Raw genomic sequence first — 230,686 nt, 5'->3', positions numbered from 1 at the left:
TATAATCATAAGTTTATACCGAATGTGCCAGACTACGACTGGACTCATGGGTGTTTACCTACAGCATATGCAAATGTTTCTGTATATTGGGCAAATAATGGATTCCCACGTCTAAAAAATAATCAGGCAGATTATGCAACTTATATTATTGATACGCTACCGAAATTAATGAAAACAGATGCCCAAGGTAATACATTTGGTAATGATGGTATTGCAGGCACGAAAGAGTATTGGGAAAAAACAGGGAAATATTCTGTGACTATTAAAGAATATAAGAACAAGCCTGTGAACCCTGCTGTTTTTGAGGAATATAAGAAAGAAATAGATAAAAATAGACCGGCTATTATCACAACTCAAACACATCCAATTTATAAAAATCATGCTGTGACAGGTGTAGGATATGAGGAAATCTTTGATCCTGCTGAAAGAGTTTGGCACCGTTCAGCAATTGTACATGATGAATGGATGTCTACTCCTCAAGATCATTATCTTGTTTGGACTCCGGATATTGATAATTTTTATGCTGTTATTCCAGGTGCTGATATTTCATCTAGTAATAATGTTTACAAAGAAAAAACAAGCCAAGTTCATTATAATTGGGGATTAGGTGCACCAGAAGGACAAAAAAATGATGAGTTTTCGGCTAAATTTGATCAATCGCAACATTTAGAAGCAGGGGATTATTTTATGCAAACTCTTGCCGATGATTATGTTAAAGTAAATTTTGACGGTAAGAATATTATTGATGGATGGAATAATGATTCAATTGGACAAATTAAACGTGCACTACTACCAAAGTTAACAGCGGGAGAGCATAAAATAGATACAGATTTTCATGAATTGACAGGGAATGCGGGTATCTTCTCTGATGTAGTTCCATTTGATCATTGGTTGGCGTATTATTATCCAAATAAGAATTTACAAGGACTTCCTGTAGATGCAAGAGTAATTAAGCCATTTGGTCAACAGCAAAAACTTGCAGAAGATAATGGCGAAGGCGCTCCAACTTTGAAGGTACCAAAGGATAATTTTTCTGCGCGCTATACCACCGTAAAACGTTTACCTAAAGGTGAATATATTATTCGTGGAAAAGCTGATGATGGCTTACGAGTTTATATTGATGGCAAACTTGTTATAGATCGTTGGCATGGAAGTGGTGGTTTTGTAGAAGATGCTCGAAAGATAGTTATTGACGACAATACAGGCGCAACAATTCTTGGCAAGTCTACAGAAAAAGATGTTCACCTTATTGAAGTGCAATACTTAGAAGAAAGTGGCGGAAGTAAGGTGGAATTTGGTATCGAGCCATATGCTACTGCAGTGCCATTTCCACATTGGACAGCTGAGTATTATGCCAATAAAGATTTAAAGGGTGATGCAATTGTAAAAGGGGGGAAATGGTCAATAGATAGATTTATTAATATTGATTTTAACTGGGGAAGCACTTCTCCGTATCCAAGTATCCCTAATGATAATTTCTCTGCTAGATTTACAAAATTAGGTTTATTTGAGAATGGAAATTATGAATTTGAAGCTAAGGCAGATGATGGAGTAAGAATATATGTTGACGATAAGCGGGTAATTGATTCTTGGATTGCGAATGGAGGAGATATCCGTAAAGTAAAAATACCGATGACTGCTGGTGTACACAAAATTACAGTAGAATACCTAGAATTATCAGGAAACGCTAACTTAAAGATGGACTATAGAAAAGTAAATTAGATGATTTAAATTGAAAGTAAATGTACAAAAAGCTAGTTCTTCATTTTAGAACTAGTTTTTTTTATTGTTTTTGGGATTAAATTTAATTTAAGGTAAAAATATGCAATTTTGCATATTTCGATTAACTTATTGTTATAATATACCATTTGGATTAAGATGAATTGGAAAGATGCGCACCTTTCATAATTTTTAAATTAGAATGTATTTTCTTAGTATTATAAAAAACAAGATTTTTAAGGTGGGAATAAAATTGAAAAAGAAGGCAATTACTTTAGCACTTTCAGCTATGTTGGGAATTGGAGCACTAGTACCTATTGCAGCCTCTGCAGCAGAAAGTTTTGATACTGGTTTTGATAAAAATAAAATGGAGCATTACGCTATATATTATCATTCTTCTAGAGTACATGCCTCTGGAATCACAAAAAATGGCACTCCTTATAAGAGTATAGCTGTAGGGCCTGGTTATAAAGCTGCTTTACATTTAGCTTTTACTGGACCATATGCTGTAACTTACCAAAAATATGTTTTTTAATTAAATATATTGATATTGTGGGGATTTATAGAAATCATATAAATCCCCTTAAAATGTTTTTAAGGTGGGATTTATATGATTTCTATAAATAATATGAATAAGAGTTTTAACAATAAAATTCTTTTTGAAAATTTTAATTTGGAAGTAAAAGCAGGAGAGTTTATTGGGATATATGGAAAAAGTGGGAAGGGGAAGACAACACTTTTAAATATTATTGGCATGTTAGAAAATCCAGATTCTGGTGAAATCAAATTGTTAGGAAAGGAAACAAATTCTAATAAGAAAAAACGAGACTTATTAAGAAATGATATTGGATTCATATTTCAAAACTATGCATTAATAGATAACGAATCTGTAAATAGTAATCTAGAAATTGCTATTAAACATAGAAAGTTAAATAAAAAACAGAAAAAAGATGCGATATGCTCAGTATTAAAGGAAGTGGATCTTACAAACTATGGTGAAGAGAAAGTCCATACTTTAAGTGGAGGAGAACAGCAGCGTGTTGCTATCGCTAGACTACTACTTAAAAACCCAACTCTCATTTTAGCTGATGAACCAACTGGTTCATTAGATAGTGAAAATCGTGATATTATTACCTCTCTTTTTCAAAAGTTACACCAGCAAGGAAAAACAATTATTGTAGTAACGCATGATACAGCTTTGTCTCATCTGTTTTCAAGAATCATTCAATTATAAGAGAAAGGTTATATTATGAAAAAATTAATATTTATTCTTAGTTTTATTACTTTTACAATTGTGAGTTTTTTATCAATTAAACAATTTGAATACTTGCAGTTTCAAGCTTTTAATTATGATGTTAACTATTCAGAGGAAAATTTTGATTTAGAAATAAAAGAAGGGAATCCTCAAAAAAATAAAGTTGAAAACTTTAAAATTTTATCAGAAATTGCAATGCAGGCTAAAGTAAATCTGCAAAGGACGTCACACGAAATTACAAAAAATAAACAAGAAAAAATCGTGTATTATGTAGCATTATATGATTATGATCAATATTTTAAGCAGCTAAAATTAAAAACAGGGGAATTCCTGAATTCAAATAGTAATTCTGAAGCATTCCTTTCTACTATAAAAACTAATAATAAAAATCAAATTGGTCAGATTGAGATTTTTCATAATTTTAACCCAATAGAAATTCGGCCGATGATTGCAGCAGCATCAATTAAAGATATTAGAGGTACATATTCTTTAAACAATTCTAAAAATATCAAGTTATTTAAACAAATGGCCGAGAAAAATGGACTTTCAATAAAAATAACAAAAAATGAATCAATATCTGTTTTTACAGAGTATCCGTATCAAACCATGATCTATACAACAAGTTTTGTATTATGTTTATTATTATTACTAGCTATGTCTTATGATGTTATGAACAATTACAAAGCTATTGCTATTCAATATATGCACGGAGATAGTTTTTGGCAAATCGGGTTATATTTACTTAAAAGGTATGTAAATATCATTTTAGGTTCATTTCTTCTGGCTAGCATGAGTCTATTAATATTTCTTTATTACTACAATCAATATCAGCAAATAGTACCTTTTATAGGCTTTTGGATAGAAAACATTTCTCTTTTATTCTTAGTCATACTTTTAATTATAATCGTTACTTGGCTTGGTAGTAAAAATATACATATATCTCAAATGATTAAAAATAAAAAACCCATAAAACTATTCTTTTATTCTAATCTCGGGATTCGATTTATATTAGCTGTGTTCTTAATTCTTGCACTGCAACAAGGGATTAGCACTTTTATTGAACTCAAAAAAACAATTACACAACAAGAAAAATGGGAATTGATGAAAGATTATGCATCACTAGGTATGGAAGTAGGGGCTGGAGACAGATTTGATATCAAAAATGAAGATAGTTTGAATCGATTCAAGAATTTATATAAGGAATTAGAGGATCAGGGAGCCATATACATTGCTCCGTCTTATTATTATTTCAATCAAAAGAATAATGAGTTAAATCCTAACCCTTGGGGAATGGAAGGAAAACAAATCGTTATTAATAGAAATTATTTATCAATCAATCCTGTATACGGAATTGATGGTGAAAAGTTACAGTTACCAATACCTAATAAATCTGAAATAACGGTTTTAGTGCCTAAAAGATATGAAGCAAATCAAGAAGATATCAAAACAACAATAAAAAAAGATTATTCCATGATGCTAAATCATGAGAATCCTGACTCAGTACAAATAAAGATACTATATGTAAAAAATGAACAATCTTATTTTACATTTACTACTCAAATGGCTGTAGATACGAATTATCAAATTATTGATCCAATAGTGGTGGTTTTGACGCATGAGTTTGAGCCGATGTATACATCCAGTTCAATTGCCATGGGTTATGGCTATTATACCAAAAATGGAGATAATGAGTTTCCTTTTAAGAAAACAAAAAGAACAATTGAAAAGTATAATTTTGATAATATTTGGAGTCCTGTATCTATTGCATACTCACTTGTTGAGCAAAAGATATCAAATGATACAGAAAAACTTCAATTAACTATAATTAGTTGTACACTATTTTTAGTGCTTTCTGCTGTGTTACTTTTCTTTTCTGCTATATATTATTTAGAGATGTTTAAACAAATACTTGCATTACAATGGGTTTTTGGATACAGTTTTTTTGAAAAACATAACGTGGTTTATCTCGCTTTATTGGTATTTTGGCAATTTTCCTTTATGGTTTGTTTTTTCATTTCTAATGATAGATGGTTATTATTTAAAATTAGTTTAGGATTAGCAATTTGTGATATTTTATTAATTAGTATTTTATTGATTGCAAAAGAACGTAAAATTACTAAGTTAATGATACTAGGGAAGTAAGTTAAATATAGTAAAGGGTGGATATATTTGTTGCAGAAAAAACAAATAGTTTTATTAAGTTGTTTTGTATTTTTAAGTATTCTATTTTTCGGTGGATATCTTCTTCTGAAGGATGGAGGAAAGAATGTGTTTGAAGAACAAAGCTTATCTGGTACAAATGAGGTTAAGAGTGAAGTTAAGAGTGTAGTTGAAAGTCAAAATAAATATTACTTTGTGTATTTAAAACAAGATAATGGAGTTCCGGATACTACTTTCATCCCTGAAAAATTAAATCCTGGATTTGATAAAACGGCTAGCTTTAATACGCATATTGAATTCGATGATTATGGGAATATTATAGAAGACGAAAAAATGATTGTTATATATAATAATAAACTATCAGAGAACAATAGAAAAAAGATAAAAAATATAGCGGGTAAACAAAATTATGCTGAAGCTTTAAAGGAAATCCAACAAAAAATTGATGAAACAAAGACTACAGATTTTAATTCAGAAGAAGTAGTTTCTCAATAAGTGTATTTTAACTAAAAGGAGAAAAAGTACAAAATTATTTATACGAAATAACTAAATGGATTTCTTAGAAAGAAAAATAATATAACTATTAATTCTTATAATTAAAAAGAACTTGTATTGATTTCTGCAAGTTCTTTTTAATTTTAGAATAACGTCACATATTTTTACAAGATAAGAAAATACTAATGTTTGTTTTAGTACTTTAATTCCAAGCTATTAAAGCTGGATTATTAACTGCGATACTAGGAAGACATTACTATGTACTATGAATATTCGGCTCATATGATTTATTTAGGGTTTAATTTGTTCTCTTCATATTCTTTTAGTATCTTATAAAAAGTATTCTTCTTAAGTCCTAATATTTCCATAAATCTAACGCTAGTCATTTCTCTTTTTTTCCATTTTTCATAAGTTTCTTCTATTATAATTAGTTGCTTGTGACTTAATGCTGAAAGGTTAAATGGAGGGCGCCCTAAATGCTTACCTTGAGATTTAGCAACTGCAATCCCTTCTGCTTGTCGCTGATGGATTTTTTTCCGCTCTTGATCTGCAACATAAGAAAGTAAAGATAAAAATTGATCCTCCATTAATCTGCCCATATCCCCCACTTCACGAAACTGCCGGCTATCAAACAGGGTTTCATTTTCTAAAACTACGATGTCAGCTTGTAATTCTCTTGTTATATACTTCCATTCTGAAATTACCTCATCATAATTGCGGCCCATACGATCTAAGGCATCTATGATCTTATTTCTACGCTTCTTTTAATAAGTAGTAGATTTAGTGTTTTTTTAAATTTGTTATATAAGATTTTACAGCTTGCAATAAGAATTCTTCCTGTCTCATACCAGCTTCCGCTGCCATTTGAACTACTTTTTGCTTAAATTCATGATCTGCATGAAAAGTTAATGGCTCTACATTACTTTTAAAGTAAATACCTTCTACATGTGGAAGAATCGTGCCAGATTTCATATGAGAATGTAAGTACTTAATCTCTTCTTGAAACTGCAATGGATCTACTTGTAATACGAAAGGTTTAATTTCTAATTTGATAGTATCTGCTGAAATACTCAATCTCATATTTGTGATACCTAGCTCCTTATAAAATAAGTTTATTAGATTATAAGTAATGGAATTAAATAATTGAGGTTTTTTAAAGGAAAAAGATAAATACCCTCGTTTTGTAATTACCGCTTTTTTAATGAATGGTTCAAAGGTGTAATCATGTTGTTTATAAGTGGATAGAGGGAAAATATCCTCGTCTTCTGTAAGAATCTTACCGTCTGCTCCATTGATCTCTATTACCCTAGCTGTTTTTCCGTTATGTTGATGTGTTAATAATTGATATAAGTATATATCTTCATTTTGAATTTTCGTAATGAATGTTTTTCGCTCTTTTGTTTTGGTTTTTTCATAATCAAGCATAAAAATCTCTAGTTCTTCCTCATCGATAAGATATACTTGTTTTCCTCTTTTTTCTACCATTGTGGCGGGTAATTTTCCAGATTTGATGTATGTAAAGATAGTAGATGGTGCAACATTAAGAATTTCAGCTACTTCTTTTGTGCTAAGGCCTTTAACCTTATTTTCATTTTGTAAACGTTCAATATCCTCTAAATAGAAAATCTTACTACCGAATTGCTTCCAGTTATCTTTATATACACATTCTATTAATCCATCTTTTTCTTTTTTTAAAATTGTTTGTACCGTTACTCCTAATAAGTCAGCTGCCTCTTTGGTCGTTACAGTAGGTTTTGTAATGAACAATAAATCTTGTGTCATAAAAGGACACCTCCATAACTATCGTTTGTTAATATTTTAGGTATGTATATATCATATCAGAATCTGATTTATATTTAAAATAAGAAATAGAATTTATTAAATATAGTATTCATTGTTATCGTTTAGAAATATTTTTCATTCAATCTATATGTTAATGAATTATTATAGTTGTTTTTATTATAAAATCACTATGGATTTTAATTATTTAATTGTTAAAATATATCTATTTAATAATAAATTATAAAAAAATATAATTATAAGTAAATAGAGAAGAATGTAGCGTTCTTACAGAAAGAAAATGAATTATCATTTGTATAATTAATAGAAGTAAAATAAAATAATAATTATAGGTAATAAAGAGAATTATTATTATAATCTTCAATAGGAGAGGTAAATTTGAAATATGGATAATAAAAATGAAAAAGAAAATTTATCTATTATAAATAAACAAAGTGAATATATAGATACATATGTAGAGAATTTAAGATATGTCGTTCCATTTCTGTATAACGATAGTTATGTGGATAAATTGGAAGAGAAGATGGAGGTTGCAGAAAAAGAGGGAAAGAGTAAATATACGTATTTAAGTGACCTGGAAGTTATTTATCATTTCGTACATTTACAAAAAGATATGGATGAGAAGAAGAATAGAAAAGAGGATACGAAAAAGAGTTATGTGTCTGAAATCTTGTCATTTTGTCAGTGCATGGTGCAGCATGCAGAAGAATTTGAATTGAATGGGGAAGAGGTACAGAAAAATGACTCTTTATTGAAAACATTGCAACCTTGGCATATTCGTAAATACAATTCTTGGCTGAAACGGGTAGAGAACGGTAGGAATGGTGACACATATGCAGTCGCAACACTTGCAAAGAAAACAGTACTCATTCGTTCTTTTCTAAAACATCTTCATGTATTTTCTTATATTGAAAAGCCTCTCCATGAAGAACTGCAGCGGGCAAATGTAAATGAGCAGGATCGGCCAAATCGGGACTTATCCTATGATGAGGTTATGAAAATTTTAGGGTTTTATAAAGAAAGAGGACATTTAGTAAACTATACAATTTTACTTGCTCTGGCAAGTACTGGTGCAAGAATTCAAGAATTGTGCACCGCGAGAGTGAAAGATTTACATTATGACGGAAAGTACTGGTTAAAAGTCACTGGAAAAGGAGATAAAGTGCGTGAACTTTTCATTTCGGAACACTTATACCAGTGTATTTGTGAAATGAGGCGGAGAAGGGGATGTCAAACGGTATTGGGAAAAGGGGATGAGAGTCCGTTATTTATAAATCAAAGAGGAAATACTTATAACTCTAAAACACTATCGAATCAAGTAACAGATATGATAAAAAAGACAAACTTAGAGTTTCTACAGTATCGTGAAAATCCTGTAACGGCACATACATTCCGTCATGCATTCGCAATCATGGCAGTTGAACAAGGAAATGCAGATTTATATCATTTAATGCAAACATTGGGGCATGAAAACATTCAAACGACAAAGATTTATTTAGAAAAGCATATGAAACGACAAAATAATGTAGGTACCTCATTTGCAGATCTGTTAGTGTGAATTTGAATCACTCCAAACCTTATTTAATTATGTATTTTTTACATAATTAAATAAGGTTTTATTCGTGCGGAAATATAAATGGATAATTATTGGTAAGTAAATAAAATTATAATTTCACCTGTTAGTTGGTAGATAAGTATAGAGACAGCTAGTGAATTAGGAGACATTTGGGTTAGAGGTATTCTCACATGTAAATAGTTCTGTAGGTGGAAAAATTACGAGATATTTATTTTGAATTAGATAGGAATAATTATCAGATGAAATGACCTGAAACTGTCTTCCGTATAGCTATAATAAAGGTGTTTAATTTCTAATAAGAGTAGCACTACATGGCTATCAACTTAAGAATTTAGAATTAATCAAGAAAAATAAATTTTCGTGCAATTCAATTAATTTTATTGTTTTAGTGTAGTTTATTTTTGTTAGGTTACAAGTGATGTGGCAGTATTCCTATAAAAATACATAAAAAAATCATTATACATATACAAAAGAGGATTATGTCAATACTAAAGTTAAATATTTTAATATATAACACTTTTAAGAATTTTACATGTTTTTATATTTTAAAAATTAATATCGTATATTTTAGATTCTTAGTATACAATATATTACCTGAACTATATATAAGAATGGAGAGTTTTAATTGGAATTTTTAGCAAACAGTAAGGTTGGTACAAAACTAAACATATTAATACTTATATCTTGTATCGCCTGCATAGTATTATCCCTAATAGGCGGATGGGGTCTAGAAAGAGGAAAGAGTGCATCTTCTAATATGTATGAAGATGATTTAAAATCAATCGAGTGGATAGGAACCATAGAATCTAACTTTTACCATGTTAATATGAACTTTATGGAAATAATGCTATCCAAAGATGAGAAAAGAATGAACGATTTGATAAAAGAAATGGATGGGATGCGTAAGGAAAACGATCAGTTATTAAAGCAGTATGAAGCTAAAATTATCTCTAATAAAGAAAAAGAACTATATAACAAATTTCATGAAGCATTTAATGAATTAAGAACTCAAATAAAAAAAGCACAAGAATTAGGGAAATCTAATAATGAGGAAGCTTATGCCTATTATCTAAAAGAAATTGAACCTAATATGCAAAAAACAATTCAGTCAATTCGGGAACTAATTATATATAATAGTAATAATGCAGACCAGTTACAAAAAGTTAACAATAGCAGTGCTCAAAATACAATGATAATGTTTGTGGTTATTTCAATTTTAGCAATTGTCATAGTTATATTTATTGGATATATTATTAAACTTACTATACGAAAACCACTTATTTTATTACAAAATGATATTGAAAAAGTAGCTGCAGGTGATTTAACACTACGTACTTCTTATAAAGCAAATAATGAGTTAGGAATCATTGTACAGTCTTTTAATAGTATGTTAGATAACCTCCAACAATTAATTGCGAATGTTAAGACGACAACACAAGAGGTGATTTCTTCTACGGAGGGGGTTTTACAAGATACAAAGCGAGCATCTAATATTTCAAATGAGGTTGTTCAGACTATTACTGAAGTAAAAGAAAAAATAGCAGGACAGGTAACTAGTATTCAAGAGAGTTCATCGTCAATGGAGGAAATAACAATTGGTGTCCAAACAGTAGCTGAATCTTCAGCAGTAGTTGCTGAGGTAGCAGTAACAACCACGGAACAAATACATAAAGGTAGTGAAGTGATAAAACATTCTATTCTTCAAATGAATAGTGTTCATGATGTTGTCGAGGAAACATCAAAAGTAATAGATAGACTTGTTACACGTACACAACAGATTGATACAGCTTTGGATGCAATTACTAATATTGCGGAGCAAACTAATCTTCTTGCTCTAAATGCTGCAATTGAAGCGGCACGTGCTGGAGAGAATGGGAAAGGGTTTGCAGTGGTTGCAGCAGAAGTGAGGGATTTGGCCGAAAAGTCTAAAGAGTCCGCGAATGAAATTAATCATTTAATCAAATCTATTCAACAAGATACTCAAGATACAGTTTATGTCATGCAAAAAGGAGAACAAAAAGCAGCAGAAGGCAAAGAAGCGGCCCACAAAGCGGATCAAACATTCTCATCTATTATGAGAGATATTGATAAAATTACAAGTCAAATTCAAGAAGTCTCTGCAGCAACAGAAGAGATGTCTGCCGGCACAGAAGAAGTAAATGCGTCTCTTTCACTAGTATCTGATACTGCAACACAAGTAGAAAAAGAAACAATTCAAACAGTACAATCAATTCAATTACAAGCAGTTTCAATCAAAGAAATTTCAATTCAATCCAACAAGATGAAAGAGAAGGTAGAAGCATTAACAGAATTGATTTCAAGATTTATTACTACGGAACAAAAAAAGAATTAATAAATATGGATACGGTAATAATAATATATCCTTATTTTTATCAAATTGAAATTTTTTAGAATAGATAGGATGGAAGGGAAGTAAATGAATAACGAACTAAAGTATAATATTTACGAATTACAACAATTCATTCAAAAAACTTATTCTGATATTAAAACAGCATGTGATATTGCTATTTATCAAGAAAACATTTCTAAATATCTAATTTCATTAGGATTTTTAAATAAATCATATAACCTATATAGAAGCCAAAAGGTTTTATCGTGAAAATGAAGAACTTGCAAGTGTAGAATTTGATAATTTCTTTGATGCGTATGATAAATTAGAACATGAATTAAAACAAGTTATTTCAAGAGAAGATAAAAATCCTTCATTACTACATAGTAGACTTAATCAGTTTCAGCAGAAAGTTGAAAATATAAATGATTTAATAAAAGTATTGCAAAATGCTCGTTAATGAATGTTTTTTTCTTTGTTATATAGAAAGTAAACATTAAAAACATTTTAGAAATAATTCGTTTTAAAAACGGTTTGCAAATTGGCTATAAATACAATTACCGATACTTTTTATGAGAGAGCACTTACTTGAAGTGACCCCTAAAAGTTAGACACGGTTATTTCATTAGGCAGCTTGATAAAAGTGAGTCCGGTATTGTACCGGGCTCATTTTTAATTTTGCCTTAATCCGTTTCGTATTATAATAATCTATATATTTTTCTAATTCTATTTTAAAGTGCTCTACATTTTCAAATTCTTTTATGTAGAGGAACTCCGACTTCATAATCCCAAAGAAATTTTCTATTACTGCGTTGTCGTAACAGTTGCCTTTTCGAGACATACTCTGGACGATAGCTCTTGATTCAAGTGTCCGGACGTACTGTCCCATTTGATAATGCCATCCTTGATCCGAATGCATCAGTAGCTGGTGGGTTTCAGGTAAACGTTCCAATGCTTTCTCTAACATGTCTGAAACAAGCGAATACGTCGGTCTAGAACCAATTGTATAGGTAATAATTTCACCATTATACAAATCTAATACAGGTGATACATACAGTTTTTCTCCAAACAATTTAAACTCTGTGATGTCTGTTACCCACTTTTGATTCGGTGCATCTGTATGAAAATTACGCTCTAAAATATTAGGTGCGATTCTACCGACTTTTCCTTTATAGGATTTATATTTCTTCATACGCACGACACACTTTAACCCAAGCTCTTTCATAATGCGCTGAACCTTCTTGTGGTTCACTTTCTGGCCACGATTCGTTAATTCATCACGAATGCGACGGTAACCATAACGACCTTCATTTTCCTCATAAATCGCTTTAATCTCAGCTTTCAAATCGGCATCTACATCTGGACGATTCATTTTCTTTACTAAATCATAATACGTGCTTCGAGGAATAGTAGCTAGCTCCACAAGTGCCTTCACCGAATATTTATGCCTTAATTCATAGACTACTTGCGCTTTGTCTTGTTTTGTGATTTTTCCTTGTTTTGAACTAAGGCATTTAACTTTTTTAAGTACTCATTTTCCATCTCAAGCTGTTTAATGCGTGCTTCAAGTGCTTCGACTGACCCTTCAGCTAAAGGTTGTTTTAATTGTTTATTTGAATCTTTTTTCATGGATGGACGCCCCTTTTTCTTAGATTGAAGGGCATCAATTCCTTGTGTTTCAAGCTGTTTTTTCCAAACAGAAATCGTTGAAGGGGCAGGAATATTAAAAATAGCTGCCGTCTCAAATAAGGACATACCGTTTTCAATCATAAAGTTTAGTACGTCTAGTTTAAATTGTTGTGTGTAATTTGTACATCGTTTTAGAAAAGCTTCCAGACCATTCTGTTTATATTGGTTTACCCAATTCAAAATGATTGTGTCACTTATACCGAGCGATCTACCCATTTCTCGATAACTTTCATTCCCGTTCAAATAACGTAGAACGATTTGTATTTTTTCATCAGCTGTAAATTTAGCCATAGAAAAACTGCACCTCCAATTGTTAGACTGTGTCTAACAATTGGGGTGCAGTTCAACTGGGAGTGCTCTCTTTTTATTGGTTATGGTGGACAGTAAAAAATACTTAAACCAATAGTAATTATCATAAATTCATATTATTAAAGTTAAAGTGGTTATCAAATTGGAGGAAGGCTCCCTAAGGTGCCTTAAATTAGTAAAGCGCAGTATCCCCTTTTTTCATTTCACTCTTTGAATTTTAATATATTAATAATAAGATTAAAAATGTTATAATTAGTAAAGATTTCTAATAATTAGATTGAGAGGATACAATATTATGGGTTATAAGTTTCGTAGAATTATCCAAGTTTCTCCGGGTGTGAAAATTAGCTTTACATACACTGATTTGGGAGGAAGAACGGCTCCGCCTGAATCAAGAGTAACAACTTATGTACCTGGCACCGGAATCTCGTATACACCACGAATAGCAGATTCAAATAACTATTATAGACAACGAGGATTTCAAAGACAAAACACTTCCTATCCCACTATGAATGAACAAGATTACAATACGATAAAAGCATTTGAGCCGGTAAGAGAAACCCAAACGTACCTTGTTACTACTTTTCGTAAGAAGGATAATCAAATAAACTCCGTGGGTAGAAAACTAATGAAACCACTTTCCATAATTACAGGCGTTTTTGCAGGCCTATTCTTACTTATGATGCTTGTTATACCTGCTCTATTCCTAGCAGTTATGTCTTTCCTATGCTATAAAAATATAAAAACACCATTTGCAGTTGTCTGCCCAGAATGTGATGCTGAGAATCTATTCATTTTTGAAGAAGAGAAAATTGCTTGTCGTAAATGTGAGAGCACTCTTATTATACAAAAATAAAAGACGTTCATTTGATCGTCTTTTATTTTCAAAATCATAAAATTGGATTCATTTACAAATAGATTAGAGCGCCGCTTCTTGTAGAAGGGTCTTACTTATTAGTTTTTCAAGTAATAATTACTTTAATCCAATGTTATCAATTTTTAAAATATGTTACGATTTGAACTGGGAGGGAAATATATGAAAATGATACAGGAAGATATGTATAAAGAACTAATAGATAAGAAAAGAACGGTTACTATATTTTTAAAAAGTGGTGTTCCGATACGAGGACAAATACTTTCAATAGATACATACTCTGTTCTTGTAATGGCTCAAAATAAACAAAAATTAATTTACAAACAAGCTATTTCAACTATTACCAAGTAATTTTTGATAGTTAAAAAATTGTTAATTTCAAGGAAGTAAACCTTACAAAAAACGAAAATGATGTTGGCTCAATATATTTTATTATAAAAAAAGAAAAAGCATAACCCTTCTTTCTTGCAATATAAAGAAGGGTTACACTTTTTCTTTTAATCCAGATGTTCATATAATCCTGAATGATAAAATTTTGCTAAACGTACGAATTGGGATAAGAAAACGTAGCATATGAGTAAAATTTAGTTTTTTAAAGATTTTAGGGTTAATTTCATATAAGTATCCATTCGCTGCTCTAGTGAGTATTCTCCACCTAAAAGACACCAGTCTAATATAATCCCTCTAGCAACTGTAAAAAGATACGTTGTTATGTCTTCTACACTTATATCATTTGTTAATTCTTTTTCAAATCTTCCTTTATTAACAAGATCATTTAGAGTTTTGTAAATTAATGAAGGTTCATATGCGAATATTTTTTTGTTGAAATCGTTAAGGAGATTTATATGTAACTCTAATTTAGTAGTATATTTAGCTATGCATTGGAAGAAAGTCAAAATAGTTTTTTGTATTGTCGTATGTTGAGTTATACTTTTCAATTCTACATTTAGGTTTTCTTCAATTTGTTGAAATAACTTTTGATAAATATCTTCTTTGGAAGAAAAATGATGATAAAAAGTGCCAACAGATATATTTGCCTTTTTACAAATATCTTCAATAGTTATATTTTCAATTTCTTTTTTTTTCGTTAATTTTAAAAATACAAGAAATATATTGTTCTGTGTTTGTAGAGCTTGTTGTTTTCTTTTGGTTAAATTTTTGTTATGCAATCCTTATTCCCTCTTAACTATATATTAACTGATATCTTGAAAGTGAAAAAGTATTTCGAAAATTTTGGTTATTGTTGTATAATTTTCATTACATCGAATAATATTCTGTGAATGTAATTCGGTATAATGAAATTTTTTTTTTTGAGGGGAGATTGTTATATATGAAAACACCTTATCAATCAATCTTTATGATTCCTACAAATAAGCTGTTAGGAAAACAGGCTTTAGGAGAACCATATGAACCATTTGAATGGTATAAAGAGATGCGAGAAAAAGAACCCATTTATTTTAATTCTCAGGCTGACATGTGGAATGTTTTTTTGTACGAAGATGTAAAAAGAGTCTTAGAAGATAAAGAGTTTTTTTCTAACATTATGCCGGAGAAGAAAAAATCTCCTTTTCCACAAAGTATCCTTGGGATGGATCCGCCAAAACATACACAAATCCGGTCTATTGTAAATCGTTCGTTCACTCCTAAAGCATTAAAGGTATGGGAGTCGAGAATTCAGCAAATCACAAATGATATTCTTATTCAATTATCTAATCGTGATAATTTTGATATTGTCCAAGAGTTATTTTATCCTTTACCGGTTATAGTAATTGCTGAAATGTTAGGTGTTTCTGTTAATGATATGGACAGATTCAAAAAGTGGTCGGATATTATAGTAAGTTCACCCAACCATGATGATCCGGATTATTTGAAAGAATTTTTTCATATACGTTTACAAGCAGAAAATGAATTAGAGGAATTTTTTGAAGAAATCATACAACTCAATCGAAGAAAATCCAAAAAGGATTTAAATGACATTATTTCTTTATTAGTTCAAAGTGAAGCAGACAAAAACATTTCGGGCAAGGAAGTAGTATCATTTTGTAAATTACTATTGGTAGCAGGAAATGAAACGACAACTAACTTACTTGGGAACTCATTATATTGTTTGATAGAACATCCAGATGTTTATAAACAAATACAACAGGATATATCTCTTGTTCCAAAAGCAATTGAAGAAGTATTGCGGTATCGTTCACCAGCTCAAAGAATTGTGCGCAAAGTAAAAAAAGAGATTCAAATAAGAGGTCAAACTCTACAAGTAGATCAAATTATCTCAGGTTGGATTGGATCAGCTAATCGAGACTCTCTTCATTTTAAAGATGCCGATAGTTTTAACATACATCGTAGTCGAAATCCTCATCTTGCATTCGGTCATGGAATCCACTTTTGCTTAGGTGCTCCCCTAGCTAGATTAGAAGCTAAAATTGTATTGACGGAATTAATGAAAAAATATAAATCATTTTCGTTTATTGACCATAATCTTCCCGTTCCTATCTCAAGTGTTAGTTCTGTATATGGATTGAAATCTCTCCCTGTGAAAAGTGAAGTTATTCATATAAAGTAAATGGTTTAGTTCTGATACAGGTTGTATCAGAACTAACTTTATTTATCAATTAGAACTATTGACATCAGACTATCAAAAAAATATTGCAAAGATAGTGATAATTATAATTTCGTTTTTGATTTTCATAGAAAGAAGCCAGAAGAACAAGTAGAATTATAGGTAAATAAGTTGCAGAGTGAAATTATGAAAAGAATGCTGTTTACTCAAGGGGGATATTTTAGCTTAGGATTATTTTCTAGATTGTATTGTAAATTCTATTCCCGAGCATAGATTGAAAATTATACTTTTAAAAAGTAAATAAGTTTTGAATTTACAGATTTATAGAAAATTTATTATAAAATCATAAAATGGGGTGTTCTTTATGTGTACTAGTTTGACATTACAGACAAAAAGCGGTCAGCACCTTTTTGCAAGAACAATGGATTTTGCATTAGATTTCAATCAAGAAGTAATAATAGTTCCTCGACGTTATCAATGGAACAATATAACTGGTGAAACTATCAAGGCGAAACAAGCTGTTGTAGGAATGGGGATTAACCATCAAGGAAGGATCATTCTGGCAGATGGAGTAAATGAATCTGGTATGACATGTGCAACACTTTATTTTCCAGGGTTCGCCACTTATAGTAACAGCATAGATGACAATAAAACAAATCTGGCTCCATTTGATTTTGTGGCATGGAGTCTCACACAATTCAATTCTGTCGAAGAGTTAAAGAAATCTGTAGATAGTATTTCCTTTTTAGATGTACCACTATCTGTTTTAGGAGTTACCCCACCTCTACATTGGATTTTAGCGGATAAATGGGGAGAATGCATTGTATTAGAGCCGACAATTGAGGGGCTAAAAATGTATGATAATCCACTAGGGGTAATGACTAATAGTCCTGAATTTAACTGGCATTTACAAAATTTAAGACAATATATAGGTCTTAAATCGCAGCCATATGCGCCAATGAAATGGGGAGACTTACCATTAAGTGCTTTTGGACAAGGTACAGGTTCAATGGGACTCCCTGGGGATTTCACGCCACCATCAAGGTTTGTAAGGGCAGCGTATAGTAAACAAAATATTCAAGGGGTAGATAACGAAGAGGAAGGGATATCGGCCGTTTTTCATATCTTATCAAATTGTGAGCTTCCAAAAGGTGGAGTGATAACGGAAGAAGGTACAATAGATAATACCATTTATACAAGTGCAATGTGTATGGAGTCTGGTATATATTATTATCATACCTATGATTGTAGACAAATTATAGCCATACATCTATTTAATGAAAATTTAGATACAGATGAAATTAAAACTTATCCATTTCAGCGTAAACAAAAGATATATTATCAAAACTAATTAGATTTGGAATAACATCAAAAAGGCAAACTTAATTAAGTTTGCTTTTTATAATAGGCCATACCTTCAAAAAGTTAAAAGAAGTATAATTGATGTATACTAATTACATTCATATTCTATTATATACTTTTAATTTATTAGTATTTAATACAATTATATAAAATGGACAACCTGTAAAAGTAATTGTTGTAATCAGATGAGTAAAATTAATACGCAGAATAAAGTAGTGGTCATACCTGAAAATAATTTGATAAATAATGAAGAACATGTCGGTTTATATGCAAGCCCTAATATAATTAAAAATGAAGCATATTACAAAAGAAAAGGGAGTTAAAAAGGACTTAGAAGAAATCAAGGTGAAAAATGGAAAGGTTAGCTTATAGTATATAGAAATTTCTTAGCAAAACCGTTTGGAAACAGTCGATTTCTTTTTAAACACCTTTACAACTTAAAATAGACATTTAAGTTGTTGTGTATGTTTTAATATTGTCGTGGTGTTTAAAAGCTGATACAAACGAATCTGAAAGCCTGTTTTTTCGGGATAACTAGATAAAATAAAGAATTTAATATAAAAAGCGGTGTTTATTTATAAATATGGTGGGATTAAAATATTATTTCAGATGAATATCAAATAATAGAGGAATGATAGAAATATAAATTGTTTAATCAAATTATCTAATAAAAGAAAACATTAAATAACTAGCTATATGATAGATGGTAGATGGTATTACTATTTTAAGAAGACGGTTCTTTTGAAACCGTCTTCTTTTTGTTTCTCTATAAAAAGATACAGACTAATTAATGCCCATTTTTATGTTTTATAAATGTAATGGATCTATTTTAAACAGCCTTTTTAGTAGTAGCTATTTTAAAGGTATTACTTCTCATACTATAAAATTGTAGGCCTAATGAAATAATCATAGAGAGTATCGCGAAGTAGATTAGAGCCATAGTCCCCATTCCAAGAGAAATTACTACTCCACCTAATGTGGCACCTACAGAACTTCCTAGATAATTTATCGAACTATTGAGGGCCACAGCTGCACTTCCGTGCTTAGGTTGATAGGATAATAAAATATGTTGCTGTGGTGCTCCTGATGCCCATCCCATTGCTCCCCATATGAAAAATGGTAAGTATTTTATAATTGTTAGATTAATCATTATTGGAATACATACAACTGAGACAGTTAAAATAATTAAAATAAGAGCCATTAAAGTTTTTGGTTTTTTGAAGTAATCAATTAAATATCCAATTGTTATACTTCCAAATAATCCACCCAATCCCCAAGCCCATAAATAAATTGTTAAATCACTTGTGTTATCAAGATCGTGTAATAATGGAGAGAGATAGGTATATAAACCTAAACTTGAAATACTTGCAAAGAATGTTATTAAAACAGTGATAGTAACTCTTTTATCTAAAAACATTGCAAGTCTTTCTTTCATAGCAGGTGGTGCAGTGACTGGAACATGTGGTAGAAACTTAAGAATACTAATAGCAGCAATTAAACTAAGTAGTACCACAAACCACATTGCAGATTGCCAATCAAACTTGTCTGCGATATAAAGACCTATGGGAACACCTAATACAGTTCCCATACTCATGCCACCGATTGTTAAGCCAAGTGCGCGTCCTTTCTTTTCTACAGGTACTAACATAGTTGAGCCTGCAACAGCTAAAGGAGAAAACAATCCAGCACCAACACCAGCAATTGCCCTTGATATTAAGAATATCGAAAAGTTTGGAGATACTGCGGTTAATGCATTTGCAAGTCCAAATACAATTATTGAAGTCAATAGAACTTTTTTTATAGGTTTCCCTGCTAAGAGAGAAGCAAACAGTGGAGCGGATATTGCATAGCATAATGTAAATATACTTACCGCTTGCCCAACTTGGGATGCACTTTTTTGATAGGTATCACTAATTCCAGGAACCAGTCCAGCAATAATATAAGCATCGAATCCCAAGGCAAACATACCAATAGCTAAAAAAATAACTTTTTTCATAGTTCTGCCACCTTTACATTGTCAAGATTAAAATAAATTATCAATCTTATACACTCTAGTTGCTAGTTTTATACAGATAGAGAATGATTATTAAATCAATATATAACTCTATAATGATGTTATTTTCAATTATAATAATTGAGCTATATGTAATTATTGAATAATGCCATAGTAATTAAAAAATCTGCAGATTAAATTAAGATAAAATAACATTTGATAATCATTACTCGTCTAGCTTAAGTAGGTTAATATTAGTATACTTAATGAATGGGATTAAATAAAATGAATAATATTAATGCAAGGGATGAAAAAAACTCATGAGTATTATTAAGTATGAAATTTTTGAATCAGTTATTACAACGGGGAGTTTTACAAAGGCTGCCGAAAAATTAAACATGACGCAATCTGCAGTAAGCCATGCAATTTCTAGCTTAGAAAAAGAATTAGGAACGTCTTTATTCCTAAGAACTGGTCGGACGATTACTTTAACTCCTCAAGGCACTAAAGCTTATGAGTATATTGGTCAGATATTAAATATAAACCGTAAATTAATAGAGACTAATTTTAATGATCAATTATTACCTAAAACACTGAAGATTGGAGCCTTTACAAGTGTAAAAAAACATATATTACCTCCAATTATGAAAGAATTTAATAAATTGTATCCGTTTATTGAAATTATAATATTTGAGGGGACTTATGATGAAATTCAAGAATGGGTTATTAATAGAGTAATTGACCTGGGATTTACAATTAACGGGGAATTCGGCTGTGAATCCGTCCCATTTTGGGAAGACGAGTTAGTTATAGCAACACCAAATAACTTAAAGTTAATTCCTGAAGATTGCTCTTTAAAGGATTTCTTTGATCAAAATAATATTATTATGCCAGCAGCGCCATACAGAAATCAAGTTGAGAAATTTTTTAATCAGCACAGTATAGAGCCTAAGGTTCATTCGTATATAAGTGACTGCAATACAATTGTGAAAATGATTGATCTAGGAATAGGTATTTCTATAGGACCAAAGCTTTTCTTAAAATCATTTGATAATATAAAGATATATGAATTACCGGATAGACATTATAGAAATATATACATATCTTATAAACATTCTACAGAATTAACACAAGCAGAAGGACATTATGTTCAGGAATTTATAAAAATAGCAAGGAACTTATTTTAAGTTCCTTGCTATTTTTTATCCTAATCGTCCAAATCCACTATTTTCGTTGAGCAAGACTCTTTTCTCAGAACTGTTATATTTAACTCTATAAAAGCTCGGTTTCTTAGAATCAATTTCATTAAGTAATTCCTGTAAGCGAACTGCATCTTTTAGATTTGGAAAACCAAAAGAAGGTTCTTTTTCCAGCATAACAAAATCAGTAACATCTTTGACTACATTTATAATTCGCTCTATTTTTCTATCCCCATTATATTCATGTTCAAGGGAATTAAAGTATAATAGTTCTTCAGATTGTGTGCTAGTTTCTGTCCAAATTCTTACTGAATCTTCATACCAGTTTGGTGTGTCATAAGAGAGTTGTGCAAAAATTAATTGATTTTTAGCATCTTGAAAAACAAAATCTAATTCTCTTCTTCTAAATAAGTTTACAAAACTACTATATCCTGTCACTACAGCACCATTTATTTCACCCATAACAGAAACGCTATCTGAAATTTCATCTCCAGAGATTGAATAATCAGACTTTACTCCTTGAATATGTCTTAATTGTAATGGTGAATTACCATTGATCCATTGAACAAGATCTAAAGAGTGTATAATTTCACTGATAACTCCTGTTGTAGGTCGATAGTCATTAATTCTATTTTTTTCCCATAAGAAGTTGGCACGTACTAATTTTAAATTATTTTCATTCACATATGCTTTTAATAATCGAGCGGCTTGTGAATATCTTGCAACCATATTTAAACAAAAGCCCGATGTGTATTTTAATAGTTTTTCTGCATATTCTAACTTGAAATTTGGATCAACAAAAGGCTTTTCACATATTACAAATCCATTGAAATTTTGAATTGAAAATAATACTTCTCCATGATTTTCGTCGTTAACGGATATTACTAAAATATCTGGCCTAAATACTTCCAAGGCAGATTCGATAGTCGGATAATACACTAAATCAATATCTTTTTGAGATCTTGAAGTATAAGCAATATCAATATCATTTTTGTAGAGAGGTGAAATGTTCTGGAAAGCTTCTAAAAACATTTGCCCTGAAAAACCCATTCCAATAATTAAAACTTTCATTTTGGTACGCTCCTATTCTATTGTTTTAAATAATAACTGTTCTCCAGTTTGGAGATAGCCTCTTTTTCTATTGAACTCTTCAGCCATTTTACTAGATTGGACAACAATTTTTTGAACATTATTTTCTTTAAACCAATTATGAAAAGCATCCATCATTGCTTCTGCAATTCCTAGACCACGTCTATCTTTGCTTACTACAAGAGATTGTCCCCAGCCAACTCGTCCGTTAAGTGCACCTACCATAGGAGCGCGTGAATCAATTATTCCAATAACACATGAACATATTTTTGCATCTTCATCATATTGACCAACCTGAATCAGTACATTCTCATTTGAAATATTTTCTTTAATCCAAACGCGATAAGCATTTTGCCAGGCCAAATTATCTTCTTCACTTTTTGCTGCATAATGTGTATCACCACTAGATAATAAAATCTTTCTTAATTCTACTAATTCTTCAGTGTCTTGAATGGTAGCTTTACGAATCAATAATTTTTCTTGCATAATCGAAATTCCTCCTAAAGTTCATTGTGTGATGGATCTGTATTTTTAGGGGGTAAAATAACCAGACTAAAGACATCCTATTATCTTTTAATTAAAATATAATGATAAATTATTTTAATATTTATAAACTTAATTTGAGAATGTATAGTTGATCTTTAACTATTAATTTTAATAACCTAAAAATACCTTTTTTGTAAAATTAGTTTTCACGAGCCAAATATTATCACGACTTAAATGTTATATCAATATTAATTTTCTAACTCTTTAGAAATAAATTAAAAAAATAAAAAATCTATTTTCTTGTTAAATTAGTGGCTGTAAACACTCTATTTATAAGCTTTTCACTATTTCTAATCAAACTAAAGCTTAAAATTTAATGTAAATATATATATATAGGAAGAGTAAAAATATAATTTACCGAAAAAATTTTATTTTTTAAATTTTTGTTTGTTTTTTGTTTGTATTATGCCTATAATGAGAGAGCACCACAACTTTATTAACATTTTTTTACATTCCCCCCTTTAAATTGATAGTTAGAGAACTTATAATTGGAGTCACTATATGTATACAAAAATATTAAATGAAAAACTAGTAGAACTGAAAAAAAGTGGGCAATATCGTGAGTTTGTTACATTAAATCGAATTCGTGGGCAATATCCTTTAGCTAAATTAAATGGATCAGAAGATAGTCAGCCTGTAGTTGTTTGGTGCAGTAATGATTACTTAGGAATGTCACAACATCCAGTTGTTGTTGAAGCCATGCATAACGCAATCAATTTATATGGTGCGGGATCAGGTGGTTCTAGAAATATTGGTGGTACACATTACCAATATGAGGAATTGGAGTCATCATTAGCTGAATGGCATGGTAAAGAATCTGCACTTGTATTCCCGACAGGATATGGATCAAATGATGCAACACTTCAGTGTTTACTACGTTTATTTGAAGATTGTATTGTTTTTTCCGATGAACTTAATCATGCATCTATAATTAATGGGATACGTAGTACGAAGGTAGAGCGTACAATATTTAAGCATAATGATACAGAACATTTAGAGCAATTACTTGCATCACAACCATATAGCCGACCAAAAGTAATTGTTTTTGAGTCAGTTTATTCTATGGATGGTGACATTGCACCAATTGAAGAAATTGTTAAACTTGCTAAGAAGTATAACGCTTTAACATTCCTTGATGAAGTTCATGCAATTGGTATGTATGGACCTAGAGGAGCAGGGATAGCTGCTGATCTAGGTATTGCAGATTCAGTTGATATTATTCAAGGAACTATGGCTAAGGGAATTGGTGTTATCGGAGGCTATATTACGGGTTCGGGACCAATGATTGATGCAATCCGATCTTTTGCCTCAGGTTTTATATTTACGACTTCACTACCACCATCTATAGTAGCGGCATGTTATACAAGTGTTGAGCACTTAAAGGTTTCTAACGTAGAAAGAGATGGTTTACATAAAAAAACAGAAATGTTAAGAAAATCTTTTGAAAGAGCGGGAATTCCAATTATGAATTCAAGTGAGACACATATATTACCAGTTTTAATTGGTGATGCAACAAAGTGTAAAGCTGCTGCACGTCAGTTACTTGAGAAACATAATGTTTATTTACAACCAATTAATTCACCAACTGTACCAATTGGGACTGAGAGATTTAGGGTAAACATTACTCCAAATCACACTGAAGAACAAATAATACAATTAACAAATGCATTGACTGAGGTATTTATTGCATTCGATATACCTTTCTTGAAGGAAGAACAAGTAATAGTATAATATCTATATATAAAATTATTTTGATTATAAATCAAATGATATTTTAGGATATTAAAATTACATGTAGTTTACTACTTAAAATACCCCATATTTATATGGGGTATTTTAAGTGAGGGGGGAGTTAATTATGGAGAGTTGTCCTATGTTCGATCTTGTAAAAACTAATAATTTATCACCTGAAATTTTAGGAACTGAAATGGGTAAGTTAGTTAGAGAGTTATTTATTTTAAGACCAGAACAAGTGAATATTTCAGTCTATGAAAGCTTTAAACACGTTACAAATAAATATGAATTGCAAATAGCGTTTTTGAAAGGGATATTTAATCTTACAGAAAAAAGTATGTTAGAACAAGATCCTTTTAGGATTGGTAATAGCACTGGAATTAAATTTGTAGAAGAATTTGCAAAAACACCTTATTCTTATACTGCAAAAATTTCTTTGTTTAATGAAAAAGAAAGTATAGAAGTTGTTACATATAAAAATGATATAGGAAAATTACTTATTTCAGAAATTAATGGGTTTAATTTTAACATATCAGAAATTTACAACTATTTTAGTGAGGAATAAAAATAGTTGTAAATTTCTCGCTTTTATAACATCCTTATGCAGTGATTATGAAATTAATATTATAAAAATTCAAAGTTCTCCTCAAAAGATAAATAATATTATGGTCATTGAATTAGATAAGTTACCATCGCTTAAAGTAATTGAGAGGATTAATAATAATCCTTATGTATATAAGACTATAATTATAAATTGAACTTACTTACAAAATATATCTTAAATAACTAATAAGTTATCCTTCCTATGATTCTAATGAAGAAATTCAATTCCATAGTGATGGTACAGAAAGTGAAAAAGGAAAAATTATTTTTTATCTATGGAATTTTAGAGAGGGTAGAACAAGTACAGAAGCCAATCCTAGCTATGGATATGGAGAAAAAAGAACATATAATGTAGAACTAACAGTTAAAGATAGTAGAAGAAAAGAAAGTAAAGAACAAATAAAAGTTACTGTAAAAAAGACTCGCAAACAGGTGGATTGCTTGAAGAAGAGAAGATACTCAGGTTTAATAAGCTTGTAAAAGGAAATGTGATTAATCCTGATCAAACAGATGTTTATACGTTTGATGTTACAGTTCCAAAAGAAGTAGATATCTCCGTGGTAAATAAATTATTGGAATGACATGGATGTTTTATCATGAATAAGACATGCAAAATTACTTAGCTTGTGGTGAATATGAAGGAAATACTATAAAGGAAAATATCATTTGAATGTGTATAAATTTGATGGTAAAAATGGTGGATATTCATTATTAGTAAAATGAATTTATTTTTAACATGTATACTACAGTTTTTTGTAGGAGGGGCCTGTCACTATAGGCTCCTCTTACTTTGTTATTTATACATTAGAACCATCTTATTGAACTACTTACCACTTAACGTCCTAACGGACTGTTTGAAGTGGGAGATTCCTGCGAACACCGATGTATCCACCAGTTATCTTAGCAGGCTCTACCCGCAGTCCCTACGGTGAGAACATAAGTATCTTGTACGCTGACTCACCATACTACCTACTTTAGCTTGGTTTTCGCAATTTTGAGAAGCGTGGGGCGATAGAACGTTGAAGATTTTACGGTTGCAACGTTTTTCTGCAATCAACCTCATATCTTCAGTTTTCGAAGAGCAATCTGTACAAGTAAATGATAGCAAATATGTTGGCTTATGCCAACCGACATTCATCTCCCACCTAAAATTGGGGTTTCACACCTTCACATTTTTGAAGAAGGAGTCTTCTGTCGGAAAACGATAAAAAACAAATATCCGCTTTAATAAATCTAATATTCAACGTGGAGAATCCAAGTGCTTATAAAGAATACTTAGCTAACTGTTCACCCCAAGAAGATAATTTTGTTTCAATAAATCCTGCCTTTTTATATACAAATTTAGCTGAAAGATTTTCAGGAGCATATCCAATCATAATTAAAGGGATACTTGTATAGTTATCTTGTCTAATCTCATCAATAACCAGATATATAGCTTGTTTACCTATACCTTTCCCTTGAAATTTACCATCAATCATAAGTCTATAAATCCAATAATTATTATCATCAGGATCTATTCCAAACATAGTAAATCCTATCATTTTTTCATCAAGATAAATACCTTTTGCGTAGAAATGATCTAGAAATTGAACTTCTGCGATAGAATAGAGGTTGGATGCAATAAATGTTTGCTGTTCTTCTTTAACAGACAGTCTAATTGCTTCTTCCCAATTACTTTTGTCAATAGGCTTTAAATAAATTTTCTTCAATTTGATACTCTCCTTCTAATATTGAAGAGGAACCACGTAGTTTATGGGCTAGTAAAACGTTATCCTCTTGTTTTTTTGCCCAATCAAATAAAAATATTTTCTCATCGACATCGCCTCCTTAAAGTTAAAATCACGTCATTATATTCAATATAGTTATATTCTTTATCTATAAATTCTTTTCCTACTGAACAAATCCTATTTCTTTAGCTAATTAATTCAAGGTATATGCTAACAAATATCGGTAGAATTTCTTTACTTACAATTCTATTTCACTTTCAATAAAGTGTGACGTTTTTTCGTTTTGAGGAAGAATATAATTCTTAATTTGATAGCATTGCCATCAACCTATTATTATAGGGATCTCTTTTCTATTTACTTATATTTTCATTGTTACTGAACTTTAATCCATTAGAAGTTTGTTTATATCCCAGGTTGCCTCGTGTGAAAATAAGAATAAGCAAAGCAATAAACCCCAGCCCTATCACTACAAATGTATCTGTATTCTTTAAAACAGCGTTGGTGGAATGAGTTTGTACCAAGCTAAACGTATTTACACTTGCATGAACTAGCATGACAATAAATAAGTTACCGTGATTACAGTTATAAATCCAAGTGAGAATGATTGAGATCGGCAAACACAATAAAATAAAAATTGGCAAGTGAATATATAGGAGAGAAAGGTCAGAACCCGGTCCACCCCTTTGTGCAGCCGTTAAGAAATGTGGAAGATGCCAAAAAGTCCACAAAACACTAAGTAGTAATGTAGCTTTTAACGGTCCAAATTTTGATTGTAATCTAGGCAGAGCGAAACCACGCCATCCAATTTCCTCCGGTAAAGGTCCACCGAGAAAGAAAATTGCTACAAAAGAGATGAGATAGGTTATAAAAAATTCAAAATTAAGGTCACGGAAAGTAGGTATCTCTCCATTTAATATCACCATACCTAGAAACATTGCAGCGGGGATAACGATAAGGGTAAACAAGTACCACTTCAAACCGACTTTAGTAGATAGGATGCTTTTTCTAACTTTTTTCCATGACTCTTTGCCTTCAAGGGTTCGAAACATGATATACGCTGCTAACATAGGGCCTACAAATGCATTAGCAAAAAAGAAAATATCAAATGCCTTTGTTTTAGGAAAAGTACCCCATTGCGATAAGATAAATGGAATTAATACAACCCACGAGAATAAATATGCCATTACAAAAAATGAAGTTAACGGATAGGATTCCAAATACCCTCTCAGACCTGTTGATGAGTTTTTTGATTTTGTTAAATGCTTCAACACAATCACCTCTCTATTTATAAAATACCGTATATGTGCTAATTCTACATATTTTCATAAAGAACCTTTTTGAAATAGTAGAGTTGAGTTTTTTGTAAGAAAGGAGCGATACATTACCAAAGAAATGGAGAAATTTCTATAACAGTTTCCTTCATTTTCGTGTCTATCTTGAATGCATTTGGGGGAGCATCTCATGCCTATCAAATTAAGAACATAGACAAGATGAACTTCGTCTTTTAAAACTAAAATATTCTTAGTGCAAAGGTACACTCAAACAAATGTGATTATTAGTGCTTCACTAACATGATTCGTTGAACCCTCAATATAGAGGCATACTAGGTTATGATGTTTTTCCGTAACAAATATCGTTAAAAGTTTTTAGGTTTAGAGAGAGTTATAGAGGGTATACATACATTATAAAGAGTTGGTTAGAGATAAACTTTATAGTGAATTGGTCTATAAAACTTACATTCTTATTTTAAATAAAAAGGGGGGAGTATATATGAGTAAAAGGTTAATAAATAAGAGGATTCTATTTATTTTGTGAACGAGGAGCGTGTGAAAAATGAAAAATATGAAACGTAAGCTTGGAACCTTTGCACTTACAATGACTGGGATTGGTTCGATTTTAGGGTCTGGCTGGTTATTTGGTGCATGGAAGGCCGCCAAAATATCAGGAGGGGCCGCTATCTTTTCTTGGGTCTTAGGAATGATTGTAATATTATTTATTGCCTTACCATATAGCGAGTTAGGAGCCATGATTCCAGAGGCTGGCGGAATGGTAAAATATACACAATACTCACATGGAGATTTCGTAGGATTTATTGCTGCATGGGCTAATTGGATAGCCATCGTCTCAGTTATCCCGGTTGAAGCGATAGCGTCAATACAATATATGAGTTCATGGCCTTGGGAGTGGGCAAGTTTGGCCAAGGATTTAGTAGACAATGGGATGTTGACTTCCAAAGGTCTTGCAGCTGCTTCTTTACTTATTTTAATCTATTTCCTTTTAAATTATTGGACTGTTAGTCTATTTGCGAAAGTAAACTCGTTAATTACTATATTTAAAATTGTAATACCTGGTCTTACAATTGGTGCATTGCTATTTGTTGGATTTCATGGAGAAAACTTTACTAGTCATCAGGACTTTCATGTATCTAATTGGTCAAATGTATTAACTGCTATGGCCACATCTGGTGTTATTTTTGCATTCAATGGTTTTCAAAGCCCAATTAATATGGCTGGTGAAGCAAAGAACCCAGGGAAATCTATTCCTCGGGCAGTTGTAGGATCCATTTTAATTGCAACTGTAATATATGTATTATTACAAATTGCTTTTATCGGTGCTGTAAATCCCAATATGATAATTAACGGATGGTCGAATTTAAATTTCAATTCACCATTTGCTGATTTAGCGATAGCACTAAATATTAATTGGTTAGTTATTGTATTATATTTAGATGCTTTTGTATCTCCTTCTGGTACAGGTACTACTTATATGGCAACCACATCACGCATGCTATACGGAATGGAGAAGAATGGATATTTCCCTAAAGTTTTTGGGAAATTACATCCTATATATGGTGTGCCTAGATTTGCCATGATGTTTAATTTAATGATTTGTTTTGTTTTTTTATTTTTATTTAAAGGATGGGGTGTTTTAGCTGAAGTTATTTCAGTAGCTACATTAATTTCATATGTTACTGGACCTATAACAGTAATGACTCTGAGAAAAACTGCACCTAGTTTTCATCGTCCTTTCTATATAAGGGGATTAAACATTTTCGCACCTTTAGGGTTCATTTTTGCATCATTAACATTATATTGGGCAAGGTGGCCATTAACAGGAGAAGTAATGTTTATTATACTTATGGGCTTACCTATATATTTTTATTATCAATTAAAAACAAAATGGGTTGGATTTAAGAAGAATTTTTTAGCTGGATTATGGATTGTGGGGTATTTATTATTTATGATTTGTATATCGTACATTGGAAGTGAAAGATTTGGTGGGTTAAATATTATAACTTATGGATGGGATATGGTACTGATTTCAATTGTTACATTTCTATTTTATAGATGGGCTATAAATAGCGGATTTAAAACAAAAGATCTAAAAGTAGCAAAGAAGATTAATCAGAAAACTAGTTAAATAATATACATAAATTAGAAAAATGGATTTATTTTAGACTTTTTTGTGATTAACGTGTCTTATACTGTACTTGTATAACAAAAATATATTGAAAAACACTAAAAAAGAAGAGAAGAAGTTTTAGCTAAAAATAAGAAAAATAATAATCTGTTAAAACCAAGATTAAATGAGCAGCCACGCAGGACCTTATGGACAACATATGTATGGTGTGGAGTAGGATTAATTTTTGCAGGAATTTACTTTTTGGGGCAAAGTGCGGAATAATTGGCCTTTACAGCTAAAAGTTAAGGGCAAGAAATTGGTAATTTATGTTGGGAAAGAATATATTTCTTAAATGAATAGGAATAGGACAGAGTATTTTTCGGTTTGAGATTACGAATAATAAGAAGTTGAAAAAGCAAAAACAACTACATACTATGTAGCTGTTTTTGCTTACATAAATTTAGTTAGTAACCAGAGTCCTCTGAAGTAAGGTTATCTATCATTTTATAATCGTATTTTTGTAATGGTTTTTCAGCAGGCCCTTCAAGTACTTCTCCTGTATATGAGAATCGCGAACCGTGGCACGGACAATCCCAAGAACGTTCTCCATTGTTCCATTCAACTTCACATCCAATATGGGTACAAGTTGTATCTACAATATGAAGTTTACCTTCTGCATCTTTATAAGCTCCTTTTCTATGTCCATCAATATCAACGACAGCTCCTTCATCGGTAGATAAATCACGGATACATTTTTGTGGAATCTCTAACTTTCCTTTAATTAAGTGACCAACAACATTGGCATTTTCGACTAAGAAGTTCTTTAAACTTGGATTCATATGGAAACGGGAGGGAGTATATAATTCCCGATATTTGTTTTTTTCTTTTAATATGATATCTCGGAATAAAAGGGCAGCTGCAGTCCCATTTGTCATACCCCATTTTCTAAATCCAGTAGCAATTAATATGTTTTTTTGATCAGAGGTGATTTCACCGATATAAGGAATTTTGTCTAGTGTAATTAAATCTTGGGCTGACCAACGATATGAAATGTTTTCAAGTCCAAAAACTTGTTGACCGAATATTTCCAAGGCTTCATAATGCTTTAGTGTTTCTCCGCCCTGTCCCGTTTTATGACTTTCTCCAGAGATAAGAATGAATTCTTCTCCATTAATTGTTGTGGAACGGAGAGAACGTGTCGGTTCATCTACACTAATATACATACCACCTGGATAATTTGTTCTTGTCTTAGCAGCAATTATATAGGATCGATCTGCATGCATTCTCGTAGAGTAAAGTCCTGCGCCTTCATAAAAAGGGAAATGGGAACAAGAGAGAATATACTTTCCTGTAATTTGAGCTCCTTCACGGGTAAGAACCACAGGTTTTTCTCCTGTTTTTATATTTACTGCTGTGGTATTTTCAAAGATGTATCCACCTTTTTCTGTAATTATATTTGAAAGATGGGCTAAATATTTAAGGGGGTGGAATTGCGCTTGATTTCTCATAACAAGTGCATTATGTATTTTTAAGTTAATAGGAAGTTTTTTTACAAGTTCGCCTTCAATACGAAGCTCTTTATAAGCTACTGCTTCTTTTACTAACTTAAATGCATATTCTTCTGTTGTGGCATACAGGTAAGCATCTTGTTGAGTGAAATCGCAATCAATGTGATGTTTATTAATTGTGGTTTGAATGAATTTTAAAGCATCAATGTTTGCTTCGTAATACAATCTTGCGGTAGTTCTACCGGTATATCTGATAAGCTCGTCATAAATCATATCATGTTGAGCAGTAATTTTAGCTGTCGTGTGTCCAGTCGTTCCATTTAATAATTTGTCTGCCTCTATAACAGCGACTTTTAGACCTTCATTTACTAGAAGATAGGCAGAAGTAATGCCAGTAATTCCTCCTCCTACAATAATAACATCGACCTGCATGTCATTTTCTAAGGAAGGGTATTCTGGTAAATGAATACTGCTCGTCCAATAAGATTCGGCATTATGGGGTAATATTCCACTGTAATTCTCATTATTTGTCACTGTAAATCCTCCATCCAAAGTTTTATAGTTCTATTATTTCCACTTATTAGAGAGGTAAACTTTGAGATTAGAAAACAACAAAAGAACCTAGATGGTTCTTTAACGAAATAGCTTAGTGTCATTTAACGGTATTCGATAGATTTTGTCATACTTAAAATCATTAAAATTTCTTCAAAACAGTATTCTTTTTTAACTTTTAAATCTTATCTCAAACCTACAATTATGTTGGATTATAAAACATGTACCTTTAGTAGCGACATGTTTTTACATTAATTGATTGCGTTTGATATACTGCTTTGCCTTAATGCAACGGATAATGGGTTCAATTAAAGGGTATTATCAAAAGGAAAACTATAAAACAAAACAGTTTAAGAAATAGGTAAGGGGTGAACAAGTATTGGAAAACATGATAAATGAGGATAACTTTGGTTTACAAAGGCAACCTTCTCAAAAAACGGTTGGTCAATATTTATTCGATTGTTTAAAATTGGAGGGCATTACCGAAATTTTTGGTATTGCAGGGGACTATAATTTTACACTTCTTGATACTTTAGAGTGTTATAAAGGTATCCGCTTTATAGAAGGTCGGAACGAGCTAAACGCGGGCTATTCTGCAGATGGATATGCAAGAATTAAAGGGGTGTCCGCTCTTATTACAACTTTTGGAGTTGGAGAACTCAGCGCTTGTAATGCTATAGCTGGAGCTAATAGTGAGCATATACCAATCATTCATATAGTGGGTGCGCCTCCCGAAAATAATCAAAAAGAACATAAGCTGATGCATCACACTTTAATGGATGGGAATTTTGATGTTTTTCGCAACATGTATGAGCAAATTACTGCATACACAGCGGTAATTACACCCGAAAACGCTAAGGTTGAAATTCCAGCAGCAATTCAAATTGCTAAAGAAAAGAAAAAGCCTGTATACTTGGTTGTGGCCGATGATTTAGTGGCCAAGCCGATTAAAAAACATGTAGAGTCAATACAACCCCGCCCAACATCCAATTTGAAGACCCTTCATGCTGCGGTGAATCATGTCCATAAGCTACTAGATCGTGCACATCGACCAGTTATACTGGTGGATGTAAAAACCATGCGTTTTGGTCTTCAAGCGTCAGTTCAGCAACTGGCAGACACCATGAATGTCCCTGTTGCAACGATGATGTATGGAAAGGGAGGGTTTGACGAGACCCATCCAAATTATGTGGGAATGTACTTAGGATCTTTTGGAGATTCTGAAGTTCAAAATACGGTGGAAAATGCCGATTGTATCATCGCAATTGGTATGGTATTAGCAGATACAAATACCGCGAGTTTTACTGCAAAACTGAACCAGCTGATAACCGTCAATATCCAACCAGATATGGTTAAAATTGCTGAGGCAGAGTATCCGAATGTTCTTGCAGCTGACATGTTACTTGCAATACAGAATATGGGTTATAAAGGACAAGGCTTGGTAGAAAAAATGTCATTCCCTTACGACCAATTAAATGCTAACGCCGATGCCCCTCTATTAGCGGCCAACTATTATCCACGTTTTCAGCATATGCTGAAAGAGGAAGACATTGTAATTGTCGAGACTGGGACATTCTATAACGGGATGGCAGAGATGAGACTGCCGAGGGATGTAATATATATTGGGCAAAGTGGTTGGCAGTCCATCGGTTACGCAACCCCTTCGTCGTTCGGTGCTTGTATGGCTATGCCTGAACGACGAGTGTTGCTGTTTACAGGAGATGGAGCCTTGCAGCTTACAGCTCAAGAAATCAGTACCATGCTTTATTATGGGTGCAAGCCTATAATCTTTGTCTTAAACAATGATGGTTATACGATTGAAAAATATTTGAATGTAAAAACAAAAAATCAAAAGTACAACAAAATTCCTCAATGGTCTTATACTAAGTTAGCGGAAGTTTTTGGAGGCGATGCGTTTACCGCTACAGTCCGTACCTACGGAGAGCTTAATCAGGCAATAAACCAAGCTGAAATAGAAAATACTAAAAAGCTCTGCATTATTGAAATGATTGTAGAAGATTCAATGGACGCCCCTAGATATTTGAAAAAGATGCGCAATTATATGGAGAAGCAGGAAATGCAACGTAATCAGAAATAGTCTTGAATAGACCAGAAAGATAAGTTTAATTTTTTAAAAGGAATTCTAAAAAATTCACAGGAAAATTGTTAGTTGTATTTTAATGTATAAAGTTAATGAATTTGCGATATATCCGGGAAAAGCGTGTTTTGATGCAGGTAATCATAACACGCTTTTTTATATTCAATTCCATACCCTATTTGATACTAATAGCGCAGTCCAAATCATATTCTTATAATAGAAAGGGGTGTAAAGTTAATTGATAAACGTAAAAGTTCGTTTACAACCCATTGTAAGGAAGATAAACCTACCCACCGTTTTAAAAACAACTATACTTCCAGGTGAATCAATTGAAAGATTGTTTATTGCAACTCAAATAGGAGAAATCTTTTACATAGGCGACGGAGAAATAAGAACTTTTTTAGATATTCGTTCTCGAATCATAAAGTTAGGGAAGTCTGAACAAGGTGGAGCTGGTAGTGGATATGATGAAAGAGGATTGCTAGGGCTTGCGTTTCATCCACAATTTCATTATAACGGTTTATTTTATCTTCATTATTCATTAGCAGAAACACAAGGACCAGGCGCTCTTTCTGAACCCTTTAAGCCTAATCCATGTGAACCAAAAACATTAAACTTAAAATGGATACATAGAGAAACTCAATATGATCATATTGATACCGTAGAAGAATGGATTTTACAACCGAATGGTCAACCTCAAAAAAGACGCACATTACTTAATATAAGAAGGCCATTTCTTAATCATAATGGGTTTAATAGCCTAAGTTTTTCACCTGAAACTGGAGCACTTGTTTTAACAACTGGAGATGGTGGATCAGGCTATGATCCATTTAATTTAAGTCAGGATGATATGGAGATAGCCGGTAAAATAATTGAAATTGATGTAGCTAAGCACACACTTATTAATAATCCACCTGTAGTCACACGTTTTGATGAACTTCCCTCACCTATTCAAGAGACCCTTACGGTAATTGCTAAAGGCATTCGTAATATAACAGGTATTTCATTTCAAAGGTTTTATAATCAGTATATTAAATATGTGGGAAATGTTGGGCAGGATTTAGTGGAATCAATTTTTTCATTTGTTCATTATAGACCAATACCAGTCCCTCAACTTGTTCAAGCTTCTTTAATGATGAGATCTATTTCTGACCAAGAGGGATTGATTAACCTTGGTTGGCGTGGATGGGAAGGGAATTTTCCTACTTCTTTTATAAGACACTGTTCTTCAACTCCTACTTTAGATGAAAAAATAATAGCTTATTATGATGAAACAGTTAAAACGTCAGTGAAGCGGCTTCAACCATTTATTAGTTATTTTCATAAAGGCTCCAGGCCTGATAAGTTTGATGGAACTGCACTTACAGGTGTCCAACCATATATGGGGAATGGAATCCCAAATTTAACGGGAAGTATTGTGTTTATCGATCTTGCTCAGAAGAAAGGATCTAACTCCCCAGTTAGAGGGGGGTTAGCCTATACTCGCCCAAGTATAGATGGTAAATTAAATGATTTTAGTGTTATTGAAACCGATTACAATTTTGGATCTCAATCAGCTTATTATGTTAATTTGGGAACAAATCTGAATCAAACTAGATTATATTTAGGGGTTTATGAATCTACAAATGTAACTGATTTGAACCAAGGTACTATTTTTGAAATTGTACTATAAGGCAATGTCGCATAAAATACGCGAGAATGAATAGTATAGAAAGTGACTGTTTGGATATTTTTGGGTGGTGATTTTAATCGAATGGTTTGTTCGTTACTGGTATCAATCAATGAGAGAGATTGATGGGGACCATATTCACTTGAAAAAGAGCTCCTTTGCAGCCAACTTGGTCATGACAGCCTTGCTGAGTACAGTTGCCGCCATGCTTCAATCAGCAGGAGGCTTTATGCCAGGTATAGGTTACTTAATTAGTTTTCTAGCAACATTGCCAATTTTTTTAGTTACCTCCCTTTCTATTCGTCAAGGAATCCTTTCTTATATCCTTACAATTCTCCTTTTATTTATCATTCAGCCGAGTGAATTAATTATTTTTCCATTTACAACAGGTTTATTAGGTATTGCTATAGGTGTGGCTTTTTTTCAATTGAATAAGAGAATCTTGGTTGTCTCTTTTTCATCAATATGTCTACTGGCGGGAATCATAGTGATACTGTATGTATTCCGTTTCCCAGTACTAGGCCCTACTGTTAATACAATTATAGATGCAAAGGTTATTGCAATAATATTTATATTAAGTTTTTTTTACTCCTGGCTATTCGTTGAACTTTGTAGAATATTTTTGAATAGATTGTATCGTTTTTTATAAATGTTGACTAAATTCGATTGAACGAATAAGTGTTGTAATATTAGATGTTTTAAAGGAGGAGCAAGATGAAGCTAGCTTTTAGTACAAATGCATTTACAACATACACATTACCCGAAGCTATTTCAGAAATTGGAAAGTTGGGGTATAAAGGGGTTGAAATTTTAGCGGATGTTCCTCATGCTTTCCCACCTGTACATACTGCTGCTTGGGTAACTGATGTACGACAAAAAATAGAAAAATATGGCCTCGAGGTCTCAAATATAAACGGAAATACAGCAGCTGGATTTTTTCCATATTCTACAGGAGAACCTACATTTGAGCCTTCATTATGTAATGCAAGAGAAGAGGTGAGGAATCAGAGAATTAAATATACAAAACAATTAATAGATTTAGCTGCAATAGTAAATGCCAAAAACATCAGTATTACAAGTGGAAAGTGTCTTTCAGGGAACCCACCAGATCAAGCAATTAATCATCTTATAAATTCACTAATAGAGATTATGGACTATGCTGAACGACGTGAAATCAACGTAGGGATTGAGTATGAACCTGGTCTTTTAATAGAAAGTGGCAAAGAATTGAATGAATTAATTCAAATAGTGGGATCAAATAGGCTGGGCGCAAATCTTGATCTCGGGCATGCAGATGTAATAAGAGAGGATATTCCCACTTTATTATCAAGTTTAAAGTCTAGGATATGGAACATCCACCTAGAGGATATAGCAGATCACAAACACTATCATCTTATACCTGGTCATGGGAATATTGATTTTAATCAATTATTTCATTATGTAAAGCAAATTAAATATAAAGGATTTATTACTGTAGAATTATATACCTATTGCAATAATCCAGTATTGGCAGCAAAGGAATCTATAGAATTCCTAACACCTTATTTTAAGAATAGCCTTTTATGAGGGGAGAAAATTTATGAAATATTTTGATCCGCATATCCATTGTTATTCTCGTACAACCGATGATTATGAAAATATGAGTCTGGCCGGTGTACGCGCTGTTGTAGAACCCGCATTTTGGCTTGGAAGCCAACGCCGTTATCCTGAAACCTATTTTGATTACTTCCAACATTTGCTTACCTTTGAACCTGAGCGTGCTAAGCAATATGGAATCACCCATTATTGTTGTTTAGCTATGAATCCAAAAGAAGCAAATAACATTGATATTGCCTATCAAGTAATTGATGGATTGTCCGAGTATTTGCAACATGAGCGGTGTCTTGCAATTGGGGAGATCGGATTTGATAGGATTACTCCTGAGGAAGAAGATGTGATGCGGAGACAACTGAAATTAGCTAAGGACCTCGATATGTTAGTTATGGTGCATACTCCCCATCAAAATAAGCGGGAGGGAACAAGAAGAACAATAGAAATCCTAAGGGAAGAAGGGCTTGAACCTAATAGGGTATTAATAGATCATAATAATTCAGATACTATTGATCTTTCCGTTGAATATGGAGGCTGGAGCGGAATGACAATCTATCCGACGAAAGTTTCAACTGATGAAGCAATTGAAATAATCGAACATTACAGCATAAATAAGATTATGGTTAACACTGCAGCAGATTGGGGACCATCTAATCCTCTTAATGTTGTAAAAACTGCGCTTGAAATGCGAAAGAAAGGGCATGCGGAAAATATCATTCAAGAACTAGTTTGGAATAATCCAGTTCGTTTTTATGAGCAATCTGGAAAATTGAAACTAGATTCATAAGGAGTGGAAAGAATATGAGACTCGCATATAGCAGTAATGGATTTAAAAGATATGACCTATTGAAAACAATAGATTTATTATCCGAAATTGGATATGAAGGTATAGAAATCTTACTAGATATCCCGCATGCTTTTCCACCTGAGGTAACGAATGAAAAAATACTCATGATAAAAGACAAGTTGAAGCAAAGGAACATGACTATATCAAATTTGAATGCATTCATGCTGTATGGAATAAAAGATAATTGGCACCCGTCTTTTGTAGAGGTAGATGAAACAGAAAGAAGACAACGTATAGAACATACTCATAACTGTATTGACTTGGCTCAAAAACTTGGTGCAAAGACACTATCTACCGAACCAGGGGGACCCCTCATCAATGTAGGGAGGGAATGGGCAAATAAAGTTTTTATTTCTGCAATGGAAGAATTGGCTGATCATGCCGAAAAGTCTGGCGTAAAAATCCTTGTTGAACCTGAGCCTGATTTATTAATTGAAACATCAGAGCAATTTATAGAATTTAAGAAGGCTGTTCCTTCGCAGGCAATTGCATTAAATTTTGATATAGGACATTTCTTTTGTGTTGGAGAAGACCCAGCTGCATTGGTTTATAAATTGCTACCATATACACAACATTATCATCTGGAGGATATTGCAGCGAATCGCGTACATGAGCATCTGATTCCTGGTCATGGTGCTATTCCTATTCTAAAAGTTTTACAATCTATAAAGAAAACGGGTTATGACGGTTTTATTACCATTGAATTATACCCTTATGAAAATCATGCAATATCGGCTGCCAAAGAATCTTATGACTATGTGCAAAGTATCCTTAACAGCCTATGAGAAGAATTCGTACTTATTTTGAACTGGTAAGGTTTCCGAATACCTTTACAGCGATGGCAGATATATTGGCAGGCACCTGGATTGCAGGAATAGTTTTCAATCAAATTTATTTCAGTCAGATTATTCTTCTTATATTAGCGAGCGCATGCATATATGCATCAGGGATTATTTTAAATGATTTTTTTGATTTTGAAATAGATAAAAGAGAGCGTCCTGAGAGACCTTTACCATCTAGTCGTATATCAATTCGTTCTGCTTTATGTTTTAGTTTTGTGCTTCTTACTGTAAGTATCATATCTGTATGTTTTGTTTCAGGTATCAGCTTTTTAATTGCTTGTATTCTCATTATGTTGGTATTTATTTATAATCGTTATTCAAAGCATTATGACGTTTTAGGACCATTAACGATGGGGCTTTGTAGAGGAGTTAACTTGTTACTAGGATTGAGTATTGTACCAGATAAATTAGTAGAATTTTGGTGGTTAGCGGGATTAGGATTTATATATATATTCACTGTTACTGTAATGTCTAAAGGTGAGGTTGGATCCGGCCTCTATCCTATACGAGTAAGAATTATGACAGGAGCGGTCTTAACATGTGCTATCGCTATTCTGCTTTTACATTTCTATGGTGTATGGGGAACAACAGTTATTACGGTAATCGTTTTTTTATTATGGACTTTTTCAGGGATTTTACCAGCATTAGCAAATCCAATATCATCTAATATTAAAAAAGCAGTAGGAACATGTATAATTGGTCTTCCGTTATTGGATGGAGCAATTGCTGCTTCATTTGGAGGGTGGCCGGCTTTCTTTTCTGTATCTTCTTTCCTAATTATAAGTTATATCATGTCCCGTATTTTTCCCGTTACATAGATGAAAGGATGATACCTTTGGAGAAAAAGAACGTGGTTGTATTAGATATTATTAGTTTGACGGAAGAGCATCTAAATGACGCTGAATTAACCCCAAATATTCGGAAGTTGCTAGAGAATGGCCAGCACGCAAAAATTAAACCTGTATTTCCGGCTGTAACTGGTTCAATGCAAGCTACGTATATTACTGGAACCTCACCAGCTGAACATGGCATTATTTGTAATGGTCTTCCAAACTGGGATACTAAAGAAATAACAATGTGGAATCAAACGATGCTACCAATTCAAGGTAAAAAAATATGGGAAAAGTTGAAGGAAGAAGATTTGACAGCTGAAACAGCAGTGCTGTTTTGGCAGTTCAGCAAGTTGAGCACAGCAGACTATGTAGTTACACCTGCCCCAATTCATCTCGATAAAAAAACAATTATGTGGTGTGATTCAAAGCCGAGGGGTTTATATGAAAAATTGAGGAGGAAATATGGGGAATTTGATTTAAAGAGTTTTTGGGGTCCACTCTCTTCAGTTAAATCCAGTGAATGGATACTAGATGCAGCAATAGATGTTTTAGAAGAATATAAACCAAGGTTATCACTTGTATATTTACCCAATATAGATTATAACGCACAAAGGTTTGGCCCTGAAAGTGAAGCTGCGAAGAAATCTATTAAAGAAATCGACAGTTTAGTTGGAAACTTTATTGAGCAATTGGAAGAGCGTAACTTGAAGGAACAAACACGTCTAGTTATCTTATCAGAATACAATTTTAAGTCAGTTAATAGACCTATATTTATCAATCAAACGTTAAATAGAGAGGGATATGTGGCTATCAAGCATATTGAAAATATGGATTTTCTCGATTTAGAGATGTCAAAAGCTTTTGCTTTAGCAGACCATCAAGTGGCCCATGTGTATATTCAAGATTCACGTGATATTAGAGTAGTGAAAGCAATTCTCGAAAGTATACCAGGCATAGCCGAGGTATGGGGAGAAGAGGAGAAGCGGGCTCATAATATTAATCATGAACTTTCAGGGCAGTTAATTGCAATTGCGGAACCAGAAAGTTGGTTTGTGTATTATTGGTGGTTAAACGATGAAAAGGCACCAGAATTTGCATACAATGTAGATATTCATAGGAAGCCTGGTTATGATCCAGTTGAGCTGTTTGTAAATCCAAAAACATTCCAAATACCACTAGAACCGGAGCGAATCAAAGGATCACACGGTGTACCAGCAAAGGATAAAGGAGATTATGTATCACTTGTAGTAACAGGGAGAGATTTTGAACTTCCAGATATCTTAGAAGCGACTGAAGTCCATGACTTGTTGCTAAAACTTGTGGGAAATGAGAAGAGGTGAAAAAATGACATATCAGGTGGGTGTGTTATTTGTTGGAGTGCTAGGTGCAGTTGCAACAACAACGATTTCTGGGCTTTTTGCAGTCAATCAAAATCTTGCTCCACTAAGGGGAGTTATCTCTTCAGAGAAGGAATTTGAGACGCTACAGTTAACTCCGCTCAATCAGATTGCCTTTGGTGGATGGGATATACAAAAGGATTCATTGATAGAAGTAGTACAAAAATATGGTATCATTCAGGAATCTATTTTGAAGAAAATTGAAATGCAACTCAATGATGTTCCTATTTGGCAAGCACCACTGGCTAATGTAAATAATTTTGTTAAAGGGGTCTATAGTCTGACAGGAGAGCCTGAGAACTTAATGAGCGCAGTGAATCAAATTCAGGCAGACATTGAAGAATTTAGAAAAAAATATAATCTTGAGAGAATTGTTGTAATAAATACTGCTTCAACAGAAGAAAAGACAAAAAATCATTCGTTATATCAGTCATTAAAAGCATTTGAGAATGGGTTAAAGGAAAATTCACCAGATATTCGACCGGGCATGCTTTATGCTTATGCGGCAATGAAATCAAAATGTGCCTATGTAAATTTTACGCCAAGTGTGATGACTGAGATACCAGCACTACAGGAATTAGCAGAATTACAGGCTGTTCCGACGGCAGGAAAAGATGCAAGAACAGGTCAGACTTTATATAAACATGTTTTAGGAAAAATGTTCAAACAGCGTGGATTGAATATTGTCGGGTGGTATAGTACGAATATCTTAGGGAATCAAGATGGTGCAATTTTGGAACACCCAACGCATTCCTCAACAAAAATTGATTCAAAATCCATTGGGCTAGAAAAAATATTGGGGTACAGTAATTTTGATCATAAAGTAAGAATTGATTACTTTCCTGTTCGAGGAGATAGGAAAGAGGCATGGGATACCATTGATTTTGAAGGTTGGTTAGGCGAACGGATGACAATGAAAATTAATTGGTTAGGTATTGATTCGATCTTAGCCGCTCCTCTAGTAATTGATCTGTCCCGTTTTATGGATCATGCACTTAGAGAGGGGGAAGTAGGAATAATGAAACATCTTTCACTCTTTTTTAAATCACCAGTTGGAACAGAGGAGTATGCCCTTGATCAACAATATCAAACATTATTAGAATATGTGATGAATTTCGAAGATAATGTTTAGTATTTTCAGTGAGCTAAGAGCTGAAAAAATATGAATGTATTATTTGGGATAGATATCGGTTATATTATCTGAAATAGGGAATTAATTAGGAGGGCTTAGTTAGAAGGTGTTTTTAATGCCATTCATTTAATATAAAATGCCCCCCACAACTATCAGTGGGGGGCATATGAAATTCTATTGTTTTAATGTTTATACTAGAAAGTTCTTAATTCATGCCATAAATAGTAGCTTTTAAAAATTATTCAATTTTATTTTCAAATCTGTACAGTCTTCTCTTTCATTATACTCAATGTAAGCTATGTGACCATCGGGGCGAATTAAAATGACATCAATATTTTTTAATTGATAATCCTGTATTTCTCCTACAACCACCTTTGTGTGCGAATCAATGTTCATTTTATCTAGTTCTTCTTTATAAGAAGGATGTATTAATAAAATATATTTACCATCTTGCGTCAATTCAAAGAGTTTATAAGTTTTCTTATTTTGAGAAGAAATAGTAAGATTTGTACATCTTTTCCCTATCAATGGATGCTTTTCTTTCGTATGCATAGGGGAATATATAACCCCTAAGCCACTTACTCTTTCAGCTAAATCTTTATTCACCTCTGGGTATGTGAGTAAATGCGAGAATAACTCTCTTAATTCTATACCTGCATTTGAAAAGTTTATCATTAATTGTTCTTGTGCTTGTACTTCCTTGAAAAAATGTTTTCCCACAGTATGTCGTTCAATATGATAACTTTCTAATAGGCTTTCATATTTTTTTTGTTTTACAGCGAGTCCCAATTTCCATCCTAAATTAAAAGCGTCTTGTAAACCTACATTCAAACCTTGTCCTCCTGCAGGGAAATGAATATGCGCTGCATCACCTGCCAAGAAAACACGCTTATGTTGATAAGTATTTGCTAGTTTGGTTGCATTTCCAAAACGAGAAAGCCATATTGAGCTTTTAATTTGAATATGTTTACCTGTAATACTATAAATACTATCGATAAGCTCTTTTTCTGTGACAGCAACATGAACAGGTATTGTCTGATTCTTAGGATCTACAATTGCAAAACGAAATAAATTAGGTGCAAGAGGTACCATTATTATTAACCCATTTATATTAGATGTAGAAAAAAATGGGTTATCCGGTACATCTTCTAAAATGACATCACCTAATATAGCAGTAGTTGTTGTATCTGTTCCATTAAAAGGTATATGTGATAACTCACGAACTACGCTTCTTGCGCCATCAGCGCCTACTACATATGGAACTTCTATTTTATATATTGTTTCTACTTGTTCTATTTCTAGTTGTACGAATGTTTCATACTGTTTTATATCTTTTAATGTATGACCGCGTTTAATATCTACACCTAATTCTAACGCACGCTCTTCTAATATTTCTTCTGTAATAGATTGGGGAATAAAAAGCGTATATGGAAAATCAGTATTTAAATTTTTAAAGTTTAATCTTGTATCTAGGGCAGCAAAATGGCTTGTATCTGATTTCTTCCCTCTAGATAAAAATCGATTTTCAATACCTCTCATAGCCATTAATTCTAAGGAGCGAGGGTGAAGTGTGAGTGCTCTAGAATTTCTTATCCGATTTAATCTTCTCTCTACAACGACAACTTTTACACCTTGAATAGCTAATTCACATGCTGTCATAAGTCCAACCGGACCACCGCCAACTACCGCTACATCATAATAATTTTCCATGTCATGCCCTCCATTTTTTTATTTAATTAAGAGCTAATACAAGAATTTGCACAATGGATTTGTAAACGATATCTATTGTACAAATATAATTATACTCTATTTTAGTTTCCTTGGAAACTAAAATGAGATGACTTGAGATTTTCCCCATATCAAACATTCGATATGAAGGTTAATTGAATTCAATATGAGAAAGATAATAGGGTAATCTATTTTGAATTATTTAATGGAAGGGGTACGAGATTGAGATGAATAATTCATATAATGAAAAGACACATACATTGATTAAACAATTATTTAACAAGTTTTCACCAAAAGCTCCTGGCTTTGCATATATTGCTAGTTTTGATAGCGGGATAACTTATAAAGGTACGGTTGGCTTAGCTTCTATAGAGAAAAATTTACCTATAACCACAAAAAACATTTTTAATATTGCCTCAGTCTCTAAACAATTCACTGCATTTTCTATATTACTCTTAGAACAAGAGGGAAGATTGAGTTTAGATGATTCAATTGTAAGGTTCGTCCCTTTTATAGGAACATATGCTGAACCTGTAACATTGAAACATCTAATTCATCATACTGGTGGACTAGTTGATTATATGGAATTGGCTCAAGCAGAAAATATTAAATTTACTGATATATTAACTGTGGAAGAATCGTTAAAACACCTTAATGGTCATCAAATTGCAAGGTTCCCTGTTGGCACAAAATTTGAGTATAGCAATACAGGATATTTTTTATTGTCACTAGTGGTAGAGAAGGTAAGCGGGAAGTCTTTACGTCAGTTTGCAAAGGAACGTATTTTTGATCCTTTAAATATGAAAGACACAACAATTGTGGATTGCTACCCAACTACTATATCAATTGCTAGAGGGTATTCAAAGAATGAACAAGGAGCATATATGGTCTATGAAAGCCCTTGGGAACATACAGGGGATGGAGCAGTTCATACAAATGTTGAAGATCTTGTAAGATGGGGAGAAAATTTAACTACAGGCACCGTTGGTGGAAAAGAACTTGTTAAAAGAATGAGCGAAATAGGTCCGAAAATTTCCCCAACTGGGAAGACGATTATTGACAATGAAGATTATGCTTTTGGACTAAGGCTTGCTGAAGGTTTTAACTGTCGGTACTTGGAACATTCAGGAAGTTGGGCGGGTTATCGTTCACACTTCATGCGGTTTCCACAAGAATATTTGTCTGTTGTAGTTCTAAGTAACTATGATGGATTTGATTCTAAAAAATATGCTAATGAAATAGCAGAAATTGTTTTAGGAAAGTAAAAAAATAGAGGGTAGAAGTCAGTATTTAGATTTGCTTTATCCCACGTTGTTTTAGGTGTAATTAATTTTGAGAACGGAAGGCAAGCATAAATTTATGCCTGCCTTTTTAGGTATTAAAATGAATAACGTTATTAAATTTATAAATATACACTGAAAAATTAATCGGACAATATCCCCAGCAGGAATTCCAACAGGAACTACAAAAAGAACTCGAAACACAACAAGAACTCGAGACACAACAAGAGATAAGAGTAGATAGCGATAAGGATAGGGATATTGTAATACCTGAATTTATTACCGTTCACGATGGTCATCCAAATACACCTGCACGAAATTACAAGATGAGATTTAAAGATTATATAAAAAATGTGCCCGCTTCTGAGGTTTATCCGAATTGGAAAAAACAAGCTATAATGTTTTCTGTATATTAAAATTTTAATACTTTGTTATTCTTACACAGAGATACCATATAAAAATAAAAGCCCTCACAATGAAGTGAAGACCTTTGTTTATTCATCATCCACCAGTATGGCCGTGAGCATATTGTACGATTTTATCCTCGCTAAGAGCTTGTTGTGTATCAGTTACATTGTTAGCGTTAAACATAAACGTGAAAACGGCTGTTAATCCAATTAAGCTAAACATTAATTTTTTCATTTTAAAGCCTCCTTTTCAAAGTTTTGTTCTTCTGCTTGATGGCTAAGATAAAAATAATCGCTTGCTTTTGAACGGTTATTTTCTTGATGGAATAAAACCGCTAACTTTTTAGCGTATTCTTGTACATATTCATGTAGGTCTTCTTTATTAAAATAAGAAATTCCTGTTTTAATTGTTTTCTCTAATTCGTCAGCAGCGACCTTTTGATTTAATTTTTCTAAAATTAAAAAGTGATGTTCGTATTCCTCATTCTTCAGCTCTTTACAAATCTCTAAGCCTTTCACTATAAGATTAGACGTTTCTTTGGACTCACCGATTTTCATATGCTCCCTAGCTTTAATAAAGATTGCTTTATAATCTTTAGGGAGTTCTTGTATTACTTCAGAGAGGTATCGTATTGCTAGTTCAGATAAATTTTGACCTGAATACATTAAACCTATGTTATGGCGTACAAACGTGATATTCTTTTCTTCACCAGATTTTTTGAATGTATTAATAGCTGTAATGAAATGTTCTTCAGCTTCCTCAAATTGTTTTAAATGAGTACAAGCTAATCCGATTAAATTATCACATAACCCAATATTAGTTTCATATCCTGCATGCTTTTTAAAGATATCCTTTGCTTTGGTAGCTTCTTTGATTGCAGCAAGCGGTTTATAAATATGATAATGGAAAGTTGATAATTTAAAATGGAATTCAGCATGTTCCATTTCATCAGGAATTTGTTTTAAGAGTAATTCAGCTTGATTATAATGTTCTTTTGCACATGTAAAATCACCTGTTATATTTGAATGAATAGCTTTAAAGAAGTGGTAGTAGTATTGTAAAAGCTGATCTGCAGGTACACCCAATGAATCTACTTTATCAAAACTATCTTTTCCAATACTTAAACTATCAAGCATATATTGATGACGAAAGTCTAAAAGAGCATAGTATAAAAGTAGGTTTTGATCTTCATCAATGTTATGTATTTTTTGATCAATCTCAAGTTTTAAATTATGTGCCTTTCCTACATGTCTGGCACGTATCTCTATATACCAGTCATTTAACATTTTGGTAACTTGCTCGTTCCCCTTTACTGAAGCGATCATTATATATTCCCCCATCCTATAGAAGTATGATAATGTTATATATTACCATTGTAACAAAATTCCCTTTGTATTTAACTGTTTTATATCTATTTTTCTAAAAAATTCAGAAGAATAAGTAAATTGATGCATCTTACTTATATTTGAATCATAACTCCTGCTATAATAATTCACGCAAACGTGATGCAATTGAAGTAAGTCGGATTATATCACGTTTGCGGTAAAAGGAGACGAAAGAGACATGCTGCAGCAGCTAGAGATGGATGGATTTAATTTTGAAGATGTTGATTGGGGGAGACCTTAACCTATTGGATAACGAAATTATGAGTAGTACGGATGCAATAGAAGAGTGGGGAATTTAATCATCAACATTACGTAAAAGAATAAATGATTTTCCAAAAGGCTCATTCCGTAAAATTGGCACCACATATGCTGTGACTCGATTTGGAATGCGCTGTGTTTTCGGTTCAAATAAGAAATAAGTAAAAATAAAGTAGGGGAGGTAGCGTTCGATGAAGAATCACACAAGGAATTCTAAGGGGCAATTACTACAAACTAATGAGAAATGGTCGCACCTAAAGCAAAAACAGCGTGAAACCATATCAATTTGGCTAAGAGAAGCTTATATAGAGAAGCTTAAGGTTCATAACCGAAGATTAAAACCGAGAGAACATGAGGATGTTCTAGAAAGTGTAATGAGTAAAATCTATGATCGTGGAATTTGAATTCCGGATTACGAAGTCGAAAAGGATTACGAAGTCGAAAAGTATTACAAAGGAAAAATAAATAAATGGTATAACAAACATATTTTATCGGAAGAAAAAAGTGAAAAGGAGGAGAATATATGAAACATAGTATCGGAAATGTTAGTACTTCATATATAATCCGTCTAATTTTAAATGATTTAGACACATTTATCACAGGAGAAAAAAGGCAGTTTAATTTCTGCTCAGAATCTGGAGTATCCCCTGTGGAGAAGTTAATTGCGGATTGGTTGGAGTGGTTTAATGATTACCCGCAAGGTATATCGCCAGATGAATTAAAAGGAATTGAAAGGGAGATAGGTGAATTGATGGGAAGTATGTCAATATGGTCTTATCATTCAGAAGAAAGAGAAGAATTTATAAAGCAATTTAGCAATTATTTCGGGGAATATATGGGTTTCTTTAAAGTAGTTAGGGATGTATACCTGGAAGAATTGAAAGATGAGTTGTCATATTAGGATCGTATATTCCTAATGTTTTTATAAAAAAATTCTGATTAATGTTCTTTAGATAATGAAAAAGTTAAAGGAGAAAAGAAAATGAAATTAGAGATTGAAAAGTTTATTAGTGAAATCGAATTCCCGGAATCTTCTAATAGTTTTATCATTTTTGTCAAGAAGACTCCTTCCCTAAGGAGCGTGAACGGTCACAGCCCAGTAAGTAGGTGGGAGATGAATTGGCTTCGAACAAGTGATGGTAGGAAGCCATCTTAATTGTTCGACATACAGAAAGTGTTATTTCACTATTTGTCGAATATACGTTTGGTGTATGATAGTCATATACAGAAATGGAGGTGAATCAAATGATGATTAATAAAGCCTTTAAGTTTTGTATCTATCCAAATCAAGCACAAGCAATTCTAATAAACAAAACGATTGGTTGTTCTCTCTTTGTATTCAATCATTTCCCACGCATACAAAGAGACAGGAACAGGTTTGACCTATGGTACATGCTCTGCCAAACTTCCTGCCTCTCATAGAAGTATCCTAATCCTATTTATTACCATCATAGAAAACTAGCAACATTATTTGATTGATTTTAATTTATTTTAAAAAAAATCAATCAATAGTGAATTTCTTTATGAGGCCACACATCCATTAAGGAAAGTCTATATAATTCTATTAACTATATTTAATTTTAATTACAGAATATTAAAATATTATTTTATCAAATTTAAATAACTAACATTATTTGTAAAATGTGTTAAGTTTGTTTTGTGAACAGAAAAAATTATTAAGGGGGATTTTTATTATGTAGAAAATGTTAGTTATTCCAGCAATCAATTTAGCTTTAACAGGTATGGGAGGAAGCATATCATTTGCAAGTAGTATGAATGTAAGCGCTAAGAATTAGAAGTAGTATTTTTAATAAAAATAGGTAGAGAAAGGAATTTTAGTATGAAAGTATTTAAAAAGCTAGTCCCAACAGTATTATCCCTATTCATAATTTCTAGTTCTTATAGTGTTGCTCAGGCAGAAACTGATTCTTTCGAGGATAATAAAGGTAAAAATACCAATTTTAGTGTTTTAAATGAAGTTCAAAACAACCGATCTAGTAAATCTCTTCTAAGATCATCTTATGATTTAGACGATGTTATTTCCTACCCAAAAGATTACACTAATGTATCAAGATCTTTAGAGTTTGAGGATAATACGAAATGGCCCCTATTTGTTAGTAATAGTCCTGAAATGTTTAATCGTCAGGGTATTTTAGCTTATAGTACGGAAGTAAATCGGACTGGTAAGTTTCGTATTTATTGGGCACACCAAAACTATAATGATTCAGAAAATTACGTCGGTTTCTATATTAAGAATACGTCTGGGAAAAAGATAAATGTCAACTTCAAAAAACGTGCTCACGTAGAAAGTCGTGATGGTGCCAAATTAGGACAAGAAGTCCTCCAAAAATATTTAGAGTCTAGCCACAAGACTTATAAGTATGCGACATTATCAAAAAATCAATCAACGTATGTTGGGTTTCCGGTAGCAAAAAGATATTATGGCTCGGGTATGTATGATATTACGATTACTGACGAAAATGATGATTATGTAACAGGTGGAATTGAACTAAAGACCTATGCGACCTATGATGGCAAAGGAGATCCAAGTCGTGTGATTAAAGAGAATACAGTGCTGAAAGACGATGGACATCAAATAAGAGGGTTATTTCCTACTGCTATAAAGTCATTCAAATGGAGAGCATATGCAGGTGAGCAAATTAGCTTTAGCCCTAGTTATACACACGTTAAAAACAATAACTTAAATTCACCTTGGAAGATTCCTGACAATGATATCTCTAAAGGTATAGATGAAGCATCTAATAATAAAACGGTATATAACTACGGAAATTATGGTATGACTTATGAAATTGGAATAAAACCAAGAGAAGATGTCCAAATTGTATTTGCCCCTAATCTTTCTGAGGATCAACGTACAACGCGAAAAGAACATTATTTGGCTTTAGACGCTGACGATAGAGGTGTTTTAATAAATACAGTTAGAGAAGATGATGGCTGGGTTGTATTAAATGCTAAAAGTGATAAAAGTTATTATCTAACTACTTCTCTACCGGGATACCATTGGGCACCTTTACGTATAGCAGCTATTCCTAAATAAAATAAAAAAGGAATTTAGGCGATATTTAGTAATTTTGGTTCTGCTGCAAAGTTTTCTACATGAAGCTACACTCTAGAAAACAGGATTTAGGAGCATCAGACATGAGATATTTTAAAGGAAGAAATATAATATAAATAAAGGCGTTTACTTAACGTCCTTATTTCGTGTTAATTTTATATAAAGTAATAACGTTATTAGAAAGGAGATTTGGGGACTAAACGAAAAAATCTGAAGTTATTGGAGCTTGTAGCACTATGACACCACTTATTCTAAGTGTGATAAAGATAATTATAAAACCTGAAGATGAATCCTTTTAAAAAGGATTCATCTTCAGGTTTTTTTCATCTTTCTAGCTTGAGTAAAAGGGGGATCATGAGTTTTTTAGTGTTTCCATGGCTGAATATACTATAGATTGATTTACCCTATGTGCATTTAAACCTATTTCCATTCTATACAAATAACTTCTTTATATATTTATATACAAATCTTATTAACTGAAAGGTGCTTTGTAAATACAAATTTACGGAAATACTAATATCAAAACCTTTGAAATATAAACCCTTAATAGACATTTTTATAAGTATTTTAGTAATTGAATAATTTCATTTTTAAACTCTGGACTGGCTAATTTCAATAATTTAGGGACCTCTCTAAAATGTTTTACAAGGGCTCTATTGATTTTATTAGAGTAATTTTTTTGGTCACCTGTGAGCAGGTCTACAATGTCGTTTTTTAATGAAGTACTCACTTTTCCCCATAAAAATTCTGATTCTGCCTTGTGTTTATCAATAAATATTTTCACCTGATTAATAAAAGGATCATTTTTATGCTGAATAGCATCTTGTAACTGTGTAATTGTCATCACTTCTGCTTGAAGAGATTGGTTCATAGGAGCTGGATTAGCATTCTCGGCAGCACTTACACTTGTTGCGAAAACTCCAATACCATTACATCCAATCATACTGGCCAACGCGATTCCTGTACATTGTTTTACAAATGATTTTGGTTTTCTTGCTTTCATAATAAATCTGCCTCCTATTTTAATAATTCGCCTTACAGGTAAATGTTACCATATAAATTAATAGCTTGCGCATCTCGAATGTTACAATACAGTTAAATATGAGAATTTTATAATAAATTATTATAACTTCAATTGGAAACGTTGGTTTTTGTAAAAAGACACGAGAGTGGGTACTTTATAAATAGAAATAAAAATATAAATATACTAAGCATCAGTTCGAAAAACGACTAACCATTAACATTTAGGATGATGTTCTGTCTGAAAAAGTTATTAATAAAATAAAAGTAACACTTTCTTGTCTAAAAATTATCTATTTTCATGTCTTTGTACAACAATAACGTTATTGTAAAAAAGGGAGGAAATACCTCAAACTATCAATTTTACATTAAATTCGAGTTTAACGTAACCAACAATTGTAGGAATCTAAAATTTTCATTTATATTCATCAAGAGAGAGTATTTATATACCAATTATAGAAGGATTCAAATTATGTATTTTTTATATAATAAAATCAAATTTAAAGCGAATAATAAATAGCGTTTAAATCAACAGTATGTAAAAGTTCAACAATGTAAAATTGCTGAACTTTTATTCCTTATTCTTTCCTATTCTGCCTAAACTATCTTTAATAGTTGTTTCCCCAAGTTGTGTATATAGCAAAGCTGTATCTTGACTCGTATGTCCAAGTTGCTGCATGACTTGTAATGAGTCTTTCTCTTCCATATATAATTTATTTGCCAATGTATGTCTTAATTTATGAGGAGACATTCTTTTTCCATAAGCCTTAGTATATTTTTCTACTATATCTTGGATAGCCCTAACTGAAAGAGGCTGTGCAGTATGTTTATATTTTGATAAAAACACATTTTTTAATTCTTTTCCTGGTGCATATTTGCTATCTCTAATTTCCATATACTTTTTAAGATCATTTAACGCAATTGGAGTAATCCATACTGAATCTTCTTTATTTCCTTTTCGTATTACATCAATTAGCCTTTCTTTTATATTTATATCTTCCATACGGAGATCGGCCAATTCACTTACACGAATACCACTACCAAGAAAAAGGGAAAGAATAGCTACATCACGATCTTTGTCTCTTAGAAAATAGAACAATTGATGTTTTGTTAAAGATTTTTCATGTTCGTACTTAACGTAATTCAAAAATTCTTGATCGTCATCATTATGAAATATCTTAGATCTCATACGTTTTGCACGGGCATTTAATGTTTCTTTATCTTTATGTATTTCAATTTTGGCCATTACATTTCTATAAAAATAACATTCTCCTTCATCATTCTCTGATAGGGAAGTAAGGTACTTGAATAAAGACTTTAAGGCTGAAATTTTTCTGTTAACAGAGGAATTCTGCATGTTTTGTTGTAGTTTTAGAAACCTCATGAAGTTCTCAACATCTTTTTTCTTTAAATTCTCCAAATCAGAGAAGGATATGTCTTTAATAGGCTTAAATTCAATAATTTGTTCAGATAATAGCCAGTTAAAGAAGACCCTAAAATCATATACATAATTCAGTAGGGTGGAGGGAGAGGCATCATGCAATTCTTTGTACTCCACAAATTCTTCTATGTAAAAGGGCATTTCATTTAGATTCTCGTATAATTTTTTACGATGTACGGATTTTTGACGTTGCTTGCTGTAATCCATAAAAATCACCTCATATATACTATAACAGAAAAATAACACGAACACAAGTTCGCATTAAATTCAATTTTTACACAAACTTATTTACATAATTAAATTATGAAATACTAAAACACACTCAATAGTGAATGGAATAATGTGTTTACTCAAATAAAAATTATAGATAATCAAGTGAGAAATTTGTATTTAACTATAAAAATTAGTGCAAAAACTATATATAAATGTATGTTAAATAAAACAAATTTGATATCTAAATTCATACAAAAGATCAATACATGAATATAGTTTAAAATTCTTTATAAAAATATAAATCGGCTTATTTAATCATAATTATAGGGAGTTAATTAAATCAACGTGAGAAAAAATCTTATAAAGTAATATGTAATTTACTATAGAAATTATTAATGAGTAACTCAAAATTTAATAATTTCTATATAAAATATGAACTATATAGGCACACTCAAACATACGAAGATTTACGCAACTAAGCTCGAAATTCCTAGACGCTATTATTTGATTTTATATAAATACTTTATTGTTCGTAAAATTGGTATTTCGTGCGAAGTTGTTAATGATTATTTTTTCACGCTTTTATAAAGGCATCATATACCCTACCTTTCATCAGTATAAATATCTTTTAGTTTCTGGTACGTTCAGCTATACATATTAATATTATAAACGATTGCTTATAGAACATATCTAATATATAACATTTTAATGCGAAACAGTTTACTTTAACTCCTTAAGACTAAATAGATGGTGTATTTTACAAAATTTAATTGTTGTGATGTCGAAATAGAGCATTTCCTTTAATTCTTTTCATTATAGCCGGTTTAGCTAAGCATTCTGCTAAATATTATTTAAATGCAAATTTCAAAATGTAACTACTAAATTTCTCTTTCCGTCTCAATGATATAAGTATTTTTTTCGTTTTGAGATTTATTCACTTGTTTTTTATAAATCCCTATTAGATATGTTATGTAAACAGCTATATAAAGTGATTTATTGTAAATCCCTTTATATAGCTGTTTTTCAAGTCACATTCCCCCCTACTTTACCAATCGGTGTAACCACATTCTGTGTACTTTCTGCTTAATGTAAGTGCAAACCCGTACATCAGCATTCGCACTCATCATGATAATACGATGAAGATTTAATTCCTCAAATCCAAATGTAATCAGCAACCTTGCTACTCCCGTTGCAACTCCCTTTCCCCAATAATCTGGATTTATGTTATACCCTATTTCTCCCTCCCTATTAGTAAAATCTCGAATCATAATCGCACCTGCCCCTACCACTCTTTCGTACTCCAATTCAACCAATGCAAAAGAAAATCGACTTCTCAGGACCTTACTTGCATCTTGAAGAACTTGGTTTACAAATTCTTTTGTTTCCGTTTCCGAATTATGGCCCCATGCTTGGTATCGGTAGACAATGGACTGTGATGTGTATATATGTATATCCTTCCAATCATTTTCTTCGATTTCTCGTAGTTTGAATCTATTATGTATTATGTTATGAACCATCCAATTCCCTCCATTCACTTATGCCCTTTATCACACTAAATTTCATCATAGTATTCCATTAACTTAGCTTAATTACAACATGAAAAAATCTTAAATCCACTGATACTATTTATCTAGTAAAAGAGAATCAGTACATATAACCTTTGTACTTTTCTTCAAACATCTTACTCGAAATTGATCCTACATATTCGAATGTTCCATACCAGAAAATAAGTTCTTGTAGAGATTTGTCAAACACTGTACACTGAATATGTGCCGTCTTTGCCCTTCTCTTTTTAGAGGAGGTGACAATAGAACGTGGAGAATACTAGAACCACCCGTAAACGTTCAGAGAGAGAAAAGAAACGTAAGCGTCTTTTTTCTTTTGGCACAATCGTTACAGCATTCAGTTTCCTTAGAAATATACATTACTTTTTCACCAAAAGTGAAATAGGTAAGGGTATAACTGAATATGTAAGACATCTTCTTAAATAAAAAAGTGCCGCTATAAATAGCGACACTAAGACCAGTTTGTAGTTATGATTGGGTTCCAAGGTGAAGTACTGACCATACTTTCATTGCACACGACCAATGCAGTATCATTTTGAAGTGCAAAGACGTTGAAACCCAGATTACTACTCTATATAGTATTGCGACATGCAGTGCTTTTATTCCTGTCTGCGTACGAAAAAAGCCTTGGTGACCAAACCAAGATTTTTCAAGAAGCTTACGACCTATCAATAGAACGAGAATCAGAACCACCCGACTTCTTGTTCGTTATAATCTAGCTTACACCCTTATTGTACTATACGTTTTTTATATTTTCAACAGTCTGCATTCCTTTCACGCAATATTCATACTTCTAATACTGAAAGTTACCTTACACGACCTCTATCCATTGAAGATTCACGTCACACTTTACATACTTCATAGAAAAGATACAATAACATTACTATTTTTCAGTCTGTAGCTTGGTATACAATAAGAATATCCAAATACTAGGAGTGATCAGGATGACAAGTACTTTACTACTATTAGCTCTTACTTTGTGTGGAATAAGTGGACTATTCTCCCTAATTAGGAAGCTAACTACGCCAAAACAAGATGAGGCTAAACGTTTAATTATTATCGAATCATTGTCTATATTAGGAGTTGCATGGATAGGTATTGGACTATTCTTGTAACATACTTACACATTACTTTCGTTACGATTGAATAAAACTTATTATTCCGTCAATATTAGGGATAGGCATTAGCCAAAACTCATTTAAAGTCCTTAGTCTTTCTCCTTTCCCCTTTCCCCTTGGAGATTCCTTGATCTGGAGCAGTTAGCTTTACTAACAGCTCCTTTTTTTGTATCTGTAAAAGCATGATATCATAGTATTACACAGAAAACATAATTACATCACTATAGTCGCTCTAGCCTGTTCGAGTACACCACAATATAAAAAACGCTTCCTATTTTTAATAGGAAACGTTACTTTTTCAGTTGTTACCCTTTTGATGTAGCATAATCCTCCACACTCCATATGCCACGTTTTTCTTTTTGTGTTTAATTTTGCGTCTTCTCCAAATAATCTACATACTTCGTATTGGGCTGATAAATATAAGCAATATGCGCTAATCCCCTTTCCACAGCATTTGATTTAAGAGTTGTCCATCGACCCACACGTAGGCTACTAATCTTTTAAACTTATCACGTTCCCCTACATCCATTTCTAACTCTACTTCTTTTCCCACTGGCGCATACTTTGCGGTAAATGCCGCTCCTTCTAATCCGAATGGTTGGAGCCCTAGTCTTGGATGATGTACTTCAGTCGTATCTTAATACATAGAAATCTCACATCCTCTACCTTACCGTTTGCTAACTTCACTCGAAACGTATCACCATCGATATGATCCAGTATCGTAGCTTTGATGATTCTATTAGCATTTTGTTTCTTACTCTCCCCAGGTACTGGGTTTATTGCTTGCTCGACCAATTCTGGATACTGCAGTTTACCCGTAAACTCTTCTTTTTTACAGGTACGGACGCTGCTGCCTCATAACTATTCTCTTCTTTCTAATTTTGCTTTGTTTCTCTTTGTTTCGCTTCCTTTCTGCTGGTCTTTCTCCGCTACATTTCTTGTAACGTGAATTTCAGTGTCATCTTTGCTACTACACCCTGTTACCAATCCTAAAATCATGCACAATGTAGAAATGAACCATAAAAATCTCTTCATCGTATGCCTCCTTCTCTTCTTGTTTTCTTCCCTGACATCATAACGAGATTGGAATCATTGTTGGAAAAACGATGGATTTCTATGATGTAGCAAAGGTTTATGTATACATCCATTGCTGAACTATTCTACTCTTTCATACGGACTTTTTATGATATGTATGCAGGATTCACCCATACATATACCGAAACCCCAATAGGGAATCATTCCATTAATCACCATACCCATTTCATACCATTACATTTTGGAGGTTAAACAGGATGAAAAAAAAGAAGTTACAAAAATCAGCACTTTCTTTTACCCTACTCTTTTCTTTAGGTATTTCTTCTTTTCCGCTTACAACAACCATTCATGCGGATACACAAGGGGCACAAACTGCAGAAAAGAAACAAGTCTCTTTAACGGAGCGTACGTCATTATTTTTTGACTATCTCCAGCAAGATAAATATGCAGAAGCACTTCAGTTAACGTCTGCTGCTTTTCAATCCAAGTTTACGGCAAACATATTACAAAACTGGTGGACACAAAGTGGCGGGAGCAGGATTACAAGCATGGGAACACCTGTTATTAAAGAACGAAACTTAGTCCATCAAACGGTTGAAATTCCAGGAGCTATCGAAGGAACTACTATTCCACTACTCCTTAAATTCACGCCTGGCGGCAAAGTTGATGAAGTTGGCGTAAGGACGATGCCACAGAAATCTTATACCATCCCGCATCCTAGTTATGACCAACCTGATTCCTACCAAGAACGTGAAATCGTAATTGGAAATACTACATACCCGTTACCAGCCACATTAACGGTTCCAAAACATAAACCTGGCGAACAAGTACCTGTTGTGGTTCTTGTTCACGGTTCTGGTCCACAAGATCGTGACAGTACAATTATGGGAGCTAAAATCTTTAGAGACCTTGCAGCCGGTCTTTCATCAAGCGGTATCGCAGTGTTACGTTACGAGAAACGTTCCTTAGAACACGGTTTTAAAATGAGTGCAGAACCTGCTACATTAGACCAAGATACTACAGATGATGCCATATATGCAGCGAAATCAGCAGCGCAGCAGGAAGGTATTGACCCAGGTAACATTTTCATTCTCGGACATAGCCAAGGAGCTGGCGCCATGCCGCGTATACTAAGCAAAGCACCTTCATCTCTTGTAAGAGGAAGTATTTTAATGGCACCTCCTGCACGTCCTTTTACTGACATGCTCCTTGATCAGTATCAGTACCTCGGGGCACCTAAGGATTTTATTAATGAACTAAAAAAACAATTCGCTTATATTAAGGATCCTACTTTTGATCCAAATCACCCACCAGCTGGTTATAATTATCCTTCTCCACATTTCATGTATGATGTGACTCGTTGGCGTCCAGTTGAGGAAGTGAAATCACGAAAAGAGCCATTACTGATTCTGCAAGGCGCACGTGATTATCAAGTAACTGTAAAAGACGATTTTACGAGATGGCAAGAAGGGCTTTCAAGCCGCAGTAATGTTCAGTTCAAAGAATATCCGAAATTGAATCACATCTTCACGGAGGGCGACGAGGAATTCAGTCACCCTAGTGAATACGAAGTCCCTTCCAATGTTCCTGCGTATGTCATCCAGGACATCGTTACATGGGTCAATGAGACAAAGAAATAAGAAAACAACAAAAGCCATCATGCAATCATCATTTCGTGATGGCTTTTGTGATATTAAAACATGTCATATCAGAAATTAATCGCTTCTATGAATTGATATTTTCACAGCGCTTATATGCTTCATATCTTGCTATTCCTGGCCCGTCAGTGCAAGAATACAAAATTTATTTCGATATGTAAGAATGCATATTATTTCTCTTGGATGTTATGATATACTCTCTTTGTGAGCTGATACGATATTTCTTTAGATTGGAAAACTAAAACCTCATTAACCCAAGTTGGGGGCGCCATTTGGCGTCTTTTTTTAGTTTTGCTCCATAGGCATTTAGCTTAGATATTGAACTAACCCCAAAACAAAAAATAAGCTGCCCATTTGGAAAACTTATGTACATCATTTTCGAATGCGGGAGTTCCATCTTTCAAAACTAACCTATTAAATAGGGTTAGATGTATAAATTATATTAGTATCGGAATACTCTCGACTTGGGGTTACCGTAAATGCTTTCTCCTAATCATCCATATCGATAAATGACTTACTTCTGATCAATTTACCTTTGTAGTTCTTCGTTTAAAAGGAGCTAGTTTTACATACGATAAAGCACTAAAAAAACTGTGCACAAAAACCTGCATGGTAACAAGTTTTTGGCACAGTTCTATTATTTAATCCCTTTCATAAGTACCTGAATCTTTGGAGCCATGAAATATAAAATAACACTTAAAACAATGGATACTCCGCCAATTACACCGAAATAAATAATCTCTGTTTCAGGATTATATAATCGAACAAGCTGCGCATTGATAGCTTGTGCAGATGCACTGGTTAAGAACCATAGACTCATTGTTTGAGCAGAGAACGCTGCTGGAGCTAGTTTTGTAGTAATAGATAAACCTACAGGTGATAAACAAAGTTCCCCGATTACGACTAGAAGGAAACTAATGACTAACCAAATTGGGCTAACAAGAGATTCGGTACCATGGATATATGCAGGAATAATCATCACTAAGAATGATAAACCAGCAAATAATAAACCGATAGCAAATTTATTTGCTGTACTTGGTTGGCGTGAATTCAGCTTTACCCAAAGCCAAGCAAATACTGGTGCTAGTAAAACAATATAAATAGGGTTTAAAGATTGGAACCATGAAGATTGAACCTCCAATCCTGCAAAGTTTAACTGCGTACGTTGATCAGCATAACTAGCTAAGATGATTGCTCCCTGCTCTTGAATCGCCCAAAACATTGTAGCAGCGATAAATAGTGGTATGTAAGCAATTAAGCGAGATTTTTCAACTTTTGTCGTCTTTGGACTACGGTACATAAAGACAAAGTAGCCTGTTGGAATTAGAATACCTAAGATACTTACAAGTAAAGTAAATCGATCAATCGTTAAAATACCTGTTGGAATTGTTAACACACAAACTAGTGCAATTGCGATAATACCAATGCTAAACTGTATAAGGACCTTTTTTCTTTCCTTGTCTGTTAAAGGATTTGGTACTTGCGTTCCTGCTAATCCTAGATTTTTCTTTTTCGTAAGGACATACATAATTAATCCAAATAGCATACCAATTGCTGCCACACCAAAACCTAAGTGGAAGTTATACTTTTGACCGAGTGTTCCAATCACAAACGGAGATAATAGTGCTCCTAAATTAATACCCATATAGAAAATACTGAAACCTGAATCACGACGAGTATCTGTTTCACTATATAAATCACCAACAATACTAGATACATTCGGTTTTAATAACCCTGTTCCAAGTACTAAAAATACCATTGAGATAAATAATGTACTAACCGTTCCTGGTAGAGCTAAGATGAGATGACCAATCATTATTAAAACACCACCCCAAAATATTGTTCTACTTGAACCTAATAGGCGGTCAGCAATCCACCCACCAATAATGCCAGACATGTAAACTAACGAACCATAGATAGCCATAATGGATGCAGCTGTGGCGTGATCCATCCCTAAGCCACCTTTAGAAATGGAATAGTACATATAGTAAAGTAATATTGCTCTCATTCCATAGTAAGAAAATCGCTCCCAAAATTCTGTAAAGAATAGGGTAAATAGCCCTTTTGGATGTCCAAAGAAACCATTTTGTGGAACGGTGCGAATGATATCGCTTTTGTTAAGCTTCTCCATACAAATACACTCCTAATATACAAATATAATAATTCATTTTTAAGTATATACCAAAAAATAGAAAATTTAAATAAATTTTTATTTGTGTAATAATTAGATTTTTAAGAAAAAACTAATTTATGTGTTGTTTTCGATGATAATTTTATGTAAATTATATAATATATATATAATAATTCTGATAGTGATATTGTACAAATATAAATACAAATATAAATACAAATATAGGAGGATTTATATATTGGCAATGAAAGCAGTTACGATAGAAGAAATTTATCAAGAAATATTGGATGGCAAAAGGAAACGATTCCCTCCAAATACTTGGAAAGAAGATTTGGATAATAAACTCGCCCGCAGAGTAATCACATATTTATTACACAGTATCTTAAAATGGGATAAGGAAGACATCAGAAAAAAATGGAACACTCAATTACTTGTAAAGTATAAATTACGAGGATTACTCAAACATAGATACGAAAATAGCCCTTTTAAAGCAATAAATGATTTATACCCAAGTGAGTTTAAAGAATGGGAGTTTGGTATGACTCCTTTAAATTTTTGGACGAAAGAAAAGGCATTAACGATTTTGAGATGGATGATTGAAGAAAAAAAAGGTTTATCGAACGAAAAGCTCTTACGCGTATACGGCAAAAAATGGTTGGAGAAAAACAAACTTAGTGCCCCTCTGGCTATGTACTGGAATAGTAGTCCGTTTGCAATGATTAACGATTTGTACCCTAGTCGTTTTAAAGAATGGGAATTTCTCATGACGCCCAATAACTTCTGGACAAAAGAAAAAGCATTAGAAGCATTGAAATGGACCATTGAAGAAAAAGAAAAATTAACGCCAGAACAAATACTGGATGTTTACAGTATAAAGTGGCTAAAGACTCACAGATTAGCGTCTCCATGTCAATTAATGTGGGGAAATAGTCCATTTAAAATGATAAACGACTTATATCCAGGTCGCTTTAAAGAATGGGAATTTAAAGTTACACCAGTTGGCTTTTGGTCCAAATGTAAAGCACTAGAAGCATTAAGATGGACCATTGAAGAGAAAGAAAAACTGGATGAAAAACAGCTATTAAACGTATTTAATCAACGATGGCTCATAAAACAAAAATTACGGACACCCTTACAACGCTATTGGAAAGGAAGCCCCTACGGGATGCTTATTGCTTTATATCCAAATCGTTTTTCTAAAGGTATGTTAAAAGGGTATTGTAATAATTAAAGTGGAAATGTAAGTATGCAGAGACGCCCTTTGGTGTCTCTTTTTGAAATCCTATGTAAGTACATTCTTATGTGCCTATCGCTTTATTTATCGAAGAAAGTGAACCTGTTATATTATTTCCCAATCCATCTCGTCAAAGCCATACCAAGAAACCCAGCGCCCATCCCTATCATCCACCCAGTTTTGGCGCCCCCAAACATAGATCCCACTCCCGCGCCAAGAAACGTACAGCCCACGAATACTATCCCCCGATGCCCCAGTTCGGTCGTTCCATACTTCATCCCCACCCTTTCTTTACAACATATACTATATGCAAGCTAAAATTTCTAGCTTATGAACTGTTCATTTTCTTGACTATAACTATATGTTTCATATCCATTACTTACAGGTCCAAATGTCATTTTTACATCAATTCGTTACTTAACTTCATTGGTTACTTTTTTTCATCTTATAGAAGATTATTTCTCAACACATAACACATGGAATTATATTACCAGTAATGGTAATATAAAGGTACCTTCAATTGTTAACTGTTGTTCCCTTTTTGAAAGTCCTGTCAAAAGACAGGACTTTTTAAATTTACTTCCTACTAATTTGGCTTTTTCGTTAATATCCTTTTACCTTGTATTTATTTGTTTTGTTATCTTTCCTTAACAACAAATAAGACGTCGCCAAAATCAAGGCAGCGCCTACTATAATTCCTATACATTTAATCAAAATCATTTATCCTCACATTATTTATTTCTTTGCTTCCATACCCCATTCTCTTTACGAAAAGTATTCTTTCCATTCATGAAGTCAGCTGTATTACCAGGAATGCTATATTTCTTATTCTTTTTCTTAGACTTCTTCTTCAGCCTTTTCTCTTCTTGGATAGCTTGCAAATCCGCCTTCCATTGTTTCAACAAATCCTTTTCACGTCGCATCGAATTTGTACCCCTTGGTTTAAAATGTGAACCAGATAATTAGATTCTACCTATTCATATAGATATCCTCTAATCCAATGTACTAAGTTATGTTTTTCTTTTTAAATAGACCAACAATATATTAAAATATTCTATATATCCAAGGAGGTTTGTCATGCTCAACTTTCATAAAGAATTACCCCTATTAGGATTCTTTTTATTTTTATACAGTTTTATTGGTATCATCTTTTTATTACTATTCCTGAGCGTGTAGTAACAATGCAATGCGTATACATATATGTTTAATGTGTAAATTCTATAAAAGAAGTAAAAAGCACCTCTGCTGGATGATTAATATATACTATATATTAATTAGGAGAAAACATTTGGTATAATATAAGTGCTTTATTATATGTGTTTTCTTCAAACCGTCTTAGGAGGAAAGCAGTTTTTTATTTTTTCAATAGTACTTACTAACTATTTCTGTTAATATTTAGTTACCGATATGTGTATCAACCGGCCTGTGCTTCTGTACGAGCTTTTTTGATGCTTTCATGCTTCGTAATACCCAGGAACCTGTCTTAGTATTCGGGAATTCTACTAGATTCCCGAATACTAAGACAAACAAAAGCCTGTCCTATTAACTCTATAAAGACACCATTGCAAATATAATCCCTTATAGCTTCTATAGATTCTCAACTTTTTCATAATATTTATGAGAGTTTTTTTATATTCATATTTCTGTAACATCTTTATATAACGTTTCAATATATTACGTGTTAAACTTAAAACATTCCAAGAAGTCCTTTACTTTTAGAATCGACAATTCTTCAATACCCTTAGTCTTGCCCTGCATCCCCTGCAGGGCTTTTATCATTTAGCTAGAATTGATAAAGCCTTTTGTAGATTTCTTCAACCTTATCTGTACTGTTATTTATATCTCTAGCTCTTAAATTCTTTGTGAGCCACAAGATTTTCTTCCGTTCATATTCATCTCTCTGCTATTTATCCGTTATTTTCCATCCTTAATAATCCGTTTATTGATGCGTTCCATAACTTTATCCTTAGTTAGATTTTCAATAACATTGGAAATTGAAAAAGTGAAACTATCTGTTAAAGGCAATTCGAAAAATATTAAAGTTATGATAGATTCAATGAAATTAGATCCACCTCAATCCCTTTAAAACAAATATAGCCCAAAATTCCTATTTAATTTCTTTAAATTTAAACTATATAGAAATTTATTTAACTTTTAATAATTAAGTCTAGCTATGAGACTATACAAAAAATCGTCAGCGCTTTTAAAAAGCAACTGACGATTTTTTTATTCTCTTACATTTTTATTTAAATTGGCATCAACAATAATTCCATTGACATCTATAATAATTATGTATGTTATATATTTCTTAATCTCTTGTTTTAATTAAATAACAGATTCGCTATGCGAACCGAACAAACAATCTCTTATTTCTCCATGATTCTACAAATGCGCTTTAAATTTTATACAACTTGAAACTGATCCACCAATGTCATCTTTATTTGATGAGGCCTTTTCTATTTTTAAATCGTAGTGCTTTTAATATAGTTTCTTTCATGATTTCGTTTCGATTTCTCTTTTGTTTCCGTTGTTCTTGAAATGAAATTGGAAATTAATTATAGTATCCCAAATGGTATACACAAGCTATTTCACACAAATGATTGACCATATTCTTTAAATTGTATTTAATCATTAATTTTTGAATTACCAATAATATTTTTCTGGGTTATTACATTAAAGTTAATATTGCGATATATTTATATTCGGAATAATTATATCTTACATTTAAAGGGAGAATTTTAATGGATAACCTACTATTGAAAAAGGACTTAACAACGGATCAAATGGTTCTTGTTACTTCAGAGTTTGAGAAAAAGAAAAAATCAAAAGGACTTGCTTACCTAATTTGGTTTTTTCTAGGCGGACTTGGTGGTCACCGCTACTACGCACGTGACTTTGGTATGGCAATTGCCATGACACTGACTCTTGGAGGGCTTGGTTTCTGGGCTTTAATCGATGTTTTCTTTATTGGAAGCCGAATTGGTAAGAAAAATGAAATGTTAGAACGTGAAATTATTATGAAAGTTAAAAAGATGACTGCTTCAAAACGTTTATCTTCATAAAAAGCCTCCTTTGGGAGGTTTTTTATACAAACACTTCAATTTATGTTTTCACTAAATACTTTTTCCAATAACAAGTATCCTCCCCCCATAACATGTAGCCATCAATACATCATACACATTTCTAATTCTTGTTTCTCACTGCGTGTAATCATATACAACTTTACGTAACTCGTCCTTACTTCTCTTTTTATGTATTTTTATGTTTTAAGAAAATGACTCCACCAACTAGTAACAACAATGCTCCCACTGTAATAGACTTGAGACTATTATGGAATTGGTACTGCAGATATTTCGATGCAAAATTGCATTTTTAATTCAGATATATTGATGTATACTGAAAATGAACTACTCAACTTTTTTATTTTAAGTTAGTATATCAAACCCTAACTACCTAAAAAACTCAAGTAAACGTATCTTATGTCATTTTAAAAAATACAAAAGTACCTTATATAATATAAGGTACTTTTGTATTTTATGTTTTAGACTTCCTCGATTTGAACTGTAAAGTTGAAATATAATACAGATTACGAACCGTTTTATACGTATCTCAGTTAAACTTCAGAATCACATATTGTTTTAACTACTGCTATTCTTCTCTAATTACATCTATAACGTTATCCTTTTTAATTTTCCGAAGCGGAATTAGTACCGATACATAACTAATCAAAAGTGCAGTTATAAATGTGATAAAGCTAGATTGATAAGGTATAATCCATTCAAACGACACCGTATTTGACAGTGCTACATAAAGAATATACGACAGCATACAGCCGAAAAAGATCCCTTGTATGCTTCCAAAGAAACCGTACAGAAGTCCTTCATATATAACCATCTTTTTCAAATCCTTCTGCGACATACCAATCGATTTTAAAGCAGCCAATTCTTTTCTTCTCATAATGATGCTGACTGTAATCGTATTTAAAATATTTACACAACCAATTAGTGTAATAACAGCTATAAATCCGTACCCTAATATTTTTATATAAAGTATATTGTCTGTATGGAAATTACTTTGAACAATATTATTTTGTACATCTATAGATGCATCTCCACCCAGTTTCTTTTGTATATCTAAAATTGTAGCATCAGCCCGAGATTGATTCTCTAAATCAATTTCAAAACCTGTTAATTTTTGTGGAGATGGTGTAATATATTCGGCTATTTGTTCACTAGTAATAAAAGTTATGGTATCCATCACTCTGCTCATATTAAAAATGTCCAATTCTACAATAGCAGCTATTTTTAAAGTTTCTAGTTTTTCTTCATTGTAGGAGATTTCCTCTGTAGATTTTCTTTCCTGCTGACTTGTTATTTGGATTTCATCCCCTACCTGAAAAGTACTTAGAGAACCTATATATTTTTTACTTGTATTCATATCATTTGATGCAGCTTGTTTTACTAAAATAACCTCTTTTTCACGATTTAATTTTGAAATATCAATTCTTCCACTAGTTACATTTTCAGCTAGTTTCTTTAAACTATTCTCATCGTATGCTTTTATTTGTGTTTTCATAATTTCTACAGTTTGATCATTATATTTTACTTTTTGATACAGCGATTCATTTCCTTGTAATTCTTTAATTTGTTTATTTTTTGGTATTTTCGTATAAAAATCATTTGCCTGATATTGCTTGTACAGCTTCTCTACGTTATTAACTTTATAAATATTTCGACTCATATGATCTATGCTAGGCTTGTCTAAATTTGAATTAACCCTAACTGATATGTCCGATTTTAGAGCTTGAATTTCCGGTTGTTTACGCTGAATGACAGTATCTATGAGAAACGTAAACGTGATATACAGTACACTACTTATAATAATAGACAAGATTGTAACTGTATATCTATTCGGATTCCTTTTGATATTTTTTAATGCCATACTTAACGGAAAAGATAGTGGTTTCTTTAATTTTGTTCTCTTTTTTTTCTTTATTTTTTCTTTTTTTATAGCTAATCGGCTACTTACGGCCAATAACGGTGAAATTCTACCTGCAAAAAAAGCAGGAAAATAGCTTGAAATATAAACAGTTATCAATGTAATTAAAGAACATACACATATAATTAACCAATCTAATTTAATTGTATATCCCATAGAGTTTTTAAGTATGTTTATCAGTACTTGATTAAGTAAAAAGACTACTAATATGCTGCACAAAATCCCAAAAAAGATAGCAATAATAGAAAGAAATGTTGCTTCTCTTATCACAATTTTCCTGATTTGTTTTTTTGTAGCTCCTATACTCCTCAATAGGCCAAACTGTTTCATTCGCTCTACTATACTAATTTGAAATGCATTATAAATAATAACAATTGTAGAAATCACAACAATCCCAATACTAATAGCGGCTGCCGCCATTATCTCCACACTAGGCTTTAAGGCTTTCTTTAATTGGTCATTCACTCTTATATTTTCTTTATTCGTCAATAATTTAAATTGATTTTCAACTTCATCAAAGTTTGCGTACTTATGTAATTCAATCAATACGCTACCTTCTCCAACTTTAAACTTATTTTTATATGTCAATAATTGACCGGGTTTATTTTCCTGATTACTACTAGACTTATTTAACAAACCAACAAGTTTATATTTTTTTTCATGAATAGTAAACATACCGCCTAATTTAAGATTAGGCCCGAAGTAAGGCAGCATCCATTTTTCTAAAACAGCCTCGTTTTCATTTGAAGGTAGCTTACCTTCTACAGGAATACTAGACTTTAACAGCTTCAACGCTTGATGATCTGCATACATATAAGAGACAGCTATCTCATCAAATTGGATCACCTCTCCTGGAGTTATGATGCCATAAGAAGATATATTCGGATTACTTTTTATCATATTGAAAAGCTTTTGATTATAATTTTCAACTGAAATATTTGCAGAACCCATAGAACCTTTTTTAGCATTTTCAATTCCCGAAGTGTATCCACTATTTAAAAAAAGTCCAATCGTTGTTATTAGCGCCAACGCTAGAATAATACCTGTTAATGTTAGCAAAGTACGTTTTATATTACTTCTGAGATATTTTTGACTTAACTGTTTGTAACTATGAATCAATACTCCTCCCCTCCACATTTTTCTTGATTTTGCACTAATTGTTTATCTGAAATAATCATGCCATCTGTAATGGTTATAATTCGATCAGAGTTTGATGCGATAGCAGGATCATGAGTAATTAAAATCACCGTCTGATTATATTTTTTAGCCGTTACTTTTAATAAATTCAGAACTTCTTTTGTATTTTTTGTATCTAGATTTCCGGTTGGTTCATCCGCTAAGATAATATCGGGTTTATTTATAAGAGATCTACCAATAGATACCCTTTGTTGTTGACCACCCGATAATTCAGAAGGCAAATGATCTCGTCTTTCATTTAACCCTAGAGTTCTTATAATTTCATCCAGGTAATGAACATCTACCTGTTCTTCATCCAATAGAGCTGGCAAAGCAATATTTTCTTGTACATTCAAGACAGGAATTAAATTAAAAAACTGAAATATAAAGCCAACTTTTCTTCGGCGAAAAATAGAGAGTTCATTATCTTTATAATTGTAGATATTTTCATCACCTATAAACACATTTCCCGAACTCGGACGATCCAGCCCTCCTAAAATATGCAATAAGGTACTTTTACCAGAACCTGATGCTCCAACTATGGTTACGAATTCTCCTCTATGAATGGAAAGATTAATTCCTTTTAACGCCTGTACTTGTGTTTCTCCCTCTCCATATGTTTTTACTACATTTTCTAATCTAACAACCTCCATACAACTCATCCTTTTCACAGATTAATTTTGAATCTCTACAAAATAGATTTTATCCTTATCGTACTCACCATTCTCGTCTTTCACTGCATACACTTTCGAAACGTATTCGACCACCTTTTTTACCTTGTTTTTATTTTTATAATCAAAATTTTCTTTTGCAAACTGAATTAACGAAAGGCTTACTTCTTTTTCTTTTAATTGTTTATATGCTTCCTCATTAACAATTACTATCGGTGATGAAAAATAGCCAATCCAATTATTTTGTTCAATATGTTGAACAGGTATCATTTGTCCATTTAAATTTAAATTTCCATCCTTAACTTCCCCATCTTCCGCATTTTTTCTATAAAAGATGTTTTTTTCCCTCGCTAATTCTTTTATTTCTTTTACCGAGGCTGAAGTCATTGAACTATCTTCTTTAGATAAGGGTGTTCTTATAATTCCTTTTTTTAAGAATTTTTCAGCTGTAGATTTTGTAATAACCGCATATTGTTTCTTTGTAACAGATGGTTTATTAAGTTCCTTGTCTATCTCTTCTTCAGTCATATTTCCTCCTTTTTCTTTCCATTCTTTCTTAATTTCTTCTTTCTGTTCGGTAGTAAATTCTTGTTTTATTATTTCTGTGACCAATTTATAACTATAATCTGTTGTTCGTACGTTTTGATCTTTATACAGATTTTTGACAGCTGATATATTTTCTTTCGTTCCAGATACCATGATACCGTTTACTGGTTGTGAGGGACCATTTATATACCGATTTACAGCAAACCCTATACCTATAAAAATTGCTGTTACTACTAGAAAGCCTATTATTTTTTTCATTTTCTTCCTCCTCATATACTATGTTTAATCTGGGATTAGAACAGTAGGTTTTTTCTTTATATAAACAGTGGCTACAATGCTACAAGTCTTAATAAAGAATGATTACTTTCAGTATAGACGTCTTTAATTGTTAATTGAATAACTCTTGTCTTACTATATATACTTTAATCTTACAGTTTAGTAAGATTACTAAATCTAACTTTTTATATACTCGTAACTCTGATTAAGATATACTTTAAAATTAAACGGCTTTTATACACTTATTTAAGTACACACATACTTTTCAAATTCTCAAAAATCCGCTCCCATTCGGCTCTTATTCTCAATGATCTGTTTTTTAAAATTCATTTACATAATTAATGTGAATTCAAATTTCATTTAACATTTTTGTATAAGATAACTTAAACAAAACTTTACTGATTGTATAAAAACGTACAAATTCAACAAGACACTATTACAAGGTTTTTCAAAATTTAAGCAAGTACATGTATGAATTACATAAATATTCTGCTTTAAGTAATTGTTGTATCTCATTATGTACTGAAAAGCTTTAAGTCGATTTGGGTATTATGCTTATACTCAGAAAAGCCTCTAAAAATCCATTTCCATACTAAACTATTTTAAATTAGCCAATCAACGTGTAAAATAACTGTCATAATCTAAAATACTGCCATAATCAAAGACAAATGAGGAGAGATACTGTGGATAAAGTATTATTCGTTGAAGACGATAACGATCTAGGAATGGCTATTGAGTTTACTCTAAAAGGAGAAGGACTTGAGGTCATAAGAGTTTCTACTGTACAAGATGCAAAAGACCAATACGAAAATAATAAATTTGACTTAGCTATATTGGATGTTGGACTCCCAGATGGAAATGGGTATGATTTATGTACCTATCTTAAAAGAAAAGGTGATATACCTATTATTTTTCTCACAGCACTGGATGAGGAGGCAAATGTAGTAATGGGCCTTGATATTGGTGGAGATGATTATATAACAAAACCCTTCAGGGTAAAAGAGCTATTATCTAGAGTAAAAGTACAATTAAGAAAAAAAATTAAAACAGCTTCTAATACTATATTGAAGTCTGAAAATATACAGCTTGAAGTTGAAGCAGCCAGAGCCTTTAAGCATGAGAAAAGTATAAATTTAACACATTTAGAATACAAACTCTTATTAACGTTAATGCTAAATCCTCATAAAGTGTTACAAAGAAATGAGATATTGAAAAAAATAGCAGATGAAGGTGAAGTGTTTTTCGATGAAAATACTCTTTCTGTTTATGTAAAAAGATTGAGAAGTAAAATTGAGGATAATCCACAAAATCCTGACTGTATAATCACACAAAGAGGTGTCGGATATTTCTGGAATAAAGACGTCAGTAAGGAGTAATTTAATGATAAATAGAGAAATAAAAATTAATATACTTACATTAGCATTAATCTCTTTTTTATTTATTATATATCAAGTTATCACAGTTCATATTCTATATGACCATTTAAAAAATGATTATATTACTATTTGGAGTGAAATCACTGGAAAACTAATTGAACAAAACCCAGAAAATGAATACGAAATAATACAAGCACTTACAAATGATACAGCCAATAAAAATGATTATTCCAGTGATGGAGAAATGCTATTAAAACAATACGGTCTATCTGCTGAATTGGATTCAAGACTTTTTCCTTATTTAAATAAACATATATCCCAAAACAATATATACATGTTCCTTGGAGCAATAGGGTTCAGCTTAATCCTAATTTTTCTAAATTACTTACAATATAAATCTTTTTTCTTAAAAATTAGAAATGTAACAGCTGCAGCGAATAAAATTATTGAAGGTGATTACACCATTGATATCAAGGAAAATAGAGAAGGTGATCTAGCTAAACTTGCTAATTCTTTTCATAAACTGAAAAATGTTATTAGAAAAAGTATGCATAATTTAATGGAAGAAAAACAATTTTTAATTCAAACTTTACAAGATATTTCTCATCAACTAAAAACACCCCTCTCAACACTAACAGTGAACAATGATATCTTATTACAAGGTAAATTAAATGAACAACAATATCATTTTTTACACAATAATGATGTTCAAATTTCAAGAATCAACTTTTTAATACATAATTTATTAAAAGTTTCAAAAATAGATGCTAGAGCAATACTATTTGAAAAAGAAAACTCTGATATTATTGATACAATTTATGAGGTCATTGCTAGTTTGAACAGTAAATTAAATAAAAAAAATATGAACATACATTTAAAAACCAATGAAAAAATATCACTTTTCCATGACAGTATTTGGATGCAAGAAGCTTTATTAAATATTTTAAAGAATTCCATTGAACATTCAAATGATAATAGTTCTATTTATATTGAAGTCACAAACTCTCCTATTCATACTGAAATAATAATTCAAGATTTTGGTGAAGGTATTGCATCAGAAGATTTGCCATATATATTCGATAGATTTTACAAAACAAAAAATTCTAATAAAGAAGGCTCCATTGGAATTGGCTTAGCACTAGCGAAATCAATTATCGAAGCTCACCATGGATTTATTAAAGTAGAAAGTCAAAAACACTCATTCACAAAATTCACAATAACTTTTATGAAGTATTAATAGTTCATAAAAGTTATTGTGAAACCCTAACCCTTGAGTATAATTTTTAAAAATTAATCATCTGTAAAAAAAGAAATTCGATTAATTTTTCATAAATGACTGTAGAGAAATAACTTTTTCGTTTTAGGGGTAATTAAAAATCTTAGCTTGATGGGCATAGAGTCACAATATCAAAAAAGAAAACTGTGCGTTTGAACAGAATTTAGACATAAAATAGCCGATTCCTTGCACGCTAAGGGATCGGCTATTTATTTTACTGTTTTATATAGTGTACAATTTCTCGCTTACGAGGTCTGTGTAGCAATCAAACCAAATCTTACGTTAAGTATTAGTGGGCATCAAAAATAGTAATGACTAATCCAGATTAACATTGGTCTGATTCACAATTAAATATATCAATATATTAAATGACTAAATAATACAAACGGTATGAAGAGAATTTCTAGTCTTTTCATACCGTTTTACGTTTGTTCTTAAGTTTCATACGAAATTCGTGGAAGGATAGCAGCATCTATTTTATAAATAAGGCTCAAAAGTTACCATACCTGACAACGGAAATATTAATGTAACCCTAGTTCCCTTATTAACTTCAGAATCAATGGTAATTTTCATACCTAATTTTGAACACAGTTTATCGCATAGATACAAGCCCATTCCTGTACTTTTGCTAAATTTCCTTCCATTCTCTCCAGTAAATCCTTTCTCAAAAACTCTATTTATATCTTTAGTTGCTATCCCTACTCCATTATCCTCTATAGTTAGTATTACTGAGTTAGTTTTCTTAATTGAGCATATACGTATCATTTGTTCTTTGTTATTTGAGTACTTTATAGAATTTCCTATTATTTGATTAATAATAAATTCAACCCATTTCCCATCACTATATACGATTTCATCAATATCCTGTATATCTAATTTTATTCTCTTATGAATAAAATCCCTATAGTTTCTTTTAATTACATTCCTTACTACATTATCAAGGTTGATTGGCTTGATAATAAAGTCTTTATTAACGTTATTGCTTCGAGAATAATACAGAACCTGTTCTACAAACCCCTCTATTCGATCCATTTGAGAGTCAATTTTATTCGTTACTTCATTTTGATTATTTTCAATTATAAGCTTCGTAGAAGCTATTGGTGTCTTAATTTCATGCACCCATGTCTCTATATAGTCTCTGTAATCCAACTGCATATCTCTATAATACTTTACATTTTCATGCATATCTCTACTTACTTCTTTCAGTATAGCGTTAAGCTTTTCTCCATGTATAAAGTTTGCTTCCTTTACTACCTCTGGAAGCAAGTATTTTTTCTCCAAGTTTTCTAATATGCCATTAATCTCATTATAATAATTTTTACATCTTATAAATTCTATAGCCATATATGAAATCAATGGAAAAAACCAAATACAAAAGACAAAGAATATGATAATGAACGGAACATGCGCAATCAGCAATATACCTGCTAGTATGATATATACCAGTACATTAGATAGTATTACTACTATTTTATCTTTAATAAATTCACCTATATTCATGGCATTATATACCCTAAGCTTCTTCTTGTTGCAATCGGATTTTCTATACCTATCTCTTCAAGCTTTTTTCTTAATCTATTTATATTAACAGTTAAGGTGCTATCATCCACAAAATAATCAGATTTCCATAAAGTTTCTATGAGTGAATCTCTTTTTACAATATTCCCACGATTATTTATTAAGCATGAGAGTATTTTAACTTCATTTTTAGTTAATTCTACAGACTTGTCTTGATAAGTAACTGTTGCATTTGAAAGATTTAAAGTAAAATCCCTATACATTAAGATATGATTCATCTTGAAATCTCCAGATGTTCTTCTTAAAATGTTTGTTACTCTTGCTAATAGTATTTCTGTATTATAAGGCTTTGTTATAAAATCATCTGCTCCTAAATTCATGCTTATTAGTTCATCTACATCACTATCTCTACTTGTAACCATGAAGATTGGAACATCTGAAGTTTTACGTATTTCTCTGCATATATAATAGCCATCAAAAACAGGAAGATTTATGTCTAGTAATATAAGGTCTGCATTCTCATTTTCTATATATTTGATAATATGATTAAAATCTGTGGGAGCCTTTACTTCATATCCATACTTTATAAAAAAATGTTGTAATTCTTCTCTGATGATTTCGTCATCTTCAATCAGAATGATTTTTTTCATGACTTTTCCCTCCCTATACAGAATATAAGGCTATTACATCTTAAAAAACAAGGTGTAATAGCCCTAATAAGCATTATAAAATCAAGTATTACTTTTTACAATATTTTTATACCCGACATATGTCGTGTAGAAGTATCCTACATAAACTACAAGAAATACTAAGCCAGTCATCAATGCTGGTAATGTAATGTCTGTTGGTTGAATTGTGTTAATAAAATTATTGATTACATAAATTCCAACTATAGAATGAATTAGGGCAAGAATAACTGGTAGACTAAAGTATACGAAAGTTTGAATAAAAATCGTTTTGTCAATCATGGTTCCGTTTGAACCAATTCTCTTCAAAGATTTATATCGATCTATGCTATCACTGGCTTCTGATAATTGTTGAAGAGCTAATACAGCCATACTCGTTATTAGAAATACAATTCCTATATATATCCCAATAAACATTATGATCGTTTTCAATCCCTTACTTTCTGCACGAACTTCATCCTTTGATTTGCCTGATATATATACAATATTTAATTTCGGGCCATTTTCGTCATAAAAGCCCTTTGCAACGTTATCATATTTTTTATTATATTCTTCTCTATTTCCATCTACATAATTTACATTAAGTACGGATGTACTAATTTTGTGGTCTGATACAAACTCATCATTTATAACGATTGCGAAGAAATTAAGTTGCGCATCAGAAGTGTAAAGATTCTCTTGTATAACTTTAGCGTTTTTTACCAGATATTCTTTTTCTTTAATATTCACCTTATTACTATTTTTTAATCTTTTATTTATCGGATTAACCAACCGGTTAATATTTGATAAAAGTACAACTTCATTGTTATTTAAAGTAATTTTCTTTTCACCTTTGAGATTTAAAATTTTATTATAATCAGATACTTTAATGATATTCGCACCGCTATCCCTATAATCTTTAAATGCTTCTGGTATTAAGTCCCCCACTTTCATCTCTGTTGAATATACATTATAAGATACATATTTTTCGTTATTACTTAGTTTAAAATTTGATTTATTTAATACGTCTTCTATAGCGTAACTTTCATCCTTATTCACCAACACAATACTGGCATCAAATGGTGTTGTTTCTTTTATTGTTGCGCCCATCATTCTGTTAAAGCTGATTCCTGTAGATAAAGTCACCATTGTAAGGAATAACATTAAACAGATTACAGACATGGATATAAAATTTGTATTAACCTTACTATTTATTTGTTTGATGATAAATATATTTAAACCCTTAAAATAGACTTTTTTATTCTTCTTTACAACATATAATATAAATCCAGATAAACTAAAGAAAAACAGAAATGTACCTAATATGCCAAGAAGGATTGATACCACGAGCATAGGATTTTGATAATTCAATCCAATTCTTAGTACAGTCACATATGCATATCCAAGTGATGCTACACACATAATAAATGTGATTACATAGATAAGAGGATTTCTAAATTTTACATCTTCATTTTTTCTACCTGCTGTTAACAAATCAATTATTTTGTATTTAGAAACAACATATACATTAAATAACATAACAAGAAAAAACATGATTCCAAAGTATAATACGCTTTTACCTATAGCACTTGTTGAAATTACAAATTTATATTTATTGATGGGTAATTCAAATAACTTTAATGCAAATGTAGATAACCCCTGCGATACTCCAATACCTATCATAAGTCCACTCACTAAAGATATAACACCAATTAGAAACGTCTCTGTTACTAAAATTCTGGATATGTTTCTTCTTCCCATACCTAAAGTCATGTATATTCCTAATTCTTTTTTACGTTTTTTAATTAAAAAATTATTTGCATACAATATTAAACCACCTAATATTACGGATACAAATACTGACACATCTGAGATAGCGTTCATTACTGTAGGCACATACTTTCTATCTGCAGTGTTAATTTCCACAAGTGCCTTTTGTGATTCAATGGAGTTAAAGCTATAAAATATACAAACAGCCAGTGTTAGTGTTAAGAAATATATTGTATAATCTTTAAAACTTTTCTTTATATTCCCAATAGCAATCTTAGAGTACATTATTATCGTCACCTCCAAGAAGGGTTATAACTTCGATAATTTTAGTAAAGAATTCTTTTCTGGAATCATTTCCTCTTACCAACTCGATAAATATTTTGCCATCATTAATAAATAGAATTCTACGAGCATAGCTTGCTGTAAATGCATCATGAGTAACCATAAGTATGGTAGCTTTTAAATCCTTATTAAGACTTTCAAATCTTTCGAGTAATAATCTAGCTGATTTAGAATCTAACGATCCTGTTGGTTCATCTGCAAGTACTAAAGATGGATCTGTTACGATAGCTCTTGCCGAAGCAACCCTTTGTTTTTGTCCACCTGATATTTGATACGGGTATTTGCTTAATACTTGTTCAATGTCTAAATATTTTGCAACCGCTTGTATTTTGCCATCAATTTTTGAACTTGCCTCACCTTTTATAGTTAACGCTAGGGCAATATTTTCATAAGCAGTAAGGGTATCTAATAAATTAAAGTCCTGAAATACAAACCCTAATTCATTCTTTCTAAACTTGTCTAGTGACTTTGATTTTAACCGTGTAATGTCACTATTATTGATTATTATTTTTCCCGTCGTAACATGATCAATCGTTGATATACAGTTAAGTAATGTAGTTTTGCCACTTCCTGAAGGCCCCATTATCCCAACAAATTCTCCCTCATCTACCTTAAAACTAATATTATCTATAGCCTTTGTTACATTATCTTTATTACCATAATATTTTTCAATTTTTTCTACACTTAATATATTTCGCATTAATACTTCTCCTTTTTCATTATAAAAATTCTTTAACTCCCCTTCATTTTATATAATTTCATTAATAGTATCGGTGGAATTACATTTCATTAACATTACATTTTTGTTATATTGAGTGATACCTCTCTACATGTAAGTTATCAGAAATCGCGATGGTATAAGTAAGAATTATTCGATGCCTTACCAAGGAGGCAGATAAATGTAGGGCTATCGATTCTGGTGCAAAAACGATAAAACTTATGTAATTTGCGGAAATAAACAAAGTGGTTACAGCGTAACAACAGCTCTATTTAAAAGACATGAATTCATAGTCATTTCGGCAGTTTTCTGATTTAGATTGGATACAGTACAATTGTAAACGACACCTAATATATCAAAGACTGTCTTTTTCTCATATCGATGCGATTCCCGTCCATTTTTCTGTAAGAGGTCAAACAGACGAAGGCAAATTTTTAATCCTTCTTGGGTGTCTTTTTGTATAGCTTCATATAGGGGGAGCACCAAACATCCATCAACTCAAGGTGTAATTTTGTATAAAATAGAAAACTTGTAATATTATGGTCGTGGCATCAAGATCTCCAAGATTGGAGAAGTCCAACAGCTAGCAAGATTTCGAGGCATATAACAAAAGGTGTTAAACCTGGAAATATCATTCTACTTCATGATTGGAATGGTAGCGAATTTTCCCAGACATCTCAAACTGTTGAAGCATCAGAAAGCATCATGAAGTATTTAAACAACAATGGATATACATGTGTCACAGTATCTGAAATGCTCTATCGTTCCAAAAAAAGAATTCCTCCTTTTTTGATCCTTGTTATCAGTAAATTTGGATTTATTTCCTACGTGTTTAAAACTTTACAGTACTGGGGACAAAATATTAAAGAAATTCAATTTAAAAAATAGTGGTACATTAGATATTAAAGATATCATGATGAAAATAGACTATACTGTAAACGATTTAAAACAAAATAACACTACAGAAGATTTTGGTAAACATATTAAAGTACAATTTCTTTTGGATTGGGATTCTGCGAAAAGCCCTGTATACGAGACAACTCTTGCAGAACTAAAATCACAAAGCCCAGAGATTGCCTCCAAAAAAGTATTTCATTCTAAGTGGACTGAAACAGGGGGATTAAAACCTGGGAAAATGGATTGGTTTTGGATAAAGTTTGTATTTGAAGACAACGGCACAGATCAGAACGTGTTCCAAGGGGATAGTATTGCGCTAAACATGGAGTTCCAAGCCAATCAAACAGATGGACAAGAAAGATAAATTTAACAGCATATTACTGGTAAAAAGTAAAACTGAGCTTATACCTTTTAAGTATTTAAAATGAAAAACAAAAAGGACTTGTAGGAATCTCTACAAGTTCTTTTTCAGATAATGTATAAAAGATGAGTCAACATAGATTAATCTTAGTATATTTTTTAACATATTGAAGATGCAGACTCAATCATATATAGTGATTGAGTCTGCACCTTCAATTTTTTGTTTCTCTTTTTTATGAATATATTTTTGTACATATGCGTTTTATATAGTAATTTCTAATGATAAGGAAGTAAATAAATTGAATACAAAAAAAACTTACTAATACAACAATTGAGCTTTGAATAACGGACATTTCCCTACTTATGGTTTGTCCTAATTGATGCAAAGTTAGAAATGCAAAACTGCTGTGAATCATAGCTACTACAATGGGTAAGAAAAATAATATCATCATTTGTGTTGTTATAATTTTCTTTAACTCTTTTTGACTTAAACCTAATTTTGAAATCATTTGATACTGCTCTTGATCACGTTTTAAATCAGTAAATAGACGGAAATATAAAAAACTTATTGCAAATGCAAAGAATACAACTCCCACCAATATACTTGTAATAGAAAGTAATCCATTTTGTTGTTTTAGTTCAAGCCATTTCAAACTCAAAGATGAAAAAGTATAAGAATCGCCTAATTTCGTACCAACTGATTTCATAAGATTTTTTGATACTGCAGTTGTTTCAGGCCAATTTTTTATAATAAAACCGTATATAGTGTAATTTTGCAAGATACCAACATCTACAGTTTTAATATTTAGGACTTCATTGTAAACAGCATCAGAGATAATAACAGTTTTAGCAAGCATCTCTTTTAACTCTGGGACAGTTAATGTTTTTTGAACAGTAACTGGTACTTCTAGTTCACCATGCCTTAACACAAAAGGTTTTAGGTCCTCTACACTTTTGTGTTTTTTCATTGGTAGTATAACGATACTTTCATTTTCATTTGTTAATTTTTCTATTTCATATCCTAGTGTTTTAGCATATTCATTATACGTAGAAAGACTAATTAATCTAATGTCATTCTGTGTTATTTTAAATTTTGCTGTTGCAAGTTTATAAGAAAATCCAGATTCTTTTAATTGTTTTTTTATCTCTTCAATATGAGATTTTTCTAGTGGATTTCCCCAATCTGATCTATAGGTAAATGCAAATGGGGTCTCATTTTTTGCTAATTCAGGATTTCCGATAGCTGTACAAGCTCCAATTGCTGTAAAAGATACCGCAGATATAATTGTAACCATAAAGAACGTTCTCGCATTATCTTTCATTCGGAATGCTAATTCTGAAATAACAAGGAGGTTGGTTCTTTTAAAGAATGTAGTTTCTCTATTTTTTAAATTGTATATCACATATATACAAAATTGATGAAAGAAAATATAAGTTCCAAATATAATAAGCGTGACCCCTAATCCAACGATCAGTAATACTTCATTCCCACTCATATAATTAATTGCGATTGCATCGATACTGTGGTGGACAGAAGTGTAGCCTGCTCCAATTAAGATTATAGCCAACAAAGATAGCCAAGCAGACACTTCAGGTTCAGGTTTTGGCTTTTCTTCTGATTTTATGAGTTCTACAAGCTCATTCATTTTCACCATTTTTGATGTAAACAAAGAAATAAGTAGAAATAAGATAAAAAAGGACAGAGCTGTTACTCCAATAGCCTTTAATGGAAAATAAAATGGTAACCTATGCTCTACTGCCAATAAAGACCCACTAACTAGTAAAAATAATTTAGAAAAAATCATTCCAAGTCCAATACCCACTAGTATAGAAGGGATTCCAATCAACATGTTTTCGAAAAAAATTAATCGATGAAACTGTTTATGAGACATTCCATGTAACATTAATAATCCAAACTCATTTGTTCTATTTTTTAAAAATGCGCTAGCAGAATAGAAAATAAATAAGAAAGAGAAAACAAAAATTAAGGAATACGATAGTTGAAATCCTATTTTCCCAAATGTGCTCATTATAGTACTTACATGAGTCAGTTCACCTTTTAGATTTGGATGAAAGAAAAGTAGACCATAAGTAAAGAAAATCATTACCGCAAATATGCTACTAAAAAAATACCCAAGATATATTCGTTTATTCCGTATAACATTATTCAATGCTAGCTGTCGAAAAGTCATTTTTATTCCCTCCTAACATAGAAAGACTGTCCATAATATTTTTATAAAGTAATGGACAATTGTCATTGTGGCAAATTTCATTATATAACTGTCCATCATTGTTTCCTTTTCTTCTATATTTAATTGTGTTAATATCTCCATTACATTTTGAGAGAGTTTAGTATCCAAATTCCCTGTTAGCTCATCGGTAGAATTAATTTAGGGGAATGAATGGGTGCACAGACAATCGCTGTTCGCTGTGCTTGTCCTCCTGATATTTCATATCCTCGTTTATTTATTCTTTTCATATTCAGGTCATCTAATACGAGCGGAAGAACCATCTTCCCTTTTACTGTTAATGTATGCATGAGATTGGCTTATAAATGCAGTTTCGTCTATTATGGGTACACCCTAAGCATCCATCTATTAGCTACTGAAAACACTTTGTTCCAACTGTATGATTAGGATGTATGATAATCAGTTGAAAAGTGGTAAAGAAATCCGTAATCACAAGTACGTTTAGAAAAGAATGTATGAATTATATTCAAAATTACATATATCTCGGCCGTACCCGTGTCTGCGAAATAAAGCTAAATTATTGGTAGAAAGTTAATACGGATTTTTACTATTAATATACTCCCTGATGTTGGCAAATCAATAGTAGAAATCATATTCAATAACGTTGTTCTTCCACTACAAGAAAGGTCCATAATCCCAACAAATTCTCTTCTATGATTGTTAAATTTACATTTAAAAGTGCTATATGCGAAGCTTTACCTGTATATTCTTTACTAAGATCTTTTACTTTTACTATATTTATAGGATAAATCCCCCAAAAATTTACAAACTAAAAATGAGAGTTGATAGATGATGTCCCCTTCTCTTTAAATCGTTTCCGTACCCTTGCATGCACTATACAAACAAAGGCGAAGTCTTCCAAAACAGACTCCGCCTTTCCCATGTATCATGGGTTACAACCAGTACTAGTAGCTTCATAATATTTCCTCAACCTATTTCCTTGCGGAAATAGGTTGAGACCAAATATCTTCTTCATTATCATTTACATGTACCTCAAAGACATATATAGGTTGAGAGAAACCTTTTGTATCAGTGTAGTAATCTATATTATATTTTGTAATTAATAATGTATCACCTGCATTGAAAGATCCTATAGGTTCAAATTCTCCTTGTTTCAGTTTTTGAAATGCTTCCTTTGGAGAAAGAATTTCAACATCTCGAACAGGTGATTTTTTAGTAACGGAATCTTTGTAAACAGGTTTTTTTCCCCCTTCTTCTTTTAACTCTATTGATGTTTTTATCGTAACGTGAGACATATCTATTTTTGTATTGGGATCAATAGGCATATTTCCAAATTCCTTCATATGGTACGAAATAATTATTCCAAATGCAATGAGAATTACTGTAATGGGAAGGAATAAATATTTCATCATCTGTGCATGCGTTTCTTTTTTCTTCAAAAATATAAGAACTATGTTTAACACAGAATACCCTAGCATCATTCCTAAAATATTATGAAGTAAATCAACAAGTTCCATACTTCCACGTTGCATTGTAAATTCAAGTATTTCAATTAATAAACTTGCTATAATTGAGATCATTAACATCCATTTTGTTTTTTGAAAAACCTTACTAAATAAAGGGAATAAAATTCCTAAAGGAAAAAGCATACCTATATTCACAATGATATGGAAAAAGGAAGTAAATGAAAATGTATTCCATGCTTTTTTATAAACACTAAGTACATCAAAATCAATGGTTCTTGCATAAGCTATATCATCTGAACGACCAAATGAAGTAGCTGATAATGCAAGAGAATAATATCCTATTATTAATATCAATAATATAATTTGTTGTACGGTAAACTTTTTTTCACCTTTACATACCTTTTTGTATACTACAAAATAGCTAAAAATAAGTATGAGAAGGAATAAAAATGTGAGTTGTATCGTAGGAATTGCAAAACTAACGAATAGTTCGGAAATAATGTTCATTTTACACCTCTGTGTTTTTTATTTTTTTCCGACCGAAGACTCTTTCCCCAAAAATGTGAGGGTGTGCAACACTAATTTTAGGTTGAAGATGAATGTCGGTTGGCCTAAGTCAATCTGTTCGCCACTATATACTGGTACAAATCATTCTTCAACGTTCTATGGCTCCACGCTTGTCAAAGTTGTGACAAGCAAGCTAAAGTAGAAATTGGGGTAAATCAACGTACAAAATACTTATGTTCTCACCGCAGGGACTATAGATAGAGCCTGCTAAGATAACTGGTGGATACATCGGTGTTCTCAGGAATCGCCTATTTCCAACAGTCCATTAGGTTCCGTGTTGGGTAGTTTAAATAATATTCTAGATAAAAATAACGAAGTATCGTTACCTCTAGTAATTATTAATCCAGAATTATACCGTATCCATGTGGTTCTCTCTAATTGATGTATACTTAACGGAATCATCTTTTCTAAAGGTGATAACTTCATCAAATTTTTCAATTGAATTTTAATGCAGTACTGCTCCTGCGACAAAACCTTAATGGAAAGACATAAAAATCAACTAGATTCGCAACACATTTTTTCATGAGTGTTTCTGTTATTCATTATAGTAGTAAGATTTTTTTCTCATATTGAATTTCCTTTCATTTTACTTACACGCTTGTAATGTTTCTGAAAATACAGTCTATAAGATTATAGCAGTGGTTCTTTTTTGGGGAGATAGCAAAGAGGGAATTTTCATTTGCACTTTACTATACCGAACTAGATTTCGTTATAGTTTTTATTAGTAATTCATTGTATCTTCTTTACCAGACACGTATAAAAATCAATATTATGAAAGTAAACTACTGGATAAAAGTTTCCTTTCATTTTTGGAAACACTTAAAACTAAATTAGCAATAAATTTCTCAATATAGATATGAATATTACACATGATTTTTCTGTTAAAAATTAACAAGAGGTATTGTAATAAAAATATGATGGTTATCCTTTAGTTTACTCCTTGGCCAAAGATAAGTGTATGCTCGCCGATCCTATCTTTTTTTATTTTTTATGTAAAAAAAGAATCCTTATCATAAGGAAATCCGTCAACAAAACGCGATTTTCGTATATTATTAAGACCTAAATTAATAGATGCTTAAAATTAAAAGGCCTACACATATTATATAATACTAATATGTGTAGGCCAGCATTGTTTTGTTTATGTTCTCTTTATAGTAACTTGCCCCTCTTGATTTTTTTCTTGATCCCATTCCCTTTATTTTTTCTTCCTTCTTTAAAGAACAAAGGGAATATTCTACGAATGGATTTCTGCATAGAAAGATTATAAACTTCATTGATATTCAACCAAACAGCTTTTCCTTCTGGCGAATTTTTTAGTAAATCCCCCTTAAAGTCTTTTGTAAAATAGTTAAATATCATATCTTGGTCTTTGACGATTGAATTAACATATTCATAAAGTCCTTTATAAACAGGATTGCTAACTTCAAGACCAGTTTCTTCTTTAACTTCTCTAATGGCACTATCAACAATACTTTCCGGAAATTCTAAAACTCATTACTAAAAACAAAGTATCGTACGGAACATTAAACACCGTTTATGGGTTATAGTACTACTCCATTTATTATTTCCAAATCCATTTAGAATGTTTAATAAATGGGGCAGATTATGGTGATATTCCGTATAAATAATACCATTACATTAATGTTCTTTCGGAAGTACAATTCCTTTATACAATTGAACTGTAATCAAGTAGTAAATCGAGTAAATCACTACGAAAATAATAATTGGTAGCCAAATACGAAAGTAAGGATCAGCCAAAAGAACGCTGAACATGTTCATACCAACCAATACGTGAACAATACCCAAAATTGCTGGGACTAAAAATATAAAGAATAACTCCTTAAAAATCGATTTTATTAATAACTCACGACGAACACCGATTTTACGAAGCATTTGATAACGTGCTACATCTTTTGATGCTCCCGACAGAACTTTAAACATTAAGCAGCTTGCCATCATTGCTAAAAATGCAATTCCAACGAAGAAACCCATAAACATTAGTCCGCTGGCAAAATCATGACTCATAATATATTTTTGATACTTACTATCCAATTCTTCCGCTTTCACATTTTTATATTTTGCTATCTGTAATTCATCAAGTTTTTTCCATTCTTTTATGTATGATCCAAAATCATCTGTTTTCCCTATAAACACAGTACTTTCTTTACCCTTCAACCCATCGTATATGTTTTGTTCTACAATTTTGATTTCATAATGAGGATACATATAATTTGGCTGGATCGTTCTGAAAGCCTGAATCCATTGTTTTGTGTCGATTTCTCCTTTAACCCATTTTATTGAAAATGCACCAATTGGTATTTCCTCTGAAACTTTCTCTATTTTCATACCTTGCAAGAAAGGGCGATTTTTTTCTACATCTTCTTTAAGATAATAAACATACCTATCATCAACTTTGTAATGGTATTCAAATTTTTCTTGAAATAAGATACCACCCAAAATTGTCTTTTCTTCTGCAGTTGGATTATGAATGACTGAATCGTAAATTCGCATTTGATCTGTCATGTTTATAATGTTGTTTTTAAATGCCATACCACAAGCAATTCCACCAGCACCAAGAGCCACTAAAATTGCTACTGTTGCAAGCACATTTGTTAGACTATTAATGCGGAAATTTAATTGTGCAAAAGTAAAAGCATTGAGGCCTTTTTCACTACGTTTTTTATTACTCTTTAGCTTGTTAATCATAACTGGGAGAAGGGATCCAAATATAAGGTAAGTACCAGCGGTTGCTGAGATTAATCCAACGGCCATTAATCCCAAAGCAATTAGCGAATTTGCATATGACATATAGATCAGTGATGCATAACCAATACCTAATAAAAGAATACCAAGGAATGCACTTACAACTGTCATTTTTCCTTTTATGGCAACACGTTCTGTTTGTGCATCTGCATGTACAAGTTGCAGTACAGAAATACGCGATAATTTAATACTATTCATAATTGCAGATAATACAAATAGTGCAAAGAAGAAGACGCAAGTAATAGCTATTGATGGCAGATAAAATGCTTTATAACCTTCACCAGCAAACTCATGTTGTTTCATTAATAGCTGACCGATACCTCCTGCAAGTCCTACACCAACTGCAATACCGATCGCAAGAGACGCAGCGCCTAATACGATTGTTTCGATAAACATAAGTAAGGTAACTTTATACTTTTTTGCTCCTAACATCATATACATACCAAATTCTTTTTGACGAAGAGCTGATAAGAAAGAGTTTGCATATAAAATATAGAAAAATGTGGTGACCGCTAATAAAAAGGAACCAATTTTAAATACAGACACAATATCCCTAATAGAAGAATTAGATTCAAGGAACGTTTTATTGGATGCTAGCGTTTGAAACATATAAAAAGTTGAAATAGAGACAATCAGACCAACAAGTAATACAATATAATCTTGCAACTTACTTTTTAGGCCTGACATAGAAAGCTTAAATAACATGATTGAACTTCCTTCCTTACGCTTTTTGTGTGCCTAAGTTTGCAAGCACGTCTAAAATTTCTTTATAGAATTTTCCACGGGTACCACCACGATGAATTTCTTTATATAACTCACCATCTTGAATGAATAAAATACGCTGACAGTAGCTTGCACTGTAAGGATCATGCGTAACCATCATAATGGATACACCTTGCTCTTTATTTAAGCTTGTCATGGCATCAAGTAAACTCGTTGCATTTTTAGAATCTAGAGCTCCAGTCGGCTCGTCCCCTAAAATAATTGCTGGCTCATGTACTAAAGCGCGAGCTGCCGCTGAACGCTGTTTCTGTCCACCAGATACTTCAGATGGATACTTTTGAAGGATTGCTGAAATGCTTAACATATCAGCTACTTTTTCTACTTTCTGTCCAATATTTCGTGATGAAACACCTTGAAGGGAAAGTGGAAGAGCGATGTTTTCGTAAATAGTTAAGTTCTCCAATAAGTTAAAGTCTTGGAAAATGAATCCTAACTTTTGTGAACGGAAATCAGAAAGCTCACCTTGTTTCATTTTCGTAATATCTGTTCCTGCAATTTCAACAATTCCGCCCGTTGCTTTATCTAACGTTGAAATTACATTTAATAATGTCGTTTTTCCAGAACCAGATGGTCCCATAATTCCGACAAACTCACCCTCTTGAATTGAGAATGAAACACCTTTTAACGCATTTGATTGGTTCTCACCTTTTTTACCGTACACTTTTTGGACGTTTTTCACATCTACAACTGGTTTTGTCATATATATCCTCCTATGTTTGTTTTTTCATTTCTTTAAAATAAGTCGCTATTCATATTTGCTACTAACAAAATAGTCATGTTGCATCTACCTTTTCTATAAGGCTGTTACGATGTATCCAATCGAAAGCCGTAAAGAAAATTTTTTTAATTTCTCCACTCCCCTCTTTGCTCTGAGTACATACATGATAAACTATGAAAATTAGGAAACACCCTGAAAAATCCTTAAAAATTCTTAAGTTTTATAAAAAAAAGCTTATGGAACCTGTAATTCCATAAGCCAATCTATTTGATTGGATGTTCAACAATAAAGGATATCCAACCTTCTTTATATTCTGCATGTATATTACCATGATGAAGTTCAACAATTCTTTTTGAGATAGCAAGTCCCAGTCCATTTCCTTGATCATTTTTTCTTGCCTTATCACCCCTGAAAAATCTTTCAAATAATTTATTAGGGTCGCTAACAGGCGGCTTCTCGACTTTATTTGATACTTTCAAAATTGCTTTGTTACCTATTAATTCAAGACATACGGATAATTCGGAAGGTTTCATGCTGAACTTTATCGCATTCATAAACAGATTTTCATATACACGTACCATTTTTTCTACATCCATGAAAATAGGTATTGTTTCTTCCGTTATTGATTTTTGAACAATTAAACTTTCCTTTTCAAATATAGGAATGTATTCTCCAACTATTTGCTCCAACAAACCTGATAAATCAACTTCATTAAAGTTTAACTTAGCATCGATGCCTGATAAACGAGTATATTCAAACAGTTCATCAATTAAATATTTCAATCTCTTTGATTTTAAATACGTGGTTTCAAGGTATTCCTGTAATTGTGTTTCACTGTTGTATTGCCCTCTTTTTAATAAATCTATATAACCAATAATAGATGTCAACGGTGTGCGTAAGTCATGAGATACGTTCGTTATGAGTTCATTTTTTGTACGTTCTAATCGTCTTTCCTGTTCAAATGTATGCTCCAATTCCTTGGACATATAGTTGATATTTTGGGCAAGTTGGGTCAATTCGTCCTTCCCCTTAATCCCTATTGTCAGACCTAGTTTTCCATTTGCAATATCATTTACATTATCTGAAATGAACTTCAAATATACTATTTTCTTTCGAACCAATATCAAAAAAAGTATGATAAAGGTAAAGATTGCGAACGCGAATAAAAACAACAATGCCAATTTGAATTCAAACATACCAAACTCTTCGTATTTTACAAATAACGGATCTATAACGTATGCCAAAATGAGAATTGTTAAACCAATTGAAATAAAAAAACTAACTGCAACAGCACCAAGAAGTTTTATAATGATCTTATTTTTAAAACTAACATTCTTCATATTTTATATCCAATTCCCCACACAGTTTTAATATAAATGGGATTTTTAGAATCCTCTTCTATTTTGTCTCTTATTTTTGTGATATGCACCATGACAGTATTGTCTGATTTATAAAAAACCTCTTCCCAAACTGCTTCATATATTTTTGCTACACTCATGACAATCCCTTTGTTGCGGGCAAGTAGTTCTAAAATAGCAAACTCTTTTGGAGTTAATCTTGTTTCTTTTCCTCTTACCCATACTTGACGTGTATCTGTATTCACGGTTAAGTCACCAATTTCTAGAATGCTTTTATTATGTCCTATTGATGAATTGTATTTTTTAAACCTTCTTAATTGGGATTTTACCCTAGCGATTAATTCCAATGGGTTAAACGGTTTTGATAAATAATCGTCTGCACCAGAGGCTAGCCCCTGAATTTTGTCTATATCCTCAGATTTTGCAGATAGCATGATGATAGGTATATTGCGGTCTTCCCTAATCTTCATACACGCTTCAATACCATCCATATTAGGCATCATAATATCTAAAATAATCAAATCAAACTCCTTTTCTTCTAACAGTTGTAAAGCTTCCATAGCATCTTCTGCCTTTTGAGTTTTCAGTCCTTCATTTTCCAAATAAGCAGAGATAAGATTTCTAATTTCTTTATCATCATCGACAATAAGAATTTTTGATTCCATATGATTCCTCCATATTTTTTCTCGTATAAAACAGCTAAAGACATAAGCAGATGAGACATTTGTATCTTCTTTTTTTCTTAAGCTTGCAAATGAAAGACAAGAAATAACATACTGTACATACGTAATATCGTTCTCCCTAATATATTGTTCAATATTTGCTACTGATCCATATACAATTAATAAGTTCCCTTTTTCTTTTAATTTTGCTTTTAGTAAAATTAAAAATTTCTTATTATTTTCTACTAATAAAATAATTGTCTTGAGATTTCTTCTTTTAATTAATTTTTCTGTGAATACACCTGTACTCAGTCCATATTTGACAATATAATTTACTTTCTTCCAATCAATTCCTTCAATTATTTTGTCTCCATGAAACCTTGAACTTGGAATATCTGCATCAACTGATTTTTGGTACATTATATATAAAAATAAGAAAGCGAATTGTTTTCATACCTAGTCATCCTACAGGTTTGAACTCATAACCATACTCTAGAGTCCAAAACTTAAGAAAAAGGGGTAAAAGTTCTTAAGAATTCTTAAGCTTTCTACAACATTTTATCATAAGAATATATGACAACTCTTAAAATGTTAGCGGTATCTCCAATAACACTTACTATTCGTCAATCCGAAGAACAAAAAGAACTTGTAGGAATTCCTACAAGTTCTTTTTCAGATAATGTAAAAAAGTTAAAGTAAACTATCTCATAATTTGAATCGGAGCAAACACTATAACTACGGGTTGATTATATTATATACAAAATCTTAACGTATGCACTTTTAATATTTGAAAATTTCGCTAATTTAAAATAGGAGAATAAATAACGGTCTTAACCCCTGAAAATCCTAATTTATCTTTTTGAACAAAACGTTTTAAATCTATATTTATATCGTAATAATTTATAAAAATATAAGTATAGGTAAATAAAGAAGAATGGCGCATTCTTACTGTAAAACAATATATATATATTGTTTTTTATTCATCTACTTTTCAATCCCTCTATTTACAATGATTTGAATGTATATATAGTAAATTCAATGTTTAAGGGGAAATGAAAGTAAACTAATGAATAATAATTTACATTAGATATCTTTACAAAGTGTTAAAAAAACGACCTTTAATCAATCCTTTTTTCTAAAACCACAGAAAAGATAAGTACTATAGTTAACACCATTATAACCCCTATTTCACTTCCATCACTTACAAAAAATGAATACAAAGTATAAATTAAAATTAATATTCCATAAATAATTTTGTACAATGAACTTCCTCCTTTTCCTATATATATTTTAGTATAAAAGTTTAATTCAAGTCCTAGACCAAAATAAAAATAAACAGCACCTGTGATATACACAAAGTGCTTTTCTCTTGTCAATTTATCTATTTTCTTCTTATAACTCAAACTTCTTAAAACCGTACTTTTAGCTTGTTGCAATTCATTTTATTTATATGAAATATGTTTTATCTGTCTGTACATCTTCAACATTTTCTCCATCTACTAATAATCTCCTGTACTTAAAAGATTGCCCTATTAATACTGTTATAACCCCCTTCTTTTGTTTAATTACTTGTATCATAAAACAAGTATCTGAAGTTTATATGTAGTCTATCTAGAGTCTATGTAGATTTAAAAAATCTCTAACAAAATGTTTGTATTGTAACGTTACTACCAAAACTATTGCTCTAAACACCATAATTTGAAGAAACAGTACCCTATGTTCTAATCCTCAATTCCTCCTACAGCTCTATGTTGAGTAAAACTAGTTAATCCCTATAATATAAAAAGAGCACCCCTTTTTGGATGCTCTTCGTTATAACTATATATTATTTAATTTTCTTCATTTGTTGGTACCATTTTTCCTTCTTGAGAATCCGTACCTGTACCTTCTGATTTTTCAACAGTTTTTGCATGTTTTCCAGGTTGTGATTCTGTACCTCCATTTGTTTCTACCATTTTTCCTTCTTGAGAATCTGTACCTGTACCTTCCGATTTTTCAACAGTTTTTACATCTCCTTTAGATGCTGGCACTGCATCTTTAGGTAAATCAAAGTTTTGTGAGGAAGACGTTGTTCCATCTACACTTTGTGTAATTACTTGATTTGAATTTTCATTTGACTTTAAATTGTCCGTTTTCGCATCTTCTGCACCAATTGCACCACTCGCTAATAATCCTGTACTTAAAAATGCTCCTGCTAATAATGTTTTAATCATTCTTCATTACCTCCTGTGTATTTGTAATATTCATCAAAAAAGTATCTAGAGTTAATGTTTTAGTCATTATCTTTATCTACTTGCTTTTTGATTACATTTAGCATAAGGCAAGAATCTATAGTTGGTATGGACTGTATCTGGAGATTATGTAAAGAAAAATAGATGTTCAATTGTATATCCTAATGAGTGCTTAGACAAGATTAAGATTTTATATGAGTTTGATAGATGAATTACCCTTTGTTTTTGATCGTAAGGTTTATGGCTGGGGTAAAGCCAATTAAGGACCTAATCTTTTCTAATTTGGAAGTAAACTTTTGGCTAAAAGTTTACTTTGGAGATTTGAATCATTTATAACTAATTTTGTAATAAATTTCTCAATATAGATATACTTGTTAAGCACGGTTATAATATTCAAAATTAACAAAAAATAAATTATAATAAAAATATGATGGTTATCCTTTTGTTTACTCCTTGTGCTAAAGATAAGATCGTCTTCGCCGATTTTATCTTTTTTTATTTGTGATTTTTGATATAAAAAAAGAACCCTTATCATAAGGATTCTGCAACAGGAAATAACAAAATATATACAATTATAGATTTGAATTAAAATTTAATAAAAAAGTGTGCCTCCAGCATTTCGGAAAAAACCCACGCTAAGCAAAAAATACAATAAGCTGCCCATATGGACAGCTTATTTACATAATTTTCGTTATCGGTAGCAAAGAAAAGAGAGGTAACCCTACTCTCACAAGGGAACATTCTTTTTTTGTTTTATGGATCTATGCATTTTTTTATACATTCCTATCCTAGCGCGGTTTTAGGGTTCTTGTTTGTTACTGGATTATCCAAAAAGTTGTATAAAATCTTGCATGTTCTTAGCATGCGGGGGCCGAAATGCTGGCGATACCCCATTGCCAGCAACCTAAGCTTTTGAGATACCCCCCATAACGAAATTTTCACCTTTTTACAGTTATTTATGAGAATTCAGCTCATTTTTTCGTTTTGGGGAACAATTAATTTCTTAAGTTGATGGGTATGTGATAATGCTTCCATTTGAACAAATTTTCCTTTTCCATACCGATCACACACCTTTTGTAGAGTAATAGTATCAGCATATCCCAGTTTAAGGGGTTACTTACAAAACATTTAGAATTTTTTTGCGATAATCCTCCGAAATGTAATACGGACTTTAAATATTTTCATTTATAATTCTCTATTTGTCTATACTTTTCATACCGCTGTTGTATAAGCTCTTCCGAGGATAATAGTATCAATTTTTTTAGAGATGATTCGATTACAGATTCAATCACTTTTGCCTGTAATTTTATATCATTTTGTGCTCCACCTTTAATTTCAGGAATGATTTCATCAATAATTCCTAAATGTTTTAAATCTTTTGCTGAAATTTTCATATGTTCAGCAGCTTCTGGAGCATACTTAGCGTCCTTCCATAGGATAGATGCTGCTCCTTCTGGCGAAATTACCGAGTACCATGAATACTCTAACATATGGATATGGTTACCGACACTAATGCCAAGAGCTCCACCACTTGATGCCTCTCCAATTACAATACAAACAATTGGCACTTTAAGTGTAGTCATTTCAAATAGATTTCGAGCTATCGCTTCAGAAATTCCACGTTCTTCAGACCCTATCCCTGGATAGGCGCCTATTGTATCAATAAATGTAATAATAGGGCGATTAAATTTATCAGCTTGTTTCATAAGTCTTAGCGCTTTTCTATAACCTTCTGGATGTGCCATTCCAAAATTTCTTTCTATACTTTCCTTTGTATTTCTACCTCTTTGATGACCAATAACCGTAACGGGCATTCCTTTAAATTTTGCAATACCACCTATCATTGCTTTATCATCACCATATAATCGATCACCATGAAGTTCGAGAAAGTTTGTAAACAATAAAGGTATATAGTCCAATGTCGTGGGTCGGTTACGTAGCCTTGCAATTTGAACTCGTTGAAAAGGTGTAATATTAGAATAAATTTTATCTTGCATTTTATTTAAACGTTTTTCTAATTCATGAATTTCTGACGATAAATCTACATTATTTTCTTTCATAATTTTCTTTAATTCATCAAATTTCTCTTTTAATTCAATAATAGGACGTTCAAAATGCAAACTCATTTTATCCTCCAAATGTTTTGACTTACCTCACTCTAATCAAAAGGCTTAGAAATAGAATCAATAAATAATTCAAAACCATCCACAACTATTTTTTGTTCTGATTCTGATAAATTATTGAGAATACTTTGATAAAATGTAATGGATTGCTCTCTTAAGCAATTAACAGTTATGTGACCTTTTTCTGTGAGGTGCAGAAAAAGTTCTCTTCTATTTTTTTCATTTACTTCACGATAAATAAGCCCCTTTTTTACTAACTTATCTACCAATCTACTTACAGTTGAAGTCTCTAATCTAAGTTTATTGGATAGTTGCCAAACAGTTAATTTTTCCACCTCTAGTTCCTCTAACGCCATCATTTGAGAAGTTGGTAAAGGTTTTTCAAATGGTCCTTTGGGCAAATTTTGAGATTCAAAAACCCCAGTTATTATAATCATTTTCTTAATATCTGTTCTTAGTTTTAAGGCATCTTCTCTTTTCAAAAAGGTCACCCTCCTACAACTCATGTATCATACATTAATTGTATTATACATGAATATGATTTTTTCACAAGCTTAACGTAAGCCAATATTACAACACGGACGAGATATTTCTTCTTGTTAAAATGGTATAAGTGGATTGTTTTCTACAAATGGCATAACATCAATTATGTATCAGGGACCTTTATGGGGTACCGCCAAACATCCATCAACCCAAGATTTTTAAAGTACCTCCAAACGAAAAATTTTCTTTTCTACAGTTAGTTATTCATGAGAATTCAGCTCATTTTTTACATCTTGCGAGTAATTATTTAATCGTTTTCGTACTTCTGTTTGAATATAAATAAAATAAGTTCCATTCATCCAAAAAACACCCCTGATTTCCATTATTCATAGGAAATCAGGGGTGTTTATCGGTATATAAACCTTTAAAATTATTAATAAGTCTTCTTTTAAAATATAAATGGTTAAACAGATGAAAGAACTTCGACTGTTATATTATCCCTTATTTCTTAAATACAGGTGCTATTTTATCAATGCGATTTGTCCAAACTCCACCTGTATAATCATCAGGAAGGCGTTTTATATCTTCAGATGAGTCAAATCCACTTGAAAATCCAAACCCATTTCCTCCTACAATGATAACTCGAGTATCTGCTTTATCCATTCGATTAAGAAAACGATTTGGCCATCCCCAAAGCCAAGGAGCTACTTTGTCTGGTATATGTAATTCTCCATGCTTCAGGCTCGAAGGTATGTAGCCAGTCCACCCTAATGCCATATAAGTAATAAGATCTTTTTTCATGGTCGCTTTTGACATTATTCGTAAACTAGGGATGCGCTCTTTTATCGCAGCAATTGGTTTATCGCCACCATATACAGTTAGTTGATCAAGGCGCTTCGCTGGTAATTTCTTGAGGTAAGTAGCCAATTGGATTCCTTCATTTTCATCATCACTTTTAATATGAATAAGAAAAGAACGGTCTGGAAAATGGGTAAGTACTTCATCAAGTGTTGGCATAAGATTAGTCCCTTTGCCACGAAACGGGAATGTTTTACCCCCATCAGCTGTATAACCGTAACCAATATCAAGTGCTTGTAGTTCTTTTGTTGTAAAATCTCTTGTAACACCTTTACCATTAGTACGGCAATCAAGAGTCCAGTCATGAAAAATAACAAAATTATTATCTTTAGTTGGTTGAACATCAAACTCTACTAGATCAGCTCCAGCTTTAAATGCTGCTTCCATAGATGGAATTGTATTTTCTAAATAAGAATGTTCAGGTTTATTTATACGTTCTGCTGTACATGTATCGCTCTCAATCTCTTCCATGCTAAATGTTTGCGAAAGTCCTCGGTGAGCAAGAAGAAGAGGAGTTCCATCGTCCCTCTTAGCAAGAAAAGAACTGTTATTTACATAAACAAATGCGAATAGGATAAGAATTATCCAAGTCGTTTTACGTTTCAATAACCTTTTTAGTTTGTTCATTGTATGCTCCTCTTAAATTTTGGTTGAAATGCCGTAAACAATTTTCGGCATTTAAATACTGGTAAATATTAAAGCCTATCTTATTTTTTCGCAATGGATATAATTGTTAATTAAATGCTGGTACTATGATATAAAACGGGAGCAATAGAAATCAATTCAATAACCACTCAACCTTCAATAAGAATAGTTTTGAAAGATTTCTATGAGAATTTAATATAAATGGGTATTTGTAATATCCTATTATTTAAGAATCAATTTACTATATGTATATAATTATCTGACAGCATCTTAATCACCTTATTGAATGATTAGAGGCCACCTAAATACAACTGGATAATAAATTAACATCATACCTACAAATGAGCAAACTAAATAAAAAATAGCCTCGTATCTTATTACTAGAGAAATATTATTATCAATCTTTTTTTCATCTCTTTTATATAACATTTTGAATAACACTCTATATAATAAATACCCAATAATTGCTCCCAGGGTGTTCATAGATAAATCATCAATATCTGTAATTCTATTATCTAGCAATTGACCTAACTCAATAGCCAATGAAAAACCGAATCCAGCATAGGCAGTTCTTTTCATTCTTCTAAACTGCGGCCAAATAGTCGGTAATAAAAAACCTAATGGAATAAACAGTAAAATATTTAAGACATAAGTAGTCATACCTTCAGAAGCAAATGGAATCAAGTTAATTTGATTTGCACGAATTAATGTTTCGTATCTACCTATGTCCCATATAGTCCCTATCTGCGTCACCTTATACACTAGTGAAAGGTAGAATAGAAAAACATACACCCATAGAAAATGCTGAATAGATATATTTTTTTTCGTTTTAAAATAAAATCCAATTTGAAACATTATACAAAAAATAATAGTAAAAAAATAAGTATATAAATAATTAATCAAAACTCCTGAATGCATTTAAAATCTCCTAACTTTACATTGTAATCTATAACTTTGTCATTTTAGAATATAATTCAAGAACGGGTGGTCATAATCACCCCATCATATTTTTTACATATATTTCACAAAATTCGTTCAATGGTATTTCAACGTCAATCGTCTTGTTTTGAAAAAAGGGATAATATGACATTGTATATTTTTCCCCCTCAATACTTGCTGAAATGCTCTCTTCTTCTTTTAAATAATTCAGGTATTCTTCCAAGGCTAAATTCATTTTTTGCATAATCGTACTGTGAGGCAAACCGACATAGCGAATATGCCAAGGTTCATATTGAATACCTGTAACATCCGTTTTATCCGAGGGATAGCGTAAGATAAAGCCGTATTTCCAAGCATTTTTTCTATCCACTTTCCTTCAGGTGCCCGGTCCATTTTCGTTAAGCCTGATCCTACATCAAGTAATAAACCTGAATTATGTTCACTATAACCTGGTGGTAAAGCATAATCAGCCCCCATCACATGGTAAAGTCCACTTTGCTCATCCATGTCACGATAACCACTATTAATAAAGAATTGATTAACACCTTCCTTTACAGCATTATTAATCATCTATGAAAATTTTTTTGCTATTTCTTTTGATAAATAAATATTCGTATTAAGCAACACGTATCCATTTATCAATTCATTATGTTTAGATAAATTTACGATATCTGATTTCACACTCTCTTGGCGAATAGGATATTTACTGTTAATTAAGAGCAGATTCCCTTGATAGATCTGTTCTTTTACAATCTCTTTCTTTTGAATAATTGAGGTAGTCCCTGTATTATCTATGTTATCTTTGTGATTTTGATCATATTTTTGAACCTCTACTTTATTCTGAAAAAACAGTGCTTTATTCATGAAAGCAAAACCTAAGAAAAATAACAATAACAATAAAAAACACCACTTCTTCATATTCAGCTTCCTCCTTAAGTAAATGACTTGATGATAATGTCACGCTGATTCAAACGCTGAAGATTTCGGATATGAAACTCTTAACGATTACTTTCTACAAAGGGATGCTATATCTATATGTGGATACTCTGTTCAGTGGTGTGCAGGAACATCCAAAACAGTAGATTGCTCATTTGGCACAGTTCGCTAAAAGGAATAGAAATATTTATGTCACTCTTTTTCTAAACATTTGAGCTATTTTAATCCACGCATAAGTTATCATATCTTTCTTTAACGAAATAAAAAAAGCTCGTTCTTATGGTTTAAGTCTACCGCATAAGAACGAACCATTTTTTAATATTAAATTGTTAATTTCCTAAGAAAAAGTAGAGATAACCTTAAGAATTTCTTAAGAAATAATGATTATTTTCTAAGAATCCCCTTTATCAACCGTGTCTTGGACGACTGGAAGTTCTACCGTGAAAGTCGTAGAGTTATCATTACTTTCCGCGTAAATCTGTCCGCCATGCTGAACAATGATTTCTTTTGCAATCGCCAATCCAAGTCCCGCGCCGCCCGTATCAGAAGAACGGGCATCATCCAATCTGTAAAACTTTTCAAATATGGTAGCGAGTTTATCTTTCGGGATGTTTCCGGCGTTCTCGAAAACGATGGATACCACATCTTCGGATAGGCTCGCCGTAATGTCAATAACGCTTTCGTCCTTGCTGTATGCAGTGGCGTTTTTCAAAATATTGTTAAAGACCCTCGCTAGCTTATCAGGGTCACCAAATACGGTCAAATCTTCAGAAGCATGGAGTAACACCTGTTTTCCCTTCGCAGCAAGCTGGGGATAAAATTCATCAGTCATTTGCACCAGCATATAGTATAGGTCTATGTGCTTTTTCGTGAGCGTAATCGTTTGAAGGTTATATCGCGTAATCTCAAAAAACTCGTCGATTAGCTGTTCCAGACGATACGCTTTGTCTAACGTGATATGCACATATTTTGCCTTTTGCTCTCTTGGCATGTCTGGTGCCTCGTCAAGCAGGATTAGATAACCGATAACTGATGTAAGAGGCGTTTTAATATCGTGTGCCAAGTACATAACAACTTCATTTTTTCTTTGTTCGGACAGCTTTGCATCATGCTCTCGCTTTTCAAGGGTTCGCTTTAATGTGTTGAGCTTCTGTTCCATGAACTCCATTTCCGCAGAAAGTTCAATTTGTTTATCTTCGTTCTGAATAAGTATATCAATACCGGTATTTATCTCTTCAAAGTATTTTACAAATTTTAAAAGCATAACTCGGCATAGAATAAGAATACTAATGGCAACCGCCACATAAATAAAAATTTCTATATTGTTCCGTATAGTATACTGATATATTATCATTGCGTCCCAACGCTCTAAATGATAACTGTTTTCCAAAAAACGTACAATCCACTCCCCAAGTGTTCCTTGGATAAATAGACGTAAAAACAGCACAAATACAACTGCTGCCATGACAATCGTAAGGATATATTGGTAGAGTTTTCGTTTTAATTTTGAATAATCGATTTTTTTACTCTTATTTTTATTTTTCAATTTTATAGCCAATCCCCCATACCGTTTTTATATACTTCGGATTATCAACCGTGTCGTTCATCTTTTCTCGCAGATGTCGGATATGCACGGTGATAGTGTTATTGCTCTTGCTGAAATATTCGTCACCCCATATCTCATGAAACAGCTTCTCAGAGCTAACCACATTCCCCTTGTTTTCACAGAGGATACGCAGGATTGAAAACTCGGTGGGAGTGAGAGATAACGGCTTCTCGTTCAGAGAACACTCATGCGTGCTTATATTAATGACAAGACCAGAGTGAACGATAACATTCTCGTTCTGTTCCGTTACTCCATTGTATTTTTTATATCGGCGTAACTGCGCCTTGACTCGCGCAATTAACTCTAGTGGGCGAAAGGGTTTTGTAATATAATCATCCGCACCAATTGTTAGCCCTGTAATTTTATCTACTTCCGTATCTTTCGCCGTCAACATGATAATTGGATAGGTGTGCTTGTCCCTTATTTTTTGACAGATAGTGAGACCACTTACGTCGGGAAGCATGATATCCAATATTGCAAGGTCAAGCACATTCTTATCTATACATTCCAATGCTTCTTTGGCGGTATAGTATTTAAAAACCGTATAATTCTCGTTTTTTAAATACAGCTCAACCAAATCGGCAATTTCGCGTTCATCTTCCACAATAAGTACTTTATCACTCATGGTTACCAATCCTCCTCTATGGATGTGCTTTTTTCAATTGGAATTTTTTCCGAATAACGAGCCTATCATACCTATCACTCCAAGTAAAGTCCTATTGTTGTATACAGACAGGGTCGGTTTCACAAAATAGATTTTTGGATTTACCCATCTATTAAGACTTAATTTTATACCAAGAATAAAAGATCTATCGGATTCAAAATCATTTACAATAGATAGAGCAATATACTCTCCCTTTAGAAAAATGAAACAATTCCGCCTTAAATTGACTTTGTATAATCTTAACTTGATAGCAATGTCGCGCTAGCCAAAATACAAATATCTTCTTCAAAAAAAGAAAAGCGGTAACTAATGTATGACTGTGACCTAGTTTTACCTAACTTGGATTGAACCCCCTTGTTGTAGATTTTTATGTTATTATTAATAATTTCGGTACATGAAATTATTAATAATAACATAAAAAAAGCTCCCCTGAAAGGAGCTCCTTACATTACAAAACACTTAAGAAACCCTTCTGATAACAGCTCTACTTAAGATTTAGAGTATGATTATAACTCATCCCTCCCTGTTTGTTACGATAAATCATTGGTCAAAGACTAATCTTTTTCTTTGTATTATTTCAAGCTCTTTAGATTTTTTCTTTTTTGTGAAATTTACCTCTATACAAATTAACTAGATAACAAAACGTAAAATAACAATGCAGCTGCCTCTTGTCGTTTCATACTTTGTTTTGATAGATAATCTGCTGATCCATCTTCATTATATATAACCTCAGGCCCTACTAAGCGATGACCTACAATGTTTTTCACGGATTCTATTGCCCAATCGTCAGTTTCTCCCTTTAAAGTTGCATCTGCAGATGGCGCTCCTAACATTTTTAAATACTGCCAGGTAATCCATGCTGCTTCTTGTCTAGTAATTGCACGGTCTGGATGGAATTGTTCCCCTTCTTTTTCATATAAAATACCAATTTCATATAACTTTTGAATATGTGGTGCATAAGGATGATTTTTCACATCAGAAAACACTGGTTCTTTTTTTGAAGGTGGCGTAAAGTAAGCAATTTGAGATAACCAATATGCAAATTCTGCTCGTGTAAGAGAAGATTCTGGAGTGAAATTCCCCTCCTTATTTGCTTGTAATACCTCGTATTGATGTAAAGGATTTATAAACTTAGCATATGGATGATTTTCATCTACGTCTTTAAATCTCTCAGGCTCACTTAACTTCACTGCTGAGCTGCCAGAGTTCCAATGTATCATTTCTTTTACGGTACCATCTTTGTGAAGTTTAAATGCCATATAATTCCCTTTTTCATCTTCAAATAGTAAAGGGTCTATTTGTTTTAGCTCCTGTTTACCATATACTTTATCACTTACATATAACTTCCCTTCACTTATGTTTACATGTGACATTAGGGTTTTTAATCTCAAATCTCGGTAAACCCCTTCAAATTTCTTTAATTCTTCTTCATTAGGGTTTAAATATTCAGGCTTTGTTTTATCTGGGAAATATTGATTCATAAAATCATCAAATACTTCAACAGGTAGTGCTGAACTATCTTTATTTGTAACAACAAAAACTCCAATTTTATGCTCTGGAATTAACCACATTAAAGATGAAAAACCTGGTATATTTCCACCTTTACCAAACACATATTGTCCATTATGACTTTGCGGTGAAAAGAACTCAAATCCGTATGTCATATTAGGGTATTTGGGATGTAAAGCAAATTTTGTTTTTTGCATATCTTCTACAGTTTCTTTTTGTAGTATTTGGTTATTTTTAAATTTACCATCATTCAATTGAGCAATCATGAAATTGGCTACATCACTCCCTGTAGAAAACATACTCCCTTGTGGCATGTCTGTTGGTCTTGTTTGATAAAATGGGATGGCATTACCTTTAGCATCATATCCTGTTGCCAACTTTTCTTTAATAAAATTAGTCATAACAAAACTACTATTATGCATTTCTAGAGGGTAAAAAATATTTTTTGCCATATATTTGTAAAAAGGTGTGTTTGTCAGATTTTGAACAATATACCCTTGAAGCATAGAGGCAAAATTATCATATGTATATGTATCTCCGGGCTTTCTCACTACAGTGGGCATATTATCTTCTACATAATCTTTAAGCATTGTATAATCATTTTCTTGATAATGGATGTCCTCGGGTCTAGGATCTACGTAATCAAACCCTGTTGTATGGCTAAGTAAATGTTCCATTGTAACTGGTTCACCCATGTTATTTTGGTACTTTAATCCCCCCATATAATTTACTATATCTTTATTTAAATCAATTTTTCCTTGTTCAACTAACTGCATGACAGCACTTGCAGTAAAAGCTTTTGATATTGATGCTAATCGAAAAACTGTTTTTTTAGGATCGATGGGAGTATTCTTTTCTTTATCAGAAAATCCGAATCCCTTTTGAAATAGAATTTGATTATCCTTTACAACGACAAGAGCTACACCAGCTGCATTTTCTTTTTTCATTTTCTCTGGAATCACTTTATTGGTGAATGCTTCTACATCTTTAGGATTTAATGTTATAGATGCAACAGTTTCGGCTTTTGAATAATTGCTCCCCAGAAAAAATAACAAAAAACAAACACTTACAGCTATTAACCTTTGAAAATAAGTTTTCATTCTTTTATTCCTATTACCCAAATTAATTCCCCCTTTAATACTAGATTTATTGATTAATAAACCATATTCTACCATTACATGGTTATTTTTTCTAATTTTTCTTCTATTCCGTTATTTGTTAACTGTTCGTCTGAGGAATTAGTCTATATATAATTAGTTCTTAGTTATAGAAAATGATTTAGCATACAAAAATGCTAGAAAGTCTTTAATATAGACTTTTGTCGGCAAGTTTTTTCCTAACATCCTATATACTGAAAACACCCATCCAATTTTATCATTGATAAAATTGGATGGGTGTTTTGTAACGCTTTAATTCTTACTGGGTATTAAGATATCTAAATGGACCAATTATTACAGTTAAAACATCGTTCAAAAGCTTACTCTCCTTGAACTCCATCCACTTTCACTTCATTTAGAAATGAGGGATTCCTAAGTAAAGATTCTTTCAACCTCTAATTGATTAGGCTATCCCCGCATCCCTTGCGGTTTGAAGCCTTATCGTTTCATTCTTTAAAATAAAAAAATGTGAAACTTTATATCATTATGTAAGACATTTAATATCAAATATATTACATTCACTATGAAATTAGTTTATTTATAGGATTTCTATAGATAAACAAGGTACTAAATTGACTCTTAAGAAGTCATAACATTATATTTGTCTAAAAATTGAAAAAATATGTGTAGATATATATCATCTTAAGTACATATATAATTAATTTTAATGCTCTGACATAATTCCACATCATTCTTAAACTAGTTTTTTGTTCATTATGAAATAAAATATTACACAATGTCAGTCTTTAAAAGATTATATATCAAAACTTTTAGAGAGGAAGAAAAACTATGAAGATGAAAAGGAAAATCATGATGACAACAGCACTTGCAGCAACATTAGCTACAGGTGCACTACCTACCACATCAGTGTTTGCTGCAAAAAAAGAGGCTCCTATCCAACAAAACAAGGCACAAATGAGTATTCAACCATTAGCACAAAATAATTTAGAAACAGCTGTTAATGCTGCCTTAAATGGTCCAGAAGTCAAAAAAATAAAAGTATTTGAACATGAATTTAACGTAAAGGAAATAGAAGTAGTAAATCTAGGTGCAGGAAAAAAATATGTTAAGGGACAAATTTCTCATCATTTAAGTTTCCGTCCAGATGATCAATTTTATTATGAGTTTACTGTGCAAGATGGAAAAGTAGTAGATAAGCCTGTATTTAGTATTGATAGAGGTGGTTGGACACCATTTGCTGCTCCACTTTTATCAATTCTTGCTGCTTATAATGGAATTCCAGTTAATCCAAATGATTTAAATACACTTGGTCAGCAGATTGGTAAAGTTATAGATGGAAGCTGGGAACATGCAGCCCAATCAATCGCAACTGTAGTTAGTCTAAGTTTTAATGAGTAGAATTTTTCAATTTTTATTAGCATTGTAGGGATTCACTTTTTGTAATCAGCCTTGTTATAAGAGATTCTAAAACAGCTATTAATAAACTTTTACTACTCATTCACATTATCTTGATTTGTTTACCACCTTATCATTCATTATATGTCACAAAATAGAAGTCTTTTTTAAGGCTTCTGTTTTGTTTGTATACAATACGAGTAACGGTTGGTTTTTGGAGGCTATATTTCGATTTTTCAAGAATACGTTTGGCTATTAGGTACAATTCATAAAAACAAATTATTAAAGTCTCAAATAATTTACTCCCCCTGTTTTTAATTATTTTCAAATCCAAAAATTTATTACCTCAAGAATGAAAAACAATAAATATAGTAAAAACATCATCTAGCAATTGTTTAAAGATCAGGAGAGATAAAATGAAGAAAATAAAAATGAGAAATTTCATTAAAATTAGCATCCTCACTTGTATTACACTAGCAAGTTTAAGTACACCATCTACTCTTTTAGCTGATAGTCATCCAGGTTACTCCTATGAATCCAATATAGGATATCAAAATCCATCGTGGATGTCCAAAATAGAAGATTCAACAAAATTAAGTGAAATATCTATTCCAGGGACTCACGGTACAATGGCTTTACATGGAGCAAGCTTTCTTGATGAAAATTTGACAAGAAATCAAACTATGAGTCTATCCCAACAATTAAATTCTGGAATCCGATATGTAGATATGCGTGTTAAACGTGTAAAAGATTCTTTTGCAATGTATCATGGCATTGTAAATCAAAAAACTGTGTTTGAAGATGTATTAAAAGAGACAATTCAATTTTTAAAAGAGCATCCAACAGAAACAATATTAATGCGCCTAAAAGAAGAAACTACTCCTGAAAGCGGCTCTCTATCATTTGAGGAGATATTTTTAAAATATAAAAACGTTAATGCTTCATATTTTTGGAATCCTAATTCCGTACCAGCCTCAGATAGAAATAACCCTACTTTAGGAGATACCCGCGGGAAAATTCTAATCTTACAAAACTTTACATCTACTCAATTGTACGGTATTGATTACGAAGGTTTGAATATACAAGATAAATTTGAAATTGGAAGCGGACCAGACGAAATATATGCAAAATGGATTGCGATAAAAACCCATCTACAAAATGCAAATACTAATTTTAATAATGGAAAAATTCATCTCAACCATTTTAGTGGTACGGGGGGCGTAGCGGCATTTTTAAATAATGTATATCCTTGGTTTATTGCAAGCGGAAAAGAGAGCAGAAATACTGATAGTAGTCCTAAATTGATTCAAACGAATTCCACAAATGCATGGAGTGATTTCCCTCGCGATAGAAACGGACAAGTATACTATGGGGGAATGAATACACTTGGGACCAAACTCTTACAACAAGGCATAATTAAACATTCTGGTATCATCGCAGCTGATTTTCCTGGTCCAGGTTTAATTGATAGTATCATTAAATTAAATGGTATACATTCTAATGAAAAAGAAATATTAATTTCGCAAATTTCATCTGAATCTAGTCCTTTATCCGGGCAACAAAATCGATCCAGTCAAAACTTTAAAATTGATATTTTACCTGTAGGTACCAAAGAATTAAAATGGGTTATTGAGCCTTCAGATAAAGATTATTCTTCTACTATCTCTTTCAATGTAATGATTGATGTTTCCCTAGGAATAGATTCTACTCGTTGGAAAAACATTTCACATGGATCTAGGACTGAAGCTTACACAAATACTAAATATTATATTGCAAGTCCAATGGGTGCCACTAACAAATTCACAGTGAAAATATACGCTATTACAAATTAGAAAATAAAGAATCCCAATGAAATTCCATTGGGATTCTTTTTTAATTTCATTTCGTAAACATTAGGATGGGGTTTAAATCTTATTGATTTATCGTTTTCCGACAGAAGACTCCTTCCTCAAAAATGTGTAGGTGTGAAACACCAATTTTAGGTGGGAGATGAATGTCGTTTGGCATAAGCCAACATATTTGCTATCATTTACTTGTACAGATTGCTCTTCGAAAACTGAAGATATGAGGTTGGTTGCAGAAAAACGTTGCAACCGTAAAATCTTCAACGTTCTATCGCCCCACGCTTCTCAAAATCGCGAAAACCAAGCTAAAAGTAGGGAGTGTGGTGATTCAGCGTACAAGATACTTATGTTCTCACCGTAGGGACTGCGGGTAGAGCCTGCTAAGATAACTGATGGATACATCGGTGTTCGCAGGAATCTCCCACTTCAAACAGTCCGTTAGGACGTTAAGTAGTGAGTAGTTCAACATTTAAATCATAAGATAATTCATATTTGGAACAGCCCTTAATTTTTAAAAGAAAACCCAAAAATGTTAACTACCTTTTCCCACCTGTCACTTATTCAAAACGGGCTTCCAAAGCGATAAGGCAAAAATCCAATTTGAGTCGCCATTTCCTTGATGATTTTGAACTGCTTCATACACTTTTCCCTCATGTACTACTCTATCGCCTTTAGTATATGCTTTTCTTGCATCCCATTTTTCATATGTGGAATCCTCTGACTTTGTTGTTACAGTCAAAACATCACTTCTACTAGATTCATTTCCAGCTAAATCAACCGCCGTCACTACATATTTATACGATGTATTAGCCTTCAAATCTTTATCCATAAAGGATGTATTAGCCGCTGTCCCAATTTTATTCATAACCCCAGCGCTTTCTCTATATACAATATAATGGTCAACACCTACATTATCTTCAGACGGACTCCACATCAAATCAACAGTTGTCGCTGTTGTACCCATACTATGTAATCCTTTTGGTTGAGTTGGAGCCTCTATATCTGGGATTGCATGTGTTGTCTTAACCTTTAGTTTTTCACTTTCTTTTGATATGTTTCCAGCAGAGTCTAATGCCTTTATTGTATAGGTATATTCCGTATCTGCTTTTAGTTTTTTATCAATAAAAGTTGTACCTGGTACCGTATCAATTACTTCGCCATTACGTAACACTTGATATTCTTTTACACCTATATTATCAGTAGAGGCCTTCCATGTTATTTCAACACTATTGGCAGAAACTTTAGAGGCATTTAATTCAGTTGGTTGACTTGGAGCTACTGTATCGGGAGTTTCATTATTTACTAGATTTACATCAATTACATTATAAAACGCATTTGACGTATCTGCTACATCCCATACAGCTAAAATAACATGATAACCATTGCGATCAGTTGGTACATTAATTGTATGTGTTAAATTATTTGATGCGGCAGAACCATCATGTTTCACAGTTCCAATTGGTTCTAATTCAGCACGTGTTAATGGTTTATTAGGATCCCATCCCTTTTTTGTAATGTAATAATGCCATTTACTTGTAGGATGTGCAGCTGTATATTTCCATGTAAAGGTATTTGCTCCACCCTTAATCGTGTTTTTGAACCAGCGATTTGATGTTTGTTGGTCAAGAATTCCTCCAAACAGTCCTCCTGCCGAAGCGATTTTTCCATCAATCGGTCCCCCATCTGGGAATCCTTTAGGTGCTTCTAGACTTTGAGGTTCGTACATTATATTTCCACAATTTAAATTCAATGCTCCATAATTCTGACTACATAAAGCAGCACGGCTACTTGGCTTTTCAACAAATCCATGTGCATAAGCACTTTGAGGAATCATAGTAATAGCCGTTACCCCTGCAGCTAAAACACAAGCACCAATTCCTTTTTTACTTTTTCTTAATCTTTCCAATTTAGATGTAAATTTCAAATTCATTCTTGTCCCCCCAATATATTATTGTTATCGCTAATATAATAGCAATATAGAGATAAACGAACAAATTACTAATAAATATACTAATACCTCTCATACATTGGTACGTTTATTATTATTTTTAATCTCATATAAAAATAAAATAAATACAATAAGTCTATTTTGTAACATTATGTTTTTAAAAAAGAATAAAAACTTCGTTTAATTTCACAAAAAATTCAAATATTAAAACAGATAATTAAATCATGTAGGAAAAATAATTTTTTTATATTACAAAAAAGCAAAAAAAGTCTGGAAGAAACCGATTATATCCGTTTCTTCCAGACTTTCACTCCTTTTATAACACTCACAAATCCCTTAACCTTAAACATATACACTTGAGGTTAAAACCCACATAATCAATATAACCTATATGTTGACTAGCTTCTAAATGTTAAAATTCATAAATTAATAGTAACAGAACAATTAAAACAAGCCATTTAGCAATCACATATAATATTCTTACTAATTCAATCTAACGCTTAATTACTTATAAAATGACTTAAGGTATCTAGCTTAACTGTATTTTCTTTATTAATAACCATTGTCTATCCTGCATTTTCTTACTTTAAGCAGATTATCAAGAGATTGTTAATATTTAAGGAGAAAAGATTTGAAAACCCATTTTTCATTATCATATTCTAAAAATTTATTATATTATTTTTATCTAATAAGGCACAGAAACAACGGGTAAACTTCAGTGTGCTTGAGAAACGTTCTTAGGGTGAAACGTTTAAAGGGTACTTTAGTACTGAGTTTTTATTAAATGTTCCTGTACCTAATATTTAAATTAACGTATGTCAAAATATTTTACAATACGAGTGTTAAACGTTACATATTTCTATATAAAATGATACATTTCATCAGCACGCCTCCCTAATATTTATGCTAAATATAGAAAATTCAGCTCGTTAGGATTTAATTTTAAAATTCTCATAAAAGCATATGATAGATTAGGCACGTAATTGTCACAAATTAATAGTCTATCTACTTTTTAATTACCTATGAAAACTCTATTACCGCTTTATTATTTACTCCTAAACCAAAGCACATCTATACCTACAATTTCTTAAAACTCTTTTAGATAATATTTCAAAAGAGTCGATAGTTTTATTTTTTTTATTTTTTTATTGTACATTTGTGCATTTGATGTTAGGATTATGCCTATTAAAATTGAATCCTAACGATTCTTCTTTATAATTTCCATATTTTAATTGTTAAATAAAAATATAGATTCTGATATATATTCAAAATCAGACCGAAAATATCTTTATTTTACAATGATGTCGTAGCATACCTTTAGAATGGAAAGATATATGCAACAACGTGTTAAGGGGTTACAGGAGGAACAAAAATGAGAGACTTTTTTGATGATAAGTACAAAAATATTGAATTAAAAAGGAGGTTAATCAATTTAATAAGTGAAATTAGCGAATTCAAAGGAAAATTAGCTGCTTATCAGGAACAAAACCCTGACATATTTAATAGTTTAGAAAAAACTATACCACTACATTACATAAAAAATTTCACAACTATTTATGAGGATATAAAAGTTCCTAATAAAAGATTAAAAGAACTTATTTTAGATGATATAGTACCTCAAAATATTTCTGAAGATGCTATTTTTTGTTATTATCAAACACTTTCTTTTGTACATAAAAACTCCTGTACTTTATCAATTAATCCAGCAACTATACAGGAATTACATTTTCAACTAATACATTACCTTACCTCTGACAGTGCCAAATGGCGTGAAAAACCTTTTATTATTCCAGGTATTCCTGAGCATGGAATGCACTTGAATAGTTACCGCATTCTTCCGCATGAACTCATTCCACAGTTTATGGAGCAATTATGTGATCAATACAACTCATTAAATACTAGTAAGGGGCTACATTCACTTTTATTAATAGCTCGTTTTATATTAAATTTTTATTGCATAGTCCCTTTCAATCAAGGTAATAACAGGCTGGCATTTATGTTAATGCAATTGCTGTTAATTAAGAGTGGACATACATTTGTAAAATATGTATGTTTGGATAAATATATTAAGAAAAATGAATCTGATTATTACAATTCGATTTATAAATCTTCGGTCAATTGGTACTGCGAGGAACATAATAATAGCTTTTGGTTAAAAACGTTTTTAACAATTATATTAGAGGCTTACAAAGATCTTCATAACACAGTTCTAGATTCTATATGTAAACATACTAAAGTTGAGAGAATTCAAGATTTTATACTTAAACAAAAACAACCTTTTACTAAGGAGAGTATTCGTAACACTTATCCAGACATTGCAGAAAGTACAATCAGTAAGGCTTTAAATTCCTTGCAAGTGTTTGGCCATATTAAGCTAGTTACAAAGGGAAGAAACGCAAAGTGGATTAAAATTTGACCATACTTTCAATACACCTGAGGTTTAAAAATTCAATTATAATCTTATCATTGAATTTCATTTTAATTTTAAGCTAATATTACTTTTTTAGTTATTTCTAATTCCAACAAAACATTTTATAGGAAAAGGTCCGCTTCCCCCGCCTTTTCCTATAATAAAATGAAATATAAACATAAAATAATTGTCGAAAAAAGTCTTATTTTAATATTTTTTCTTTATTTTCTGGTTGTAAACGCTTCTATTTCGTGTTACCATCTTAATCAAACAATAGATGGTCATAAAAATGAAAGTATTTCTTTCCCTTAGAAACATATAAGCGTACGGTAATATCATGAAAATAAGGCCAAAGGAATATTTGATACCTACCAAAATAATTAATAAGAATTTTGCTGCGTTATTTTTCTGATTATTAAGAAAATACATTTTGTCCCTAAACAAAATTTGTTAGTGCGCAAGATTCAAATACACTAGAACACCCAAATAAATGAAATATCCTTTTTCATTGAGCATTAAGGTATGGAAAAAGAATTCTTCCTACAAAATTCAGATGATTAACTTAAAGGCATCTAAATTACTACCTTAATCGCCATCTATTGTTGATAACATATTTACCAACTATGAAAAAGAGCCTATCAATGGTTCTTTTTTGTTATAATCATTGAAATTTTAATTCTATCTTGAAACTTAGATTTTCACACAAATTACCTCTACTTTTTTCCTCTCAATTATTGAATTAATAATATAGCACATCAAATTTATCAATTCTTACATCCAATTCGATTAAATTAATGAATAAAATTCAATTATATAAAAATAATAACTACAACTAATCGGTATATATTAAAGAGGTGTCAATTTTGTCCTTAAATGAAGAGACCTTAGAAACTAAGACATATAAAACCATTGAAAAGATCGAAACAAATAACCTAAAACAACTTAAAAATACACTAGATAATATCTTTGATATTAGTGCAGATTTGATTGAACATCCTTTGCAATTAAAAACAAACACGAATATTTTACTTTATTATTTTGAAGGCCTTACAGATGGTGTTGCATTAAAAGCCAATGTTGTTACACCATTATTACAAGAAGTAAATGAAGACAGTCAAATTTTTAATTCTAATATTATTGCTACTCATACAAAAATCGTATATACATGGAATGAAATTAAAGAAGGATTACTTGAGGGTCAATGTGTACTGTTTATGGAAGGAGAAAATCGGTCACTTCTAATAAATACAAAAGGCTGGGCAGAGAGAGCCATTCAAGAACCAATTTCAGAAGTTACTATTAAAGGCTCACATGATGGTTTTATTGAGAATGTCACAAAAAATATAGGCCTAATTCGTCGATATATTCCTTCTACAGAGTTAAAAATCAAAAAGCTGACGATTGGAGAACGAGCCACTTCTTTAGTCTATTTAATTTACTTAGGTGATGTAGCAAACGCAGATGTAGTCCAAGAAATAGAAACTAGAATCTGCAAAATCAAAACAGATGCGGTATTAAGTATTGGAGAGCTATCTAATTATACAAAAGATCAAAATTGGACTCCTTTTCCACAGGCTTATTTAAGCGAACGTCCAGACGCCATTTCAAACCATATACTTGATGGGAAAGTAGCAGTGTTAATGGATAGATCCCCTGGTGCTATGGTTGTTCCTATGAATTTGATTGGATTTTTTCAAACCCCAGATGACTATAATATTCATTGGCTCATTGCATCTTTTTTTCGCTTATTACGATTTGCAGGATTTATTATAGCTATTTTTTTACCCGCATTTTATATTGCTATAGTATCCTTTCACTTTGAGATCATTCCTATAGATTTATACACTTCTATTGCAACGTCAAGAGTTAAGGTCCCCTTCTCTCCCTTATTGGAAGCTTTTATAATGGAAATTACACTGGAAATGCTGCGTGAAGCTGGTATTCGCTTACCACAACCTATTGGACAAACTATTGGTATTGTTGGAGGGATTGTAATTGGACAGGCGGCTGTTCAAGCTGGACTTGTGAGTAACGTTATGGTTATTATCGTATCTATTACAGCCATTGCATCATTTATTGTTTCTAATTATGATTTATCAAGTTCTATACGCCTTATTCGTTTTCCAATGATGTTATTGGCATACTTTTATGGGGTTGTAGGTATTGTTAGTGGATTAATGCTCTTATTTGCTCATTTTGTTTCACTGACTTCCTATGGTTCACCATACGGATTACCAATCGCGCCATTTCGGCTTCAAGAGTTAAAAGATTCTTTTGTAAGGTTTCCTATTTCGATGATTACCACCCGCTCGAGTACTGGACAGCCGAAACAAGAAAAGAAAAAAGAAGGTGGTCCGCATGGGGAATCTTAAATTCAAAAATATAACTTTATTCGAATTTATTATTTTCATCCATTCGCTGCAACTTGCATCTGGTATGTTAATTATGCCAAGCCCACTTGCTACTACTGCTGGTACAGATGGCTGGATTTCGATCATTCTCGGATGGATAGTTACTTCTATAATCGGTGTAATTATTATATTAATGTTACAAAAAAATCCAAAAAAAAATTTCTCACAAATCTTAAAAACATACTTTGGTAAATGGATAGGAACAATTCTTTTTCTTGCATATGCCTCTTATCTATTTTTTGCTGGATTTAATACTTTATTAAAGGCAACTGATATTGTAAAAGTGTGGATATTCCCTTCCACTCCTGCTTATCAAATCACCATATTATTACTATTACCTTTTATTATTTTAGCTCTGAGTGGGTTAAGGGCTCTTACTAGTTATTCTATGCTTGTTTTCTTCTTCACTACTTGGATGCCACTATTTCTTCTTTTTTCACTAAAGACTAACTACAACCCTTTACACCTACTACCTATTTTTAAAGATGGATTATACCCTATTATAAAGGCAACAAAAGAAACCATTACACCTTATGCTGGCTTAGAAATTGCATATTATATATACCCGTTCTTACAAAAAAAACAAAAAGCCATAAAAGGGCTACTAATAGCGAATACTGGAACTATGCTTTTCTATCTATATGTGACTATTCTTTCTTATATATACTTTAGTCCAGAGGGGATAAAAGACGTAATCTGGCCAGTATTTCATCTGTTAAAAGGGGTTCGTTTTTCTTTCATGGAAAGATTAGAAATTATATATATCGCTTACTACTTGATTGTATTTTCCACTACAATATATCCGTATTTATTTTTCAGTTTTGAATCTGTGACCATTTCACTTCAAAAAAACGTTCGTAATTGGGCGCTACTTGCTTTTATGTTATTTATAGTTGGTCTATTTATTTTCCTAAATCCCGATGTGGATCAATATTTGTTTATATATTCTCTTATGGATATCTTAAATGTCGTTTTCTTTATTCTATTACCAATTATTTTTTTCGTTTACAGTATTCTTTTTACTTGGGTTACTAGGAGGAAACAACTTTGATTCGAAAATGGATATGGGTTTTAATTTGTTGTGTATATATAATTGGTTGTAGTCAAAGAATTCCTCTTGAGAAGGTTTCATTAATCCTGTTAATTGGCTTGGATAGAACCGCTAATGGAGACATAAAAGTTGGAACAAGTATACCACTCTTTCATCATAAGCAACAAAAAAGTACTATAGAACATTGGACAAAAGCATCAACTGTATATACTGGATTCAGTAAGATAGATACAAAGTTAACGGGCTTTATGACAGCTTCCAAAGCTGAAATCATTTTAATTGGGAAAAAATTAGCGCAAGAAGCAAATTGGTTACAGGAGCTTGATTCTTCTTACCGTGATCCTTACGCTACCATTAATGCTAAAGTAGTACTTGTAGATGGGCCTGCAGAAGAAATTTTTAAAATTTATAAGCCTAGTAAACCATCACTATCATCTTATATAAATGGTGTAATCGAATCCTCAATTCAAAATAACCAATCCGTCTCTTCTACAATTCAGCAATTAATGAGAGAACAAAATGAAGATGGAATGACGCAAACTGTTCCAATTATCAAAAAAACAAAGAATGAAATCGACACAGTAGGAATTGCATTTTTAAATCGAAAAGGGAAATATTTAACTTATATCCCTAAAAAAGATGTTAAATTTTTCAATCTTTTAAATAAGTCAAAAAGTAACGGGCGAATGATACTACACCTTGCACTGCCTCCTAAAAATTCCAACAAAAAAACAAATACTTCTATCTTCGTACAGAACGCGACAAGGAAGGTAGATGTTACTTTTCAAAACGGAAAGTTTGTATTTAATCTCGATATATATGCTAATGTAGCTTTAATAGAAAAAACCAATCCGAATTTAATTAAGGGGTACTATGATAATAAAAAAAATATATATCATTTAAAAAGTGCTATTCAAAAAGAAATTAATAATAATTTACAAAATATATTAAATGAAATACAACAGAATAAAATTGATCCAATCGGATTATCCCTATATGCTAGAGCTTTTCAATATAAAGAATGGAAAAAAGTAAAAGGAGATTGGTTGCAAGCGTTAGCAGAGGCTAAAATAAATGTAAAGACGCACGTCAAAATAAAAGATACTGGGACCATTAGAAATTAAAATAGACTAGTCTATATTTCTAAGTAGAAATTCCCTCTTTAATAATTATTATGCAAAAGATGCTAACTCGAAAAACTCTTTCCGTTCTCTTAAAAAGGCAATAATTTAACGAATTTCCCGAAAGAATTCTCCTTCCTCAAGCGTGTGAAGGGCGTAGCCCAACGGTAGGTGGGAGATGAATTTCGGTTTGGCGTAACCAAAAGGTTTTCCTTTTTATTTTGCCTCTGATATAAGCAGTCTTATCAATTATAAAGACTGGTATATAAATGAAATTAGATAGTAATAACCATTCAGTATTCTTGTTATATTATCACCTTGTGTTGGTCGTGAAATACAGAAGAAATGTGTTTGATGATGATATGTCAGACTATGCAAAAGATATGTTTGTTCGACTATCTGAAAACTATAACATCTCATTAGTTGAATGGAATCATGATGTAGACCATGTTCATATTTTGTTCAAAGCACACCCTAATACAGAAATGACAAAATTCATCAATGCTTATAAAAGTGCAAGTTCTCGACTTATTAAAAGAGACTTTCCACAAGTGAAAAAGAAACTTTGGAAAGAGATGTTTTGGTCAAGAAGCTTTTGCTTGCTAACTACTGGTGGTTCGCCAATAGACGTAGTAAAAACATATATTGAAAATCAAAGTGAAAAGTGAGGTGAAATGATATGACAAAGCAGAATAAAGCATATAAATTCCGTTTGTATCCAACAGGAGACCAAGCACATCTTATACGTAAAACCTTCGGTTGTGTACGTTTCGTGTATAACAGAATGTTAGCTGAACGGAAAGAAGCGTATGAAAAACATAAAGATGATAAGGATCAACTAAAGAAACAAAATCTTCCCACGCCTGCAAAATACAAAGCAGAATTTGAGTGGTTAAAAGAAGTTGATTCATTAGCTTTGGCAAATGCTCAACTAAACTTGCAAATTGCCTATAAAAATTTCTTTCGTGGTCAAAATGACTTCCCAACATTCAAAAGCAAAAAAGACAGAAAGTCTTATACAACGAATGTAGTGAACGGAAATATTATGTTGCTTAACGGTCATATCAAATTGCCAAAACTGAAAATGGTACGTATCAAACAGCATAGAGAAATACCACAAGGCCATATAATCAAGTCATGTACGATTTCTATGACACCTACTGGTAAATACTATGTGTCCATTTTGACTGAATACGAAAAAGAGATCGTACAAAAAGAAGTAGAAACAGTTGTTGGATTAGACTTTGCGATGGATCAATTATACGTCAGTTCTGAGGATGAGAGAGCCAATTATCCTAAGTTCTATCGTGAAATGTTAGACCGATTAGCAAAGGCGCAACGAGTATTATCAAGACGTACAAAAGGTTCAGGGCGTTGGAATAAACAACGTATCCGTGTAGCTAAGCTGCATGAAAAAGTAGCAAACCAACGTAAGAACTTTCTTCATCATAAGTCTAAAGAGTTAGCTACTCATTTTGATGTTGTCGCTATTGAAGATCTAAATATGAAGGGAATGTCGCAAGCACTTCATTTTGGAAAAAGCGTCGCTGATAATGCTTGGGGTATGTTCACCACTTTCTTAGCTTATAAACTACATGAACAAGGCAAACAACTTGTGAAAATAGACAAATGGTTTCCTTCCACAAAAACATGTAGCAGTTGTGGAAATGTGAAAAATATGTCATTGTCTGAGCGAATATATACTTGTATATGCGGTGTAAATCTCGATAGAGATTATAACGCAGCTATCAATATCAAAAATGAAGCAATACGCCTATTGGTGTTAGCATAGATAGCAATAAAATAACCCTTGGAACAAGGGATTTAGCTCGGCTGTCTTAGGACGAATTCGTTAGCTACCAAAAGTAACGACTAACCGAGAAGCCCCTACTTCAAACAGTCCGTTAGGACGTTAAGTGGCGGGTAGTTCACGAGGAACCATTTATATGCATAATAACTCAAATAAAATCGATACTATACTTAGGTTAGATCTTAAAATCTAAAAACCTTATTCCAAACTTAGACCTAATTGATTTCTCCTCTCCCTTCCCTGGGGCTAAGTAGCTAGCTTTTGCTAGCTGCTTTTTTTATTAAACGGATAAAATTCGATATTCTAACAATACTACTCATAATACAACTTGAGCAGTTAACTTTTGGTAGCTGCTCTTTATTTGTACAAGGTACTCAATTGACTGGCGCACATATAATATCCTGAGTTCCTTTCTTTATAAAATAGTCGTTATAAAATGAGACTCGTCACGAGGGCACTTTACTAAGTGCTCTTTTTATACTCCAACTTAATACAAAATGAAAGTTTGATTAAGCTTATTTTTACTACCGCATAACATGTTTAATTCTGCTTATAATATAGTTGTAACTTAAAGTTACATATCTTTTACTTGTAGGGCCTAATTTTCTTTTGTACAACAAGCAGTTAGCTAATTAAGCTGGCTGCTTTGTTTTGCAAAAAGAAGTTTTTATACGATTTTAAACACATTTAAAAATAAATTCATATGATATTACGTATTCCTCTCTTTTACAAAATGGATTTTAGTCAAAAGAGCACTTTTACGAAGTGCTCTTTTCTCATGGAATTAAAGCTCTACAAAATAGCATTTTTGTTTAGTTTCACTCTAAAAGTAAAATTTTCATTTTTTCATTCCACCAAGTTCATAACATATTCTTTTCCCCCGATAAAATAATGATTAGGTGTCCCATGCGCATTTTATCCACTGGAAATAATACCTTTCACGTACTTACGTATTAGAAACTTCATTTCTGCTTCTTCTGCAATAGCAATTTTGTTCACTTTTTTGATACATTTATGAAACATTCACATGTTATCTTCAATATGTTCTATTCTTTTTGAAAAACCATGTGAGAATACCAAAACAAGAAGCCCTAGAGCCCTAACTCTAAGGCTTCTTGTTTTCAAATAAGGATTTTGTATTAAATCTGCACCAAGATTAAGAAGCATACATACCATATCTTGTGCACCTTTTTTACATAAATCTTGATCATTGGGCGCCTTTAAAAGCGCTCTTTTTTGTTGATAAACTACACAAAGAGAAAAAAAAACGCATACAATGTCACGTATTCTTTTTCATTGTAAGTTTGGGTGGAAGAGCGTCTTCCAGGACGCTCTTTATATTTGTTTATAAACAAATAATTTACTTAAAAATACTCACAGTTTGTATAAACCAAACATATATTTACATAGACAAGACATAGCTTTTTATTTAACAAAATAACTATTTTGTTAAATTCTTTATTAGTTCATTGCTTTCATAACTACTTTCTCTAGCTTTTTTAACAAATCAAATCTAATATTAAATTTCTAAATGTATACTGTACTAAACACCAGTTAACACTATATACATAGTGTTAACTATCTTAATTGAATATTAGTAATAGTAAGTATAAACATTATCAATTTACTATATCTTACATTTATGTAAAAATAGATGTATGTTAAGCTTATTCAAAATCTTTCCCCTAATAAAGATTTGAAGTAGCATTTCATGATTCTCCTTACTGTTAATATGCCTTGAAAAAGAACCCTATAGGGTTCTTTTTCTTTTCATTATAACCTCAGTAAGTCCTTATTTAGCATGTAAAAAGGACTGCTAATTACCTGCAGCCCTTTACACTTCAAAGTTTAGAAGTATACAATAACAAATCTTTCCCAGCTTCCAGCTACATAACTAGTAGCCGTTAATTCTCTACCACCATTTGCTGATATATACCTACCATTACTGAGTGCTTGTAATACATATATCCTATTGTCTCCACCATTATATAAGATAAACTTTTCCCATGTCCCAATTGATGTACGATCTGCTACTACTCTACCATTTGGCTCAAACGAAACATACTTCCCATTACTTTTGGCTTTTAAAGCGTACGTATATAATTCTCCAGTCGGAATTAATTCAAATTTCTCCCATTCATTAACTACATTACGATTTGCTGTTACATTTCCCAAAGGCTCAGCAGAAACATATTGTAAATTTGCTGCCTGTATAGCAACTGTCCAACTTCCATTAAATAAATTCACGCCTTTTAATGTAGCTGCTTTTGATAGGTTGGCTGCAGATACATCATTGGATGGTGTAATCATAAATATCATTAAAACCATCGACAACACCATTAAAACTAAATTTTTTGAGACTGTATTACCTCTTGCACGTGTTATAAACCTTTTCATTCCCATTCCTCCCTTAATATACATAGAACTCATTTACATCATATCAAATATGTAAAACATTGTAATATTTGAGAGGATTTATCAACAAATACCCTACTATTCTGTTTCTTTTTTCTCAAATCTATTGCACTTAAACATTTATTAATTCAAAAACATATTTATAAAAAAATGTAGCATTTGATGGCAACGAGAGTATATAAAAAAGAGAGCGTATTGTTAAATAAAAGCCAAATAGCCGTTCATAATGAACGACTATTTGCATCTAACTAATAATTAGAATGTTCTTCATATTAATCTATTTTGTTTAATCCCGTTGAAGTAACTTGATAGATTCTTTTTTTGCCTATATATTCTTGTTTATTATTCTCAAAGTTAATAAGTGTAGCGCGTGTCTTTTCCTTTACTGCTTCCCCTTCTATATGGGTCAACTCAATGTAATCTCCCACTTTTACCGGCACGGTTTGACTTTCAGCAGTTTGTTGACTATTTCCCACTATATCCTTATTGTATACAACACTACCGGTTGAATTCTTTACTGTAATACTTGCATACGTATTATTAAAGTAAGAATGTGGTACGCCTGCTTCTAAATTCACCTGCATTTTCTCTGTTGCCCTATTATAATCAACTTTTGCGATTTCTCTATCACTATATCCTTTTAAAGACCACCCAAAATGATTTCCATCTAAAACTGTTGTTTCTGGCATTTTTTCTACTTTCTTCAAGCCTTCTTTTGTAACTTGGTACATGACTTTTTTTCCAAAGCTTTCTTGTTTACTGCTGTCTACATTTATTAAAGTAGCTCTATGCACACCTTCTAGGTGTGTCAACTCAATATAATCTCCTACTTTAACTGGAACCTTTTGCGATTCAGCATTTTGTTGTTTGTTTCCATAAATGTCTTTATTGTATACTACTTTCCCTGATGCATTTTGGACTTTAATACTCGCATACGTTTCATTAAAATAATGATGCGGTACGCCTGCTTTTAAGTCGATTTGCATTTCTTCTGTCGACTTATTAAAATTAACTTTTGCAAACTCGAAATCACTAATTCCTTTTAGGGACCATGCAAATTGATTTCCATCTAAAACTGTTGTTTCTGGCATTTTTTCTACTTTCTTCAAGCCTTCTTTTGTAACTTCGTATATGACTTTTTTTCCAAAGCTCTCTTGTTTACTATTATCTACATTTGTGAGAGTAGCTCTATGCACACCTTCTAGATGTGTTAACTCAATATAATCTCCTACTTTGACTGAAACTTTTTGCGATTCAGCATTTTGTTGTTTATTTCCATAAATGTCTTTATTGTATACTACTTTTCCTGATGCATTTTGGACTTTAATACTCGCATATGTTTCATTAAAATAATGATGCGGTACGCCTGCTTTTAAGTCCACTTGCATTTCTTCTGTCGATTTATTGAAATTAATTTTAGCAAACTCAAAATCACTAATTCCTTTTAGGGACCATGCAAACTGCTTTCCTTCTAAAATACTAGAAGAGTTCGGTATATCTGAATTAAAACCTAAGTTATCTAATATAGTTTTTAAATCAGGTAAAACACCTATTCTATCATTCCACGGATCTTGAGATTTTGTTCCTGTATTCGGATTACTTAAGATATTTCTTAATTCTACTGGTGTATAAGGAGAGCCTCGATGTTCTTTAGCAATACCTTGTATCGAAGTTGCTGCTCCAGCAATAATTGGTGAAGCACTTGATGTTCCACTAAATGTTGATGTATATAAATTTGTAGTATTTTGACTTGGATTTGCTGATGTTGTATCAACATTTTCTCCCCATCCATATACATCTAATCGACTTCCATAATTTGAAAACCATAAACGTTTATGTGGAACAGTTGATGATCCCGCCCCAACCATAATAGCACCTGAATCCTTGAAGTCTGGACTATTTCGATTTAAGATCTTTTTTCCATTACGATCTTTAAAATTATCTAAGTCGTTTGAACCATTTGCGCCAGCTTCTATAATAATAATCCCTTTATCTGCACCAACACGAATTGCATCAAAAATATCTGGATGTACTTCTACAGGTAAATATTTATCCCCATACCCATCATACGAAGCTTGTGCCTCTAATAAAAGAATATCTCCCGCTTGTAAATTATGTACAGCACTTAAAATAGCATCCGCCGTATTATAAATTCCATTATCCCTGATCTGGGATATTACTTTTACATTTGCTTTTGGTGCAATTCCAATATTTCCAATTTGATTATCTTCAGATGAAACAATTCCTAATACAGAAGTACCATGAGCTCTATGCTGGCTTATATTTTGTCCCGACATAAGCTTAATATTTTTATTGACTAAATCCTCATGGTTCAATAACCATCCATATTCCATATCCACAAAAGTTGTACCCTTCCCATCACCACCTTTAATGCTCCAAGCATGCGAGGCATTAATTCCCTTTGGTGCCGCTTCAAGATATCCTTGATTTTTAAATCTAGGATCATCGTACGGATTAACAGATAAATTTGGTAACTGTATTTCAGGGGGTGTCAAAATTTGTTTTTCTTGTATATAAGCCTCCTCTACGAGAGAAGATGTTTCAAATTTTTTCAGTAATAATTCTATTTCTATGTTATTAGGAGCTTGTACAATATAATAATTTAATAAATTATTAGCTGATTCATTAGCAACTGATTTAGATTGTACTGATAACTTTTCAATCTCTATCGGATTTACAGATGAGAACAGACGATTCAAAGTAAGTTCTGTATTTTCGGAAAATAACTGCTTTAAATTGTTATCATAATCCCCATTTTTTATTCGTTTCTCAATACCATCTTCATAAGGTAAGTCAATTTGATTTTTAAACTTTACAATTAATCTTTCTTCCTGTGAATCTCTTTCTTTGTATGTGACATTATTAGATTCAGCGTAAACTTTATTATGAATACTATCATTTTGTAGGATTAGATCTGTTCCTACAAATGTGGTCATTGCAATTGATGAAATTAGAAACCCTTTAAATATGTTCATACTATACCCGCCAATCTATATTCTCTTAAGCATTTTTTAATGCGTATAATGGTTAAGATTTTTATATAATATATAAATCTATAATTTAACTTTTGTATTGAAATCTATGGCTTTATTAATAATCCCATAGAGGTAACCTGATATATTCTTTTCTTTCCCATATACTCCTGTTTACTATTCTCAAGATTAGTAAGTGTGGCGCGTGTCTTTTCCTTTTGTGCTTCTCCCTCTATATGAGTAAACTCAATACAATCTCCTACTTTGACTGAAACAGTTTGGCTCTCAGCAGATTGTTGTCTATTTCCTATAATTTCTTTATTGTACAAAATATTACCGGATGAATTCTGGACTTTAATGCTTGCATACGTATTAGTAAAATAAGAATGGGGGATACCCGCTTCTAATTTAATCTGCATTTTTTCTGTTGCTTTGTTATATTCTATTTTCGCGATTTCTCGATCATTATATCCCTTTAATGACCAAGCGAATTGATTTCCATCTAAAACCGTTGTTTCTGGCATTTTCTCTACTTTCTTCAAGCCTTCTTTTGTCACTTGATACCTCGCTGTCTTTCCAATGGTTTCATTTTTGTTATTTTCAAGGTTAGTTAAAGTTGCTCGCGTTTTTTCCTTTGTTGCTTCTCCTTCTATATGGGTAAATTCAATGTAATCCCCTACCTTGACGGGCACAGTTTGGCTTTCAGCATTTTGTTGTTTATTTCCCACGATTTCCTTATTGTACAGAACGTTGCCAGAAGAATTTTGAACCTTAATACTCGCATATGTACTAGCAAAATAGGAATGTGGTACACCTGATTCTAGTTTTACCTTCATCTCTTCTACCGTTTTATCATAATCTACTTTTGCAATTTCTCTATCACTATATCCTTTTAATGACCACGCAAACTTGTTTCCTTCTAAAATTGTTGCTTCTGGCATTTTTTCTACTTTCTTCAGGCCTTCCTTTGTAACTTCGTATATAGCTTTTTTTCCAAAGCTCTCTTGCTTACTATTATCTACATTTGTAAGAGTAGCTCTATGTACACCTTCTAGATGTCTTAACTCTATATAATCGCCTACTTTGACTGGAACTTTTTGCGATTCAGCATTTTGCTGTTTGTTTCCATAAATCTCTTTGTTATAGACCACTTTACCTGATGTGTTTTGCACTTTAATACTTGCATATGTACTATCAAAGTAGTTATGTGGTACACCTGCTTTTAGATCTATTTGCATTTCTTCTGTTGATTTATTTAAATTTACTTTCGCAAATTCAAAATCTCCAATCCCTTTCAACGACCATGCAAATTCATTACCTTCAAAAATGTTTGGAGATTCATTTTTGATTTGTACCTTTTTCTCAACAGTTTGATCAAATATATCCGTTAATACAATTTTTGCATAAGCACTTGTTGGTAATGATATAGATTGACTGATTCCATTTTGATAAGATTTAATATCATCAATTACGCTAATAGGTTGGCCCGTCATATTTTCATTGTTATAAATTTCAATTTTCCCCTTAAATTGCGGTGTACTATTTTCTTTTAGTTTCCAAGATACATTTAATTTTTCATCTTCATAATATATAGATTGGATATCATAATCTAGTTTTCCTATTTCAGGTTGAGTAGGTTGATTTAGCGTGAATATTTTTCCTGCCCCAATAGTAGACTGCGTATTACCTCCTGCTTTGACCCATACATATTCTGAAGTAGCTCCTCCATCATATTGATAAGTATTATCATGCGTTCCAGAAATACTTTGATTATTCCAAGAACTCCATTGTTTATCAACTAATTTTCGGCTATAACCATTTTTCAGGCGCGCTTCTCGAACATTCTGTCCACTATCAGCCCAGTCTTCTTGAAACATTCCTAACCCATGATTAAATGCAACATTAGCAACCGGAAAGTCCATAATTGCAATTTGATGCCATTTATTCTTTGTTACATCTTTCATCCATTGTCCAAATTTAGTATGACCATTTTCTTGCCATGAACGCATTGTCATTGTGTACCAATTGTAGTCTTTCCAACCATAAGTTGTTTGAACCTTCATTCCTGTTCCTTCTCCTCCAAAGGGCCCAGCTTGCGAATTCGGAGATAAGTATTCGGCCTTTATTGCTTCTTTAGAGGAAATTGGATCCCATAAGGCAAAATGTAAAGTACGTTTTCCATTTTCATCGAACCCACTTTGTTGTTGAAAACCAGCATATCCTCCAGCTTCACCACCTGCATTCCAGTTGTGTACAGCCCAGTACGTATAAGGTGGTGTCTGAACTGGTGACCAGTCTATACTAATAATATCTGAGGCAGGTATATTTTTGGGACTCACATAAACTGCTGGAGCAGCTGAATGTGTTGCAGCTTTAGTGTGCAAAATAGACGTTCCAAACATAGAAAACATGCTACATGCTGCGGTCATTATAATAACTTTATTAAATCTTTTCTTCGTTTTCTGACTAATCACTAATCTACATCCTTTTCTAATTTTTATTATTGAATACTAACGTAGTAGAGAAATCTATCAAAATTCAAACAACATCCAGTAATTCTTTAAAATACTGGATGTTGTTCTATCTTTACATCTGATTCTTACATATTAATTGATTGTAATTGCTTTCCATAACGATAGTGCAAATATCCAATTCGGGTCACCATTTCCTTGATGATTTTGAACAGCTTCATACACTGTCCCTTGATGTTCTACTTTATCGCCCTTTGTATATGCCTTCTTTGGATCCCATTTTTCATAAGATACATTTTGATCTTTGGTTTTTACAAGAAGAATTTCACTTTGGATTGATGTATTTCCAGCTGCATCTACAGCCTTCACTGCATATTTATATTCCTTATTAACTGTTAAGTTTTGATCAGTAAACGTCGTTCCTTGTACCGTTTGAATCAATTGTCCATCGCGTAATACCTGATATTCTTTTACACCTACATTATCTGTAGAAGGATTCCATTTTAGCTCTACACTGTTAGAAGTAAGGTTGCTTGCATATAATCCTTGTGGCTGTGTTGGAGCTTCTGTGTCCGGTTTCGGATTAACAATTTGATTTACTTTCTTCAGACCTTCCTTTGTAACTTCGTACATGGCTTTTTTTCCAAAGCTCTCTTGTTTACTATTATCTACATTTGTGAGAGTAGCTCTATGCACACCTTCTAGATGTGTTAACTCAATATAATCTCCTACTTTGACTGAAACTTTTTGCGATTCAGCATTTTGTTGTTTATTTCCATAAATGTCTTTATTGTATACTACTTTCCCTGATGCATTTTGTACTTTAATACTCGCATATGTTTCATTAAAATAATGATGCGGTACGCCTGATTTTAAGTCTACTTGCATTTCTTCTGTCGATTTATTGAAATTAATTTTAGCAAACTCGAAATCACTAATTCCTTTTAGTGACCATGCAAACTGGTTTCCTTCTAAAATATTATTTACATTAGGCATATCTGGTTTAATTGGATTAGAATCCGTACCCTTCCAAATCTCTGCTGTTAAAATTGGATATCCTAATGCAGCTACTTTTTGAATGGTATCGTTATTTGGACGTAATCCCCACTTCTCAAAGAAAGGAATCAAATTTTGTTTGGCTACTTTTGATGCTGAAATCATAAATAATTGTTTTTTATTTTCATCAGTTTGTGGAAGTTCACTTGAAGGCATGTCTCTATACAATTGATGCAATTTAGGATAGAAATCCTCTCCATACGCTAACTGTAGTTGCCAAAGCATAACAAGCTTTACAAAAACATCGCTAATTTCATCATAATTTTTATTCACTTGTTCTAGATATTGAAATGCTTTTGGATAAATTCCGCTTTTCTCTAAGTTGGATGGTTGATTAAATGCTTTTTCTACAGAAAGGCTGTATATATTATTTTGTACTTCTGTCATATTATAAAACTTCCAGGGCGATTGTTGTCTCAAATGTCCTGCCTCATGCCAAGGGCCCCAGCCATCTGTTATAAATTTATTAATATCTAACACGTATTGGATTGCATCTCCTACATATGCTGTTCGATAAGAAGTTGCATACATATAATAATCAGGAGAATGATTTTCTTCTACGTAATGAACATAATGTTTATCTACTTGTTCTTCAGATAATCCAGCTACTTTGTCTTGAATTCGAGTAGCTTCATCCATCTTTTTTAAGAGTTGTACAGGATCTGTATTAGAACCCAACAAATATTTCTTAACACGTGCAGGGCTGGCCGTAATTAATACACGTTCGCCTTTTAACTCCACTGCATGTGCATTAGGATACTGGTCCAGCATGTTTATTAAATCTTGTTTCGTATGCTTTCCTAGTTCAAAGAAAGGCGTAGTCGTTCCACCTGCTGTGATTGTTGTTCGAATGGTACCACCTTGTTGTTTATTATAAAAATAAATCATCCCCCCATTTGGAGATTGGATTGTGTTTATACCAGGTTTTAATGTGAATGATTTTATCTTAGAATCTTCTCTCCAAGAAGCATCATACGAATACGTTCCAATATATACTTGAATATCTTGATTACCTTCTACATTAATCGTTATTTGTTCATTTGGCTTTGCATATAAACCAGTTGGTTCATATGGACTAAATGCCATATTTTTTCTTTCCTGTTGTTTCAGTACCTCAACATCCCCTTTTCCTGGGACCGTAAATGTTCTATTTTCTGATTTAACTGACTTTTCATTTTGCAGTGATGTCGATAAATTTTTTTGCTGCTCCTTTTGCTCCGCAAAGACATCTGATGAAGAAATCATTCCAGTCGCAAGCATAGTTACTGTAGCAGTGGCCGCAAGTATTTTTCTAGTTTTATGTTTTGAATTATTCCCCATATTATCTCCCTCATTTTTCCTTAGTACTCTTAAGGATTTTTTGTTTTCTTCTTCATGTTTTTACAATCTAAACTATTCATACTATTTAAGTTGTGTCTATTACTCTATATTTTTTTATAAATATCTCCTTTTCTTTATGTAATATTGTATATAAATGTTATTTGATGACACATTAAATAACAACTTTACGATAAACTCATCGATAACAGCCTATTATGTTTTGATTCTGTATTCTAAACTTCCATCCAATTGGAGAAATATATCCAAATGGAGAAATAAGTAAATAAATTTCAACATTTAAGGGTTGGAATCTCACAAAAAATTCATAAAACTTTTTTCACTTTAAAAGTTTAGACAATTACGACCACATTTTTTTGAAATAAAAAGCATCTAATTCTATTTGAATTAGATGCTTACATTTAGTCCTTAACCCTAACAATTTAAACTATTTATGCGTTTGTAAATCTTTTTTTATTACATCCCAGAGTGAATTATCTTGACGCATCGGTTTACCCTCTTCATCCCATTTTAATTTTCCTGTTCCCAATTCATAATTCATCCCTGTCCATGTGTCTTCACGGAATGCATAGAATGATTTATGCCATCCTTTTTGGTTAAAGATAGAAATAAGATCTTGCATGTATTGGGTAGCACCTGGAACAGTACGGTTAATTCCAAACTCCTCTGCGATAATTCGATTAGATGGTACATGATTTATCTTAGACCTAGGAAACTTTTACGTATAATTTACCTATAGTCCTAAAATTTCTACAATCTGACGAGCTTTATTATTATCAATATAATAATGCATCTCTAATCCTTTTCTTTCTGCACGGATTACAATTCCTTTTAACTTTGCTAAATGTTGTGAAACAGTGGATTGTGGAAGTTTTAATATTTCTGTTAACTGTGTAACATTGCACATTTTATAATGCATTAACTCACTTATAATTTTTAATCGAACCGGATGTGCCATTACCCTTATTACATCTACATCTTCTTCGCGTATTTTAGCTAGGTCATTATTAGATATTACAGTTAACATTTCGCATTCTCCTTTATTATTAATTTCTATTTTCCTATTATCCTTATAAGTAATACTTATAGATAATTACAATTTTTCCTGTTGAGAAAATATATTCTGCTCAATACAAAAAAGACACCTATTCCGAAAACAGTTTTTTACCGTTCCAATGAATTGGTGTCTTATAATTTTTTAACTAGACTCTTTTTATTCATATTATAATTTCTACATAACTTTGAATAATGCTTTCTAAGCAAAAACAATACTTCCACTCCTCGTTTCAAGAAAAATTTAATTAAAATATTTACTTTCTCATATTGCTAAACCTATAAGAACCCTCTACTCATCTCACCTTTTACATCATGTATTATTTATTTCTCAACACAAAAACATGGAATAAAAATTCCAATAATGGTAATATAATGGTACCTTCAGTTGTTAACTGTCATCCCTTTTTTTAATCCCTGTCTTTAAAGACAGGGATTTTAAATTTCCTTAACTAAAACTGTCTATTAATTATAAACCTAAAACTTCAATAAGCTGCCACTATAGTAGAGAGAGGCTTTCATATTTATTCATTCCCCTTTCATGCAAACATGATATTTTCCGACTCACTTCAATCACATCACCTTTGCGTGAATTGTTAATGAGAAAACCATGAATAAAATATAATTGGGTCATCAAAATTAATTTATTTTTCTGAATTTTATTGAAAAATAAACATAATACAATTAAACGAACTGGATACTTTGCTATGATGGTAATATATAACATTAGTAGACTTTTATAGGATGGGGGAATATATAATGATGGTTTCAGCTAAGGGGAATAATGAAATTACAAAGCTATTAAGCGATTGGTATGTTGAAATCCGCTCAAGGCGTATAGGTAATGCACATCAATTAAAAAAAATAATTGATTCTAAGATGCATAATATTGAAGAGGATCAAGATTTATTACTCTACTACTCACTACTAGATTTTAGATACCAATTTGTAATTGATAATTTAAGCGTTTCAAAAAGCAGTTTTGACAAAGTTGAGGCTTTTGATATGCCTACAGATAATTTCTTAGCTTATTATTATCACTTTTTCAAAGGGATTCATGCCTCTACTATTGGCGAATATCAAATCGCAAAGGAGAGTTATGAAAAAGCAGAAAAACTTTTAGACTGCATTCCTGATGAATTGGAAAAAGCGGAATTTTATTATAAAGTTGGAGCTTTCCATTATGACATATATCAAGGACTCTTATCTTATAAAAAAGTATCAGAGGCAAGAGAAATCTTTGCTCAACATGCTGGGTATGAGATCAATGTAGCATTCTGTGATAATCTTATAGGCTTAGCTTGTACTCATTTGAGAGAATGGGAGCTCGCTGAAGAATATTTTACAAAAGCAATGGATATGTTTCAAAAAATAGACGAAGAGCAATTTATTTTAATGGTGCGTCAAAATTTAGGATTAATGTATGCAACTCAAAACCTTTCGCCATTAGCTATTAGATATCTTTCAGAAGTAAATCAAAAAATGCCTAACAATTATAAGGCACTTTTTATTGAGGCAAGGGAACACATGAAGGAAGGAAATCACTCCGTTGCTAAAGATCTCATAGCAAAAGGATATTCCGTTTGTCAAGAGATTGAAAATATAGAGTATCTTCACCATTTTAAAATATTAGATGCAATGAATGGAGGTTTTCCTGCCGAAGCACTTGAAAGGACAGTGTTAAAAGGCGTATCATATTTTAAAGAGCAAGAACTTTTTGAATTCATTAAGGAATACGAAGAATATCTTGCTACTGCATTTTATAAAGAGCATAACCATATTAAAGCAAGTCATTATTTCTATTCATGTTCTCAAGCAGGAAAAAAAGTTATTGAGAAGGAGGCATTAAAATGAAAAAGACAATTCTCGGTTTAGTTGGTGTAATTACTATTTTTACTTTAATGTTTGGTGCCCAATCCCCTACAGAAACACATAAAGCTATTGATGTTATTCAATATGCACACGGAAATCATGGTGGTTAAGGTCTTAATTGAACGAGCATAAAATCGCACAATACACTCATAGCCATACTGACGGATATTAAATGAATAAAGGTCTTCACTTCATTGTGAGGGCTTTTTTTTATAAGAACCCCACTTATAACATCTTTAAAATCTACTATATTTAAAAACATTATAATTACACCAAACCTTTTACATTTATAAGAGAAACTTAAAAAGATTAAAATGTTTAAAAAGAGTAAGAGAATATAGATGTATACACAAGAAAACTTTTTATAAAAAATTAATAGAGACACAAAAGTAATAACAAATTTTCTAATCAACGGAGTTAGAATACCTGTAATCATTATTACTGTAGATAAATTTTCAGGGCTGATCCCCAGCAATAGAAATCAACAATTCCCTTATAATCAAGCAATTTCAATAGTTGTTGTATAAACTATCTTAAACTCTAGTGGCTCATTATTAATATATGAGGCACTAAAAAAGGAATCCTTATTAAAAGGATTCACCACAGAAAGATATACATCAATAAAAAGAATTAATTATAATATAAAAATAAAAGAAATATATTGAGAAATATATAATAAAATTGAATATTCATTCTTTTTATCGTAAAATCAATATGAGTCAAGTGACAACATCTCTCTAACTCTCCTAAAAGAATCCTTTATGACATGGGGATTCTTTTGCTTCGGACAAATTATTCTTATTTTAACATTTGCAAAAAACTCTTCTTCACCAACTACTCAACAAATATAAGTAAGGATTTAGTTTTATGAATATTTTTATGATCTAAGCAACAGGTAATAGCCTTCAATATTTGTTAGATGTAAAAATATCCTAAAAAATAAAAAGATGCTCTATCAATACTGTAAGAAGATTTGCTGCTAAACATGCATTTTTTCATTGTACCTTTTATAATCTGAGCTTTTTAACACTAAAGAATTAAGTATAGATTTATAGCCATGAATTCTTCTATTTGTACATATAATATTCTTTATATCTCTCAAAATTTGTTTTTTTTGTTCGTGTTGATGTTATTGGTGATTTTAATGATTTAGATACTGCTACCTGCTTTGGTGTTTGTAATGTGCCCCGTTTCTTAAGTTCTCTATACAAACTACTCACATTGCACCTCAGATTTTTTGCAATATTTGGATATTCCTCTCCTTGATTAAATAATTGTACTGCTTTTTTACATTTTATGTCCCATTTTTCTTCTGACGTTTGAAATTTTTGAGTTCGTTTTTTAACTCTATTTTTTTCTAAATTAATACCCTCTCTTTCTATTTTACATCGCTTTTCTGCGTCTGCCTTACGCCCGGAATGCTCCTCCTGTAAACGTATCATTTGTACTTTTTTCGCAATTTCTCTCAAGTTAAAGTCACCTCATTTCGTTTAATAAATTCTAACAGTACTTGATCACCCTATTGTCTGTATCCCCAATCATCGTTTATAAACAAGCTATAAATACTCAAATTCCCCTTATAATAGTTTTCAATCTAATATTTACGGAAAATTATAATCAATTCTATCTTTACATAATTGGAAACTATAGTAAATTGATAATGTTGACACAGAATATTCTAAACTTTAATTCTAACTATACAAATCAGTAAACTAAAGATTTTCTTTGCTTAAAAAGTCAAAAATATCGTTTTCGCATAGCAAAACAAAATACTTTATCTATTGTAGCTATGGCACAAAGAAAAAGAATGCAGACATGTACTGCACTCTTTTTTAGTAACTCCTATATCAATTTTTCACCACAGTCAGCTCCTCCATTATTAGAAGGACTAAACTTTAAGCTTGTTAATTTATCATTCTGCAGTACATCATCTTTTGCAGCTATATTTAACAACACTCTTTCTATCATCCTATTTCGATTTAGAATTAAATACCTAATACTCCGACAATCTGACATGCCTTGGAATTCACAATATGATAATACATCTCTAATCCTCTTCTTTCTGAGCGAAGAATTTTTCCACGCATTTTAGATAAATGCTGAGATACGGTAGATTGAGGAACATCTAATAGCTCTGTTAACTGTGTTACATTACAAATTTTGTGGTGTTCTAGCTCCTTCACAATTTGTAATCTAACTGGATGGGCCATGATTTTTAATAGTTCTATATCCGCCTCTGGAATTTTGTACATTTCATTACTTACTTGCATTGTTGTCATTTTTTATTTCTCCTTTTTTAATTTCTTTATATTTTTTATCTATTTATAGGTATTTTTTGTTTATTCGAGCATATTGTTCATAATCGCTGTATTGTTTATTCTTTTGTCTCTCTCAGATTTAATATATAGAAGTATTATGATAGCTAAAAATCCAACAAAAGATAGCATAGGTATCGAGATGAAACCGAATAAATTTAAGTAATCTTTTGTGCAAGAAACTCCTACTGAACAAATCTGCATCTCACTATTAGGAAACGCTTGAATTGTAATTTGATATACAGATAACATTAAACCGATACACGCAAATGGAAATGCATACGTGCTTACGTGCGAATCTTTTCTATATATCCCTACCCCCAATATTAATACTAATGGATACATGGCCATTCTTTGGTACCAGCACAAATCACATGGCGGCAGCTTCATCCATTCACTAAAAAACAAACTAATTAACATTGCACTAGTAGCTATCGTCCAAGCAATTACAATGTGATACTTTTGAATGATCAACATCTTATTTTCGCCTCACCTATTTTTTAAAATACAAAACATTTGCTAGTATATGACTAGTTTATTTCCGTGTTTCGAGTACCCTGTTTCAATAGAAAGTATCCAATCATTGATATCTTCTCAGTCGTATCCCCTCTCTTTTAATTCTAGAGGGAAAAGATTTTCAAAATCACCACGCATTTCGTACATGGTTTCTAATGCTTTTTCTAGCGAACCAAATCTATATACCATGTGTGTATGTACTTTTTTGTTTTTCTTTTCTCCTACAACTAAATATACATACCGTCTTTCTTTCGCTAAAACAAACTTTAAAAATCCAAGTACTTGACTCACCTTTCAACTCCTTTTCGGCTTTCCTTACCAAACTTAAAAGGATATGAGTAAGGAAAACTATTTAGCTTTAATTACCAATTTAATAAATGTCCCGTTTTTTTGCTTTGAAAATACAAGAAAACGCTCATCATCACAATATTTATTACACCTGCTGCAGCACCAATTTTGGAGATAACATACACATATTCATTATTACTAAATGGCAATAGACTCGCGAAAATAAATAAAATTGAAATGATAAAGGATAAGAGCATATTTCTTCTGTTTTCATTCATTCAAAAAACCTCCATTTTGCACAAATATTTGTATTGCAATGGGTTAGGGTGTTAAGCTGCATCTTTACGGTTATAATGCTGGTTCTTTTCATCTACAAAGCCTTTAATGCTCCATACGCCAACCTTTGATTCTTTTGCTTCATTTTCTGCTTCTTTCATTTCAGATAGAATTGTAGTATTAGGTCTAGAAATATAGGCTATAATCCCATAACCCGACTTGACCATTAATTCGTTGATGTGTATTCCATCGCAAAATACATAAGCCAATTTTCTACCGTATTTGTCTTCTTTTGGTCCCCGATCATAAACAAATGTTACACTTTTCCCTTCTAGCTGTTTCTTTAAAAAGGAAGATGGTTCTTTTCCCATCTTTTGTGGTGGAATTTTTTGAGATACAGACTCAGGGGTATCTAATAACAGTAACCTTACCATCTGTTTCTGCCCCTTTACGTTTACGTCTATTGTATCTCCGTCTTTTATATGTAATACCTTCCCTTTAACGGTCTCTAAGTCTTTTAATTTCCCCTTATAATCCCCTGGAATATCAACAATACCTTTCCCTTCTACGTGCTGTTGTATTCCGTTTTGTACTGCTTGGGCAGGTCTCGAATCATTTTTTGTTTGCGTCGAATTGCTACATGCTGTCATTTGAAATACAAATGATGTTATACAAATAGCCTTAATTCATATTTTCATATCGGAAATTCTTCCTCCTAATCAAAATACGTAAATAGCTACATCTAATAAACAAACGGACTCTCTATTGTATTTACTTCTCGATAATTACAACATAGGCAATACTGTATCCATTTTGGATAATCATTATAAAGTGCTCTAAATGAGCGTTTCTTGCAATTCGGGCATATTGACACTATGTTTTTTTCATTCTCTTCCTGACTTTTCAATTTTTCAAAAGAAACATTAGTAGATGCTATATTACTGGTACACAATATACATCCCCCTTTTCAGTCTTGAAATCTTAAAAACAAATATAAAAGGACACACCTATCGCATATGTATGCGTAGGTGTGTCCTTTTGCAAGATAGTTTTAGAAGTATTTTGTTACTTTCATCATATCATACTTCTTATTAATTTTATATACGAAATTAAAGATTTTACGATATTATTTCTTTTTCTCATGTATAAACATAATGCGTTGTTTTTGTATAACATAGCTTAATTTTGCATCAAGTTTTTCTCCATTATTCCTATTTTCAAAACTTGAAATTGTATTGGTCATATTCTTTCTAATAACTTTTTTTATTTCGTGCTAGTTATTTTCTTTTTCAACATGATGTTATTTTTCTTTTATTTTGGGTAAACAAATATTACGGGTAGAAAAACGAAAAATTTCTCTTATTCTAAAATAATTCCCTCGACACAAAGATACTATCTCGTACAAGCATTCAACTTAATAAATATGTTTTAGGAAGGTTAGAAAAAATGGATATTTTATTAGCGATTTTACCAGCATTATTTTGGGGAAGTATTGTACTCTTCAACGTTAAACTAGGAGGCGGTCCTTACAGTCAAATACTTGGAACTACCCTTGGCGCTCTAGTTTTTTCTATCGGTGTTTATATTTTTATAAAACCCGTTTTGACGCCCATGATGATAATTGTCGGGATTATATCTGGCCTATTTTGGGCATTAGGACAAGCCAATCAATTGAAAAGTATTGATTTAATTGGGGTTTCTAAAACAATGCCTATTTCAACAGGGATGCAATTAGTTTCGACTACTTTATTTGGGGTCATTGTATTTCATGAATGGTCAACAACAACATCTGTTGTATTAGGTGTTCTGGCACTTCTTTGTATCATAATCGGAATCGTTCTCACATCTCTCCAAAGCAAAGAGGAGAAAAACGATGAACAAAAAGGAAATTTCAAAAAAGGGATTGTGATGTTATTAATTTCAACTCTTGGTTACTTAGTATATGTGGTAATTATCCGCCTATTCGGTATAGACGGATGGTCAGCGTTATTACCACAAGCCATTGGTATGGTGTTAGGTGGAATTCTACTAACCTTTAAGCATCAACCATTTAATAAATATGCGATTCGCAATATTATTCCTGGTTTAATTTGGGCAGCAGGAAATATGTTTTTATTTATTTCCCAGCCGCGTGTAGGGGTGGCAACAAGCTTTTCCCTTTCCCAAATGGGGATCGTGATCTCAACTTTAGGTGGAATTTTTATATTAGGTGAAAAGAAAACAAAACGACAATTTATTGCGATTGTCATTGGAATTATCTTCATTATTGCAGCTGGCATTATGTTAGGAATTGCTAAAGGATAAAAAGGAGGAAAAAATTATGTATACAGATTTAAAAGGGAAAGTTGTTGTTATTACGGGTGCATCCACAGGATTAGGAAGAGCGATGGCAATTCGTTTTGGAGAAGAACAAGCCAAAGTTGTAATTAATTATTATTCAAACGAATCAGAAGCAAATGAGGTAGTACAAGTAGTTAAACAAGCAGGTGGAGAAGCGATTGCGGTAAAAGGAGATGTAACAGTTGAATCAGATGTTATCAATCTCGTTAAATCTGCTGTGAAAGAATTTGGTACACTGGATGTCATGATTAATAATGCGGGTATTGAAAATTCAGTACCTTCATATGAAATGCCATTAAGTGATTGGAATAAGGTAATTGCTACGAATTTAACAGGGGCTTTCTTAGGGAGCCGGGAAGCAATTAAATATTTTGTTGAGCATGATATTAAAGGTAGTGTTATTAATATGTCAAGCGTTCACGAGCAAATTCCATGGCCATTATTTGTACACTATGCAGCAAGTAAAGGTGGCGTTAAGCTAATGACAGAAACATTAGCACTAGAATATGCACCAAAAGGAATCCGTGTAAATAATATTGGGCCTGGTGCTATGAATACGCCGATTAATGCTGAAAAATTTGCAGATCCAGAAAAACGTGCCGATGTTGAAAGTATGGTTCCTATGGGATATATCGGAGAACCGAAAGAAATTGCAGCGGTAGCAGCATGGCTTGCTTCTTCACAAGCGAGCTATGTAACAGGTATTACACTGTTTGCTGATGGTGGTATGTCGCTATATCCATCTTTCCAAGCTGGACGTGGTTGATTGATATATAACTAAATTAGTTACTTTCAATATGTTTAAATGCGGCAGTTAGCTTTTTTATTGAATAACTTTTTAATTATTCGTGACATCACATACATTTTGTAAAAAATACACTTTTCTTTCTGTAGAATTATAGGAAAGGATAAAGTTATTTTATTTTAGGTTTACAATTTCGCTTTAGTTAAATGCCGATGGGTAAAGAAGCCCTATAATAAATTTAATATTATAATCAAAAAAAAGGAATACCTTATAATAAAGGATTCCTTTTTTTTGATTATATAGCTGCTATTTAAAAACAAATAATGTTATACAAGCGATCTTAATCCAAGACTTCATCGTATTAACTATTAAAAAATTTAGATGTTAGCTATATTTCTGAAGTATACAATGTGACCATTCCATGTGTTCTATTTTCACTTGATATAATTAATTTGGTAATATTCTTAGGCGTAAATCGATATATAGAAATAGTTGGACCAGGATTATTAGATTTAAAGTGAATAACTTCTTCATTATCAATAAAACCTTGAATATAGCTTTCACTTCCTTCAAAAAATTGAAAATGAGCTGACACTGATATAATCTCGCCAGTGTTCTCAAATAAAATTATTGAATTTCTATATGTATCAAAATTAATAAGTTTCATTTTTGACATAATTAGGATGCTCCCTTCTATGAAAGCATGATGATTAAAGCATACTACCATTTAAAGCAATTCTTTTATTACCATGTGTAAGTTCTAATGTTTTATTGAGAAAATACAAGCCATCTTGCTGATGTGAAATCATAATTAATATATTACAAAGATTGTAATTTTGAAGTATCTCATACATAAGATTTCTTGTATCAATATGTAAATTAGATGCTGCTTCATCTAATATTATTATATCCCTTTTTGTGAGGATAGCCCTTAAAAAGGCTATGAATTGTGCTTGACCTCCTGAAACACTGGAACCATCTTGTACAATTATAGTATCTAATCCATTCTCAAATCTGTTGAGATGTGATGTTAAATGATACCTTTTCATTAACTTAACTACATCTTCTTTCGTTTTATTTGTTTGTCCATATAATATATTATCTAATATAGTTCCTTTAAACAAAAATATATTTTGTGAAACTATACCTATTCTATCTCTAACACTTTCTTTATGTATTAAGTTATAGTCAATATTATTTATCAATATCTTTCCACTTTCAGGTTGATATAAACCTGTTAATAATTTTATAAAGGTAGATTTTCCTGATCCATTTATACCATCAATTAATAACTTGTCACCCTTTTCAATTTGCACGTTTAAATGATCAAATATCAAATCACTATTTCCATTATATTTAAAACAAACATCTTTAAATTCTATTGAATTAATTGGTTCTTTCATTATATTTGTACCTAGTGTATTTTCAACATCTAAATTGAAGAACTCCTTAATTCTCTTAATACTAATACACACGGGTTTTAGAGTTATATCTAAGCTGCCTAAAGCTTGGGTAGTCGCAAGGAGTTTAGCCATATAAATTGAAAATGAAGTATACACCCCTATAGTAAGCTGGTTTTGTAAAATTAAAATACCTGATACCAGTAATACTATTACTGTAACAAAGTTATTTGTTACTATTAAATTTTGCATAAAGAAAATAAAATGTAAACTTTGTTTTAGCGCACTTTTAATTACATTATTTAATTTACTCTTAATCTTATTGGTTTGTATATTTTTACCGTTTAATAATTTTATATCCTCTATTCCATTTAAGGTTTCATACATTTCTGCGTTTAATACTGCCGATGACTCGTATACGTTTGTGGTACTTTTTGATATCATTTTAGAAGAATGTTTGGATATTATAAAATATATTGGGATAATAATTACTATGATACCTGTAAGTTTAACACTTAAATTAAACATTATAAATAAAGCAAAGAAAAAATCGAATATACCTGAAAAAACCCTTAATAAATTTGGAGAAAATAATGCACTTACATTACCAGATTCAGCAATTCTGCTAAGAATGTAACCTTTCTCCTTCTGATTAATATAAGAAAGAGGCGCATCTATAATATTACTTATCATAGATAATCGAATTTCATTAACTACATTTTGTTGTACACGAGTAAATAAATACTCATAACCTATCGATATTAAATAGTTAATACAATAAATTAATAAGAGTATAAGAGTTGTTTTTAATAATTGATCGTAGCTTTTGTTTAATAGTATAACTTTATCAATAATGTAGCCAATAATATATGGTATCGGTGCGATAATCAAAGAAGCTATAACCATCCCAATTAAACCAAAAGCTAACAAAGTTTTTGTATTTTTCAAATACGGATATAAAAATAATAACTCTTTATAAGAAATTTGAATTTCATCTTGTTTATTTATCTTCTTATTCACCCTCTTTCTCCTCCTTTGTCTATTTATTATATTAATTTACGAATCAATATAATGAGGTTTATATAATTCCATAGATATCTTGAGACCTTATCCCGACGCATTATCTATGGAATTATATTGGTTTATCCTCAGAAACTTAACAATATTCATCTCATCCAATCATACTAATTTTGCCCTACCATTAATGGCTCCTTAATTATTTCAGGGACATGATTTTTAAACCATTTACATTTATCGCCAATTTCTTGTGCTTTTATAAAGCTTCTTAAGAAGCATGTACTACAAAAACGTTTATTTTCACACTCTTTACATTCCTCAGAGTCCATTTGAGGTGCTTGTAAGTTAAAAAATGCATTAATGTATTTGAATTTTTCATCATAAATATCTTTAATATTCTGTTCAAAAACATTACCTATACTGTTTTTCAAATCATCTAAACTATGCATAGTACACATTTTAATTTCACCATCAGGCGCAATCACAATATGTGATGTTATTGCACCACAATTCCTAATCTCAGCGCGCGCACCTTCATATAATGAAACAAATTTAGGATATTTTTTATTTATTTTCAACAATGCTTCACCATATGTTTTAACATCCTCTTCATTTAAATAAAGATCACTACATCCTAAGGCTCTTCCCATGGGTATTACTGGAGATACCCCAATACTATCAATCCCTAAATTATGTACCCATTCAGCTATATCTTCTACCTCGTGCACATTCAAATGTGTAACTATTGTGGCGATCCGCAAACGAACATCATTTTCGGCTAATTTCATTATGTTATTTTTAATTTTATGAAGTGTATTAGGAACTTTAAAGAACCAAGTCAAATAATTATCATCTAAGCTATGCATATCAATTTGCACAAATGTTTTCGACTTATTTTTTATTATTATGTCCATAACTTTATCAGAAAGAGCTATACCATTGGTCAACAGTGTTATTTGAGAAAAATCCAAGTTAAGTGCATATAACAATATCTCTTTTAGATTTGGATGTACTGTTATATCACCGCCCGTAAGTTCAATTAATTTCACTCCTATATTATTTAAGTCATCTAATAAGGATTTTATTTGATCTAAGCTCATTACTTTTGGCTTTACTGCTCCAAAATCTCCATAGCAATGACGACATCTTACATTACATCTGTTTGTGATTTCAATTGAAGCCACTTTTGGATATATAGTCTGTTCTTCAATTAAATTAACTGGTACATTTATAGGTTCTTCTTGCGTACCAATGTTCATATTGTAAACTTTGGATACATTATTTAAAAATGCATTTAATTTCTTTTCAATACTTATTGGATCTTCACTGTATTTTAAAGACAAGAAAGATACAACTTGTCCATATGTTTTAGTACCATCAATTAACTCAATAATTTCAGTGGCGGTTTTATTTATCGTAAATGTATTTTCGTTTTTGAGTGTGGGAGCGCTTTCGTTTGGGTTTTTATGAACTACCAACATAGATTCATAATTTGATGTGAATTTTCTTATTTCTAGCTTTTCTTTCCAAAATAAATAGCCATTCACTTTAATCATCTCCTATAAAATTTAAATTTGTTTTTAGTTTATGTATTACAAAAATCCCATACTCGTTTTCGATAAATTTATAGGACTTATTCTTAACATAACTGTTTGTCATTAGAATAAGTCCTAATTTAATTTCACCATAAACACTCTCACATTTTTAAATTTTAACTTGCAGTACTAGCTCCGGTTGCCGCAGTAACTAGATTTAATAACTCTACAGAACATGCTGCACATACTAAGCAACTCCAACAAGTCCAATCCCTTGGTTGTACTACTGGTGTTTCCATTTAGAACATCTCCTTTTTGGTTATTTATTTTTCTTCTAGAAAATTCATTTGACCAAAAGTGCTCATTCTCTTAGTGCCTTTAACCAAAAAACTTCTAAAAGGATATTAGCTTGCAGTACTAGCCCCTGTTGCCGCAGTAACTAAATTTAATAATTCCACAGAACATGCTGCACATACTAAGCAACTCCAACAAGTCCAATCCCTTGGTTGTACTACTGGTGTTTCCATTTAGAACATCTCCTTTTTGATTATTTATTTTTCTCCTAGAAAGTCTAATTTGACCAAAAGTGCTCATTCTCTTAGTGCTTTTAACCAAAAAACTTCTGAAAGGATATTAGCTTGCAGTACTAGCCCCTGTTGCCGCAGTAACTAAATTTAATAATTCCACAGAACATGCTGCACATACTAAACAACTCCAACAAGTCCAGTCCCTTGGTTGTACTACTGGTGTTTCCATTTGACCTACCCCCTTTTCTGTATTGTGTGGTGCGACTAAAGTATAACTCCCTATGTTTTATAAAAACAATCAAAAAATTTCAAACATTTTGTGTGTGTTTCTTTAATATTTTGTGACATATATTTACAAAACTTTCTTTTTGGTTTATTTAAAATAACAAATATCTTTATTAACTGATACTAAAAATTTTATTTATGAAAAGTTATTTAATCGCAGTATATCTTGTTAAACTGCTTTTTATAATTTATAATGTTAACTGTGTATGGTGTGTATGGTGTGCATTACATAACATAACACTCATCGATAGAGAGGTTGTTTAATGAAAATAGTCTTAAGTAATGTATCAAGTCTGCCTTTATATCAACAGATAAAGGAGCAAATTAAGGAATCCATATTTAACAATGAATTAAAAGAGGGTGAACAATTACCATCAATCCGCTCACTTGCTAACGACTTACATGTAAGTGTACTTACTACAAAAAGAGTTTATGCAGAATTAGAAACAGAAGGCTTTATTATTACAAAGGTTGGAAAAGGGACCTATGTAGCTCCTACAAATTTAGAGTTGTTAATGGAGTCCAAACGCCGGATGGTAGAAGTTAAACTTACTGAAGTTTGTCAAATGGCTCGTAGTATAGGTATTCATGCAGATGATCTCCATTCAATTTTAGATTTAATTTTAGAGGAGGAGAATGAAAAATGAATGTTGTGTTAGAAGTAAATAATTTAAATAAATCTTACGGAAATTTTTCGTTAAAAGATGTTACCTTTTCACTTAATACAGACTGTATAACAGGATTTATCGGTACAAATGGTTCTGGAAAGACCACTACAATTAAAGCGATTTTGGGTCTTATTTTAAAAGATTCTGGGAAAATTAATTTTCTAGGAAAAGATATGGATAAGCATGAAAGAAAGTCTAAAAACAAAATTGGTATTGTGCTAGACGAGGGCTATTTTTATGATGAATTAACAGTAAAGGAAATGAAAAATGTTATTGCTCCATCCTACACTGAATGGGATGAAACAGTTTTCCAAAATTATATTAAAAAGTTTAACTTAAATCTAGAACAAAAAATCTCTACTCTATCCAAAGGAATGCGAATGAAATTTGCAGTTGCATTAGCCCTATCCCATCATGCAGATCTATTAATAATGGATGAACCAACAAGTGGCTTGGATCCATTAGTACGGAGTGAATTAATGGATATTCTCCTTGATTTCATGAAAGAGCCGGGGAAAAGCGTATTTTTTTCCACTCATATTACATCTGATTTAGATAAAATTGCTGATATGATTATTTTAATTGATGATGGAAAAGTTTTAGTAAATGATGAAAAAGATGTTTTAATAGATACACATGCATTGGTAAAGGGCGACAACCGCTTAATTAATAAACAAACAAGACCTCTTTTTTTAAATTTACATCAAACTCACTATGGATTTGAAGGGATTACTAATAAAAAAGATGATGTACGTCGACTCATGCCTGATGTATTAATAGAAAGACCAACTATTGAGGAGATTATGCTTTCATATATTGGGGGGAACATCCATGTTAATTAACCTAGTGATGAAAGACTTTTTGTTAGTCAAAAAATATTTTCTAATCTTACTCGTTTTTGCTGCTATAGCTCCTATTTATCTTTCTTCACAATTACAATTAAACGATGGCGGTCTTGTTAGCTTTCTTTTAACCGTTATTTTGATGGAATATATTTTGTTCGGAACGGTATCCAAATTTGAGGATCAGTACAAGGGAGCGGCTTTACTTTGTGCTACCCCATACACACGAAGCGCATTTGTAAAAGCGAAGTACCTTTTTCTTTTTGTAATTTTTATTTGTGCAGCTATTATCCGTATAATCATTTCAGTTGTCGCACCATCGGGCATAGAAAGCCTGAGCGCTAGCGCTCTTGGAATAACTTTTTTAACTCTAAGTATTTTATTTGGTGTACTACTTCCTGTTCAGTTTAAATTTGGTTATGACAAAACCAAAATCATATCACTTTTAACTGCTTTTTTAATACCTTTTGTTGCTCCTACTCTTATAAGGGGACTACAATCAAGTGATATTGATTTCAAAAGTATTTTTCCATTCTCACCAACTGTCCTAACATGGATGCCTTGTTTCATCTCAATTATTATTGGTTTTATATCAATGATAATATCTCTGAAAGTATATGCAAAAAAAGATTTATAATTTAAATTTGAAATCATAGGAATGAGTAATTAAATACTTTATATATTTAATTACTCATTCCCTTTTATTTAATTCTCTTCTCTAATGAACTTATTCCTAAAATACATTTTATCGATATCAAAGTGAATAAATTTTTCAAATCACTAATTCCCTTAACATCTCTTTTCATTAACGATTTAGTAAACTAAGGATTATACATAATATATCAAGAGGTGATTTTATGAAAAAAATAATTAAATTCCTTTTGTTAATTAACTTGATTTCCGGAACTTTCATACCTATTACTACAGTTCATGCTGAAAATAAATCACAATATTATACTATAATGTTGAAGAATTATGAAAATAACCAAAAACTAGCTAGTAAGTTTCAAAAATATGATATGCAAGTAGTCTATAGTGTCCCAGAGATTGGTGTTATACAAGTGAAAGCTACCGAAAAAGCAATGAATATTGTTCATTCGGATCCTAATATAGATTCATATAATAAGTCATTACAATCGTTTAATTCAAGAGAAGTAGCAACCAATGTCTCTTCCCCCCTACCCTTAAATGAAATATGGGAGAATCAATGGGATATGCAACAAGTAACCCATAATGGTGATAGCTATAGACTATATCCAGGAACTAAAAATGTAACTGTTGGTATCATTGATTCAGGCATTGATATAAATCATCCTGATTTAAAAGATAACATTTCACCTGGATCTAAAAATTTAGTACCTAAAGGTGGATTTAGAGAGCAAGAATCTCAAGAAACAGGTGAATTAAATCGCCTAATAGATCTAAGAGGACATGGAACTTTTACTGCTGGACAGGTTGCAGCTAATGGTTTTATGAAAGGGGTTGCTCCTGGTATTGGAATTAAAATGTATAGAGTGTTTGGTAATGGAGCAGGTGAGGCTATTTGGGTTATTAAAGCCATAGTTGAAGCTGCGAAAGATAATGTTGATGTTATCAATTTAAGTTTAGGCGAATACCTCATCAATGGTATAGTATCTTCTTCAGACGGTGAATCTAGTGAGGAATTATCCGAAATTAAAGCTTATAGAAAAGCCATTAAATATGCTAAATCAAAGGGAAGTATTATAGTTGCTGCGGCTGGTAATGATGCTCTTGATGTTACTAACAAGCAGGAAATGAATGATTTTTTTAGAAAAAAAAATGAAAATACTGGGATAACATTTACTGGAGAAGTATTAGATGTTCCTGCTGAGTTGCCAAATATAGTAACAGTTTCATCTGTTGGTCCATCTAAATTACTCTCCTTATTTTCAAATTATGGTGAAAGTTTTATAGATATTGCTGCACCTGGAGGAGATAATAGATTATTTCAGCAATATGGTTTAGAACAGTGGGTAAAAAATAAGTTAATGTTAAAAGAACTAATATTAACTACTGCCCCTGGTGGTGGCTATGCTCTCTCTATAGGGGTTTCACTTGCCGCTCCAAAAGTGTCAGGTGCTTTAGCATTAATTATTGATAAAAATAATTTTAAAAAAAATCCAGATAAGGCCGTGAGATATCTTTATAAAAATGGAGTTAGCAATGATACCCCTACTAATAAAAGTTTTTTTGGTAATGGTTTGCTTGATGTCTATAAAGCGATTTCCCAATAAAATATATACACTTCAATTTGGTTTTAAACTAACAATTGATAGTGATTTTTTGATGGAACCTTTATTTAAAGCAAGTCTAATTGCCTTAAATAAAGGTTTTTTATTATATTGAATTAAATTTTTCCATATCCATCTATTAGATTCCCTATTTAGTCATTCTTGGATCCCACTTTTACTAATAACCTTAACAAGTGGTTATTTGCATAATTAGACTATTGTATCCAAAATTAAAAAACACTATTCTTCCTTTATATTTCCACAGAGAGAAAGGCGTTTTCCCCTCAGATATTTCTCTAAACTTTTGAGAGAGATATTAATGGAAGATTGTTATTCCCTATGTTCCTCTACCACCTTATAGTAATCAATTTTTTCTTCAATAAACAATATACTACTCGGAGTATACCGAGTGTATTTTTGTAAATACTAAGATTGTTAAATGTTAAATCGAGGAGGGTTTGTATGCAAGATCGTAAAAAAGCTATAAAAAGTCCTGGTTCTGTTATGAAACCAGATTTTGCTGAAACAGATGCACAAAAAGTGAAACAAGAAATTCAAAATGATGTAAGAGCAGGACAAGGAGCAATGACTTCCCGAGAGGCAGGGGCAATGCGAGATTAAGAAAACACTCCTTATTGGTTTTTTCTTCTCTAGAACTTTAACCAGTAAGGAGTTATTCCCGAACTATTTTAGCTTTTTACGTTTTTCCTTTAGAAACATAATGCGTTTCGTATGTAAATCATAGGTTAATCTTACATCGAATTTCTCTCCATTAAATCTATTTTTTTAAACTAAGATTATTTTCTTTCAGATAATGTATTGCATCTTTGTTCACCGATCTTAAATCTATACCTTGTTTCTCTGCTGCAAATGAACATCCACAATAACACTGACGGAAAACATCATATTCATTACACATTTCAATTGAACGTTGATATCCATTACTTTTTTTGAAATCACTTGGTAAATAACGCGGATCATAATTTTTTTGCACACCGATTCCAAGTTCATTTATTAATTGACTATTTTTATTTTTAGAAAGAGTAATGGCACTCCCAAAGTAATCAAAACCTTTTTCTTGTGCTACCTCAGCTGAACGATCCAATCTCATATCAAAACAAGCTGAACAACGAAGCCCGCCTTCTGGCTCTTCTGCCAAACCTTCTTCTTTTACCATTTTAAAAAATACATTTGAACGGTAGTCATCCTCAAGAAATCCTACTGTGTGCCCAGTACGATCATTGAACTTTTCTACAAAGATCTTTTGTTCATTAGAGCGTCGCATGTACTCACTTTTCGGATGGATATTCGAATTCGAGAAAAAAATCGTAATATCTGCATGTTCTGCAAGAAATTCCAATGAAGCAGTACTACAAGGAGCACAGCATGAATGAAGTAACACCTTTGGTCTTTCGTTCCTTGCTTCCCAATCATTAATCATTTTTCTTAATACTTTATCATAATTTATTTTCTGATTCTTCATTTTCTTTAAATACGTTTCTACATCTAACACTTCTTTCACAACTAAACCTCCTGTTTATTTTTATTTATTTTATCACTTAAATTCATTAATAAAATATAGTAATGTATGTATTTATCGATCGTAAAACGGTTCTTATGACCTTTGATGATGGCTAAAATACTATATGTGTTCTATTACCTCTATTTCTAAAATAAATCCTTAATCCTTCTTTTTCATCACAAAATCTTTTGGGTTACCTTTTAACTGGTAATACTTCACGTTAAGACGAATAACTACTACGATGATTACCAAAAATCCTATTATATATAACATTGTTCCTTTCTCCGTTTCTTATTGTTTAGCGAACTTATTCTGTAAATACTTCACATGTTTATTTTCAGTATCCTTATCAGTAATATTTGCTTGCAAAATAGTCTGGTAAATATGCTCGACCTCGTCTTTTGTTAATTTCACATCAATATAGGATTCGATACATTTTTTTAGATCGTTATAATATAGGACATGTTTATCTTTAGAATGAACATTTACTCTTTTTAGGCTGCATTTTGGATGAAACGCTGCAATAGAAATACACGGCAGCTGTTGTTCCATCACCCATTCAATTGTTTTCATGTGCTTATAATTTTGTCTAAATGGATTCTGAAAAGAGTGGTTCTTTCTAAAAATACCTTGTGTCCATCTTGCTGCCTTCTCACTTCCATAAATCCAACCCTCGTAGTTCTTCGTCTCTATAACAAATATACCTGTTTCTGCAATAACAATATGGTCAATTTGAGTTGTATCACCATACTCTGTATGAACCGCCACATCATGTAACACCCAATACCTTTCGTGATCTAATTTTCTTAATATACGTTTTACCATCTTTTCTCCAGCTCTTCCTTTCCATTTTGGAGCATGTTTTTTTACCATAATGTTTATCGGTATCAGAAGCACAATTAGAATTAATTCAAATATTAATACTTTCATAATTTAAGTCCCCTTTTCACATTCTTGTGTTTCTACGCATTAAACGATATACATGGGTTTCTAATCCTAAAATATAATATGAGATACATAAACCTTTTATCACCATCTCTATGAATCCTAATGCTAATGAAACAATGAGTCCGCCCCGAAATTGAAACGGTCTTGTCACCCTCCGATTCACTGGTTTTTCAATCACTCCAAAATTAGCCCAGGTTGGCAAACGCTTTTCTACATTCTTTATAGTGCCCATTAATCCATATTTCAATGACAAAATGAAACATCCAATTAGTAAATATACAATAGAAGAAAAATAGATAGATAAGCCCATAACAATAATTGTGAGCAGCCAACCTATCAAGATAGAATTACGTAAAGCGGTATATTCTGGATTTCTTTTCAAAACAAGCACTCCTATCAAAATAAATTAAGTTATTATTAAATACGAGGTATGAATTTCTAATTTAAATATTATTTTAGTTTCTATCTTCCTCGTCTGTTTTGTAGGCATACCAGCTCTACTACGAGGAGTGTTCATTCTACAAATGGAAATCCTTTACAACAAAAAACGATTAAAAATCGAACGAATTATCCCCTATATCAGAGGAGATATTTGCAGAATATGAAAGGAAAAATCAGATGGGTAGATAAAAGGTACTGAATGAACATTCAGTACCTTTTGCATCTATATATATTTCTTTACATATTCGCAAATAACCATGGAGCCAGTACGGCTAACATACATAGTAAACAAGATCCCGTTATAACGCGATTAGACCAACGATAATACTCAGGTTGTTTTGTACTCTCATGAATTCTTCGTAAACGAATTCCTGCAATTAACATAAAGGGTGTAAAAATAAGTGCTGTTGCTTTAAACAGGTCTAAAAAATCCGTAAAAATGTTCATAAACGAAAATACATCCGAACTAAATAAGAAATATACACTTAATCTCATTGCCATCATACTAACGAACGAGAAAATCATACTCCCTGTTGCCCATTTCATCCATTGACCATTCTTTGTAATTAACGCCATAACCATGACAATAACACCTAATATGAAAGAGATAGAAAAGATATTTACCCCTACTTTAAAAGCTGGTGCATACATACCCTCAACTTTTTGTATAATTGATGACCCAAATGAATCGTCTTTCTCTGTCGTTTTTGTTCGATTGTTTAATCCTTCGTTAAAAGATGAAGAAACATCATTTCCTTTCAATTCATTAAAATCCACTTTTACAGATGCATGAGCTGTATGTAAAGGTATGAGTACTAGGATCATAAAAACAAATGTACATAAAACTCCAATCATCCCTTTTTCTCGCTTCACAACACATCACCCGCTAATTTTGGCTTAATGCTCTTTAATTTGATTTCATTTCCTTCTGCAATATAACGGAGATCTGCGGAATAATAGATATTGGCTTTTGTATATGCCCCCATAATCGCATTTGCAATTTCTTCTTTTTCTACTGCTACATATGTTTCATTTTCATTATAAAACTCTATTTCAATTCGATTAATATTATTATTTAATACTGTTATATGTAACTCTTTTAAGCTATTCAAACGATTTCCTAAACCACACACTAGCTTAAATACCTTACTCGCAAGTGTAGGTGGCTTAACATACGTCGTATTAAAATGAATCGTTTCATCATCTATAACACCATCTTCCTCAACTGCGCACGTCATAATGAAAGAATGATTTTGTTTTTCAATTTCTTGTTGATTTAACTTGCGATCAATGACATATTTCAGACTTGTTGATAGATTTTCTATATATTCATCCAGTTCAGTATTTGAAATTTTAACCTCTGAGAATTCTGGGAAAATCATGTAAGCGTGCATATTAGAACTACTTTTACTTACACGTAATACCTGTACCTGTTTCTTTTCATAGCGCACCGTTTGTTCCAATTTTTTTACTACATTGTTGCTTATATGATCTATTATCATATTTCATCAGCCTCCAGTAATTTTAATAAAATAATTTTTACAATCTCATGTATATAAAGCATTGCAATATTTTGCTGAGGTCTCGAAACTCATATTTTATGACTAATAATCACTTTAATCTTAAAACATCTTAATATTACAATGACGTACAGTGTTTCATTATAGTCGAATATTCTTATATGGTGAATCGTTCTGTTTCACTCATTTGCATAAAAATAAAAGGCTATTTTATCCTTATACAAATGAGTGAGAACATACTGTATTTCATGCTATTTATCTAAGAAAATTTAACTGGGAAATGGATGTTATACACTCCCTAGTCATATATTATTTGATTCAACTAATGTATAGAAAATAGGTGGATTCACCTCAAATTTTATATACATTCATATATTTTCTGGTATTATCCCTCCTTCTGTATAAATCCGATAGCACTTCTTATTAGATATCTTTATAAATAATGTTAATCCTTGTTCTCTTTCTGTCACTTTTGCAGTCCACTTTAACGCTGGTGCCTCTTCTACTTCTGATTTTCACTATTTACAAAAAGCACAATTGTTCAAGTTCTAGAAATGTCATTCATGTTCTCACTTAGCATTTACTTCTCCATCCAAATTCTTTTAGACCGATGTAACAAATAAATTGTAAACACTGACAGACCCTTTTCTAATGTAATTTCCTTTGTGAGAGTAGTAATACGCTCTTACTCCTTACTAATCATCCTGCATTCCCTTGGTCAGCAAGAAACAAGACGTTTCACCAATACATTTCCCCTCTCAATTATTCAAATGAATCGTACTTAAACTAGCCCTTTACGAATTTGTTTTTTTCTTTTTCTTCTATGTATTGAAATTAAATAAAATTTTTCCGCTAAATCATTTTTATATGCATAATCATCTACCAGATTTCTAATTGCAATAAAAAAGGAAGCTCCAAGTATTCATATCACTTAGTTCTTCCTTTTCCCCTGTATAAACTACCATCACATGATTTATATCGTAGTTCTTCATTTGCACTCCCTAATAACTTATCTATATCAATCAATATATCATCCGGCTCTTTAGATTACTCTTTTAGATCTACTAATACTATTCAAACATTATTTTATTTCATTTTGTTATGAATCATAAATAATCCCACCTGCAACTTGAAAACAACATAAAAAGGACTTCTTCAAGTCGATTAAAAATGTGCATAACAAAATAAGCTATATATGCACTAATCGGCTCAAAGAAGCCCTTTCAAAATTGAAACAAGAACACAACTTGCTTCTGCAACTCAACCACAACACATAAGGCGTGGGAATAAACGGAATTCAACAAATAACAATATACCTATATATTATACAATTTAGATTTTTGTATCAAGAATTTTTTTATTATCTTTAGTCATTTGTCAGATGTTATACAATCAATAGCATTATCTAATAAGTTAATTCCAAGATCAAATATTATAATATTAATAGTAATCACCAGTGAAGTTTTACTAATAATGATAAATAAAAGACGCCAACTAGCGTCTTTTATTTACTCTTCCATATTTTGATTTTTCAATAATTCAAATTCCTATCTATGAAATATACTCCTCGTACCATTTAGCTTTTTTAGTTTACACTTTACACTCTTTTTCTTCATCTCACTCTTGTATTTCTTCGTAAATACGCTGTTGCTCCTTGTAAGCTGCATCCCCCTGATCGTAATCAATTAATTCCTGTTCTTCGCCCCTAATTTGTCTTTTTCGCTCTTCTCTCTTTTGTTGTAGTTGATATCTTCTATATGCCTTCTTATCAGTAATTTTTTCACAGTCGTGCGCTAGCTCCTTCGTTTCGTCATGTCCATGTCCGCAAAAATCGTTTGGAATTATAGCACTAGATTTCTTAACAGATTCAGGATTAGGGTCTTCATGTTCTTTGCTAGCCTTCTCATCTTTAACTGCAGTATTGCTAAGACCATCTTGCTCTTTGTTCGTTACATTTCTATTAGAATCAAACTTTATAGTCATCGAACCGTGTCCACCGTGACCTAAATATATATAGATAGAGAACAATTTAGTTGTTTCGCTGGATCCAGGCTTTCCTGCTATCTCTATGACTTTGTCCGCAGGCATTCCAACCTTGATTTGATTATACTGTTCTAGTGATACTGTTGATGCGTCCTCATGTACATCTTTATAATGCGGATATTTGTCATTAATTTCCTCATCTTTATTCTTAGATTCCTCCACTTGTTGTAGCCTTTTTTTCTTCTTAGGTTCTTCTGTATCCTCTTTGACCTTAGGCAGAGTGGACTTCTTCTCTACAATCTTAGGGGGATTAGACTTCTCCTCTTCAACCTTTGCGACTTCTATAGAGTCTTGTTCCTTATATGGCTTGTAATCCCCATCTTCCTTTGCAGAGCAGGCACTGAAAATTGATACAGACGTTGCACTTAATACAAGTAATTTCTTTAATAATTTCGTATTAAATTTCATAATATTATTCCCCCGTTACATATATTAAATTGCCCCCTCATGCTTCCTCCTATAAACGTTATCCTTTTCCTTCGCACATTGACTCACATATAACTTTTCGTAAGCCTCTTCGATATTCATTACAGATCACTTTTTGGCTGTAGTACTTGTACACCCCTATAACATTTCAAGTTGATCAGTGTAACCCACAAGTCAGCATCTTTCTCATTATTCGCACTCTATTTCTATCAAATGTCTTAATTACGTATCTTATGCTGCGGAAAGAATTGTATATTAAATGTACTTCGTTATTTACCTTACTCCATTAATCAACGGCTAAGCGTTAAATTAGCGATATGTAAATTTTTTATCTTTCTATTATATAAATTGCTGTATATCGCATTATTATAATATTATTTTAGCAAATATTGTTAATCCATTCAACGTTGATTTATAGGTGTTAAAAAACGAATAAGTGGAATTCTTAACGAATAGAGATGAAATTTCGTTTGCTAATTCACGTAATTTTCACACATTAAAACACTGCATGTTAATATTTGTTATATAATGAAACCAAGCCTTAAGTAAGATAGTTTCCCTGTTACGAGTAATGAGATAGTTTGTTTCACCTTTTTATATTATTTAAAAAAGAACTTGTAGTGATGCCTACAAGTTCTTTTTGCATTTTTTATCATTTTAACCAAGGAGACACCTACCAAAATGAAGGTGAATCAAATGATGATTAATAAAGCCTATAAATTTTGAATCTACCCACATCTAGCACGAGCAATTCTAGGCAACAAAGTTAATGTTATCTCTTTTCTATCAAGCGAAGGTTTTATAGTACCCTCAGAACGAAATTTTGTGCTAACTTTTACCCATCCAGCTCATTTTTTCGTTTTAAAATATTTCAAAATATGGGCTGGATGGGTACGTATAGTGACCTCCACTTAATTATCAGAAAAACCTTAGCCTCTAATTGCATACACGCTAATTACGATGATTTCCCAATGCCAGCACCATAATGAATCTATCCTTCTCCTCTTTTTATCAATATGATAGATAATAGAGGTGCCAGGCACAAAAACAGGTTGTGAAGAAAGTCTTCTTCACAACCTGAGAGTAGTTACATATCCAAATATGCCCTGTTCTTTTAACTATTTAGTCTTTTATAATTTGTTATAGTCGATATAACTAGAGTCATAATAAATCCACTGACCTGTTCCAATTTTTAGCCAGCCATTCTTCTCTTCATAAACTGTTACTTTTTCGCCTTTACTTGTCTTTCTAACAATAGAATAGTTTGTACCTGATCCGCTTCGAACATTTACCCCAATACCATTAATTTGAGCCGTTCCAATTACTTTTTGAACACTACCATTTTCAATTACTTGAAGCATGCTTAGAATGAATGTTGCTGTTTCACCACGAGTTGTTGTTCCTTTAGGATCGTATTGATTTTCACCCTTACCTTTGACAATACCTAAGCCATACAATCTTTGTACATCTTCTTTATAGCTAATTTGGTCTTTGTCTGAGAATGGTAGGTTTACAACTGGTCCCCATATACCTTTATACTGTAAAGCCTTGTTTACAATAATTGCTGATTCTTCTCTTGTAATAGGTGTGTTTGGGTCAAAATAACCATCTCCTCTACCTTGAATGATACCTGCACTTGCAGTACGTATAATACCATCTCGTAAAGTTGAATTTGCATCGTTTAGGTCTTTAAATGAAGCATCTCCAGCTGGCAGGTTTAGAGAGTTAGAGATTAATTGAGCAAATTCGGCTCTTGTTATCGCTCTATTAGGTGCGAAAACTCCGTTTCCTTCCCCTATCATAATACCTCTTCTATTTAACTCTCGAATAGCTTCTTCATACCAACCTCCAGTAATGTCATCTTTTGGTTGATAAAGATTATTATAATACCCACCAACGCCATTTACGAATGCATCCCATTGTCCATTATTAATCATATTAGCAGGGCAGATTTTACCGCTCCATTTTTGGTGTTTTACAATGTTATTTAACGGTACACCAGTTTCTTTCATTAAATAAGCTACAAGTTTCTTAGCGTTATCTACTGCTTTACTATAGTTACCGTCACTGTTAACTGCGATTTCAATTGCAATGGATTCTCTATTACCTGGACCATCACCGTCTCCGGCGTGCCATCCGTTCTCGTTTAATGGTAGATGTTGATAAATCTCTTTATCGTCTACTGTAAAATGCCACGATGCAGCTCGGTCCGTGTTACCTACTGCTTGGTTATATAGGTATTGAGCATGGTTTCTAGCACCTGCTCCTACACTTGTATTATCAGTCTCATGAATTGTAATATACTTTGGACTCATGTAGTTTTGAGGACGAATATTATCGTTACCTGCTGGAACAATCCATTCAGTGAATGGAACACCGTTTATTGTACTAGAGGTGCTAGGTGATATGGGAGACAGACTACGTTTTGTTCTGTTTGAATTGTTAGGAACAGTTAATGTACCTGTTTCTTCATGAATACCTCCTGAACGTTGAAGACTATCTACTGTCCTATTGTCGACAGTACCTCCACCACGTCCGTCTACCTCTTCAAAACTAGCTTCAATACTTTTTAAAGCCTGTTCATCTGTTGTTTGAAGTTGGTCTGTGTTACCTTGCACTTGAAGGCTTGTAGATTGCTTATTGTTTACTGATTGTTGTTCCTCTGCAAACGATACCAATGGTGAAGATAATACCGTTAATCCTGCCGTGAATGCTACTACTTTTTTATTAAATTTAATGTTCATTTCTAATTTGGTATATCTCACTATCTTAATAGATATACCTTCCTCCTTGTACTTCTTTTAGTTCGAATAATAGTTTAAATATTGGTAGCCTGAACCTTCAAAATGACGGATTGATTTTACATTTCATATGTCAAACCGACATCTATAAGTCCTACATGAAATGTCAGTACTTTAGAATTATAACACAGCACGGTTGCAATAATTCCAAGACTCTTGCAAGTAATCTCCTGATCTTCGACATGCTGATAGGATGACTCTAAAAAAGGGGCATTATCAGTATAGAAAAGGGAAATTTGTTTAAATGGGGCATTATCACAGCGCTATCAAGCTAAAGTTTTATACCACCCATAAAGTAAAAAAACGTTATCCTTTCTGTAGAATTATAGGAAGGGATAGCATTTCTTTATGAATCTTTAAATGCTTACGTTTACTGAAGAATTACAGCAGCATATGCCTCCCCAGGTTCTACAAAGGACGAAGCACTTGATTATCAACATGATTGATGGCATCTAGCTTCTCAGGATAAGATTTTAAGAGTTCCTATTTCAAATGGTGAAGATTACACTATAGATGATAAATTTACAACTTCACTCTTATTATTCATCTGCATAGTTTATCATAATGGAATAGCATTCAAAAAATTCCCTAACAATATAAATCCCCCTCTCCAATTCCTTGAAGCTGAGCAATCGGTACATCCTTACTGGTCTTTTTGTTTTTATCGTCACCCTTTCAAATCATCTTCATATGTTGTATATAGATATCTCCTTTCGAATTGACAATGATGCCTCTTTCAAGTCCTTAATGTACGCCTTACAAAGAGCACTTTTGAAAAGTGCTCTTTGTACTTTCTAATACACTCACTCTATAATAAAGTAATTTTAATGTATGAATTGTAACTATTTGCACACACTATAATTGGAAGGCTTGAATCATTGTCATTGAAAAATGTTCAGCACTTCCGCTCCTTAAGAGAACAGTCTACGCAACTGTTCTCTTTTCCTTTTTTTACAAAAATAACAGGACAAGCATAGTTAACTATGCTACGATCAATTACATTGCAACATTCTCAACGTTCCCTCAACAATTTCTCAATATTTTTCATGGACAATAGCACACTTCCTCAACGTTATTAATATCTTAATATTAAATACTGAAGGAGGTGCTAGAAAATGACTTGGTTCATTATTTTAGGATTTATGCTTATTTTAAGTATAGGCGGCTTTCATACACATAGTATTCATATCATTTTCAAAATAGATTCAGATACAAAAGCTATGCCAAGTTGGTCTTTCGTTAATAAAATAAACTTTCGAACATTTAAAGAGTTGTTAAAAAGCCCAAACAGGAATAAACTCAACAGCCTTACCATAGGAGAGCTGTTTATCCCTTTAAGTCTATTCAATAAATTATTTAGCAAAACATTAATTTTTCTAATCTTATTCTTCTATTCTCAATACTTAAACTAAATATAATATGAGATGAGTAAAAGAATAGCAGTCGCCGACCATAACAAACAACAGACCGCCTATTATAGACGGTCTGTTTTAAAACAAATTGAATATATCAACAGAATAAGGACGCCTTAATTATTCAGAATATTCTTATTATTAACGAAAAAAATCATAGTTAAATATAAACTATCCATTTCCTGTTATTATCAGATTAAGCCTTTACAGAGAAAAGGGGGATATTATGACTGTTCAAGAAAAAAGTAATAAGCAATTGATGGAATTATTAAATGAATGGTAGACTAGAACTTCCACTTAGTCTTGTTCTGTAATTTCTTCTCTTTTTGAAGTACGGCCTTTAACTTTTTTAAATAATCGATTTCCATACGTAAACATTCATTTTCATCTTTTAATGTCTCTATAATCCCTTCAATGGTTGCATTATTTAACTTTGATCTTGTCTTTTCCATAGCTGGACCCCCTTTCTTCTTTTTATATAGGAATTCCACGCCTTTTAAATCATATATTTCCCTTCACCTACGAACTATTGCAATAAATTTTTTAACACAAACAATTCATTTATTTCATTTGTTTTTATTTTATTTCTCAGAATTTGAGATATATCTTTTGAAAAATCCCTTGTATTCCTTCCATATTTATCTCTCCTAAATAAATCGTAATACATATTATACCCAATAAATTTGTAAGCTTTAATCTTATTTTTAACAAAGCCTTCTTAATTTTGAATAGACATAACACTTCATACTGTCAACTCCCCCTATATTGATAAATACGAATCATCTAATTTATTTGACATTTTAATGACTTATGACAGGAAAATATATACATTAAATTAAACCTAATGTATCTTTGGTTTGTAAGTCGTAGTTAGTTGGCCAACTTTCAATACAATTTAATAATTAAAAATAAGGGGGATTTAAAAATGAATCAAGTATTAAGGAAAAGTAAGAAAAAAATGATGTATCTAGTCGGTTCACTTCTAATTTCTCTATCAATGTTTTCAACTACAAGTTTTGCAGCTACAGAAGGTGCTGTAAAAAGTGTTACAAATAGTAGTTATACTGGAATTGCAGCTGATATAAACCTACCAAAATCAGTTGTTGTTAAGGATGGATATGTGAATTGGTATTTAGGTATTGGAGCATCTAAAGTTGAAGGTGGTATTTCAAAAACACCAAGTGGATATAAAGTATTTCTTAATTCAGGATATAATGAATCAGGTCAAAACAATAAGTATTGGAACACACAATATGATACATCAATTAAAGATGGTGATCGAGTAAACCTTAAAATAATTAATAACGGCAATGGTACGGTTACTATGTATGTAAATGGAATCCCTAGATATACAAATCAGCCTGTATATGGCTCATTTTCTCAATACGAACCAGTAAAAATGGTTCAGGGCGTTGAAGATACTGGACGTAATTCTTTTAGCCAAGCTAGCTTTTCAAACGTACTTCTAAGAGCAGATACATCTGGATCTATCTACAAGAGTTGGAACAGTTCAATTTCTTCCTCATTTTCTAAACATGGTACTTATAGTAACAATTTCACAGTTTATTCTCAAGTACCATTAAGCGCAAGCTTACGCTAAAGTTGTTCTTGTATACGAAATTTTTTAAAAAAGGTAGCTGTACTTTTATACAGCTACCTTTTTTATACTTTAATTGCAAAAAGCGTGTCAAAAATAAAAAGATGAAATTGTAAGTATGTTCACTTCTCAATTCCATCTCTTCTAAAAATTGTATATTACCAATTCTCTTGTTCCTCACTATTCTACCAAATTAATAGCAACACATTATGTAGGGATAGGTTTATACTATTCTACATTTAAATACATGTAATATTACCTATACTTTGTTATTTTCATGTGAAACTAATTCACTATATATCTCTTTCTCTATATTTTTCAAGAGAATTTCCAACCTATTTTTTGTAGATATATTAAAATGTGGATTTAATTCTTTTATTATAAATTCAAGTATCTCAAAGCTTATGTAATCTCCTAATTCAAGTGAATATTGATCACCCAAGAAAGTTTTTAATTTTTTAGAGATCTCCACTTTATCTTTTTTGGTAATATTTACCCCCATTCGATAACAAACCTCTCTTAGATTAGTCTTAAATACTAATTCAAAAGTTTTTATAACATAATAAAAATATTTTGAAATTAATATAAATCATATAATGAAATTTTTACAAATAAATAAAAAATATACATCATAATCACTAAACAATATATTATGCATCATAAACATATATTGGCTCGTCATAAAGGCGTAAACATTTTGACCAATTTCCACATAACATTTCCCATTCACCAGCAGGATATACTTCCGTACGCAATATATGAAGTGGTATACGTAAATTCAATAACCGACCACTAAGCGTCGTACGAGTAACTCCCGCTGGCATTAAAAACTTTGCTTCAATTACCTTTTTCAGTTCCATCAACGAGTATTCTGGATAACTCATCAATATTTCATTTGAATGAGGCCAGACCTCAGTATCATTTGAATGACGGCGTACCGTATACTCATGTTGATATAAGCCGACAATACGATGCCATATCTCTAAATGGGTAAATAAATCTCTATTTAAATCCCTTGCATATAAAAAATGTTCTTGTTTATTTGCTTCTGTAATTTTTGCAAGCAAGCGTTTATTAGCAATAATCTTATCTGACCAAATTATTGTAGGTTCATTCTTTAAATTATTTACCCATTCCCCCATTGGTAATAAATGATTCCAAGCACGAATTTTTATTTTTTCATCGGGTACTACCTGTACAGCAACGCGTTTACAACCTAATGCCATCATAGCCTTCATACGATGGGCACCATCAAGTAACAGATAATTACCATCACTAAGCTCAGATACTAAGGGAGGATTCCGTAAAACACCTTCACTTTCCATTACACGACAAATTTGTTCCAATCGTTTGTGTTCATATGATTCATGAAAGCGAATTTGCTTGGGATGTAAGAGATCTAAGGCCGAAATAATTTCACTCATAAAAACAGCTCCTCAAATAATTACATAAATTCTAAGCTTATCAAATAACTAATTTTCTATAATGATTAGTCTTGTTTACCGATATTTAGCAGCTATTAGACAATTATTTCAAACTGCGTTTTAATAAATTTACTAGTCTTCTAATAAAACACCAATTTCATTTTCCATAGCCCTTTGATAGTAATAAGCAGCAATGGCTACATCAAATATGGCCATACCCATTGGATTAAATAATATTGCTTTATCATAAGGGAAGTTTTGCAGTGCTCCTCGGATTACAACGTCAGCAATTGATACTGTATCTTCTTTTTGTAAACCTCTTTCAAGGTGCATCCTTTCAACATCAGTTTTTTCACGACAGACTTCTTCCCAATTATCAACAACTAGGGATTTTGTATATTCTAAGATATCAGGCTTAAAATCACGAAGAGAAACATTGAGTAGTAGCGCCCCATCTTTAGGTTTCTTATCAATATAACCTTCTGCAGAAACAGTACAAGTAATAAAAATATCAACATCATTATAGGCTTCTTCATATGCATTAACCTTTTGAGTTTTAGAATAAATTTCCTCAGGAATTAATTCGTCTTTAATTCCATTGATATCATATAAGTAAACACTTTCGATTTTATCGCCTAATAGGGCACTTACCATCTTTAAATGCATCTGACCAATAGGTCCAAATCCAATAATTCCAACTTTAACATTATTTAAATCTCTTAACTTGGCAAACTCTCGAATCATTAACCCTGTAACAGAAGCTGTTCGTATTACACTGACCATTGCTGTATTAAGTGTCGCAAATGGTTTTCCAGTCATAGCATCATTTAATATAGTAACTGAATGAGCACGTTGAATACCTTTCTCAATATTCTTCGGAAAACTAGCTATCCATTTGATTCCTGAAACCTTAAATTCTCCTCCAATATAAGCTGGCATAGCAATAATTCTATTAGCCGGATCATCAAAACGTAAGTATGGCTTAATTGGCTGAGAAAAATCTTCTGCATCAAGACTTTGTACTGCCTTTGAAATGACATTTATTGTTTCTTCCCAATTAACACCCATTTCATTGATATGTTTAGTATTTAAATACATCATAATTGCTTCCTCATTTCTATATCATTTTTATAAAGAAACTAATTGGTCTTCTACTGATTTTTGTGTATTAAGCCATTCTACCCATTCTACGTTGTAAATAGTTGATGTGTAAGCTTGTCCATTATCAGGACACAAGAAAACAACATTAGGTGTATTTTGAACATCCTTATTTTCAAAATACTTTTGGATTGCATAATATGAAGTCCCTGATGATCCACCGGCAAATATTGCATGTTTATTAAATAGCTCATAACAACCTGCAACAGTATGAACCTCCGGTACAATCATTACATCATCAATCAATGCTTTTTTAACCATACCAGGTACCATACTGGCACCAATTCCTGGTATATATCGTTTACGAGGCTTATCACCAAAAATAGTGGATCCTTGACTATCTACCGCAATAATTTTAATATTAGGGAATTTTTCTTTTAATCGTGTAGATACCCCAGCGATAGTTCCTCCAGTACTCACTCCAATGAAGGCATAATCTAACTGTTTAAAGTCATTAGATATTTCTCCACCAATTCCTTGATAATGAGCTTCAAAGTTATCGGCATTATTATATTGATTTGTCCAGTATGCATTAGGAATAGTATTTAAAAGTTCTTTCACCTTATTTAAACGCGTTAATAAATAGCCACCTGTTTCATCGCGTTCATCCACTTTAGCTACTTGATAGGAAGTTGCTCTCAAAAAATTCTCATAACTATCATTAATATTTGGATCAATAACTGGTATGAATTTCAGACCAATATACCTACAAAGAGTAGCAAGAGCAACCGCAAAGTTACCAGATGAAGATTCAATAATCGTAGAATTTTCAGTCACTTCACTGCGACTTATTGCTGATTTTAAAATATGGTAAGCAGCACGTACTTTAACACTATTCATTAAATTGTAATATTCTAGTTTCGCATACAAATTAATCTTTTCATGCTCTAATTTAATCATAGGTGTGTTGCCGATTACCCCTTCTAAACTCTCTAATTTCTTGAGCATAATTTGCTTCCTTTCTTGGTAAAAATCTAAAGAAAATAATTAATGATAAACATTTGTAAATGTTTTTTTGAATGTACCTCAAATAGAACTTATATCTTGAAGACAATATCTTTAGTATCGATAAGCTAAGCACCATTCAAGTACTGCCATAGCACTATTTAACTTATTTTCGGCCTGGGTAAATACAATACTTTTCGGTCCATCAATAACTGTTGCTGCTACTTCTTCCCCCCGGTGTGCTGGAAGGTCATGCATAAAAGTAGCTTCCGGATATAAAGTCAAAATTTTCTCTGTCACTGCAAATGGATTAAATGCATCTTTCCATAAAGGATCTATTTTGCTTGTCCCTGTTGTTTGCCACCTTGTTGTATATACAACATCCACTTCACTAGGTAACATTTTTATATCATGACATTCAATAACTTTAGCACCAGAAAATCGTGCATATTCTTTTGATTTTTCAAGCACACTTGGAGACACTCCATAACCAGCAGGTGTAAAAAGATATAACTCCGTACCTGGAAAACGAGATAAAGAAAGAGCTAGAGCTGCTGCACTGTTATTACCTTCTCCCATATATAAAACCCGTAATCCAGCTATTTCACCAAATTTTTGTTTCATTGTTGTTAAGTCTGTTAGTGCTTGTGTTGGATGTTCTTCCGCACTCATTGCATTAATGACTGCCATACGACTTTGAGATGCCAGTTTTTCCATTTCCTTTTGACTATCTGCAGTTCTTGCTACTAGTCCATCCAGCATTCGCGAAAGTACTTGAGTAGTGTCTTCTATAGACTCCCCTGTATTTTCTTGCAAATCATTTGGACCATACGTTACAATTTGTGCACCCATCTTTAATGCTGCAATAGAAAATGCCGATCGAGTTCTAGTCGATGTTTTACGGAAGTAAACCCCAATTATATTTCCCGCTAATATTTGATTAGGTTGCGATTTACCTGTGGCAAACTCTACCCCACGAGTTACAATTTGGTTAATATCACTATCAGTAAGATCCTCAAGAGTAATTAAATGTTTTCGAATAGCCATTATTATATTACCTCCCTTTTGAATAAGTGCATGTAACAAAAATGTATTTACACATATATGTAAATCAAAAATATTAAACAGCTAAGGTAAAAAATAATAGATTGCAAAAATAATTCATGTGGATCCATTACCACAATTTTCTACATTTGTTTTTAAACTAATATATAGCAGTTGATATATAGCCTATATGAACTCGAATTCTCTTTTTACTCATAAATACTTACATATAATTCTATTGTTAGTCTATATTCCTATTTTTTATGATATAGCTCTGCTGAATATATTACACACTATAACACTAAAAATATACTCAAAATACTGAATTTTCAGCTTTCTCAATTCTTTTATCAATTTTCTGTCAATTTATACTATAATTTTCTTTTTTTACACATTCTATACATAAAAATATTTTCTATAAAGATTTCATGCTTTCTATTTTTTTAACATCTTTATTACTATAATTGGAGATTTTCCTCATCTTTAAAATAATGCAACCAAGAATAAAAGCAAAAAATGAAAATATCCCAAAGGTAATATTTATAGTATTTAATGATAAGCTCCAACTAATTAGAAAGGAAACTAGAGCTCCTCCCAAACTTGCCGATGCAATAAATAAACTAGTCACTTCATCAATATTATTTTCCATAATACGGGAAGCTAAAATAAGTGTTATCGGAAAAATGCCAGCTATGACTAAACCAATAATGAAGATTACAGATAAATACATACCTGTACCACGAACAAAGGGGAATAGAAATAAGAGAATTACTAATGTGAAGCAACTAGATGAAATATATATCCAATAATTAAACTTATGAACAAGCTTACCTATAAAAATCCTTCCGATAACTATTGCTAGCCAGAAACAAGATATACTTATTGAACTAATTAATTCATTATTAGTAAGAATCATAATTGTAGATAAAAAATTTGCAAGATTGGTTTCTATACCTGCATATAAGAATGCAAAAAGTGATATAAATAATATAATTTTTACTTTTCCATTTTTAAAGCTAACAGTTAATGGGGATAGTGATACTTCCTTTTCATTCTTTCGAGGAGAAAGATTATTAAATTTAGCACTCCCAAACAAGTACCAAACTAATAGTGTGAAAATAAGAAATAGCAAGATTCCATATAAAATGAAATACCATGTATAAAATTTTATAAAATAATTGACTAATAAAGGAAACCCCAGTGCTCCAATCCCAAACCATACTTCAAGAATGCTGAATTTAGCAGCACTATTCTTTTCTGCTGAAATAACAAAGGAACCCATAGTAGTTTCTAACAAACCCGCTCCATAACCCAATCCAAATGCAATTACTGCTAAATATGCCCATTCTTTAACAAATATAAAACCTCCTAAAACTACTAACATTGCTAATATCCCAAATGTTAGAGTTTTAAAATAATGATACTTTTTTACTAAAACAGGCGAACTAAGAACACCAAATAAAAATCCAGTAAATTGAAAAAATATTAATATCCCTAGTTGATCAGGTGTTCTTTCATAATATTGTAGTAACGAAGGAATTAAACTGCCCATACAAACATGTATTACTCCTACAATAAAATAGAACAAGCACCCAAAATAAAATATTAACCGCACCTTTTATCAGCTCCAATTCAAAAGAAAAAGGGATTTATGTTACAAATTATAAATCCCTCTTTTTACAATAAAACTAAATAGTTGTTACAGATAATTCTTTGTTACGTTTGTTTTTATTGAAGAATAAATCTAATATAATTTGTGAACGTAATCCATCTTCAAATGTTGCAAGCGATTTTTTAGAACCACCTGCTGCTGCATTAACCCAGCTTATAATTTCCTTTCTAAAAGAATCCGCCCATTCAAAAATCTCGTTTTCCGGATCAACTAATAACGGTAAAGGCAAAAAGATTTCTTGTTTTTCCAACCCATCAAAAGTTATATATTTATTAGGTTCTCTAGAAGAATACTTGTATTCTTTCTTAGTACCTATTACCTCAATACTAAAGCCACAATCTTCAGGGAATGAACTTTTAGACGTTGTAATATTAACAAATACTTTATTGGTTAATTGACCATAAACCTCTGCATAATCATCTACAAATACTTTTTGTTTTTCTTTTTCTTTAACATTTGTTTTAATTTTAGTTCGAACAGTATCCTCTCTAAAATCACTTTCAAATAAAAACCAAAGTAAATCTATTAAATGAATGCCTAAATCCCCCAATGCCCCACTAGTTTTATTACTTTGAATGTCATCCCGCCAAGTAAACAAAGTTCTTCGAAAAGCGCTATTCTTTTTAAAATGTAGCCTTATAACTACTACCTCTCCTAATTCCCCATTTTGAATTAAGCTCTTCAAAGCCTTAATATAGGACAAGTAACGATAGTTAAATCCCATTGCAGCAACTACATTAGTATCCTTTGCTATTTTCATCATATATTTTGCTTCTTCACAAGAAATTGCCATCGGTTTTTCAACTAAAACATGTTTGTTTTTTAATAACGCTTGAACCGCTTGAGGCTTATGACAAAAATTAGGGGAAGATATTATTATCCCATCAACAACTTCAAGTAACTCTTCATAACTATTAAAAACTTCCCCATCATAATCTTCTACTAACTCTCGAGCATTCTCGTAATTAACATCATATACTCCAACTAATTTACAATTATCAATTGTTGATAATGCCCTAGAATGAGCTTTTGCAATACTACCTGCACCTATAATTCCAATATTCATTATATGAACATCCCCTTTAATTAATAATGTGCTTTAGAGTATTTAAAATTCCAATTGAGTATTCACCTTGAGCTAGCATTGCGTGTGTGCGTTTAGCCTCTTCCGTTGCATTTTCTACTAAGTAACCATGTCTTACAGCTTGTAACATCCTTAAATCATTTCCACTATCTCCAAAAGCAATTGCATTTGCTTTATCTAGTTTGTACTTATCTAACATAAATTTCACAATTTCATCTTTACCTGTTCCAAGTGGAATAAAATCTACATCATAGCAATTTTCTGGATCACCAGCTAATGGATTACATTTGTTAATATTTACCCCCACTTTGTATAACTTCCCGATTTCTTCTATCTGTTCTAAATTTTTTGAATCAATAGCTTCATTTTGCTCTTCATAATAAAAATTAAATTTGTACTTAGAACTTCCTAATTGTGTCTGAGGTCTTAAAAAAATTTCATATTTTGTTTCAAGCGATTCGATAATTCTTTTAATTTTCGCAGAATCAAAACCTCCCTCTACTATTCTCTCTTCCCAAACTTGATCATCCATAGTAGTCCTATTACTATCAAAGTACGTTATTTCCGTACCTAATCCACTCGCTACAAAATGAGGGAAATATTTAATACCACCTTTTTTCATTTTCTCAACAATTGATTCTAAACTACTTCCAGTTACCCAACCAATGACCAAATCTCCTTTACTTGCGTGTTCATACAAGTATTTTTCTAATAATTTCATATTGATTATTCCAGAATTATCCATATTATGAGGATAATAAGTTTCATCAAAATCACAGAACACTATATATTTAGGGTTTTTAACCTGTGGTAACCTTTCAAAAACTAAAGACTTTAAAACTTCATTACTTATTGACATTAATTAATCCCTCCAAAACAAAATTTTGTTCCTCTAACAACATATTTGGATGTAAAGGTAAATGTAATATTTCCTTATGAACTTGCTCTGTGTTTAATAAAGTATCCTGCATATAATTTTTCTTTACCAGCTTGGTATTATGTTTATGAGATAATACTGGATAATAAATATCTGTTTCAATGTTATACAACTGGTACAATTTATTTTTCACCTCATCTCTTCTTCCATTTATAATTCTAATCGGAAAAAGATGCCAAACATTATCTTCTGTCATCCTAGGTAGCTTTATTAATTCTCTATCCTCTAATTCTTTTAAATTGCGTATATATCGTTGAGCCAAAAATACTCTCTTTAAATTGTTATACGATAGGAACTTAATTCTCTCTAAACCAATAGCTGCTTGAAGGTTATCAATTTTAGAATTAAAGCCAAAATCTAATACTTTTTTATTTTTTTTATCAACTTCAAATCCATGATAACTATATTGATTGCAACGAATTGCAAGATTTTCATTATTAGTAACTATTGCACCCGCCTTACCACATACACCAAAGTTTTTATATGGATTAAAACTCAGAATAATAATATCTCCATATTCTCCAAGGTTTGAGGAACCAATAGCCTGACATGCATCTTCAATAATTCTTAACTGATAAACATCTGCAATTTCACGAATTCTTTTCATATCACATTGTTTACCATACAAATGAACAGGTAAAATGCATTTTGTTTTTTGGGTTATTGCTTCTTCTATTTTAAGTGGATCAATACAATAACTCTTGTGATCAATATCTACAAATACAGGTTTTGCTCCAATTGCTAACACTGCATTTTCAGTAGCAGCAAAACTATTAGCTGGCATAATCACTTCATCGCCTGGCTGAATACCAATAGATAACAAAGACACCATAAGTGCGTCTGTCCCACTACTTGTTGCAATTACAAACTTCTTGTTTAAATAGTCCCCAATTACTTCTTCTAATTTTTTAGAAAATGGTCCACTTGTGAATTGACCTGTCGGTAAAACCTCTTTTAAAGTTCCTATTATTCCGTCAATTTCACTTTGAGAAATTAGCCGATTAACTGGCATAAATTCTATTTTCTGTATATTTTTTCTGCTATAATTGAAAATATCTTTTTCTATATCAATATCTATTTTCAATTTATTTTCTCTAAATAATTTCTCTTTCATTTTGTGATTCGGTAATACATTACTAATTTCAAATTCTTTCTCTTTCGTTTCTCCCTGCAGGCACTTTAATAAAGCTAAATTGTCTTTGCTATGGCCAGAAATTGTAGTAAGAGTTTTCACGTTAAATCACCTCTAAGAAATTATTTTGAAAATCATGAGTAGACTATATTTTATGTTATCGATTACATGTCAACATTTTTTTTTCGGAGGGATTCTTTATGGTAACAATTAATGAAATAGCTAAATTATGCAATGTTTCAAATGCTACAGTTTCAAGAGTTTTAAATAATCATCCTTATGTAAATCCAGAAAAACGCGAGAAAATAATACAAATAATGAAAGAATTAAACTATACTCCTAGTTCTATCGCTAGAAATCTTAGGGTGAATAAGACACAAACCATCGCTCTATCGATTCCAAATATAGATCATCCTTTTTTCGGAAAATTAGCTAGAGAAATTTCTAAAGAACTTCTAAAACACAATTACAAATTACTGATTTATCAGACTTTTTATGAAAAAAAAATAGAGCTTGAATTACTTTCATTACTAAAGAATAGAGCGGTAGATGGTGTAATTCTCGCATCCTTAGAAAATGATTGGGAAAATATAGAGCATTATTTAGCATATGGCCCAATATTACTTTGTAATGAATATGAGGAAAATGCACCTATTCCGATAATTTGCTATGATGAATTTGAAGCCGGATACAAAGCTGTAAAACATTTAATAAGTAAAGGACACAAAAAGATTGGCTTTTGTTTTGATTCCCTTAATAGTCAAGCACAATTAAAACGCAAACAAGGATATCTGCATGCATTAAAAGAACAACAATTATCATACAAAAAAAGTTGGTTATTTGGAGATGCAATTACTATTAAAGATGGAATTCGAATCTTTGAGAGGTTAGATAAATTAAAAAATAGACCCACTGCGCTCTTTACTGGAAATGATCAAGTTGCTGCTGGAGTAATTAAAGGTGCTTCTTTAAAAGGATATACTATCCCTACTGACCTTGCCGTTTGCGGTTATGATAATCAATTAATTTGCACAGTTACAACTCCAACAATTAGTACAATTGATATTCCAATCGTTGAGCTAAGTAAACGAACTGTTAGTGAGATACTACTATATATAAATGAAAAGGAATCTATTAAGCGTAAAATTATCGAATATCCAGCAACCTTAATTATTCGTGAATCGACATAAGCAAATGAAAAGCGTCATTTTAAAATTAAAATGACGCTTTTCTATAATATCCCAAAATTCCCACAAACATTTTATATAATTTTCTGATTTTATTTTCTAAAAAGTTCATTTAACTATGGGAACATGAGCCATTTTAAACTAAGTAGAAGTCTTTATTTTCGATAAAATAATAACATAAATCAACAAAATCAATTTCAATTATTGATTCTGGAAAACTATCTAAAGAAGCACAACAAGAAAGCTTATAATCTTTACCAATAGTAAACTTTTTATAGTAAACCTCATTAGATAGCATGTCACCATACAATATTGTATTTTTATTAATAACAAAAGAGTTTAAAGGTATAGTTAGTCCTTTCCCTATCCATTTAACAAAGCTTTCTTTTATAGTCCATAATTCATAAAACACCTCTAATTGTTGTTCTACATTTAATGAATTTAAATAATTAAATTCTTCCTCAGTAAATATATTTTTAATCATTGTAGTATCTAAGGGCCGGACTTTTTCTACATCTATTCCTATTTCTTCCTCATGAATAGCTCCAACAACCCAACTTTCGGAATGTGATATATTAAAATGAAAATTATTTAACTCATCAACATAAGGCTTTCCGTATTCATTGTATTTATATTTAATATCTTTATTTTTTTTCGAGAAATTTGTAGTAATTAAATATCTTATTATAATGTCTCCAATTAAGGCGCTATATTGGTCGGACTTTCTTTTATATTTCTGTATTTTCATCTGCTTTTCTTTTGAGACCAATCGCATAAGCTTCTGCATAATATTGTGTTCTATATTCCCTGGCACACGTACCTTATATATATTCACTATATCCTTCCCACCTAACCTCTTATATAAAAAACTCTCAATGAATAATCCCTATTAATTTTTGATTAGTAAAAAACATTTTCAGAGGATAATATTCTATTTTACATGCATATTTTCCACTTATTTTCTAATCCCTTTATGTTTATTAGTGAATGGGCTCAAAGAAAAAAGTCTCATAATATGTTACACATGAGTTTATGAGACTTTTACAAAATTAATAGTGTACAATTTTAAAAAACATTTCACTTATTTACATGTGCTAATAAGAGCATTTGTTTAAAACTCATTTTTATACTCTTTACCAATTCATGAATATGCGGTTTCTCTAACATACTCAGATGGGAACCTGGCACTTGCAAAGCGTATACTTCCCCTAATGTATATTCATTCCATCTGTTATAATCTACTAGTGGGTGAATGTCATTAATAGATGCATTAAATAGAAAGATATCTGCTTTTATTTTTTGTTTACAATTATATTTTAGGTATGCATATCTATTAGCTATCATTACTTTTAACTTATTCATCATTGGATCTTCAAAATTTTGCTGACAACTATTTTCATTCAATGTAAATTTTTTCAGTAGAGATTCTATTAATTGTTCTTCACTCATTTGCTCAAAACTAATTTTCTCAATCCCTAACTGATCATTGAATTTTTCCAATTCTTCAAATGCATTCTTAATATTTAAACTAAGAATCTCCTTACCTTGTTCAATAGGATGAACATCAAGTAAACCTAGAAAACTAACTTTATCACCTAGTTTTTCTAATTTTCTAGCCATTTCAAATGCAACTATTCCTCCAAAAGACCATCCTAATAAGGTATATGGCCCTTCTTTTTTTACTTGTTTAATCTCTTCTATATATCTTACCGCCATTTCCTCTACAGATAAGTTTGGAAATCTACTATCATCATATCCTCTAGATTGTAACCCATATACAGTCTTATCCTCTCCTAATTCTCTAGCCAAATCATAATAGTTTAATATACCCCCGCCTTGCCCATGAACAATGAACCATTGACTATCCTTGTTTGTTCCATTTTGAATTGGAATTAAACACTCACTGTCTATTCCTTTATTCCTACTTATTACATCACTTAATTGTTCAATAGTAGCCTTTTGAAATAATAAACTTAATGGCAGTTGCACATTAAACATTCTCTTGATATTTTCGAATAACTTTAGTCCCTTAAGAGAATGACCACCTAATTCAAAGAAATTATCATTTATACCAATATTATTTACGCCTAATATACTACTCCAAATATCAATTAAACTACTATCTATTTCATTTCTTGGTGGTACATAATTACTATTGCCAAGTGTATTTAGCTTCGGTAACTTACTTCTATCTATTTTCCCATTTTGTGTTAATGGTATATTGTGAATTGGTATGAGTTGTTGAGGTATCATATAATGTGGTAACTTTGTTGCCAAATATGCTCTTACCTCTGGAATAGGAATATCTTTTTCGGTAACTACGTATGCACATAAATACTTTTCTCCAGCTTCATCTTCTTGATCTATTACTACGGCCGTTTTGATTGTCTCATATTTTAACAAACTCGCTTCTATCTCACCTAGTTCTATTCGATATCCCCTTATTTTTACTTGATGATCGACTCGGCCCAAGTATTCAATGTTACCATCAGGTAGCCACCTTGCTATATCTCCTGTTTTATATAGTTTCTCACTAAGTTCAAATGGATGATCAATAAATTTATCTGCTGTTAATTCTTTTCGATTGATGTATCCTCTAGCTAACCCTATGCCAGAAATACATATTTCACCTGGAACACCTATAGGTTGTATCCTGTGAAATGAATCCAATATATAAATTTTAGTATTTAACAATGGCGAACCTATCGGTACGTTTTGTGTTGTAATTTCTTTATCACTCTCATATCGATAAGATGTACAACAAACTGTAGCCTCTGTAGGTCCATATCCATTTAATATTTGGAGGTTCCCCCTAAATAGATGATCGTATTTTGCGAGTAATTCTGTTTTAATGGGTTCTACTCCCACAAGTAGCTTATTTAACACTATCTTCTGGTTATCTCTAACAAAATAATCATATATTTCATTTAATAAAGTAGGTGGAATATATGATAATGTAACCTGTTCTTCAAGAATGACTTGTACAAGTTTTGATACATCAAACTTCTCACCTTGATAAATAGTCATTCTTGCGCCATATATCAATGGGACAAATATCTCAAAAATAGTAACATCAAAAGAGATACTACTAGAGAATAGAACGTTATCAGTTATCCCTATATCTTGAGAGAAATCTTCATACATTGCACACAAAAAATTAGTCAAGGATCGATGTTCAATCATTACTCCTTTAGGTTGTCCTGTAGAACCTGATGTATAAATAACATACGCTAAGTTGTGAGGTTCTATCATCATTTGCATGTCTTCTCCTGGTTCTTCTTCAAAAGACATATCCATTAGATCTATTACATTACCTTGAAATTCTATCCCCTTTATAATAGAGTTTTGATGTACTAATACATGTGAGCACCCACTGTCTGTCAGCATATATTCCACTCTTCGTTTTGGTAAGTCGGTATCAATTGGTAAATACGCCCCACCTGCTTTTAAGACACCTAATATACCTATAACCATCTCGATGGAGCGTTCCATCATCACTCCAACAATGGTTTCTCTTTTAACTCCTTGGTCTAATAACCTTCTCGCCAACTGATTAGCTTTTATATTTAATTTATTATATGTAATTCCTTTTTCATTACATACAACGGCTATTTGATTAGGGTTCCGTTTTACTTGTTCTTCAAACATTTTATGCACTAATAAATGATTAGAATTTGAATTCTCTTTTTTGTTAAATTCATTCATTATACAATGTTCTTCTTCTACAGATAACATATTAATATTACGCAATCGTACTCTAGGGTTATTAGTTACTTCCTCAACTATATTTTTAAAATGTACCATTAACCTTTCTATCGTCTCCGCTTTAAATAACTTAGTACTATATTCTACTTTTAAATGAATGTTATTATCTATTTCCGTTGCTATTAATGACAAGTCAAATTTTGAAACTGACTGCTTAAACGGATACGGTGTAAATTCTAATTCACCAATAGATATTGGATTCATATCCATGTTTTGAAAAACAAACATTGTATCAAATAATGGATTTCTACTTGTATCCCTATGCAAGTCTAAATCTTCTAGTACTTCTTCAAAAGGATAGTCTTGATTTTCATAAGCTTCTAATGTATTGAGTTTTAATCTACTCAAAAACTCAATAAACTCATCGTCATTTTCTAGATAATTTCTCATTACCAAAGTATTAATAAACATACCAATCATATGATTAGTATCAGAATGAGACCTTCCAGCAATAGGTGAGCCTACAATAATGTCTTCTTGACCTGTGTATCTAGATAAAAGTATGTTATAAATGGCCAATAAAATCATATATGGCGTTGTACCAGTTTCAGTTGCTAGTTTATTTACTTTAAAAGTTAAATCTGTTCCCAAATTAAAGGAACAAACCTTACCTTTAAAGCTTTGTATAGTGGGTCTTTGAAAATCGGTTGGAAAATTTAAAACCGGAAGTTCTCCTTTTAAAGTTGTTAACCAATAATTCTTTTGTTCACTAATTAGATTCTTGTAGTAAGGTCCATTTTGCCACATTACAAAGTCTTTGTACTGCACTCTCAATTTTGGAAGTTCATTTCCTTTATACAATTCTACAAACTCTTTTATTAATATCCCCATTGATAAACCATCAGATATTATATGATGCATATCTACTAAAAGGATATGCCTTTCTTCTGCTATCCTTAAAAGCAACACCCTTAATAATGGAGCTTTTGATAAGTCAAATGGACTTATAAACTCATGTATTAAATAATCCACATCTTTTTCATTTACATGAACGTATTCAATATTGAATTCTACATTAGGCTCAATTTTTTGCACTAATTCCCCATCTAAAATTTGAAAAGAAGTTCTTAATATTTCATGTCTCTGAATTAAAGATTGAAATATATTTTCAAACTTATCTTTACAAATATCCCCTTCTACTTTAAGTATTGTGGGCATATTATAAGTTGTATTTGTACCATCTTCGAATTGATCTACTATAAACATTCTCTTTTGTGACGTAGAAGCTAAATAATACTCTTGTTGTTTTACAGGTTCTATGGAAATATAATCACTTTTTTCCATTTCTAATATACATTTTGAAAAATCAACCAAAACAGGAAACTTAAATAGGGATTTAATAGATAATTGCACATTAAATTCTTTATTAACGATAGAAATTAACTTAGCAGCCTTTAATGAATGACCACCTATCTCAAAAAAGTTATCCTGTATTCCTACCCTTTGAATTCCTAAAACATCTTTCCAAATTTCAACTAATTTTCTTTCTGTAGAATTTGTCGGCTCTATATGACTAGATTTTAAATTATAAATAGGTTGAGGTAATTTTTTTCTATCTATTTTTCCGTTTTGTGTTAACGGTATGTTTTGAATGGGTATGATCTGTTGAGGTATCATATAATATGGTAACTTTGTTGCTAAATATGCTCTTACCTCTGGAATAGGAATATCTTTTTCGGTAACTACATACGCACATAAATACTTTTCTCCACTTTCATCTTCTCGCTGTATTAATACGGCGGTTTTGATTGTCTCATATTTTAACAAACTTGCTTCTATCTCACCTAGTTCTATTCGATATCCCCTTATTTTCACTTGATGATCAACTCGTCCCAAGTATTCAATGTTACCATCAGGTAGCCATCTCGCTATATCTCCTGTTTTATATAATTTCTCACCAGGTTCAAATGGATGATCAATAAATTTATCTGCTGTTAATTCTTTTCGATTGATGTATCCTCTAGCTAACCCTATGCCAGAAATACATATTTCTCCTGGAACACCTATAGGTTGTAGCCTGTGAAATGAATCCAATATATAAATTTTAGTATTTAACAATGGCGAACCTATTGGTACGTTTTGTGTTGTAATTTCTTTATCCCTCTCATATTGATAAGATGTACAACAGACTGTAGCCTCTGTAGGTCCGTATAAATTTAATATTTGGAGGTTCCCCCTAAATAGATGATCGTATTTTGCGAGTAATTCTGTTTTAATTGGTTCTACTCCCACGAAAAGTTTATTTAACGATATCTTCTGATTCGCCCTTACAAAATAATCATATATTTCATTTAATAAGGTAGGTGGAATATATGCTAACGTGACCTGTTCCTCAAGAATGACTTGTACAAGTTTTGGTACATCAAACTTCTCACCTTGATAAATAGTCATTCTTGCTCCATATACCAATGGGACAAATATTTCAAATATAGTAACATCAAAAGAAATACTACTTGAGAATAGTACATTATCAGTTATCCCTATATCTTGAGAGAAGTCCTCATACATTGCACACAAAAAATTAGTTAAGGAACGATGTTCAATCATTACCCCTTTGGGCTGGCCTGTAGAACCTGATGTATAAATAACATATGCCAAATTTTGAGGTTCCATCGTTATCTGCAAATCTTCTAATTGTTCTTCTTCAAAAGGAATATCCATTAGATTTATTACACTACCTTGAAATGCTACTCCCTTTATAATAGAGTTTTGATATGTTAGTACATGTGAACACCCGCTGTCTGTCAGCATATATTCCACTCTTTGTTTTGGTAAATCGGTATCAATCGGTAAATACGCCCCACCCGCTTTTAAGATACCTAATATGCCTACAATCATCTCAATAGAGCGTTCCATCATCACACCAACAATGGATTCTCTTTTAACTCCCTGGTCTAATAACCTTCTCGCCAACTGATTAGCTTTTATATTTAATTGTTTATATGTAATTTCTTTTCCATTACATACAATCGCTATTTGATTAGGATTCTGTTTTACCTGCTCTTCAAATAATTGAGGAGCTGTTACAGTCTCACAAAGTAATGTTTTATGAACTCTAGTCGTATGATTGAAATCAAATAATATTTGATTCTTTTCTGTTTTAGGCATTACATCTAGATCCATTGCAGATTTATTTGGATCTTTCATTAATATATCTAAAATATTATATAAATGATTAACTATTCTACTAACTAATCCTTCACTATATAAAATAGAATTGTAATCCACTTGAACCTTTAACTGTTCTTCATTTTTCATAAACCTAATAACCATATCAGAGTTTATTTTATCTGTACTCTCATAACAATGAATATCATCTAACATTACTATTGTATTTAATACGGGAAGATTATTACTCTCTCCATCTAGACTTAATAATTGAGTAAGTTTATTAAAAGGAAAATGACAATGTTCATTTGACTCTAAAATTGTTTCTTTAATTTTATATATTATTTCTTTGAAATTATCTTCTTGATTTATTTGAGTACGTAATAATAAAAAGTTGTTTTGAAAAACCGTCTCTTCTTGACCTTGCTTAAAAACTGGCATTCCAATTACTACATCATCCCTATCGGTATATCTACTTAAGAGATATTTCACGCCTGATAATAAAATAGTGTACAGTAACATATCAGAATTATTGCTAATTGCTACAGCTCTCTTCGCAATATCCGATGGGAATTGACAATAATAACTTTCTTTAGAAGCCTGAAAATTATTTAAAGACAGACAATCACAAGGAAATCTACTTAACTCAACATCACCTGATAACTTGTCTAACCAATATTCTTTTTCTTTTTTTAATTTTTCACTAGATAATAAAACCTGCTGGGTAAATTTATCAAGCATTTTTTCTTCCCACCATTCTCTACGATATTGATACTAAATACTACATACTACATATTTAATGGTTATGTTACCCATAGACCCATCCGTTTTATCATGAGGGAGCACAATCATACTCGTCATTGGGAGTTTTCTTCCTCGGTAATAAAACTCCCAATGACGACCAATTGGATTGCTACTGTAGCGATAGAAGTTTCAACATAAAGCATAGAAATGCACTTTTCTCTTACTCAGATACATCCCTTAATTTTTTTACTTCACAGATTTTACCCTATCTAATATTTTCATAATTAACCCGCCCACGATGTCAGCTTGATGTAGTAAAAACATATGACCACCATTAACTGTTAGAAAATGAACCTCATTGCCCCATTCTACCCACTTCTTAGCCCCTTTTACTGTATAATTGGAGTCTGTTGTTCCACTAATAATGTACAGAGGCGCTTTCAACAATGTTGTGTCATCATTTATATAATTCTCAATGGCACGAAAGTCTGATCGAATAACTGGAAGGATATAGTTTAAAAGCTCCTGATGTTGTAATACTTCATCCGGTAATCCTCCCAAAGACTTTATATAATCTATAAAGTCTTTATCATCTAAATGATTTGTTTTTCTTCTTATTTCCGGTGGATTCATAGCAGAGATAATAACATTTTTAGGATTTATGCCCTTACTTTCTAAAATTTGAGCCATACGGTGAACTATAATTCCTCCCATGCTATGGCCAAATAATGTAACCTCTCCCTCTAAAATTGGTTGCATCTCCATTAAATATAAATTAACAAGATCATCTATGTTATCAACTAGTGGAGAAAGATTAGGACCATGGCCTGGAGGATCAAATGAAATAAGTTTTATATCTTTCGGTAAATAATTCTTTAAAGGTAAAAAAGAATTCGAATAGCCCCCAGCATAAGGAACACAAACCAAATATTTGTTACTATTCAATCCTGGCGATAAATCTTTCATTAATTTTCTCAAGTGACTTCTCCTTTATTAAATAAAATTTTCATCAAATAGTTGTTTAATCAAACAAATTATCAATTTCTTCATCACTAAGGTTTAAGGTTTCAAAATCTGATGAAGTAAATTCTTTTGTTTGCATTTGACAACAGGATTGGATATATGTCTGTAGTCGTTCTAGATAATCTGAAAATAAATTTTCTACAAAATTCTTTTGAAAATGACTTGTACTAAATGTCACATGAATTTCTAAGCTTTTATTCTTAACCATGGCCACAATATCCAATAATGCAGTAATATGATTATCTTTTGATTGTTCACTGCCACTTTGATAATCAACAATAGTAAACCATCCATCCCCGAGAGAATTATCTATCTCTCCTAAATAGTTAAAACGAATTATATTTTGAGTTAAATCTTTGCAAGAAGGAAACTTCTCTTTAAGAATTCCATATCCAATTCCCTTATTAGGTCTTTTACGAACCTCTTCTTTAACACTCTTTATTTGATTAGCAATATTATGCGAAACTTGTAATACAATAGGATACATCGTTGTAAACCACCCTACTGTACGTGAAATATCAAGATGCTCAAATAATTCCTCTCGACCATGACCTTCTAACTCAAATTTAATTTGATCTTGGTTTGTATATTTACCTAAATTTTCTGTCAACACAGCAAGTAACAACTCCATTGGCTGTGTATTGTAAGGCACATTTGCAGTAGTTAATAGTTTTCTTGTATCATCTGCATTCAATGTAAAGGTAAGAGTAGTACAACTTTCAACAGTACTATTTTCTTTTTCTCTATTAATTTGAAAATTATTATCTAGCGTGTTATCTATGGATTCCCAATAATCTAATTCAGCACGTACTAAATTAACTCCTCGACTATTTAAAGCTTCAGACCAATCTTGGAAAGAGTTAGTTTTTAATGGTAGCGATGGAACTTCTCCTAAATACAAGCTATTCAAACATCGGTTTGCATCTTCAATTAAAATACGCCAGGACACAGCATCAACAATAAGGTGGTGTGCAGTTAATAATAACAACTGTTGATCATTTGAAAGCTGGAATAAGGCCCCTTTAAATAATGGTCCTACATTCAAATTTAAACTTCCTTTTAACTCTTCACCTTTTATATGAACCTGATTCAAAGCCATTTCAATTGGAATTTCAGACAAATCAAACATGGTAACCTTAGAATCAACAATGGACATATCTTCGTCATAATAGAAGTAATCCTGCTTATCCTCATACCTTAACCGTAACAAATCATGATGATGCATGATCGTATTTAACATCTTATTAACATATTCTTCTTTAACCGGCTTCTTCAAAGACAGTAATACCGATTGATTCCAATGATGCGGGTTCTTAAACTGTTGATCAAGGAACCAACGCATAATAGGAGTAGGCTCTACCTTTCCTGTTACCAATGTTTGTGAGACTGTAACATCTTTTTGTTTAACTAACATTGCTGCCAATTCACTTACAACTGGATAATTTAGTACATCTTTAACTCTAACTTTCCATCCCAGTTCTTGTAATCTAGCGCTCACTTGGATCGCTTTAATAGAATCTCCACCTAAATGATAAAAATTACTATGCAATTCGATTCTATCAGTCTGTAATATTTCCTTGAGAACTTCACTAACCATTCCAGTAACATCTTCATCTACTTCTTCTAAATGAGTATGATTAGAACCGTTATTTAACATCGGATCTGGCAACGCTTGACGATCTACCTTTCCATTGATAGTAAGCGGTAGCTGATCCATATAGATAAAAAATGAAGGAATCATATAACTTGGTAGCATATGCGAAATAAAACTGCGTATTTCTATATTTTGAACACTGTCTTTCAAAACAATGTAAGCAACTAGATGATTTGAATTATCCTCACCTTGCCAATTCACCACTACTACATCTTTAACAGACTTGTGTTGTAACAGTGCATTCTCAACTTCCCCTATTTCAATACGATATCCTTTAACTTTCACTTGAGAATCCATCCGTCCTTGATACTCAATTAATCCATTTGGCAACATGACAGCTAAATCACCACTTCGATACATCTTCTCACTCGAAATAAATGGATTGGATAAAAAACGTTGCGCTGTTAAATCCGGACGATTTAAATAACCTTTAGCTACCCCATCACCCGATATATAAATTTCTCCTTTTACACCAATAGGAACCGGCTGAAGATTCTTATCCAATAAATATATTTGAACATTATCAGCTGGTGTACCAATTGGTACGGATGCTCTTCGATCTAGATCTGGATCATAACGATGAATCATACATCCAACCACAGTTTCAGTTGGTCCATATTCATTAATTATTTCAACTTTACCGCTAAAAAGATCATATATCTTTTCGGCTACTGAGGTTTTCAAATCCTCTCCACCCACAATCAATCTGCGAAGAGATGAAACTCTTGGGGGTGAATAGTTATTTAACAATGCTAAATGTGAAGGCGTAACTTTCAACACTGTTACTACATTTTCCTTGAGTATTTTTGACAAAATAAACTCATCTTCATTATCATGATATATTACTAACAATAAACCACTTATTAAAGGAGTGAATATTGAAGTTACTGTTAAATCAAAAGAAACGGATGAATATAATGCAAAAACATCATTTTCACTACTAATATAGTTCTTTTTAGCCCAGGAAATATAGTTAACCAATCCACGTTGAGTGATTACAGTTCCTTTAGGATTCCCCGTGGTTCCAGAGGTATAAATTATATATATTGGATCATTTGGTGCAGTTACTAGGGTTAGATTGGCATTATCTCCTTCATAAAGTTTCTGATCACATATATTAATTTTCTCACCTAAATATTCTAAATTACCCTCATTTGTATAGTCAGTTAAAAGTAATGTTGTGCCGCTATCATTCAAAATATAACGAATTCGGTCCTCTGGGTAGGAAGGATCTATAGGCAAATATGTACCTCCAGCCTTAATAACTCCCCAAATTGCAATTACTATCTCAAGTGAATGTTTAGCTAGTATACCCACGACTTGACCATTTTTGACTCCTTTTTCTCGTAACTTTCTTGCTAACTGATTAGATTTCTTATTTAATTCAAGATAAGTCATTGATCTATCAGCATGTTGAATTGCTATTTTTTCTGGTGTCTGTTTTACTTGTTCTTCAAATAATTCTTGAATAGTTTTTTCTTTCGGATACACAACAGCTGTATTGTTAAATTTCTCTAACATAAACTTTTGCTCATCATCCGATAACAAAGATAATTCTTTTATCGATTGATCTTCATTACGTAAAACTTGTTCTATTAAAGCTAAAAACCTTTCATGCATACAATTGATTTGATCTTCTTCAAAATCCGCGACTTTATAATCATATTGAATTTCTAAACCTTCATCTGCCCATTCCTTAATAACTAACTGCAATGAATAGGCTTGGTAACCACTGTAAAACTCCACGTTTTCTAAAGAAAATCCATCAATAGTATTTTTAAGTTTTGTATTATAGTAATTCACACTATATTGAAATAAACCATCGTATCCTTTACTAGTCAATTGCAAGTCTTTTACCAATAAGTTATAAGGATAACGCTGGTGAAATAGACATTGTTTTATTTCATGATTTACTCTTTTAATGAAAGATAGAACACTCTCATCTTCATCCACATTTAACCGTAACGGCATTGTGCTAGTAAACATACCTACTATTTTCTTTTCTAGTACACCGGAACGATTTAGTACAGGAGATCCAATGATAATGTCTGATTGATCATACATTTTATGAATATAAATAAGCATAAAGGTTGAAAATAATGTATTCATAGATATTCTATGTTTTTGTATAAAAGACTGTAGAGCAACCGATTTTTCTTTTTCAATTAAAAATATCTTTCGTTTCCCTTCTAGAGAATGAGATGTTTTTGATAAAAAGAAATCTGGCAGATTCATAAATTTCTCATTCCAATAATTCTTATTTTTTACGTATCGAGGGGATTCCAGATATTTCTCCTCTGCTTGTAAATAAGACAGATAAGTAGATTCAACCGTATCATTTATATGCTCATCATTCTTTAACTTAGAGTAAAAATCGATAATTTGACTCGTCATAAGTTGGATTGTCCAACCATCAGCTATAATATGATGAAACTTAACAAAATAGGAGCTTTCTACATCACTTATTTTCAAGAGCACAAATTCAAACAGAGGGCCTCCTTCAAGTAGAATTTGTTTTTGAAATTCATCCCGGGCCCATTTTCTAGCTTCTAAACTTGGATTATGATGATTAGAAAAATCAATTAAACGTATTGGTGTAGGTTCAAATGGTGATATATATTGGTGGGGTTCTCTATGTTGTTGAAAAATCCGTAGACGTAAACCATCATTTTTCTTAATGAATAATTGAATTGCTTTTTCTAAAATTGTAAAATTAATTTCCCCATTAATAAGAACCATCCCTCCGATGTTATACATAGATGTGTTTGGATAAATTTGTTCATTATACCAAACTCTTTTTTGTGGATGCGTAAGAGAATGCTTTACAATTGTTTGTTGCATATTTCCACTTCCCCTCTATCCACATCCGTTGGTGTTTCCGGAAATTGTATATTAATATAGTGAGGATAAGGATTTATATTCTCAAGATTATGTTCTAAAATTAATATTCCATTTTCGTTGCTAGTTTCCTTAAATCCAGCTAATCGGTACGTAACAAACATCATACGGTTACGGTCAGTCTGTCTAAACTCAGCCAAAAAGCGTTTACCTGCCTGTTTTGTTCTTTCCATTAGATATGTGAGGAGTATAGTACCAACGCCACGGGACATTACACGACAAGACATGAGAAGAAGTTTTAGGCAGTCAGCTTCCTCCGTCCTTTTTACAAGTGTTAAACCAATCTTCCCATAGGAGCCATATTTATCTGATAACTCACAAACTAATAATAAATAATCTGGATGATTACGATAATAGTTTAATTCATCATAATCATAGGTAATACCAGTCGAATTTAATTGATTCGTACGTACTGTTAACTCCTCTGCACGCTGCAAATCTTCCTCACGAGCCTCACTAATCACAAAATTCATCCCAAGTGAAGCTAAAAATTCTTCTTTTGGGCCTTCATATTCTTCTTCATCCTTCGTTCTCTTAAGATTTTCTAAATACATCAGTCTTCGACGACCTGAATCTTCTGTAATTCTTTTTGGTTGTAGTCGTGGCAAGTCTAATAACGACTTATATTCATTTACATGTATACACAGAATATCATTATGAACGCTCTGTACTTCTTCTAATTCAAAAGGTTGGTCATCAATGAACGCAAAAGTATCAATACCTATGTTTAAATTTTTTCTAATTTTCTCAATGGAACTAGATTTAGAGTTCCAATGAATCTCCGGATATAAAAAATACTCTTCTATTCCAAATTCCCGTAATTTAGCTATTGCATCTTCGTAGTTATTTTTACTAGCAACTGATTGCAGTATTCCACGTCGATCTAATTCACATATAATTTCATAAATTCCAGGTTTTAAAGTAACTGTACCACTCTCTAATAAAACACCATCCCAAATTGTACAATCTAAGTCCCAAACAACACATTTAATTTCCTTACTCATAATAATGCCTCCTTTGTTTTATTCATTTTCACAGTTCCCATCTCCATCACTATAAGCTTATCTGCCAAATGAAAATATTGATCGTCGTGAGTAATAGCAATAATACATTTACCCTTCGCTCGCATTTGAGGTAACAATTCTTCATAAAAGAAGCGTCTATAACCAGGATCTTGATCCGCTGCCCATTCATCAAATAAAAGTATAGGTCGATCTTCCAAATACGTAACCAGCAATGCCAACCTTTTCTTTTGTCCAGTTGATAGTTGCGTAGTAGTAAAGCGTCCATTCTCAATGCCAACCTTGTCACTCAGTTGGAGAAGTTCTAAATAATGATCGATTTCTGCTTTCATTCCTTCTGTATTAATTCCATATAGCCTATCAAAAACATGAAAATCACTCAGGATAGCTGAATAGTATTGATTCAATTCCTCTGGAGCTATTTCTTTTCCATTTAATAAAACGTTACCTTCATTAGGTTCATATAACCCAGTAATCAGTTTTGATAAAGTAGATTTTCCACTCCCATTACCACCAGCAATAAAGACTATTTCTCCAGAATTAAAGTCCATGTCTATTGGACCAATACCAAAACCAGTAAAATCTCCATCTTTATTCTTATACTTATAACTTACATTTTGTAGCTGCAAACAAATTGGTACATCTAAGTACTCTTTTGTTGTTGCGATTTGCTCATTTGCCTTTATATGATCTACACTCTTCACCATTTGTTGAATACGTTGCCAAGAAATACGTACATTTACGAGCTGAGGGATACCGCCCAGTATTTCATTAACTGGACCTGTCATATACAGAAAAACAATTACATAGTTACTTATCGTCTCTTTTGGCATATTAACAAAAATTTCTGGAAATACGAAAACTACAATACCAATAACAAAAATGAATAATAGTTCTCCCAGAACAAACACATTTGCAAATTTAATATCTCCTATCGTTCGTTTAACACGATAGTTATTACAGCTTTCATTCATAACTTCTCGAAAATCGTTTCGTTTTCCAGTATGAAGCCTAAGCTCTTTGAAACCATGCCTTAGATCACCAATCAAACGAAAATATACATTCTGAATATCTCTTGTTTCATTCCAAACTTTATCTGCTTGTCGTCCGATCAAAGAATATACCCCTGCAGTAATAAAGATGATACACAAGGATAGTAAAAAGGCATACATATTCATTACACCAAGATAGAGAAAACAAAATAGTAACGTTAATAAACTTGTTCCAGCAGTAACTAATAGATTGAGAGAACGAGAGATAACTTCCGTATCGTTATTTAATGTCGCCTCTATTCGGCCCTTCTCAATCAACTCCAATTTGTAATAAGGAGTCTGTAACAACTTATCTGTTAATTCCATCCTTTTTTCATAAACTAGCTCGTTTGTATACGATACAATGCTAGTTCTAATAATACGTTGTGAAAAGATATACATAACGATTCCAAGTACAAAGTAAAACAACAAGCCATTTTCCAAATTATTTGATCTAACAAACGTTTCATTAATCACAAAAATGAGAAAGGCATTACCAAATCCTGATATTAATCCCAAAACAATTAAAGTCAAAAGCGACTTTCCCTTTTGTCTTGGAAAACAAAGATTTAAGAATGTATGGATAACATAGGCCAAACCCACCCCAGCAATTGCATATATTGCAAGTACAACAGTTAAAGGAGCCCAAACTTTTATAAATGCCCACGGAAGCCCTCCAAACAAGAGATTTGGTAGTTGATAAAGTGCATAAATCATTAGCCCATATATCGCAACAACTAATACCATATGTAACCATGTTTTTCCCGTTGGTAATATAAACTTTCTTTTTCTAAAAATAATCTCCCTGATTAAATGAAATAACATGACCAATAACGTTAGTAAACACAAAGATGAGATCACAAATAAGGCTGTTCCTATTTGATCCGTTTTCTTATATTCATCATAGAGTAACGGTTTAATTTCTTTATCTATCATCATATTTAAAAGACTGCTACCTATATAGTAAGTGTAATTACTATTCAGATTTGCTAATACTACGACCCCTATCTGTTCCTCATCACGGAAACCAATATACGATGAATAATTTGGGTTACTTCCACCATGTGAAATTTCCCCTCCACCACTTTGATAGACCTCCCATCCAGCTGCATATGAAGCTCCATTGCTATCTGGGGCAACCTTTCTATTCGCTTTATGAGAATCGTTAATCAATTCCTCCGGAAACATCCTAGGCTTTTCAACCCCAAGCTGTAATTTTAACCATCTTTCCATATCATTTATATTTGAAATAAAATATCCAGCCGGTGTATTCCCCCTATAATTAGGAGCGTCATAGGGTAATGATTGTAAGAAATTACGCTTGTAACCTTGGGCCATGTTGTCTAATGGGGCCATCTCACGTCCAGCGTATGTACTCAATAAATCCAACTTTGATAGCACATGATCTTGAACATATCTTTCAAATGATTGATTAGTTGCCTTCTCGATTACTAAGCCTAATAGATCGTAGTTAACCGTAGAATATTCAAAACTGCTACCCGGCTCTCGGTTTAGTCCTATTGGCATAACATTTCTAATCGTTTTCTCAATAGAATCTTTGCCATTGGTTATAGTAATATATCCAATGGCCTTTTCCGGTATTCCACTAGTATGGTGTAATAAGTCATAAAGTGTAATTTCATAAGGTTTTCCTTTATACTCCATTTCAAACCATGAAACATATTTAGTTAAAGAATCACTAAGTTTAATTTTCCCTTCTTTTTCTAGCTGCAATACAGCTAATGCCGTAAAAGCTTTTGAAGTAGAACCTAGCTCGAAAAGCGTCTCATTCGTAACTTGACGTTTTTTGTCTGTATTGGCATAGCCATAATTCTTCTTATAAATCGTTTCGTTTCCTTTTACAATTACTACTGAAAGTCCAGGAATACCCGCTTGAGATATTTGTTCTTCTATATGCTTCTGTATTTTCTTCTCATTAAACTGTACCGTTTCCTGTGCTTCCACCTGTCGATAAGGGAGTACTATTAAAGTCATTAAAATGATAAACTTCAACCATATGTTTAACTTCATATTTTTAGCCCTCTTTTAGTTAACTTGGATTAACTTTTCAATTTTCTTTTTAAATGGTTGCACAACATTTTGACCAATACGTTCAATTTCATGCTCACTAATCTGAGAAGTAATAAGAAAATAATTTGCCCCTATTTCCCAAAAATCAGTTAACGTCGAGATGACTTCCTCATAGCTACCAACAATAGAAATTGAATTAGATGGGTTAACTAAACTTAGACCTCCCCAAAGATGATCATCTATCCACATACTATCTTTTGTAATTAAATCTTTGTATCGGCGAAGTCCAACAGAATCTGCATTATCTAAAAATAGCTTAGTCATCCGCTTTAAGGCTGCTGGTGTTCTCTCAAGTAATTCATATGCTTCTTTATATGCTTCTTCCGAAGTCTCACGAGCAATGATGTCTACTAAAATAGCACCTGGAATTTTCTCGCGCCCATATTGCTTAGCGTAATTATTAACTGTTTGATAGTGTTCTCTAAGACTTTTGCGGTCTGTTGCATAAAGTATATAAGCATCACCATACTCTGCAGCTACTCTCATTGCCTCCTCGGAGGACCCCGCTACAAAGTAGCGGGCACTTCGAGAGAGATCTTCCTTTGGATAAATATCACTATTTTCTACTTGATAAAACTCACCTTTATAGCTAGTTACTCCTCGTCTTAATTGTTGTAACAGCTCAATATATTCTTTTGTCCTAGCATATCGAACATGGTGCGGTTCTGGTAATCCATCACGCGCAAGGACAAGCGAGGCACTTCCAGTTACAATGTTAATATCTGCACGATTACCAATTAAACTATTTAAAGTATTCAATGCTTTTGCTGTTACGGTAGGAAGCATCTGGTTTGTATTTTGCGCAACCAAAATCTTTACAAACTCCGTATTCATTCCAATCATAGACGCTGCTATCATTGGATCAACAGATGTTGGTGCAATAGAAACCAATACCGAGTCAAAGTTATTCTTCTCAGCTCTTTTAGCTTGATTAACATATTCCTCTAGAAGTTCTTTTGTTTGTGGTGTTGGAATAACAGGTAATCCCCAGCAAAACTCAACTTTTGACGGAACTACTTCTTTATTAATCATGTTGTTCCCCTCCCTTTACTACTTTCTACTTTTTAAAGCAGATAATGTATTTTTCATAACCGATTTCGCTTTCAATAACTCTTTTTTATTTGTTAAATTGTTATTTACTTCTTGATTACTTAAATATTTAGCAAGAGATTTAATTGACGTATGCTCATAAAGAACAACTATAGGTAAGTCTCGTTTAAAGGCTTCTTTTAATTTCACATTAATACGAACAAGATCTAAAGAACTCATTCCTAGATCGAAGAAATTATCGTAAATTCCTATTTCTTCAATTCCAAACATATCTTTTAATAATTCGTATAATTGTTGTTCAATTTCATTAGTTGGTGGTCTATACGTTGTGGAAACATCTGAACGATTCTGCTTTAATCTATTCTTACTTCCTTTTTCCAATAGTTCATTATAATAGTTGGCACCATTTAAAAGTTTCCAATGTAAATCTATTGGAGAAACCACAACTTGTTGTTGATTTCTATTGATAATACTACGGAATACTTTTAAGCCCTCTTCTACAGTTACACCATCATGTAATACACTTTCCATATCCATATTAAATTGCTTTGCCCATATTTCAGCAGACTTAAGTGACATACCCACCTCTTGCCAATCTGGCCAGTTAATAGCTACAGTGAACACTCCATCATGAGCCCGCTTATAAAATGCAAATGCATCTAAAAATTCATTCGCTGCATTATAACCACTCTGACCAAATTTCATATGATACGCCACATTACCAATTGATGAACATAGTACGAAGAAATCAATTGGTTCATCTTTTAATAAAGCATCGAGCACTAGTGTACCTTTAATTTTCGGAGCTAAAATTTTATTATTAGATTCTTTTTCACGATTCATCATAATACCTAGATAATCAGCGACACCTGCTGCATGAATTACGCCATTAATAGAACCAAAACGAGATTTAGCCTTTTCAATTGCCTGTTTCATATCATCTTGATTGGAAACATCAGCACTTAGGATCATGTATTCTGCACCTTGAGACTCCATTGTCAACAAATCAGAAATAACTCGGCTTACACGCTCGTCTTTATTTTCTAGGTACTGTTCCCATTGATTACGAGGTGGGAACTCTGAGCGGCCAATCAATATAAGTTTGACATTTGGTACTCTATTAGCTAAATCTTTTGCAATTTCAAATCCAATTCCACCAAGTCCACCAGTAATTAGATAGACGCCACTCTCTCGTAATCTATCAATTTCTACATCTTCTTCTTCAAAAGGACTTTGAATAATCGTTTGCGCCCATCTATGACGTCCTCGATAAGCTACAACTATATCAGTAGAATCCACAAAACTCTCCATTAAACCCGCTTCTTCAAACATTTGTTGAGAATCTGTATCCATATCAATGGTACGACATTTTATATTTTGAAACTCAAGATTGCATATTTTTGAAAAGCCTAGAATTGTAGCTTGCTCTGGCTTTAAGTTCAGCTCTGTACCTGTAACTTCAAACATACGGTCAGTAAAAATGTTTAACTGTAATGCTCCCTCATAATTAATTTTCCCAATTGCTTGTGCAATATAAAGTAACGAATAATATCCTTCATCCATTGATCGTTCAATTCTCTCTTGATCGAGAATAACCTCATTAACTGGATTAAAGCTCCAAGCATGTATAATCTTATTTGGTAATAAATCTTTTTGTTCTAATTCTGAAAATAGCATTTCATAATGCATTTTTTGAGATGGACATATTGTATATAAACCGTCGGATTTTTCAGAGAAAATACCACCTGTTTTAACTTCAATTACATCATGACCTTCTCTTTTTAATTTTTCTATCAATCGATTGAATCGATTTAGATGATCATTGAAAATAAGCCATTTATATTTTTGTTCTTTCTTTATTTGTATAGATTTTAATGTTTTGCGTTCCCAAGAAGGCAAATAAAACCAGTCTTTAATATTAGCCTGTTTATTATGGCCTCTTGTTTCCTGAGTTAAACTCTGAGATTGAATATTAAAAAATGGATCAGCTTTAAATCGTTTTTTCATGAAAGGATACGTTGGTAAATCTAATAAACTTTTATTCTCACTGTTATTAAAAGTATTCCAATTTATAGTTCCACCTTGCATCCATAACCGTCCCATTTGCTTGCATAAATGCTCGAAGTCATTTGATTTATCCAGAAGATGACGTAACATGTTTAAAGCCAATTGATCTTTACTTCTATTTAAATGCTTTAATACAAAAGTTGATAATGCATTACCTGGGCCAATCTCAAGGCAAATTACATTTTTCAAATGAAAAATTTCAGATAATCCCTTTGAAAATTGAACAGTACTTCGTAGATGCTGTGCCCAATAAGAAGGTGATGTGGCTTGATTTGCTGTAATCATTTCACCTGTAACATTAGATATATAAGGTATTTTAGGACTTGATAATTTTATATTTCCTACAGCTTGCTCAAATGAATCTAGAACTTCATCCATCATTCGAGAATGGAAAGCATGCGAAGTAAATAGACGCGTTGTCTTTACTCCATGATTTAAAAGTAATTCCTCAATTTTATTGATTGAAAGTACAGTACCAGAAACTACTGAGTGTTGAGAGGAATTTACAGCTGCTATATCTACATCATCTGTTATATAGGTTTGTAATTCTTCAACAGATAAATTTACACTTAGCATAGCGCCTTCTGGTACGCTATTCATTAACTTCCCTCTAATCATTACTAAATGTAATGCATCTTCATAAGACATTACTTCTGCTAAACAAGCTGCTACAAACTCACCAATACTATGGCCAAACATGACCCTTGGATAAACTCCCCAATTCATTAGAAGCTTGGCTAATGCATATTCAATAGTGAATAGTAGAGGTTGCGTCATTGAAGTTCTATTTAACTGTTCAGTTGCTTTATCCTCTGTCTCCTTTGTAGGATACAAAATATTTTTCATGTCTATATCTAGCCAATTTGAGAGTAAGGCTAAACCTTGATTAACGTGTTCACGAAATACAGGTTCATTTTCATATAAATCTCTACCCATATTGATATACTGTGATCCTTGCCCTGAAAAAAGAAAGGCTAAAGGTCTACTCTCCATTGCGTTTGTTTTCTCTAGTCCCGTATCACCAAGTTTTTCTATGGCACCCTCTATTCCATTAGCAACTACTGCAGTTCTATATGGAAATTCACGACGACCTTTTTGTAATGTATAAGCTGTATCAGATAGTGATATCTCTGGATTCTCCTTTAAATGCAATAATAGATCGTTAGTAGCTTTATCTAAAGATTCCTCTGTTTTTGCTGAAACAGTTAATAAGTTCCAAGATTGTTTTTCAAAATTCTTAGCATTGTCAGGAACAGACTCTAACACTATATGTGCATTAGTTCCACCCATCCCAAACGAACTAACACCCGCTCTTCTTACCTCTTCTTTCCATGGGATAAGTTCCGTATTTACACGAAACGGATTTTTTCCAAAATCAATGCTAGGGTTTGGGTTATTATAATGAAGGCTCGGCGGAATTTTCTTGTTTTTCAAAGCTAAGACCGTCTTTATAAATCCTCCAACTCCTGCTGCAGCATCTAAATGTCCAATGTTCGTCTTCACTGATCCAATTAAAACTCTACCTGGTTCTTGCTTACCAAAAGCTAACTTCAATGCTTCTACTTCTATAGGATCACCTAGTTGCGTACCAGTACCATGAGTTTCTATATATGAGATTTCTTCAGGCTTAACGCCAGCTATTTCATGAGCCGATTTTATAACAGCAGCTTGGCCATCAACCCCTGGCGCTGTAAATCCAGCCTTATTGGACCCATCATTGTTTACTGCAGCTCCCTTAATAACTCCATGTATTAAATTCCCATCTCGAAGAGCGTCCTCTAACCTTTTCAGTACTACAATACCAGCACCATTTCCACCCACTGTTCCTTGAGCATCCTTATCAAAAGCTCGACAATGACCATCTGGTGAGAAAATCATACCATCTTCATATAAATATCCTGTTTTTGTTGGATAAGTTATACTTACTCCCCCGGCCAAGGCTATGTCGCATCGTCCATCGATAAGATCTGCCCATGCGTTTTGAATAGCAACTAAGGAGGTAGAACAAGCTGTTTGTACTGTAATCGCTGGTCCTTTTAGATTTAATTTATAAGCCAATCGAGTAGCAAAGAAATCTTTTTCGTTTAACAACATTGCTTGGAAATCTTCTAATGTATTAGAAGATTCACTAGCAATAGAACGAAGCCAGTGGAAATTTGGTGATCCTCCAACATAAACTCCTGTATCCATATGAGAAGAATTAACCTCACCTGCTTGTTCTAGTGCTTCCCATGCGCATTCATGAAGTATTCGCAGTTGTGGATCCATCATTTCAGCTTCTTTTAGACTGTAATCAAAAAATTCATTATCAAATGCATCTACATCTTCTAAATACCCTTTAGATTTTATATAATTAGGTTTTTGAATCACTTCTTTTGGTATGCCCATCTCACTAAGTTCTTCATCTGTAAATGTACGAATGGATTCTATCCCTTGTTCTAAATTTGACCAGAATTGCTTAAGATTAGAAGCGCCTGGCATACGAACCGCCATACCAACCACTGCTACATCATTTTTATTCATAGATAAAAGATTTTCTTTCTTAACTTCTTCAGGTTGGTGTTCCATAGCATTATCACTTCTAAAGTAGGAAGCTTGATCATGAACCGTTGGGTATCGGAATAACATAGGCATTGTAAGTTCTTTTTCAAACTTGCTTCGTAAACGAGAGAACAATCGAACCATTTTTAAGGAGTTCCCTCCAACATCAAAGAAATTATCATATAACCCTACTTTTTCTACCCCCAAAACTTCCTTCCAAACATCAGCTACCGTTGTTTCAAGCTCATCTAGTAAATCATTTGGTTGTACTAACTTAGTAGGCTTAGGTAAAGCACGACGATTAACTTTTCCATTCGTAGTTAATGGCATTTCACTTAAAAGTACAAAATACATAGGTATCATATACGAGGGTATTTTGTCAGTAAGATAATAACGTAATTCGTTTTGAGATATATCTTGATCAGTTAGTATATAAGCACACAGTTCTTGTTCCTCTCCAAAAGCAATAGATAAAACTACCGCTTCCTTCACATCCGCATGCTGTTGTAAATGATGTTCTATTTCTCCTGTTTCAATTCGATAACCACGTATCTTCACTTGATGATCACTACGACCTATATACTCCATTTCGCCATTTTCAAGAATACGGACTAAATCTCCTGATCTATATAATCTTTCACTTGGATTATAAGGATTCTGTATAAAACGTTCACTGTTTAGTTCAGGACGATTTAGATATCCCCGCGCAACTCCATACCCTCCAACATAAAGTTCCCCTTGCATTCCCTTAGGTGTAGGATTCATATGTTTGTCAAATACATAGCACGAATACGTAGGAAGAGGCACGCCTATAGCACTAAGATTACTGTGCATTTCTTTTTCTCCAATTTCCTTATAAGTAACATGTACTGTCGTCTCAGTTATTCCATACATATTTACTATGACCGTATTAGGTGAACGCTTAAACCAACTTTGCAGTAAACCTGGCTTCAGCATTTCCCCTCCAAATGTAATTAACCTAATTTTAAAAGCAAGTTTAGGCATCTCTTCAACTACTTGTTGAAAAACATAGAATGCAGATGGAGTTTGATTCAATACCGTTACTCCCTCATCTGCAATCAACTGGGCAAGTTTATACGTATCACGGATTGTTTCTTTTGTTGCCAGGACAAGACGTCCACCATAAGTAAGTGATCCAAATATCTCCCAAACTGACATATCAAAACAGAAAGAATGAAATAGTAACCACACATCATCACTAGAGAATTTAAAACTATTTGGTTGATGCATGACAAGTTGTATTACATTACTATGTTCAATCATAACCCCTTTAGGACGTCCTGTTGTTCCAGAAGTATAAATGACATATGCTAAATTATTTGGGGCAACATCTACTCTCTCGAAATCTTGCATAGGTGTCTCATTGAGTTCTTCAATAAAAAGCTTTGTGCTATCAAATTTAACTTTATCCTCAAATAAATTTGAGGTTATTATTACATTCGAACCACTATCTTGAAGAATAAAATCAATTCGTTCCTGAGGATAATCAGGATCAATTGGAACATAAGCCCCACCTGCTTTTAAAATACCAAGTAGAGAGATAATCATATTAAATGAGTAATCCAACATTACAGCTACTGGAGAATCTAAAGTTACACCTTCTTTTAGAAGAGCAAATGCCACTTTATCCGCACGCTCATTCAACTCTCCATAAGTCATCTCACTATTCTCAAATGTAAGTGCCACTCTCTCAGGATGCTTTTCAGCTTGCATCTCAATTAATTGATGAAGTGTTGTGTGTGGGAATGTAGCACTTTGATTTTGACCACCTTGAAGCAAAAACTTTTCTTCTGCCTCATCTAACATTTTAAGAGTTTGTATTGGTTGTCCTTCATCTAAAAGCATTGAATCTAATAGCTGTATAAAATGGTTAGTTATACTGGTAATAATGGATTCATCAAATACATCTTCAGGCCACATCATTGCAAGTTTAATAGAATCGAAACACTCTATTGAGACAGTTAAATCATAGTTGGTCATTTCATTTACTTCATAACCTGAAATTCTTACACTTTCATCAATTTCTTTCAGCTTTTCTATATCAAGAGGGTAATTCTCAACTACCATAATAGTGTCAAATGACACGTTTAAATCAACAATTGGAGTCGTTTCATATTCAGTTCTTCTTTGGACATCACTTTGAATTCTTTGTAAAAGATCTGAAACAGTCATTCTCCCATCAGCACTTACACGCAGTGGTGGTGTATTTATAAATAAACCTACCATTTCACTCAGACCATGCATTGGAATTGAACGCCCGGATACTGTTGTACCGAATATTACGTCCTCTGAATTTTTGTACCTTTGTAATAATAGACCCCAGGCTGTATAAAATAATGTAGCCAATGTTACACCTTGATTACTTGCAAAACTTCGAAATCTATCACTTCGCTCTTTATCTATCTCTTTTACATATGTTTTTGCTTTTTTTAGTTCATTAGAATTTTTATTGGATAAATTTATTTGTTCAGTTAATTCATTTAAATATTGTTCCCAAAAAAGCTTTTGTTTTGGTTTATCTTGTTTTTGTTGCCATAGTATATATTCTTTAAATTTCTTTTTATTTATAGATGATGATACCTCTCCCTTTATTAACTCTCGATATACCTTAATAAACTCTTGTAAAATAATACTATTACTCCAACCATCAAACAAAATATGATGATGACGTAAAACCATTTCATATTCGCCTTCGTTCAAATGGCACAGTTCGATAGAAAAAGGAACTGTTTGTAAATCAAAGCTTTCTGTATCATTAGAGACTTTACCATCACTATATATAATGTTCGGAGTATGCTCTTTTAATATAAGTTGTACAGGTTGTTTAACTTTTTCCCATCGAAAAATTGTACGCAGCATTTCATTTTCCCGTGTTACATAATTCCACGCCTCTTCGAACTTTGGAATATTAATTTTTCCAGTTAAGCAAAGTCGAAGTTCTTCATGATATAGCTTTCCTTCGGGTTCTTTCAAATAATGATAAAGAATACCTTCCTGCACTGGTGTAAGGGCGATTACATCTTCAATATCTTCTTTATGAATCTTTACTGCTTTCCTCATTAACAGAACCTCCTACAAGTGTGGTATGGTGTGAATATTTATCGGAACCTAATAAGGCAAGTGCTTTTCTATCTATCTTTCCGCTATCCGTTAATGGCATTTCATTTACACGTACAAAACGGTTAGGTATCATATAATCTGGTAAAAATAAGCGAAGATATTTTTTTAACTTCTCTAACTCAATATCATTTTCTGACTCATAGAAAGCTATTAACTTAACTACCATCTCAGATTCTTGTCTTACAATTACCGCACATTGTAAAACTCCTTCACAAGACATTAAACACGATTCTATTTCCCCTAACTCAATACGAAGCCCATTAACTTTAACTTGAAAATCAATTCTTCCATGAAACTCAATATTCCCATCCGATCTTATTAAAGCTAAGTCACCGGTTTTATATATACGGGTATCAAGGGAATATTGTACAAACTTTTCTGCCGTTAATTGTGGCCTATTTACATATCCACGTGCTAATCCTATACCTGAGATACATAATTCTCCTATATGACCTTCCGGAAGTTTATTACCATATTTATCAACAACAAACATCTCAATATTCCTAATTGGTCTCCCTATTGGAACGCTCCCTTCTGTAATCTCATGTGTCGGACAATCATAAGCAGTCACATCAATGGTTGCTTCAGTAGGTCCGTACAGATTAGTAAGAAGTGTACCATTAGAGAAATTTAGCAGCTTGTTAAAACGGTTTACATGTTGAGACAGTAGTGCCTCACCACTAACAAATACTTGTTTTAACGATTTTATTCGGATAGTTTCACCTGTCACATCAAGATAGTGTAAAAATGCACTTAACATAGATGGTACAAAATGCATAATTGTCACGTCATTACTTTCAGTTGTCTCAATAATAGCCTGTGGAAACTTCTCCATCCCCGGCGCAAGAATACATACTTTGGCTCCAACTATGGCCCACCAGAACATCTCCCATACGGATACATCAAATGTATAAGGGGTCTTTTGTAATATAGTATCCTTTGAACTAATTGGATAAGCCTCTTGCATCCACTCAATTCGATTTATTAAGGCCGAATGCTCAATCATAACACCCTTAGGTTTCCCGGTTGAACCGGAAGTATATATTACATACACAAGATCAGAGGGTTTGTTAATACACTCTAGATTTTCACTCTTTCCTTCATAGGAAATCGAATCTAAAGCCAACATATCAGCTTTCAAACTATCTTGAAAACGATGTAGGATTTGCTTTTGCGTAAGTATTAATTTAGCACCGCTATCTTCTATAATGAATTGTAATCGTGATGATGGATGATTCGGGGAAAGCGGCAGATATGCTCCGCCCGCTTTCAATATCCCGAAAATTCCGACAACCATTTCGATAGATCGCTCTACCATAATACCTACAACTGTATCTGGACCAACTCCACCTTCACGTAAAAGACGAGCTAATTGGTTACTTTTTTCATTTAATTCCTTATAGGTTAATGTTTCTTTTTTAAAGATAACAGCAACCTCATCTGGCGTACGGACTACTTGTTCTTCAAACAGCTTCTGTATACATGTACTCATCCGGGTTGTATCACTCCTTTTGTTACAGGTATTTTTTCAATGGCACGTTTCGCTTTTTTAGCAAATCCCTTACCAAGTAATAGCTGATGAATCTGATTACTCCCCTCAACGATCTCCATTGTTTTAGAATCTCTAAAGCACCTTGATATTGAATAATTATCATTACAACCAAGTGCTCCCATAATCTGTACAGCATTCGTTGAATGCCTTGTACCTGAGCGCGATGCAAAATATTTTGCAATCATAATCTTTTCAGTAGCATCAGCTCGATGCTCATTTTTGGCCTTACAAGCTTCTAAACTAAGTAGTATAGAAGCTTCTAAATCTACTCCCATATCCGTAATCATATGTGAAATCATGCCATGATCAATTAGAGAGTTACCAAATGCACTTCTATGTAATACATGATTCCCACAGATTTCTAAACAAGTACGTAATACACCAAGAGCAGCAAAGGCAATTGAAATACGCCCAAATTCTAAAGCATACGGTGCAAGGTAAGTAAAAGCAAATCCTGGTCTACCAATGATATTTTCTAAAGGTATTTCTACATTATTGAATTCAATTTCTGCCAAATATGCAGCTTTAAATCCAAGCATGTCTCTTATATGAGTAACATTTACACCTGCACTATCTTTTGGTACTAAACAGGCAACTGGTTGTTCACCATTTAGTTTTCCAAATACCAAAAACACATCAGCAGCTGCACCAAAAGTGATCCACTTCTTCACTCCATTAAGTATTAATTTATCCCCGTGTTGATCGAAGTTCGTTTTAATCATATTTAAATCTGATCCTGCTCCAGGTTCAGTAAGGGCTAATGCAGCTATTTGATTACCAGATGCAAGTAATGGTAACCACTGATTTTTTTGATTTTCTGTTCCCCATTTTAAAATCGTTTCTGTTACCATCGTATGGACATTAAATAATCCCGAAAGAGAGACACTACCTCTTGCTATTGCTTCAGTAAATAACCCATACGTTACATAATCCCATTCTAATCCACCATACTCTGCTGGAAGTGTTCCACCTAAATAACCATTTTTAGCACAAGTCTTTATTATGTCTGATGGAATGCCCTGTTCAATCTCCCAACTATTAGCGTAAGGTTCTATATTTTCACAAACAAAATCCAAAAAATTCTGATACATTTTATATTGAGATGGCTCTAAGTATTGTTTCATGTCCATTACCGAACCATTTGCTTATTTCTTATAAAATTACCAATAGAATTTACAGACTTATAGTTATCCATATCTAAGTCATCCATAGTTACCTTTATGGCAAATTCTTTTTCAAGAAAAGTCATCAATTGGATTGCAAATAAAGAATTAACTAATCCTTCTTCAAAAATCTCAGTATCATCATTAAATTCAATACCTACATGATCTTGAATATACATATGAATAATTTGTTCTAAATTTTTATCTTGCATTTTATACACCCCTATTTGTAATTTTTAATTTTAATAAGCGTAAAAACCTTTACCACTCTTTCTACCACATTCACCTGCATCCACCATCTTTTTAAGTAATGGACAACATCTAAACTTTGGATCTTGATATTCCTCATAAAGTACATTCAAAGAATGTAATACTGTATCTAACCCAATTAAATCTGCTGTTTCTAATGGACCCATTGTATGTCCAAAGCATTTTTTAAATATATCGTCTACCTGTTTAGGCGTTGCTACACCATCCATTACAACCCAAGCCGATTCATTCATGAATAAGTGGGAGATACGGTTAGAAACAAACCCAGTCTGATCATTAACCACAATTGCATCTTTATCTAATTGTTTGAGGAAAGATTGAGCTTTTTCGACCGTTTCATCTGAAGTTAAATACCCTCTAATAACTTCTATAGATGGTTTCATATATACCGGATTCATAAAATGCATTCCTATTATTTTATCTGGACGCTTTGTTACTCCTCCTACTTTTGTTATTGAGATACAAGACGTATTGACTCCAAAAATTGTATCCTTTTTACATATCTCATCTAATCTTCTATAGATCGGCTCTTTAATTTGCCAGTTTTCTGGAACATTTTCTACTATATAATCACATTCAGCCACTTCATCAAGATTAGTAGAGCTACTTATTAACGAAAGTACTTCTTCCTTATGCATTCTAGGAAATGCTTTATTAATTAGAGGAGCAAAGCGAACTGTCTCTAATATTTTCTCTTCCGCTATTTCTAACTGCTCTTCTGTAACATCAATTAATACCGTTTCTAGACCATGCAGCACTAAATCTACTGCCATGCCGATCCCCATTGTTCCAGCACCTACAATACCAATTTTCTTGAACATTTATCCATCATCGCTCCCTTAATATATTTATAATTTATATCTAAAAACTTTTACATTGAAGAACTCTTTGCAGGTAACGTTTTTGTTCTCTCTCTTTAATCTGTTTTTCAGTAAGTGCTGTTTTCATCATTTGGATTGCTTCTTCTACATCACTTTTCTCCACTGAATACCCCGAATTAATTTTTTCTTCCAATTGACTTTGGACCTTTTGAAATGGGAGTACTACCTTTTTCTGATAATCACTTAAATCTGTATTATAATTTTTTGTACTTACAACTACAGTTAAACACCCTGATATAACTTCTTCATAATCAGATTCTTGTAATGTAAAAGAATTTTTTGTATTTAGGATATCTTTCTCCCTTTCATAATTACATGTCGATATAGCAGGGTTAATAGCTTGCAGAAGATACTTCAAGACTTCCTTTGGTCCCATTTCAATAGCTTTCATAGACCCTTGATTCATTAGATAATGAATCATGTCCAACCATTTCACAGGCTTTATTAATTGTAAGTAAAGGTTTTCTCTTATATTTTCTACACCTTTATACATTGAACTATCATGATTCGCTATGACAGGTACTAATGGCTGTTTCATATCTATATTTTCTAGTACACTCTTATATTTTTCAGCAGCAGGTTGCATCATAGGAGAATGAAATGGCCCACTTAATTTAAGGGGGATTGCAATTCCCCCATGCTCTACTACCATTTCACAAGCTAACTGAACCGCAGAGTTTGTACCAGAAATTGATGTTTTATTTGGAGTGTCATAAGCCGATATATATACTTCCTGTCCCTTGGTTAACAATTCTGAACAAATACCTTCAACAATTTCTGGAGCAAGATTGTTAACCCATGCCATAGTTCCATCTATAGTCAATGCATAGCTACTCAAAATCGTACTACGTTCTTGTACTAATTTTAAGGTATCTGAAAATGCAATTGCTCCAGAAGCACATAGAGCTGTATATTCTCCCAAAGAATATCCAATCATTGCCTCTGGTTTATTGCCTATTTCCTGTTCAAAAACTCGAAAAGCTGCCATGCTAGTTGTTACTAAAGCAGTCTGTGAATTTTGTAACTTTTCAAGGTCAGCTTTGTATATCTTCTCCATACAAAGGGAAGCCATGTCTATTTTTAGAGTGTCACTTGCTTCTTCAAATATCTCACGTGCTACAGGGAAGTTTTCATAAAGGTACTTACCCATTCCAGAATAATGGGATCCTACGCCAGGAAACATAAATACAATATTCATCTTTTTATCTCCCTTTTTTTCATCTTAAGCTATCTTCAACTCTATCTAATAAAGCTCGTCCCTCTTCAGTTTTTCTTAAATTCACTAAATCAACTACATAGCGAATATCTGATACATCATTCCATCCTAAATCCAGTGCAAGATTCATATGCTTTAACGAAAGATCGATTCTATCAATTAATGAATAACCACATGAAAGTAAAAAGTGATGCCATGCATTTAAATCTCCTATAGTACGAGCTTTTTGTACAAACTCACTAGCTTTATTAAAATCTGAATAGTATCTTAGTTGATGGTATGCGGTAAAAACGAAATTATCTAATTCGTTATAAGGAAACACATAAGCTGTATAGGTTTGAAGATTTGTGAATCCAACTTTTCCCGCTAGTTTAATAGATGGAATACGAAAATCCTCTGTCTTCCAATGTGGTGTTCTTCCTTGTTTTAAACAGTCATCCAAGAATGCTCTTGCAGCCAACCAAGCATACCCTTTACCTCGCTGGAATAAATCATAAGTATTAATTCCAATTTCCACATCAGTATCTGTTGCAAAAACCGATAAGCAACTAGTTACAACTTGTTCATGTACCATTACTACATAACCAAATCCATTTCGGATGAAATCCTGAGTTGACTCCCAAAAATCAACAATATCATCCCGTACCATTGCGAACTTTTTATCTGATAACATGTCGATTGTAATACGTTCCACCGTTACCTCATCAGGCATATTAGGTTTAGATAACTTATTATAAGACTCCGGATCAAAAGTAAATGTTACTCGAGTGTAAGGTTTAGGAATAAACATTTGCAATTGTTCCTCGACAACCTGTTTCCATTTTGATTCGGGTAATAATTCAACCTGAAAAAAGTCATCCCCTATCTGCTGAGCCTCAGGTGCAATTACTTCTTTAATAAAAGTTGGTAGACTTGAAACAAAATTACTTGTAGGATCACCTAATAAATAAAAAATTTCTTGTTCTGCCCATACAAGTGCACATCTAGGGTTATTAGGATTATCCACATAAATATGTCCCTTATTGTAACCATGAGCTATACCATTAAGTATTGGATGGTTCTTATAATCAACGAGAAGTGGAGATATTTGTTTGAATTCATCCTTTTCTTTTACCAATTCATAAATCATATTCTTAAAAGTCCTCCCTTTTGAGAACAAGTGTGAAGTGCATGCTGCGCAATAATTGGCTGAAGTACCTGCGAGGTACCTTCAATAATTTCTAAAACCTTTGCTTCCCTAAATAAACGCTCAACAGGATATTCTCTTGAAAACCCGTTTCCACCAAACACTTGGACAGCGTCTATGGCTACCTTCATAGCCATCTTTGAGGCAAAATATTTTGCAATGGTTGTTTCAATTACAGCATCAGTATGTCTATCCTGACGCTTTTTCCCAGCCTCTTGGCATAACGAACGAGCTGCTTTTATATTTACACTTGCTTCTGCTAAAATTGTTTGAATTGCTTCATATTCACATATATATTTATTTCCTTGTTTTCTTCTTCTTGAATAAGCTACCATTGCTTCTAGTGCTTCTTGAGCAATGGCTACTCCCGCCCAGGCAATACTATATCTACCATGATCAAGAGCTGTGTTAACTACATAACTCCATCCACCCCCAATTGGTCCTAACAAATTTTCAGCTGGTACCTTTACATCTTGCAAATGAATCTCAGCTATATGCGAGGAATTACTTGCTAACAGTTTACTCATTTTATTTGTAGAAACACCCGTCATTGACCGTTCAACAATAAAAGCGCTAACTTTTCCCTCACTAGACGCAAAAACTAAAAAACAATCCGCAATGTCAGCAAAAGAAATCCATTTTTTGTGCCCATTAAGAATAAAATGATCATTAACTTGTTTATAGGAAGTTCCAACCGCTTTTGCATCAGAACCAACCTCTGGCTCAGTTAGGGCAAATGAAAATAATAGGTTCCCCTTTGCCATCTCAGGTAACCATTTTCTCTTTTGCTCTTCAGTCCCCCACCTTTTAATTGACTCCCCTACTAAAGATACATGAACTGTAAGTAATTCACGAACCGAATTACAAGCTTTACCAATGATTTCAGTAAGACGACCATAATCTAAAGAATCAAGAGAAAGCCCACCATATTCTTTTGGTATCCTTGCACCCAATACACCATAACTTGAGATTTCTTGTATCACATCATAGGGAAGCTCTTCATTACTTTCAAACTCACTTGCTCGAGGCCGAAGCTTCTTTTCCGCAAACTCATCAACTACTCCCAGAATCTCTTCTGCATTACTCATACTGTGAAATTCCCATTCTTCTTTTTGTTAATTAGATCAACCATATTATTAATAGTAGAAAAGTTAATAATATCAAGTTCATCATTATCTACTACTATATCAAACTCCGTTTCTATGAAATTTAACATTTGCATAGCAAAGAGCGAATTTACATAACCTTTTTCAAATATGTTGTCATCATTAGCAACAATAGTTTCCTCTGCATTAAAAATAATAAGATTTTTTTTAATGTATTGACGTATTTTTTCATGATTATCCATGTAATTACTCCTTCTGAGACCTGGGAAATCAATTAACCTATATCCCAATTAAAATCAGTCTCTATTTTTATTTTTTCTTTCTCCTGAGTCGCAGATAAAACAAGTTCTTTTTCCTCACTTGTTAACATTTGAATATCTTTTAGACTAACATTAGGATGAGTTGTTATTTCTTCTAATAGAAGGTTAAATCGCCGTCCAAATTCTACTATTGTTGATTTATCAAATAAAGATGTAGCATATTCAAAAGTGAATTCATATATATCTTTATTTTCTTCAGCAATAAGAGTTAAATCAAACTTACTTGTTAGTGTATCTGTGTTTGTTTCCGTGCTAATTTCTAATCCATCCACAACTGTATGTTTTTCATCAGAATTTTGTAATACAAACATGACATCAAATAAAGCACTTCGGCTTAAGTCTCTAGAAAGATCTAATTTTTCCACTAACTGATCAAATGGATACACCTGATGTTCGAAAGCTTCTAACGTATCGTTTTTCACTTTTTTCAAGTGATTAATAAAAGATTGATCTGGATTTATTTGATAACGTAATGCAATTGTATTTACAAACAGCCCCATAAGAGGTAACAGATCAGCATGCGGCCTACCTGCAACTGGTGATCCTATAATGACATCCTTTTGTTCCCCATGCTTGTACAGAAAAATAGTGAAGGTAGCCATAAGTAACATAAAAGGTGTCGTATCAGTTTCTAGTGCTATTTTTTTTATTTTTCGAGTAATTTCCTTGTTTACTTGGAAATTATATTGTTCACCCTCAAAACTCTTTACAGGTGGTCGACCTCGATCATATGGTAATTCAAGAACTGGTATATCCCCTGAGAATAATTCTTCCCAGTATTTCTCATGGATATCAAATTCTTTAGAAGATAATAATTTTTGTTCCCACGCAGCATAATCTTTATATTGCAAACGATTTTCCGGCAATGTTTCCCCTGCATATAGGGCCTTAAAATCATGCATAAAGATACTTAAAGACACGCCATCTGTTATGATGTGATGAAGGTCAATTACAAGTAAATAACTATGATCTTTTAACTCCTTTAGTCCAGCCCGCATTAACGGAACCTTAGAAAGATTAAATGGTTGTAACCATTCTTTATACTCTCCCTTTATCATTTCTAGCTCAAATGTTACCTGTTCTAATACTCTCTGTACTAACTGATCCCCCTGCCACTCAAACTGTGTTCTGAGTATTTCATGGCGTTTAATAAGCTTTTCAAAGACTAATTCTATCCTTTTCCGGTCCACCGTTCCTTTAAGAATAAAACAACTTGGTACATTGTATGTCATCTGTGCCCCATCCATCTCTTGTAATAACATCATTCTTTTTTGAGTCGATGAAACCGGGTATACCTCAGATTCCGGTACTATTTCTATATCTTGCAACCTATTTTCTTTTGAATTTTTAATAAAATGACTTAAAGTGCTTATTGTTGGATACTCAAAAAGATTTGCCAATGATAATTGCACGTTAAATTCTTTCCATATTATAGCGTTGATTACAGTAGCATGAAGGGAATGACCACCAAGTGCGAAAAAATTATCTTCCACACCAATACAAGGATTCCCTATAACTTCTTTCCATATATCAACTAGCTTTCTCTCCATATCATCGAGTGGTTTTACATAATTAGTAGTCTCCATCGATGGAGAAGAATCTATAATTACATTCTTTGTATTACCTTCTATAACAGAAAAAAGAAATGTCATTATTTGTTCAGCTAAATTTTGCTCGTATTTTGCAGCATGGTGAATTTTATCTGAAATGTTTACTATTCCTTCTTTAGTTACTGATTTTGTTAAGTGCATTTTTATCAATGATCCACGAATTACTCCCCAATTGGCAGCTGCTGTCTTCATAGATTCAGCGATAGTTTGGAAGTCCGAGTGATAACGCTCACCAAGAAACGAAAGCATTTTTGAAAACTTCACTCGGCCATCTACAACTTGACCTAAATGTGAGAATAACGGGACATCATTAAAGTCTAAATATCCATCTGTCTCTTTATTTAAATCAAACCTACTTATTAGTTTCGTAGCAAAAAGGTGCATTTGTGAAAAAATATGTTTTTCATCTTTTATATGTTTTATCCAATTTGACAAATCGGTTGTAATCGATTGTATGTCTGTGATTTCATCTTCAGTAACTTTTAAAGTACTTACTTTTTGATAACCCTTATGAAAAAGTTCTGTTGAAAGTTGTGCATTTTTAACCATAAAATATGGATCGGTAATAATTAAACAGTCTTCTTCGGGCTCATATCCTACAATAACAAATGAATGAACAATATGATTTTTTAGATAATTCTCATCCCAAGGAAGCCAGTATGCATTCATGGTTACCACCACAGGAAATCCCGAGTATAATTGTTCTAATATAATTTCAAATCCTTCATCGGATGAATCTGTATCAAATATAGTACTTTTTATACCATGATATTTTTCTAAATCACTTACAAAATAACCAGACTCTGTATATAAACCATCCCCTAGATTTCCATTATCGACAGGAGAAAAACCAAAATCCCATAATCTAGCGTACATTAAATAATGTTTACGCTTAAACCAATTAGCTAACGTAGCAATTACATCATCAATACAATTCTGTTCAGAACTTTTACAAGGCTCTACATCATATAAGATTGAAGAAGTATAATTTCCCATTTACTCACCTCTATATTTTTACCAACAGGAAAAACTATTGTAATTTGGTTATTTCTCTATACTAAGTTGACAGAGATATGTATATCTTCTTTAAAAAGCTATCAATTATTATTAACGCATTTCATATAAAGAATCTTATTTCTCGAATCACTTTTTTATTTTAATCATTCTATAATAGGGAGGAGAATTCCCTAACTCATAGTCACCAGAATAAACACTAACATTCTAGAAAGCTAAGAGGGAAAGCTCCTTTAATCCCACAGTATAGCAAGTGTAAATTTAAACTCTTAAAAGTCGTGTTTACAATATGAAGTAATACTAATTATTTTTCTTTTCTGCTATATAAGCCGCTAGTTGTTTAATATTGCGTTTTGTATATGCGACTAAGTCGTCCGTATTAAGATTCTCGTTTTCTAAAGCAAGATCAAGCTCAATAGCTAGTAGAGAATTTCCTCCTAAGTCAAAGAAATCATCCTCTACACCGACAGCTTCAATCTTCAATATACTTTTCCATATTTCAACCAAACGAGATTCTAACTCATTACTAGGAGACATCATACTCTCCTCCTCATTCTTAGGTAAAGATCTAGGTGAAGGTAAGGAATGTCGATCAACCTTTCCACTTGGTGTTAATGGTATGTTTTCAACTTCAACAAAGAAAGTAGGTATCATATAACTCGGAACTAATTTCGCAAGATGCAATTTCAAATCAGAAATGGATACAGGTGATTTTGCTACGAAATAAGCTACAAGTTTTTTCTGCCCATCTTCATCTTGAATGTCTACTATCACTGCTTCTTTAATTGCATGATGTGAAGATAAAGCATCTAAAATTTCCCCTGGCTCAATTCGATATCCTCTAATTTTTAATTGTTCATCATTTCTACCGAGGAATTCTATATTCCCATCAGGTAACCAGCGTGAAAGATCTCCTGTCCTGTACATTTTCTTCCCTTTTACAAATGGGTCTGGTAAAAACTTTTCTTCAGTTAATCTCATTTGATTTACATATCCTCTTGCAAGTCCTTCTCCCGCAATATACAGCTCTCCTACCGCGCCAATAGGCTGAAGTCTCTGTTTTTGATTAAGTATATAAAGCCTTACATTCGGAATAGGCTTTCCAATAGGAATAGTATTATAGTTTTCACTTTCTTGAAGTGAAAACGTACTTGCGATAACTGTCGCTTCAGTAGGACCATACATATTTTCTATTTGAGTCGATAGTCGATGCTTTTTAAACTTATTAACCACCTTATGTGTCAAAGCTTCACCCGCAAGTAATATATACTTCACTTTATTTAAAACCTGGCAATTTTCATTATTAAGTGTATTTACGAAAGCTCTAAACATAGACGGTACAAAATTTAATAATTTCACATCATATTTATCTATAGTTCTTAAAATTGCTCTTGGGTTTCGATGTTCCCCATTGTCCATTATTACTAATTTACTACCTACTATGGTCCACCCAAACAACTCTAGAACAGATACATCAAATATATAAGGTGTCTTTAGTAAATACGTATCTGATTCATCCATAGGATATAAATGAGACATTGAAAATAAGAAATTCACAATACTACAATGTTCAATCATGACTCCTTTTGGTCTACCTGTAGAACCGGAGGTGTATAAAATATAAGCTAAGTGATTTGGTTTTCCAGTAACCTCCAGGTTGCTTGTATCACCAACGTACAAATTTTCTTGCTTTAAATCAATAATCTCTCCTACAAATGGAATTTCACCTACGTATTTAGATTCTGTAAGTACAAATTGAGGATTACAATCCTCTAAAATATGTTCCATTCGACGCTTTGGATATTCAGGATCAATTGGTACATATGCAGCTCCAGATTTTAGCGCAGCAAATATAGCTATAATCATTTCTACGGATCTTTCCACAACGATACCAATTTTAGTTTCCTGATCTACACCTTTTTGTCTAAGAATACGAGCCAGCTGATTTGCTCGATTATTGATATACGAATAACTGTACGGTATATCATTTGAAATAACTGCGATTTCTTCTGGTTTATTTTCAACCTGATCCTCAAAAAATTGATGAACTAATTTACCCTGAGTAAAATCTAATTTTGTATTATTAAGTTCATTTAACATCCTTGTGGATTCACTTTTACTTAAAACATTAACGTCTTCAATTTTCGCTTCAGGATTAGCTACCATCCACTCTAGCGTATTTATAAAATGCATCATAAACCGCTCTATAGTTTGTGGATAATATAGTCCTGTCGCGTATTCCAATTCTAATCGCAGACCCTCTTCTTCCGGAAATACTTCTATACTCATATCTACCTTTGAAGCTTGATGCTTAATTTCGTATGATTTAAATGTAATATCTTTTATCTTTTCTGATGTTCTTCCGATATTCTGCATCACTAACATGACATCAAATACAGGATTTCGGTTAGTATGATAAGCCATGTCTAACTTATTTACTAACTCATCAAATGGGTATTCTTGATATTGAAATGCTTCTAGCGCATTTTCTTTTACTTCATTTAAGAATTGAATTATCGTCTTTTCCGCTTTAGGATGATTTCTCATAGGTAGGGTATTTACAAACATACCTATGATAGGCTCAAGATCATGATGAATTCTTCCTGCAATTGGAGAGCCTACTATAATATCTTCCTGTTGCGTATACACATGCAATACTATATTTAGTGACGAAAGAAGTACCATATATAAAGTAGCTTCTCTTTCATCCGCAAAGGATTTTAATTTATTAGAAAGTTCAGGTGTTAGATGGAATACTAATCTATCACCTTCAAAAGTTTGATTTAGCCCACGTGGCTTATCGGTTGGGAACATAAGAATTGGTAACTCACCTTTAAACTTATTTACCCAATACTCTTCAATTTCTTTCAGCCCTTCATCATGTAAACGATTGGTTTGCCAATTGGCATAATCTTTGTATTGTATTTTAATAGGCTCTAAGGCTTTGCCTGAATATAAATCTATAAACTCCTTTTCTAACTTCGCTAAAGATACTCCATCTGCTATTATGTGATGAAGATCAAAAAGTAACAGGTATTGATTGAATTCTAATTTCATTAAACCGACGCGCATAAGTGGAGCCCTATCTAACTGAAAAGGACGAACAAATTCCTGTATTAACTCTTCAATTGTTGATCTATCAGATTTATATAAATGTTCAATTCTAATATCTAAACTATCATGAATAAATTGAACTGGTTCACCTTTAATAAATTGGAATGAAGTTCTTAATGATTCATGACGTTCCACTAATTCTTTGACACATTGTTCTGCCTTTATAAAATCAAACTCACCTTCAATTAACATTGCACCTGGTATATTGTAGGCAGTTCCTATTCCAGCAAAGCGGTTTAATATATATAATCTTTTTTGTGAAGAAGAAGCTTGATAAAATTCTCTATTAGGCACGATCTCAATTTGAGAATAATTTTTCTTCCCTTCATATTTCTCTATATACTCCGCTAATAGCATAATTGTAGGCCTTTGAAACATTTCACGTATAGGTACATCTACACCTAAACGTTTATATATGTGTGAAACAACAGAAGTAATTTGTAATGAATTACCTCCTAATTCGAAAAAGTTATCATTCACACCTATTTTCTCTATTCCAAGTACTACTTTCCATATCTCAGAGAGCATTTGTTCAATTTCGTTTCGTGGTTCAATAAATAAAGCTGTGGATTGCTCCCAAATTGGATCTGGAAGAGCTTTCCGATCTATTTTACCGTTTGATGAGATTGGAAACTGCTCAATCGGGATGATGTAAGCAGGAATCATATAAAACGGTAAATACTCTCTAAGGAATTGGCGTACTTCTTCTACTTTAGCTGGAGAATTCATAACAACATATGCACATAAAACCGGAGCATCTTCTCCCTCTTTTTTACGTGTAATTACAATAGCTTCACTAATTTCAGGATAACGTAATAGTTGCTTTTCTATTTCTCCTAATTCAATTCGTAATCCACGAATTTTGACTTGATCATCCATACGGCCTAAATATTCAAGGTTTCCATCTGGTAACCAGCGAGCCAAGTCTCCAGTACGATATACCTTGTCATCTATAATAGAAGAACCTGCTTTGGTGATTTGTATAGGAACAAATCTGTCCATAGTTAACTTAGGTTGATTTAAATACCCTCTTGCTAGCCCTTCTCCTGAAATACACAACTCTCCAGGAATTCCAACGGGTTGTAATTGTTGATTATCACCCATAATATAAACTTTTTGATTGGCTAGAGGTCGTCCTATTGGTAATTGATTCATAAGTTCTAACTTATCGTGCTGAACATGATAACATGTAGAATCTACAGTAGTCTCTGTAGGTCCATAAGCATTTGTTAAATTAGGTTGGCAATTCTTATTAAATAAACCAAGGAATTTCCGCGCTAATTTCGGTGGTAATTCCTCTCCAGCAATAATAAAATGTTTAAATGAATATTCTATTTTTTCATCTATAAAATTAGTTAATAATCGAAGATGCATCGGCGTTCCATCCGCGATATTTATTTGCTTTTCTTGATAAAAATTAATTAGCTTCTGCCCATCAGTTCTTGCTTCCTCTGGTACTATAAATAAACTATTTCCTAATAAAAGCGCACCAAACATGTTTTGTACTGAAGCGTCAAACTCAAAAGGTGAAACTAACCCGATTCGCATAGAGGAACTATATTTATCATATATTTCATTTTTTAACCCGAATATTAAATTTACAACACTACGATTTTCAATCATAATTCCTTTAGGATTACCTGTTGTTCCAGAGGTAAAAATAACATATGCCAAATCGTAAGGTGTACTTACTGAAGGGAAACTAACCAATTCTGTTTCAAGTAGTTCATTAAAACTTACCATACTACAATCCTGGATTTCCCTTGTAAAATCTTCACTAATAACTTCTGGTTTTACTATACAAAGTGGAGATTTACATTCTTTTAGCATTGCCTCTATCCGTTTATACGGCAAATATATGTTAATAGGTAAATAAGCAGCCCCACTTTTTAAAATACCTAGCAATGCAATTACTGCATCAATTGATCGATCCATCATAAGGCCAACAATGTGTCCTTTTCCAATTCCTTTTTTATGTAGAGAACTGGCAACCAGATCTACCTTTTCTTTTAATTGAGCGTATGTTATTTCTCTTTTGTCATCAGAAACAGCAAGTTTATTTGTATTATGCATGACTTGTTCTTCAAATAACTGTATCACCGTTAAATGATGCGGGTAATCTAACTCAGTTTGATTAAATGTGATTAACTCTCTTATATCATTATCACTAACCCAATCTAAATCTATATGCGGCGTATTCGGTTGTAGTAAAGCTTGCTCTAACAATTCTATAAAATGATGACCAAATCGCGTAACAGTAGATGTTTTGTATAGTTGCTCATTAAAATATATATCACCTTCTATACACCCATTTACTTGACGGAAAGAGAATATAATCTCAGCATTGCTCTCACTTAAATAATTTAAATCTTGAATTTCCTCTAGCAAAATTGCAGTACGGAATGGATAATTACGCCCCTCTGGAAGGTAGTTACTCAAAACCGGTTGTAAACTTTCCAATGGGAAATTTTGATGTTCTAAAGCATTAACCATTACTGTACTAACATGCTGGAGAATTTGTCTAAATGTCATATGTTCCTCAAGACCATGTCTTAAAACTAACAAAGTATTAATAAGGTTTGTATCACTGTCTTGTTTTAAAACAGGTGTACCAATGCATATATCTTGCAATCTAGTATATTTATTTAACAGCAAAGTAAGTCCAGCAGTAAGAATCATGTGCAATTGAAGATCTGATCCATTTGCTAACTTTAAAATCTTCTCAGACAATTCCTCTTTTAGTTTTATGCTAACATTTGATAAATTCACCTGTTTGTTTGATGTCCGGTAATCATAAGGGAAATGGCAGTCAGCCAGTTCCCCTGATAAGTTTTCTAACCAAAATTCTCTTTCCTTTATTCGTTCATTTGCGGCAATTACTTTATCTTTATTCGCTATTCGTTCAACCATAGTTACTCACTCCTGACAATAATCAATTAAAAGTTAAAATCCCCAAAATCTACTGATACCTTAACTGGTTGCAGTTCTTGAATTTCTTGTTTAAATGAAATATCTTTTAATAAAATTTCAGGATGATCTACAATTTGTTCAAAAATCTCAACATAACGCTCACATAACTTTTGAACCGTGTCCCTAGTATATAAAGAGGTTGCATATTCCATAGTCAGTTCAATTGTATCTTCCAATTCAACCACTCTTAGCAATAAATCCATTTGCGCGCGCTTAAAGTCGTGATCATATGTCTTTAGTTCTAAACCATCGATAAACATATGATCTGCATCCATATTTTGCATAACAAATGAAACATCGAAAAGTGGGTTCCTATTATACGTTCCTTGAAGTCCTAATTGATTAACCAGGTCCTCATATTGACATTTTTGATGTTCAAACGCTTGTAAGACCTGTTCTTTTACTTCAAATAGGAATTGAGTAAACCTTTGTTCAGCTCTTGGATAATTCCTTATCCCTAACATGTTTACAAATACTCCTATAATATCTTGTAAATCCGCATGTGGGCGACCAGTAATTGGTGAACCAATAACAACATCCTCTTGGCCAGTATATTTACCTAGCAAAATATTATATACAGAGAGCATTAGCGTATATAATGTAGTTTCTTCTTTTGCTAATAAACGCTTAATTTTCTTGGTAACATTTGAATCAATAGTAAAGGATATTTTACTACCTTTCAGATCTATTATTTCAGGTCTTGTGTAATCAGTAGGCATATTCAAGACAGGTACACCATCTTTAAATTGCTCTAGCCAATACTGTTCATGTTTGAGAGCAATTTCTTTTTCTTTTTCACTCTGCTGCCATTCTGAGTAATCCTTATACTGTATTTTTAAGCTTGGTAATTTCTCTCCAGAGTAAAGCGCAAATAGATCTCTAACGAAAATATCATAAGAAACTCCATCAGTTACTATATGATGTAAATCAATAATTAAAATATGTTTTTGTTCTTTTAATCTAATTAACCCTACACGGAAATATGGAGCATTATTAAAATTAAATGGGCGAATAAACTCATTAATTATTTGTTCCACTTCAGATTCAAAGCCCTCAATTTGAGTAATATGGAAATCAGCATGATCATGAATAATTTGTACCGGTTTATCATTTTTCATTTCAATAGTAGTTCTAAATATCTCATGACGCTTAATTAATTGAGTGAACGCCTTTTCTAAACGTTCAATGTTTAATTTTCCATTCAAAAGAATAACGGAAGTATCATTATAAGCTGTACTTTCTGGATACAATCGGTGTAATACATAAAATCTCTTCTGAGCTGAAGAAAGCTGATAATGAGATTTAGGTTCAGCTGGAACAATAACATCAAATTCACTCTTATCTGCCCTTGAAATATAATTTGCTAGTTTCTCAATATTTGATAGAGTAAAGAGTTCTTTAATAGGAACTTCAACATTAAACTCTTTATGAATTTTTGAAACAATAGTAATAGCCTTAAGTGAATCTCCACCTAGTTCCAGAAGATCATCATGAACACCAACTTCTGAAACTTTAAATATATTTCTCCAAATTTTTGAAAGCTTTTCTTCTACCTCATTACGAGGTGCTACATATTCAGTTAAGAGTTGTGGTCTAGAATGGTATAACGTAGAATCTAATTCTTCTTCCTTCTCATCATTGAAAGAATTTAATAACACCCATTGATCAATACGTGCTTGCAGTTCCCCTGGAGAATGAATCAGTACTTCCCCTTGTTTCCATGACAGTGCTATATTAAAGGCCTGAACTCCTTCTTCAGGTGTCATAGATAATTCATGTACACTTGCACCTATCTGCATATCTTTTTCTTCATCTTCCCAGTATTTCCAATCACTCCAATTGACACTTATCCAAGGCAGGTTGGAATAACGATTTATATATTGTGCAAAAACATCCATGTATATATTTGAAGCAGCATATGATACATAACCTAATCCACCTAAGACCGCTGAAATTGAAGACATTAGAACACAAAAATCTAAATCTTTATTTCGTAAGCACTCTTCTAAATTGAGAAGACCATAAATTTTTGCAGAAAATTGTTCCTCACAGTCCTCTTTTTCAAGTTCCTGAATCAAATTAAAAGTCTTTCCACCAAGAATACCTGCACCATGAATTACACCATTAATCTTTCCAAACTTTTGTTCTGCCTTATGAATTGCTTCGTATAGTTGTGATTGATCTGTAACATCAGCAGCAAGTACATAAACTTTAGATCCCGTTTCTTCTATCTCTAAAACTTTACGAATTCTTTCCGAATACATCGTATTTTCCTTCAAATGCATATCCCACTCATCACGATTTGGCAGACCTGTACGTGTAAGAAGAACTAAGTTGGCTTGTACAGTTTGAGCCAAGTGTTTCGCAAGAATTGTACCAATAGCTCCGAGTCCTCCTGTAATAAGGTAAACTCCATTCTTTCGTAAAGGCAGTTTCTCTTTAGCTGGCTGTTCTAGTTGTAAAGGCTCGTAAGTTTGAACAAATCTTTTATTTCCTCGATAAGCAATCATCTTATCATTCGTATTTGAAAGACATTCTTCTACTAATTGATTTATTAGCCTATTCTTCAATTCTTTGTTTACAGGTAAAACAACATCAATACTTGAACAAGAAAGATAAGAATACTCTTGCGGAACAACTAATGACGTTCCAAGTACAGTTGATTTTTCTGGAATTAATTCTTCATCACCAATCACTTGTTGAACACCATTTGTAATGATTCGAATTGAGATTGAATCAGAGATATTCTTGTCTCCTAGTGCCTGAGTTAAGTAGAACATTGAATAGAATCCTAAGTTTTGTTTACAATTTACATATTCAATTGAGGCTTGTCTTTCCTCATTGGTAATTCCCCACATATGAATTATTCTTGTAGGTAAACCATATATTTCTTGTACTTCATCCAATAACTTAACGTAATCTGTACGTTCTTCAGGATTTATAATGAAGCGATCGTTATTCTCCTTATTAAAAGCAAAGCCAGGTTCTACTGTAACTACTCTCTGCCCTTTATTTAATAAGTCCTTAACTAGTTCATTACCTAATCCTTCTTGATCTACAAAAACAATCCATGTCTCATTCACATCATGATTTGGTTCAAACAATGTAGAACTTTTCCATTGCGGCGTATAGAACCATTCAGAAATGTTGTTTTTCTTACTAATTTTAGATTGCTTACTATTAAGCTTTTGACCTAAATCATACGGATTACCTTGTAATTTATAAGATATTTTATTGAAAGAATACATTGGTAATGGGATACGTCTTCTCTTCTCATCTTTATAAAATTGTTCCCAATCTACAGAAATACCTGTTACCCACATTCGAGTGATGTGACTGAATAAGAAATACATATCTGATACATCTTGTTGAACAGATCGAACCGTATTAAATATTCTTTCATTACCATTTTCATAGTCTAAAAGGCGACTAGTAAGCCTACTAAGGTCATTTCCAGGACCAATCTCTATGAATAGACTTGTATTGTCCCTATTCAACTCTTGAATTCCATCAGAGAATCGAACAGTTCCACGCATATGTTTTACCCAATAAACTGGGTTTGTTGCTTCTTCAGGTCGTATCCAAGTACCGGTCAAGTTTGACAAATAAGGTATTTTAGGTTCTCTAAGTGTCAATGTACTCACATAGGAAGCATACTCGTCCAGAATTGAATCCAGTTCGTGTGAATGTGCTGCTCCTTCTATTGTTACTCGCATACACATTAAACGCTGTTTCTTTAATTCATTCTCAAAATCTACAATCGCTTCTTCTGTCCCAGAAACTATACAAGCTGGACCATTAACTACCGCTAAAGAAATGGTATGTTGATATTCTTTTTCAAAAGAATTAATCAAATGAATTAATTCCTCTTCTGGAAGTGGAACGCTAAGCATTACCCCTGCAGGAAGACTACTCATTAGCTGACCTCTTTTTACAACCAATTTAAGTGCATCTTCCAAAGTAAATACTTCTGCTAAACAAGCAGCCACATATTCGCCAAAAGAATATCCAATCATTGCTTCAGGTTTAATTCCCCAACCCATTAATAGTTTCGCAACTGCGTATTCAAACGCGAAAAGAATTGGTTGACTAAATTCCATTCTTTTTAATTTTTCCGTGGCCTCATTAATACTGAAAGTAGTTGGGTATAACACTTCTTTCATGTTTACATTCGTAACAGATTGAAGGATTGCAAAACATTCATCCATAGCTTCACGGAAAATTGCCTCTTGTTCGTATAATTCTAACCCCATGTTTACATATTGCGATCCGTTCCCAGAAAATAGGAAGTTGATTTTAGGATGTTCCTCTTTTACATTTGCATATTGTACTCTTCTTCCGTCTGGCTGGTTTAATTGTTCAATTCCTTCTTGAGTACTGGAACAAACTAAAGCTCTCCTATGCTTGAATTCCTTACGTCCAATTTGCAATGTATAACTAGCGTCTGCCAAATTCACATGAGGATTCTGTTCAAGGTGATTTCCTAAATTCAAAGTCATACGATCCAAAGCATCTTTCGATTTTGCCGAAATCATTAACATCTGGTATGGTCTACTATTTGATGTTGCTTCAAGCTTTGGTGCCTCCTCCAAAATAATATGTGCATTTGTACCACCAATACCAAATGAACTAACACCTGCACGTAATGGTTTATTATCCTCTTTCCACTCATTTAATTGTTGATTTACATAAAAAGGTGTCTTTTCAAATCCAATTTGCGTGTTTGGTTTTGTAAAATTCACACTTGGCGGAAGAACCTGATCTTTCATCGCAAAGACCGTTTTAATTAGACCAGCAACACCAGACGCTGCATTTAGATGGCCTACATTTGCTTTAACAGATCCAATTGGTACAGATTGTTTTTCATTAGAGTTAAACACTTCACTAAGCGCCTTGATCTCAATGGTATCTCCTAGTTTAGTAGCAGTTCCGTGTGTTTCAATATAGGAAATGGACTCAGGTTCTACATTTGCTTCATGTTGCGCCATTTTAATAACTTCTACTTGGCCCTCTACACTAGGTGCAGTGTAACCAATTTTCCGATTCCCATCATTATTAATCGCCGTTCCTTTTATTACTGCATGTATAGTATCCCCATCATTTATAGCTTCCTGTAAAGGCTTCAGAACAACAATCCCAACACCGTCTCCAAAAAGCATTCCATTTGCATTTTCATCAAAAGGACGACAATGACCATCTGAAGAAAATAGCATTCCTTCTTGGTAGGTATAACCTGCTTTTTCAGGTTGAGTTAATGTAATTCCTCCAGCTATAGCAATATCACAATGCCCCTGTAATAATGCTTGGCATGCATTATGAATAGCCACCAATGATGTTGAACATCCCGTAAAGATATTCATACTTGGTCCTTTTAGGTTAAATTTGTAAGAAATTTGAGTGCTTAGCGAGTCTTTGTCGTTAAGTAATGAAATTAAAAATTGTCCAGCTGGTTCATTTGCCTCTGAAAGAGTAGATAACACTTGCCAATATAAGTTAGGAGATGCCCCACTATATACACCAATTAGGCCCGGGTATGTCTCGATATTATATCCAGCATGTTCAAGGGCAGACCACGCACATTCATGAAATACTCGTAGTTGCGGATCCATTAACGATGCATCTTGAGGTGTATAATCAAAGAATGGAGCATCAAAATTATCAGTTCCCTCTAAATACCCTTTCGCTTTAACATAATTAGGGCTTTTTACTTCCATAGGATTCACACCAGATTCAATTAACTCTTCATCTGTAAAAAATTGAATAGACTCTGTACCAGACTTTATATTATTCCAGAATTCATTTACATTCTGTGCTCCAGGAAAACGTCCATCTATTCCTATAATTGCAATATCGTTATCTTCTTTCGTTTTTCGATTAAATCGTTTTGTATGTTTAACTTGATTCTTTTGTTTATCTCCACTTAAGTATTTCGCTAAAGAACGAATACTTGGATACTCAAACATAACTCCAATTGAAATCTGTTTTTCTAATCTATTAATTAATCTCTCATGAATTTGAATTATATGAAGTGAAGTTGCACCAAGATCAAAGAAATTTTCATTTACATTTACAGTATCAACACTGTAAAACTCTTTCCAAATCCCTATAATTATTTCCTCTACTTCATCTTGATTTCTGAACTTATCTCCCGTTTTCGTTTGAGTTTGAGTTTCCAATTCAGAAATTCGTTTACGAGAATTCAGATTAATCCATTGATCAAAACGTTTATTTAAATCTCCTGAAGAAATAATTACCTGATTTAAACCACTTAAACCAAGCACACATTGGAATGTTTTTTGTCCTTCCTCAGATGTCATTTCAAGCGCTTCTATACTTTGAGCATTGAATATTTTATTAACCTGTTGAGCTCCCGTATACTGCCAATCTCCCCAGTTAATACTGGTCCATCGATTATTAGATGTATTACTCACTTTGTCTGAAAAACTATCTAAGTAAAGGTTTGCTGCTGAATAGGCTACAAAACCTAATCCACCCAATATAGGTGAAAGTGATGAAACAAGATAACAAAAATCAAGATCATAATTACTCAATAACTTATCAAGAACTAGCACACCATGTACTTTAGGAAGAAATTGCTCTTCACATTCAATCCTACTTATCTTTTCCATTGGACACTGAGCTGATTTAACACGTAAGACACCTGCTGCATGAATTACCCCATTTATGTGACCAAAATTAGCCTCAGCCTGATCAATCACGCTTCTCATCTGCTCTTCATCAGCTACATCTGCAACAGCTGTCATTACTTTTGCTCCCAATGACTCCAACTTCTGAATATGGTTAATACGTTGACATAATTGTTCATTTTCAATCTGTGATTGAAGAATTTGATCCCATTCTTCACGATCAGGAAGAGCTGTTCTACTAACTAATATTAGTTTAGCCTTTACTGTACGCGCCAAATATTCTGCTAATTTAAGGCCTACTCCTCCCATTCCACCAGTAATTAAATAAACCCCTTCCGATCGAATATTTCGAATTTTTGAAGCTGATTCATTTTCATTTATTACTAGCATTTCACTTACTTTTTCATCAGGTATAGACTCATAAATTCGAATGTAACGAGTATTATTTCGAATTGCTATTACAGTGTCAATAATGTTCATTTGAATCTCAGAATATAAGTTTGATATTAATGCTTCTTCATTATCAGACAACATAAAATCTACACTACGGCATCTAATATTTGGATACTCTTGCGGAAATACTTTTATAGGAGCTAAAAGAGTAGATTTTTCTGCAATAATAGACTCGTCTCCTACTACCTTTTGCATATTATTCGTCATAACATTTATATTGATAGGATAAAGTAAATTAAATTTACTAATTGTCTTTGCAAGTGATATTAATGAATAGAATCCAGTATCTAAGGTCTTTATACCTAAATCCTTATTATCCACATTCCATAGGTGAACAATCTCTTCTGGTAAACACTCTTGTTTTTGTAGCTCGTTAAATAACTGATAATAATCTTCTTGTTCAGTAGGGCATATTGTAAATTCATTTAAACTAATCTTTTTATATGAAGGACCCACACCGACTGTTATAACACGATGTCCATCTCTTTCAAGCTTTTCTTTAAGAGCTAAGCCTATATGCTCATTGTCTAAAAATAACAACCAACTTTTAGTAGATTCTTTAGTTACATCTACAATTTCTTTTTCCATCCAACCTGGAGTATAGAACCACTCAGCTATATTAGAACGTTTCTTTATCGATGTTTCTTCACTATTAGTTATATTTTGCTGTTCAGCTAGATCTATCCAATATCGTTTTTTCTCAAAAGGATAAGTTGGTAAGGCAATACGTAATCTATATTCCTCTTCATACAGTTTACTCCAATTAATTTCTACCCCTAACTCCCACGCTTGTCCCAATACCTCTAACAAGTCGTTCTGTAAAATAATCTGATTATTATTAATTTCAGAATTTAATAACTCTCCAATATGTACAATCACAAAATTAGGATCTACATCCTTAACTTGTGTTAGAAGTTCTACTTTTTCTCCATGCGTCCATTCTGTCTGTAACTCTATATAGTTCTCAACTAATGGATTCAGGACATCTTCTGGCTTAAGAGATTTATTATAAATATCTGAAACCATTCCAGCTAAGCCTGTACCAATAATGTTAGAAGGACGTACATCACATTCAATTAATACATCAATAATCGATTGCAAGCAGACGAAGAAGGTTAAATCTTCAACCAAGCTATCATCTGTTCCTTTAAAGAATGCTTCTTTCAATGCTTTTCCAGTATACATTTGGGCATCAGTCATATTACGCTCAAATACTTTTAAGAATAATGGTTCCTTTTGGTATAGTTCTTTTACATTCTCAATAATTGATGAGTATTCGCTAGGTAACACAAATACCAAATCTGGATTTTCTTGCGTTTTTACGTGAAAATCTTTAACTGTTTTTAAATTGTCTATGGCGCTATCTATATCCTTACATAAGACCGCTCTTCTATACGGAAATGATCGACGGCCAGTTTGCAATGTGTATGCTACATCTGCTAATTCAACATCTTTATTAGATTCCAGATATTGAACCATATTTACTGTAGCATTATTTAAAGCTTCTTTTGATTTAGCAGAAAGAACCATTAACTTTTTCTCTCTAGTAGAAGCAGAACTTTTAACTTTAGGCGCTTCTTCTAATACAATATGAACGTTAGTTCCACCATATCCGAAAGCACTCACACCTGCTCGAAGAAGATCATTATCTTCACTTTGCCAATTCACCAAATCAGTATTAATATAAAATGGGCTATCTATAAAATCAATTTTCGAGTTAGGGCGCTTCACATTTAAAGTTGGCGGGAGTTGTTTATGTCTCATAGATAAAACTGTCTTTATAAGTCCGGTCACCCCTGCAGCTGTATCTAAATGACCTACATTACTCTTAACAGAACCAATTGCACAAAAAGATTTCTTGTCCACATCTTGAAACGCTCTCTTTAGAGCCTCTACTTCGATAGAATCCCCTAATGGCGTTGCCGTCCCATGCGTTTCTATATAACTAATTGTAGAAGGATCAACTTCAGCAAAACTATGAGCTGCTTGAATTACTTCAGCCTGTCCCTCAACACTCGGAGCAGTATAGCCTACTTTTCGACCACCATCATTATTTGCTGCTGATCCTTTAATTACACCATATATCGTATCTCCATCAGCAATCGCATCTTCTAATCTCTTTAGTATTACCATACCTACACCATCACTAAAAACAGCACCCTGGGCTTCTGCATCAAAAGTACGAACTTTTCCATCTGGTGAACTTGTCATTCCTTCATGGTATTTATAACCATTCTTTTTAGGATACGTTATAGATACCCCACCTGCGGCTGCAATAGAGCATTCTCCAGTTAACAATGATCTACATGCAAGATGAATGCTCAAAAGAGATGTAGAGCAAGCTGTATACAATGTAAAACTCGGTCCCTTAAGTCCCAACTTATAGGATGTAAGCGTTGAAATTGCATCTTTATAGGAAAGAGTACCCGCCTCTGAAAACTCAACCACACTATCACTGTTTAATAATGGCGTGTGCTTCATCCAATTAAAATTAGTAGATGCTCCCACGTATAATCCTATTAATCCTTCATAATCAAATGGATTATAGCCTGCCATCTCTAATGCTTCCCATGTTGTTTCCTGTAACATACGGATCTGAGGATCCATTATTTTCGCTTCTCTAGGTGTATAAGCAAAAAAGGATTCATCAAAATATTCTACTTCCTCCAAATACCCTTTTGCTTTCACAAAATTAGGATGTTGTAAAACATCTACATTAACACCTTCTTTAATTAACTCGTCTTCAGTAAATGTAGAAATCGAATCAACACCATTTTTTAGGTTATCCCAGAATTGGTTTATCTCATTTGCACCTGGAAATTTACCTGCCATTCCAATAATCGCTATTTCCAAACCAGTTTTACTATCATCTTGATGCTTCATTTTCACTTTCCTCCTATTTTGTTTAATTCGGATTTTCTATGCTTTACATACTCTTAGCTACAATATTTAGCGCTAATACTCTTATTTCATAAACTTAAGCAAAAGAAAAAACACATGAAATTACCCATAAAGTAGCTAAAGTGATTTACATACCTGACAGAAAACAAAAAAATTTAATTACAATTTCTATTCCTGGATTTCAATGATATTTTGAGCACTCATTTTTATTCTAAAAACCTAATACTTTGGTAATAATTCTGTTAATATTACACTTTATGTAGTTAGTAAAATATTCACAAGAAGTTTTATTTAAGAAATTAATTTGTAGAGTAATAATTTTGTAGGGGTTTTATGTTATGAAATTAAGCATACTTTTTCCAATATCATATAGAAAAAAACAAAAAAGTGACATACAGTGAATATTGAGAAATAAAATTCATTTATTCCATATCTAACCAAAATAGAACGAATTTTCAATTTTAAATTAGATTTTCTTGTATTTATAATTGCATTCTCTATAAATCATCAATGGTGAGCTTTTAAACTTTAAACATAAATGAAGTTATATGCGAAATTTTTTAGTTTAGATGCGGATCTATAAGTGAATTCATTCATGAGGAATTACATATGCTACAGATTTAATATTCTTCATAAAGTTATATACATAAACTAAATTCCTTCAGCCGTTTTAAGAAAATATTGAGGATGAACATCGCTAGTGGAGCGCTTACTACCGAAAGGCAAACTTATTTCTAGGATTGCTGACTTACAATTTTGCATTGTACGACTCCTAAGACAGACCAAATAAGTTCCATATGCTACAGTACTGTTTATCCTTCCGTTATGTTTCGCTATGCACATACAATATTTTCATCTTATACCCATAACTATTGTCCTGCAGACGCTTTATATTATCTTCAAACCCACTATTTCACTAAACTGTAAAATTAAAACCACTAAATTTCCGAATAAACTGAAAACTAATGAGAAATTGACAAGAAATCTCAATAAGATCTTTTCAATATATCTTAACTTCAAACTCATGGAATCAGGACCCAATAATGATGCTATACAGGGGAATATTCTACTAAATAGAATTACTAAAAGAGATATCTATAGGGAACTCAGACGTTAAAGAGAATGCTTTGGATTTTGTTGAAGAGATAGCACAAAATGTAGAACAAGGTGCAGCTGTAAAACCCTCTCTTCTTAGACGAGCGAAAGCGGCTTTAACTGATATTAACTCAATGGTTGTTCATGGCTCCCAAGTTGCAGCTAAGATTGGCCAATTCATTAGTATAATGAGTGCATTTATTTCATAATTGTCGTTTTTTAAATTCTTTTGTATTGTTAAAAATTTAAAAAACGGTTCTAGTACAAACATATATAAATTAAAAAGCATCCATGGTGGGTGCTTTTGGCTTTGCTATGAAATAAGTATCCAATTTGAAATATCACTTTTTAGGAAAATTCAACTACAAAAGTAAAACTAATTTTACATTTTTTGTATTTTGTGGAATCCGTCATTAAATAACCAAATAAAAATCCTGTGATATCAGTATGTTTGCTTAACATTACTAGGTTCTATGAGTTTAACATTTTGTATGTTTTGTAAAATCCATTTTTCTTTCTAATCTTTAAATATGTTCCAAAAGGTGTACCTTTTGAAGTATATACATATCTCTTCTTATTCAATTCTGAAATTAATTTTTGTAATATCCCTAACCTTTGGATTACAACATAACGTATTGTATATAATTTAGTGTCCCAAAAACTTTACTTTTTGGGACACTAAATTATATGACATGATTGAATTTGTAAAAATTTCACTTTATATTTAAAATAAATATGTAAGAATATTTAAAATATTGAGAGAGGTGGAGGATTACTTAATGTGTTCACAAAAAGCTCGTTTATACAATCTAAAACTTATCCGAGATGAATTAAAGAAAAGAGATTGGGCTGTAGACGCTTTTCTATTTCATTATAAAAAGAGAGAATATATTGTTTTAGTAAAAGTTTATTCAAAAGGGGAAACTAAGGATAGTCCATATGCGATTGTTAAACTGGAATTTATAAAAAAAGGACATGGTTCCGAAAGCTTATGTGCGTATGCAGATTTATATAAATTACATTTTCCAACTTATAAATCGTTTAGAGAGTTTTTCGAAATCGATTTTGATCAAGAAAATCTAGGAGATATCATTCAACAATTCACACAATATTTTTCTACTTTTATTCCAAATCAATTAATTATAAATAAAGAGTCGGCATTAGAAAAATCTATAACAAGGTATTTGAATAAATCTGATTCCGATGGTATCTACTGTTTTGGTGTCAAAAGAAACGGACTTAAAAATGATGGTACACCAGGGCAAAGAAGGCCTGAAAATAATCAAAAAGCAGAACTATTGAGACCAGAATTATTTAAAAAATTAAAGTATGATCTAACAATCAGTTTTTGTTTTTCTGAAGACCCTACTAGAGAGACTTCAGATGAGATTATTCTTCTACGATGGGCGGAAAGAAACCGCTCCTTAGTTTTATAGGACTGAAAGCGGTTTTATCTTGAGACCTTTACTAAGGGTATAGCGAAGATTCGTTATATTTATGTATCCTTTTAAGGGGGCACGGCAACGATTCCTTCTTTTTGGGGCCATTCAAAAAAACAGATAGGATTCAAAGAATCTATTGGATCCCATCTGTTTCTAATCTTTGTTAATATATATATAATTTCGAAAGATTTTCTTCTAACAAGCTTGAATTATAATTAGGAGCTAGTACAATGTTTGTGTATGTTCCTACACCTGAAAGGTACTTGTATTTATGTTTGAAGCCGGATGGAATAAAAACAGATGCGGGGCTCTCAATGATTTGTATGTCTCCTTCGATTTCCACTTCACATATAAGCCCTGTACCATCTATGTTATTACCCCAAAACACAAAAGCACTATCACAATGATGTGCATGATAATCCACATGACCTCCCAAATTTTCGTCCATATGCTGATTACAGAATATACGTTGTATTACATAAAATGAAGCACGCTCATCTGTTCTATAATCCATTTGTACCCATCGTTCTCCAGGCCCATCCCTATGATACAAAAGTTCAGATGCCCCTTTTACAAATGGTTTACTAACACGTAAATTCTTTGAAAGGCGAGGTCCTTTTCGTTCTACCCATTTTTGTTGTATCTTCCTCACTCTTCCTATCATTTCAGGTTGAATTCCTTCATATGCTAAAACATTATGATTCACAGCTTTTACGTGATAAGGTGCTGTATGTGTAAAAACATTTTTTCCAATGATAGGTCTCCAATGATCGACTTTACAGCCTGTAGCCAATTGAAGAGATTGTGTTAATTCTGGAATCATTTTCAATTGAAAGTATTGATTATATTTTTGTGATAACAGAACAGATAAATTTAGTAAATCAACAATCCCAGCCCGTTCACCTATCCCGCATAAAGTTGCATCAATGACAGAAGCCCCAGCATCAATAGCCGCAAGAGCATTTGCTAGTGCTAGTCCTAAATCATTATGTAGGTGTACTTCAATTTCACAGGGGAATGTTTCAACCGCTTTCTTGACTATGGTTGCACACTCATTAGGTTCCCAAATTCCCACCGTATCAGCTAAACTAATTCGATTTGCTCCCGCTTGATATGCAATTTTTCCAAGGTAAGAAATATCTTCCCAAGTAGTTCTGGAAGCATCTTCAATTGTGAATCGGATTTTCATGCCTAAGTAACGAGCTTCTTCAATCGCTTGTTTCACTTGTTTCATCACATAATCTTTTGATCGATTTGTATACTTGGTTTGTAAAGAAATCGGATTAATAGATGCCCAAATCCCTACCCAATCAGCTCCTGCTCGATATGCAGCATGAACTTCTTCTTTTTTCGCTCGAGCATGCATTAAAATATCAGCTTGTTTTGCAGCAGCCGCAACTTCTCGGCAAACCGCTTCTTCTTCACGAGAAATTCCAGGATGTCCAACTTCAATTAACCGGATTCCAAAATCCTCAAGCATATGAACCAACGTAATTTTATCTTTCTTTGAAAAGCGAACATCACATTGTTGTTCCCCTTCTCGCAAAGTAGCATCTAAGATTGTTATATCCCTGTTCATTCCCTTTTTCCTTCTTTCATTTCTATAAAATTCAATACTTCTTTAAATAGAACATCATGATTTTTTTCATATACTGCCCAGTGTGTTGCATTAGGAATCACAACTTCCTTTTTTTGCTTAGTCCCAGTTAATTTCCATAGCATATCTCTATCGGCAAATAAATCTTCTTCTCCATAAATAACCAGCACAGGAGAAGTTATCTGAGATGCATCATATAAAGGACGGTTATTCCAAATAGAATATAAATCTTCTAGAGGCCCCATCGGTCGGCGAATGATGCCATTATTTTTCTCGCTAATTGGATCTGAGTGAAGAAATACGTCTTTTACAGAATCCATAGCTTCATTTGTGACAATTTTTTTCTCACCCATCATCATATGCCAGTGATGCATTCCTTTATCAAAGTCTACAGTTTGATAAGAGGGTGCATGAGGATTAAATTCCCCTTGCTGTAACGGATTGTCAAAGGGCTCCGTCATCATTGGAAGCGTAAATCCATGCATGTACCCATATAAAACAAGTGTATTAACATCATCAGAATGTGATATTGCATAATTTCCAGCTACCACTCCCCCGTATGACCAACCAACAAGATGAATTTTTTTTACATTCCTTTTATGTTTAATCCAATTCACAACCGTTTCTAAATCTTTTGTTGCATCGTCCAAATGAATGATTGGTCTATTTTGGTTAGGGGGTTCTGACATTTCTTTCGGTCTTGAAGATTGCCCAAATCCTCTAAAATCCATTGCCCACGTGTCATATCCTTTTTTAGCATACGCATCCATCCATGAGTATTTTGATACATCAAAAGCTTCTGCAGTAGGAACGCTAAACGGTTCTAAAAACAGAATGATTTCGTCAGATGTATACTGTTTTTTGGTATTTATACTTTTATGAAGTAAAAATAATGTTTCGTCTTCTTGTGAGATTTTATATTCTTCTTTTGATACTTTAGATGCTTTGCTCTGCTTTGGAATCTCTTGGTGATTAGAACAACTAGACAGTAAAAGAATAAAAAATACTCCTATTAAACTTATAGATTTCAAATTCTTTTTCATTTTTAAAATCCCTTTCATTTCATAGAAATGATGGCTATTATTCCAGCTGCAATAATTAACCCCGCCGGTAACCCCTTTGTAAACAATACAGCCATCAAAGTACCTATTAAAACACCCAATAATATAGTTGGATTCAACGGTAGTCCCCCTACTCCTTTTCCTCCTATAAACGACACTATAAATCCCGCTAAAATCGATCCCCATCCAATTGGAGAAGTAATTAACCTCATTATGTTATCACTCGAAATCTTCCCTGATGTAATGGGAACTAAAAGAAATAACATGAGAAAGAAAATACCAATTGGAAAAGCATATTGCTGAATAGCATACAAGATAGCTTTTTGTCCCATAGCAAATAACACACCTAATAAACCTGCTGCAATAGCTAGTGCATAATCTTTAACAATCAAAGCAAGTATAAAAATAATTCCTAACAATAGAAAAGAAACCATAAATTTTACCTCTTCTATAAAGTTGTATAATCCCAACTGCCGTTTTCGGGTTCACATACCTGTACCATATTTGGATGTGAAAGGTTAATCTGTATAAGGTTTGGACTGATAATAGGTTGTAAATCTTCTCGATTTACAATAAATTTAAATGCTTCAAAGCTTGCTAGAATCCCTATAGTGTTTGCAACAGGAGATAGTACAGCCCATGGGCGATCTTTTTTCACATAGCTATTCGCCCACTGTTCATCTGCACCATGTTTGATAGAATACAGAGCCCGTCCATCTTTTAAACTATGAATTCTATTTTGCATTTCAGGCGTCAGTTCTTGTTGATAAGAAGGATATCCTAATGCAATTTCATAAGGGACAGATTCAGGGGTTAATGACATTACCCCACCTCTAAAAGGAGGAGTAACAGCAATCCAGATAGAAGGAATTCCTAAAGCTTGAGCCGTACGGTGAATAATAACTCTTGCGACCAAATTATCAGTAGCATCTATAATGATATCTGTATTTGCTAGCAGATTTTTTGCGTTATCTTCTGTGACAAACTCTTGTGTGACCTTTACTTGTAGTAAAGGATTAATGTCTTTTAAGGTTTCTAGAGCCACAAGTGCCTTTGACTCCCCTAATTTACTTATATAGCTAAGCATTTGTCGATTAATATTACTCGCTTCAAAAATATCCTGATCAATCACATGAAGATTTCCTATCCCCATTCGTGCCAACTGGATAAGTGTAATCCCCCCTACGCCTCCAGCACCCACTACAGTAACACGAGCATTCTTTAATTTCTTCTGTTCTTCTATAGAAATTACACCAATATTTCGTGTAAAGCTTTCTTCATATATATTTTGTGTATTTAAATTTTCAGTGAACAAATTTGCTTCCCCCTTATAATGTTGCATAATCCCAACCGTTTTCTGGTGCGTCTTTTACCTGAACAGGAGTGAGACTATCTACATCTATAACTATGCCCTTTGGTGCTCTAGCTAAAGGTTCACGACCTGTTAGCACTTGAATTGCTTCATGAAAACTAAAAAGTGATAAAAGATGAGCACGCATAGGGGTAATAATCCATCCTACTTTTCCGTTGCAAAAATCTTTTGCCCAATCTTCTGGTGCTCCCTTTTCGACCGAATACCATGCTCTTTTTTTCTTAATATCAGCAATTTGCTGCCTTAACTTTGAATCTGTTAATATGGATCCTACAACAGAAACATTCAACGCCTCTTCATATGGAATCCCAGTTGGAAAGAATGTAGAAACGAACCCTCTTGTAGGGGGACTCCCTGACATACCTACACTTGGTATCCCTAATTCTCTAGCTGTTCTATGTATAATCACCCTAGAAGGCATATCATCCACAGCTTCTACCACAATATCATGACCCTTCATTAATTCCACCACGTTGTCTTCATCTACTTTTGTTTGTATAAAGTTTGTCGAGATATAAGGATAAATATCTTTTACAACTTGTTCAGCAACTGTTGCTTTTGGTTTTCCTACTACACTAGAAAGCGCTAACATTTGTCTGTTTATATTAGATATTTCAAATTCATCTGGATCGACCCCTGTAATATGCCCAACCCCCATTCTAGAAAAAAGGATGGCTTCATAACCTCCTACTCCCCCTAATCCAAAGATAATTACTCTTTTATTCCTAAGACATTCTTGTTCTGCTTTTGAATAGACACCAATGTTCTTTTTTACCATTTCCCAATAGTAAGTATCCATATCCATTGAAAAACCTCCTGTCATGTAATAATTAAAAAAACTATCCATATAAAATAATCAACATATATAACAATAAATTTAAAATATGTTAATTTTGTGAGTTATTTGTAAAAAGAATTAAAATTTTTAAGTTATTTATCTTTTGTTAACAGAATTGAAATTCCGTTAACTTTTTATATTGTTTTTGAGAGCATTTGTTTACGGAACTAATTTTTACAAGGTCTCTTTTAAGTTTGTAGTGTTACAATCTCATAAATTAAAGTTTCACCTTAAAAATCTATAATTTTTAATAAGTGGCCTGAAAAAGAAAGAATCGTTTCCGTGGGCCTTTAAGGACGTATTATTTATAAAAAGTAAAACTAAGTTGATAATTTTTTATTGTTTGTAAAACTGTTCGTTAAATATCTATATAAAAAGCCATTGATTTCAGCATTTCTGCTTGAAATCAATGGCTTTTATAAATTTAACATTTTGTATGTTTTGTAAAACTTATTTTTTCTTTGTAATCTTTAAATATGTTCAAAAAGGTGTACCTTTTGAAGTTTGTTTTTTAAGGGAAGTTTTTTGAATAAAGTTATTTCGAAAAAATTGTTAATTTACCACTAAATCAATATCTACAATGTTAGTACTAGTAAATATTATTTCGAATTTTAAACAAACTTAAAATTCGAAATAATATTTATAAATTTCTTAATGTTTACACAATTGATTGAGTACTGTATTGTTTTAGCTAATTGAAAATATTAAAGACATTGAAAGGGGAAAATTCGCATGTTAAGTAAAAAAGTTGCTTTTTTTAGTCTAGCTACTATAGTTCTTATGAGTGGAACAGCTAATGTAGCATCTGCAATGGAGCAAAGTTCAACTCTCGATTATCCTATTTCTTCTATTGAATCTACAAAAAATACTGATACATTTTTAGATAAATTGATAGATTTTAAAGACAAAGAAAAAGAAGCAAAAAATTATGGAAAGAACCTTCCTAATCATAGAGATAAAATTGTAGTAACACCAAAAGCAAAAGAAGCTTTTAATAACTATGAGCAAAATGGAACAAGGATTAATCAAGCTTTAAGAGAAGGGAAAGTAGATGGATATCCTAAAGAGTATGTAAAAGTAGCAAAAGAATACGCTGCAGAAATGGATAAAGTATTTAAACAAAATACTGCTAGTGTACCAGATACAATTATGGTATACAGATATACAGATGAACAACAGTTTGGAATTGCCCCGGGGACATTTTTTCCCAAAGATCCAAAAAATCCAAAAGAAACTATAGTTAATAAAGAATCAATTGAAAAATTCAAGAAAAAGTTTGAAGGGAAAACTGTTAAAGACAAAGGTTTTACAAGTACGTCACTAGCTATTCTTGATAAATATCTAGGAGAAAAGCCAAAAACAATTCGTATGGATATTGAAGTTCCAAAAGGAACACATGCTGTATATATGGGAAATGAATATGCGGAATTAATATTACCAAGAAATGCTCCATTAAAAATTAAAAAAGTTTCAGGAATTGTTGAAAAAGGAAAACTAATTGTAAAAGTTGATGCAAGTGTGGTAAATAAATAGTTTAATAAAGCTTGAGATGAAGAATTATGAAAAAAGATTTACTGGGATGTTTGGGCTTCTTCATTAATTGTTCCAATACTAATTAATGGGTATACCCCTCCTGTTTATATTGAAAGTAATTCCTTATAAAAAAGTATCCCTAGATAATAAAATGTACCCTATAGAATAGACACTTGAAAAAAGTCTATTCTATAGGGTATTTCTTGTATAATAAAAGGAAAATTGGGATCGGAGAATGTTGAAAATGACAAAAAAACTATTTACAGAAAGAGAAATTCAAATTCTATCAAATAACCTATACGTAAAATCTGTAAGTCAGAAAGGTATCACTTATACAGAGGAATTTAAGCATATTTTTATTGAGGAAAATGAGAAAGGAAAGCTACCTCGAAATATTTTTGAAGAATGTGGTTTTGATATAGATATGATTGGAATGAAACGAGTTATGTCATCGGGAAGTAGATGGCGTGCTGCTTATAGAAAAAATGGTGTATTGGGTTTAAGGGATACACGTATCGAAAACGCTGGCAGAACTCTTGAGAGAGAGCTTACGTTAGAAGAAAAGTATGCCCGTTTAGAAGCTGAACGAAACTTACTAAAGGCGGAAAACGAATTGCTAAAAAAATCAAACTTATGGAAGGGAGGATGAGAAGGAAATAACACTACCACCTAGTCAGAAATTCATCTTGATTCGTTCTGTCATCATGAAATACAACTTAAGGAATATGGTCAGTCATTTGTGTAAAGTAGCTGGTGTATCCCGTTCGGGATACTATAATTACTTTTCAGTTTCATCTCAAGAACAACGGAAACAAAAGAGTGATCGAGATGAAATCTTGAAGGAAACCATATTAAAAGCACTTCGATTTAGAAATAGAAACAAGGGGGCTCGTCAGATAAAGATGACATTGGCGGGTCAGTTTCAAGTTGTCTACAATTTAAAGCGTATCCGTAGAATTATGAAGAAATACGAGATTATCTGTCCGGTTCGCAAAGCGAATCCTTATAAAAGAATGCTTAAAGCTACAAAAG

At 32.3% G+C, this 230,686-nt stretch carries 156 protein-coding genes and 22 pseudogenes (1 of these 178 cut by a window edge); 67 read left to right on the top strand and 111 right to left on the bottom strand.

The window, feature by feature from the left end; all coding sequences use genetic code 11:
- The 5 genes from MKY21_RS28615 to MKY21_RS28595 form a co-directional block, all read left to right on the top strand.
- Positions 1-1,722 carry the 3' portion of a PA14 domain-containing protein gene (locus MKY21_RS28615; RefSeq protein WP_341078175.1) on the top strand. The gene continues 570 nt to the left of window position 1, outside the view, so only the last 1,722 of its 2,292 coding nucleotides appear in the window; its start codon lies off the left edge, out of view; the stop codon is at positions 1,720-1,722.
- A 250-nt stretch (positions 1,723-1,972) separates the two neighbouring features.
- A complete protein-coding gene (locus MKY21_RS28610; RefSeq protein WP_061663964.1) occupies positions 1,973-2,254 on the top strand; it encodes a hypothetical protein in 282 nt (93 codons plus the stop codon).
- Between the two features lie 75 nt (positions 2,255-2,329).
- Positions 2,330-2,953: a putative bacteriocin export ABC transporter gene (locus MKY21_RS28605; protein WP_061663963.1), complete on the top strand. Its 624-nt coding sequence runs from the start codon at positions 2,330-2,332 to the stop codon at positions 2,951-2,953.
- A 15-nt stretch (positions 2,954-2,968) separates the two neighbouring features.
- Positions 2,969-5,116 carry a DUF1430 domain-containing protein gene (locus MKY21_RS28600; protein ID WP_341078170.1) on the top strand — a complete coding sequence of 716 codons (2,148 nt, stop codon included), beginning with the start codon at positions 2,969-2,971 and terminating at the stop codon, positions 5,114-5,116.
- Positions 5,117-5,146: 30 nt separating this feature from the next.
- Positions 5,147-5,629 carry a hypothetical protein gene (locus MKY21_RS28595; RefSeq protein WP_086424159.1) on the top strand — a complete coding sequence of 161 codons (483 nt, stop codon included), beginning with the start codon at positions 5,147-5,149 and terminating at the stop codon, positions 5,627-5,629.
- Between the two features lie 287 nt (positions 5,630-5,916).
- On the opposite strand, the pseudogene MKY21_RS28590 reads toward MKY21_RS28595, so the two are convergent.
- Together MKY21_RS28590 and MKY21_RS28585 are read right to left on the bottom strand one after the other, a co-directional pair.
- Positions 5,917-6,372: pseudogene (locus MKY21_RS28590) on the bottom strand (recombinase family protein); the annotation flags it as partial.
- Between the two features lie 37 nt (positions 6,373-6,409).
- Positions 6,410-7,411 (bottom strand): helix-turn-helix domain-containing protein, encoded by a 1,002-nt coding sequence (locus MKY21_RS28585; protein WP_000189827.1) that lies wholly within the window; start codon positions 7,409-7,411, stop codon positions 6,410-6,412.
- A 403-nt stretch (positions 7,412-7,814) separates the two neighbouring features.
- Here MKY21_RS28585 and MKY21_RS28580 point away from each other — a divergent pair, with 403 nt between their 5' ends.
- The 3 genes and pseudogenes from MKY21_RS28580 (at position 7,815) to MKY21_RS28570 (ending at position 11,815) form a co-directional block, all read left to right on the top strand.
- Positions 7,815-8,987, top strand: a complete 1,173-nt coding sequence (locus MKY21_RS28580) for a tyrosine-type recombinase/integrase (RefSeq protein ID WP_098281094.1) — start codon at positions 7,815-7,817, stop codon at positions 8,985-8,987.
- A gap of 643 nt (positions 8,988-9,630) precedes the next feature.
- Entirely contained in the window at positions 9,631-11,358 is a 1,728-nt protein-coding gene (locus MKY21_RS28575; RefSeq protein WP_341078167.1) for a methyl-accepting chemotaxis protein, read from the top strand.
- Between the two features lie 84 nt (positions 11,359-11,442).
- Positions 11,443-11,815: pseudogene (locus MKY21_RS28570) on the top strand (hypothetical protein).
- Between the two features lie 165 nt (positions 11,816-11,980).
- Here MKY21_RS28570 and MKY21_RS28565 read toward each other — a convergent pair.
- Positions 11,981-13,335, bottom strand: a protein-coding gene (locus MKY21_RS28565; RefSeq protein WP_325764816.1) for an IS3 family transposase whose coding sequence is annotated in 2 segments (ribosomal slippage) — positions 11,981-12,882 and positions 12,882-13,335 — 1,356 coding nt in all. Because the reading frame shifts where the segments join, the coding sequence is not laid out codon by codon here.
- 313 nt (positions 13,336-13,648) lie between these two features.
- Here MKY21_RS28565 and MKY21_RS28560 point away from each other — a divergent pair.
- Complete coding sequence (locus MKY21_RS28560; RefSeq protein WP_098472560.1) at positions 13,649-14,209, top strand: hypothetical protein; 561 nt, start codon at positions 13,649-13,651, stop codon at positions 14,207-14,209.
- Between the two features lie 180 nt (positions 14,210-14,389).
- Positions 14,390-14,578, top strand: coding sequence for an RNA chaperone Hfq (hfq, locus tag MKY21_RS28555; RefSeq protein ID WP_098021206.1), 189 nt, complete (start codon positions 14,390-14,392; stop codon positions 14,576-14,578).
- A 233-nt stretch (positions 14,579-14,811) separates the two neighbouring features.
- Here hfq and MKY21_RS28550 read toward each other — a convergent pair whose 3' ends face one another.
- The gene (locus MKY21_RS28550) at positions 14,812-15,396 is read right to left on the bottom strand and encodes a TetR/AcrR family transcriptional regulator (RefSeq protein WP_098021205.1); all 585 of its coding nucleotides are present in this window, start codon (positions 15,394-15,396) and stop codon (positions 14,812-14,814) included.
- 161 nt (positions 15,397-15,557) lie between these two features.
- On the opposite strand from MKY21_RS28550, the gene MKY21_RS28545 reads away from it, so the two are divergent.
- Both MKY21_RS28545 and MKY21_RS28540 read left to right on the top strand, forming a co-directional pair.
- Entirely contained in the window at positions 15,558-16,793 is a 1,236-nt protein-coding gene (locus tag MKY21_RS28545) for a cytochrome P450 (protein ID WP_097995713.1), read from the top strand.
- Positions 16,794-17,154: 361 nt separating this feature from the next.
- A complete protein-coding gene (locus tag MKY21_RS28540; RefSeq protein ID WP_341078160.1) occupies positions 17,155-18,141 on the top strand; it encodes a choloylglycine hydrolase family protein in 987 nt (328 codons plus the stop codon).
- 840 nt (positions 18,142-18,981) lie between these two features.
- On the opposite strand, the gene MKY21_RS28535 is transcribed toward MKY21_RS28540, so the two are convergent.
- Positions 18,982-20,148, bottom strand: a complete 1,167-nt coding sequence (locus tag MKY21_RS28535; protein WP_341078157.1) for an MFS transporter — start codon at positions 20,146-20,148, stop codon at positions 18,982-18,984.
- A 317-nt stretch (positions 20,149-20,465) separates the two neighbouring features.
- Between MKY21_RS28535 and MKY21_RS28530 the strand changes: the two genes are divergently transcribed.
- Positions 20,466-21,332, top strand: coding sequence for a LysR family transcriptional regulator (locus tag MKY21_RS28530; RefSeq protein WP_098281098.1), 867 nt, complete (start codon positions 20,466-20,468; stop codon positions 21,330-21,332).
- 15 nt (positions 21,333-21,347) lie between these two features.
- On the opposite strand, the gene MKY21_RS28525 is transcribed toward MKY21_RS28530, so the two are convergent.
- Both MKY21_RS28525 and MKY21_RS28520 read right to left on the bottom strand, forming a co-directional pair.
- Positions 21,348-22,415 (bottom strand): Gfo/Idh/MocA family oxidoreductase, encoded by a 1,068-nt coding sequence (locus MKY21_RS28525; protein ID WP_109140978.1) that lies wholly within the window; start codon positions 22,413-22,415, stop codon positions 21,348-21,350.
- Positions 22,416-22,427: 12 nt separating this feature from the next.
- Entirely contained in the window at positions 22,428-22,919 is a 492-nt protein-coding gene (locus MKY21_RS28520) for a GNAT family N-acetyltransferase (protein ID WP_001156577.1), read from the bottom strand.
- A 561-nt stretch (positions 22,920-23,480) separates the two neighbouring features.
- Between MKY21_RS28520 and hemA the strand changes: the two genes are divergently transcribed.
- The 3 genes and pseudogenes from hemA to MKY21_RS28505 all read left to right on the top strand — a co-directional run.
- Entirely contained in the window at positions 23,481-24,710 is a 1,230-nt protein-coding gene (gene hemA, locus MKY21_RS28515) for a 5-aminolevulinate synthase (protein WP_070184155.1), read from the top strand.
- 127 nt (positions 24,711-24,837) lie between these two features.
- Positions 24,838-25,471, top strand: a pseudogene (locus MKY21_RS28510) (serine dehydratase).
- A 55-nt stretch (positions 25,472-25,526) separates the two neighbouring features.
- A pseudogene (locus MKY21_RS28505) lies at positions 25,527-26,039 on the top strand (PKD domain-containing protein); the annotation flags it as partial.
- A gap of 539 nt (positions 26,040-26,578) precedes the next feature.
- Here the strand turns inward: MKY21_RS28505 and MKY21_RS28500 are convergent.
- Both MKY21_RS28500 and MKY21_RS28495 read right to left on the bottom strand, forming a co-directional pair.
- Positions 26,579-27,025 carry a GNAT family N-acetyltransferase gene (locus tag MKY21_RS28500; protein ID WP_000725630.1) on the bottom strand — a complete coding sequence of 149 codons (447 nt, stop codon included), beginning with the start codon at positions 27,023-27,025 and terminating at the stop codon, positions 26,579-26,581.
- A gap of 368 nt (positions 27,026-27,393) precedes the next feature.
- On the bottom strand, positions 27,394-28,314 hold the full coding sequence (locus MKY21_RS28495) for a CPBP family intramembrane glutamic endopeptidase (protein ID WP_000912166.1): 921 nt from the start codon (positions 28,312-28,314) through the stop codon (positions 27,394-27,396).
- Between the two features lie 562 nt (positions 28,315-28,876).
- On the opposite strand from MKY21_RS28495, the gene MKY21_RS28490 reads away from it, so the two are divergent.
- The gene (locus MKY21_RS28490) at positions 28,877-30,463 is read left to right on the top strand and encodes an APC family permease (RefSeq protein ID WP_341078150.1); all 1,587 of its coding nucleotides are present in this window, start codon (positions 28,877-28,879) and stop codon (positions 30,461-30,463) included.
- 446 nt (positions 30,464-30,909) lie between these two features.
- On the opposite strand, the gene MKY21_RS28485 is transcribed toward MKY21_RS28490, so the two are convergent.
- Positions 30,910-32,487 carry an FAD-dependent oxidoreductase gene (locus MKY21_RS28485; RefSeq protein ID WP_341078148.1) on the bottom strand — a complete coding sequence of 526 codons (1,578 nt, stop codon included), beginning with the start codon at positions 32,485-32,487 and terminating at the stop codon, positions 30,910-30,912.
- 397 nt (positions 32,488-32,884) lie between these two features.
- On the opposite strand from MKY21_RS28485, the gene MKY21_RS28480 reads away from it, so the two are divergent.
- From MKY21_RS28480 to MKY21_RS28440, 9 genes are all read left to right on the top strand, one after another.
- Positions 32,885-34,603 (top strand): alpha-keto acid decarboxylase family protein, encoded by a 1,719-nt coding sequence (locus MKY21_RS28480; protein ID WP_341078145.1) that lies wholly within the window; start codon positions 32,885-32,887, stop codon positions 34,601-34,603.
- Positions 34,604-34,841: 238 nt separating this feature from the next.
- A complete protein-coding gene (locus tag MKY21_RS28475) occupies positions 34,842-36,275 on the top strand; it encodes a PQQ-dependent sugar dehydrogenase (protein WP_341078142.1) in 1,434 nt (477 codons plus the stop codon).
- Between the two features lie 109 nt (positions 36,276-36,384).
- Positions 36,385-36,921, top strand: a complete 537-nt coding sequence (locus MKY21_RS28470; protein ID WP_341078476.1) for a hypothetical protein — start codon at positions 36,385-36,387, stop codon at positions 36,919-36,921.
- Between the two features lie 65 nt (positions 36,922-36,986).
- Positions 36,987-37,838 carry a sugar phosphate isomerase/epimerase family protein gene (locus MKY21_RS28465; protein WP_341078140.1) on the top strand — a complete coding sequence of 284 codons (852 nt, stop codon included), beginning with the start codon at positions 36,987-36,989 and terminating at the stop codon, positions 37,836-37,838.
- A 13-nt stretch (positions 37,839-37,851) separates the two neighbouring features.
- Entirely contained in the window at positions 37,852-38,649 is a 798-nt protein-coding gene (locus MKY21_RS28460) for a TatD family hydrolase (RefSeq protein WP_268502639.1), read from the top strand.
- Between the two features lie 14 nt (positions 38,650-38,663).
- Positions 38,664-39,494: a sugar phosphate isomerase/epimerase family protein gene (locus MKY21_RS28455; RefSeq protein ID WP_341078136.1), complete on the top strand. Its 831-nt coding sequence runs from the start codon at positions 38,664-38,666 to the stop codon at positions 39,492-39,494.
- Entirely contained in the window at positions 39,491-40,369 is an 879-nt protein-coding gene (eboC, locus tag MKY21_RS28450; RefSeq protein ID WP_341078134.1) for a UbiA-like protein EboC, read from the top strand. Before MKY21_RS28455 ends, eboC begins: the two co-directional genes overlap by 4 nt.
- Before the next feature lie 8 nt (positions 40,370-40,377).
- Positions 40,378-41,724, top strand: coding sequence for an alkaline phosphatase family protein (locus tag MKY21_RS28445; RefSeq protein WP_445662227.1), 1,347 nt, complete (start codon positions 40,378-40,380; stop codon positions 41,722-41,724).
- 4 nt (positions 41,725-41,728) lie between these two features.
- Positions 41,729-42,913, top strand: coding sequence for an inositol-3-phosphate synthase (locus tag MKY21_RS28440; RefSeq protein ID WP_142321135.1), 1,185 nt, complete (start codon positions 41,729-41,731; stop codon positions 42,911-42,913).
- Between the two features lie 231 nt (positions 42,914-43,144).
- On the opposite strand, the gene MKY21_RS28435 is transcribed toward MKY21_RS28440, so the two are convergent.
- Complete coding sequence (locus MKY21_RS28435; protein ID WP_341078131.1) at positions 43,145-44,623, bottom strand: FAD-dependent oxidoreductase; 1,479 nt, start codon at positions 44,621-44,623, stop codon at positions 43,145-43,147.
- 245 nt (positions 44,624-44,868) lie between these two features.
- Between MKY21_RS28435 and MKY21_RS28430 the strand changes: the two genes are divergently transcribed.
- Both MKY21_RS28430 and MKY21_RS28425 read left to right on the top strand, forming a co-directional pair.
- Positions 44,869-45,906, top strand: a complete 1,038-nt coding sequence (locus MKY21_RS28430; RefSeq protein ID WP_341078128.1) for a serine hydrolase domain-containing protein — start codon at positions 44,869-44,871, stop codon at positions 45,904-45,906.
- A gap of 158 nt (positions 45,907-46,064) precedes the next feature.
- Positions 46,065-46,322: pseudogene (locus MKY21_RS28425) on the top strand (peptidoglycan-binding protein); the annotation flags it as partial.
- Positions 46,323-46,422: 100 nt separating this feature from the next.
- Here MKY21_RS28425 and MKY21_RS28420 read toward each other — a convergent pair.
- Positions 46,423-46,563 carry a hypothetical protein gene (locus MKY21_RS28420; RefSeq protein ID WP_341078126.1) on the bottom strand — a complete coding sequence of 47 codons (141 nt, stop codon included), beginning with the start codon at positions 46,561-46,563 and terminating at the stop codon, positions 46,423-46,425.
- Positions 46,560-47,654, bottom strand: coding sequence for a Rap family tetratricopeptide repeat protein (locus MKY21_RS28415; protein WP_341078124.1), 1,095 nt, complete (start codon positions 47,652-47,654; stop codon positions 46,560-46,562). Before MKY21_RS28415 ends, MKY21_RS28420 begins: the two co-directional genes overlap by 4 nt.
- Before the next feature lie 199 nt (positions 47,655-47,853).
- Here MKY21_RS28415 and MKY21_RS28410 point away from each other — a divergent pair.
- The 5 genes and pseudogenes from MKY21_RS28410 to MKY21_RS28390 all read left to right on the top strand — a co-directional run.
- Positions 47,854-48,133: pseudogene (locus MKY21_RS28410) on the top strand (helix-turn-helix domain-containing protein); the annotation flags it as partial.
- 30 nt (positions 48,134-48,163) lie between these two features.
- Positions 48,164-48,499: pseudogene (locus MKY21_RS28405) on the top strand (transposase).
- The gene (locus tag MKY21_RS28400) at positions 48,496-48,873 is read left to right on the top strand and encodes a hypothetical protein (protein ID WP_341078122.1); all 378 of its coding nucleotides are present in this window, start codon (positions 48,496-48,498) and stop codon (positions 48,871-48,873) included. Before MKY21_RS28405 ends, MKY21_RS28400 begins: the two are co-directional and overlap by 4 nt.
- Positions 48,874-49,217: 344 nt before the next feature.
- A pseudogene (locus MKY21_RS28395) lies at positions 49,218-49,410 on the top strand (helix-turn-helix domain-containing protein); the annotation flags it as partial.
- Positions 49,411-49,812: 402 nt separating this feature from the next.
- Positions 49,813-51,030: a hypothetical protein gene (locus MKY21_RS28390; RefSeq protein ID WP_341078118.1), complete on the top strand. Its 1,218-nt coding sequence runs from the start codon at positions 49,813-49,815 to the stop codon at positions 51,028-51,030.
- A gap of 574 nt (positions 51,031-51,604) precedes the next feature.
- Here MKY21_RS28390 and MKY21_RS28385 read toward each other — a convergent pair.
- The 3 genes from MKY21_RS28385 to MKY21_RS28375 form a co-directional block, all read right to left on the bottom strand.
- Complete coding sequence (locus tag MKY21_RS28385) at positions 51,605-52,051, bottom strand: hypothetical protein (RefSeq protein ID WP_341078116.1); 447 nt, start codon at positions 52,049-52,051, stop codon at positions 51,605-51,607.
- A 588-nt stretch (positions 52,052-52,639) separates the two neighbouring features.
- On the bottom strand, positions 52,640-53,716 hold the full coding sequence (gene xerS, locus MKY21_RS28380) for a tyrosine recombinase XerS (protein ID WP_268502653.1): 1,077 nt from the start codon (positions 53,714-53,716) through the stop codon (positions 52,640-52,642).
- Positions 53,717-54,762: 1,046 nt separating this feature from the next.
- Positions 54,763-55,239 carry a GNAT family N-acetyltransferase gene (locus MKY21_RS28375; protein ID WP_341078113.1) on the bottom strand — a complete coding sequence of 159 codons (477 nt, stop codon included), beginning with the start codon at positions 55,237-55,239 and terminating at the stop codon, positions 54,763-54,765.
- Between the two features lie 992 nt (positions 55,240-56,231).
- On the opposite strand from MKY21_RS28375, the gene MKY21_RS28370 reads away from it, so the two are divergent.
- Positions 56,232-56,402, top strand: coding sequence for a hypothetical protein (locus tag MKY21_RS28370; RefSeq protein ID WP_000204757.1), 171 nt, complete (start codon positions 56,232-56,234; stop codon positions 56,400-56,402).
- A gap of 436 nt (positions 56,403-56,838) precedes the next feature.
- Here MKY21_RS28370 and MKY21_RS28365 read toward each other — a convergent pair.
- Together MKY21_RS28365 and MKY21_RS28360 are read right to left on the bottom strand one after the other, a co-directional pair.
- Positions 56,839-56,982: pseudogene (locus MKY21_RS28365) on the bottom strand (thermonuclease family protein); the annotation flags it as partial.
- A gap of 284 nt (positions 56,983-57,266) precedes the next feature.
- Positions 57,267-57,440 (bottom strand): hypothetical protein, encoded by a 174-nt coding sequence (locus tag MKY21_RS28360; protein ID WP_341078111.1) that lies wholly within the window; start codon positions 57,438-57,440, stop codon positions 57,267-57,269.
- Positions 57,441-57,697: 257 nt separating this feature from the next.
- Here MKY21_RS28360 and MKY21_RS28355 point away from each other — a divergent pair, with 257 nt between their 5' ends.
- Entirely contained in the window at positions 57,698-59,080 is a 1,383-nt protein-coding gene (locus tag MKY21_RS28355) for an alpha/beta hydrolase family protein (RefSeq protein ID WP_341078110.1), read from the top strand.
- Positions 59,081-59,735: 655 nt separating this feature from the next.
- Here MKY21_RS28355 and MKY21_RS28350 read toward each other — a convergent pair.
- Positions 59,736-61,229, bottom strand: coding sequence for a peptide MFS transporter (locus MKY21_RS28350; RefSeq protein ID WP_097861872.1), 1,494 nt, complete (start codon positions 61,227-61,229; stop codon positions 59,736-59,738).
- A 238-nt stretch (positions 61,230-61,467) separates the two neighbouring features.
- On the opposite strand from MKY21_RS28350, the gene MKY21_RS28345 reads away from it, so the two are divergent.
- Positions 61,468-62,460 carry a DUF4046 domain-containing protein gene (locus tag MKY21_RS28345; protein WP_001240850.1) on the top strand — a complete coding sequence of 331 codons (993 nt, stop codon included), beginning with the start codon at positions 61,468-61,470 and terminating at the stop codon, positions 62,458-62,460.
- A gap of 113 nt (positions 62,461-62,573) precedes the next feature.
- On the opposite strand, the gene MKY21_RS28340 is transcribed toward MKY21_RS28345, so the two are convergent.
- The 3 genes and pseudogenes from MKY21_RS28340 to MKY21_RS28330 all read right to left on the bottom strand — a co-directional run.
- The gene (locus tag MKY21_RS28340) at positions 62,574-62,696 is read right to left on the bottom strand and encodes a hypothetical protein (protein WP_002063117.1); all 123 of its coding nucleotides are present in this window, start codon (positions 62,694-62,696) and stop codon (positions 62,574-62,576) included.
- 498 nt (positions 62,697-63,194) lie between these two features.
- Positions 63,195-63,386: a hypothetical protein gene (locus tag MKY21_RS28335; RefSeq protein ID WP_001250597.1), complete on the bottom strand. Its 192-nt coding sequence runs from the start codon at positions 63,384-63,386 to the stop codon at positions 63,195-63,197.
- A gap of 1,446 nt (positions 63,387-64,832) precedes the next feature.
- Positions 64,833-65,092: pseudogene (locus MKY21_RS28330) on the bottom strand (IS3 family transposase); the annotation flags it as partial.
- A gap of 112 nt (positions 65,093-65,204) precedes the next feature.
- Here MKY21_RS28330 and MKY21_RS28325 point away from each other — a divergent pair.
- Positions 65,205-65,525 carry a TM2 domain-containing protein gene (locus MKY21_RS28325; RefSeq protein WP_000369371.1) on the top strand — a complete coding sequence of 107 codons (321 nt, stop codon included), beginning with the start codon at positions 65,205-65,207 and terminating at the stop codon, positions 65,523-65,525.
- A 586-nt stretch (positions 65,526-66,111) separates the two neighbouring features.
- Here MKY21_RS28325 and MKY21_RS28320 read toward each other — a convergent pair.
- From MKY21_RS28320 to MKY21_RS28310, 3 genes are read right to left on the bottom strand one after another with little or no spacing between them, the layout of a single operon-like run.
- Positions 66,112-68,580 (bottom strand): ABC transporter permease, encoded by a 2,469-nt coding sequence (locus MKY21_RS28320; RefSeq protein WP_000581947.1) that lies wholly within the window; start codon positions 68,578-68,580, stop codon positions 66,112-66,114.
- Positions 68,577-69,290 (bottom strand): ABC transporter ATP-binding protein, encoded by a 714-nt coding sequence (locus MKY21_RS28315; protein WP_341078106.1) that lies wholly within the window; start codon positions 69,288-69,290, stop codon positions 68,577-68,579. Before MKY21_RS28315 ends, MKY21_RS28320 begins: the two co-directional genes overlap by 4 nt.
- 21 nt (positions 69,291-69,311) lie before the next feature.
- Entirely contained in the window at positions 69,312-70,112 is an 801-nt protein-coding gene (locus tag MKY21_RS28310; RefSeq protein WP_000720127.1) for a lipoprotein BA_5634 family protein, read from the bottom strand.
- A 701-nt stretch (positions 70,113-70,813) separates the two neighbouring features.
- On the opposite strand from MKY21_RS28310, the gene MKY21_RS28305 reads away from it, so the two are divergent.
- Entirely contained in the window at positions 70,814-71,506 is a 693-nt protein-coding gene (locus tag MKY21_RS28305; protein ID WP_000362055.1) for a response regulator transcription factor, read from the top strand.
- A gap of 4 nt (positions 71,507-71,510) precedes the next feature.
- The gene (locus MKY21_RS28300) at positions 71,511-72,743 is read left to right on the top strand and encodes a sensor histidine kinase (RefSeq protein WP_341078103.1); all 1,233 of its coding nucleotides are present in this window, start codon (positions 71,511-71,513) and stop codon (positions 72,741-72,743) included.
- A gap of 516 nt (positions 72,744-73,259) precedes the next feature.
- On the opposite strand, the gene MKY21_RS28295 is transcribed toward MKY21_RS28300, so the two are convergent.
- The 5 genes and pseudogenes from MKY21_RS28295 to MKY21_RS28275 all read right to left on the bottom strand — a co-directional run.
- Entirely contained in the window at positions 73,260-74,282 is a 1,023-nt protein-coding gene (locus MKY21_RS28295; protein WP_341078101.1) for a sensor histidine kinase, read from the bottom strand.
- Positions 74,279-74,950 carry a response regulator transcription factor gene (locus MKY21_RS28290; protein ID WP_087948260.1) on the bottom strand — a complete coding sequence of 224 codons (672 nt, stop codon included), beginning with the start codon at positions 74,948-74,950 and terminating at the stop codon, positions 74,279-74,281. Before MKY21_RS28290 ends, MKY21_RS28295 begins: the two co-directional genes overlap by 4 nt.
- A gap of 81 nt (positions 74,951-75,031) precedes the next feature.
- Entirely contained in the window at positions 75,032-77,020 is a 1,989-nt protein-coding gene (locus MKY21_RS28285) for an FtsX-like permease family protein (protein WP_097842661.1), read from the bottom strand.
- Positions 77,010-77,777, bottom strand: a complete 768-nt coding sequence (locus MKY21_RS28280; RefSeq protein WP_001244394.1) for an ABC transporter ATP-binding protein — start codon at positions 77,775-77,777, stop codon at positions 77,010-77,012. Before MKY21_RS28280 ends, MKY21_RS28285 begins: the two co-directional genes overlap by 11 nt.
- A 267-nt stretch (positions 77,778-78,044) precedes the next feature.
- Positions 78,045-78,275: pseudogene (locus MKY21_RS28275) on the bottom strand (hypothetical protein); the annotation flags it as partial.
- A gap of 39 nt (positions 78,276-78,314) precedes the next feature.
- Here MKY21_RS28275 and MKY21_RS28270 point away from each other — a divergent pair.
- Positions 78,315-78,604 (top strand): annotated as a pseudogene (locus MKY21_RS28270) (chitooligosaccharide deacetylase); the annotation flags it as partial.
- Between the two features lie 38 nt (positions 78,605-78,642).
- A pseudogene (locus tag MKY21_RS28265) lies at positions 78,643-79,056 on the top strand (TasA family protein); the annotation flags it as partial.
- 229 nt (positions 79,057-79,285) lie between these two features.
- On the opposite strand, the gene MKY21_RS28260 reads toward MKY21_RS28265, so the two are convergent.
- The 20 genes and pseudogenes from MKY21_RS28260 to MKY21_RS28170 form a co-directional block, all read right to left on the bottom strand.
- Positions 79,286-81,244, bottom strand: a complete 1,959-nt coding sequence (locus MKY21_RS28260; RefSeq protein WP_341078099.1) for an ABC transporter permease — start codon at positions 81,242-81,244, stop codon at positions 79,286-79,288.
- A gap of 93 nt (positions 81,245-81,337) precedes the next feature.
- A pseudogene (locus tag MKY21_RS28255) lies at positions 81,338-81,597 on the bottom strand (ATP-binding cassette domain-containing protein); the annotation flags it as partial.
- A gap of 157 nt (positions 81,598-81,754) precedes the next feature.
- Positions 81,755-82,043 (bottom strand): annotated as a pseudogene (locus MKY21_RS28250) (hypothetical protein); the annotation flags it as partial.
- Between the two features lie 190 nt (positions 82,044-82,233).
- A complete protein-coding gene (locus tag MKY21_RS28245; protein ID WP_341078097.1) occupies positions 82,234-83,235 on the bottom strand; it encodes a VanZ family protein in 1,002 nt (333 codons plus the stop codon).
- Between the two features lie 1,209 nt (positions 83,236-84,444).
- Positions 84,445-84,750 carry an NUDIX domain-containing protein gene (locus MKY21_RS28240; RefSeq protein ID WP_341078473.1) on the bottom strand — a complete coding sequence of 102 codons (306 nt, stop codon included), beginning with the start codon at positions 84,748-84,750 and terminating at the stop codon, positions 84,445-84,447.
- A gap of 183 nt (positions 84,751-84,933) precedes the next feature.
- Positions 84,934-86,763: an ABC transporter permease gene (locus tag MKY21_RS28235; RefSeq protein ID WP_341078095.1), complete on the bottom strand. Its 1,830-nt coding sequence runs from the start codon at positions 86,761-86,763 to the stop codon at positions 84,934-84,936.
- 16 nt (positions 86,764-86,779) lie between these two features.
- On the bottom strand, positions 86,780-87,541 hold the full coding sequence (locus tag MKY21_RS28230; protein ID WP_098280114.1) for an ABC transporter ATP-binding protein: 762 nt from the start codon (positions 87,539-87,541) through the stop codon (positions 86,780-86,782).
- Positions 87,542-87,822: 281 nt separating this feature from the next.
- On the bottom strand, positions 87,823-88,899 hold the full coding sequence (locus tag MKY21_RS28225) for a sensor histidine kinase (RefSeq protein ID WP_087948266.1): 1,077 nt from the start codon (positions 88,897-88,899) through the stop codon (positions 87,823-87,825).
- Positions 88,896-89,582, bottom strand: coding sequence for a response regulator transcription factor (locus MKY21_RS28220; RefSeq protein ID WP_098280119.1), 687 nt, complete (start codon positions 89,580-89,582; stop codon positions 88,896-88,898). Before MKY21_RS28220 ends, MKY21_RS28225 begins: the two co-directional genes overlap by 4 nt.
- 1,115 nt (positions 89,583-90,697) lie before the next feature.
- Complete coding sequence (locus tag MKY21_RS28215) at positions 90,698-91,015, bottom strand: hypothetical protein (protein WP_341078487.1); 318 nt, start codon at positions 91,013-91,015, stop codon at positions 90,698-90,700.
- Between the two features lie 9 nt (positions 91,016-91,024).
- Positions 91,025-91,157, bottom strand: a pseudogene (locus tag MKY21_RS31265) (histidine kinase); the annotation flags it as partial.
- Between the two features lie 251 nt (positions 91,158-91,408).
- Positions 91,409-91,792, bottom strand: coding sequence for an alpha-ketoglutarate permease (locus MKY21_RS28210; RefSeq protein WP_341078091.1), 384 nt, complete (start codon positions 91,790-91,792; stop codon positions 91,409-91,411).
- Positions 91,793-92,991: 1,199 nt separating this feature from the next.
- On the bottom strand, positions 92,992-93,936 hold the full coding sequence (locus MKY21_RS28205; RefSeq protein WP_087984233.1) for an acetyl-CoA carboxylase carboxyltransferase subunit alpha: 945 nt from the start codon (positions 93,934-93,936) through the stop codon (positions 92,992-92,994).
- Between the two features lie 32 nt (positions 93,937-93,968).
- Positions 93,969-94,415, bottom strand: coding sequence for a MarR family winged helix-turn-helix transcriptional regulator (locus MKY21_RS28200; protein WP_000817656.1), 447 nt, complete (start codon positions 94,413-94,415; stop codon positions 93,969-93,971).
- A 502-nt stretch (positions 94,416-94,917) separates the two neighbouring features.
- Positions 94,918-95,901, bottom strand: coding sequence for a glycerophosphodiester phosphodiesterase family protein (locus tag MKY21_RS28195; protein WP_341078089.1), 984 nt, complete (start codon positions 95,899-95,901; stop codon positions 94,918-94,920).
- A 297-nt stretch (positions 95,902-96,198) separates the two neighbouring features.
- The gene (locus MKY21_RS28190) at positions 96,199-96,837 is read right to left on the bottom strand and encodes a VanZ family protein (protein ID WP_341078087.1); all 639 of its coding nucleotides are present in this window, start codon (positions 96,835-96,837) and stop codon (positions 96,199-96,201) included.
- 76 nt (positions 96,838-96,913) lie between these two features.
- A pseudogene (gene vanY, locus MKY21_RS28185) lies at positions 96,914-97,776 on the bottom strand (VanY-A/VanY-F/VanY-M family D-Ala-D-Ala carboxypeptidase).
- A 409-nt stretch (positions 97,777-98,185) separates the two neighbouring features.
- The gene (vanS, locus tag MKY21_RS28180; protein WP_341078086.1) at positions 98,186-99,352 is read right to left on the bottom strand and encodes a vancomycin resistance histidine kinase VanS; all 1,167 of its coding nucleotides are present in this window, start codon (positions 99,350-99,352) and stop codon (positions 98,186-98,188) included.
- Complete coding sequence (gene vanR-A / locus MKY21_RS28175) at positions 99,330-100,025, bottom strand: vancomycin resistance response regulator transcription factor VanR-A (protein ID WP_098005416.1); 696 nt, start codon at positions 100,023-100,025, stop codon at positions 99,330-99,332. The genes vanS and vanR-A overlap by 23 nt, the downstream gene beginning before the upstream one ends.
- 665 nt (positions 100,026-100,690) lie before the next feature.
- Positions 100,691-102,673, bottom strand: coding sequence for a serine hydrolase (locus MKY21_RS28170; protein WP_341078471.1), 1,983 nt, complete (start codon positions 102,671-102,673; stop codon positions 100,691-100,693).
- Between the two features lie 846 nt (positions 102,674-103,519).
- Between MKY21_RS28170 and MKY21_RS28165 the strand changes: the two genes are divergently transcribed.
- Positions 103,520-104,089, top strand: a complete 570-nt coding sequence (locus MKY21_RS28165) for a hypothetical protein (RefSeq protein ID WP_000782804.1) — start codon at positions 103,520-103,522, stop codon at positions 104,087-104,089.
- A 413-nt stretch (positions 104,090-104,502) separates the two neighbouring features.
- Positions 104,503-105,918 carry a phosphatidylinositol-specific phospholipase C gene (locus tag MKY21_RS28160; RefSeq protein WP_341078083.1) on the top strand — a complete coding sequence of 472 codons (1,416 nt, stop codon included), beginning with the start codon at positions 104,503-104,505 and terminating at the stop codon, positions 105,916-105,918.
- 565 nt (positions 105,919-106,483) lie between these two features.
- On the opposite strand, the gene MKY21_RS28155 is transcribed toward MKY21_RS28160, so the two are convergent.
- Complete coding sequence (locus MKY21_RS28155) at positions 106,484-107,860, bottom strand: lytic polysaccharide monooxygenase (RefSeq protein ID WP_341078082.1); 1,377 nt, start codon at positions 107,858-107,860, stop codon at positions 106,484-106,486.
- Between the two features lie 1,390 nt (positions 107,861-109,250).
- Here MKY21_RS28155 and MKY21_RS28150 point away from each other — a divergent pair.
- The 6 genes from MKY21_RS28150 (at position 109,251) to MKY21_RS28125 (ending at position 116,663) form a co-directional block, all read left to right on the top strand.
- Entirely contained in the window at positions 109,251-110,294 is a 1,044-nt protein-coding gene (locus MKY21_RS28150; RefSeq protein ID WP_001204220.1) for a Fic family protein, read from the top strand.
- Between the two features lie 857 nt (positions 110,295-111,151).
- Entirely contained in the window at positions 111,152-112,660 is a 1,509-nt protein-coding gene (locus MKY21_RS28145; RefSeq protein WP_047387432.1) for a spore germination protein, read from the top strand.
- On the top strand, positions 112,647-113,750 hold the full coding sequence (locus MKY21_RS28140; protein ID WP_061662957.1) for a GerAB/ArcD/ProY family transporter: 1,104 nt from the start codon (positions 112,647-112,649) through the stop codon (positions 113,748-113,750). The genes MKY21_RS28145 and MKY21_RS28140 overlap by 14 nt, the downstream gene beginning before the upstream one ends.
- Entirely contained in the window at positions 113,747-114,874 is a 1,128-nt protein-coding gene (locus tag MKY21_RS28135) for a Ger(x)C family spore germination protein (RefSeq protein WP_000619992.1), read from the top strand. The genes MKY21_RS28140 and MKY21_RS28135 overlap by 4 nt, the downstream gene beginning before the upstream one ends.
- 266 nt (positions 114,875-115,140) lie before the next feature.
- Positions 115,141-115,539: an IS200/IS605 family transposase gene (gene tnpA, locus MKY21_RS28130; protein WP_098382684.1), complete on the top strand. Its 399-nt coding sequence runs from the start codon at positions 115,141-115,143 to the stop codon at positions 115,537-115,539.
- Between the two features lie 11 nt (positions 115,540-115,550).
- The gene (locus tag MKY21_RS28125; protein WP_061662953.1) at positions 115,551-116,663 is read left to right on the top strand and encodes an RNA-guided endonuclease TnpB family protein; all 1,113 of its coding nucleotides are present in this window, start codon (positions 115,551-115,553) and stop codon (positions 116,661-116,663) included.
- Positions 116,664-118,529: 1,866 nt separating this feature from the next.
- Here MKY21_RS28125 and MKY21_RS28120 read toward each other — a convergent pair.
- The 6 genes and pseudogenes from MKY21_RS28120 to MKY21_RS28095 form a co-directional block, all read right to left on the bottom strand.
- Entirely contained in the window at positions 118,530-119,078 is a 549-nt protein-coding gene (locus MKY21_RS28120) for a fascin domain-containing protein (RefSeq protein ID WP_047387444.1), read from the bottom strand.
- Positions 119,079-119,368: 290 nt separating this feature from the next.
- Positions 119,369-122,092, bottom strand: a complete 2,724-nt coding sequence (locus MKY21_RS28115; protein WP_341078078.1) for a putative mucin/carbohydrate-binding domain-containing protein — start codon at positions 122,090-122,092, stop codon at positions 119,369-119,371.
- Positions 122,093-122,196: 104 nt separating this feature from the next.
- Complete coding sequence (locus MKY21_RS28110; protein ID WP_098920062.1) at positions 122,197-124,563, bottom strand: putative mucin/carbohydrate-binding domain-containing protein; 2,367 nt, start codon at positions 124,561-124,563, stop codon at positions 122,197-122,199.
- 132 nt (positions 124,564-124,695) lie between these two features.
- A complete protein-coding gene (locus MKY21_RS28105; protein WP_000527908.1) occupies positions 124,696-126,936 on the bottom strand; it encodes a M60 family metallopeptidase in 2,241 nt (746 codons plus the stop codon).
- Positions 126,937-127,381: 445 nt separating this feature from the next.
- A pseudogene (locus MKY21_RS28100) lies at positions 127,382-127,660 on the bottom strand (glycoside hydrolase family 5 protein); the annotation flags it as partial.
- A 27-nt stretch (positions 127,661-127,687) separates the two neighbouring features.
- Complete coding sequence (locus MKY21_RS28095; RefSeq protein ID WP_097797635.1) at positions 127,688-127,981, bottom strand: ArsR/SmtB family transcription factor; 294 nt, start codon at positions 127,979-127,981, stop codon at positions 127,688-127,690.
- Between the two features lie 785 nt (positions 127,982-128,766).
- Between MKY21_RS28095 and MKY21_RS28090 the strand changes: the two genes are divergently transcribed.
- Both MKY21_RS28090 and MKY21_RS28085 read left to right on the top strand, forming a co-directional pair.
- Positions 128,767-129,861, top strand: coding sequence for a response regulator aspartate phosphatase (locus MKY21_RS28090; RefSeq protein WP_341078074.1), 1,095 nt, complete (start codon positions 128,767-128,769; stop codon positions 129,859-129,861).
- Positions 129,858-129,989: a hypothetical protein gene (locus MKY21_RS28085; RefSeq protein WP_000751016.1), complete on the top strand. Its 132-nt coding sequence runs from the start codon at positions 129,858-129,860 to the stop codon at positions 129,987-129,989. Before MKY21_RS28090 ends, MKY21_RS28085 begins: the two co-directional genes overlap by 4 nt.
- Before the next feature lie 957 nt (positions 129,990-130,946).
- Here the strand turns inward: MKY21_RS28085 and MKY21_RS28075 are convergent.
- The 7 genes and pseudogenes from MKY21_RS28075 to MKY21_RS28045 form a co-directional block, all read right to left on the bottom strand.
- Entirely contained in the window at positions 130,947-131,348 is a 402-nt protein-coding gene (locus MKY21_RS28075) for a hypothetical protein (protein ID WP_098606325.1), read from the bottom strand.
- A gap of 516 nt (positions 131,349-131,864) precedes the next feature.
- Positions 131,865-132,158, bottom strand: a complete 294-nt coding sequence (locus MKY21_RS28070; RefSeq protein WP_000210390.1) for an ArsR/SmtB family transcription factor — start codon at positions 132,156-132,158, stop codon at positions 131,865-131,867.
- A gap of 60 nt (positions 132,159-132,218) precedes the next feature.
- A complete protein-coding gene (locus MKY21_RS28065; RefSeq protein ID WP_000905546.1) occupies positions 132,219-132,671 on the bottom strand; it encodes a disulfide oxidoreductase in 453 nt (150 codons plus the stop codon).
- A 42-nt stretch (positions 132,672-132,713) separates the two neighbouring features.
- Positions 132,714-133,001, bottom strand: a pseudogene (locus MKY21_RS28060) (hypothetical protein).
- Positions 133,002-133,072: 71 nt separating this feature from the next.
- Positions 133,073-133,276 carry a hypothetical protein gene (locus tag MKY21_RS28055; protein WP_097807911.1) on the bottom strand — a complete coding sequence of 68 codons (204 nt, stop codon included), beginning with the start codon at positions 133,274-133,276 and terminating at the stop codon, positions 133,073-133,075.
- A gap of 51 nt (positions 133,277-133,327) precedes the next feature.
- A complete protein-coding gene (locus tag MKY21_RS28050) occupies positions 133,328-133,924 on the bottom strand; it encodes a thermonuclease family protein (RefSeq protein WP_098606323.1) in 597 nt (198 codons plus the stop codon).
- A 92-nt stretch (positions 133,925-134,016) separates the two neighbouring features.
- Positions 134,017-134,226 (bottom strand): hypothetical protein, encoded by a 210-nt coding sequence (locus tag MKY21_RS28045; RefSeq protein WP_000337626.1) that lies wholly within the window; start codon positions 134,224-134,226, stop codon positions 134,017-134,019.
- A gap of 494 nt (positions 134,227-134,720) precedes the next feature.
- Between MKY21_RS28045 and MKY21_RS28040 the strand changes: the two genes are divergently transcribed.
- Together MKY21_RS28040 and gdh are read left to right on the top strand one after the other, a co-directional pair.
- Entirely contained in the window at positions 134,721-135,578 is an 858-nt protein-coding gene (locus tag MKY21_RS28040) for a RhaT/GlcU family sugar-proton symporter (protein ID WP_098606322.1), read from the top strand.
- Between the two features lie 16 nt (positions 135,579-135,594).
- A complete protein-coding gene (gene gdh / locus MKY21_RS28035) occupies positions 135,595-136,380 on the top strand; it encodes a glucose 1-dehydrogenase (protein WP_000287799.1) in 786 nt (261 codons plus the stop codon).
- Positions 136,381-136,747: 367 nt separating this feature from the next.
- Here the strand turns inward: gdh and MKY21_RS28030 are convergent, their stop codons facing one another.
- From MKY21_RS28030 to tucA (MKY21_RS28005), 6 genes are all read right to left on the bottom strand, one after another.
- Entirely contained in the window at positions 136,748-137,035 is a 288-nt protein-coding gene (locus tag MKY21_RS28030; protein ID WP_086412017.1) for a hypothetical protein, read from the bottom strand.
- Between the two features lie 34 nt (positions 137,036-137,069).
- The gene (locus MKY21_RS28025; protein ID WP_086412018.1) at positions 137,070-138,779 is read right to left on the bottom strand and encodes an ABC transporter ATP-binding protein; all 1,710 of its coding nucleotides are present in this window, start codon (positions 138,777-138,779) and stop codon (positions 137,070-137,072) included.
- Between the two features lie 164 nt (positions 138,780-138,943).
- Entirely contained in the window at positions 138,944-140,332 is a 1,389-nt protein-coding gene (locus MKY21_RS28020; RefSeq protein ID WP_002197114.1) for a radical SAM/SPASM domain-containing protein, read from the bottom strand.
- A gap of 155 nt (positions 140,333-140,487) precedes the next feature.
- Entirely contained in the window at positions 140,488-140,610 is a 123-nt protein-coding gene (gene tucA / locus MKY21_RS28015) for a subclass IId bacteriocin thuricin17 (RefSeq protein WP_000449799.1), read from the bottom strand.
- A gap of 105 nt (positions 140,611-140,715) precedes the next feature.
- Entirely contained in the window at positions 140,716-140,838 is a 123-nt protein-coding gene (gene tucA / locus MKY21_RS28010; protein ID WP_000449799.1) for a subclass IId bacteriocin thuricin17, read from the bottom strand.
- 106 nt (positions 140,839-140,944) lie between these two features.
- On the bottom strand, positions 140,945-141,067 hold the full coding sequence (gene tucA, locus MKY21_RS28005) for a subclass IId bacteriocin thuricin17 (protein WP_000449799.1): 123 nt from the start codon (positions 141,065-141,067) through the stop codon (positions 140,945-140,947).
- Between the two features lie 319 nt (positions 141,068-141,386).
- On the opposite strand from tucA (MKY21_RS28005), the gene MKY21_RS28000 reads away from it, so the two are divergent.
- The 5 genes from MKY21_RS28000 to MKY21_RS27980 all read left to right on the top strand — a co-directional run bounded on the left by MKY21_RS28000 (position 141,387) and on the right by MKY21_RS27980 (position 145,506).
- On the top strand, positions 141,387-141,770 hold the full coding sequence (locus MKY21_RS28000; protein WP_000706800.1) for a GntR family transcriptional regulator: 384 nt from the start codon (positions 141,387-141,389) through the stop codon (positions 141,768-141,770).
- Complete coding sequence (locus MKY21_RS27995; protein ID WP_001103609.1) at positions 141,767-142,633, top strand: ABC transporter ATP-binding protein; 867 nt, start codon at positions 141,767-141,769, stop codon at positions 142,631-142,633. Before MKY21_RS28000 ends, MKY21_RS27995 begins: the two co-directional genes overlap by 4 nt.
- Entirely contained in the window at positions 142,623-143,270 is a 648-nt protein-coding gene (locus MKY21_RS27990; protein ID WP_000906771.1) for an ABC-2 transporter permease, read from the top strand. Before MKY21_RS27995 ends, MKY21_RS27990 begins: the two co-directional genes overlap by 11 nt.
- A 220-nt stretch (positions 143,271-143,490) precedes the next feature.
- Entirely contained in the window at positions 143,491-144,888 is a 1,398-nt protein-coding gene (locus tag MKY21_RS27985) for a S8 family peptidase (RefSeq protein WP_016090598.1), read from the top strand.
- A 459-nt stretch (positions 144,889-145,347) separates the two neighbouring features.
- Complete coding sequence (locus tag MKY21_RS27980; protein ID WP_001153998.1) at positions 145,348-145,506, top strand: hypothetical protein; 159 nt, start codon at positions 145,348-145,350, stop codon at positions 145,504-145,506.
- Positions 145,507-145,663: 157 nt separating this feature from the next.
- Here MKY21_RS27980 and MKY21_RS27975 read toward each other — a convergent pair whose 3' ends face one another.
- The 3 genes from MKY21_RS27975 to MKY21_RS27965 all read right to left on the bottom strand — a co-directional run bounded on the left by MKY21_RS27975 (position 145,664) and on the right by MKY21_RS27965 (position 147,737).
- Entirely contained in the window at positions 145,664-146,398 is a 735-nt protein-coding gene (locus MKY21_RS27975; protein ID WP_409194067.1) for an epoxyqueuosine reductase QueH, read from the bottom strand.
- A 300-nt stretch (positions 146,399-146,698) separates the two neighbouring features.
- Positions 146,699-147,337, bottom strand: coding sequence for a nuclease-related domain-containing protein (locus tag MKY21_RS27970; RefSeq protein WP_098327357.1), 639 nt, complete (start codon positions 147,335-147,337; stop codon positions 146,699-146,701).
- Positions 147,338-147,353: 16 nt separating this feature from the next.
- Positions 147,354-147,737 carry a hypothetical protein gene (locus MKY21_RS27965; RefSeq protein WP_097862038.1) on the bottom strand — a complete coding sequence of 128 codons (384 nt, stop codon included), beginning with the start codon at positions 147,735-147,737 and terminating at the stop codon, positions 147,354-147,356.
- A 55-nt stretch (positions 147,738-147,792) separates the two neighbouring features.
- On the opposite strand from MKY21_RS27965, the pseudogene MKY21_RS27960 reads away from it, so the two are divergent.
- A pseudogene (locus MKY21_RS27960) lies at positions 147,793-147,985 on the top strand (hypothetical protein); the annotation flags it as partial.
- A gap of 48 nt (positions 147,986-148,033) precedes the next feature.
- Here MKY21_RS27960 and MKY21_RS27955 read toward each other — a convergent pair.
- From MKY21_RS27955 to MKY21_RS27940, 4 genes are all read right to left on the bottom strand, one after another.
- Complete coding sequence (locus tag MKY21_RS27955) at positions 148,034-148,669, bottom strand: hypothetical protein (RefSeq protein ID WP_000817900.1); 636 nt, start codon at positions 148,667-148,669, stop codon at positions 148,034-148,036.
- Positions 148,666-149,298 (bottom strand): hypothetical protein, encoded by a 633-nt coding sequence (locus MKY21_RS27950; protein WP_065845656.1) that lies wholly within the window; start codon positions 149,296-149,298, stop codon positions 148,666-148,668. The genes MKY21_RS27955 and MKY21_RS27950 overlap by 4 nt, the downstream gene beginning before the upstream one ends.
- 1,635 nt (positions 149,299-150,933) lie before the next feature.
- Complete coding sequence (locus MKY21_RS27945; protein WP_341078059.1) at positions 150,934-151,767, bottom strand: hypothetical protein; 834 nt, start codon at positions 151,765-151,767, stop codon at positions 150,934-150,936.
- A 1,148-nt stretch (positions 151,768-152,915) separates the two neighbouring features.
- On the bottom strand, positions 152,916-154,529 hold the full coding sequence (locus MKY21_RS27940; protein ID WP_341078056.1) for an S-layer homology domain-containing protein: 1,614 nt from the start codon (positions 154,527-154,529) through the stop codon (positions 152,916-152,918).
- A gap of 464 nt (positions 154,530-154,993) precedes the next feature.
- Between MKY21_RS27940 and MKY21_RS27935 the strand changes: the two are divergent.
- Together MKY21_RS27935 and MKY21_RS27930 are read left to right on the top strand one after the other, a co-directional pair.
- A pseudogene (locus tag MKY21_RS27935) lies at positions 154,994-155,107 on the top strand (DUF3221 domain-containing protein); the annotation flags it as partial.
- Between the two features lie 594 nt (positions 155,108-155,701).
- On the top strand, positions 155,702-155,998 hold the full coding sequence (locus MKY21_RS27930) for a hypothetical protein (protein WP_074626557.1): 297 nt from the start codon (positions 155,702-155,704) through the stop codon (positions 155,996-155,998).
- Between the two features lie 284 nt (positions 155,999-156,282).
- On the opposite strand, the gene MKY21_RS27925 is transcribed toward MKY21_RS27930, so the two are convergent.
- Entirely contained in the window at positions 156,283-156,450 is a 168-nt protein-coding gene (locus MKY21_RS27925; RefSeq protein WP_172852012.1) for a hypothetical protein, read from the bottom strand.
- A gap of 473 nt (positions 156,451-156,923) precedes the next feature.
- Here MKY21_RS27925 and MKY21_RS27920 point away from each other — a divergent pair, with 473 nt between their 5' ends.
- Entirely contained in the window at positions 156,924-157,598 is a 675-nt protein-coding gene (locus tag MKY21_RS27920; RefSeq protein WP_098326478.1) for a hypothetical protein, read from the top strand.
- A gap of 256 nt (positions 157,599-157,854) precedes the next feature.
- Here the strand turns inward: MKY21_RS27920 and MKY21_RS27915 are convergent, their stop codons facing one another.
- The 9 genes from MKY21_RS27915 to MKY21_RS27875 all read right to left on the bottom strand — a co-directional run bounded on the left by MKY21_RS27915 (position 157,855) and on the right by MKY21_RS27875 (position 167,093).
- On the bottom strand, positions 157,855-158,097 hold the full coding sequence (locus MKY21_RS27915; protein ID WP_097797316.1) for a DUF2164 family protein: 243 nt from the start codon (positions 158,095-158,097) through the stop codon (positions 157,855-157,857).
- Between the two features lie 148 nt (positions 158,098-158,245).
- On the bottom strand, positions 158,246-159,019 hold the full coding sequence (locus tag MKY21_RS27910; RefSeq protein WP_098326479.1) for a ParB N-terminal domain-containing protein: 774 nt from the start codon (positions 159,017-159,019) through the stop codon (positions 158,246-158,248).
- A gap of 132 nt (positions 159,020-159,151) precedes the next feature.
- Positions 159,152-160,120 carry a 2,3-diaminopropionate biosynthesis protein SbnB gene (sbnB, locus tag MKY21_RS27905; protein WP_097797318.1) on the bottom strand — a complete coding sequence of 323 codons (969 nt, stop codon included), beginning with the start codon at positions 160,118-160,120 and terminating at the stop codon, positions 159,152-159,154.
- Between the two features lie 27 nt (positions 160,121-160,147).
- The gene (gene sbnA, locus MKY21_RS27900; protein WP_097797319.1) at positions 160,148-161,125 is read right to left on the bottom strand and encodes a 2,3-diaminopropionate biosynthesis protein SbnA; all 978 of its coding nucleotides are present in this window, start codon (positions 161,123-161,125) and stop codon (positions 160,148-160,150) included.
- A gap of 111 nt (positions 161,126-161,236) precedes the next feature.
- A complete protein-coding gene (locus tag MKY21_RS27895; protein ID WP_063549877.1) occupies positions 161,237-162,169 on the bottom strand; it encodes an ornithine carbamoyltransferase in 933 nt (310 codons plus the stop codon).
- A gap of 412 nt (positions 162,170-162,581) precedes the next feature.
- Positions 162,582-163,781, bottom strand: coding sequence for an MFS transporter (locus MKY21_RS27890; RefSeq protein WP_097797320.1), 1,200 nt, complete (start codon positions 163,779-163,781; stop codon positions 162,582-162,584).
- Positions 163,782-163,854: 73 nt separating this feature from the next.
- Positions 163,855-164,904: a Gfo/Idh/MocA family protein gene (locus MKY21_RS27885; protein ID WP_097797321.1), complete on the bottom strand. Its 1,050-nt coding sequence runs from the start codon at positions 164,902-164,904 to the stop codon at positions 163,855-163,857.
- 16 nt (positions 164,905-164,920) lie between these two features.
- On the bottom strand, positions 164,921-165,781 hold the full coding sequence (locus MKY21_RS27880) for an HAD-IIB family hydrolase (RefSeq protein WP_098022730.1): 861 nt from the start codon (positions 165,779-165,781) through the stop codon (positions 164,921-164,923).
- Positions 165,768-167,093, bottom strand: coding sequence for a DegT/DnrJ/EryC1/StrS aminotransferase family protein (locus MKY21_RS27875; protein ID WP_097797323.1), 1,326 nt, complete (start codon positions 167,091-167,093; stop codon positions 165,768-165,770). The genes MKY21_RS27880 and MKY21_RS27875 overlap by 14 nt, the downstream gene beginning before the upstream one ends.
- Positions 167,094-167,191: 98 nt before the next feature.
- Here MKY21_RS27875 and MKY21_RS27870 point away from each other — a divergent pair, with 98 nt between their 5' ends.
- Positions 167,192-168,181: a LacI family DNA-binding transcriptional regulator gene (locus MKY21_RS27870; RefSeq protein WP_097797324.1), complete on the top strand. Its 990-nt coding sequence runs from the start codon at positions 167,192-167,194 to the stop codon at positions 168,179-168,181.
- Between the two features lie 133 nt (positions 168,182-168,314).
- Here MKY21_RS27870 and MKY21_RS27865 read toward each other — a convergent pair whose 3' ends face one another.
- From MKY21_RS27865 to MKY21_RS27775, 19 genes are all read right to left on the bottom strand, one after another.
- Positions 168,315-169,013: a 4'-phosphopantetheinyl transferase family protein gene (locus MKY21_RS27865; RefSeq protein ID WP_098213355.1), complete on the bottom strand. Its 699-nt coding sequence runs from the start codon at positions 169,011-169,013 to the stop codon at positions 168,315-168,317.
- Between the two features lie 242 nt (positions 169,014-169,255).
- Positions 169,256-175,792 (bottom strand): amino acid adenylation domain-containing protein, encoded by a 6,537-nt coding sequence (locus MKY21_RS27860; protein ID WP_098280823.1) that lies wholly within the window; start codon positions 175,790-175,792, stop codon positions 169,256-169,258.
- 249 nt (positions 175,793-176,041) lie between these two features.
- Positions 176,042-176,773, bottom strand: a complete 732-nt coding sequence (locus MKY21_RS27855; RefSeq protein ID WP_234483367.1) for a thioesterase II family protein — start codon at positions 176,771-176,773, stop codon at positions 176,042-176,044.
- A gap of 43 nt (positions 176,774-176,816) precedes the next feature.
- The gene (locus MKY21_RS27850; protein ID WP_098535186.1) at positions 176,817-181,313 is read right to left on the bottom strand and encodes a non-ribosomal peptide synthetase; all 4,497 of its coding nucleotides are present in this window, start codon (positions 181,311-181,313) and stop codon (positions 176,817-176,819) included.
- Positions 181,295-182,374 (bottom strand): HAD-IIIC family phosphatase, encoded by a 1,080-nt coding sequence (locus tag MKY21_RS27845; protein WP_000031543.1) that lies wholly within the window; start codon positions 182,372-182,374, stop codon positions 181,295-181,297. The genes MKY21_RS27850 and MKY21_RS27845 overlap by 19 nt, the downstream gene beginning before the upstream one ends.
- On the bottom strand, positions 182,371-185,454 hold the full coding sequence (locus tag MKY21_RS27840) for a cyclic peptide export ABC transporter (RefSeq protein ID WP_341078043.1): 3,084 nt from the start codon (positions 185,452-185,454) through the stop codon (positions 182,371-182,373). The genes MKY21_RS27845 and MKY21_RS27840 overlap by 4 nt, the downstream gene beginning before the upstream one ends.
- A 15-nt stretch (positions 185,455-185,469) precedes the next feature.
- A complete protein-coding gene (locus MKY21_RS27835) occupies positions 185,470-186,546 on the bottom strand; it encodes an LLM class flavin-dependent oxidoreductase (RefSeq protein ID WP_000608549.1) in 1,077 nt (358 codons plus the stop codon).
- 18 nt (positions 186,547-186,564) lie between these two features.
- A complete protein-coding gene (locus MKY21_RS27830) occupies positions 186,565-194,253 on the bottom strand; it encodes a non-ribosomal peptide synthetase/type I polyketide synthase (RefSeq protein WP_341078041.1) in 7,689 nt (2,562 codons plus the stop codon).
- Positions 194,228-195,805 carry a zwittermicin A synthase ZmaJ gene (zmaJ, locus tag MKY21_RS27825; RefSeq protein WP_098326486.1) on the bottom strand — a complete coding sequence of 526 codons (1,578 nt, stop codon included), beginning with the start codon at positions 195,803-195,805 and terminating at the stop codon, positions 194,228-194,230. The genes MKY21_RS27830 and zmaJ overlap by 26 nt, the downstream gene beginning before the upstream one ends.
- Positions 195,802-196,995: an acyl-CoA dehydrogenase family protein gene (locus MKY21_RS27820; RefSeq protein WP_087947947.1), complete on the bottom strand. Its 1,194-nt coding sequence runs from the start codon at positions 196,993-196,995 to the stop codon at positions 195,802-195,804. The genes zmaJ and MKY21_RS27820 overlap by 4 nt, the downstream gene beginning before the upstream one ends.
- Entirely contained in the window at positions 196,995-197,240 is a 246-nt protein-coding gene (locus MKY21_RS27815) for an acyl carrier protein (RefSeq protein ID WP_001152970.1), read from the bottom strand. Before MKY21_RS27815 ends, MKY21_RS27820 begins: the two co-directional genes overlap by 1 nt.
- Before the next feature lie 30 nt (positions 197,241-197,270).
- Positions 197,271-198,119, bottom strand: a complete 849-nt coding sequence (locus tag MKY21_RS27810) for a 3-hydroxyacyl-CoA dehydrogenase family protein (protein ID WP_000473347.1) — start codon at positions 198,117-198,119, stop codon at positions 197,271-197,273.
- 40 nt (positions 198,120-198,159) lie between these two features.
- Positions 198,160-199,377: an ACP S-malonyltransferase gene (locus MKY21_RS27805; protein ID WP_061884892.1), complete on the bottom strand. Its 1,218-nt coding sequence runs from the start codon at positions 199,375-199,377 to the stop codon at positions 198,160-198,162.
- Positions 199,378-199,396: 19 nt separating this feature from the next.
- Positions 199,397-200,524 carry a GNAT family N-acetyltransferase gene (locus MKY21_RS27800; RefSeq protein WP_000638851.1) on the bottom strand — a complete coding sequence of 376 codons (1,128 nt, stop codon included), beginning with the start codon at positions 200,522-200,524 and terminating at the stop codon, positions 199,397-199,399.
- Positions 200,521-201,669, bottom strand: a complete 1,149-nt coding sequence (locus MKY21_RS27795; RefSeq protein ID WP_341078037.1) for an acyl-CoA dehydrogenase family protein — start codon at positions 201,667-201,669, stop codon at positions 200,521-200,523. Before MKY21_RS27795 ends, MKY21_RS27800 begins: the two co-directional genes overlap by 4 nt.
- Positions 201,666-201,929 carry an acyl carrier protein gene (locus MKY21_RS27790; RefSeq protein WP_000368639.1) on the bottom strand — a complete coding sequence of 88 codons (264 nt, stop codon included), beginning with the start codon at positions 201,927-201,929 and terminating at the stop codon, positions 201,666-201,668. Before MKY21_RS27790 ends, MKY21_RS27795 begins: the two co-directional genes overlap by 4 nt.
- A gap of 32 nt (positions 201,930-201,961) precedes the next feature.
- Positions 201,962-204,613 (bottom strand): condensation domain-containing protein, encoded by a 2,652-nt coding sequence (locus MKY21_RS27785; RefSeq protein ID WP_172852019.1) that lies wholly within the window; start codon positions 204,611-204,613, stop codon positions 201,962-201,964.
- Between the two features lie 318 nt (positions 204,614-204,931).
- A complete protein-coding gene (locus MKY21_RS27780; RefSeq protein ID WP_341078031.1) occupies positions 204,932-210,655 on the bottom strand; it encodes an amino acid adenylation domain-containing protein in 5,724 nt (1,907 codons plus the stop codon).
- 26 nt (positions 210,656-210,681) lie between these two features.
- Complete coding sequence (locus MKY21_RS27775) at positions 210,682-220,698, bottom strand: SDR family NAD(P)-dependent oxidoreductase (RefSeq protein ID WP_341078030.1); 10,017 nt, start codon at positions 220,696-220,698, stop codon at positions 210,682-210,684.
- Positions 220,699-221,843: 1,145 nt separating this feature from the next.
- Here MKY21_RS27775 and MKY21_RS27770 point away from each other — a divergent pair.
- Positions 221,844-222,020: a hypothetical protein gene (locus tag MKY21_RS27770; protein WP_170952299.1), complete on the top strand. Its 177-nt coding sequence runs from the start codon at positions 221,844-221,846 to the stop codon at positions 222,018-222,020.
- A gap of 570 nt (positions 222,021-222,590) precedes the next feature.
- A complete protein-coding gene (locus MKY21_RS27765) occupies positions 222,591-223,247 on the top strand; it encodes a DUF6037 family protein (protein ID WP_097846060.1) in 657 nt (218 codons plus the stop codon).
- A 169-nt stretch (positions 223,248-223,416) separates the two neighbouring features.
- Here the strand turns inward: MKY21_RS27765 and MKY21_RS27760 are convergent, their stop codons facing one another.
- Genes MKY21_RS27760 through MKY21_RS27740 form a run of 5 tightly spaced genes read right to left on the bottom strand, consistent with a single transcriptional unit; the run spans position 223,417 to position 228,088 of the window.
- Complete coding sequence (locus MKY21_RS27760; protein WP_097846061.1) at positions 223,417-224,832, bottom strand: homocitrate synthase/isopropylmalate synthase family protein; 1,416 nt, start codon at positions 224,830-224,832, stop codon at positions 223,417-223,419.
- Positions 224,829-225,911 carry an alpha/beta hydrolase gene (locus tag MKY21_RS27755; RefSeq protein ID WP_097846062.1) on the bottom strand — a complete coding sequence of 361 codons (1,083 nt, stop codon included), beginning with the start codon at positions 225,909-225,911 and terminating at the stop codon, positions 224,829-224,831. The genes MKY21_RS27760 and MKY21_RS27755 overlap by 4 nt, the downstream gene beginning before the upstream one ends.
- Complete coding sequence (locus tag MKY21_RS27750) at positions 225,908-226,345, bottom strand: DUF441 family protein (RefSeq protein WP_341078027.1); 438 nt, start codon at positions 226,343-226,345, stop codon at positions 225,908-225,910. Before MKY21_RS27750 ends, MKY21_RS27755 begins: the two co-directional genes overlap by 4 nt.
- Positions 226,346-226,359: 14 nt before the next feature.
- Positions 226,360-227,253: a HesA/MoeB/ThiF family protein gene (locus MKY21_RS27745; protein WP_445662226.1), complete on the bottom strand. Its 894-nt coding sequence runs from the start codon at positions 227,251-227,253 to the stop codon at positions 226,360-226,362.
- Positions 227,240-228,088 (bottom strand): HesA/MoeB/ThiF family protein, encoded by an 849-nt coding sequence (locus MKY21_RS27740; protein WP_061661753.1) that lies wholly within the window; start codon positions 228,086-228,088, stop codon positions 227,240-227,242. Before MKY21_RS27740 ends, MKY21_RS27745 begins: the two co-directional genes overlap by 14 nt.
- 765 nt (positions 228,089-228,853) lie before the next feature.
- Here MKY21_RS27740 and MKY21_RS27735 point away from each other — a divergent pair.
- Positions 228,854-229,654: an ADP-ribosyltransferase gene (locus MKY21_RS27735; RefSeq protein ID WP_000949431.1), complete on the top strand. Its 801-nt coding sequence runs from the start codon at positions 228,854-228,856 to the stop codon at positions 229,652-229,654.
- A gap of 235 nt (positions 229,655-229,889) precedes the next feature.
- Positions 229,890-230,686: pseudogene (locus MKY21_RS27730) on the top strand (HTH domain-containing protein); the annotation flags it as partial.

The organism is Bacillus sp. FSL R9-9497, from assembly GCF_038005805.1.
GTDB lineage: Bacteria > Bacillota > Bacilli > Bacillales > Bacillaceae_G > Bacillus_A > Bacillus_A cereus.
This window is presented reverse-complemented; position numbering and strand designations above follow the sequence as displayed.

Coding starts and splice junctions, on each gene's coding strand:
- MKY21_RS28605 (WP_061663963.1), top strand. CDS start 2,330: ATGATTTCTATAAATAATATGAATAAGAGTTTTAACAATAAAATTCTT.
- MKY21_RS28600 (WP_341078170.1), top strand. CDS start 2,969: ATGAAAAAATTAATATTTATTCTTAGTTTTATTACTTTTACAATTGTG.
- MKY21_RS28585 (WP_000189827.1), bottom strand. CDS start 7,411: ATGACACAAGATTTATTGTTCATTACAAAACCTACTGTAACGACCAAA.
- MKY21_RS28580 (WP_098281094.1), top strand. CDS start 7,815: ATGGATAATAAAAATGAAAAAGAAAATTTATCTATTATAAATAAACAA.
- MKY21_RS28560 (WP_098472560.1), top strand. CDS start 13,649: ATGGGTTATAAGTTTCGTAGAATTATCCAAGTTTCTCCGGGTGTGAAA.
- hfq (WP_098021206.1), top strand. CDS start 14,390: ATGAAAATGATACAGGAAGATATGTATAAAGAACTAATAGATAAGAAA.
- MKY21_RS28545 (WP_097995713.1), top strand. CDS start 15,558: ATGAAAACACCTTATCAATCAATCTTTATGATTCCTACAAATAAGCTG.
- MKY21_RS28540 (WP_341078160.1), top strand. CDS start 17,155: ATGTGTACTAGTTTGACATTACAGACAAAAAGCGGTCAGCACCTTTTT.
- MKY21_RS28535 (WP_341078157.1), bottom strand. CDS start 20,148: ATGAAAAAAGTTATTTTTTTAGCTATTGGTATGTTTGCCTTGGGATTC.
- MKY21_RS28530 (WP_098281098.1), top strand. CDS start 20,466: ATGAGTATTATTAAGTATGAAATTTTTGAATCAGTTATTACAACGGGG.
- MKY21_RS28525 (WP_109140978.1), bottom strand. CDS start 22,415: ATGAAAGTTTTAATTATTGGAATGGGTTTTTCAGGGCAAATGTTTTTA.
- MKY21_RS28520 (WP_001156577.1), bottom strand. CDS start 22,919: ATGCAAGAAAAATTATTGATTCGTAAAGCTACCATTCAAGACACTGAA.
- hemA (WP_070184155.1), top strand. CDS start 23,481: ATGTATACAAAAATATTAAATGAAAAACTAGTAGAACTGAAAAAAAGT.
- MKY21_RS28490 (WP_341078150.1), top strand. CDS start 28,877: ATGAAAAATATGAAACGTAAGCTTGGAACCTTTGCACTTACAATGACT.
- MKY21_RS28470 (WP_341078476.1), top strand. CDS start 36,385: ATGAGAGAGATTGATGGGGACCATATTCACTTGAAAAAGAGCTCCTTT.
- MKY21_RS28465 (WP_341078140.1), top strand. CDS start 36,987: ATGAAGCTAGCTTTTAGTACAAATGCATTTACAACATACACATTACCC.
- MKY21_RS28460 (WP_268502639.1), top strand. CDS start 37,852: ATGAAATATTTTGATCCGCATATCCATTGTTATTCTCGTACAACCGAT.
- MKY21_RS28455 (WP_341078136.1), top strand. CDS start 38,664: ATGAGACTCGCATATAGCAGTAATGGATTTAAAAGATATGACCTATTG.
- eboC (WP_341078134.1), top strand. CDS start 39,491: ATGAGAAGAATTCGTACTTATTTTGAACTGGTAAGGTTTCCGAATACC.
- MKY21_RS28445 (WP_445662227.1), top strand. CDS start 40,378: ATGATACCTTTGGAGAAAAAGAACGTGGTTGTATTAGATATTATTAGT.
- MKY21_RS28440 (WP_142321135.1), top strand. CDS start 41,729: ATGACATATCAGGTGGGTGTGTTATTTGTTGGAGTGCTAGGTGCAGTT.
- MKY21_RS28435 (WP_341078131.1), bottom strand. CDS start 44,623: ATGGAAAATTATTATGATGTAGCGGTAGTTGGCGGTGGTCCGGTTGGA.
- MKY21_RS28430 (WP_341078128.1), top strand. CDS start 44,869: ATGAATAATTCATATAATGAAAAGACACATACATTGATTAAACAATTA.
- MKY21_RS28420 (WP_341078126.1), bottom strand. CDS start 46,563: ATGAAAAAATTAATGTTTAGCTTAATTGGATTAACAGCCGTTTTCACG.
- MKY21_RS28415 (WP_341078124.1), bottom strand. CDS start 47,654: ATGATCGCTTCAGTAAAGGGGAACGAGCAAGTTACCAAAATGTTAAAT.
- MKY21_RS28400 (WP_341078122.1), top strand. CDS start 48,496: ATGAAACATAGTATCGGAAATGTTAGTACTTCATATATAATCCGTCTA.
- MKY21_RS28390 (WP_341078118.1), top strand. CDS start 49,813: ATGAAAGTATTTAAAAAGCTAGTCCCAACAGTATTATCCCTATTCATA.
- MKY21_RS28385 (WP_341078116.1), bottom strand. CDS start 52,051: ATGAAAGCAAGAAAACCAAAATCATTTGTAAAACAATGTACAGGAATC.
- xerS (WP_268502653.1), bottom strand. CDS start 53,716: ATGGATTACAGCAAGCAACGTCAAAAATCCGTACATCGTAAAAAATTA.
- MKY21_RS28375 (WP_341078113.1), bottom strand. CDS start 55,239: ATGGTTCATAACATAATACATAATAGATTCAAACTACGAGAAATCGAA.
- MKY21_RS28370 (WP_000204757.1), top strand. CDS start 56,232: ATGACAAGTACTTTACTACTATTAGCTCTTACTTTGTGTGGAATAAGT.
- MKY21_RS28360 (WP_341078111.1), bottom strand. CDS start 57,440: ATGAAGAGATTTTTATGGTTCATTTCTACATTGTGCATGATTTTAGGA.
- MKY21_RS28355 (WP_341078110.1), top strand. CDS start 57,698: ATGAAAAAAAAGAAGTTACAAAAATCAGCACTTTCTTTTACCCTACTC.
- MKY21_RS28350 (WP_097861872.1), bottom strand. CDS start 61,229: ATGGAGAAGCTTAACAAAAGCGATATCATTCGCACCGTTCCACAAAAT.
- MKY21_RS28335 (WP_001250597.1), bottom strand. CDS start 63,386: ATGCGACGTGAAAAGGATTTGTTGAAACAATGGAAGGCGGATTTGCAA.
- MKY21_RS28325 (WP_000369371.1), top strand. CDS start 65,205: ATGGATAACCTACTATTGAAAAAGGACTTAACAACGGATCAAATGGTT.
- MKY21_RS28315 (WP_341078106.1), bottom strand. CDS start 69,290: ATGGAGGTTGTTAGATTAGAAAATGTAGTAAAAACATATGGAGAGGGA.
- MKY21_RS28310 (WP_000720127.1), bottom strand. CDS start 70,112: ATGAAAAAAATAATAGGCTTTCTAGTAGTAACAGCAATTTTTATAGGT.
- MKY21_RS28300 (WP_341078103.1), top strand. CDS start 71,511: ATGATAAATAGAGAAATAAAAATTAATATACTTACATTAGCATTAATC.
- MKY21_RS28295 (WP_341078101.1), bottom strand. CDS start 74,282: ATGAATATAGGTGAATTTATTAAAGATAAAATAGTAGTAATACTATCT.
- MKY21_RS28290 (WP_087948260.1), bottom strand. CDS start 74,950: ATGAAAAAAATCATTCTGATTGAAGATGACGAAATCATCAGAGAAGAA.
- MKY21_RS28285 (WP_097842661.1), bottom strand. CDS start 77,020: ATGTACTCTAAGATTGCTATTGGGAATATAAAGAAAAGTTTTAAAGAT.
- MKY21_RS28280 (WP_001244394.1), bottom strand. CDS start 77,777: ATGCGAAATATATTAAGTGTAGAAAAAATTGAAAAATATTATGGTAAT.
- MKY21_RS28260 (WP_341078099.1), bottom strand. CDS start 81,244: ATGACTTTTCGACAGCTAGCATTGAATAATGTTATACGGAATAAACGA.
- MKY21_RS28245 (WP_341078097.1), bottom strand. CDS start 83,235: ATGAACATTATTTCCGAACTATTCGTTAGTTTTGCAATTCCTACGATA.
- MKY21_RS28235 (WP_341078095.1), bottom strand. CDS start 86,763: ATGTTATTTAAGCTTTCTATGTCAGGCCTAAAAAGTAAGTTGCAAGAT.
- MKY21_RS28230 (WP_098280114.1), bottom strand. CDS start 87,541: ATGACAAAACCAGTTGTAGATGTGAAAAACGTCCAAAAAGTGTACGGT.
- MKY21_RS28225 (WP_087948266.1), bottom strand. CDS start 88,899: ATGAAGAATGTTAGTTTTAAAAATAAGATCATTATAAAACTTCTTGGT.
- MKY21_RS28220 (WP_098280119.1), bottom strand. CDS start 89,582: ATGGAATCAAAAATTCTTATTGTCGATGATGATAAAGAAATTAGAAAT.
- MKY21_RS28210 (WP_341078091.1), bottom strand. CDS start 91,792: ATGATTAAAACATTATTAGCAGGAGCATTTTTAAGTACAGGATTATTA.
- MKY21_RS28205 (WP_087984233.1), bottom strand. CDS start 93,936: ATGAGTTTGCATTTTGAACGTCCTATTATTGAATTAAAAGAGAAATTT.
- MKY21_RS28195 (WP_341078089.1), bottom strand. CDS start 95,901: ATGAACAAACTAAAAAGGTTATTGAAACGTAAAACGACTTGGATAATT.
- MKY21_RS28190 (WP_341078087.1), bottom strand. CDS start 96,837: ATGCATTCAGGAGTTTTGATTAATTATTTATATACTTATTTTTTTACT.
- vanR-A (WP_098005416.1), bottom strand. CDS start 100,025: ATGAGTGATAAAGTACTTATTGTGGAAGATGAACGCGAAATTGCCGAT.
- MKY21_RS28170 (WP_341078471.1), bottom strand. CDS start 102,673: ATGAAAACTTATTTTCAAAGGTTAATAGCTGTAAGTGTTTGTTTTTTG.
- MKY21_RS28165 (WP_000782804.1), top strand. CDS start 103,520: ATGAAGATGAAAAGGAAAATCATGATGACAACAGCACTTGCAGCAACA.
- MKY21_RS28160 (WP_341078083.1), top strand. CDS start 104,503: ATGAAGAAAATAAAAATGAGAAATTTCATTAAAATTAGCATCCTCACT.
- MKY21_RS28155 (WP_341078082.1), bottom strand. CDS start 107,860: ATGAATTTGAAATTTACATCTAAATTGGAAAGATTAAGAAAAAGTAAA.
- MKY21_RS28150 (WP_001204220.1), top strand. CDS start 109,251: ATGAGAGACTTTTTTGATGATAAGTACAAAAATATTGAATTAAAAAGG.
- MKY21_RS28140 (WP_061662957.1), top strand. CDS start 112,647: ATGGGGAATCTTAAATTCAAAAATATAACTTTATTCGAATTTATTATT.
- tnpA (WP_098382684.1), top strand. CDS start 115,141: ATGAAATTAGATAGTAATAACCATTCAGTATTCTTGTTATATTATCAC.
- MKY21_RS28125 (WP_061662953.1), top strand. CDS start 115,551: ATGACAAAGCAGAATAAAGCATATAAATTCCGTTTGTATCCAACAGGA.
- MKY21_RS28120 (WP_047387444.1), bottom strand. CDS start 119,078: ATGAAAAGGTTTATAACACGTGCAAGAGGTAATACAGTCTCAAAAAAT.
- MKY21_RS28115 (WP_341078078.1), bottom strand. CDS start 122,092: ATGAACATATTTAAAGGGTTTCTAATTTCATCAATTGCAATGACCACA.
- MKY21_RS28105 (WP_000527908.1), bottom strand. CDS start 126,936: ATGGGGAATAATTCAAAACATAAAACTAGAAAAATACTTGCGGCCACT.
- MKY21_RS28095 (WP_097797635.1), bottom strand. CDS start 127,981: ATGTTAACTGTAATATCTAATAATGACCTAGCTAAAATACGCGAAGAA.
- MKY21_RS28090 (WP_341078074.1), top strand. CDS start 128,767: ATGATGGTTTCAGCTAAGGGGAATAATGAAATTACAAAGCTATTAAGC.
- MKY21_RS28085 (WP_000751016.1), top strand. CDS start 129,858: ATGAAAAAGACAATTCTCGGTTTAGTTGGTGTAATTACTATTTTTACT.
- MKY21_RS28070 (WP_000210390.1), bottom strand. CDS start 132,158: ATGACAACAATGCAAGTAAGTAATGAAATGTACAAAATTCCAGAGGCG.
- MKY21_RS28065 (WP_000905546.1), bottom strand. CDS start 132,671: ATGTTGATCATTCAAAAGTATCACATTGTAATTGCTTGGACGATAGCT.
- MKY21_RS28055 (WP_097807911.1), bottom strand. CDS start 133,276: ATGAATGAAAACAGAAGAAATATGCTCTTATCCTTTATCATTTCAATT.
- MKY21_RS28050 (WP_098606323.1), bottom strand. CDS start 133,924: ATGACAGCATGTAGCAATTCGACGCAAACAAAAAATGATTCGAGACCT.
- MKY21_RS28040 (WP_098606322.1), top strand. CDS start 134,721: ATGGATATTTTATTAGCGATTTTACCAGCATTATTTTGGGGAAGTATT.
- gdh (WP_000287799.1), top strand. CDS start 135,595: ATGTATACAGATTTAAAAGGGAAAGTTGTTGTTATTACGGGTGCATCC.
- MKY21_RS28030 (WP_086412017.1), bottom strand. CDS start 137,035: ATGTCAAAAATGAAACTTATTAATTTTGATACATATAGAAATTCAATA.
- MKY21_RS28020 (WP_002197114.1), bottom strand. CDS start 140,332: ATGATTAAAGTGAATGGCTATTTATTTTGGAAAGAAAAGCTAGAAATA.
- tucA (WP_000449799.1), bottom strand. CDS start 140,610: ATGGAAACACCAGTAGTACAACCAAGGGATTGGACTTGTTGGAGTTGC.
- tucA (WP_000449799.1), bottom strand. CDS start 140,838: ATGGAAACACCAGTAGTACAACCAAGGGATTGGACTTGTTGGAGTTGC.
- tucA (WP_000449799.1), bottom strand. CDS start 141,067: ATGGAAACACCAGTAGTACAACCAAGGGACTGGACTTGTTGGAGTTGT.
- MKY21_RS28000 (WP_000706800.1), top strand. CDS start 141,387: ATGAAAATAGTCTTAAGTAATGTATCAAGTCTGCCTTTATATCAACAG.
- MKY21_RS27995 (WP_001103609.1), top strand. CDS start 141,767: ATGAATGTTGTGTTAGAAGTAAATAATTTAAATAAATCTTACGGAAAT.
- MKY21_RS27990 (WP_000906771.1), top strand. CDS start 142,623: ATGTTAATTAACCTAGTGATGAAAGACTTTTTGTTAGTCAAAAAATAT.
- MKY21_RS27985 (WP_016090598.1), top strand. CDS start 143,491: ATGAAAAAAATAATTAAATTCCTTTTGTTAATTAACTTGATTTCCGGA.
- MKY21_RS27980 (WP_001153998.1), top strand. CDS start 145,348: ATGCAAGATCGTAAAAAAGCTATAAAAAGTCCTGGTTCTGTTATGAAA.
- MKY21_RS27970 (WP_098327357.1), bottom strand. CDS start 147,337: ATGAAAGTATTAATATTTGAATTAATTCTAATTGTGCTTCTGATACCG.
- MKY21_RS27950 (WP_065845656.1), bottom strand. CDS start 149,298: ATGATAATAGATCATATAAGCAACAATGTAGTAAAAAAATTGGAACAA.
- MKY21_RS27945 (WP_341078059.1), bottom strand. CDS start 151,767: ATGAAATTTAATACGAAATTATTAAAGAAATTACTTGTATTAAGTGCA.
- MKY21_RS27940 (WP_341078056.1), bottom strand. CDS start 154,529: ATGAACATTAAATTTAATAAAAAAGTAGTAGCATTCACGGCAGGATTA.
- MKY21_RS27930 (WP_074626557.1), top strand. CDS start 155,702: ATGACTTGGTTCATTATTTTAGGATTTATGCTTATTTTAAGTATAGGC.
- MKY21_RS27925 (WP_172852012.1), bottom strand. CDS start 156,450: ATGGAAAAGACAAGATCAAAGTTAAATAATGCAACCATTGAAGGGATT.
- MKY21_RS27920 (WP_098326478.1), top strand. CDS start 156,924: ATGAATCAAGTATTAAGGAAAAGTAAGAAAAAAATGATGTATCTAGTC.
- MKY21_RS27915 (WP_097797316.1), bottom strand. CDS start 158,097: ATGGGGGTAAATATTACCAAAAAAGATAAAGTGGAGATCTCTAAAAAA.
- MKY21_RS27910 (WP_098326479.1), bottom strand. CDS start 159,019: ATGAGTGAAATTATTTCGGCCTTAGATCTCTTACATCCCAAGCAAATT.
- sbnB (WP_097797318.1), bottom strand. CDS start 160,120: ATGATGTATTTAAATACTAAACATATCAATGAAATGGGTGTTAATTGG.
- sbnA (WP_097797319.1), bottom strand. CDS start 161,125: ATGCTCAAGAAATTAGAGAGTTTAGAAGGGGTAATCGGCAACACACCT.
- MKY21_RS27895 (WP_063549877.1), bottom strand. CDS start 162,169: ATGGCTATTCGAAAACATTTAATTACTCTTGAGGATCTTACTGATAGT.
- MKY21_RS27885 (WP_097797321.1), bottom strand. CDS start 164,904: ATGAATATTGGAATTATAGGTGCAGGTAGTATTGCAAAAGCTCATTCT.
- MKY21_RS27880 (WP_098022730.1), bottom strand. CDS start 165,781: ATGTCAATAAGTAATGAAGTTTTAAAGTCTTTAGTTTTTGAAAGGTTA.
- MKY21_RS27870 (WP_097797324.1), top strand. CDS start 167,192: ATGGTAACAATTAATGAAATAGCTAAATTATGCAATGTTTCAAATGCT.
- MKY21_RS27860 (WP_098280823.1), bottom strand. CDS start 175,792: ATGCTTGATAAATTTACCCAGCAGGTTTTATTATCTAGTGAAAAATTA.
- MKY21_RS27850 (WP_098535186.1), bottom strand. CDS start 181,313: ATGCAACAAACAATTGTAAAGCATTCTCTTACGCATCCACAAAAAAGA.
- MKY21_RS27845 (WP_000031543.1), bottom strand. CDS start 182,374: ATGAGTAAGGAAATTAAATGTGTTGTTTGGGACTTAGATTGTACAATT.
- MKY21_RS27840 (WP_341078043.1), bottom strand. CDS start 185,454: ATGAAGTTAAACATATGGTTGAAGTTTATCATTTTAATGACTTTAATA.
- MKY21_RS27835 (WP_000608549.1), bottom strand. CDS start 186,546: ATGATTAATAAAGAAGTAGTTCCGTCAAAAGTTGAGTTTTGCTGGGGA.
- MKY21_RS27830 (WP_341078041.1), bottom strand. CDS start 194,253: ATGAGGAAAGCAGTAAAGATTCATAAAGAAGATATTGAAGATGTAATC.
- zmaJ (WP_098326486.1), bottom strand. CDS start 195,805: ATGAGTACATGTATACAGAAGCTGTTTGAAGAACAAGTAGTCCGTACG.
- MKY21_RS27820 (WP_087947947.1), bottom strand. CDS start 196,995: ATGGACATGAAACAATACTTAGAGCCATCTCAATATAAAATGTATCAG.
- MKY21_RS27815 (WP_001152970.1), bottom strand. CDS start 197,240: ATGCAAGATAAAAATTTAGAACAAATTATTCATATGTATATTCAAGAT.
- MKY21_RS27810 (WP_000473347.1), bottom strand. CDS start 198,119: ATGTTCAAGAAAATTGGTATTGTAGGTGCTGGAACAATGGGGATCGGC.
- MKY21_RS27805 (WP_061884892.1), bottom strand. CDS start 199,377: ATGAATATTGTATTTATGTTTCCTGGCGTAGGATCCCATTATTCTGGA.
- MKY21_RS27800 (WP_000638851.1), bottom strand. CDS start 200,524: ATGATTTATGAATTGGTAAAAGAAAAGGATGAATTCAAACAAATATCT.
- MKY21_RS27795 (WP_341078037.1), bottom strand. CDS start 201,669: ATGAGTAATGCAGAAGAGATTCTGGGAGTAGTTGATGAGTTTGCGGAA.
- MKY21_RS27790 (WP_000368639.1), bottom strand. CDS start 201,929: ATGGATAATCATGAAAAAATACGTCAATACATTAAAAAAAATCTTATT.
- MKY21_RS27785 (WP_172852019.1), bottom strand. CDS start 204,613: ATGGGAAATTATACTTCTTCAATCTTATATGATGTAGAGCCTTGTAAA.
- MKY21_RS27780 (WP_341078031.1), bottom strand. CDS start 210,655: ATGGTTGAACGAATAGCGAATAAAGATAAAGTAATTGCCGCAAATGAA.
- MKY21_RS27775 (WP_341078030.1), bottom strand. CDS start 220,698: ATGAAGCATCAAGATGATAGTAAAACTGGTTTGGAAATAGCGATTATT.
- MKY21_RS27765 (WP_097846060.1), top strand. CDS start 222,591: ATGTGTTCACAAAAAGCTCGTTTATACAATCTAAAACTTATCCGAGAT.
- MKY21_RS27760 (WP_097846061.1), bottom strand. CDS start 224,832: ATGAACAGGGATATAACAATCTTAGATGCTACTTTGCGAGAAGGGGAA.
- MKY21_RS27755 (WP_097846062.1), bottom strand. CDS start 225,911: ATGAAAGGGATTTTAAAAATGAAAAAGAATTTGAAATCTATAAGTTTA.
- MKY21_RS27750 (WP_341078027.1), bottom strand. CDS start 226,345: ATGGTTTCTTTTCTATTGTTAGGAATTATTTTTATACTTGCTTTGATT.
- MKY21_RS27745 (WP_445662226.1), bottom strand. CDS start 227,253: ATGCAACATTATAAGGGGGAAGCAAATTTGTTCACTGAAAATTTAAAT.
- MKY21_RS27740 (WP_061661753.1), bottom strand. CDS start 228,088: ATGGATATGGATACTTACTATTGGGAAATGGTAAAAAAGAACATTGGT.
- MKY21_RS27735 (WP_000949431.1), top strand. CDS start 228,854: ATGTTAAGTAAAAAAGTTGCTTTTTTTAGTCTAGCTACTATAGTTCTT.